The sequence below is a fragment of the Rhodobacteraceae bacterium LMO-JJ12 genome, assembly GCA_021555075.1.
In the GTDB taxonomy this organism is placed as follows: domain Bacteria; phylum Pseudomonadota; class Alphaproteobacteria; order Rhodobacterales; family Rhodobacteraceae; genus JAKGBX01.
Map to the genome: position 1 here is coordinate 477294 of JAKGBX010000002.1, position 223558 is coordinate 700851.

General features: G+C 59.7%; 224 protein-coding genes and 1 tRNA gene (1 of these 225 running past the window's edge). 125 read left to right on the forward strand and 100 right to left on the reverse strand.

Translation table 11 applies throughout. The annotated features are described in order from the left end of the window. The 5 genes from LZG00_14290 to kdsB form a co-directional block, all read right to left on the reverse strand. A protein-coding gene (locus LZG00_14290; protein ID MCF3595161.1) for a DUF2062 domain-containing protein crosses the window boundary here: on the reverse strand, window positions 1–283 show its start. The gene continues 383 nt to the left of window position 1, outside the view; the window shows 283 of its 666 coding nt (coding positions 1–283); it begins with the start codon at window positions 281–283; its stop codon lies off the left edge, out of view. A 49-nt stretch (window positions 284–332) separates the two neighbouring features. Then, on the reverse strand, window positions 333–2513 hold the full coding sequence (locus LZG00_14295) for a bifunctional (p)ppGpp synthetase/guanosine-3',5'-bis(diphosphate) 3'-pyrophosphohydrolase (protein ID MCF3595162.1): 2181 nt from the start codon (window positions 2511–2513) through the stop codon (window positions 333–335). A 31-nt stretch (window positions 2514–2544) separates the two neighbouring features. Further along, entirely contained in the window at window positions 2545–2898 is a 354-nt protein-coding gene (gene rpoZ / locus LZG00_14300; protein MCF3595163.1) for a DNA-directed RNA polymerase subunit omega, read from the reverse strand. A 141-nt stretch (window positions 2899–3039) separates the two neighbouring features. Beyond that, entirely contained in the window at window positions 3040–3666 is a 627-nt protein-coding gene (locus LZG00_14305; GenBank protein ID MCF3595164.1) for an HAD family hydrolase, read from the reverse strand. Then, window positions 3663–4427 (reverse strand): 3-deoxy-manno-octulosonate cytidylyltransferase, encoded by a 765-nt coding sequence (gene kdsB / locus LZG00_14310; GenBank protein ID MCF3595165.1) that lies wholly within the window; start codon window positions 4425–4427, stop codon window positions 3663–3665. The genes LZG00_14305 and kdsB overlap by 4 nt, the downstream gene beginning before the upstream one ends. Window positions 4428–4551: 124 nt before the next feature. Here kdsB and LZG00_14315 point away from each other — a divergent pair, with 124 nt between their 5' ends. Continuing rightward, window positions 4552–5889, forward strand: coding sequence for a hypothetical protein (locus LZG00_14315; protein MCF3595166.1), 1338 nt, complete (start codon window positions 4552–4554; stop codon window positions 5887–5889). Window positions 5890–5957: 68 nt separating this feature from the next. On the opposite strand, the gene folK is transcribed toward LZG00_14315, so the two are convergent. Then, entirely contained in the window at window positions 5958–6521 is a 564-nt protein-coding gene (gene folK, locus LZG00_14320) for a 2-amino-4-hydroxy-6-hydroxymethyldihydropteridine diphosphokinase (GenBank protein ID MCF3595167.1), read from the reverse strand. A gap of 139 nt (window positions 6522–6660) precedes the next feature. Here folK and LZG00_14325 point away from each other — a divergent pair, with 139 nt between their 5' ends. Beyond that, window positions 6661–7233: an NYN domain-containing protein gene (locus LZG00_14325; protein MCF3595168.1), complete on the forward strand. Its 573-nt coding sequence runs from the start codon at window positions 6661–6663 to the stop codon at window positions 7231–7233. 88 nt (window positions 7234–7321) lie between these two features. Here the strand turns inward: LZG00_14325 and LZG00_14330 are convergent, their stop codons facing one another. After that, a complete protein-coding gene (locus LZG00_14330; protein MCF3595169.1) occupies window positions 7322–7732 on the reverse strand; it encodes a hypothetical protein in 411 nt (136 codons plus the stop codon). Between the two features lie 111 nt (window positions 7733–7843). Here LZG00_14330 and LZG00_14335 point away from each other — a divergent pair, with 111 nt between their 5' ends. After that, window positions 7844–8443: a TetR/AcrR family transcriptional regulator gene (locus LZG00_14335; protein MCF3595170.1), complete on the forward strand. Its 600-nt coding sequence runs from the start codon at window positions 7844–7846 to the stop codon at window positions 8441–8443. 4 nt (window positions 8444–8447) lie between these two features. Here LZG00_14335 and LZG00_14340 read toward each other — a convergent pair whose 3' ends face one another. After that, a complete protein-coding gene (locus LZG00_14340) occupies window positions 8448–8924 on the reverse strand; it encodes a c-type cytochrome (protein MCF3595171.1) in 477 nt (158 codons plus the stop codon). Window positions 8925–9229: 305 nt separating this feature from the next. On the opposite strand from LZG00_14340, the gene ispH reads away from it, so the two are divergent. Genes ispH through LZG00_14370 form a run of 6 tightly spaced genes read left to right on the forward strand, consistent with a single transcriptional unit; the run spans window position 9230 to window position 13128 of the window. Continuing rightward, entirely contained in the window at window positions 9230–10180 is a 951-nt protein-coding gene (ispH, locus tag LZG00_14345) for a 4-hydroxy-3-methylbut-2-enyl diphosphate reductase (protein ID MCF3595172.1), read from the forward strand. After that, window positions 10177–10818 (forward strand): glutathione S-transferase family protein, encoded by a 642-nt coding sequence (locus tag LZG00_14350; GenBank protein ID MCF3595173.1) that lies wholly within the window; start codon window positions 10177–10179, stop codon window positions 10816–10818. The genes ispH and LZG00_14350 overlap by 4 nt, the downstream gene beginning before the upstream one ends. Before the next feature lie 37 nt (window positions 10819–10855). Then, window positions 10856–11467 (forward strand): LysE family translocator, encoded by a 612-nt coding sequence (locus LZG00_14355; protein MCF3595174.1) that lies wholly within the window; start codon window positions 10856–10858, stop codon window positions 11465–11467. Continuing rightward, window positions 11464–12054, forward strand: a complete 591-nt coding sequence (locus LZG00_14360; protein ID MCF3595175.1) for a class I SAM-dependent methyltransferase — start codon at window positions 11464–11466, stop codon at window positions 12052–12054. Before LZG00_14355 ends, LZG00_14360 begins: the two co-directional genes overlap by 4 nt. Further along, entirely contained in the window at window positions 12047–12556 is a 510-nt protein-coding gene (gene rnhA, locus LZG00_14365; protein ID MCF3595176.1) for a ribonuclease HI, read from the forward strand. Before LZG00_14360 ends, rnhA begins: the two co-directional genes overlap by 8 nt. Then, window positions 12505–13128, forward strand: a complete 624-nt coding sequence (locus LZG00_14370; protein ID MCF3595177.1) for a trimeric intracellular cation channel family protein — start codon at window positions 12505–12507, stop codon at window positions 13126–13128. Before rnhA ends, LZG00_14370 begins: the two co-directional genes overlap by 52 nt. Window positions 13129–13167: 39 nt before the next feature. Here LZG00_14370 and LZG00_14375 read toward each other — a convergent pair whose 3' ends face one another. The 6 genes from LZG00_14375 to def (LZG00_14400) form a co-directional block, all read right to left on the reverse strand. Next, window positions 13168–13401, reverse strand: a complete 234-nt coding sequence (locus LZG00_14375; protein MCF3595178.1) for a GlsB/YeaQ/YmgE family stress response membrane protein — start codon at window positions 13399–13401, stop codon at window positions 13168–13170. 124 nt (window positions 13402–13525) lie between these two features. After that, window positions 13526–13765, reverse strand: coding sequence for a hypothetical protein (locus LZG00_14380; GenBank protein ID MCF3595179.1), 240 nt, complete (start codon window positions 13763–13765; stop codon window positions 13526–13528). A gap of 10 nt (window positions 13766–13775) precedes the next feature. Next, on the reverse strand, window positions 13776–14684 hold the full coding sequence (gene fmt / locus LZG00_14385; GenBank protein MCF3595180.1) for a methionyl-tRNA formyltransferase: 909 nt from the start codon (window positions 14682–14684) through the stop codon (window positions 13776–13778). A 110-nt stretch (window positions 14685–14794) separates the two neighbouring features. Next, on the reverse strand, window positions 14795–15289 hold the full coding sequence (gene def / locus LZG00_14390) for a peptide deformylase (GenBank protein ID MCF3595181.1): 495 nt from the start codon (window positions 15287–15289) through the stop codon (window positions 14795–14797). Further along, window positions 15286–15792, reverse strand: coding sequence for a peptide deformylase (def, locus tag LZG00_14395; protein ID MCF3595182.1), 507 nt, complete (start codon window positions 15790–15792; stop codon window positions 15286–15288). The genes def (LZG00_14390) and def (LZG00_14395) overlap by 4 nt, the downstream gene beginning before the upstream one ends. A gap of 12 nt (window positions 15793–15804) precedes the next feature. Continuing rightward, window positions 15805–16323 (reverse strand): peptide deformylase, encoded by a 519-nt coding sequence (def, locus tag LZG00_14400; GenBank protein ID MCF3595183.1) that lies wholly within the window; start codon window positions 16321–16323, stop codon window positions 15805–15807. 263 nt (window positions 16324–16586) lie between these two features. Here def (LZG00_14400) and LZG00_14405 point away from each other — a divergent pair, with 263 nt between their 5' ends. Further along, complete coding sequence (locus tag LZG00_14405; GenBank protein MCF3595184.1) at window positions 16587–17756, forward strand: pyridoxal phosphate-dependent aminotransferase; 1170 nt, start codon at window positions 16587–16589, stop codon at window positions 17754–17756. Window positions 17757–17820: 64 nt separating this feature from the next. Here LZG00_14405 and LZG00_14410 read toward each other — a convergent pair whose 3' ends face one another. Then, entirely contained in the window at window positions 17821–18174 is a 354-nt protein-coding gene (locus LZG00_14410; protein MCF3595185.1) for a hypothetical protein, read from the reverse strand. 276 nt (window positions 18175–18450) lie between these two features. Between LZG00_14410 and LZG00_14415 the strand changes: the two genes are divergently transcribed. Further along, entirely contained in the window at window positions 18451–19437 is a 987-nt protein-coding gene (locus tag LZG00_14415) for a glutathione S-transferase family protein (GenBank protein MCF3595186.1), read from the forward strand. Here the strand turns inward: LZG00_14415 and LZG00_14420 are convergent. Further along, window positions 19434–19811, reverse strand: coding sequence for a response regulator (locus LZG00_14420; protein ID MCF3595187.1), 378 nt, complete (start codon window positions 19809–19811; stop codon window positions 19434–19436). The two genes, LZG00_14415 and LZG00_14420, sit on opposite strands and share 4 nt — an antisense overlap. Before the next feature lie 197 nt (window positions 19812–20008). Here LZG00_14420 and LZG00_14425 point away from each other — a divergent pair, with 197 nt between their 5' ends. The 3 genes from LZG00_14425 to LZG00_14435 all read left to right on the forward strand — a co-directional run bounded on the left by LZG00_14425 (window position 20009) and on the right by LZG00_14435 (window position 23071). Further along, window positions 20009–20950 (forward strand): pyridoxal phosphate-dependent class II aminotransferase, encoded by a 942-nt coding sequence (locus LZG00_14425; GenBank protein ID MCF3595188.1) that lies wholly within the window; start codon window positions 20009–20011, stop codon window positions 20948–20950. Further along, window positions 20947–21843, forward strand: coding sequence for an adenosylcobinamide-phosphate synthase CbiB (gene cbiB / locus LZG00_14430; protein MCF3595189.1), 897 nt, complete (start codon window positions 20947–20949; stop codon window positions 21841–21843). Before LZG00_14425 ends, cbiB begins: the two co-directional genes overlap by 4 nt. 61 nt (window positions 21844–21904) lie before the next feature. After that, window positions 21905–23071 (forward strand): lytic murein transglycosylase, encoded by a 1167-nt coding sequence (locus LZG00_14435; GenBank protein ID MCF3595190.1) that lies wholly within the window; start codon window positions 21905–21907, stop codon window positions 23069–23071. A gap of 76 nt (window positions 23072–23147) precedes the next feature. Here LZG00_14435 and LZG00_14440 read toward each other — a convergent pair whose 3' ends face one another. From LZG00_14440 to LZG00_14450, 3 genes are read right to left on the reverse strand one after another with little or no spacing between them, the layout of a single operon-like run. After that, entirely contained in the window at window positions 23148–24506 is a 1359-nt protein-coding gene (locus LZG00_14440; protein MCF3595191.1) for an aspartate aminotransferase family protein, read from the reverse strand. A 17-nt stretch (window positions 24507–24523) separates the two neighbouring features. Then, window positions 24524–25186, reverse strand: coding sequence for an HAD-IA family hydrolase (locus LZG00_14445; GenBank protein ID MCF3595192.1), 663 nt, complete (start codon window positions 25184–25186; stop codon window positions 24524–24526). After that, complete coding sequence (locus LZG00_14450) at window positions 25183–25962, reverse strand: IclR family transcriptional regulator (protein ID MCF3595193.1); 780 nt, start codon at window positions 25960–25962, stop codon at window positions 25183–25185. Before LZG00_14450 ends, LZG00_14445 begins: the two co-directional genes overlap by 4 nt. A gap of 167 nt (window positions 25963–26129) precedes the next feature. Between LZG00_14450 and LZG00_14455 the strand changes: the two genes are divergently transcribed. The 8 genes from LZG00_14455 (at window position 26130) to recO (ending at window position 35072) form a co-directional block, all read left to right on the forward strand. Beyond that, a complete protein-coding gene (locus tag LZG00_14455) occupies window positions 26130–27071 on the forward strand; it encodes a tripartite tricarboxylate transporter substrate binding protein (GenBank protein ID MCF3595194.1) in 942 nt (313 codons plus the stop codon). 75 nt (window positions 27072–27146) lie between these two features. After that, the gene (locus LZG00_14460; protein MCF3595195.1) at window positions 27147–27677 is read left to right on the forward strand and encodes a tripartite tricarboxylate transporter TctB family protein; all 531 of its coding nucleotides are present in this window, start codon (window positions 27147–27149) and stop codon (window positions 27675–27677) included. Window positions 27678–27684: 7 nt separating this feature from the next. Beyond that, window positions 27685–29172 (forward strand): tripartite tricarboxylate transporter permease, encoded by a 1488-nt coding sequence (locus LZG00_14465; GenBank protein MCF3595196.1) that lies wholly within the window; start codon window positions 27685–27687, stop codon window positions 29170–29172. Next, window positions 29169–30653: an aldehyde dehydrogenase gene (locus LZG00_14470; GenBank protein ID MCF3595197.1), complete on the forward strand. Its 1485-nt coding sequence runs from the start codon at window positions 29169–29171 to the stop codon at window positions 30651–30653. Before LZG00_14465 ends, LZG00_14470 begins: the two co-directional genes overlap by 4 nt. Window positions 30654–30776: 123 nt before the next feature. Beyond that, window positions 30777–32039: an aminotransferase class III-fold pyridoxal phosphate-dependent enzyme gene (locus tag LZG00_14475; protein ID MCF3595198.1), complete on the forward strand. Its 1263-nt coding sequence runs from the start codon at window positions 30777–30779 to the stop codon at window positions 32037–32039. Continuing rightward, window positions 32008–32988, forward strand: a complete 981-nt coding sequence (locus LZG00_14480; protein MCF3595199.1) for a phosphotransferase — start codon at window positions 32008–32010, stop codon at window positions 32986–32988. Before LZG00_14475 ends, LZG00_14480 begins: the two co-directional genes overlap by 32 nt. A 2-nt stretch (window positions 32989–32990) precedes the next feature. Further along, the gene (locus tag LZG00_14485; protein ID MCF3595200.1) at window positions 32991–34256 is read left to right on the forward strand and encodes a Tm-1-like ATP-binding domain-containing protein; all 1266 of its coding nucleotides are present in this window, start codon (window positions 32991–32993) and stop codon (window positions 34254–34256) included. An 87-nt stretch (window positions 34257–34343) separates the two neighbouring features. Continuing rightward, complete coding sequence (recO, locus tag LZG00_14490) at window positions 34344–35072, forward strand: DNA repair protein RecO (protein MCF3595201.1); 729 nt, start codon at window positions 34344–34346, stop codon at window positions 35070–35072. On the opposite strand, the gene LZG00_14495 is transcribed toward recO, so the two are convergent. Both LZG00_14495 and LZG00_14500 read right to left on the reverse strand, forming a co-directional pair. After that, window positions 35053–35451: an META domain-containing protein gene (locus tag LZG00_14495; protein ID MCF3595202.1), complete on the reverse strand. Its 399-nt coding sequence runs from the start codon at window positions 35449–35451 to the stop codon at window positions 35053–35055. The genes recO and LZG00_14495 overlap by 20 nt on opposite strands. Continuing rightward, entirely contained in the window at window positions 35448–35966 is a 519-nt protein-coding gene (locus LZG00_14500; GenBank protein MCF3595203.1) for a TetR/AcrR family transcriptional regulator, read from the reverse strand. The genes LZG00_14495 and LZG00_14500 overlap by 4 nt, the downstream gene beginning before the upstream one ends. A 122-nt stretch (window positions 35967–36088) precedes the next feature. Here LZG00_14500 and glpK point away from each other — a divergent pair, with 122 nt between their 5' ends. After that, entirely contained in the window at window positions 36089–37570 is a 1482-nt protein-coding gene (gene glpK, locus LZG00_14505; GenBank protein ID MCF3595204.1) for a glycerol kinase GlpK, read from the forward strand. A gap of 444 nt (window positions 37571–38014) precedes the next feature. Here glpK and LZG00_14510 read toward each other — a convergent pair whose 3' ends face one another. From LZG00_14510 to LZG00_14540, 7 genes are all read right to left on the reverse strand, one after another. Next, on the reverse strand, window positions 38015–38497 hold the full coding sequence (locus LZG00_14510; GenBank protein ID MCF3595205.1) for an RNA pyrophosphohydrolase: 483 nt from the start codon (window positions 38495–38497) through the stop codon (window positions 38015–38017). 19 nt (window positions 38498–38516) lie between these two features. Continuing rightward, a complete protein-coding gene (locus LZG00_14515; protein MCF3595206.1) occupies window positions 38517–39857 on the reverse strand; it encodes a S41 family peptidase in 1341 nt (446 codons plus the stop codon). Between the two features lie 3 nt (window positions 39858–39860). After that, window positions 39861–40997 carry a peptidoglycan DD-metalloendopeptidase family protein gene (locus LZG00_14520; protein ID MCF3595207.1) on the reverse strand — a complete coding sequence of 379 codons (1137 nt, stop codon included), beginning with the start codon at window positions 40995–40997 and terminating at the stop codon, window positions 39861–39863. Next, window positions 40994–42508: a 2,3-bisphosphoglycerate-independent phosphoglycerate mutase gene (gene gpmI / locus LZG00_14525; protein ID MCF3595208.1), complete on the reverse strand. Its 1515-nt coding sequence runs from the start codon at window positions 42506–42508 to the stop codon at window positions 40994–40996. The genes LZG00_14520 and gpmI overlap by 4 nt, the downstream gene beginning before the upstream one ends. Before the next feature lie 187 nt (window positions 42509–42695). After that, a complete protein-coding gene (rlmH, locus tag LZG00_14530; protein ID MCF3595209.1) occupies window positions 42696–43166 on the reverse strand; it encodes a 23S rRNA (pseudouridine(1915)-N(3))-methyltransferase RlmH in 471 nt (156 codons plus the stop codon). Beyond that, complete coding sequence (rsfS, locus tag LZG00_14535) at window positions 43167–43514, reverse strand: ribosome silencing factor (protein MCF3595210.1); 348 nt, start codon at window positions 43512–43514, stop codon at window positions 43167–43169. Window positions 43515–43909: 395 nt separating this feature from the next. Next, window positions 43910–45271 carry a mechanosensitive ion channel gene (locus LZG00_14540; protein MCF3595211.1) on the reverse strand — a complete coding sequence of 454 codons (1362 nt, stop codon included), beginning with the start codon at window positions 45269–45271 and terminating at the stop codon, window positions 43910–43912. 419 nt (window positions 45272–45690) lie between these two features. Here LZG00_14540 and leuC point away from each other — a divergent pair, with 419 nt between their 5' ends. The 5 genes from leuC (at window position 45691) to LZG00_14565 (ending at window position 50651) form a co-directional block, all read left to right on the forward strand. Next, on the forward strand, window positions 45691–47097 hold the full coding sequence (gene leuC / locus LZG00_14545; GenBank protein MCF3595212.1) for a 3-isopropylmalate dehydratase large subunit: 1407 nt from the start codon (window positions 45691–45693) through the stop codon (window positions 47095–47097). Window positions 47098–47171: 74 nt separating this feature from the next. Continuing rightward, entirely contained in the window at window positions 47172–47699 is a 528-nt protein-coding gene (locus tag LZG00_14550) for a DUF308 domain-containing protein (GenBank protein ID MCF3595213.1), read from the forward strand. 41 nt (window positions 47700–47740) lie between these two features. After that, window positions 47741–48346, forward strand: coding sequence for a 3-isopropylmalate dehydratase small subunit (leuD, locus tag LZG00_14555; GenBank protein MCF3595214.1), 606 nt, complete (start codon window positions 47741–47743; stop codon window positions 48344–48346). A 413-nt stretch (window positions 48347–48759) separates the two neighbouring features. After that, window positions 48760–49563 carry a hypothetical protein gene (locus LZG00_14560; protein ID MCF3595215.1) on the forward strand — a complete coding sequence of 268 codons (804 nt, stop codon included), beginning with the start codon at window positions 48760–48762 and terminating at the stop codon, window positions 49561–49563. After that, the gene (locus LZG00_14565; GenBank protein ID MCF3595216.1) at window positions 49560–50651 is read left to right on the forward strand and encodes an endonuclease/exonuclease/phosphatase family protein; all 1092 of its coding nucleotides are present in this window, start codon (window positions 49560–49562) and stop codon (window positions 50649–50651) included. Before LZG00_14560 ends, LZG00_14565 begins: the two co-directional genes overlap by 4 nt. Here the strand turns inward: LZG00_14565 and LZG00_14570 are convergent. Then, window positions 50586–51497: a sugar nucleotide-binding protein gene (locus LZG00_14570; GenBank protein MCF3595217.1), complete on the reverse strand. Its 912-nt coding sequence runs from the start codon at window positions 51495–51497 to the stop codon at window positions 50586–50588. The two genes, LZG00_14565 and LZG00_14570, sit on opposite strands and share 66 nt — an antisense overlap. A gap of 94 nt (window positions 51498–51591) precedes the next feature. On the opposite strand from LZG00_14570, the gene LZG00_14575 reads away from it, so the two are divergent. After that, on the forward strand, window positions 51592–52509 hold the full coding sequence (locus tag LZG00_14575; protein MCF3595218.1) for a LysR family transcriptional regulator: 918 nt from the start codon (window positions 51592–51594) through the stop codon (window positions 52507–52509). 90 nt (window positions 52510–52599) lie between these two features. Next, on the forward strand, window positions 52600–53706 hold the full coding sequence (gene leuB, locus LZG00_14580) for a 3-isopropylmalate dehydrogenase (protein MCF3595219.1): 1107 nt from the start codon (window positions 52600–52602) through the stop codon (window positions 53704–53706). 246 nt (window positions 53707–53952) lie between these two features. On the opposite strand, the gene LZG00_14585 is transcribed toward leuB, so the two are convergent. The 8 genes from LZG00_14585 to LZG00_14620 all read right to left on the reverse strand — a co-directional run bounded on the left by LZG00_14585 (window position 53953) and on the right by LZG00_14620 (window position 63848). Continuing rightward, entirely contained in the window at window positions 53953–54198 is a 246-nt protein-coding gene (locus LZG00_14585) for a MoaD/ThiS family protein (protein ID MCF3595220.1), read from the reverse strand. Window positions 54199–54200: 2 nt separating this feature from the next. Next, window positions 54201–56444 carry a xanthine dehydrogenase family protein molybdopterin-binding subunit gene (locus tag LZG00_14590; GenBank protein ID MCF3595221.1) on the reverse strand — a complete coding sequence of 748 codons (2244 nt, stop codon included), beginning with the start codon at window positions 56442–56444 and terminating at the stop codon, window positions 54201–54203. Next, window positions 56444–56923, reverse strand: coding sequence for a (2Fe-2S)-binding protein (locus LZG00_14595; protein ID MCF3595222.1), 480 nt, complete (start codon window positions 56921–56923; stop codon window positions 56444–56446). Before LZG00_14595 ends, LZG00_14590 begins: the two co-directional genes overlap by 1 nt. Continuing rightward, window positions 56923–57786: a xanthine dehydrogenase family protein subunit M gene (locus tag LZG00_14600; GenBank protein ID MCF3595223.1), complete on the reverse strand. Its 864-nt coding sequence runs from the start codon at window positions 57784–57786 to the stop codon at window positions 56923–56925. Before LZG00_14600 ends, LZG00_14595 begins: the two co-directional genes overlap by 1 nt. Window positions 57787–58072: 286 nt before the next feature. Next, the gene (locus LZG00_14605) at window positions 58073–59098 is read right to left on the reverse strand and encodes a hypothetical protein (GenBank protein MCF3595224.1); all 1026 of its coding nucleotides are present in this window, start codon (window positions 59096–59098) and stop codon (window positions 58073–58075) included. An 82-nt stretch (window positions 59099–59180) separates the two neighbouring features. After that, the gene (locus LZG00_14610; protein MCF3595225.1) at window positions 59181–59372 is read right to left on the reverse strand and encodes a DUF2892 domain-containing protein; all 192 of its coding nucleotides are present in this window, start codon (window positions 59370–59372) and stop codon (window positions 59181–59183) included. Window positions 59373–59725: 353 nt separating this feature from the next. Beyond that, window positions 59726–61459: a TIGR04141 family sporadically distributed protein gene (locus tag LZG00_14615; protein ID MCF3595226.1), complete on the reverse strand. Its 1734-nt coding sequence runs from the start codon at window positions 61457–61459 to the stop codon at window positions 59726–59728. A 757-nt stretch (window positions 61460–62216) separates the two neighbouring features. Beyond that, the gene (locus LZG00_14620) at window positions 62217–63848 is read right to left on the reverse strand and encodes an AMP-binding protein (GenBank protein ID MCF3595227.1); all 1632 of its coding nucleotides are present in this window, start codon (window positions 63846–63848) and stop codon (window positions 62217–62219) included. Window positions 63849–63954: 106 nt separating this feature from the next. Between LZG00_14620 and LZG00_14625 the strand changes: the two genes are divergently transcribed. The 3 genes from LZG00_14625 (at window position 63955) to LZG00_14635 (ending at window position 66526) form a co-directional block, all read left to right on the forward strand. Beyond that, on the forward strand, window positions 63955–64896 hold the full coding sequence (locus tag LZG00_14625; GenBank protein ID MCF3595228.1) for a DMT family transporter: 942 nt from the start codon (window positions 63955–63957) through the stop codon (window positions 64894–64896). 74 nt (window positions 64897–64970) lie between these two features. Next, complete coding sequence (locus LZG00_14630; GenBank protein ID MCF3595229.1) at window positions 64971–65621, forward strand: sulfotransferase family protein; 651 nt, start codon at window positions 64971–64973, stop codon at window positions 65619–65621. A gap of 233 nt (window positions 65622–65854) precedes the next feature. Beyond that, window positions 65855–66526, forward strand: coding sequence for a Hint domain-containing protein (locus LZG00_14635; protein MCF3595230.1), 672 nt, complete (start codon window positions 65855–65857; stop codon window positions 66524–66526). A 95-nt stretch (window positions 66527–66621) separates the two neighbouring features. On the opposite strand, the gene LZG00_14640 is transcribed toward LZG00_14635, so the two are convergent. The 9 genes from LZG00_14640 to LZG00_14680 form a co-directional block, all read right to left on the reverse strand. Next, window positions 66622–68823: a 3-hydroxyacyl-CoA dehydrogenase NAD-binding domain-containing protein gene (locus LZG00_14640; protein ID MCF3595231.1), complete on the reverse strand. Its 2202-nt coding sequence runs from the start codon at window positions 68821–68823 to the stop codon at window positions 66622–66624. A 24-nt stretch (window positions 68824–68847) separates the two neighbouring features. Then, a complete protein-coding gene (locus LZG00_14645) occupies window positions 68848–69309 on the reverse strand; it encodes a hypothetical protein (protein MCF3595232.1) in 462 nt (153 codons plus the stop codon). Window positions 69310–69312: 3 nt separating this feature from the next. After that, window positions 69313–70524, reverse strand: a complete 1212-nt coding sequence (locus LZG00_14650; protein MCF3595233.1) for an acetyl-CoA C-acetyltransferase — start codon at window positions 70522–70524, stop codon at window positions 69313–69315. 29 nt (window positions 70525–70553) lie between these two features. After that, entirely contained in the window at window positions 70554–71189 is a 636-nt protein-coding gene (locus LZG00_14655) for a glutathione binding-like protein (GenBank protein ID MCF3595234.1), read from the reverse strand. 298 nt (window positions 71190–71487) lie between these two features. Further along, window positions 71488–72624, reverse strand: a complete 1137-nt coding sequence (locus tag LZG00_14660) for an acyl-CoA dehydrogenase family protein (GenBank protein MCF3595235.1) — start codon at window positions 72622–72624, stop codon at window positions 71488–71490. 26 nt (window positions 72625–72650) lie between these two features. Next, complete coding sequence (locus LZG00_14665) at window positions 72651–72863, reverse strand: hypothetical protein (protein ID MCF3595236.1); 213 nt, start codon at window positions 72861–72863, stop codon at window positions 72651–72653. A gap of 54 nt (window positions 72864–72917) precedes the next feature. After that, window positions 72918–74693: an acyl-CoA dehydrogenase C-terminal domain-containing protein gene (locus LZG00_14670; GenBank protein MCF3595237.1), complete on the reverse strand. Its 1776-nt coding sequence runs from the start codon at window positions 74691–74693 to the stop codon at window positions 72918–72920. Between the two features lie 52 nt (window positions 74694–74745). Then, window positions 74746–75153 carry a MerR family DNA-binding transcriptional regulator gene (locus LZG00_14675; protein MCF3595238.1) on the reverse strand — a complete coding sequence of 136 codons (408 nt, stop codon included), beginning with the start codon at window positions 75151–75153 and terminating at the stop codon, window positions 74746–74748. 101 nt (window positions 75154–75254) lie between these two features. Further along, entirely contained in the window at window positions 75255–75683 is a 429-nt protein-coding gene (locus LZG00_14680; GenBank protein ID MCF3595239.1) for a MerR family transcriptional regulator, read from the reverse strand. A gap of 215 nt (window positions 75684–75898) precedes the next feature. Here LZG00_14680 and LZG00_14685 point away from each other — a divergent pair, with 215 nt between their 5' ends. The 4 genes from LZG00_14685 to LZG00_14700 all read left to right on the forward strand — a co-directional run bounded on the left by LZG00_14685 (window position 75899) and on the right by LZG00_14700 (window position 79497). Continuing rightward, window positions 75899–76321: a PaaI family thioesterase gene (locus LZG00_14685; protein MCF3595240.1), complete on the forward strand. Its 423-nt coding sequence runs from the start codon at window positions 75899–75901 to the stop codon at window positions 76319–76321. Further along, complete coding sequence (locus LZG00_14690; GenBank protein MCF3595241.1) at window positions 76321–76830, forward strand: PaaI family thioesterase; 510 nt, start codon at window positions 76321–76323, stop codon at window positions 76828–76830. Before LZG00_14685 ends, LZG00_14690 begins: the two co-directional genes overlap by 1 nt. Continuing rightward, complete coding sequence (locus LZG00_14695) at window positions 76823–78154, forward strand: MATE family efflux transporter (protein MCF3595242.1); 1332 nt, start codon at window positions 76823–76825, stop codon at window positions 78152–78154. Before LZG00_14690 ends, LZG00_14695 begins: the two co-directional genes overlap by 8 nt. 92 nt (window positions 78155–78246) lie before the next feature. Beyond that, window positions 78247–79497, forward strand: a complete 1251-nt coding sequence (locus LZG00_14700) for a lytic murein transglycosylase (protein MCF3595243.1) — start codon at window positions 78247–78249, stop codon at window positions 79495–79497. A 33-nt stretch (window positions 79498–79530) separates the two neighbouring features. Here LZG00_14700 and arsC read toward each other — a convergent pair whose 3' ends face one another. Genes arsC through LZG00_14715 form a run of 3 tightly spaced genes read right to left on the reverse strand, consistent with a single transcriptional unit; the run spans window position 79531 to window position 81265 of the window. Beyond that, on the reverse strand, window positions 79531–79875 hold the full coding sequence (gene arsC / locus LZG00_14705) for an arsenate reductase (glutaredoxin) (GenBank protein MCF3595244.1): 345 nt from the start codon (window positions 79873–79875) through the stop codon (window positions 79531–79533). Next, window positions 79872–80930, reverse strand: a complete 1059-nt coding sequence (locus tag LZG00_14710) for a quinone-dependent dihydroorotate dehydrogenase (GenBank protein MCF3595245.1) — start codon at window positions 80928–80930, stop codon at window positions 79872–79874. Before LZG00_14710 ends, arsC begins: the two co-directional genes overlap by 4 nt. Next, window positions 80927–81265, reverse strand: coding sequence for a DUF952 domain-containing protein (locus LZG00_14715; protein ID MCF3595246.1), 339 nt, complete (start codon window positions 81263–81265; stop codon window positions 80927–80929). Before LZG00_14715 ends, LZG00_14710 begins: the two co-directional genes overlap by 4 nt. A gap of 112 nt (window positions 81266–81377) precedes the next feature. On the opposite strand from LZG00_14715, the gene LZG00_14720 reads away from it, so the two are divergent. From LZG00_14720 to LZG00_14755, 8 genes are all read left to right on the forward strand, one after another. Continuing rightward, a complete protein-coding gene (locus tag LZG00_14720) occupies window positions 81378–82952 on the forward strand; it encodes a 5'-nucleotidase/apyrase family protein (protein MCF3595247.1) in 1575 nt (524 codons plus the stop codon). A gap of 517 nt (window positions 82953–83469) precedes the next feature. Beyond that, entirely contained in the window at window positions 83470–85008 is a 1539-nt protein-coding gene (locus LZG00_14725; GenBank protein ID MCF3595248.1) for a benzoate-CoA ligase family protein, read from the forward strand. After that, a complete protein-coding gene (locus tag LZG00_14730; GenBank protein ID MCF3595249.1) occupies window positions 85005–85838 on the forward strand; it encodes an alpha/beta hydrolase in 834 nt (277 codons plus the stop codon). Before LZG00_14725 ends, LZG00_14730 begins: the two co-directional genes overlap by 4 nt. Before the next feature lie 164 nt (window positions 85839–86002). Then, complete coding sequence (gene boxC, locus LZG00_14735) at window positions 86003–87664, forward strand: 2,3-epoxybenzoyl-CoA dihydrolase (protein MCF3595250.1); 1662 nt, start codon at window positions 86003–86005, stop codon at window positions 87662–87664. Window positions 87665–87686: 22 nt separating this feature from the next. Further along, window positions 87687–89138 (forward strand): benzoyl-CoA 2,3-epoxidase subunit BoxB, encoded by a 1452-nt coding sequence (gene boxB / locus LZG00_14740; GenBank protein ID MCF3595251.1) that lies wholly within the window; start codon window positions 87687–87689, stop codon window positions 89136–89138. A gap of 68 nt (window positions 89139–89206) precedes the next feature. Beyond that, entirely contained in the window at window positions 89207–89389 is a 183-nt protein-coding gene (locus LZG00_14745) for a hypothetical protein (GenBank protein MCF3595252.1), read from the forward strand. Continuing rightward, entirely contained in the window at window positions 89386–90573 is a 1188-nt protein-coding gene (gene boxA / locus LZG00_14750; protein MCF3595253.1) for a benzoyl-CoA 2,3-epoxidase subunit BoxA, read from the forward strand. The genes LZG00_14745 and boxA overlap by 4 nt, the downstream gene beginning before the upstream one ends. Before the next feature lie 94 nt (window positions 90574–90667). Then, window positions 90668–91591, forward strand: a complete 924-nt coding sequence (locus tag LZG00_14755; protein MCF3595254.1) for a helix-turn-helix transcriptional regulator — start codon at window positions 90668–90670, stop codon at window positions 91589–91591. 17 nt (window positions 91592–91608) lie between these two features. Here the strand turns inward: LZG00_14755 and LZG00_14760 are convergent, their stop codons facing one another. From LZG00_14760 to LZG00_14780, 5 genes are all read right to left on the reverse strand, one after another. Continuing rightward, window positions 91609–93030, reverse strand: coding sequence for an aspartate aminotransferase family protein (locus tag LZG00_14760; GenBank protein MCF3595255.1), 1422 nt, complete (start codon window positions 93028–93030; stop codon window positions 91609–91611). Next, a complete protein-coding gene (locus LZG00_14765) occupies window positions 93027–94178 on the reverse strand; it encodes a DUF819 family protein (GenBank protein ID MCF3595256.1) in 1152 nt (383 codons plus the stop codon). The genes LZG00_14760 and LZG00_14765 overlap by 4 nt, the downstream gene beginning before the upstream one ends. 136 nt (window positions 94179–94314) lie before the next feature. Continuing rightward, complete coding sequence (gene tdh / locus LZG00_14770) at window positions 94315–95352, reverse strand: L-threonine 3-dehydrogenase (GenBank protein ID MCF3595257.1); 1038 nt, start codon at window positions 95350–95352, stop codon at window positions 94315–94317. Beyond that, window positions 95349–96542: a glycine C-acetyltransferase gene (locus LZG00_14775; protein ID MCF3595258.1), complete on the reverse strand. Its 1194-nt coding sequence runs from the start codon at window positions 96540–96542 to the stop codon at window positions 95349–95351. Before LZG00_14775 ends, tdh begins: the two co-directional genes overlap by 4 nt. 83 nt (window positions 96543–96625) lie before the next feature. Beyond that, window positions 96626–97264, reverse strand: a complete 639-nt coding sequence (locus tag LZG00_14780) for a hypothetical protein (protein MCF3595259.1) — start codon at window positions 97262–97264, stop codon at window positions 96626–96628. 183 nt (window positions 97265–97447) lie between these two features. Between LZG00_14780 and map the strand changes: the two genes are divergently transcribed. After that, on the forward strand, window positions 97448–98236 hold the full coding sequence (gene map / locus LZG00_14785) for a type I methionyl aminopeptidase (protein ID MCF3595260.1): 789 nt from the start codon (window positions 97448–97450) through the stop codon (window positions 98234–98236). A 131-nt stretch (window positions 98237–98367) separates the two neighbouring features. Next, the gene (locus LZG00_14790; protein MCF3595261.1) at window positions 98368–99027 is read left to right on the forward strand and encodes a hypothetical protein; all 660 of its coding nucleotides are present in this window, start codon (window positions 98368–98370) and stop codon (window positions 99025–99027) included. Window positions 99028–99052: 25 nt separating this feature from the next. Here LZG00_14790 and rsmD read toward each other — a convergent pair whose 3' ends face one another. Next, window positions 99053–99619: a 16S rRNA (guanine(966)-N(2))-methyltransferase RsmD gene (rsmD, locus tag LZG00_14795; protein ID MCF3595262.1), complete on the reverse strand. Its 567-nt coding sequence runs from the start codon at window positions 99617–99619 to the stop codon at window positions 99053–99055. A 46-nt stretch (window positions 99620–99665) separates the two neighbouring features. After that, window positions 99666–100871 (reverse strand): FAD-dependent oxidoreductase, encoded by a 1206-nt coding sequence (locus LZG00_14800; GenBank protein MCF3595263.1) that lies wholly within the window; start codon window positions 100869–100871, stop codon window positions 99666–99668. An 80-nt stretch (window positions 100872–100951) separates the two neighbouring features. On the opposite strand from LZG00_14800, the gene LZG00_14805 reads away from it, so the two are divergent. Beyond that, window positions 100952–101440, forward strand: coding sequence for a peroxiredoxin (locus tag LZG00_14805; protein ID MCF3595264.1), 489 nt, complete (start codon window positions 100952–100954; stop codon window positions 101438–101440). 134 nt (window positions 101441–101574) lie between these two features. On the opposite strand, the gene LZG00_14810 is transcribed toward LZG00_14805, so the two are convergent. From LZG00_14810 to LZG00_14835, 6 genes are all read right to left on the reverse strand, one after another. Next, on the reverse strand, window positions 101575–101865 hold the full coding sequence (locus tag LZG00_14810) for a 4a-hydroxytetrahydrobiopterin dehydratase (protein ID MCF3595265.1): 291 nt from the start codon (window positions 101863–101865) through the stop codon (window positions 101575–101577). Further along, window positions 101862–103052: a GNAT family N-acetyltransferase gene (locus LZG00_14815; GenBank protein ID MCF3595266.1), complete on the reverse strand. Its 1191-nt coding sequence runs from the start codon at window positions 103050–103052 to the stop codon at window positions 101862–101864. Before LZG00_14815 ends, LZG00_14810 begins: the two co-directional genes overlap by 4 nt. A gap of 52 nt (window positions 103053–103104) precedes the next feature. Further along, entirely contained in the window at window positions 103105–103869 is a 765-nt protein-coding gene (locus tag LZG00_14820) for a phosphodiesterase (GenBank protein MCF3595267.1), read from the reverse strand. Window positions 103870–103877: 8 nt separating this feature from the next. Next, window positions 103878–104339, reverse strand: coding sequence for a RidA family protein (locus tag LZG00_14825; GenBank protein ID MCF3595268.1), 462 nt, complete (start codon window positions 104337–104339; stop codon window positions 103878–103880). Window positions 104340–104471: 132 nt separating this feature from the next. Beyond that, a complete protein-coding gene (locus LZG00_14830; protein MCF3595269.1) occupies window positions 104472–105782 on the reverse strand; it encodes an HlyD family type I secretion periplasmic adaptor subunit in 1311 nt (436 codons plus the stop codon). Beyond that, window positions 105782–107521, reverse strand: a complete 1740-nt coding sequence (locus LZG00_14835) for a type I secretion system permease/ATPase (protein ID MCF3595270.1) — start codon at window positions 107519–107521, stop codon at window positions 105782–105784. The genes LZG00_14830 and LZG00_14835 overlap by 1 nt, the downstream gene beginning before the upstream one ends. 334 nt (window positions 107522–107855) lie before the next feature. Here LZG00_14835 and LZG00_14840 point away from each other — a divergent pair, with 334 nt between their 5' ends. Beyond that, window positions 107856–108626 (forward strand): VacJ family lipoprotein, encoded by a 771-nt coding sequence (locus LZG00_14840; protein ID MCF3595271.1) that lies wholly within the window; start codon window positions 107856–107858, stop codon window positions 108624–108626. Next, window positions 108604–109221 (forward strand): ABC transporter substrate-binding protein, encoded by a 618-nt coding sequence (locus LZG00_14845; protein ID MCF3595272.1) that lies wholly within the window; start codon window positions 108604–108606, stop codon window positions 109219–109221. The genes LZG00_14840 and LZG00_14845 overlap by 23 nt, the downstream gene beginning before the upstream one ends. A 38-nt stretch (window positions 109222–109259) precedes the next feature. Here the strand turns inward: LZG00_14845 and LZG00_14850 are convergent, their stop codons facing one another. Then, window positions 109260–111428 carry a PBP1A family penicillin-binding protein gene (locus LZG00_14850; GenBank protein MCF3595273.1) on the reverse strand — a complete coding sequence of 723 codons (2169 nt, stop codon included), beginning with the start codon at window positions 111426–111428 and terminating at the stop codon, window positions 109260–109262. A gap of 258 nt (window positions 111429–111686) precedes the next feature. On the opposite strand from LZG00_14850, the gene LZG00_14855 reads away from it, so the two are divergent. From LZG00_14855 to LZG00_14880, 6 genes are all read left to right on the forward strand, one after another. Next, window positions 111687–112025, forward strand: a complete 339-nt coding sequence (locus LZG00_14855) for a P-II family nitrogen regulator (GenBank protein MCF3595274.1) — start codon at window positions 111687–111689, stop codon at window positions 112023–112025. Between the two features lie 22 nt (window positions 112026–112047). After that, on the forward strand, window positions 112048–113547 hold the full coding sequence (locus tag LZG00_14860; GenBank protein ID MCF3595275.1) for an ammonium transporter: 1500 nt from the start codon (window positions 112048–112050) through the stop codon (window positions 113545–113547). A gap of 141 nt (window positions 113548–113688) precedes the next feature. Continuing rightward, a complete protein-coding gene (mutL, locus tag LZG00_14865) occupies window positions 113689–115533 on the forward strand; it encodes a DNA mismatch repair endonuclease MutL (protein MCF3595276.1) in 1845 nt (614 codons plus the stop codon). Further along, entirely contained in the window at window positions 115530–116717 is a 1188-nt protein-coding gene (rmuC, locus tag LZG00_14870) for a DNA recombination protein RmuC (GenBank protein ID MCF3595277.1), read from the forward strand. The genes mutL and rmuC overlap by 4 nt, the downstream gene beginning before the upstream one ends. 178 nt (window positions 116718–116895) lie before the next feature. Then, on the forward strand, window positions 116896–117222 hold the full coding sequence (locus tag LZG00_14875; GenBank protein MCF3595278.1) for a DUF3775 domain-containing protein: 327 nt from the start codon (window positions 116896–116898) through the stop codon (window positions 117220–117222). A 363-nt stretch (window positions 117223–117585) separates the two neighbouring features. Further along, window positions 117586–117855 carry a hypothetical protein gene (locus LZG00_14880; protein MCF3595279.1) on the forward strand — a complete coding sequence of 90 codons (270 nt, stop codon included), beginning with the start codon at window positions 117586–117588 and terminating at the stop codon, window positions 117853–117855. A gap of 59 nt (window positions 117856–117914) precedes the next feature. Here the strand turns inward: LZG00_14880 and LZG00_14885 are convergent, their stop codons facing one another. From LZG00_14885 to LZG00_14900, 4 genes are read right to left on the reverse strand one after another with little or no spacing between them, the layout of a single operon-like run. After that, window positions 117915–119054 carry a saccharopine dehydrogenase NADP-binding domain-containing protein gene (locus tag LZG00_14885; protein MCF3595280.1) on the reverse strand — a complete coding sequence of 380 codons (1140 nt, stop codon included), beginning with the start codon at window positions 119052–119054 and terminating at the stop codon, window positions 117915–117917. After that, window positions 119051–120112, reverse strand: a complete 1062-nt coding sequence (locus LZG00_14890; GenBank protein ID MCF3595281.1) for a saccharopine dehydrogenase — start codon at window positions 120110–120112, stop codon at window positions 119051–119053. The genes LZG00_14885 and LZG00_14890 overlap by 4 nt, the downstream gene beginning before the upstream one ends. Next, a complete protein-coding gene (locus tag LZG00_14895) occupies window positions 120109–120735 on the reverse strand; it encodes a glutathione S-transferase family protein (protein MCF3595282.1) in 627 nt (208 codons plus the stop codon). The genes LZG00_14890 and LZG00_14895 overlap by 4 nt, the downstream gene beginning before the upstream one ends. 14 nt (window positions 120736–120749) lie before the next feature. Further along, window positions 120750–121409, reverse strand: coding sequence for a histidine phosphatase family protein (locus tag LZG00_14900; GenBank protein MCF3595283.1), 660 nt, complete (start codon window positions 121407–121409; stop codon window positions 120750–120752). A 188-nt stretch (window positions 121410–121597) separates the two neighbouring features. Between LZG00_14900 and fdhF the strand changes: the two genes are divergently transcribed. After that, entirely contained in the window at window positions 121598–124381 is a 2784-nt protein-coding gene (gene fdhF / locus LZG00_14905; protein ID MCF3595284.1) for a formate dehydrogenase subunit alpha, read from the forward strand. A gap of 123 nt (window positions 124382–124504) precedes the next feature. Next, the gene (locus LZG00_14910) at window positions 124505–125707 is read left to right on the forward strand and encodes a hydantoinase/carbamoylase family amidase (GenBank protein ID MCF3595285.1); all 1203 of its coding nucleotides are present in this window, start codon (window positions 124505–124507) and stop codon (window positions 125705–125707) included. A 167-nt stretch (window positions 125708–125874) separates the two neighbouring features. Here the strand turns inward: LZG00_14910 and LZG00_14915 are convergent, their stop codons facing one another. Both LZG00_14915 and LZG00_14920 read right to left on the reverse strand, forming a co-directional pair. After that, entirely contained in the window at window positions 125875–126579 is a 705-nt protein-coding gene (locus tag LZG00_14915; GenBank protein MCF3595286.1) for a response regulator transcription factor, read from the reverse strand. A 51-nt stretch (window positions 126580–126630) separates the two neighbouring features. Further along, complete coding sequence (locus tag LZG00_14920; GenBank protein MCF3595287.1) at window positions 126631–128562, reverse strand: PAS-domain containing protein; 1932 nt, start codon at window positions 128560–128562, stop codon at window positions 126631–126633. A 228-nt stretch (window positions 128563–128790) separates the two neighbouring features. On the opposite strand from LZG00_14920, the gene LZG00_14925 reads away from it, so the two are divergent. From LZG00_14925 to LZG00_14955, 7 genes are all read left to right on the forward strand, one after another. Continuing rightward, window positions 128791–130950 (forward strand): AMP-binding protein, encoded by a 2160-nt coding sequence (locus LZG00_14925; protein MCF3595288.1) that lies wholly within the window; start codon window positions 128791–128793, stop codon window positions 130948–130950. Next, window positions 130947–131768 carry an ABC transporter ATP-binding protein gene (locus LZG00_14930; GenBank protein ID MCF3595289.1) on the forward strand — a complete coding sequence of 274 codons (822 nt, stop codon included), beginning with the start codon at window positions 130947–130949 and terminating at the stop codon, window positions 131766–131768. Before LZG00_14925 ends, LZG00_14930 begins: the two co-directional genes overlap by 4 nt. 14 nt (window positions 131769–131782) lie before the next feature. After that, window positions 131783–132784, forward strand: coding sequence for a branched-chain amino acid ABC transporter permease (locus LZG00_14935; GenBank protein MCF3595290.1), 1002 nt, complete (start codon window positions 131783–131785; stop codon window positions 132782–132784). A gap of 5 nt (window positions 132785–132789) precedes the next feature. After that, window positions 132790–133047, forward strand: coding sequence for a hypothetical protein (locus LZG00_14940; GenBank protein MCF3595291.1), 258 nt, complete (start codon window positions 132790–132792; stop codon window positions 133045–133047). Continuing rightward, the gene (locus LZG00_14945) at window positions 133047–134174 is read left to right on the forward strand and encodes a branched-chain amino acid ABC transporter permease (protein ID MCF3595292.1); all 1128 of its coding nucleotides are present in this window, start codon (window positions 133047–133049) and stop codon (window positions 134172–134174) included. Before LZG00_14940 ends, LZG00_14945 begins: the two co-directional genes overlap by 1 nt. Before the next feature lie 74 nt (window positions 134175–134248). Next, window positions 134249–135532, forward strand: a complete 1284-nt coding sequence (locus LZG00_14950) for an ABC transporter substrate-binding protein (GenBank protein ID MCF3595293.1) — start codon at window positions 134249–134251, stop codon at window positions 135530–135532. Between the two features lie 84 nt (window positions 135533–135616). Further along, window positions 135617–136444, forward strand: a complete 828-nt coding sequence (locus tag LZG00_14955) for an ABC transporter ATP-binding protein (GenBank protein MCF3595294.1) — start codon at window positions 135617–135619, stop codon at window positions 136442–136444. Between the two features lie 65 nt (window positions 136445–136509). Here LZG00_14955 and LZG00_14960 read toward each other — a convergent pair whose 3' ends face one another. Further along, entirely contained in the window at window positions 136510–137397 is an 888-nt protein-coding gene (locus LZG00_14960; protein MCF3595295.1) for a hypothetical protein, read from the reverse strand. Window positions 137398–137437: 40 nt separating this feature from the next. Here LZG00_14960 and LZG00_14965 point away from each other — a divergent pair, with 40 nt between their 5' ends. Further along, window positions 137438–138610 carry an AMP-binding protein gene (locus LZG00_14965; GenBank protein ID MCF3595296.1) on the forward strand — a complete coding sequence of 391 codons (1173 nt, stop codon included), beginning with the start codon at window positions 137438–137440 and terminating at the stop codon, window positions 138608–138610. A gap of 181 nt (window positions 138611–138791) precedes the next feature. Here the strand turns inward: LZG00_14965 and ykgO are convergent, their stop codons facing one another. Together ykgO and LZG00_14975 are read right to left on the reverse strand one after the other, a co-directional pair. Next, complete coding sequence (ykgO, locus tag LZG00_14970) at window positions 138792–138917, reverse strand: type B 50S ribosomal protein L36 (GenBank protein MCF3595297.1); 126 nt, start codon at window positions 138915–138917, stop codon at window positions 138792–138794. An 82-nt stretch (window positions 138918–138999) separates the two neighbouring features. Beyond that, window positions 139000–139074 (reverse strand) — tRNA-Val (locus LZG00_14975). A gap of 165 nt (window positions 139075–139239) precedes the next feature. On the opposite strand from LZG00_14975, the gene LZG00_14980 reads away from it, so the two are divergent. Continuing rightward, window positions 139240–140103 (forward strand): N-formylglutamate amidohydrolase, encoded by an 864-nt coding sequence (locus tag LZG00_14980; GenBank protein ID MCF3595298.1) that lies wholly within the window; start codon window positions 139240–139242, stop codon window positions 140101–140103. A 378-nt stretch (window positions 140104–140481) separates the two neighbouring features. Here the strand turns inward: LZG00_14980 and LZG00_14985 are convergent, their stop codons facing one another. Next, on the reverse strand, window positions 140482–141738 hold the full coding sequence (locus LZG00_14985; protein ID MCF3595299.1) for a DNA polymerase IV: 1257 nt from the start codon (window positions 141736–141738) through the stop codon (window positions 140482–140484). A gap of 130 nt (window positions 141739–141868) precedes the next feature. Here LZG00_14985 and LZG00_14990 point away from each other — a divergent pair, with 130 nt between their 5' ends. The 5 genes from LZG00_14990 (at window position 141869) to LZG00_15010 (ending at window position 145227) form a co-directional block, all read left to right on the forward strand. Continuing rightward, window positions 141869–142765, forward strand: a complete 897-nt coding sequence (locus tag LZG00_14990) for an SPFH/Band 7/PHB domain protein (GenBank protein ID MCF3595300.1) — start codon at window positions 141869–141871, stop codon at window positions 142763–142765. Beyond that, window positions 142762–143049 carry a hypothetical protein gene (locus LZG00_14995; GenBank protein ID MCF3595301.1) on the forward strand — a complete coding sequence of 96 codons (288 nt, stop codon included), beginning with the start codon at window positions 142762–142764 and terminating at the stop codon, window positions 143047–143049. Before LZG00_14990 ends, LZG00_14995 begins: the two co-directional genes overlap by 4 nt. Before the next feature lie 159 nt (window positions 143050–143208). Further along, the gene (locus LZG00_15000) at window positions 143209–143775 is read left to right on the forward strand and encodes a carboxymuconolactone decarboxylase family protein (protein MCF3595302.1); all 567 of its coding nucleotides are present in this window, start codon (window positions 143209–143211) and stop codon (window positions 143773–143775) included. A 206-nt stretch (window positions 143776–143981) separates the two neighbouring features. Then, window positions 143982–144632 carry a DsbA family oxidoreductase gene (locus LZG00_15005; protein ID MCF3595303.1) on the forward strand — a complete coding sequence of 217 codons (651 nt, stop codon included), beginning with the start codon at window positions 143982–143984 and terminating at the stop codon, window positions 144630–144632. A gap of 1 nt (window position 144633) precedes the next feature. Beyond that, a complete protein-coding gene (locus LZG00_15010; GenBank protein ID MCF3595304.1) occupies window positions 144634–145227 on the forward strand; it encodes a TetR/AcrR family transcriptional regulator in 594 nt (197 codons plus the stop codon). Here LZG00_15010 and pyrF read toward each other — a convergent pair. From pyrF to LZG00_15025, 3 genes are all read right to left on the reverse strand, one after another. Continuing rightward, complete coding sequence (gene pyrF, locus LZG00_15015) at window positions 145224–145931, reverse strand: orotidine-5'-phosphate decarboxylase (GenBank protein MCF3595305.1); 708 nt, start codon at window positions 145929–145931, stop codon at window positions 145224–145226. The genes LZG00_15010 and pyrF overlap by 4 nt on opposite strands. Window positions 145932–146007: 76 nt before the next feature. Further along, a complete protein-coding gene (locus LZG00_15020) occupies window positions 146008–146475 on the reverse strand; it encodes a phosphatidylethanolamine N-methyltransferase family protein (protein ID MCF3595306.1) in 468 nt (155 codons plus the stop codon). 372 nt (window positions 146476–146847) lie between these two features. Continuing rightward, a complete protein-coding gene (locus LZG00_15025; protein ID MCF3595307.1) occupies window positions 146848–147114 on the reverse strand; it encodes a hypothetical protein in 267 nt (88 codons plus the stop codon). Window positions 147115–147345: 231 nt separating this feature from the next. On the opposite strand from LZG00_15025, the gene clpB reads away from it, so the two are divergent. Beyond that, on the forward strand, window positions 147346–149964 hold the full coding sequence (gene clpB, locus LZG00_15030) for an ATP-dependent chaperone ClpB (GenBank protein MCF3595308.1): 2619 nt from the start codon (window positions 147346–147348) through the stop codon (window positions 149962–149964). A gap of 158 nt (window positions 149965–150122) precedes the next feature. On the opposite strand, the gene LZG00_15035 is transcribed toward clpB, so the two are convergent. Further along, complete coding sequence (locus LZG00_15035) at window positions 150123–150563, reverse strand: DUF302 domain-containing protein (GenBank protein MCF3595309.1); 441 nt, start codon at window positions 150561–150563, stop codon at window positions 150123–150125. Window positions 150564–150798: 235 nt separating this feature from the next. Here LZG00_15035 and LZG00_15040 point away from each other — a divergent pair, with 235 nt between their 5' ends. Further along, window positions 150799–152298: an FMN-binding glutamate synthase family protein gene (locus tag LZG00_15040; GenBank protein MCF3595310.1), complete on the forward strand. Its 1500-nt coding sequence runs from the start codon at window positions 150799–150801 to the stop codon at window positions 152296–152298. A gap of 131 nt (window positions 152299–152429) precedes the next feature. Here LZG00_15040 and rimM read toward each other — a convergent pair whose 3' ends face one another. The 7 genes from rimM to LZG00_15075 all read right to left on the reverse strand — a co-directional run bounded on the left by rimM (window position 152430) and on the right by LZG00_15075 (window position 157251). Continuing rightward, window positions 152430–152933, reverse strand: a complete 504-nt coding sequence (rimM, locus tag LZG00_15045; protein ID MCF3595311.1) for a ribosome maturation factor RimM — start codon at window positions 152931–152933, stop codon at window positions 152430–152432. Between the two features lie 98 nt (window positions 152934–153031). Then, the gene (rpsP, locus tag LZG00_15050; GenBank protein ID MCF3595312.1) at window positions 153032–153421 is read right to left on the reverse strand and encodes a 30S ribosomal protein S16; all 390 of its coding nucleotides are present in this window, start codon (window positions 153419–153421) and stop codon (window positions 153032–153034) included. 60 nt (window positions 153422–153481) lie between these two features. Continuing rightward, complete coding sequence (locus LZG00_15055) at window positions 153482–153778, reverse strand: chorismate mutase (protein MCF3595313.1); 297 nt, start codon at window positions 153776–153778, stop codon at window positions 153482–153484. Continuing rightward, window positions 153771–154391, reverse strand: a complete 621-nt coding sequence (locus tag LZG00_15060) for a GNAT family N-acetyltransferase (protein ID MCF3595314.1) — start codon at window positions 154389–154391, stop codon at window positions 153771–153773. The genes LZG00_15055 and LZG00_15060 overlap by 8 nt, the downstream gene beginning before the upstream one ends. After that, window positions 154391–154939 carry a GNAT family N-acetyltransferase gene (locus tag LZG00_15065; protein ID MCF3595315.1) on the reverse strand — a complete coding sequence of 183 codons (549 nt, stop codon included), beginning with the start codon at window positions 154937–154939 and terminating at the stop codon, window positions 154391–154393. The genes LZG00_15060 and LZG00_15065 overlap by 1 nt, the downstream gene beginning before the upstream one ends. Before the next feature lie 87 nt (window positions 154940–155026). Then, entirely contained in the window at window positions 155027–156532 is a 1506-nt protein-coding gene (gene ffh, locus LZG00_15070) for a signal recognition particle protein (GenBank protein MCF3595316.1), read from the reverse strand. 239 nt (window positions 156533–156771) lie between these two features. Next, entirely contained in the window at window positions 156772–157251 is a 480-nt protein-coding gene (locus tag LZG00_15075; GenBank protein MCF3595317.1) for a hypothetical protein, read from the reverse strand. 123 nt (window positions 157252–157374) lie between these two features. Here LZG00_15075 and LZG00_15080 point away from each other — a divergent pair, with 123 nt between their 5' ends. Then, window positions 157375–158256: a LysR family transcriptional regulator gene (locus LZG00_15080; GenBank protein ID MCF3595318.1), complete on the forward strand. Its 882-nt coding sequence runs from the start codon at window positions 157375–157377 to the stop codon at window positions 158254–158256. Beyond that, window positions 158253–159179: a DMT family transporter gene (locus LZG00_15085; GenBank protein MCF3595319.1), complete on the forward strand. Its 927-nt coding sequence runs from the start codon at window positions 158253–158255 to the stop codon at window positions 159177–159179. Before LZG00_15080 ends, LZG00_15085 begins: the two co-directional genes overlap by 4 nt. Window positions 159180–159206: 27 nt before the next feature. Here the strand turns inward: LZG00_15085 and LZG00_15090 are convergent, their stop codons facing one another. Together LZG00_15090 and LZG00_15095 are read right to left on the reverse strand one after the other, a co-directional pair. Continuing rightward, entirely contained in the window at window positions 159207–160196 is a 990-nt protein-coding gene (locus LZG00_15090) for a glycosyltransferase family 61 protein (protein MCF3595320.1), read from the reverse strand. Then, window positions 160174–160530 (reverse strand): metalloregulator ArsR/SmtB family transcription factor, encoded by a 357-nt coding sequence (locus LZG00_15095; protein MCF3595321.1) that lies wholly within the window; start codon window positions 160528–160530, stop codon window positions 160174–160176. Before LZG00_15095 ends, LZG00_15090 begins: the two co-directional genes overlap by 23 nt. Before the next feature lie 229 nt (window positions 160531–160759). Between LZG00_15095 and LZG00_15100 the strand changes: the two genes are divergently transcribed. From LZG00_15100 to LZG00_15120, 5 genes are all read left to right on the forward strand, one after another. Then, a complete protein-coding gene (locus LZG00_15100) occupies window positions 160760–161110 on the forward strand; it encodes an AtpZ/AtpI family protein (GenBank protein ID MCF3595322.1) in 351 nt (116 codons plus the stop codon). Window positions 161111–161174: 64 nt separating this feature from the next. Continuing rightward, window positions 161175–161882: a F0F1 ATP synthase subunit A gene (locus tag LZG00_15105; GenBank protein MCF3595323.1), complete on the forward strand. Its 708-nt coding sequence runs from the start codon at window positions 161175–161177 to the stop codon at window positions 161880–161882. Window positions 161883–161984: 102 nt separating this feature from the next. Then, a complete protein-coding gene (locus LZG00_15110; protein MCF3595324.1) occupies window positions 161985–162221 on the forward strand; it encodes a F0F1 ATP synthase subunit C in 237 nt (78 codons plus the stop codon). 176 nt (window positions 162222–162397) lie between these two features. Beyond that, on the forward strand, window positions 162398–162880 hold the full coding sequence (locus LZG00_15115; GenBank protein ID MCF3595325.1) for a F0F1 ATP synthase subunit B': 483 nt from the start codon (window positions 162398–162400) through the stop codon (window positions 162878–162880). 5 nt (window positions 162881–162885) lie between these two features. Then, window positions 162886–163443 carry a F0F1 ATP synthase subunit B gene (locus LZG00_15120; GenBank protein MCF3595326.1) on the forward strand — a complete coding sequence of 186 codons (558 nt, stop codon included), beginning with the start codon at window positions 162886–162888 and terminating at the stop codon, window positions 163441–163443. Between the two features lie 132 nt (window positions 163444–163575). Here the strand turns inward: LZG00_15120 and LZG00_15125 are convergent, their stop codons facing one another. Next, complete coding sequence (locus tag LZG00_15125) at window positions 163576–164343, reverse strand: FCD domain-containing protein (protein ID MCF3595327.1); 768 nt, start codon at window positions 164341–164343, stop codon at window positions 163576–163578. Window positions 164344–164683: 340 nt separating this feature from the next. On the opposite strand from LZG00_15125, the gene xdhA reads away from it, so the two are divergent. The 5 genes from xdhA to ade are packed head-to-tail and all read left to right on the forward strand — an operon-like array spanning window position 164684 to window position 172248. Continuing rightward, entirely contained in the window at window positions 164684–166135 is a 1452-nt protein-coding gene (gene xdhA, locus LZG00_15130; protein MCF3595328.1) for a xanthine dehydrogenase small subunit, read from the forward strand. Further along, window positions 166132–168468 (forward strand): xanthine dehydrogenase molybdopterin binding subunit, encoded by a 2337-nt coding sequence (gene xdhB, locus LZG00_15135; GenBank protein MCF3595329.1) that lies wholly within the window; start codon window positions 166132–166134, stop codon window positions 168466–168468. Before xdhA ends, xdhB begins: the two co-directional genes overlap by 4 nt. Further along, window positions 168465–169283, forward strand: a complete 819-nt coding sequence (xdhC, locus tag LZG00_15140; protein MCF3595330.1) for a xanthine dehydrogenase accessory protein XdhC — start codon at window positions 168465–168467, stop codon at window positions 169281–169283. The genes xdhB and xdhC overlap by 4 nt, the downstream gene beginning before the upstream one ends. Next, window positions 169280–170557, forward strand: a complete 1278-nt coding sequence (gene guaD / locus LZG00_15145) for a guanine deaminase (GenBank protein MCF3595331.1) — start codon at window positions 169280–169282, stop codon at window positions 170555–170557. Before xdhC ends, guaD begins: the two co-directional genes overlap by 4 nt. Further along, complete coding sequence (gene ade / locus LZG00_15150; protein MCF3595332.1) at window positions 170554–172248, forward strand: adenine deaminase; 1695 nt, start codon at window positions 170554–170556, stop codon at window positions 172246–172248. Before guaD ends, ade begins: the two co-directional genes overlap by 4 nt. A 28-nt stretch (window positions 172249–172276) precedes the next feature. Here the strand turns inward: ade and LZG00_15155 are convergent, their stop codons facing one another. Next, window positions 172277–172978 carry an HAD family hydrolase gene (locus LZG00_15155; protein MCF3595333.1) on the reverse strand — a complete coding sequence of 234 codons (702 nt, stop codon included), beginning with the start codon at window positions 172976–172978 and terminating at the stop codon, window positions 172277–172279. Window positions 172979–173093: 115 nt separating this feature from the next. Here LZG00_15155 and clpS point away from each other — a divergent pair, with 115 nt between their 5' ends. From clpS to LZG00_15180, 5 genes are all read left to right on the forward strand, one after another. Next, window positions 173094–173417, forward strand: coding sequence for an ATP-dependent Clp protease adapter ClpS (clpS, locus tag LZG00_15160; protein MCF3595334.1), 324 nt, complete (start codon window positions 173094–173096; stop codon window positions 173415–173417). Window positions 173418–173439: 22 nt separating this feature from the next. Continuing rightward, entirely contained in the window at window positions 173440–174432 is a 993-nt protein-coding gene (locus tag LZG00_15165) for a class I SAM-dependent methyltransferase (protein ID MCF3595335.1), read from the forward strand. A 153-nt stretch (window positions 174433–174585) separates the two neighbouring features. After that, window positions 174586–175386 carry an SDR family oxidoreductase gene (locus LZG00_15170; protein MCF3595336.1) on the forward strand — a complete coding sequence of 267 codons (801 nt, stop codon included), beginning with the start codon at window positions 174586–174588 and terminating at the stop codon, window positions 175384–175386. 36 nt (window positions 175387–175422) lie between these two features. Next, window positions 175423–176316 (forward strand): oxygen-dependent coproporphyrinogen oxidase, encoded by an 894-nt coding sequence (hemF, locus tag LZG00_15175; protein MCF3595337.1) that lies wholly within the window; start codon window positions 175423–175425, stop codon window positions 176314–176316. Window positions 176317–176404: 88 nt separating this feature from the next. Continuing rightward, on the forward strand, window positions 176405–176635 hold the full coding sequence (locus LZG00_15180) for a hypothetical protein (GenBank protein MCF3595338.1): 231 nt from the start codon (window positions 176405–176407) through the stop codon (window positions 176633–176635). A gap of 158 nt (window positions 176636–176793) precedes the next feature. Here the strand turns inward: LZG00_15180 and LZG00_15185 are convergent, their stop codons facing one another. Then, the gene (locus LZG00_15185) at window positions 176794–177297 is read right to left on the reverse strand and encodes a hypothetical protein (GenBank protein MCF3595339.1); all 504 of its coding nucleotides are present in this window, start codon (window positions 177295–177297) and stop codon (window positions 176794–176796) included. 119 nt (window positions 177298–177416) lie between these two features. Between LZG00_15185 and LZG00_15190 the strand changes: the two genes are divergently transcribed. Together LZG00_15190 and LZG00_15195 are read left to right on the forward strand one after the other, a co-directional pair. Beyond that, a complete protein-coding gene (locus LZG00_15190) occupies window positions 177417–178355 on the forward strand; it encodes a LysR substrate-binding domain-containing protein (GenBank protein MCF3595340.1) in 939 nt (312 codons plus the stop codon). Window positions 178356–178664: 309 nt separating this feature from the next. Then, a complete protein-coding gene (locus tag LZG00_15195; GenBank protein ID MCF3595341.1) occupies window positions 178665–179708 on the forward strand; it encodes a cytochrome-c peroxidase in 1044 nt (347 codons plus the stop codon). Window positions 179709–179805: 97 nt separating this feature from the next. On the opposite strand, the gene hemE is transcribed toward LZG00_15195, so the two are convergent. Continuing rightward, a complete protein-coding gene (gene hemE, locus LZG00_15200; GenBank protein ID MCF3595342.1) occupies window positions 179806–180840 on the reverse strand; it encodes a uroporphyrinogen decarboxylase in 1035 nt (344 codons plus the stop codon). A gap of 254 nt (window positions 180841–181094) precedes the next feature. Here hemE and hemC point away from each other — a divergent pair, with 254 nt between their 5' ends. The 9 genes from hemC (at window position 181095) to LZG00_15245 (ending at window position 189164) form a co-directional block, all read left to right on the forward strand. After that, window positions 181095–182057 carry a hydroxymethylbilane synthase gene (hemC, locus tag LZG00_15205; GenBank protein ID MCF3595343.1) on the forward strand — a complete coding sequence of 321 codons (963 nt, stop codon included), beginning with the start codon at window positions 181095–181097 and terminating at the stop codon, window positions 182055–182057. A 96-nt stretch (window positions 182058–182153) separates the two neighbouring features. Next, complete coding sequence (locus tag LZG00_15210; GenBank protein ID MCF3595344.1) at window positions 182154–182660, forward strand: DUF1643 domain-containing protein; 507 nt, start codon at window positions 182154–182156, stop codon at window positions 182658–182660. A 2-nt stretch (window positions 182661–182662) separates the two neighbouring features. Next, entirely contained in the window at window positions 182663–182956 is a 294-nt protein-coding gene (locus LZG00_15215; GenBank protein ID MCF3595345.1) for a DUF5665 domain-containing protein, read from the forward strand. 170 nt (window positions 182957–183126) lie between these two features. Further along, on the forward strand, window positions 183127–184122 hold the full coding sequence (locus LZG00_15220; GenBank protein ID MCF3595346.1) for a calcium-binding protein: 996 nt from the start codon (window positions 183127–183129) through the stop codon (window positions 184120–184122). Window positions 184123–184272: 150 nt separating this feature from the next. Next, window positions 184273–184542: a 30S ribosomal protein S15 gene (gene rpsO / locus LZG00_15225; GenBank protein ID MCF3595347.1), complete on the forward strand. Its 270-nt coding sequence runs from the start codon at window positions 184273–184275 to the stop codon at window positions 184540–184542. A gap of 263 nt (window positions 184543–184805) precedes the next feature. Beyond that, window positions 184806–185327 carry a carbon monoxide dehydrogenase subunit G gene (locus LZG00_15230; protein ID MCF3595348.1) on the forward strand — a complete coding sequence of 174 codons (522 nt, stop codon included), beginning with the start codon at window positions 184806–184808 and terminating at the stop codon, window positions 185325–185327. Between the two features lie 47 nt (window positions 185328–185374). Next, complete coding sequence (locus tag LZG00_15235) at window positions 185375–185860, forward strand: (2Fe-2S)-binding protein (protein ID MCF3595349.1); 486 nt, start codon at window positions 185375–185377, stop codon at window positions 185858–185860. Between the two features lie 53 nt (window positions 185861–185913). Further along, a complete protein-coding gene (locus LZG00_15240; protein ID MCF3595350.1) occupies window positions 185914–188277 on the forward strand; it encodes a xanthine dehydrogenase family protein molybdopterin-binding subunit in 2364 nt (787 codons plus the stop codon). Window positions 188278–188384: 107 nt separating this feature from the next. Continuing rightward, the gene (locus tag LZG00_15245; protein MCF3595351.1) at window positions 188385–189164 is read left to right on the forward strand and encodes an FAD binding domain-containing protein; all 780 of its coding nucleotides are present in this window, start codon (window positions 188385–188387) and stop codon (window positions 189162–189164) included. Window positions 189165–189241: 77 nt separating this feature from the next. Here LZG00_15245 and LZG00_15250 read toward each other — a convergent pair whose 3' ends face one another. Both LZG00_15250 and LZG00_15255 read right to left on the reverse strand, forming a co-directional pair. Then, complete coding sequence (locus tag LZG00_15250) at window positions 189242–192472, reverse strand: efflux RND transporter permease subunit (protein ID MCF3595352.1); 3231 nt, start codon at window positions 192470–192472, stop codon at window positions 189242–189244. Then, the gene (locus LZG00_15255; GenBank protein ID MCF3595353.1) at window positions 192465–193478 is read right to left on the reverse strand and encodes an efflux RND transporter periplasmic adaptor subunit; all 1014 of its coding nucleotides are present in this window, start codon (window positions 193476–193478) and stop codon (window positions 192465–192467) included. Before LZG00_15255 ends, LZG00_15250 begins: the two co-directional genes overlap by 8 nt. 268 nt (window positions 193479–193746) lie before the next feature. Between LZG00_15255 and maiA the strand changes: the two genes are divergently transcribed. From maiA to LZG00_15285, 6 genes are all read left to right on the forward strand, one after another. Beyond that, complete coding sequence (gene maiA / locus LZG00_15260) at window positions 193747–194391, forward strand: maleylacetoacetate isomerase (GenBank protein MCF3595354.1); 645 nt, start codon at window positions 193747–193749, stop codon at window positions 194389–194391. Window positions 194392–194436: 45 nt separating this feature from the next. Continuing rightward, the gene (locus LZG00_15265; protein MCF3595355.1) at window positions 194437–195474 is read left to right on the forward strand and encodes a TRAP transporter substrate-binding protein; all 1038 of its coding nucleotides are present in this window, start codon (window positions 194437–194439) and stop codon (window positions 195472–195474) included. Between the two features lie 165 nt (window positions 195475–195639). Continuing rightward, window positions 195640–196209 carry a TRAP transporter small permease gene (locus tag LZG00_15270; GenBank protein MCF3595356.1) on the forward strand — a complete coding sequence of 190 codons (570 nt, stop codon included), beginning with the start codon at window positions 195640–195642 and terminating at the stop codon, window positions 196207–196209. After that, complete coding sequence (locus LZG00_15275) at window positions 196206–197528, forward strand: TRAP transporter large permease (GenBank protein MCF3595357.1); 1323 nt, start codon at window positions 196206–196208, stop codon at window positions 197526–197528. Before LZG00_15270 ends, LZG00_15275 begins: the two co-directional genes overlap by 4 nt. Window positions 197529–197674: 146 nt before the next feature. Beyond that, the gene (locus LZG00_15280) at window positions 197675–198652 is read left to right on the forward strand and encodes an SLAC1 anion channel family protein (GenBank protein MCF3595358.1); all 978 of its coding nucleotides are present in this window, start codon (window positions 197675–197677) and stop codon (window positions 198650–198652) included. A 122-nt stretch (window positions 198653–198774) separates the two neighbouring features. Next, window positions 198775–199953 (forward strand): amidohydrolase family protein, encoded by a 1179-nt coding sequence (locus LZG00_15285; protein ID MCF3595359.1) that lies wholly within the window; start codon window positions 198775–198777, stop codon window positions 199951–199953. A gap of 156 nt (window positions 199954–200109) precedes the next feature. Here LZG00_15285 and LZG00_15290 read toward each other — a convergent pair whose 3' ends face one another. Further along, window positions 200110–201426 (reverse strand): FAD-dependent oxidoreductase, encoded by a 1317-nt coding sequence (locus LZG00_15290; GenBank protein MCF3595360.1) that lies wholly within the window; start codon window positions 201424–201426, stop codon window positions 200110–200112. A 118-nt stretch (window positions 201427–201544) separates the two neighbouring features. Between LZG00_15290 and LZG00_15295 the strand changes: the two genes are divergently transcribed. After that, entirely contained in the window at window positions 201545–202081 is a 537-nt protein-coding gene (locus tag LZG00_15295; GenBank protein ID MCF3595361.1) for a DUF2478 domain-containing protein, read from the forward strand. A gap of 26 nt (window positions 202082–202107) precedes the next feature. Continuing rightward, window positions 202108–203262, forward strand: a complete 1155-nt coding sequence (gene argE / locus LZG00_15300) for an acetylornithine deacetylase (protein MCF3595362.1) — start codon at window positions 202108–202110, stop codon at window positions 203260–203262. Window positions 203263–203286: 24 nt separating this feature from the next. On the opposite strand, the gene LZG00_15305 is transcribed toward argE, so the two are convergent. Continuing rightward, on the reverse strand, window positions 203287–203547 hold the full coding sequence (locus LZG00_15305) for a hypothetical protein (protein MCF3595363.1): 261 nt from the start codon (window positions 203545–203547) through the stop codon (window positions 203287–203289). Then, window positions 203544–204290 carry a cobalamin biosynthesis protein CbiX gene (locus LZG00_15310; protein MCF3595364.1) on the reverse strand — a complete coding sequence of 249 codons (747 nt, stop codon included), beginning with the start codon at window positions 204288–204290 and terminating at the stop codon, window positions 203544–203546. Before LZG00_15310 ends, LZG00_15305 begins: the two co-directional genes overlap by 4 nt. Before the next feature lie 323 nt (window positions 204291–204613). On the opposite strand from LZG00_15310, the gene LZG00_15315 reads away from it, so the two are divergent. The 7 genes from LZG00_15315 to LZG00_15345 all read left to right on the forward strand — a co-directional run bounded on the left by LZG00_15315 (window position 204614) and on the right by LZG00_15345 (window position 211650). Further along, the gene (locus tag LZG00_15315) at window positions 204614–205807 is read left to right on the forward strand and encodes an NnrS family protein (protein ID MCF3595365.1); all 1194 of its coding nucleotides are present in this window, start codon (window positions 204614–204616) and stop codon (window positions 205805–205807) included. Between the two features lie 312 nt (window positions 205808–206119). Continuing rightward, window positions 206120–206572, forward strand: a complete 453-nt coding sequence (locus tag LZG00_15320; protein MCF3595366.1) for a cytochrome c — start codon at window positions 206120–206122, stop codon at window positions 206570–206572. A gap of 11 nt (window positions 206573–206583) precedes the next feature. Next, window positions 206584–207981, forward strand: coding sequence for a cbb3-type cytochrome c oxidase subunit I (locus LZG00_15325; GenBank protein MCF3595367.1), 1398 nt, complete (start codon window positions 206584–206586; stop codon window positions 207979–207981). A gap of 5 nt (window positions 207982–207986) precedes the next feature. Next, a complete protein-coding gene (locus tag LZG00_15330; protein MCF3595368.1) occupies window positions 207987–208796 on the forward strand; it encodes a CbbQ/NirQ/NorQ/GpvN family protein in 810 nt (269 codons plus the stop codon). 5 nt (window positions 208797–208801) lie between these two features. Continuing rightward, a complete protein-coding gene (locus LZG00_15335) occupies window positions 208802–210769 on the forward strand; it encodes a VWA domain-containing protein (protein MCF3595369.1) in 1968 nt (655 codons plus the stop codon). A 57-nt stretch (window positions 210770–210826) separates the two neighbouring features. After that, window positions 210827–211378, forward strand: a complete 552-nt coding sequence (locus LZG00_15340) for a cytochrome c oxidase subunit 3 (protein ID MCF3595370.1) — start codon at window positions 210827–210829, stop codon at window positions 211376–211378. Window positions 211379–211383: 5 nt separating this feature from the next. After that, complete coding sequence (locus tag LZG00_15345) at window positions 211384–211650, forward strand: cytochrome C oxidase subunit IV family protein (GenBank protein ID MCF3595371.1); 267 nt, start codon at window positions 211384–211386, stop codon at window positions 211648–211650. A gap of 36 nt (window positions 211651–211686) precedes the next feature. Here the strand turns inward: LZG00_15345 and LZG00_15350 are convergent, their stop codons facing one another. The 3 genes from LZG00_15350 to LZG00_15360 form a co-directional block, all read right to left on the reverse strand. Further along, window positions 211687–212391 carry a Crp/Fnr family transcriptional regulator gene (locus tag LZG00_15350; protein MCF3595372.1) on the reverse strand — a complete coding sequence of 235 codons (705 nt, stop codon included), beginning with the start codon at window positions 212389–212391 and terminating at the stop codon, window positions 211687–211689. 317 nt (window positions 212392–212708) lie between these two features. Continuing rightward, a complete protein-coding gene (locus LZG00_15355; GenBank protein MCF3595373.1) occupies window positions 212709–213377 on the reverse strand; it encodes a Crp/Fnr family transcriptional regulator in 669 nt (222 codons plus the stop codon). Window positions 213378–213727: 350 nt separating this feature from the next. After that, window positions 213728–214312: an XRE family transcriptional regulator gene (locus LZG00_15360; protein ID MCF3595374.1), complete on the reverse strand. Its 585-nt coding sequence runs from the start codon at window positions 214310–214312 to the stop codon at window positions 213728–213730. 122 nt (window positions 214313–214434) lie between these two features. On the opposite strand from LZG00_15360, the gene LZG00_15365 reads away from it, so the two are divergent. The 8 genes from LZG00_15365 to LZG00_15400 are packed head-to-tail and all read left to right on the forward strand — an operon-like array spanning window position 214435 to window position 222163. Further along, complete coding sequence (locus LZG00_15365; GenBank protein ID MCF3595375.1) at window positions 214435–215583, forward strand: FAD-binding oxidoreductase; 1149 nt, start codon at window positions 214435–214437, stop codon at window positions 215581–215583. Then, window positions 215580–216866: a TRAP transporter large permease gene (locus LZG00_15370; GenBank protein ID MCF3595376.1), complete on the forward strand. Its 1287-nt coding sequence runs from the start codon at window positions 215580–215582 to the stop codon at window positions 216864–216866. Before LZG00_15365 ends, LZG00_15370 begins: the two co-directional genes overlap by 4 nt. A 52-nt stretch (window positions 216867–216918) precedes the next feature. Next, entirely contained in the window at window positions 216919–217893 is a 975-nt protein-coding gene (locus tag LZG00_15375; GenBank protein MCF3595377.1) for a TRAP transporter substrate-binding protein, read from the forward strand. 4 nt (window positions 217894–217897) lie between these two features. After that, window positions 217898–218437 carry a TRAP transporter small permease subunit gene (locus tag LZG00_15380; GenBank protein MCF3595378.1) on the forward strand — a complete coding sequence of 180 codons (540 nt, stop codon included), beginning with the start codon at window positions 217898–217900 and terminating at the stop codon, window positions 218435–218437. A 9-nt stretch (window positions 218438–218446) separates the two neighbouring features. After that, window positions 218447–219898, forward strand: a complete 1452-nt coding sequence (locus LZG00_15385) for a M81 family metallopeptidase (protein ID MCF3595379.1) — start codon at window positions 218447–218449, stop codon at window positions 219896–219898. Further along, on the forward strand, window positions 219895–220746 hold the full coding sequence (locus LZG00_15390; GenBank protein MCF3595380.1) for an alpha/beta hydrolase: 852 nt from the start codon (window positions 219895–219897) through the stop codon (window positions 220744–220746). The genes LZG00_15385 and LZG00_15390 overlap by 4 nt, the downstream gene beginning before the upstream one ends. Next, a complete protein-coding gene (locus LZG00_15395) occupies window positions 220743–221720 on the forward strand; it encodes an ornithine cyclodeaminase family protein (GenBank protein ID MCF3595381.1) in 978 nt (325 codons plus the stop codon). Before LZG00_15390 ends, LZG00_15395 begins: the two co-directional genes overlap by 4 nt. A 53-nt stretch (window positions 221721–221773) precedes the next feature. Continuing rightward, the gene (locus LZG00_15400; GenBank protein MCF3595382.1) at window positions 221774–222163 is read left to right on the forward strand and encodes an ectoine synthase; all 390 of its coding nucleotides are present in this window, start codon (window positions 221774–221776) and stop codon (window positions 222161–222163) included. Between the two features lie 185 nt (window positions 222164–222348). Here LZG00_15400 and LZG00_15405 read toward each other — a convergent pair whose 3' ends face one another. Continuing rightward, complete coding sequence (locus LZG00_15405; protein MCF3595383.1) at window positions 222349–222729, reverse strand: GFA family protein; 381 nt, start codon at window positions 222727–222729, stop codon at window positions 222349–222351. Further along, window positions 222726–223466: a rhomboid family intramembrane serine protease gene (locus LZG00_15410; protein MCF3595384.1), complete on the reverse strand. Its 741-nt coding sequence runs from the start codon at window positions 223464–223466 to the stop codon at window positions 222726–222728. Before LZG00_15410 ends, LZG00_15405 begins: the two co-directional genes overlap by 4 nt. Window positions 223467–223558 lie beyond the last annotated feature (92 nt).

Here is a 223558-nt window from a genome sequence, read left to right on the forward strand (position 1 = left end):
ATGTCAACGGGTTGCCGAAGAAGGTGGCCAGAAGGGCGGCCAGAATATTGCCCTGCATGACGAAGGCAATGAGCGCGGCGACCAGGAAATGCAGGCCGTAAAAAGGTGTGAAAGTGGTGAAAACACCGGCCCAGATGCCGCGCGAAATCTTGTGAGGCGGATCAGGCAGACGGTGCAGGCGATGGCGAATATAGCGCGCGGCGCGCAGCCAACCACCGCGGGGATAGATGAACTCGCCCACGATTTTCCAGATCGGGCGTTTGTCGCGTCGTTTGAAGACCAATGGTCTCCCCCCAAGTCTTGTGTCTCGCCCGGAAAGGGCGACAATTGGTTCAGTTCGCCGTTTCGCCAGACGGTTGTTTCTCGCCCTGACTGCCGCCTGTGCCCCCTTGTAGTCCGGCGAGGGCGGGATCGCGATAGCGTTCGATCGCGGCAACATCACTTTCGGCTTCAAGCACCGAAGTGAGGCGATGCAAATGTTCGGCATCGCGCAGATCGACATCAGCGAGAAGCCTGAAGAAATCGGGTTTCCTGTCGAGGAACCGCAGGTCGGAGATATTGGCCTTTTGTTCGCCGATCAATGTGCAAATCCGCCCCAGAACGCCGGCATCGTTGCCGATGGTGAGATCGAGTGTCACGGAATAGATAGGCGGGTGCTTGCCCGGTTGCCAGTGCAGATCGAGCCAGCGCTCCGGTTGATCCTCAAAATTCATCAGGGTTGCACAATCAATGGCATGCACCACCACGCCACGGCCGCGATAGGTGATTCCGACGATGCGTTCGCCCGGCAGCGGCTGACAGCAGGGGGCGCGGTGCATTGACTGATCCGCAGCAAGGCCGATGACGGCGCGTTCGGAGCTGATCTCGGCGCCGTCATCGGTCGCGAGTTCGGGATAGAGCGCTTCGATCATCTTGCGTGATGTGAGTTCGGCACTACCCAAACGGGCCAGAAGCTCATTTCGCCCGGAAAGACGGAGCTTTTTGGCGGCGGTCACGAGCGCCTTGTCGGTAGCACGCTTGCCGACATGTTCAAACGCGGCGCGGGCCAGTTCGCGCCCGAGTTTGATGTAACGTTCGCGGTCAACCTCGCGCAGGGCGCGGCGAATCGCTGTCTTGGCCTTGCCGGTGGTGGCGATATCGAGCCATGTGGCCTGGGGCACCTGACCTTCGGCGGTGATGATTTCGATGGATTGGCCGTTCTTGATGCGGGTCCAGAGCGGCACGCGCATGTTGTCGATCTTGGCCCCAACACAGGCATCGCCGATGCGGGTGTGGATGGCATAGGCGAAGTCAATCGGGGTGGCACCGCGCGGCAGTTTGACCACCTCGCCCTTGGGGGTGAAGCAGAACACCTGGTCGGCATACATCTCAAGTTTGACCGCTTCGAGAAAATCCTCGTGATCGTCATCGTCCTGAAGCCGTTCGGTCAGGCCCGCGACCCATTTGGCGGGATCAACAGCAAACGGGTTTTCCGACGGCACGCCGTCGCGATAGGACCAATGCGCGGCCACGCCCGATTCGGCGACATCGTGCATTTGATGGGTGCGGATCTGAACCTCGACCCGGCGGCCATCGCGGCCCGAAACGGTGGTATGGATCGAACGGTAGCCGTTTGATTTTGGCTGGCTGATGTAATCTTTGAAGCGGCCCGGCACGGCGCGCCAGCGGCGGTGAATCACGCCGAGGATCGCATAGCAGCTTTCCTCGGTATCGGTGAGGATGCGGAAACCGTAGATGTCCGAGAGACGCGAGAAGGAAAGCTCTTTCTCCTGCATCTTGCGCCAGACCGAATAGGGCTTCTTCGCGCGCCCCAGTACCATGGCGTGGATATGGGCCTTTTTCAGCTCGGATTTCATATCGGAGGTGATGCGTTCGACAACGTCTCCGGTCTCGCGCTGAAGCGTGATGAAACGGCGCATGATCGAGGCGCGCGCTTCGGGGTTGAGGACGCGAAAGGCGAGATCTTCGAGTTCTTCGCGCATCCATTGCATACCCATGCGCCCGGCCAGCGGGGCATAGATATCCATGGTTTCACGCGCCTTTTGGACCTGCTTTTCGACACGCATGGCGCGGATCGTGCGCATGTTGTGCAACCGGTCAGCCAGTTTGACCAGGATCACCCGCATATCACGCGACATGGCGATGAAAAGCTTGCGGAAGTTTTCGGCCTGTTTGGTTTCGGTCGAAGAGAGCTGAAGATTGGTCAGCTTGGTGACGCCATCGACGAGATCGGCGATATTGCGGCCAAAGCGGGCTTCGACCTCGGGGTAGGAGGCGATGGTATCTTCGATCGTGTCGTGCAGCAGCGCGGTGATCAAGGTGGCATCATCGAGCCGCTGATCAGCGAGTATCATCGCCACTTCGACGGGATGGGAGAAATACGGCTCGCCCGAGTGGCGATATTGGCCGTCATGTGCGGCTTTGCCAAAAGCATAAGCCGCACGAATCAGGTCTTCGTTGGTTTTCGGATTATAAGCGCGGACCCGTGTGATCAGGTCTTCGACAGGGATCATCCACGTCGCACCTTCCAGTCCCGGATCAGGGTCAGCCCTGGCCCTGTGCTTCCATCAACGCGCGCAGGAGTTGTTCTTCGGAGACATCGTCTTCGTCGGGCTTGTCCTGTTCGGCACCCATAAGCAGGGCCATGGCGTCGTCTTCGGGCTCATCAACCTCGATCTGGGTCTGGTTGCTTTCGATCAGACGCTCGTGCAGGTCGGCGGCGGATTGGGTTTCTTCGGCGATTTCACGCAGGGCAACGACGGGATTCTTGTCGTTGTCGCGTTCCACGGTGATCGGCGCGCCGGCGGAAATTTCGCGCGCACGGTGGGCGGCGAGCATCACCAGATCGAATCGGTTTGGAACCTTGTCGACGCAATCTTCTACTGTCACGCGGGCCATCGGGCACTCCTGAAAGAAAAGCAAGAAGGCGCTTTTTAAGCCTGTTGGTCAGGAAAGACAAGGGCAGAATGGGGCCGGTGCGCGAGACAAAACGCGAAAAACCGGGCTGGGCGCGATTGTCGATGCGGCGGTGCGGCGCAATCAGCCGAGATAGGCCTTGATATCGGAGAGGCCGGAGACGCTTTTCACCGGGTTGAGCAGGTTCTTGGGCAGGCGATTGTCGCCGTGATTGTCAAACAAGATGAAGTCCATTCCGGCGTTGAGGGCGAATTGGAAATCGAAGATCGCGTCACCGACATAAAGCACCTGGGCCGGAGCGAGGTCAAAGGCTTCACACAACAGCCGACCCGCCATCGGATCAGGCTTGCCGCGTGAGAGATCATCACCGCAGACAAGCTTTTCGACCTCGAAGCCCATCTTTTCAAGGATCAATTCGGAGTTCTGGCGCGGTTTGGAGGTGATAATCGAAGTCCCCAGGCCCTGGGCGCTGCACCACTTCAGGATCTCGTCGGCACCATCGATCAGCGGGATCTGATCGTAAAGCCGCCGGGTGTTGGCGAAATAGATCTCGGTCAATTCGATCTCGAAGTTCGACAGGCCCAGCATGGCGAGGATTTTCGGGAAAGGCAGGCCGACATAGCGTCGATACTCGGCAAAGCCGCAGTTGATGCCCAACTCAGAGGTGGCGGCCTCCCACGCGACTTTCATCGTTGCGAAGGAATTGATCAGCGTGCCGTCGAGATCGAAGGAGACGTGACGAATGCTCATTTCAGCGCCTCCTTCTGGAGTTTATCGCGAAACAGCACATCGCGTTCCATCATCCGGCAGGCCAGTTCGTAATCTTCGGGTGTGTCGACCGAGAGCGAGGTGCCGTCTTGCAGGAAGGTGCCGATGGGTTCGCCCAACTCAACAAGGCGCATCAGCTCGATACGCTCCATCTCCTCAAGCGGGGTGGGCGCGTGGGCGGCGAATTTGCGCAAGGCGGGCAGGCGGAAACCGATGATCGAGAGGTGCTTTTTCAACGGCTGCGGGATCGCGCCGAAATGGCAGGGCACATCGGCGCGCGAGAAATAGAGCACCCGGTCTTCGTGCGACACCAGCTTGACCCGGTTGAGGTTGCCGCGCTCTTCCATGAATTGGTGCGGCACGACACAGCCATAGCCGCTGGCGCGGGTGAATTCGGCGACCTGTTCGATGTAGTCGGGTTTGACGAAGGGTTCGTCGCCCTGCACGTCAACAATCACGTCCGTATCCGACAGGCCCATGGTTTCGGCGGCTTCGGCAATGCGTTCGGTGCCGTTCTGGTGGCTGGCGCGGGTCATGCAGACCTCGATGCCGAATTTCTCGCACACCATCAGGATCTCGATTGAATCGGTGCAGACGGCGACGCGGGTGACGCCCTTGGCAAGCTGGCTTCGCTTGGCGACATGCACGATCATCGGCAGGCCGCAAATAGACTTTAGCGGCTTATTGGGCAGCCGTGAGCTTTCCAGCCGGGCGGGGATCAGGGCGATAACGTCTTGGGGCATGAATTGTTCGATCCTGAGTTTCGGGGGAGTTTCGGCGTTCTGACCGCGCGGCGCAACCGAGATTTCGTGAGGGTTGAAATGGAGGCGGAATTGGCACAGACAAGCGCGAGCATCGGGGGCGGATATGAGCGGAAAAACATCAGAGATCATCGCACGCCGCAAGGCGATGACGTTCAAAGAACGCGCCCTTCTGCGAGTCTATGGTGGGTTGATGCGGATCTTGCCCGAGGCCCTGATCAAGGCGTTGGTGCGCAAGCGCGCCAAGAGCCATCCGGGCGAGGAAAGCGCAGAACGTGCCGCCGAGCGGGTGGCGCGGGTATTGCCGAAGCGACCCGACGGCAAGCTGGTCTGGCTGCAATCCATCGGGCCGGGGGATTCAACCGCCAATCTGGTGCTGATGCAGGCGCTGCGCGAGGTTGAGCCGGGGCTGCATTTTTTGATCACCACGCGCACGGTGGACGCACAGGGAATTTTCAAACGAGAAGCCGAAAAGGACGATGTGACGTTGTTGCTGGCGCCGCATGATTTTCGCGGCGCGATGGTGCGGTTTCTCGACCATTGGCGCCCGGATGTGGCGGTGTTTTGCGAGAGCGATATCTGGCCCAACACGCTGAGCCTGTTGGCGGCGCGGGGTGTGCCCATGGCCTTGGTCAACGGACAGTTCAACGGGCGGTTGGGGCGGCTGATTGGCAAGATGCCGGGGTTGGGGCGCTGGATGATGGCGCATATTGATGTGCTGCACATTTTTTCCGAAGGCGGCGAAGAGGCGGCCAAGGATTGGGTGCGCGAGGATTGCGAGGTGATCTTTGCGCCGAATCTGAAGATGGATTCAGCCGAATTGGTGGTGAAAGAGGATGTGGTGGCGGCGCTACGCAATGTTTGGGGCGACAGCCCGATCTTCTTTGGCGCATCGGTGGATGAGGGCGAGATCGAGACGCTGCTTGGGGCGCATGAGATTGCGGCGAAGGACATTCCGGGGCTGAAGAGCATTCTTGCACCGCGCTGGAAAGAGCAGGGCGCGCCGATTCATGCGATTTGCGCGGCGCAGGGTGTGGATGCGGCGCGGCGGTCGGTTGATGAACTGCCGACGGCGGAACAGGCGGTGTTTGTCGCCGACAGCTATGGTGAGTTTGGCGCCTGGCTTGAGGTTTGTTTCGGTGTTTTCATGGGGCACACTCTGTTTGGCGGGGTTGGGCACAATCCCTATGAGCCGATCATCCATCGTCGCCAGATCGTGTCGGGGTCGATCCCGGCGTTTCTGGCGACGGATTATCAGTATCTCGCGGATATCGGGCTTTGCCGGGTGGCCGACACGCCCGAGGGGATTGCCGCCGAGATGGTGCGGCTCTGGCAAGAGGCGGAACGCGGCGAAGACCGGTTTGGCGGTTTCACGGCGGGACGCGGATTTAGTCGTGATATTGCGCGGCGGATTGTCACACTAAGCGGCGGATTGTCGCACTAAAATGAGGCGGCACTAGGCGGTCGTCGGGTAGCGCGATCTGATGCGGGCAACATCGCGCCTTGGATGGATCAGATCGGCGTTATGCCGACGAGCGCATCGGGCGGCAGGGCGGCCAACATTTCGCTCACGCTCTGATCCAGTATCGGGTGGCGCCAATCGGGCGCGATTTCAGCCAGAGGAACGAGAACAAAACCGCGATCCTGAAGTCGTGGGTGGGGCAGGATCAATTCATCAGGTGCAGCCTGTGATTGTAAATTTTCCGGCAGGTCGCGCCAATGACGCCAAGTCAACCTGTCAGGCAAAACAGCTGCTCCGAATGCCAGCATATCAAGGTCAATCGTGCGTGCCGCCCAGCGTGTCTTGCGGTGTCTTTCGAGGCTGGATTCAACCTCGTGCAGACGCTTGAGCAGGGTGTGCGGCGTGACGTTGCAGTCAAATGCCGCGGCGGCATTTATGTAGTCAGGCCCGGACCCTAGCGGGAATGCCGGGGTCTGGTAAAGGCGGCTGACTTTACGCAAGGACAAGCCATCACTTGCGTCCAGCTTTGCCAGCGCCGCGCGTAGCGTCGCGACGGGTGGGCCGGCGGGTGACGGCTGATTTGAGCCCAACGCAATGAGTGTGACTTGATCCAAGGTAAGCTTCGTCCTATCCTTTTCCCCACGTTGTATAGCCTTGAAATCCGTATTGAATAGCCATATTTCACGCTTTTATCCCCTGCCGCTCATTACACTCACGGAAAAACGGCCGGGCTATCTTTTGGAAGGACAATTGATGTTTTACAAGGACGAGCGGCTGGCGCTGTTCATCGATGGCTCGAATTTGTTTGCAGCAGCCAAAGCTCTTGGTTTTGATATCGACTACAAGTTGCTGCGCCATGAGTTCATGCGCCGGGGCAAGCTTTTGCGGGCGTTTTACTATACTGCGCTTCTGGAGCATGACGAGTATTCTCCGATCCGCCCACTGGTAGATTGGTTGCATTACAATGGGTTCTCGATGGTGACGAAGCCCGCCAAGGAATACACCGACAGCATGGGACGCCGGAAGGTGAAGGGCAATATGGACATCGAGCTGTGCGTCGATGCCATGGAGCTGGCGCCGCGGGTGGACCATATCGTGCTGTTTTCCGGCGACGGCGATTTCCGCCCGTTGGTGGAGAGCCTGCAACGTCAGGGTGTGCGCGTTTCGGTGGTTTCGACCATCCGCAGCCAGCCGCCGATGATTGCTGACGAGCTGCGCCGTCAGGCGGACAACTTCATCGAGCTTGATGAGTTGAAGGATGTTATCGGGCGCCCGCCGCGGGAACCGATGCCCGAGCGTTCGCCGGCGATGTCGGAAGAGGACTGATACGTTTCGCAGACTTGCGGGATGAAGAATTGAAAAAAGGCCGGGGCGCGGGGATGCGGTCCGGCCTTTTTTCGTTTTGGTGGCGATGTCAGGCGGCTTCAGGCTGCAAGTTGCGGCTGGCACTTTGACGGGTGAGCCAGAGACGCAGGCCAAGCGCGATCACCGCGACCCATGCGGCCACCACGGCGGGCCAGATCAGCGGGAACGCCGGATCAATCAGTTTGTGTGGCCCGAAAGAGACCAGTGACAGCAACAAGGCAAGGACGCTGAACGCGCGACCCGAGACGGTGTTTACCGTGCCGAGGATCATCGCCGCACCAGCCGCCGAGAGGGTCGTGCCGAGGAAGGGGGCCATGCCGAAAAGTGGAATGTGCGCGGGCGGGTGGGGTTGGACCCCGGCATAAAGTGCCGAGAGCATGACGCCATGCAAGACGATCAAACCGGTCAGCGCGGCGAGCGCGGGGCGGTCTGTCAGTTCGGTCTGGTTCGGGGTGGTCATGGGGCTTCTCCTGAGGCGTAATTTATGTTACGGATTGACTATGGCGTAATCAGGATTACGGATGCTGTCAAGGCTTGGATTGCAGATTCGACCAGGGGCAGGAGACGAGACATGCGAAACGACGCGCGGGAAAAACGGGCCGAAGAGATCGAGGCGGCGGCTTATGGCGTGCTGGAAGCCAAGGGTTTTGGCGGGCTTTCGATGTTGGCGGTGGCCAGGGCGGCCAAGGCCAGCAACGAGACGCTGTATCGATGGTATGGTGACAAGCAGGGGCTTTTTGCGGCGTTGATTGCACGCAATACCGATGTCGTACGCGCGGCGTTGGAAAGGGTCGGAGGGGGGGGCGATGCGATGGCGGACCTGTCCCGCGTGGGGCCGATTCTGCTCAGCATGTTGTTGGGACCGAGGGCGGTCGCGCTCAATCGGGCGGCGGCGGCGGATGGGTCGGGCGCGTTGGGTCGGGCGCTGGGCCGGGCAGGGCGGGATGTGGTCGGACCGTGGATTGCCGGTGTGATGGCGCGGGCGATCGAGGCCGGGCAGCTGGGCGGCGCAGAGCCGGGCGAGATGGCCGAAGTCTGGTTTGCGCTGTTGATTGGGGATGCGCAGATCAGGCGGGTCACTGGCGCGATGGGGATGCCGGGACCCGAGGAAATTGCCGCGCGGTCCGAGGCCGCGATGAGGCGATTGAGTCGGCTTTTCCCGGCGGGCTGACGGGCTATTGTTGGGCGGCGTTCATCTGGTTGTGGCGCGCGATGATCTGGGGCGGCCATGTCGACTTGATATAGGCCAGAATGGCGAGGATTTCGGCGTCGGAGAGACTATCGGCAAAGCCGTCCATGCGGGATTTGTAGTCGCCGCCGACAAGGGCAGAGGTGCCATGTTTGGTGATCGCAAAAAGCTGGGCATCCGGGTGATGCCAGGTGTGGCCCGAGGCGTCATGGGGTGGGGCAGGAAGGTAGCCGTCGGAATCGCGGTCGCGCCAGTTGGGCTCTCCCTGGAGATTGGCGCCGTGGCAGCTTGCACAATTGTCATCGTAGAGCGGTTTGCCAAGGGCGAGAACGGCGGGATCGTCATAGGGAAAGAGACCGTCGACGCGGGCAGAAGCGCCGGGTGAGAGCGACACCCAGCCGAGCCATGCAAGACCAAGAGTGGAGACGACGAGGGCGAGGGTGACAAGGGGTTTGAAGCGCATGGAACGGCCTTTGATGACGTGGATTCCAGCGCTTGTCGAAGGCTCCGGCGCGGGAAGGTCAAGTCAGGGTTTCGTGAGGGCGGTGGGTGGTGCGTGCAGCAAGGGTGCGCATGGCGCATGCGGGCGGCCTTGAGCGGGACCGGAACCGGTTGGGGAGGGTGCGGTAGTATCCCGGCAAGGGATGGGATGTGTGGCGAGTGAGGGAGCCTCCGGCGGGGATATTTGGAGCAAGATGAAGATGGAAGGGGGGCTGCTCTGGACGCGGGGCGGGATGTGTCTTAGCTGAGGGGGCAAGGAGAGACATCATGACCAAGCCACCGCTTACCCTTTTTCTTGCTGCACCGCGCGGGTTTTGCGCCGGGGTGGACCGGGCAATCAAGATTGTCGAGATGGCGATCGAGAAATGGGGGGCGCCGGTGTTTGTGCGCCATGAGATCGTACACAACAAGTATGTGGTGGATGATCTGAGGGCCAAGGGGGCGGTGTTTGTCGAGGAATTGAGCGATTGTCCGGATGATCGGCCGGTGATCTTTTCCGCGCATGGCGTGCCCAAAGCCGTACCAGCCGAGGCGGCACGCCGCGAGATGGTGTTTGTCGATGCGACCTGTCCGTTGGTGAGCAAGGTGCATATCGAAGCCGAACGCCATAGCGCCGAAGGCTTGCAGATCATCATGATCGGTCATGCCGGGCATCCCGAGACCATTGGCACGATGGGGCAATTGCCCGAGGGCGATGTCTTGCTGGTCGAAACGGTGGCGGATGTGGCGCAAGTTGTGGTGCGCGATCCGGCGCGGTTGGCCTTTGTGACGCAGACCACGTTGAGCGTGGATGATACGAGCGAAATCGTGGAGGCGTTGCAGGCGCGATTTGAGGGTATCCGCGGGCCGCATAAGGAAGACATTTGTTACGCGACGACCAACCGGCAGGAGGCGGTGAAGGCGATTGCCGCCCATGCGCAGGCGATATTGGTGGTGGGGGCGCCGAATTCGTCTAATTCACGGCGGCTGGTCGAGGTGGCGCGGCGGGCGGGCTGCACCTATTCGCAACTGGTGCAGCGGGCGGGCGAGATCGATTGGCGGGCCTTGGAAGGGGTGCGGTCGGTTGGGGTCAGCGCCGGGGCGTCGGCGCCGGAGTTGTTGGTGGATGAAGTGATCGAGGCGCTGAAAGAGCGTTTTGACGTGACCATCGAGGAAGTAGAGACCGCAAAGGAAGCGGTGGAGTTCAAGGTGCCGCGCGTGCTTCGGAAGGCGGAGTGAGCGCGGCTGCGCCGGTTCTGATCGGCTATTGCCACAGTGTCTATACACGGATGGTGCGGATTGCCTTGATCGAGAAGGGTGTTACGTGCGCCTATCGGGAGCATGATCCGTTTTCAGGTGAGGGGGCGCAGAACCCGCATCCCTTCGGACGGGTGCCGGTTTTGTTGCATGATGGCTTTACGCTTTGCGAAACGGCGGCGATCACCGGGTATGTGGATGAGGCGTTTGTCGGGCCGCCATTGATGCCAGCCGACCATCGGGGGCGCGCGCGTGTGCGCGAGGTGATCGGGATGGCGGATGCCTATGCCTATTGGCCGCTGGTGCGCCAAGTCCATTCGCACGGGGCGTTCGGGCCTGCGATGGGCGAGGTGTCGGACGAGAGCATTTTGCGCGAAGGGCTGGCGGCGGCGCCGGGTGTTTTGGCGGCGCTGGAGACGGTTGCGGCGGAGGGGTTGGTTTTGGCCGATGGCTTTGGTCGGGCCGACTGTCATCTAGCGGCGATGATCGGTGCGTTTGTTCAGGTGCCGGAGGCGGCAAGGATGCTGGGCGATTATCCGGCGCTGTCGGATTGGTGGGCGCGGGTGGCGCAGCGGGTATCGGTCAGGGCGAGTGAAACGCCCCTTCCAAGCAAGTCGTAGCGCCGGTAGTGTCGGCGGGCATCCGAGGAGAGTAGCCATGTCTATCCAGTTTCTGATCACCGCGATCGTGGTGGTCCTGGCGCCCGGCACCGGGGTGATTTACACGCTGGCTACCGGGGTTGGGCAGGGCAGACGGGCGGCTTTCTGGGCGGCAGTCGGCTGTACCTTCGGGATTGTGCCTGCGCTAGGCGCGGCGGTTTTGGGGGTGGCGGCGGTATTGCATGCTTCGGCGCTGTTGTTTCAGATCGTGAAATTCGCGGGTGTGGCGTATTTGCTTTGGCTGGCATGGCAGGCTCTGAAAGACGGCGGGGCGCTGGCGGTGCAATCAGAGTGCGCGGCGCAACCGGGATGGCGCGTGGCGTGGCGCGGGATGCTGATCAATGTTCTGAACCCGAAGCTGTCGATCTTTTTCCTCGCGCTGTTACCGCCGTTTTTGTCGGGCGATCCGGCATCGGTGACACGCGAGATGGTGTTGTTAGGGGGCGTCTTCATGGCGCTGACCTTTGTCGTGTTCGTCGGTTACGGGTTGTTTGCGGCCCAAGCGCGAAGCCTGATCTTGGGGAATGCACGGCTGATGCGCTGGATCAACCGCAGCTTTGCCGCGATCTTTGCCGCTTTGGCCGGTCGATTGGCACTGGAGCGCGTATGAGCCGGGATGCGACAATTGCCATTTATGATGCCAAAGCCGTGGAATATGCCGGGCTGACCGAGAGCCTTGGGGAATCGCGCCAGCTTGAGGCGTTTGGGGCGGCTTTGCCGGAGGGTGCGAAGGTGCTCGATCTGGGATGTGGGCCGGGGTTTTATGCCGGTTGGCTGGCGCGTCGTGGTTTTGACGTCGAAGCGCGTGACGGGTCGGGCGAAATGGTGGAACTGGCGCGGGCGCATGCGGGTGTGAGCGCGCGCCAAATGCTGTTCGAGGAATTGGACGATGCGGCGCTATTTGACGGTGTTTGGGCCAATTTCAGTCTCTTGCACCTGCCGAAGGCCGATTTCTCCGGTGTATTGCAGCGGATCCATCGGGCGGGAAAGCCGGGCATGGTGTTTCACATCGGCATGAAGCTGGGAACCGGCGAGGGGCCAGACGGGATCGGGCGGTTCTATGCCTATTACAGTGAGGACGAATTGGAGGCGCATTTGAAGGATGCAGGTTTTAACGTGACCGCACGCTGGCGTGGGCGGAGCAAGGGGCTTTCTGGTGAGATGGCCGAACATGTGATGATGCTCTGTCATGGCTGAGCTTTTTGCCTATACCGATGGGGCGTGCAGCGGCAATCCGGGGCCGGGAGGCTGGGGTGTGCTTATGCTTGCCAAGGAGGGTGAGAGGGTCGTCAAGGAGCGCACGCTCTGCGGCGGCGAGGCCGAGACGACCAACAACCGCATGGAGCTTTTGGCGGCGATCAATGCGCTGGAGGTTCTGGGGCGGGCGAGCAAGATCACGGTGATCACGGATTCGGCCTATGTGAAGAACGGGGTCACGGGGTGGATGTTTGGCTGGAAAAAGAACGGCTGGCGCACGGCGAGCAGGAAGCCGGTGAAGAATGTCGATCTGTGGCAGCGGCTGGACGAGGCGCAGGCGCGCCATGAGGTGCGTTGGGAATGGGTCAAGGGTCATGCAGGCCACCCTGAAAACGAGCGCGCCGATGAGTTGGCGCGCGAGGGGATGGCGCCGTTCAAGACGAGCGCGAAATGCGCGCGGTTGCTCTGCTTGATTACGCTGCCGTGCTGGTCTTTGCATTGACTGGCGCGTTGGTGGCGAGCCGGGCACAGCTTGATCTGATCGGGTTTGCTTTTATTGCCTGTCTCACGGCGGTGGGTGGCGGAACGGTGCGCGATGTGCTGCTGGATCGCCATCCGGTGTTCTGGATCGAAGAGCCGACTTATATCCTGATTGCGGTGCTGGCGGCGGTGGTGGTGTTCTTCACCGCGCATAGGGTGGAGAGCCGCTATCGCTGGCTGTTGTGGCTCGACAGTTTTGCGTTGGCTGTGGCCGTGTCGGCCGGGGTGGCTGCGGCCCTGGGAGTAGAGCAGTCGATGCCGGTGGTGGTGATGATGGGGATGGCAACGGGATGTCTGGGCGGATTGATGCGCGATGTGGTGGTGGGCGAGGTGCCGCTGATCCTGAAACAGGGCGAACTTTACGCCACGGCGGCATTCGCTGGGGCAAGCGCGGCAGTGATTGCGGTTGTGGCAGGGGCGGGCGTTGGCCCGGCGCTTGTGGTTTGTGGCGGGATGACCTGGGCGCTCAGGGCGGGATCGTTGGCGCTGGGCTGGCGGTTGCCGGTCTACAAGGGACGACCGCCCAAGGTCTGAGACAGGCAATGGGGGCGCGGATGTGTGTGGCGTGTGCCGCTACTTGACGTAGGTTTGCCAGAGCCAGATCAGCAGCAATGCGCCCAACACTGCCCCGACAAACCCGGCGGCCCAGCCCATGACCGCGAGCAGCGCGCGCAGCACCAACCCACCGATCAGCGCACCGCCGATGCCGATGGCGATCGTGGTGATGACGTTCGTATTCAAATTCATCATGCGTGTGGCGATGAATCCCGCCGCAGCACCGATGATGATAATCCAGACAACGATCATGAGAGACCTCGCTTTCAGCGTTTAAGGCGTGCGCGCATTTTGCAATGACCCAGAGTAACGAAAAACGCGTTTGAGCCAAAGGCGAAAGGCTGCTTTTTTCGTTGCAACTGAATGCGGGCGCGTTTCAGTGTTTGCGGTAGTGGGTGGGGACGATGATCAGCGCGCCGATAGAGGACGCAATGGCGTTGAGACCGGCGCTGGAAAAGCCAAAGCCAAACATCAGGCGCACGAAATAAAACAGGAAGGCGCCGCCGATGCAGATGATGATCGACTGGAGATAGCCATTGCGGGTGAAACCCGATTTCTCGGAGGCATAGCCGATGATTCCGGCAATGACGACGGTGCCCATGATGGTGGGAAACAAGGCGTTCTCCTCAGCTCAGTTGCGTGCCGCGTGGCAGGGATGTGCCGCGCAGGAACTCACCCGCATCCTGCGCCCGCCCGCCCGGTTTTTGCAAGCTGGTGATTTCAATGGCACCGGTGCCGCAGGCGATGGTGAGCGCGTCATCCAGCGCGATGCCGGGGGTGCCGGTGCCTTTTGTCAGGCGTGAGCCGAGCAATTTCAGGCGTGCGCCCTCGTGTTCGCACCATGCACCGGGGAAGGGCGAGAGGCCACGAATCTGGCGGTCGACCTCTTCCGCCGGACGGGTCCAATCGATGCGGGCTTCGGATTTGTCGATCTTGGCGGCGTAAGTGATGCCGTCTTCGGGCTGAGGCTGGGGCGTGAGAGTGTCGAGGTGCGCGAGGGCTTCGACGATCAGGGTGGCACCGAGGTCGGAGAGCCTGTCATGCAGTTGGGCCGTAGTTTCCTCGGGGCCGATGGGGGTGGAACGGTGCAGGAGCACGGCGCCAGTATCAAGCCCGGCGTCCATCTGCATGATGCAGATCCCGGTTTGTGGGTCGCCCGCCATGATTGCGCGGTGAATCGGGGCGGCGCCGCGCCAGCGCGGCAGAAGCGAGGCGTGGATGTTGAGGCAGCCATGGGTGGGCGCATCGAGGATTGCCTGGGGCAGGATCAGACCATAGGCGACGACCACGGCGATATCGGCGTTGAGTGCGGTGAAGGCGGCTTGTTCTTCGGGCGATTTGAGCGAAGCGGGGTGGCGGACCGGCAGGCCGAGTTCATTGGCGCGGGCGTGAACCGGGGTGGGTCGTTCTTTCTTTCCGCGTCCCGCAGGGCGGGGGGGCTGGCAATAGACGCAGGCGATGTCATGGCCCTCCGCCACCAATGCATTGAGCACGGGAACGGAGAATTCGGGGCTGCCCATGAAGATGAGGCGCATGTCTGCGGGCTCCTTGATTGGGGTTGTGAGGAGCGGGGGGCGAGCCCCCCGCACCCCCCGGGATATTTAAGGCAAGATGAAGGAGAAAGGGGCCGGGTTTGGCAAGGGGGTCATGTTGCTTTGCGGGCGCGTTTGAGCAGCATGTCGCGTTTCAGTTTCGTGAGGCGGTCGAAATACATCTTGCCATTGAGATGGTCGATCTGGTGCTGCACCGAGGTGGCCCAGAGGCCGACGAGTTCACGCTGTTTGATCTCGCCCTCTTCGTTGAGAAAGCGGACGGTGACGCCGCGCGGGCGTCTGAGGCGGGCCGAGACGCCGGGGAGGTTGGGGCTGGCTTCTTCATGTTCGCGAAAGATGCCGGAGGCGTCGATGATTTCGGGGTTGGCCATGCGAATGGTCTGGCCGCGCTCTTCAGAGGCATCAACCACGGCGAGGCGCAGCATCACGCCGATTTGCGGTGCGGCGAGGCCGACGCCGGGCATGGCCTCCATCGTGTCGATCATATCCTGCCAGATGGCGCGGATATCATCGATGATCGTCTCAACCGGGGTGGCGGGGGTGCGCAAGCGTTTGTCGGGCCAGGGCAGACAGGTTCTCGCGGTCATGCGGATGCCTTTAGGTAGGGTTGTTCGAGTTCGGCGCGCAGATCGGCGCTGATCCGGTCAAAATGAACCTGTCCGTTCAAATGATCGAATTCGTGCTGGATCACGCGGGCTTCGGCACCGTCAAAGTCACCCATGTGGATATCGCCGGTCTCATCTGTCCATTGCATTGTCACCGCCTTGTGGCGCTCGACCGGCACGATGACATCGGGGATGGAGAGGCACATTTCGTCCATCATCACCGGCACGCGTTCACGGGCCATCACGACCGGATCAATCATCACCAAGGGGGATTTTTCGCCTTCTTTCCAGGTGACATCCATCACAAAGAGCCGCTTCATCACGCCGACCTGAGGTGCGGCGAGACCACGGCCATTGGCGGCATACATCGTGGCGAACATATCGGCGATCAGCGGGCGCATATCGGCGTGGCCGACATGTTCGCAGGTTTGTGACAGGCGTGGATCGGGCCAGAGGAGGATTGGCAGGAGGGTGGGGGGTGTCATCGCGTGACCCCGTCAGGCCCGCAGCTTTTCGCGCTTTAGCTTGACCATCCTGCGGGTGATCATCTGACGCTTGATGCCGGAGAGGTAATCAATGAAGAGTTTGCCGTTGAGGTGGTCAATCTCGTGCTGCACACAGGTGGCCCAGAGGTCGGCGAAGTCCTCGGATTGTTCGTTACCGTCGCGGTCGATCCATTTGACCGAGACCTCGGCGGGGCGGGTCACGTCGCCGTATTGTTCGGGGATCGAGAGGCAGCCTTCCTCATATGTGCTGAGGGTGTCCGAACTGGCCGTAATTTCGGGGTTGAACATGATCAGCGGGCGGGGTGCCTCGCCTTCGGCCTTGACGCAATCGAGCACGATCAACCGTTGCAGCACGCCCACCTGGGGCGCGGCGAGGCCGATGCCGGGGGCGTCATACATCGTTTCCAGCATGTCGTCGGCCAGCGCGCGCAGATCGTCCGACAAGTCGGGCACCGGCGCGCAGAGCTTTTTCAGGCGTGGATCGGGGTGGATGATGATGTTTCGTTTCATGGGGCTGATTTAGGGGAAGTGATGGCGTTGCGCAACATGGCGGTGCGAATTGGGCGCGAGATAGGGACCGAAGAATTGGCATTGTGACATGGGGTTGCACGCGCCGCGCAAATCGCTAAAGCGTTTCTACCTGAACCTGAGACAGGATTAGGTGGGAACGCCGCGCAACAGAGCAATGGTGTGGGCGTTTCGAGACAAACTCGTGATAGAAGTTTATCTCGAAACGCTTTAGCTTCTGGCGCGATCAGCCAAGGAGAGCGCATATGAATTTCGATGAGATCATCGACCGCCACGGTACTCATTCCGCGAAATGGGACATGATGGAGGCGCTCTATGGCGTGCCAGCCAAAGATGGGATTGCCATGTGGGTGGCGGATATGGATTTTCGCCCGCCACAATGTGTTCAAAGCGCACTTGAGGATGTTCTGAAGCATGGGGTTTATGGCTATTACGGTGACGATTCCGGGTATCGGGCCGCGATCGGTTGGTGGATGAAGGCGCGCCATGGTTGGGACATTGAGGATGATTGGATTTTCACCACGCATGGGTTGGTCAATGGTACGGCGATGTGTGTCGATACCTGGACCGATCCGGGCGATGGTGTTGTGCTTTTCACGCCCGTTTATCATGCCTTTGCCAAGGTGATCAAAGCCAATGGGCGGCGGGTGGTTGAATGTCCGCTGGCCTTGCGGGATGGGCGCTATGAGATGGATTTCGACGCTTATGACGCGATCCTTGATGGCAGCGAAAAAATGGTGGTCTTGTGTAGTCCGCATAATCCGGGCGGGCGGGTCTGGAGCCGTGACGAGTTGGAGCAGGTGGCGGAATTTGCCCGGCGTCATGATCTGATTTTGGTGTCGGATGAGATTCACCATGATCTGGTTATGCCGGGGCAGCGCCATATTCCAATGGCGTTGATTGACGGCATCGAGGATCGGTTGGTGATAATGAGCGCCACCACCAAGACCTTTAACATCGCTGGCGGGCATGTTGGCAATGTGATCATTTCCGACCCTAAGCTGCGGGCGCAATTTGGCGCGCGGATGATGGCGTTGGGAATTTCGCCGAATTCCTTCGGGATTCACATGGCCGAGGCGGCCTATTCGCCCGAGGGGGCGGAATGGGTGGATGCTCTGGTTGAGTATATTGATGGCAACCGGAAGCTTTTTGAAGCTGCGATCAATGAGATACCGGGGCTTAGCGCAATGCCGCTGGAAGCGACCTATTTGGCTTGGGTGGATTTTTCAGGCACCGGGATGACGATGGAGGAGTATACTCGCCGGGTCGAAAAAGATGCGCGTATTGCGGTGAATTACGGGCCGACGTTTGGCGCGGGCGGAGAGAGTTGTTTGAGGTTTAATCTGGCGACACCGCGCAGCGTGGTGGAAGAAGCCATCAGCCGACTGCGTGATGCGTTTGCCGATTTGCAGTAGGGTGGGCGAATTTGGTCGCAAGATCGCGGTGTTTTGCGCGAACTTGCGACAGAAGGCGTGACGGTTATTGCTGGTGCGAGATCAGGGCGACCGGTGCGTTGTCTTCGCGGGCGAAATCGAGCGGTGCGGTTTCATGTGCCAGAGTGCTGCGCTTATATTCATAGCGCATCTCGCCTGCGTCTTCCTCGGACGCGATGACGAGGCATTGGGCGGCGTGGCGTGAGCCTTCGTAAAGATCGACCAGGCCGCGCATATGTGGCGCATCTTCGGCATCCAGCGCAAAGCCGTTGTCCCATACCCGCAGCACCGGATAGGCGGCCTCGCCGACATGGACCTTGAGGCGGGCTTTCTTTTTCGCCGCCAATTTGCGGGCCTGTGCGAGGCCTTCGCGCAATTCCTTGGTGAGAAAATCGGTCATTGGTTTGTTCCCCCGGTAACTTGTGAATAAGTTTGCCCGGAAAAGGTTAACGATCAAGTAAAGCTTTCATGACAGGTCCGGGTTTCTAGGGTTTGTAGTGTTTGTCTCGGCCAGCCCTAGATGTTGTCGCTGATGCTGGATGATGCCGGGCCACGCCTGTGGGGAGCAGAGAATCGCCTTTGGTGTGCGCAAATGCGCAGGGTTTGCGCGCCTGCCGGGGCTTGGGGGCGTCGCCTTAGTGCCTTAGGTAGGTGGGGCAAAGTCGGGAGACAGACCATGGGTCAGCTGGTGAATGGTGATTGGACAGACGAGTGGTATGATACCGCCAAGAGCGGTGGCGCATTCAAACGCTCGGTCGCGGAGTTTCGCAATTGGATCACGCCCAATGGTGCGCCGGGGCCGACCGGCGAGGACGGTTTTGAGGCCGAGAGCGGGCGCTATCATCTTTATGTCTCCTACGCCTGCCCGTGGGCGCATCGCACGTTGATTTTTCGCGCACTCAAGGGGCTGGAGGATCATATTGGTGTTTCAGTTGTGCATCCTGACATGTTGCAAGACGGTTGGAGCTTTTCGAGCGATTTTCCGGGGGCGACCGGAGATACGCTTTATGGTTTGCCATTTGCGCGTGACATCTACCTGAGGGCCGATCCGAAGGTTTCAGGGCGGGTGACGGTGCCGATCCTTTGGGACAAGACGCAAGAGACGATTGTGTCGAATGAAAGTTCGGAAATTATTCGGATGTTCAATTCTGCTTTTAACTCGATCACTGAGAATTACCTGGATTTCTGGCCTCAGGTGCTGCGTGGGGCGATCGAGCCTGTGAACAGGCGGATTTATGACACGTTGAACAACGGGGTCTATAAGTGCGGGTTTGCCACAACGCAGAGCGCTTATGACGCGGCGGTCGGGCCGTTGTTTGACACGCTTGATTGGCTTGAGGCGCGGCTAGGCAAGGGGCAGTTCGTGATGGGCGATTTGCTTACCGAGGTGGATTGGCGGCTGTTTACCACGCTGGTGCGGTTTGATGCGGTTTATCACGGGCATTTCAAATGTAACCGCCGCCGGATAACGGATTATCCGCATTTGTGGGATTATACCCGCGCGCTTTATCAGGTGCCGGGTGTGGCGGCGACCGTGCGGATGGATCACATCACGCGGCACTATCATTATAGCCACGATACCATCAATCCGCACCGGATTGTGCCAATCGGGCCGGATCTGGATTTTGAGGCGCCGCATGGGCGTGGCGAGATCAATCTCTAGAAGCGATCGGTGCGTGGCGTGGCCCCGTAATGCTGAACCATTGCCACGAGATCATCGGGTGGGGTGTCTGTCTGCATGAAGGCGCAGGCGTTGGCGCTGTGGCGAAAAATTGAGCCATCCGAGAAGAAGTTGGTGTTGGTGACGAAGATGACCTTGGCATCGGGTTGTCGGTAGTGGGCGAGATCGGCGATAGCCAGCGGGCTGCCTTCATCGAGCACCAGGTCGATCACAAGAATCGCGTATTGCTCAGTTTGAAGGAATGCTACGGCGTCTTCCTGACCCAGTGCATGGCTGGTCGCGATTCCCTGGCGCTCGAGATGTTGCTTCCAAAGTGTTCCCAGTTCGTGCGAGCTTTCAACGATCAGAGCTTTCATTGCTGCACCTGCTCCTTGACGGGTCTTTCCGAATATCCGGCTTTTTGGATTGATGCCGGAGTTTGAATTCCCTACGCCCCGAGTGTCGGGATTCGACAAACGACGACAAGTGATGATGTTAACAGAATTGGCTCGTATCGCAAACTTGGTGAGCCGGGCCGCCACGCTGGCGTAATGTGCATTGCAGGGGGCGCAGGATGGCCGAAACTGACATGACCGGTCGACGCGACCATGGCGGCGGGATCGATGCGGCGGTTGCACGCTGGGGCGGGACGCGCGCGGAGTGGATCGACCTGTCGACGGGGATAAACCCGGAAGCCTATCCGGTGGGCGAGATTTCCGATGCAGCATGGACCGCGCTGCCCGATCATGAAGCGATGGAGCGGCTGATTGCGGCGGCGCGGGTTTTCTGGAAGGTGCCGCAAGAGGTTGAGATCGTGGCTGCGCAGGGGGCAAGCGCGATCATCGCAGCGCTGCCAGGGCTGCGACCGGCGGGGCGGGTCGAAATCGCCGGGCCGACCTATAACGAACACGAAGCCGCGTTTCGCGCGGGCGGCTGGGAGATTGGAGCGGGCGGTGAAGCGAAGGTGATCGTGCACCCCAACAATCCCGATGGACGATGGTATGGGGCGGCGGATCTGAGCGCGCCATTTATGGTGGTCGACGAGAGTTTTGCCGATGTGGCGCCGGAGCGGTCCTTGGTCGGGACGGCGGGCGCGGGTGCTGTCATTCTGAAAAGTTTCGGCAAGTTCTGGGGGCTGGCGGGGCTTCGCCTTGGCTTTGCGATTGGAGCGCCACGCGATATCGCCGCTTTGCGCGCGCGTCTTGGGCCTTGGGCCGTGTCTGGCCCTGCGCTGGAAATCGGGGCGCGGGCGCTGGGGGATGTGACGTGGGCCGAGACGACGCGGGCACGGTTGGCAAAAGATGCGGCGCGTTTGGATCGGCTAATGTTGGCCCATGGTCGTTTGGTTGGGGGAACCAACCTGTTTCGGCTCTATGACGTGGGGGATGCGCAGGGGTTTCAGGCGCGTCTGGCCGAGGCGCATATCTGGAGCCGGGTGTTTCCGTATTCGACAAGCTGGGTGCGGTTGGGATTGCCGCCAGCGCGCGGCTGGGCAAGGTTGGAGGCGGCGTTGTGAGCTTGCTTTTGGGCATGTTCCTTGACGCGGTTTTTGGTGAACCGCGTGCGATCTGGAGCCGGGTGCCGCATCCGGCGGTGTTGATGGGGCGCGCCGTTGGGGCGTGTGATGCGCGGTTCAATAACGGTGAATCACGGCGCATGAAAGGCGTGTTGGTGATGGTTGCGCTGGTGGGTCTTGCCGCGGCTTTGGGCAGTATTCTAGAGGCCTTTGGGTGGTTGATCGAAGCGCTGGCGGTGGCCGTACTCTTGGCGCAGAAATCTCTGGTCGAGCATGTGCGCGCGGTGGCTGCGGGGCTGCGAATGTCGCTGCCTGAGGGGCGGCGCGCGGTGGCGCGGATCGTCGGGCGCGATGTCAAAGCGATGGATGAGGCGGCGGCGGCGCGCGCTGCAATCGAGAGCGCGGCGGAGAATTTCAGCGATGGTGTGGCGGCGCCGGTGTTTTGGTTTCTGGTTGGCGGTTTGCCGGGGCTGTTGGTCTACAAGATCACGAATACGGCCGACAGCATGATCGGCTATCGCACTGAACGACATGAAGAATTCGGTTGGGCGGCGGCGCGGTTGGATGATTTGCTGAATCTGATACCAGCGCGGTTGAGTGCGTTGATTTTTGCGGGCGTTACAGGGCAATGGCGGGCGTGGCGCGAGATTGTGGAAGATGCAAGCCTGCACCGCTCGCCCAACGCGGGATGGCCCGAGGCGGCGATGGCGCGGGGGCTTGGTGTGGCGCTCTCGGGGCCGCGCTCTTACGAGGGTGAGATGCAGGCGTTTGCATGGGTGAACCACGGCGGATTGCGTGCGGTGGGATCGAGGGAGATCGAGGCAGCTTGCGGCGTACTCTGGCGCGGCTGGGCGGTACTTGTGGCCTGTGCGCTTGTGGTATGGGTTTTCTGACTGGCGCGCGGGCGGGATGCTGTTAAATAATTCTCAAAGTTTTTGAACGAGAAGGTGATTGATGCGGATTTTTGGTTTTCTGGCAGCGCTGATTTTAAGCGCAGGGATGGGGCAGGCGCAATGCGGTGGCAGCTTTGCGATGTTTGTTGACGGGTTGAAGCGCGAGGCGGTGGCAAAGGGTCATGCGGCGGATAAAGTGGAAGCATTCTTTGCCGGTGTGAGACAGGACGGCAAGGTGTTGAAAGCGGACCGGGCGCAGGGCGTTTTTCAAATGGCATTTGCCGATTTTGCCCGACGGTTGATCAGCACGGGGCGGTTCAACAAGGGCCGCTCAATGGCGCAGAAATACGATAGCGTTTTTGATGAAATCGAGACGCGATATGGCGTGTCGCGGGGCGTCTTGCTGGCGTTTTGGGCGTTTGAAACGGATTACGGCGGGTATCAGGGCGATTTTAATACCCGCGATGCGCTGGTTACGTTGGCGCATGACTGTCGCCGACCAGAGTTGTTTCGCCCGCAGATATTCGCGGCGATTGAGTTGTTCGAGAAGGGCGATTTTTCGCCTTCGGGGACGACCGGGGCCTGGGCCGGAGAAATCGGCATGGTTCAGATGTTGCCGCGCGACATTCTTGAAAACGGGGTCGATGGCGATGGCGATGGGCATGTGCGGCTGAAGACTTCGGTGCCTGATGCGTTGATGTCGGGCGGCAAGATGTTGCAATCACTTGGCTGGCGCGCGGGTGAGCCATGGTTGCAGGAAGTGTCTGTGCCTGAGAGCCTCGATTGGTCGAAAACCGGGCTGGAGACGCAAATGGCGGCGTCGCAATGGGCCGCGTTGGGCGTAACGCCGCGCCATGGCACGCTGGTAGGGGATTTGTCAGCGTCGATTATCCTGCCGCAGGGGCGCAAGGGGCCGGCCTTTATCGCCTATCCGAATTTCCGGGTCTATTTTGAGTGGAATCAGAGTTTCACCTATGTCTTGACCGCCGCATATTTCGCCAATCGGCTTGAAGGCGCGCCAGTGTTTGACGCGGGAAAGCCGGATGCGGGGCTGTCCGGAGCGGAGATGAAACAGTTGCAGCAAAAGCTGGCGCAACGCGGCTATGACGTGGGCAAGATCGACGGGATTTTGGGCGCAGGGACAAGGGCGGCGGTGCGCGATGTGCAGCAGAAGCTGGGGTTGCCAGTGGATGCTTGGCCGACGGCGGAATTGTTGACGAAACTCTGAATCTGGCTGAATTTGTTCAAGTACAAAACGCTCCATTGGAGCGTTTTGTCATTTATTTTACATTGGTGTGGAAACTCTAGCCATCGACCGAGGCAAATCCGGCGTTGAGCGCCGAAAGAATTGTTTGCACATCTGCGGAGGTCAGCACCAACGGCGGTGACAGGATGATGTTGGGGCCGGAAACGCGAACCATGGCGCCGGAACGGTAGCATTCTTCCTGCACCTGATTGATGGTTTTCTTGTCGATGGCGGTTTTGGTGGCGCGGTCGGAAACCAGTTCCATCGCGCACATCAACCCGTGGCCGCCACGCACGTCGCCAATCAGATCGTATTTCGATTGCAGAGCGAGCATGCCTTCGTAGAGTTCTGCGCCGCGCGCTGCGGCATTTTTGGGAACATCGAGGCGGATGGTTTCCCCCAGACAGGCCAGCGCCGCCGCGGCTCCGACCGGATGGCCGGAATAGGTGTAGCCGTGGCCGATGGAAGCCTTACCGGTTTCATCTTTTTCGAACACCTCGACCACTTTATCGGCGAACATCACGGCGCCGAAGGGGAAATAGCCGTTGGTGATGGCTTTGGCGGTGCACATCATGTCGGGCTGCACACCCCAATGGCGTGAGCCGGTCCACGACCCGGTGCGGCCAAAGGCGGTGATTACCTCGTCAGCGATCAGAAGGATGCCGTGGCGCGAACAGATTTCGCGCACGCCGGGCATGAAAGAAGCGTGCGGCGGAATAACGCCGCCCGCGCCGAGGATCGGCTCCATGATGAAGGCCGCGATGGTGTCTGCGCTTTGGAAGGCGATCTCGTCTTCGAGGGCGGCGAGGCAGAGTTGGGCCAGCTTTTCCGGGTCGGTCTCATTAAACGGGTTGCGATATGTATAGGGCGCGGGGATATGGTGACATCCGGGTAGAAGTGGCTCGTAAGCGGTGCGGAAGTTGGCGTTGCCGTTGATTGAGGCACCGCCGAAATGGGTGCCGTGATAGCCCTTCTTGAGCGACAGGAATTTGGTGCGCGCCGCCTCGCCACGTAGTTTATGGTATTGGCGCGCAAGGCGCAGCGCGGTCTCGATACTGTCCGAACCACCGGAGGTGAAGAATGCACGCGTGAGACCGTCGGGAGCGAAGAAGCTGCGCAGTTCTTCGGCGAGTTCGATGACGCAATCATTGGTGGTGCCCCGGAAGGTCGAATAATAGGGCAGTTGGTCGAGCTGGGCGGAAATTGCGTCTTTGATGGGCTGGCACGAAAAGCCGAGATTGACGTTCCAGAGACCGCCGACGCCATCGACAACCGTATGGCCATCGACATCGGTGATTTTCACGCCCTCAGCGCCGGTCACAATGGTGGGCGGGTTGGCAAGGCTGTCGGCCGGGTGCGCCATAGGATGCCAGAAGGAGCGCGCGTTCTTTTCTTTGAGGAAATTACCGTCTTTCATGTGAGTTCTCCTTGGAATTAGTTGATGCCAAGCTGGCGCAGAGCCTGGGCATAGCTGTCGCCCGGATGGGCCACGTTGAAGTGAACGCAGGGCAGGCCAATGGCCTTGGCACCGGCGATGTTGCGGAGTTGATCGTCGACAAAGACGCAGGCCTCTGCGGGCAGGCCGAGTTGGTCGAGCGTGTCGGAATAGGCGCGCGGATCGGGTTTGAGGATGCCGGTGTGGGTGGCATCGACGATCACTTCAAAATCGGCGAGGAACGGCAGTTTTTCGCGAAAATCGGCGCCATAGAAGAGATCTAGTTCGTTCGAGAGGATGGCGAGACGGATGCCGTGGTCTTGGCAGGTGGCAATGGTTTCGCGAAATTCAGGGCGGATCACGGCGTCGGGGTCGGCACCACGGGCGGCGCGCACGAACTGGCTCATCTCGCTCCAGTGCTGGCCCAAGAGCGCTCCGACCTCGCGGGTGCGTTCAAGCCAGTAGGCGCGCTCTGATATCTGGTCGGCTTGCATCCGCTGCCAGAGCGTGTCGTTTTCGGGGTCGAACGGACCATGCCAATCGAGCGAACCGATGGGCAGGCCGAGGGCGCGTTCGGTGAGATCATGGGTTTCAAACAGCGTACGGCTGATCACGCCACCGAAATCGAGGATCAGAGCGCGGGATGGTGATTGGATGCTCATGTCGCGGCCTCGCGTGGGAAATCCGATGGGGGAAAGCCGCCCAGAAGGCGGGTGAGGCGCAGGGCATGATGGCGTAATTCACGCTGAATCAACGCCTTGTGGCCGGGTGTCATGCGGGCGGTGGGCGCGGCGACGGCGATGGCGCCGATGACCTGAGCGGCGGCGTCGAAAACCGGCATGCCATGGGAATGCACATCATCCTCGAAGCCGCCGATGCTTTGGGCCATGCCGCTATTGCGGATCGGGGTGAGGCTGGCGCGTAGCTTGTCGGTGTCGGTGACGGTATGGAGGGTGCGTTTTTCCAGCGGCGCAGAAAGTGCTGCATCGACGAAATCGGGCGAAGAATAGGCCAGGACGGCGAGACCGGAACTTGTGGCGTGCAACACGAGAACTTCGGCGTCTTCCATGGTGACACGGGTGCCGTGATGGGGCGAGTAGGAATAGGCGGTGGTTGTCAGTTGGCCGTTTTGCAGCAGCGAGAAATGGGCAGTTTCATGGGTGGCAGCGGAAAGATCGCAGAGTACCTGTTGCGCCAGATCGCGCAGCGGAACGGCTGCTTCGCGCAGGGCGGCGAGGCGCAGGAAAGCAGGGCCGAGACGATATTCGCGCGCTGTATCGGTCTGTTCGACGAATCCCTGGCTCTGTAGTTCGCTGAGGTGGCGATGCACCGTGGCCTTGTTCAACCCCGACAGGCGCGCCATCTCGCTTAGCCCGATGGTGCTGCGGGAGCGATTGAAAAAATCAAGCAATGACAAAGCTTTGGATACGGTTCCCATGGGGATGGCAGGGCCTTTCACAATATCGGGCGTAACCGCGTGCTGCGGCAATGTAACTTCACTTACTAAAATTCTTGACAGACTCGGAGCCGCTCTGTCAATCTGTTTTAGAACCGATGGTTTGAATAATGAACCGGCCACGAAAGGCCGTAGTCAGGGAGAACGACATGACAATGAAAAAGCTTCTGGGCGGGGCACTGACCCTTTCGATGGTGGCAATGGGGGGGGCGGCGCTGGCCGATTACCCGGAGAAGCCAGTGAATTTTATCGTGCCGTTCCCGCCGGGTGATCTGGAAGATGTGCTGACCCGGATGATCGCCGATGATTTCCAGAAGGAATATGGTGTGCCGGCGGCTGTGGTGAACAAGCCGGGCGGCGGCGGTGGGCCGTTCCCTGGGGCGATTGATGTCGCGACTGCGCCAGCAGATGGTTACACGATCGGGTCGTTCGTGGTTGACGTGCCGGTTGTCGGGCATCAGATCGGGATTGACGAGTTGACGCCAGAGAAATTTGAACCACTTGGTATCTTTCTGACCTACCCGTTCGTGATCGCCACGTCGGGCGATGCGCCCTATTCCAACATGGAAGAGCTGGCGGCTTATGCCAAGGAAAACGATGTGGCGCTGGGCCATTTCGGCGACCCGCTGAACCCGACGCAGGTGACCAAGGCGATGGCTGTGAACATGGGTTTTGAATGGGGCAGCGACGCGGCGTTTGATGCGCTGGATTGCAATACGCTGGCCAGTGGGGATGCGGATGTGATCAACACCACGCTGCAACTGATCCTGCCTTGTCTCGATCAGGTGAAAGTGCTGGTGGCGATCACGGATGAGCGCATTCCGCTGGTGCCGGATGCGCCCACGGCAGGCGAGGTTGATCCCACTTTGGATATCTCGCTGTGGAATGGTCTGTTTGTGACCAAGGATACGCCGCAGGACGCACGCGACAAGATCATCGCTGTGGCCGAGAAAACCATGATGAGCGAGCGCGCGCAGGCGTTTGCCAAGGAAACCGGCGCGCAGGTCTATTGGATGAACGCGCAGGATAGCGTTGCGCGGATCGCCAGGGATATCGAGACGGTTGCGCGTATCACAAGCTTGCTTGAATAATCGACGCAACATCGGGGCCGGGCAGGAGACCTGCCCGGTCTCTTTGCGTCTGGTCCCTTCAGGAGCCGTTCACAGATGAGTAGTGAAGACGAACGCAAGTTCAGAAGGCCGATCCGGGGGCAGCTTTTGTTTGCGCTGGTATTCCTTGCGGCGTCGCTTTTCCTGTTGAGCCAGTTGGGTGAAGAGACCAAATGGATCAAACGCACCAAGCTATTCGCCCAACCGAGATTTTGGCCGGCTGTGGCGGTGGGCGGGATGCTGCTGTTTTCGGCGTTGCATCTGTGGCGCTTGCCGCGCAAGTGGCTGGTTCTGACCGATTTCGTGGAGTGGAAAATCTGGTTCTTCGCCATCGAATGGGTCTTGTGGTTTCTTGTCTATGTCATGGTGGTGCCGATTGTCGGATATCTGCCGACAACTGTGGTGTTTGTTCTGCTCATGACGTGGCGGGTGGGGTATCGCGAGCGCAAGATGATGGTGATCTCGGTGGGCTTTGCCGTGGCGGTCGTGGTGTTGTTCAAGATGTTCTTGCAGGTGAAAATTCCCGGCGGCGCATTTTATGAATATTTGCCGGGCGCGTTGCGTTCTTTCTTTATCATGAATTTCTGAGGCGGGTATGGAGCTATTCTTTTCAGCCCTCGACATTCTGGCGCGCTGGGATGTGATTCTGGCGCTTCTGGTGGGGTCGCTCGGGGGTGTTCTGATCGGGGCGATTCCCGGGGTTGGTCCGGCTGTGGCCATCGCCATTCTGTTGCCTGCGACTTTTAGCATGGACCCGATTGTCGGGCTGACCGTGCTATTGGGAATCTATGGCAGCTCGATGTATGGCGGAGCGATTCCGGCGATCTTGATCAACACGCCGGGCACGGCGGTGAATGCGCTGACCACTTATGACGGATACCCGTTGACCCAGAAGGGCGAGGCGCGACGCGCGCTTTCGCTGGCCTATTCCGCGTCGTTCTTTGGCGGCGTCTTTTCGGTCGTCTGTCTGATCCTGCTGGCGCCGGTTCTGGCCAAGATAGCGCCGATGTTTGGCAGCCGGGAGATTTTCCTGGCGGCTCTGCTGGGGTTGATCATGGTAGTGATTGCACATCGCGGGCAGGCTTTGATTGCGGCTGCATTGGCGTGTTTCGGGATATTCCTGAACACGATTGGGTTGGAGCCGGTGAAATATTCCAAACGCTACACTTTTGATCAAAGCTGGCTGAGCAGTGGTGTGGATCTGATCGTGGTGGTTTTGGGGTTGTTTGCGATTTCGCAGGCAATTTTCCTACTTCAGGGCGAGGATGAGAAGGTTCGCCTGGCCAAGCTGAAGGGTGGGTTGTTTCAGGGCATGAAGGAGCTTAGCCGCCACCCGAGGGTGGCAGCCGTTTCGGCCTCGTTTGGGGTACTGATGGGGATGATCCCCGGCGTGGGCGAGTTTACGGCGCAATTTCTGAGCTATACCTATGCGCAGCGTACGTCGAAAAAGCCCGAGGAATTCGGCCATGGATCGCCCGAGGGGCTGATCGCGGCGGAGACATCGAATAACGCGGTGCCGGCGGCTGCGATGGTTCCGTTGCTGGCGTTGGGCATTCCGGGCGAGGCGCTGACGGCGATGATGCTAAGCGTGTTTTACGTGCATAACGTGGTGCCTGGGCCGCAGCTTTTCCAGAATGATATGCCGTTTGTCGTGGCGCTCTATCTGGCGCTATTGATGCTTAACCTGCTGGTTCTGGTGTTTTTGCTGTTTGCTTCGGGGCAGTTGATCAAGGTGGTGAAAATACCCAATCGGTTCTTGGGGGTGTGTATTTTGACGCTGAGTTTTGTTGGCGTCTATAGCTTGCGCAACTCGTTTACTGATTGCCTGATTGCCGCCTGTTTCGGGGTGTTTGGCTTTGTGCTCAAGCGGCTTGATCTGCCTGCGGTGCCGATTGTGCTGGGCATGGTTCTGGGCGGAATCATGGAGGTGAAACTTCGCGCAGGTATGGCACGGGTGAAGACACCGTTTGATTTCATTGATCGCCCGGTGGCGATGATCCTGTTCTTGATGATTATTGGCGTTTTGGCCCTGCACATCCGCTTTGTGCTGGGGGAGCGGCGCAAACGCAAGGAGACCAAATGACAAATCAAGTGAGCATTGACACGCTGCGAAATAGAGATGTTCCGGCTCAAAGATTATTGATCGACGGAGAGTGGCAGGCGGGGTCGGGAGAGTCGCTCGAAATTCGTTCGCCGATTGACGGGGGACGCCTGACGACGATCGAGCGGGCAACGCCGGAAGATGTGGCGCGTGCCACGGGTGCGGCGCGTCGGGCGTTTGATGATGGGCGTTGGTCGCGGATGGCCCCGGCTCAGCGCAAGAAGGTGATGCACAAGATTGCCGATATCATCGAGGAACGTGCGCTTGAGTTGACGGTGCTCGGGGTGCGCGACAATGGCACCGAGTTCAACATGGCACTGAAGGCCGAGGCGGGATCGGCGGCGGGGACGTTTCGCTATTACGCCGAGGCGCTAGACAAGATCTATGGCGAAGTGGCGCCGACGGCATCGGATGTTTTGGGGCTTGTACATCGGGGGCCTGTTGGGGTGGTCGGGGCGATTGTGCCGTGGAACTTCCCTTTGATGATCGGGTCATGGAAGCTAGCCCCGGCTCTGGCGGCGGGCAATTCGGTGGTGTTGAAACCGGCAGAGACGGCATCGCTCTCGCTGTTGAAGCTGGCGGAGTATTGCGCCGAGGCCGGGTTGCCTGATGGGGTTTTGAACGTGGTGACGGGGCAAGGCTCGGTCACGGGTGAGGCGTTGGCTTTGTCGATGGATGTGGGTGTGTTGGTTTTCACCGGGTCGGGCGGTGTTGGGCGGCGGTTGCTGGAATATTCGGCGCGCTCGAATTTGAAGCGGACCTATCTGGAGCTTGGGGGAAAGTCGCCCAACATCGTGTTTGCCGATGCGCCCGATCTGGAACATGCGGCGAAGGTGTCGGCGCATGGAATTTTCCGCAATTCGGGGCAGGTTTGTGTGGCCGGGTCGCGGTTATTGGTGGAGCGGTCGGTGCATGATGAGTTTGTTGAGGCTGTGGCGCGTCATGCAAAGGCGTTGAAAGTGGGTAATCCGCTGGATCTGAGCAATCAGGTGGGGGCGGTGAATTCTCTGGTGCAGTTGGAAGGCAACCTTGGGTTTGTTGAGGGCGCGACGGCTGAGGGGGCCGAGATTGCGCTGGGCGGTAGCCGTATTCTGGAGAGCACGGGCGGGTATTATATGGAGCCGACCGTATTGACCGGGGTGAAGCGAGAAGACCGAGTGTTTCAGCAGGAGGTGTTCGGGCCAGTTCTGGCAGTGACGGCGTTTGACAGTGAGGAGGAGGCGCTGAGCCTTGCCAATGCGACTGATTTCGGGTTGGCGGCGGGCGTGTGGACCGGGAATTTGAGCAGGGCGCACAAGATGGTTGCGGGCATACGCGCCGGGGTGGTGCATGTGAACACCTATGGCGGGGCCGATAATACGGTGCCTTTGGGCGGCGTGAAGCAATCGGGGAATGGCCATGACAAGTCGCTTCATGCGATGGAGAAATACATGGATTTGAAAACGGCTTGGATACAGTTGTGAGCGAGACAATCACATCTTCTGCCCGGCGGCACCGCCGGGCAGCGTCCGACCCGCCCCATGGGCGGGCGCTTCTCGCCCACCCCGGTTCGGGCGCTGCCCTTTTCACAGTGAGCGGAGACAGATATGAGCGAGACACTCCTTGAGCGCCGCGAGCGTCTACTTGGGCCGCGATTGACGACGTTTTATGACGAGCCTGTGCATCTGGTGCGGGGGTTGGGCACAAAACTCTGGGACGTGGACGGGCGCGAATACCTCGATTGCTATAATAACGTGCCGCATGTGGGGCATTGCCATCCGAAGGTGGTGGAGGCGATCTGTCGCCAAGCTGGAACGCTGAACACGCATACGCGGTATCTGCATGAGGGAATCGTGAATTATGCCGAGGCGTTGACCGCCACATTTGCTGATCCGCTGAATGCGATGATGTTTACCTGTACCGGCTCGGAAGCCAATGACATTGCGCTGCGCATGGCGCGGGCGGTGACGGGTAAACGCGGGGTGATTGCGACTGATCACACTTATCATGGCAACACGATGGCAGTGGCGCAGCTGAGTTGCACCAACCCGCCGCCGGATCGGTGGGATAGCGTGGAGTTTGTGCCGGCGCCGGACAGCTATCGCCCGATTTCGGGAGAGGAATGGGCGCAGGAGGTTGAGGCGGCGATTGAGCGGTTGAAGGCAAAGGGGTATGGCCTTTCGGCGCTGGTCCTTGACCCGTTTTTTGCCAATGAGGGGTTTCCCGATTTGGCCAAGGGTTGGGTGCGGCCTGCGATCGAGGCGGTGCGCCGCGCGGGAGGTGTGATCATCGCCGATGAAGTCCAGCCGGGATTTGGCCGGTTGGGCACGCATTTTTGGGGGCATGAGAAAGCCGGATTTCTGCCCGACATTGTGAGTCTGGGCAAGCCGATGGGCAACGGGCATCCTGTGGCGGGGGTGGTGACGAGCCGCGCCACGATGGCGGCGTTTCGCGAGACGTTTCGCTATTTCAACACCTTTGGAGGCAATCCGGTGAGCATGGCGGCGGCGCAAGCCGTTCTGGAGGTGATCCGCGAGGAAGGCTTGCAGGAGAATGCACGCGAGGTCGGGGACTATGCCCGCGAGGGGCTGCGTGAATTGGCGGGGCGGCATGAGGTGATCGGCGATGTGCGCGGGTCGGGGCTGTTTTTCGGGGCCGAGTTGGTGTTGGACCGGGAGAGCAAGACACCGGCGACTGACTATACCAAGCAGGTTGCCAATGCGCTGCGCGACAAGGGAGTCTTGATGAATTTTCTTGGGGTGCATTACAACGTGTTGAAAATACGCCCGCCGATGGTGTTTTCGCGCGGTGATGCCGACCGGATGCTAAGTGCTGTCGATGAGGCGCTGGGCGAGGTGCGGCTTGCTTGAGGCGGCAAGAGAAGCTGCCAGGTTTTGGGGGCTGGGGGACGCGCCGATAGAATTGGCGGCGCGGCGCGAAAATGTGGTGTTTCGGGTCGCGGCGCCGCGAGGCGATCTGGCGCTGAGGTTTCACCGGCTGGGATATCGTGACGAATTCCAGCTGACTTCGGAATTGCAATGGATGGCGGCGCTGGCCAATGGCGGATTGCGGGTGCCGGCGCCTGTCGCAGCCAGTTCGGGTGCGCTGATCCAGCGGCAGGGCGATTACATGGTTGATATGCTGGAGTGGTTGCCGGGGCGGCCATTGGGCAAGGCCGGAGAGATGCAGGGGATTGCCGACAGGGCGGAGTTTTGCCGGGGCTTGGGCGGTGTGATGGCAAAGCTGCACGGGATTTCGGATGAATGGCCGCGACCGATGGGGTTTGCGCGCCCTGCCTGGGACCGGGCGGGGCTTGTGGGTGAGAAGCCGCTCTGGGGGCGGTTCTGGGAGCATCCGGGGCTGACGGCTGAGGAACGTGCGCTGTTGCTTCTGGTGCGTAAGCGGGCAGATAGAGCGCTGGCCGAGATCGAGGCAAGTGCGGATTTCGGGCTGATCCATGCGGATTTGATAAGCGAGAACATCCTTTACGACGAAACACACCCGGAAGATCGGGTGGCGCTGATCGACTTTGATGACGGTGGTTTTGGGTTTCGCGATTTCGAGATGGCGACGTTTTTGCTGCGCTTTAGCGAGGCCGAGGATTACCCGGAACTGCGTGCGGCACTCTGCGAAGGCTATCGTGAGCGGCGCAGGGTCAGGCCGGAGCAGTTGGATCTGTTCATATTGCTGCGCGCGCTGACGTATCCGGGATGGATTATGGAGCGGCTGGGGGAGCCGGGGAGCGAGGAACGCTCGAAACGGGCGATTGCCACGGCACTTAGAGAGGCGCGCCGGTGGCTGGAGGGTACGGGAGGATGACGATGGCGGATGACAAGACGATCCTTGTGGTGGGGACGTATGACACCAAGGATGATGAGTTGGGCTATCTGGCCGAGCGTATTCGAGGGCAGGGCGGCAAGGTTTTGTCGATGGATGTGAGTGTGCTGGGCGATCCATCGAGACCGACGGATTATTCCAAGCATGAAGTGGCGCGAGAGGGGGGATCAAGTATCACCGCCGCCATCGAGACCGGCGATGAAAACCACGCGATGCAGATCATGGCGGCCGGGGCTTCGGGATTGGCTTTGCGGCTCTATCGGGCGGGCGAGATTGACGGGGTGATCGTTCTTGGCGGGTCGATGGGCACTGATTTGGCGCTGGATGTTTGTGCGGCGCTGCCGTTGGGGGTGCCAAAATACGTCGTCTCAACTGTGTCGTTTTCCGCGATGTTGCCACCCGAGCGGATGGCGCCGGATATTCAGATGATTCTCTGGGCCGGCGGGCTTTTTGGGCTGAATTCGGTCTGCAAGGCGTCACTCAGCCAGGCGGCGGGAGCGGTTCTGGGCGCGGCGCGGGCGGTGGAGAAACCGACGCGGGATCGCCCGTTGATCGGGATGACTTCGTTCGGCAAGACGGTGCTGCGCTATATGGTGACGCTGAAACCGGCGCTGGAAGAGCGCGGTTTCGAGGTGGCGGTGTTTCATGCCACGGGGATGGGTGGACGTGCCTTTGAGGGGTTGGCGGCAGAAGGGGCATTTGCGGCGGTGATGGATTTTGCGCCGCAGGAGGTTTCCAACCATCTCTTCGGCTCGGGAATTACGGCGGGGCCGGATCGGATGACCAATGCCGGGGCGCTGGCGATTCCGCAACTGGTGGCACCTGGGTGTTACGATCTAGTAGATTTTGTAGGCTGGCAAGCACCGCCCGAGCGCCTGAAAGACAGGCCGATCCACGCACATAACCGGCTTTTGACCTCGGCTATGCTGGATGCGGATGAGCGGCGCGAAGTCGCGCAGGCGATCTGTGACAAGCTGGGCAGGGCCAAAGGGCCGGTGGAGTTCTTGTTGCCGACGCGGGGCTGTAACGAGTGGGACCGCGCGGGTGGTGAACTGCATGACGCGGATGCGTTGGCGGTGTTTTGCGAAGAAATGCAAAGCGCCTGTCCAGAGAATGTGACCCTGAGCCGGTTGGATTGTCATATCAACGACCCGGAGTTCAGTGCCGCGGCCCTGGCCGTATTTGACCGCTGGATCGAAGACGGAGTGGTTTCGCCAGCAAGCGGAGAGTCCCGGCGCGGTACCATTTGACCCTGAGACGGGAATAAGTGGAAACGCGGCGCAAGACGGGATGAACTCGTGATTCAAATCTATCCCGAAACGCTTTAGGTTGAGCGTATGGAATGGCGGGATCAGGGCATACTTCTGGGGGTGACGCGGCATGGAGAAACCAGCGCCATCATCGACGTGTTTACCGAAAACCACGGACGCCACGCAGGTGTAGTGCGCGGCGGCACCAGCCGGAAAATCGCGCCGATCCTGCAGCCAGGTGCGCAGCTTGATGTGGTATGGCGGGCGCGGTTGGAGGATCATCTTGGCAGCTATCAAGTCGAGCCGATCCGATCGCGCGCGGCGGCGGCTATGGGATCGCGGCTGGCGCTGGCGGGGCTGAATGCGGTGAGCGGTGTTCTGAGTTTTTGTCTGCCCGAACGCGAAGGGCATGGCGGGCTTTACCGGCGCACTGAACAGCTGATGGATCTGTTGGGCGAGGATGCGCTCTGGCCGCTGGCGTATCTGCGATGGGAATTGGCGCTATTGGATGAGATGGGCTTTGGGCTGGATCTTACGCGCTGTGCGGCGACGGGTGCGCGCGAGGGGCTGCTTTATGTCTCGCCCAAGACCGGGCGGGCGGTGTCGGCGAAAGGTGCGGGAGATTGGGCCGACCGGCTGTTACCCTTGCCGCCCGTGATGTTGGGCGAGGGTGATGCGCCAGACAGTGAGATCGCACAAGGGTTTGAAACAACAGGATACTTTCTTCGTCACAAACTTGCACAGGAATTGGTGCACAAGCCGTTGCCGGAAGCACGCCAGCGGTTTGTTGATCAGTTCAATCGGGGGCTTGGATAAGGCGAAACACCAGGCTTTGATTAGAGCCATCCGTCAGGATCAGATGGTCGGAACCGGCTTCGGCGTGGGTCATGCTCTCAAGCAACTGTAAATAGGTGTGTTCGAGCGAAAGATCAGGGCAGGCGCGCCGGGTGGCGGCGATGCGCCCGGCCTTGAACCACGGGTAGTCGCCCCACATTGCACCGAAATAGCGATTGCAGGGCGCTTCCCCGGCCAGCTTGCCAGGTTCAGGGAACGTGAGCGTGACGCGCGCCGTGAAAGGCGTGTTATTCATCTCGATGAGCTGCCAGACATGGCCGGGAGCGTCAAACGGCGCGTGGTTGTCATGTGCGTGCAAGGGGGATGCAGCAAGCAAGCCGGCGAACAGAGCGCGTTTCATCGCAGCGCCAACACGAGATCGATCAAAGTGCTTAGCACAGCGTGATCCTTGGTCGGGTCATCCTCTGCCAGCGTGGCGAGACCGACCGCACAGGCATAGAGTCCGCGGGGGATTTCGGGGTTGGATATTCCGACATCTTGCAAAAGCGCAGCTGTGGCCGCGAGTCTGAGCTTGTCGATCTCGGAAAGTTCGGCGGCGGCGGCGGGATTGCTACGCGCCCAGGCCCGCATGGCGGCTTCTGCCTGTGCCGGGCTTCCGACCGCCTGCAAGCTCTCGGCAATAGGCGCATCGCTTTCCAGCACACCGACGAGCGTACTGGCGGCGCGGCGTTTCCATGTCTGGGCGAGATCTGAATGAAATTCGCCCAAATCTTTGAAATGCCAATAGAATGAACCCTTGGTCGCCCCCAGTTCCCGCGCCAGAGGTTCGGCTTTGAGCGCCAATGGACCATTCTTCTCGAGGGCGAGAATCCCGGCGTCTATCCAGCTTTCTGGGGAAAGGCGTGTGTTTTCCATCGCTCAACCATACGCTAACGTATTGCCCTTTGCAATCGCAGCATTTATTTCAATCCGGTCTTGCAACAAATGCGTGATGCGCGGATGATCTCGACGCTGTACAACCATTCAGGAGAGCCGTTTTGGGATATATCCTTGCCATCGACCAAGGCACCACATCGAGCCGCGCCATCCTGTTTGATGAGGACATGCATATCAAGTCGGTGGGGCAGGAGGAATTTCAGCAGCATTTTCCGCAGTCCGGTTGGGTAGAGCATGACCCGGAGGAATTGTGGCAAACCACTTTGCGATCCATAGAAAGTGCTGTGGCGCAGGCCGCGATAGAGGCGCGAGAAATCGCTGGCATCGGGATCACCAATCAGCGGGAGACCACGATTGTCTGGGACAGGATAACGGGGGCGCCGATTTACAATGCGATCGTCTGGCAGGATCGGCGCACCGCCGAGTATTGTCGGCGGTTGCGAGAGGCGGGGCACGAAGAGATGATCCGCGCCCGCACCGGTCTGCTGCTCGATCCGTATTTTTCGGGCACCAAGTTGGCGTGGATTCTCGACAATGTAGAGGGTGCGCGCGCCCGGGCCGAGGCGGGTGATCTGGCGTTTGGCACGGTTGACAGTTGGCTGATCTGGAGGCTGACCGAAGGGCGGGTGCACGCCACGGATGCGACCAATGCATCGCGAACGTTGCTTTACAATATTGTTGAAGGGACGTGGGACGGCGAACTCTGCGCGCTATTGGATGTGCCGATGGCGATGCTGCCAGAAGTGCGCGATTGCGCCGGAGACTTCGGAACAACAGAGGTTCTGGGCACGCCGTTGCCTATTCTTGGGGTGGCCGGGGATCAGCAGGCGGCAGCCATTGGACAGGCCTGTTTCCAGTCAGGAATGATGAAGTCGACCTATGGGACGGGGTGTTTTGCGTTGCTCAACACCGGAGGCGAATTGGTGATGTCGCAAAACCGATTGTTGAGCACTGTTGCTTATCAACTGGATGGCAAGGTGACTTATGCTCTGGAGGGGTCGATCTTTATCGCCGGAGCGGTTGTGCAATGGTTGCGCGACGGGCTGAAGATTGTTTCGGCTGCGACTGAAACGCAAACGTTGGCCGAGGCGGCGGATCCGCAGCAGGACGTGATATTGGTGCCGGCGTTTACCGGGCTTGGTGCGCCTTATTGGGATGCCGAGTGTCGCGGGGCGATGTTCGGGTTGACCCGGGCCACCGGGCCGGCCGAGATTGCGCGCGCGGCGTTGGAAAGCGTAGGGTTTCAGACCGCGGATCTGCATCGTGCGATGCTGGAAGACTGGCCCGGCGCGGGGAGCGGGACGGTTTTGCGAGTTGATGGTGGCATGGCGTCCAGCGACTGGACCATGCAGTTTCTGGCAGACATCCTGGGGGCGCCGGTGGATCGCCCGGTGATCACCGAAACCACGGCTCTGGGGGCGGCGTGGTTGGCGGGGATGAAGGCGGGGATCTACCCCGAACGCGCGGCCTTCGCCGATAGCTGGGCGCTGGAGCGGCGTTTCATGCCCCGACTGGAGGAGGATGCCCGCGCCAAGCGTCAAGCGCGTTGGCAAGATGCCGTGGCGCGGACACTGTCGCGTTAGGCACTAAAGGTCGTGTCAAAAAATCTGCGAATTAACCGCGCATTAAGGATAACGCACTAGGCTGTTTGTGTGGAGCAGGCTGAAAAGCCGATAACCGCCCATGGAAAAGACGCGTTGTGCGTGACCCTCGTAAGCATCAGCGAAAGGCTGACCGGCGGGGCCGCGACCGGCGTATGCCCGAAAGATGGGAAGACCCGGCAAGGGGATTTGCGCAGAAGCCGCGCGGATGCCAGAATGGCACGAAGCCCTTGCCGGGGCCGCTTGTCCGGTGTTTGTCGCTGTACGACAGTGCCGCTCCGGGCCGGGTGGGCGAGCGTTCAGAGCGCGGCCTTGCGCGTTTTCTCTTGATGGCCTGCCACGAACCTGGGTGCACATCCAGCGAGGCCCGCATGTTTTCTAGGTCGGCCGGTTACTTGCTCGAAATCAGCAGTTCGAAGAACAATCTTACAGCCGCTTGCCAAACTCCGCGAGCACCTTCTCATAAACACTGCGCTTGAAAGGCACGATGTTAGCGACCAGTTCATCAGGCGCGAGCCATTGCCAACTGGAGAATTCGGGGTGTTCTGTCGCGATGTTCACGTCAGTGTCAACGCCATGAAATCGCATGAGAAACCATTTCTGTTCCTGTCCGCGATAGCGGCCTTTCCAGATCTTTGGCACAAGATCAACGGGCAGGTCATAAGGTAGCCAGCCCTCGGTTTCAGCCTCGATCGTGACCAGGTTTGGTGCGACGCCGGTTTCCTCAAACAGCTCGCGCAGGGCGGCATCGCGCGGGGTTTCACCCTTGTCGATTCCGCCCTGAGGCATTTGCCAAGCCGCCTGATCGTTGTCGAGGCGCTGTCCGACAAAGACTTCGCCCCGCTGATTGGCCAGCATCACGCCGACATTCTGACGATAAGGTAGTTGGGCGATTTCCGTCGGTGTCATGCGTGTGCCAGTCCCGTGATCAGTCTTGCGGCCCGAGCGCGGAAAGTCCCTTGAGGATGTCGATGGCGTAGGCCAGCTGATAGTCGTCTTCACGCAGCTTGGCAGAGGCTTCTGCTTTGGCGCGGTCGGCTTCGATCTGTTTGATTTCGTCCTCGGTCAGGCTGTCATTGGACAGTGCGCCGCGCAGATCGGCTTCGGAGCGATTTCTGCGAATGGCACTTTTGGCTTCCTCCTCGGGTTCGGCGTCGACCTTGCGGGGCTGGGCTACAATGATGTCAGGCGAGATGCCCAGAGACTGGATAGAGCGCCCTGAAGGCGTGTAATAGCGCGCGGTGGTCAGGCGCATTGCGCCTTCGCCCCGCAGCGGCATTACCGTCTGGACCGAACCTTTGCCGAAGCTACGGGTGCCGATGACGATCGCGCGGCGATGATCCTGAAGCGCGCCCGCGACAATCTCGGACGCCGAGGCGGATCCGCCATTGATGAGTACCACCAAAGGTTTGGACTGTGCCAGATCACCGGGTTGGGCGTTGTAGCGATCACCATCCACCGGATTGCGCCCCCTTGTCGAGACGATCTCACCGGATTCAAGGAATGCGTCGGAGACCTTGATTGCCTGGGTCAGAAGCCCGCCGGGATTGTTGCGCAGATCAAGAATGAAGCCGTTGATATTGTCGATGCCGCCCGCTTCCTCGACCTGTTTGGCAAGGCCTTCGGCAAGGTTCGGGTATGTCTGATCGTTGAAGGTGGTGACCCTGAGAACCACCGATTTGCCTTCGGTTCGGGTGCGCACGGCGGTCAGCTTGATCGTGTCGCGGATAATCGAGATATCGAACGGCTCGTCGGTGCCTTCGCGCGCGATGGTGATCACGATTTCGGAACCGACCTGGCCACGCATCAATTCGACCGCTTCGTTGAGCGTTAGGCCAAGGACCGATTCGCCATCGACATGGGTGATGAAATCCCCGGCCTCGACCCCGGCCTGATCGGCAGGAGTGCCGTCGATCGGCGAGACGACTTTGACAAAGCCTTCTTCCTGCGTGACCTCGATGCCGAGCCCGCCGAATTCGCCGCGGGTCTGCACCCGCATGTCTTCGGCATCGTCCGGTGAGAGATAGGATGAATGCGGATCCAGTGACGTGAGCATGCCGTTGATCGCAGCTTCGATCAGGTCGGATTCGTCCACCTCCTCAACATATTGCGAGCGGATTCGTTCGAAAATGTCACCAAACAGATCAAGCTGTTGGTAGACATCCGTTGTCTTTGCCGATTCCTGGGCGAGCAGGGGAGCAGCCACTTGGGTCGTGACGATAACGCCACCCAGAATCCCGGCGCTCGCGGCCATGAGGAATTTCTTCATTGTCTATCCATCCTTCGCAATGCTGAACCAGGCAGAAGGGTCCACCGGAACATTGTCTTCTCTGAGTTCTACATAAAGCGTTTCCGTGCGGTCATTTCCAGCCCCTTCGCTGGTCTGGGTCAGAATCTCGCCGATTTTCGGGTCCGTGCCGCCCATCAGGCCGACGGGTGCGCCTGCGGGCAGAACCTGACCCGGCAACCCGTAAACCACATCGAGCCCGGCTAAAACGATCAATAGACCCGATTGCGGTTCAAGGATCATCACGTTTCCGTAGTCAAGCAGCGGGCCGCGATAGCGGACGGTGGCCGCCGCCGGGGTGGTGACAAGCGCACGAGGGCGGGTGGCGATGATGATACCGGGACGGGTGATTCCGGCAGCATCCGAGCCCATGAAACCGCGCAGCAGGCGACCCTGAACCGGCAGAGGAAGCTTGCCCTTGCGGTGTGAGATGTCAGGCAGGCTGCCGGTCGCTTCGTCCACTGCGATTTCCGAAAGTCCCGAGGCGAACCCTTCGAGCGTTTCGGTGGAGGCGATGAGGAGTGCTGTTCGCACCGGGTCTTCGGTAAAACGGCGGGGCAGATCGGTGCGATCGGCGACGGCCTGGGAAAGCTCTGTGCGCGCCTCCTGAAGACCTTGCAATCCTTCGCGCAGCGTTTCGGCTGCGTTGTCCTGCAAGCGGCGCAGCGTGGTGACTTCTTCGAGTTTGCCGCGCAGTTCGCTCACGCGGGTGTTCAGCGCAGGCGTGACATCGGCCAGGACCATGGCCGCGCGCGCAGTGCCCGTGGGGCCTTGAGGATGCAACAGAACCGTGGGCGCGCGGGTGTCGCCCATGGATTGCAGAACGCCAATGAGGCGCGAAATCTCGCCCTCGCGGGCGGTGAGTTCGCGGGTCAGGGTCTGTTCACGGATCGAGGCGTGGCGCAGGCCCTCGCGCATTGCCGCCAGCCCGTCTTCAAAGGCACGGATGGTTTCCGAGAGCGCCTTGACGCGGTCGCGCGCCGAGTCGGCCTCATCAAGTCTGATGGTTGCCTGGTTGAGCCGAGCAGCGGCGGCGCGGGCAGCCTCGGCCGGGTCAGGGGTCTGCGCCGAGGCCGCGCCGCCCGCAATCAGGGTGCAGAGGAGGGCGGCGCGCAGGCTCATATGATCAGGGTCTCGCCAGTCATTTCGGGTGGCTTGGGCAGGCCCATGAGATCGAGCAGCGTAGGCGCGAGATCGGACAGTCGCCCCGGTCTGAGTTTTGCGCCCTCGGGTCCACCAAACAAGGCAACCGGCACCGGGTTGATGGTGTGTGCAGTGTGCGGGCCGCCGGTCTCCGGATCGATCATGGTTTCGCAATTGCCGTGGTCGGCGGTGACGATCATCGCCCCCCCGGCCTTTTCCAGCGCCGCCATGACTTGACCCAGCCCGGCATCGACCGCTTCGCAGGCCTTGATTGCTGCTGCGATATTCCCGGTATGGCCGACCATGTCGGGGTTGGCATAATTGGTGATGATCAGGTCATAGCCTTCTTCGATGGCGCGCACGAAATTCTCGGTCACCTCGGCTGCGGACATCTCGGGCTGAAGATCATATGTGGCGACCTTTGGCGAGGGTGCCATGTAGCGGTCTTCGCCCAATTCAGGCGTTTCCTTGCCGCCGTTCAGGAAGAAGGTGACATGCGGGTATTTCTCGGTTTCTGCCAAACGGAACTGGCGCAGCCCCTGTTTGGCGACCCATTCGCCCAAAGTATTCACGATAGCAGTCGAGGGAAACATCGTGGTCATGTATTGATTGTGCCGGTCCGAGTATTCGACCATACCCATGAGCGCGCCGAACTTTGGCCGCTTGCCGGTTTCAAAAGCATCAAATTCGGGATCGCCAATGGCAGCGAGGATTTCGCGCGCGCGGTCGGCGCGAAAATTGAGGCACCAGAGACCGTCGCCGTCTTGCACTCCGGCATAGTCGCCAATCACGGTGGCGGCGATGAATTCATCGGTTTCGGAACGGTTGTAGGCGTTGGAAATCGCATGGTTTGCGGTGGCGGTTTTGTGCTGTCCTTTGGCGTTGACGATTGCATGGTAAGCTTCCGATACACGCTCCCATCGGTTGTCGCGGTCCATCGCGAAATAGCGCCCCGTCAGGGTGACGATATGGGCGGTATCCGGCAGTGCCTCTTCAAGTGTGGCGACATAGCCGAGCGCCGATTTCGGGGCGACATCGCGGCCATCAGTGATGGCATGAATGGCCACGGGGATACCTGCACGGGCGAGCACGCCGATCGAGGCGATCATATGCTCGAGCGAACCGTGCACGCCGCCATCCGAGACCAACCCCATCAGATGCGCAGTTCCGCCTGTCTGTTTCATGCGGGCGATAAACTGCGTCAATGCCGGGGTTTCAAAAAATGAACCGTCTTCAATGGCGAGATCAATCTGTCCGAGATCCATTGCAACCACCCGACCGGCGCCGATATTGGTGTGTCCGACCTCGGAATTGCCCATCTGGCCGGAAGGCAGGCCAACATCCGGGCCGTGGGTCACCAGAAAGTTGTGCGGGCACGTCGACATCAGGCGATCATAGGTTGGTGTCTTCGCCAATGCCGGGGCATTGGCTTCGCGTGCCTCGCGATGGCCCCAGCCATCGAGAATGCAAAGAACCACCGGTTTTGTCATAGGATTTGCCTGTTTTTCATTCTGAATTCGCGTTTAAGCCTTGTTGGCCCCCAGAGCAACCGGCGGAATAGGGCTGTTACCGTTTCATCTTGCCGAAAATATCCCGGGGGTTTGGGGGCAGCGCCCCCAACCTCTCCCCTCTACGTTGCCAGGCAACACCGCGCTCAATCCCCACAGCGCTATAGGCTCAGACGCGGTGATAGGGGCTGCCGGCAAGGATCGAGGCAGCACGATAGAGCTGTTCGGTCAGCATCACCCGGGCCAACATATGCGGCCAGACCATTTTGCCGAAACTCAGCCCAAGATCAGCACGGCTGCGAAAATCCGGGGCCAGACCATCGGCACCGCCGATCACAAACGCCAGGTCGCCACAGCCATCATCGCGCAGGCGGGCCAGTGTGGTGGCGAACTCGGGCGAACTCATCTTCGTGCCGCGTTCATCCAACACGAACAGCCGCGCAGCTTTCGGCAAAGACCGTTCGAGCAGGGCGGCTTCGGCCGCCATGCCACCACCCTTGCGATCCTCGACTTCGGTGAAGGTAAGCGGGCCAAGACCCAGTGCGCGCCCGGTGCGGTCAAACCGCGTCGTATAGTCGTCGATCAGGTCTTTCTCCGGCCCCTTGCGGAGCCGACCAACGGCGCAGATCGTAACCCGCATCTATATCGTGGCAGGGGTGTCGGCCGCAGTGGGCTGCCACATCTTTTCGAGTTGGTAGAACTCGCGCACTTCGGGGCGGAAGACGTGGACAATGATATCGCCCGTGTCAATCAACACCCAATCACCCGAAGCCTTGCCTTCGATCTTTGAAAACCGCCCGAGATCGGTTTTGAGCCGGTCAGCGAGCTTTTCGGCAATTGCTGTCACCTGCCGCGAGGAGCGCCCGCTGCACACGACCATGTAATCGCCGATAGAGGATTTGCCGCGCAGATCGATCTGAACGATATCCTCGGCCTTGTCGTTTGAGAGCGAATCAAGAATGTGATCAAGCAATTCTTCGCTTGTCACGTCGCCGGGAGCACCTGGAACGGAGCGCCCTTTGGGAGCGGCCGAAGCCGCATCAACATGCGTTGACAGGACAATGTCCTCCTTACATTACGCACCTGAAAAGCGCCCCGGTGCCGGACGTGTTTAAAACTTAGCACCGGATATGTGGATTCTCAATGACAGGATCAAGGCCTGTGAAATGCCGCCGTTTTTTGCCGTTGGGAGCCGGATCCGACAAGCGGAGGACGTAAATCTACAGGCTGGAACGTCGAATCCCAGGTTGGGTTGGGCAAGGGGGCGGCATGGAGCGTGCGTATTCGCCGCAGGCAACAGCGGCCTGTTATTGCAGATCAGAGCTTAAAGAACTTGGCGTCGGCCCCGGTCGTTGAAGCTAAATGGGGCTGGATCTCGCGGGTTTATGACTTCGGGGGCGGGTCGGCATCTTCGCCCAACAGGCGCACTTCGCGCTGCGGGAAGGGGATCGAAATGCCGTTCTCATGAAAGGCATCCCAGAGAGCCAGATAGACATTGCCCCGAATATTGGTGAGGCCCTGAGAAGGATCGCGAATCCAGAATCGCAGGACATAATCAACGGAACTGTCGCCAAATCCGATGATATGACAAACTGGCGGCTTGGATGTCAGCACGCGTGTCACGCCCTTGGCGGTTTCGATGGCCAGAGCGCGAACCTTGTGAGGGTCATCGCCGTAGGATGTGCCGAATTTGATATCGAGTCTGACAAAATCATTGGTATGAGACCAGTTCACCACCTGACCGGTGATCAGATCTTCGTTGGGGATCAGGTATTCCTTGCCGTCGCGCGTGACAACAGAGGTATAGCGCGCGCTGAGCGTGTCGATCCAGCCGAAGGTTTCACCTAGGCTGATCACGTCGCCCGGTTTGATTGACTTGTCGAGCAGGATGATCACGCCGGATACCAGATTCGACACCACTTTTTGCAAGCCAAAGCCAAGGCCGACACCAATGGCACCAGATAAAACCGCAAGCCCGGTGAGGTCGACGCCAATTGCCTTGAGCCCGATATAACCGGCGATGCCATAGAGGGCGACCTGAAGGAATTTTACTGCAAGCACCTGCATCGAGGGGCTGATGTCTTCGTTGCGTTTCAGACCTGCGGTAGTGGTGCGCGACACAAAGCGGGCGACGAAGAAGAGCACGCTGAGTGTGACCGCCGCCTGTATTAGCAGCCACAACGACAGGTGCAGATTGCCAAGGTCGATGGCGGCGCTGTCGAGCAGAGATCGGGCCTCGCTGGTCAGTCCGAGGATAACCAGCGTGGCCCATGTCCAACTGGCATAGCGCACCATTGTACGCAGGAAACCATTGGTAATCAGACGCGAAACCAACGCGATAAGCAGCCATGCCACGGCCAGCTTGGCAATTCCCCCCAGCAGGAACGTGCGCGAAGGCCAGGTGATTTCGCGCATGATCCACACTGTGGGCCAAAGCAGGCAAACGAAGAAGACCAGCCGCAATCGCTTTTCTAGCATCAGCATCAGGCGGAGTCGCCATTTGGGCCAGTTTTCGCGGGTGCGCAGCCATTCGCGAAAGCGCGGTGACAATAGGAGTGCAATACCCCAGGCCAGCAGGAAAATCGCGATAGCGATCCCCACCTGATAGGCGTTCCAGGGGCGCAGGAGACCTTTCAGGAATACCTGGGCCTGATCGGCCAGCGAATACGCGATTTCCTGCGCTTCCTGCGCCGAAGTCGTCGCTGGGGCGGCTGATTGGGGGGTCGCGGAGGTATGTTCTGTCATGAATGCGCCTGTGTTGAACACAGCGTGGCACGCGCGGGGTTGCGCGGGCAAGGGGCTTGGGCGGGGAAAACGCAGCGGGCGTTGTCACGAATGGGCTAGGAATGATGGGCTTTGTTGTCGGTTGCGCGGATTTGGGCCTGTGCGAACTGTGCGGGAGTGATGGTGCCGGGAAATGCGAGAAATGGCATGCGCACCCGCATTCCTCCGCACTGCGCCGCGAAACACCCGGCTTGTGAGAATCTGTGGCGTTGTGTAGGAGATGCGCCATGACACGGGTTTTCGATATGGATGACCGCGCGCGGTTGAAAGAACGCTTCCACAGCGAAGTGCGATCGGTTTTGGTACGCCCGTAAGCTTTGGCCTGCGCCAAACCCCGCCTGAATACCCACGACTTCACGAACATGAACGGGAGTGGACCAATGTCCCCCAAGACGATCTATGATAAAATCTGGGATGCTCATGTAGCCCATGAAGCCGAAGACGGCACCTGCTTGCTCTATATTGACCGACACCTCGTCCACGAGGTGACCAGCCCGCAAGCTTTTGAAGGACTGCGCATGACGGGTCGCACTGTGCGCGCGCCTGACAAGACTATTGCCGTGCCGGATCACAATGTGCCGACAACGCTGGATCGTGCCAATGCCGAAACGATGACCGAAGACAGCCGCATTCAGGTTGAAGCGCTGGACAAAAACGCCCGTGATTTCGGTATTCACTATTATCCGGTTAGCGACGTGCGCCAAGGGATCGTGCATATCGTTGGCCCTGAGCAGGGCTGGACGTTGCCCGGCATGACCGTGGTATGCGGTGACAGTCATACTGCGACGCATGGCGCATTTGGCGCGCTGGCGCATGGCATCGGCACGTCCGAGGTGGAGCATGTGCTTGCGACACAGACGCTGATCCAGAAGAAATCGAAGAACATGAAAGTCGAGATCACCGGCAAGTTGCGCCCCGGCGTTACGGCCAAGGATATCACCTTGGCGGTGATCGGTGTGACCGGCACGGCGGGCGGCACTGGCTATGTCATCGAATATTGCGGTGAAGCGATCCGCGATCTTTCGATGGAAGGCCGCATGACCGTCTGCAACATGGCGATTGAAGGCGGCGCACGCGCGGGCCTGATTGCGCCGGACGAGACAACTTATGAATATGTCAAAGGCCGCCCGCACGCCCCGAAGGGTGCGCAATGGGAGGCTGCGATGAACTGGTGGAAAACGCTTTATACCGATGACGACGCCGTTTTCGACAAGGTGATCACACTGAAGGGCGAAGATATCGAGCCGGTAGTGACATGGGGCACGTCGCCGGAAGATGTGCTGCCGATCACGGCCAATGTGCCCAGCCCGGAGGATTACGCGGGTGGCAAGGTTGAGGCCGTGAAGCGTGCGCTTGACTATATGGGGCTGACACCCGGTCAAAAGCTGACCGATATCGAGATCGATACGGTGTTCATCGGGTCCTGCACCAACGGGCGGATCGAAGATTTGCGCGCCGCTGCTGCCATTTTGAAAGGCAAGAAAATCAAACCGGGCATGCGGGCGATGATCGTGCCCGGTTCGGGGCTTGTGCGTGCGCAGGCCGAGGAAGAGGGGCTGGCCGAAATTTTCAAGGAAGCCGGTTTTGAATGGCGCCTTGCCGGGTGTTCGATGTGTCTGGCGATGAACCCAGATCAGTTGGCTGAAGGTGAACGCTGTGCGTCAACTTCGAACCGCAACTTTGAAGGGCGTCAGGGCTATAAGGGCCGCACCCATCTGGTGAGTCCCGCAATGGCGGCGGCGGCGGCGGTAACCGGGCATCTGACCGATGTGCGCGAGATGATGTAACTGGTTGCATATTGCTGTCTTCAGGCGCGAAAGCGCGGCGAGGCGGCAGACGTAGGCTAAAAAGGAGAAACACGATGAAGCCTTCTGCCATTCTGATTCTTGTAGGTGTGTTGCTGTTTATTGGCGGGGTCTTTGCCTTTGCCAATCCGTTGGCAGCGTCCATGGCTGTGACGACGCTCGTCGGGATCGCCTTTCTTCTTGGCGGTGTCTTGCAGGCTTGGGCGGCTTTTCAAAGCGATGCTGCGATGCTGCCCGGCGGGCGCATCTGGAACGGGCTTTGGGCCGTGATGGGAATCGTTGTCGGCGTCTGGCTTCTGGCCAACCCGCTGGAGGGCGTCGTTTCGCTGACGCTGCTTCTCGGCGTCGTGTTCCTGTTTACCGGGATCATGCGGATCATGTTGGGCTTTGGTATCGCACAGGCGCAGACAAAATGGCTGTTGATCCTGTCGGGAGTCGCCGGTGTGGTGATCGGCGTTCTGATCTTCGGCAACATCGCAGAGGCGGCCACGACGCTTCTGGGGCTTCTTTTGGGCATCGAATTGCTCTCGCAGGGTGTTGCGCTTCTTCTGCTTGGATTTTTGGGCCGCAAAAGCGGGCTTTGACATATACGCAGGGCCAGATCGCCCTGAACGGAGACTGAACTATGGACAAATTTGAAAAACTCTCGGGCATTGCGGCACCCATGCCGTTGGTGAATATCGACACCGATATGATCATCCCCAAGGTGTTCCTGAAAACGATCAAGCGCTCGGGGCTGGGTGTGAACCTGTTTGACGAGATGCGATATGATCGGCAAGGCAATGAGATCGCTGATTTCGTGTTGAACAAGCCAGCCTATCGCGAGGCGCAAATCCTGGTGGCCGGTGACAACTTCGGCTGTGGATCGTCGCGCGAACATGCGCCTTGGGCGCTGGCCGATTTTGGCATCAAGGCGGTGATTTCCACCTCTTTCGCAGACATTTTTTACAACAACTGTTTCCAGAACGGCATCCTGCCTATCGTCCTGCCGCAAGAGGCCGTGGATGTCTTGATGGCTGATGCGGAAAAGGGCGCCAATGCGCGGTTGGATGTGGATCTGGAAGCGCAGACCGTGACAAGCTCGGATGGCGAAGTATTCGCCTTCGAGGTGGATGCATTCAAGAAGCATTGCCTTCTCAAGGGGCTCGACGATATCGGGCTGACCATGGAGAAGACCGCGTCAATTGACACATTTGAGGCGCAAGCAGCGCAGACGCGTCCCTGGGTCTGAACCTGTTAAAGGCGAGAAAGCCAAGACCGCCCACATCCAGGGCGGTCTTTTTCTTTTGAGTGGAAAACCTCACCTGACGCTATTTCGCGTCACATCTCGCAACGTGTAGCGGGCTAACGCAGCACATCTACTACATCTTGTAGATGCTTGAGTTTGCGCCTTTTTTTTGCACCAAAAATGATGCAAACGCGCACCACTTCTTCCCTGAAACGGCCCAATAGCTGAAGTCTTGTTAACCGTGACTTGAGCCGGAAAACGAAAGAAGGCAAAAATTGGGCAAGAATGAGGCAAGCCGCGACACGTTGCGGCATCAAGTTGGAACAAAAGGTCGGCATCGTACCGGCTTTGGCCAGTTTGAAGGGAATGGTGCAGTGGTATCCCGACTGACAAGCGCTTTTGTGCGCGCAGCTCTGATGGCATTGCTTATTGCAGTGCCTTCTCTCATGCTGCCGGATGTCAGCTCGGACACGACGCAGATCGTGGTTCTGGTGGCGATCCTGGCCTTCCTGCTGACCTTGACCGAATACTTCAGCCAATACCCCTCTATCGTCGAATTCCGCTTTGCGCCGCCGTTCAACCGGCTGAGGTTTATTGCGCTTTTCGCAACGGTCTTAATGCTGTCGATGATCATGGCGGGCAAAACTGACCCAACCAATATGTCGACGCTAGTAACCAAGCTGGGCACGCTTTTGGGCACGGCCATTGATTTCCCCTATTCGCCAGTGCGTCTGGTGGTGTTGATGATGCCCGCCAATAGCCCGCCCGAGCTTTTGTCGTCGGTGCGAACGGCGGCTGGGATCGCTTACATGGTGTCGTTGGTGACACTGTTTGTCTTTGTAAGCATGGTGCGCCTGTTCGGCTGGCCAACCCGCAAGGGGGCTTTCAACGTCTGGATCAACCTGCCCTTATTTGACCCGACGGCGGGTGGTGATGTGTTGGCCCGGCTCAAACGCGATGCCGGTCTTAACATTGTATTAGGGATTTTGCTGCCATTCTTGATCCCGGCGGTTGTGAAGGCCGCGGCGGAACTGATTGATCCGATCTCGATGGACAATCCGCAGACACTGATTTGGACGATGAGCGCATGGGCCTTTTTGCCGGCAAGTATGATCATGAGAGGCATCGCGATGAGTCGCGTGGCCGATCTGATCGCGGAAAAGCGGCTGCGGACTTATGCAGAGGCGAAGGCCGACGGCGAGGAATTGCAAATCGTTTGATCTTGTTGGCGCTGCTTTGGGCGGCGTTGATACCTGGGCTTGCGCGGACCGAGACCCTGCGGATCGCGACTTTCAATACAGACCTTTCCCGCAAGGGGCCGGGGCTTTTGCTGCGGGATATCCTGAAGGGTGACGAACAGGCCGAAGCGGTTGCCGGGGTGATTGCCCAGGCCGCGCCCGATGTTCTGATTCTCAACGGCATCGACTACGACCATGAAGGGCTGACGCTTGCGGCGTTGATCGAGCGGATTGCATCGGGCGGGCACAAGATGTCGTATCGGTTTGCGGCACGGCCCAACAGCGGCTGGGCGACGGAACTCGATCTTGATGGCGACGGAAGGCGTGGTGACCCTGGTGATGCGCAGGGTTGGGGCCGTTTTGCAGGAGATGGCGGTATGGCGGTATTGTCGCGCTATCCTATCGGTGCGGTGCGCGATTTGAGCGGATTGATCTGGGCCGAACAGGACTGGGCCTTGTTGCCCATGCAAGACGGGACGGTCTTTCCGTCGCAGGCTGCTATAGAGATACAGCGCTTGTCATCGGTGGCGCATTGGGTGGTGCCTGTGGATGTGGCGGGGCGGGTGCTGACCCTGATGGCGTTTCACGCCACACCGCCGGTGTTTGACGGCCCCGAGGACCGTAACGGCAAGCGCAATCATGATGAGATCATGCTGTGGCGGCATTTGCTTGATGGCAGGCTGGGACCGGCGGGTGGGCCTGTCCCAGAAACTGCGTTTGCGGTCATCGGTGATGCCAATCTCGATCCGGTGGATGGCGAGGGGATCAAAGTGGCGATACGTGGATTGCTTGGCGATAAGCGGTTGCAGGATGTGCGCCCGGCCAGCGAGGGGGGCAGGGTGGCAGCGGATCCTGGCCACAACGGCGATGCGGCGTTGGATACCGTCGATTGGAAGGGCATCGAAGATGGTGGCGGGCCGGGCAATCTGCGGGTGGATTACGTGTTGCCTTCTGCCGATCTGGACGTGTTGGGCGCGGGCGTTGTCTGGCCCGCGCCCGGGCAGTCAGGCGCTGATCTGGTGCGCAAGGCCAGCCGGCATCGGCTTGTCTGGGTGGATGTCGGCTGGTAGCGCGGCAAGCATAACCTCGCGCATCGGGGTGGGCGCGAAATCGGGCAGAAGCGCGTTGAAGCGAGTGGGTGAGAGGGTATGCGGCGTGTTCCAGAGATAGCGCATCTCGACAAGTTCGCGGGCGAGTTCCCAGACCGGGGTCGTCAGTCGCAACGCCCACCATGGGAAACGTGACAGTGCCAGCGGGCGCATCAACTCGTGCTCGAGGGCGGTTTTTAATTCGTTGAATGTGAAGGCGTGACCGGGAAAGGGGATGTCTTCGAACTGCGAGAGTTGTTCGCGTTTCTCGGCCAACATTTGCAATGCGCGGGCCCAATCGGGCAAAAAGGCGTGGGACTGGATCGTATCGGGGTCGCCGGGCACCGTTATTTTGCCGGACTTGATCGATCGCAGCGCCAGGACGCTGAAGATATCACTGTTGTGTTCGGGGTCGATCCAATTGCCCGCGCGCAGAATGATGGTTTGCACGCCACTGTCGCGATAGGCCCGCTCCATATCGAGGCGGATTTTGCCTTTGCGGGAGCAGGGGCTGGGTGGCGTGGTTTCGGACCATTCGCCGCCCGTTGCGCCGAAATGATAAACATTGCCGGGAATGATCACGCTGGAACCGGAGGCTTTGGCGGCGGCAATCACCTGTTCAGTGATCGCGGGAATGATCTCGGACCAATTATGATAATTGGGTGGGTTGAGCCCGTTGACGATGATGTCGGCACCCATGGCAGCTTGGGTCATGTCGTCGGTCTTGCGGTCGTAGCGGCGGATGCTCCAACCGGTAGATTCGAGGGCACGGGCGGCATGTGTGCCGACCTTGCCTGATGCGCCGAGGATGAGAGCGGTTTTGGCCATGGGAGCCTCCTGTTGCTGAAATCTGCAATGAAAGTAGGGCGACCAAGAGGGAATAGGAATTGCCAAAAATTTGCTATCTGATATTCATAATTGAATGGATAAAGCGTTAGACAAACTCGACTGGGCGTTGATTCAGGCCTTTCTGGCGGTGGCGGAAGAGGGTTCGCTGAGCGCAGCAGCCCGCCGATTGGGAGCCAGCCAGCCGACATTAGGGCGCCAGATCAAGGCCGTTGAGGTTGAATTGGGGCTGGACCTGTTCCGGCGGCATCCGAAAGGGCTGGAGTTGAGTGAGGCAGGCGCGGCGCTGGTTGCTCCGGCGCGTGCGATGCGTGAGGCGATGCGTGAGATCGCACTTTTTGCGGCGGGGCAGGAGGCGGGATTGGCGGGTGCCGTGCGGATTACGGCGTCGGAAATGGTGTCGCACCACGTGTTGCCGCCGATCCTGGCCCGGATCAGACAAGAGACGCCGGACGTCGAAGTGGAATTGGCGCCAACTGATACCACGGAAAACCTGCTCTATCGTGAGGCCGATATCGCGGTGCGGATGTATCGGCCCGAGCAGTTGGATGTTGTGGCTCGGTATCTGGGAGAGATCGAATTGGGGATGTTTTCATCCAAGGCCTATCTGGCGCGTTGCGGAATCCCGAAAGGGCCAGAGGAAATGCAAGAGCATGATCTGGTGGGGTACGACCGTAGCGAACTAATCATTCGAGGGATGCGTGAGGCCGGGTTTGCGATCGGTCGGGAGGATTTCAAGACTCGATGCGACTGTCAGACCACCTATTGGGAATTGGTGCGAGCGGGATGTGGTATCGGGTTTGGCCAAGCAATGGTGGCACGGGCCGATCCGGACATGGTGGAGATCGATCTCGGGGTTCCGTTGCCGAGCCTGCCCGTCTGGCTGGCCGCGCATCAGGGATTGCGCCATACGCCGAGGGTGCGGCTGGTCTGGGGGATGCTTGTCGATGGGCTGAGTGAGGTTGTGAGTTTGAAAAAGGAGGTCTCGGGGTGACTGCGAACCATGGATGCACGTTGGTTTCTTGACGCTGCGACGCCAGAGGGGTAGGCGGAGAGCGACAGTTTTCAGGAAGGACCACACCCCATGAGCAACCCCTCGCTTCTCATCCTGCCCGGTGACGGGATCGGCCCCGAAGTCATGGTCGAAGTGCGCAAGATCATCGATTGGTACGGTGCCAAGCGCGACATGCCGTTTGACGTAAGCGAAGACCTCGTGGGTGGCTCGGCCTATGACAAGCATGGCGTGCCGCTGGCCGATGAAACAATGGCCAAGGCGCAAGAGGTGGACGCGGTATTGCTTGGCGCCGTGGGCGGGCCGAAATACGACAATCTTGATTTCAGCGTAAAGCCCGAGCGCGGGTTGCTCAGGCTACGCAAGGAGATGGACCTGTTTGCCAACCTGCGTCCCGCCCAGTGTTTCGACGCGCTGGCCGATTTTTCGTCGCTCAAGCACGATGTGATTGCCGGGCTCGACATCATGATTGTGCGCGAGCTGACTTCGGGCGTCTATTTCGGAGAACCGCGCGGGATTTTTGAGGAAGGCAACGAACGCGTAGGGATCAATACCCAGCGTTACACCGAGAGCGAGATCGACCGCGTGGCACGCTCGGCGTTTGAGCTGGCACGCAAGCGGGGTAACAAGGTCTGCTCGATGGAGAAGGCCAATGTGATGGAAAGCGGCATTCTGTGGCGTGAAGTCGTGCAGAAGGTGCATGATGAGGATTACCCGGATGTCGAGCTGAGCCACATGTATGCCGATGCGGGCGCGATGCAGTTGACCCGCGCGCCCAAGCAATTCGACGTGATCGTGACCGACAACCTTTTCGGCGATATCCTGAGCGACGTGGCGGCGATGCTGACCGGTTCGCTTGGGATGCTGCCCTCGGCTTCTCTCGGGGCGCCGATGGCGAATGGCCGGCCCAAGGCGCTTTACGAGCCGGTGCATGGCTCGGCGCCTGATATTGCCGGACAGGGCAAGGCCAATCCGATCGCCTGTATCCTGAGCTTTGCCATGGCGCTGCGCTATTCCTTCGATCAGGGGGCAGAGGCCGACCGACTTGAGAAAGCGGTTGAGGATGTTCTGGCCGATGGGTTGCGCACCGCCGATCTGTTGGGCGAAGAAGGCAAGACGCCGGTGTCGACTGCTGAAATGGGCGACGCAATTGTTGCCAAGCTTGAAGCGTCACTCTGAGGTAGTAGTGCTTTCAAGCCGGGGCGGCTGAGGTTGGAATCAGGCGCCTTATGTTTCGCGATACGCGGATTGTCAGAGGCAGGAGTGGGGGCCAGCCCCACTCCCCCGAGATATTTCAGGTCAGAGGAAGGCGTAAGGGCGCGTTAACGTGTTTCGGGTTTACACTGAAACATGTGGATCGAAAGGCGCGTTCGAGCGACACGCGAGAGACAGCGTATCTTAACTCCTTTTTTGACCTTTGACGCTCTAACCGCCGACGAGTCGGTTGAGCAGCACGACTTCGCTGTCGGGGCGGATCGGGGTGGCCCAGGTGTCATTGTAGATCTTGCCGTCGATTGAAACGGAAACCCCGCGCGCGAGCTGTGGTCGAAGCGCGGGGTATTTTTCTTCGAGTTGGGCGAGCAGTTCGCGCAGGTTTGTGGCGTCGACCTCGACCTCTGGAGTGCCATCAGCGAGTTCTGCCAGAGCACCCCAGAGACGAACCGCAACCATCCTTATTGCGCCTTCATTGCCGCCAGAACCTTGGGCGGGGACATCGGCAAGGAAGTGAGGCGGACCCCCGCGCCACGCGAGACCGAATTGGCGATAGCCGCCAACGGCGGCACGATCGAAGTTTCGCCAACGCCGCGCACGCCGTAGGGATGGCCGGGGTTGGGGATTTCGAGGATCACTGGTTCGATCATCGGCAGGTCGGAGGCGACGGGAATGCGATAGTCGAGGAAACCTGCGTTTTGCAGTCGGCCATCCTCGCCATAGATGTATTCCTCGTTCAGCGCCCAGCCGATGCCCTGAACGGCACCACCCTGGAATTGTCCTTCGACATAGGCAGGATGCACCGCCTTTCCTGCATCCTGAAATACGCTATAGCGCAAGACCTTGACCGCGCCGGTCTCCGGGTCGACCTCGGTATCGACCATATGGGTCGCGAAGCTGACCCCGGCACCTTCGGCCGTGACCTCGTGATGCCCGGCAATCGGTCCGCCTGTCTTGGAGGCGATGGCGGCGATTTCGGCCACGCTCATCGGCGGGAATTTACCGGCGTTTGGTCCGGCAGGTTGGGCTGCGCCATCGACCCATTCGACGGCATCGGGATCAATGCCCCAGTTCATTGCCGCGCGCTGTTTCATGATCTCGATGGCATGGCGTGCAGCCTTGATCGTGGCGAGGCCGACGGCGAAGGTGACGCGGGATCCGTCGGTCACGTCGTTCTGACCCAAGCTACCGGTATCGGCGATGATGGTGCGGACCTGTTCCAGCGGAATGCCCAATTCTTCGGCGGCCATCATCGACATTGATGCGCGCGAGCCGCCGATATCGGGATTACCTTCGGAGAGCGACACGGTGCCATCGGGGTTGATCATCAACGACACACAGGTATCGCCGCCGAAGTTGAACCAGAAGCCACAAGCCACGCCGCGTCCTTGATTGGGGCCAAGCGGTGCCGACCAGTGCGGGTGGTTTTGTGCTGCTTTCAATGTCGCTTCGAGCCCGATGGCCGGATAGGTGGGGCCATAGGCGGCGCGCGTGCCTTCGCGGGCGGCGTTTTTGAGGCGGGTCTCGATCGGGTCGAGATTGAGCTTCTGGCACAACTCGTCAACGACCGACTCGACGGCAAAGGCAGCCATCGGCGCACCGGGTGCGCGATAGGCGGCGGCCTTGGGTCGGTTGGTGACAACCTCCCAGCCCGAAGTACGAACATGTTCGAGATCATATGGTGCAAACCCGGTCATCGCCCCAAGCATGGCGTTCATGCCGAGAAATGCGCCGTTCTGGTAGCGATACTCGCCGGTAGCGGCGGTCATCTTGCCGTCTTTGGTCATGCCGATCTTGATGGTGATCGAGCTTGATGAAGTCGGACCGGAGGCGCGGAAGCATTCGTCGCGCGTCATCACCATTTTAACTGGGCGCCCCGCCTTGCGCGAGAGCGCCAGCGCGGTGGGTTCAAGGAATACGGTGGTCTTACCGCCAAAGCCACCGCCGATCTCCGAGGCTGTGACGCGCAGCTTGCCCGCTTCAATCCCGAGAATTGCGGCGCAGGTGTTGCGCACCATGTAGTGGCCCTGAGTGCAGACCCAGAGATCGCCTTGGCCATCGGCACCCATTGTGGCGAGGCACGCGTGTGGCTCGATATAGCCCTGGTGGGTGGCGGCGGTCTTGAAGATGCGCTCTATCACCAGATCAGCAGATTTAAAGCCGGTCTCAGGCTCACCATGGCCGTAAGCGGTGCGCGAGAGCACGTTTTCTGAATAGCCTTCGGGCACGTTTTCCTGCTGACGTCCTTTGTGCAAGACCGGCGCTCCGGGTTTCATCGCCTCGTCGACATCAATGACATGCGGCAGGACTTCGAAGTCGACTTGGATCGCATCGAGCGCGGCGCGTGCAATCGAACGAGACGTGGCGGCGACAGCAGCGATGGCATGACCATCGTAGAGCGCCTTTTCACCTGCCATGCAATTGTCGAGGATATCAGAAATTGATGGATCATCGGGCTGATGGGTGAAGTCGGCGCGGGTGACAACAGCTTTCACGCCCTTCATGACCTCGGCGGCCGAGGTGTCGATGTTTTTAATACGGGCGTGAGCATGAGGGCTGCGCAAGACTGCACCCCAGAGCATGCCTGGTACGGTCATGTCGGCGCCAAAACGGGCGCGCCCCGTGACTTTGTCAATGCCATCAGGACGCAGGGGGCGCGTGCCAACAACCTTGAACTCGCGGGTTTGGAATTCGTCTTTGGCCATCAGGCAGCCCCCCTCATGTCAGCGGCGGTGGCAAGCACCGCGCGGATGATCTTGTCATAACCGGTGCAGCGGCAGAGGTTGCCAGCCAGCCAGTAGCGCACTTCTTCCTCGGTCGGATTATTGTTCCGCTCAAGAAGGTTTTTGGCAGCTACGAGGATACCGGGTGTGCAGATGCCGCATTGCAGGGCGGCCATTTCGATGAATTTCTGTTGTAGAGGGTGCAGTTTGTCGCCGGTTGCCATGCCTTCGATCGTGCCGATCGTGCGACCTTCGGCCTCGGCGCCCAGCATCAGGCAAGAACAGACCAGGCGGCCATCTACAACCACGGAGCAGGCGCCACAATCGCCTGAGGCACAGCCTTCTTTCGAGCCTGTGAGATCGAGATCGTCGCGAAGCACGTCAAGCAGGGTGTCTTCGGCATTGCAGAGAAATTCAGTCTCGTCGCCGTTGATGGTGGTGGTAACGTGGATGCGGGACATCAGGCTTCTCCTTTGGCGCGGGACATGGCGATTTTGGTGGCGCGTTTGCCGAGAACGCCCGAAACGTCCTTGCGAAACTCAATCGTGCCGCGTTTGTCGTCGATCGGTGTGGCGGCGGCTGAGCAGGCAGCAGCGACCGCTTCCAGTGCAGTATCATCGCCCTTGGTACCAATCAGAGCTTTTGCGGCGGCGGGAACGAGCATGACCTTGGGGCCGACCGCACCGAGCGAGACGCGCGCGTCGGTGATGGTGCCGGTTTCATCGAATTGCACTATGACACCGCAGCCGACCACAGCAATGTCCATTTCGGTGCGCGGGATGAAGCGCAGATAGGCTGATCCAGAGCGTGGCGCCCGAGCGGGCAAGTGGACCGATGTGACCAGTTCGCCCGGTTGAAGCGAAGTCTTGCCAGGCCCTGTCGGGATATCTTCTACCGGCACGTCGCGGCTACCGCTTGGCCCCTGCACACGAACCACCGCCCGGGCAGCAACCATGGCCGGCACGCTATCGGCAGCGGGTCCGGCATTGCAGAGATTGCCGACAATCGTGGCGCGGCCCTGAACCTGGGTTGAACCGATCAGATCGGCGGCTTCGACAACACCCGGCCAGTCGCCCTTGAGCGCCTCATGTTCGTTCATTTCCGCGGAAGGTACCGCAGCGCCGATGCGCCAGCCGCCATTCTCTTCACGGGTGATTGTGGTCATTTCGTCGATGCGTTTCACGTCGATAATGGCGGATGGTGCGATCTGGCCCGCGCGCAAGCGGACCAAAAGATCGGTGCCACCGGCAAGCACCTTGGCCTCGGGATCGGCGACAAGAAGGGCGATGGCGTCCTCAACGCTCTTCGGTGTTTCGAATCTCATGATTTGGCCTCTCCGGCAGTGTGTCTAAATCGGAAGGGGCGAGCGGATAGATCGCGCCCGGCGCCAGAGAGAGTGCTGCGGATTCGGAGCGATGGCAACCCCTGGCTGGGTGTGTTTGTGCGTGCTGGTGTCAACGCACCAAGAGTTTGCAAACCTCCCGCCTCTTTCTTGGGTCAAGTATCTAAGTCCAAGTTTTGTGGAAAACGGAACATTCGCTTGCCTCGGCACTTTGGCATTGCCCAAACCAGAACGCGCCGAGACGCACAATTGTATCGGGGTATTCGTTTTAACCACCACAGATGTTTTGCAGTCGAAGCCAGTCTGCATCGGAGATCAGCGGGTCGGAGGTCTGTGCCGCGAATGGATCGGCTTCGATCAGTCCGATGGTGGATTCACCGGTGATATCGCGAGCATAGGCATAAGGCGCGGCCCTTACGGACCAAGCTTCGAACCCCGCCAGAAGCGTGGCATCTGTGAGCGTTTCGGGTGGTGTGGCCAAAAGGGTTTCGCTGTAGGATTTCAGCATCGCATCCGAAACGGCGCCAGTTGTCAGCAGGCGGATCGTGGCGATGGGGCCTGCTTCCTCAAGGAACTGGTGCAGTGGATCGTTCAACTCTGCACGCAGGTGTTCTGCGATAATGAAGCCGGCGGCGACGTCAGGTTCTTCAAAATCCTCGAACAAGGCACGGTTCAAAAGGATGATGCCACCCGGCAGATGTGCGGCCTGCTGGACGCCGCTGCGTAGGGCGATCAGGCGTGCTGGGCCGTTTGGGGACGGTAGCCGCGCCGATAGCCGGGCGAGCGCGGGAAGTGCTTCTTCTTCGTTACAGGGGCGACCGGCAACACGGCGAATCTGGTCCAGAAGGGCTGCGCCGAGCTCCTGACGCTTGACCTCGGGCACCACCGAAACCGTATGATCAAGCACCGCTCCGGGGAGCCAAAACAGGCCGAGTGCCACCACCGCGGTGACGCTCAAAGCCAATGAAACAAGGCGCAACCGGCCCGGATGGGGGCGGGAGCGTTCTACTGCTCCGAGCAGGGTTTCGATGGCCTTGATCATCTCGGCTTCCTCGGCCGGAAGCTCAAGAACTTCGCCGGGGTCGCCGTCGGGGTGATAGATCGCCGGGGTGTGGCCGTGATTCGCCCGCGCGATTGCCGGGATCGACCAATGCGCCAAGGCCTTGTCGTTGGGGTCGGAAATCGTCAGCGTCGCCTCGCCGATCGAGACGATGACTTCACGGCGCTGATGATGCGGCGATGCCCGCCAGAGGCCGCTTGCTTCCAGCCGGTCATATGCGTGGAGTGCTGTCATGTTCGGGCCTGCCCTGCCTCGTTTTCAGGCAAAGATAGCACGGGCAGGCCCAAACGGGCAACGCCGAGTTAACCGCTTGGAATCAGGCGGGTTTGAAGCCCAGTTTGCGCATGATCATGGCCGCCGGGCAAAGACCGGTGAAGGCGGATTGCAAGAGGTTTGCCCCGACGAACACGGTCAGCCAGACGAAGTGCGGCGAGACGGTGACGGTGAGCAGAACGGAGAGCAAAACCATGAAGCCAGCGAAGGCCATGACGGCTTGGGATACGGTCATTTTTACGAGTCCTTATGTTGAATTCGATACCGCGGGCCACCCGCGAATCCTTATTGATATTCAATATATGGAATATTGAATATGACTGCAAGAGCCGTGCTGTTACGAGGGGCCGGATTTCTGAAAGTCTAACGGAGCGTCCAGCAAGGTTAACGCCATGGGGAAGGCCGAATCAGGGGGGTGACTCCCGGCTGACATCCGTCTGACTCCCGGCTGCCGGGGGAAATGGGAGGGGTTAACGGGATTTTAGGTTAATGGGGGGTATGGTGGGGGTAGTTTCGGTCCGTTCCGGGCTTTCGCTGAAGGTCGCAGCACCGCGGTGCAGCTTCCTCTAACCACCTAGTGGAAGCGGCTCAGGCCGCTTTAGGTTTCTTGTTTTTCGAGTAGGCCACCTTCCTAACTGGGACAAAGCTAACGATGATATCTCGAAACTTGCAAACTCGGCGCATGTGATCATGCATGAGCATCATCTCGTATTTCGCGATGAGAGGGATTCCTTCTATGGTGGGAACCATTTCTTTCCAGTCATAGAGTAGCCAAAGACGCACGCGGTAATCATGACCATGAATGGCCTCAATTTCCTCTTTGATATGATCAAGATAGGTCTGTTTCTGCGCGCACGTCGACGCTTCGATGTGCCCCCTGATATCACCGAGAAAAACTTGGTCTTGTAGAAACGCGTCCCCGTAGAACTTAGCTTGCGAGAACAGGTAGTTCATGGACGAAGCATCCTTCAAGGGTTTGCAGTGGACAATATCCACGACACCGTCCTCGAACATTGCCAAGATATCGCAAAATTCTTTGTCTTTCCTTCCAGTGCCGATCTGGAGTTTCGCCCTGTCAAACTTCACCCAGAGGGGGTTTTCCTCGCAGGCCTTGTTGTTGAATATCTCTTCCTTGTTTTTCATGTCCTTATCGTCGTTTATTGGGATGTTCTTGCAGTTATCAGGGCAATCCTCGACCTTCACCTTGTTCTGCAAAAACTCGAGAATTGCGTTGTAGAAGTCGGCCTCAACACGCGCCCAATTGCCATCGACCAAGATAAAGCAAGCATCCCCGATCTTTGCCTCAAAAAGCAAGCAGTCATAAATGGACCACTTCCTGTAGGGTAAGACGCGGTCCTCTTCGAGTGAATAGGCGTAAATTACTTTGTTTTGAAGATACTTGGCGCTGAATTTGTCCATGTCCAAGTGATCATATAGCTGGGTAATATCGAGGTGAGAATACACCCGGTTTTCTTGCTTTTTCTTGTTTGAATAGGAAAAGCTATAGTCGTCGTCTGAGATGAATTCAGGGATACAGAGCTGAAGCTTGTCGAGTTGCTTGTTCCTAAGTGCATTTAACAATGCCGCGTCAAGCTGATCTGCTTCTTCTTCCGTAGCCGGACTGAAATTTCTATAATTTGGGAATTGTGACTTAAAATCTTCTTTTGAATAGGCCGCCAGAAATTCTTTACACTGGTCAATTAGCTTTTCCCAAGTCAGCTTGTCCTTGCCAAGAACTTTGATGGTCAGCCGATCTTTCCCTTGCAGCGTTATGAGGTTGTTGCCCTTCATGTGGGCGGAAATGTATTTCAGGTCCTCGGCTTCGCTCAGGCCGAAGACAAACGAATCAGAAGGCCTACTAACTTGCCGATCTATTTGTGTCGTAGTGATCGTGTTGCTCTGGCTTTTGGTCTGCCGGATTTCTTCGTTGCCGCACATGTTCATCGCCGTGCGAATTCCAAAATCGTTTTCCAGCCGTTTTTTGTCCAGTAAGCTGGCAGATGATCGTCCGAAGGCGGCTACGAGCAGGCGGTTATCTACCGCTACCATCAGAACGCCGTTGGGGTTTTTACTAACCGCGCTAAAAGAAAACTTGTCTTCGATTTGCGTGTTAACAAAATCTAGCCATTTCGGGTTCTTCTTGTAGCTAGTGGTCTCGAAATAAATAAACCGGCAGCTGGCATCTCCAACCTCAATTTCGAGTTGGGAGAACTTGTCACGCTTCTCCGGATTGGCCTCGGCATCCAGCACCGTGTCGAAGGTGCTTTCCGGCTTGGCTAGGAAAAAAGATACCTGTGATATTTCGTGATCTTTATCGTCCAAGTTGAACCTCTCTAAACTCCACGCTTCCAATTTGGATCACATTTTGTGCTCACTATATATATCAATAATTCGCCTTTTATGCTAGTTTTTTGAATTGCGCCTAACGTCGCGGATCTTAACCTTAGATTACATTTTCGATAAGAATGCAGCGAAGATCCACTTCCCGCCCGCCGTGTCAAAAAACCGTCAACTAACCCCAAGCTTCTGCAATCAACCTGAATCCCACTCCCCCGTGCGGAATCAAGGCCGCAGGCCGCCGCGCATCGCCGGGCCGTCCCCCGGCACGGCGATTTGGTGAGGCCTGCGCGGGCCTCCGAGGTTTGCGGACTTGGCGGGATAAACTGCCCTATTTAGAGGGAGGGTCGCCGCACCACGGCCCTGCGCTGCGCGGCTTGGGTGCGGTGTCATCCCCGGAAGCCTGCGCGGGCCGTCAGGGTTGGCGGATGTGGCGGGATAAACTGCCCCAGTTAGAGGGAGGGTCGCCGCACCACGGCCCTGCGCTGCGCGGCTTGGGTGCGGTGTCAGCCCCGGAGGCCCGCGCGGGCCTTCGAGGTTTGCGGATTTGGTGGGATAGGCTGCCCCATTTAGAGGGAGGATCGCCGCACCACGGCCCTGCGCTGCGCGGCTTGGGAGCGGTGTCAGCACCGGAGGCCTGCGCGGGCCATCCGGGGTTTGCGGGTTTGGTGGGATAGGCTGCCCCATTTAGAGGGAGGGTCGCCGCGCCACGGCCCTGCGCTGCGCGGCTTGGGGCTGTCGCTCAATCCTCCGTCGCGAGCTTTCTCAGTTCGAATTTCTGGATCTTGCCGGTCGAGGTTTTGGGGAGTTCGATGAAGCGCACCTCTTTGGGGGTTTTGAAGCCGGCAAGGCGCGCACGGGCGAAGCTGATGATCTCTTCGGGGGTGACTTCGACGTCGGCTTTCAGCTCAATAAAGGCGCAGGGCACTTCGCCCCATTTCTCATCGGGTTTGGCGACCACGGCGCAGAGCGAGACGGCGGGGTGTTTCATCAGCACGCCTTCGATTTCGACCGAGGAGACATTCTCGCCTCCCGAGATGATGATGTCTTTCGAGCGGTCGAGGATTTTCATGTAGGTGTCGGGGAATTGCGCGGCGAGGTCGCCGGTATGGAAATAGCCGCCTGCAAAGGCTTCGGCGGTGGCCTGGGGGTTCTTGAGGTAGCCTTTCATCACGCCATTGCCGCGAAACATGATCTCGCCCTGGGTTTTGCCATCCATCGGCACCTGGCGCATCGAAATCGGGTCGAGCACGGTGTTCTCTTCGATCATCGGCATCGAGACGCCGGTGCGGGCCTTGATCTCGTAGCGTTCCTCATCCGGGCGGTCGTTCCATTCGGGTTTCCACATGCATTCGGCGCCGGGGCCGTAGACTTCGGTGAGGCCGTAGACTTGCGTGACGTTGAAGCCCAGAGGTTCGATCGCGCGCAGGGTTGCGGCGGGGGGCGGGGCACCGGCGGTGAAGACTTCGACGGTGTGATCGAAGGGGCGGCGTTCGGTGTCGTGGGCGTTGACGATGGCGTTGAGAACGATGGGTGCGCCGCCGAAATGGGTGACGCCTTCGTCGGCGATGGCGTTGTAGATGTTGGCGGCGGTGATGTCGCGGCAACAGACCACGGTGCCGCCCAGAAGCGGCATCATCCAGGTGTGGCACCAGCCGTTGCAATGAAACAGCGGCACGATGGTGAGATAGACGGGGCGCAGGGTGAGTTGCCAGCTGACCACCTGACCGAAGGTGGAGAGCATGGCGCCGCGGTGATGATAGACGACGCCCTTGGGTTTGCCGGTAGTGCCGGAGGTGTAGTTGAGGGCGATGGATTCCCATTCGTCCTCGGGCATGATCCATTTGAAATCGGGATCGCCTTGGGCAAGCAGGTCTTCGTATTCGAGATGATCGCCGGTGGCGGGGAAGCCTGCGGACGGGTCGGCCACTTCGATGATTTGGGGGGCGGGGGTTTCGAGCGTGGCGATGGCTTCAAGCGTGACGGGCAGGAAGGCGGTATCGACCAGCACGACCTTGGCCTCGCCGTGACCAAGGATATAGCTGATCGTGCCGGGATCGAGGCGGGTGTTGATCGCGTTGAGGACGCCACCGCAGGCGGGCACGCCGAAATGGGCTTCGGCATGGGCGGGCAGGTTGGGGAGGACGGTGGCGACGACATCGCCGGGCTCAATGCCCAGACCGGCAAGGGCCGAGGCGAGGCGCGAAACACGGGCGTGATATTCGGCGTAGGTCTTGCGATGCTGGGTGCCATAGGCCACGGCAAGCTGATCACCAAAGAGGTGGCGCGCACGGTTCAGGTGGCTGAGCGGGGTCAGGGGCGCGTAGTTGGCAGCGGTTTTCTCAAGTCCGGTTTCGTCTTTCAGCCAGCCCATTTGCTGTCCTCCGTAAATTCATGCATGCAATATCGGTTCCAAGACAGAATATTGCGCGTTAAACGAATTGGAAAGAAGTCGAAAATCCCCAAAGGCCGCAGAAAAAATGCACCGACCCGCCACAACCCAGCCAATCGGGGCCGTGCTGTTTATCCTGACGGGGATGATGCTTATCGGGTTTGTCGATAACTTCATCGCGCCGCTGGCCGAACACATCGGGCTTTGGCAGTTCCTGTTCATGCGGATGATCCTGACCTTACCATTGCTGGCTGTGGCGTCCTGGATGGGGGCGGGTGCGTTGCGGGCGCGCAGTTGGGCGCGGGTGGTGCTGCGCAGTTTTCTGATTGCCGCCGCGATGGTGCTCTATTTCGGGGCCTTGGCCTTCATGAGCATGGGCGAGGCGCTGGCCGGGCTTTTTACCAGCCCGATTTTCATCCTGTTGATCTCGGTATTCTTCTTGCGGGTGCAGATCGGGGTTTGGCGCGTGTTGGCGGTGGCGATTGGGTTTGGTGGGGTGCTGTTCGTGCTGCAACCGGGGGGCGCGGATTTTTCGCTTATGATGCTCATGCCGGTGGCCGGGGGGTTGCTTTATGCCTTGGGCAATCTGGCGACGCGGTATCTTTGTGCAGAGGAAAGCACGCTGGTGATGCTGGCGGGGATATTTGTCTTGCAGGGGGTCATGGGTGCATTTGCGATGATCGGTTTGGCGTTGATTGGTGTCGAGGCGCCGGGTGGTGGTGAGGGGTTCTTGCTGCGCGGGTGGGCCTGGCCGCCGGACGGGGCGGTTTGGCCATACATGGCGTTGCAGGTGTTTGGCTCGCTCGCCGGGCTTTATTGCGTGATCCGGGCCTATCAATGGGGCGAGGCAAGCCATGTGTCGGTATTTGAATATTCGATCATGGTGTTTGGGCCGGGTTTTGCCTTTGTGCTGTTCGGCGCGACATTGAGTGGGCTGCAATTGGTCGGGGTGGCGATGATCATTGTGGCGGGTGCGATTATCGCGATGCGTTCAGCCAAGGACGCAGAGATAGAGAGTAAGGCGGTGTGATGCCCGCATTGGCGTGCCGGGTGTCTGTCGGAAGAGGTCTTTCGAAGGCGTTTGTAAGAGGGTAGCGTCCGAGCATGATCATCTCGCCCGGGCGCAATTATATCTTTGTGCATATTCCCAAGACCGGCGGCACCTCATTGGCGCTGGCGCTGGAGGGGCGTGCGATGAAGGATGACATCATGCTGGGGGATACGCCCAAGGCGCAGAAGCGCCGCCGACGGTTGAAGGATGTCAAAGCGCATGGGCGGCTTTGGAAGCATTCGACCTTGGGTGATATCGAGGGGCTTGTGAGCCGGGATCAGATCGGTGGCATGTTTGTTTTCACGCTGGTGCGCAACCCGTGGGACCGGATGGTGAGCTATTATCACTGGCTGCGCGAACAGAGCTTTGAGCATGACGCGGTGCGCAAGGCCAAGACGCTGGATTTCAGCGGCTTTGTAAATGATGCGGGGATCGGGCGAAGTTTTCAGGCCAATCCTTATTCTCAGTATGTGACGGATAGCGCGGGTGTGGCGCAGAAAGCGCTTTATATCCGGCTGGAGCATTTTGAAGAAGATTCAACGCCGCTCTGGGAGCATCTGGGGTTCCGGTTGGACATGCCGCGCGAGAATGTCTCGGGGCGGGCGCGCGATTATCGCACGTATTACTCGGAAAGTGATTCGGGCAGAGTTGCCTCAATTTGTGCTGAAGATATCGAAAAGTTTAATTATCGATTCAGTGATTAGACGAGATTGCCTGCTGGTTGGCGGGCAATCATGTCGGTTCCCCATTAATTGTTTCCAGTACGAGAACAGTGCCATTTTTTGGCCGCGTCTCGGCCCAAGGCCCGGCACGAGATGCACGGCAAATTAACATTAATGAAACGTGAAAAAGCCGCCTGCCAACGGCTGACGGGTAGAAACCTGGGGAGGTGAAGATGTTTGGATGGAATGGGACAAATCGCCAGAAGACCAGGCGGATGAGTGATGCAACCGGCACCTATGATGGCGGGAACACGGGTGTGATGACGGGAATTATCGTGGGCACCCGTGTTGCCACGTCGATGGGATGGCGCGATGTGGGCGCGATTCAGGAAGGCGACATGGTGTTGACCTTTGATGGCGGCCTGCAACCCGTGACCGGCGTTCGGCGCAGAGCGATGTGGAGTGGTGCAGGTGCCTGCCCGCCCGCGTTCTGGCCGCTGGTGATCCCGGCGGGGGCGTTGGAAAATGCCAAGGCGATGCGGCTTTTGCCGCGGCAGGGCGTCATGTTGGAAAGCGATGTGGCCGAGGAGGTTCTGGGCGATCCTTTTGCCTTGATCCCGGCCGCCGCGCTGGACGGCGTGAGCGGGATCGAGCGGGTGTTTCCCAACGATCCGGTGGATGTGATTGTGCTGTCGTTTGAGACCGATCAGGTGGTTTTTGCAGAGCAGGGGGCGCTGTTGTTCTGTCCAGCTGGAGGTGATCTGGTTCAGGCGGCTCTGAGTGCGCCGGAGAGGGCGGTGAACCAGTGCAGTTACGAGATGCTGCCTGCGACAAGTGCAGTGCATCTGGCCCGTGGTTTGGAAGCGCGGGGTGCGAGTGAAGGCTGTCTTGAGAGATTTCGGGCAGCGCTTTGTGGGTGCAGTTCTGAGGGTTGTGTCGCGGCTTGACCCCCACGGTCGTTTGCGACTGTCAGAACAAGGGAAGGGCGCGCCGGGAGGACGCGCCCTTTTCTGTTTTACCTGATGGTTGGGCCAAGCCCGGCTCAGGCGGCCTTGGCAGATTCGGGGCCAAAGCGGCCATAGAAGGTCTGGTTCTTCTCGGCCATTTCCTTGAGCAGCGCGGGCGGTGTGAAGCGCGGGCCGAACTTGGCGGCGAGTTGTTCACAGCGTTCCACGGCATAGGGCGCGCCGATGATGTCGAGCCAGGAGAACGGGCCACCCGATGAGGGCGCAAAGCCCCAGGCCAGCACGGCGCCGACATCGCCTTCGCGGATGTCTTCCAGCACGCCTTCTTCCAGAGCTTTGACGGCTTCGAGCACTTGCGCGAACATCAGACGGTCCTGCACTTCTTGCAGGTCGGGCTGTTCTTCGGCCAGCGGGTATTTGTCCTCGATGCCCTTCCAGTAGCCCAAACGTTTGCCGTTTTCGTCATAGTCGAAGTAACCGGCTTTTGATTTGCGGCCCAAGCGGCCCTGATCTTCGAGCCAGGTGATCAGGTTGTCGGCCTCGGAAGCGGGGTATTCGTTGCCCATGGCTTCTTTGGTGGCACGCATGATCTTGGTCGCCAGATCAATCGAGGTTTCATCGCCCAGCTGGACCGGCCCAACGGGGAAGCCGAGCTGTTTTGCAGCGTGGTCGATCAGCGGCATGGTCACGCCTTCGGTGATCATGCGGTTGGCCTCGTTTCCGTAAGGAATGATGCAGCGGTTGCAGTAGAAGAAGCGCGCATCATTGACCACGATCGGGGTCTTGCGGATCTGGCGGACATAATCGAGCGCCTTGGCGACGGCACGCGGGCCGGTCTCTTTGCCCTTGATGATCTCGACGAGGAACATCTTCTCGACCGGTGAGAAGAAGTGGATGCCGATGAATTGTTCGGGGCGTTTGGAGGCCTTGGCAAGTCCGGTGATCGGCAGGGTCGAGGTGTTGGAGGCGAAGATGCAATCCTCGGGGATCACAGCTTCGACCTTCTGGGTCATCTCGGCCTTGACCTTGGGGTCTTCGAACACGGCTTCGATGATCAGATCACAGCCGCTCAATTTGGAGAGATCGGCTGTGGCGGTGATCTGTGCCAGCAATGCCTCTTTCTTCTCTTCGGTGGCTTTGCCGCGCTTGATGCCCTTGTCCATGTAAGTGGCGGAATAGGATTTGCCGCGTTCGGCGGTTTCGTCGTCACGGTCGATCAGAACGACCTCCATTCCGGCCTGCGCGCTGACCAAAGCGATGCCCGCGCCCATCATGCCAGCACCGAGAACGCCGATCTTCTTGACCTTCTGGTCGGGGATGTCCTTGGGCCGAACGGCGCCTTTTTCCAGCGCTTCCTTGTTGACGAAGAGGGTGCGCATCATCGCCGAAGACGACGGGTTGAGCAGGATGTTGGTGAACCAGCGGGCTTCGATCCGCAGCGCGGTATCGAACGGCACCTGCGCACCTTCATAGACCGCCGACAACAGCGCTTTGGCTGCGGGGAAGGCGCCTTGGGTCTTGCCGTGCACCATCGCCGAAGCACCCACGAAGGTCATGAAGCCAGCAGGATGATAGGGCGTGCCGCCGGGCATTTTATAACCCTTGGCGTCCCATGGTTTGACCAGATCGGCGTCTTTGGCGTTGAGCACCCAGTCGCGGGCCGCCGCAACCGGATCGTCAGCCACTTCGTCAACCAGACCGGCCTTTTGCGCCTTTTCGGGCGAGACCATCTTGCCTTCCAGCAGGAAGGGCGATGCGCCCATCGCGCCAAGCTTGCGCACAAGACGCGTGGTGCCACCCGCGCCGGGGAAAATGCCGACCATGATTTCGGGCAGGCCGATTTTGGCCTTGGGGTTGTTGGCGACAAAGATGCGATGGGTGGCCAGCGGCAGTTCAAGACCGATGCCCGCCGCCGTACCGGGAAGGGCGGCCGCAATCGGTTTGCCACCTTTCTTGGTTTTGAAGTCCATGCCCGCGAGTTCGATCTTGCGCAACAGGCCATGCATCTGCATGACGCCATCGAACAGGCCCTTGGCGGGATCGTCGCCTGCGTTGGTCTTCATGTCGGCCAGCGCGTTGAGGTCCATGCCGCCGGCGAAATCCTTCTTGCCGGAGGTGATGACGATGCCTTTTACGGCGTCATCGGCAAGCGCGTCGTCGATACATTTGTCGAGTTCGAGAAGCGCGTCGGTGCGCATCACGTTCATGGTGGCGCCGGGCACGTCCCAAGTGATCGTGGCGATGCCTTCGGCATCCTTTTTCATGGTGAAATCAGTCATATTAGCCTCCGTTGGGCTTTGTTTTCATGTGTCAGTCGGGCTTGTGGGCAGGTCGAAATCGCCATCTGCGATTCCGCCTTTGCCCAAAGTCCAGTTGATATGTCCGAGCGAGCTCTGAATCCGGGCGAACCGGACCGCACCATCTTGATCGCGCCGCATCGTTATCACCGTGGTAAACGGGCGTACCACCCGCGTGCCGCCTGAAAGAACATGCATCCGACAGACGATGATCGTGCTGTTCGGGTCTGGATGTTCTTCATCAAGCACCTCGCGAAAGATGTCGGTGATCGAATGCAGTGCGACATGATCGCAATAGAGATCAAAATCCTGGCGCAGTTCTTCGACGGTTTCCAGACGATAGGGCGTACCACCGCGCGGTTCGAGCTCGACCGGCAGGGAAATGACCTGCTGATAAAGCTCGAAGTCGCGGGTGGTGAGCGCCTTTGTCAGGCGATCACCCAGATCGAGGAAAACCGCCGCATCCATTGATCAGACCCGTTCAAGAATAGTTGCGGCACCCATGCCGGAACCAATGCAGAGCGTTGCGAGGCCAAGCTCCTTGTCAGAGCGCTCAAGCTCATCGATCAGCGTGCCGAGGATCATCGCACCGGTGGCACCCAACGGATGACCCATGGCAATCGCGCCGCCGTTGACGTTCACCTTGTCATGATCGACGTTGAACGCCTGTTCAAACCGCATCACCACCGAGGCGAAGGCTTCGTTGACCTCAAAAAGGTCGATGTCGCCGATTTTCATGCCGCTGTCGCGCAGGATTTTTTCGGTCACGGGGACCGGACCGGTCAACATGATGGTCGGGTCGGTGCCGATCTTGGCAGTGGCGCGGATGCGTGCACGCGGCTTGAGGCCATATTGTTCGCCGAACGCCTTGTTGCCGATCAGAACCGCCGCAGCACCATCAACGATGCCCGACGAGTTGCCCGCATGGTGGATGTGATTGATACGCTCAAGTTCGGGGTATTTCAGCAGGGCAACATTGTCGAAACCCGGCATCATTTCACCGATTTGCTGAAACGCTGGTTTCAGGGCGCCAAGCGTCTGCATATCCGTGCTGGGGCGCATGTATTCGTCATGATCAAGGATCGACAGGCCGTTCACATCGTGCACTCCGACGATGGAGCGGGCAAAACGGTTGTCGTCCCACGCGGCCTTGGCGCGCTTTTGCGACTCGACAGCCATGGCGTCGGCCTCATCGCGCGAGAAGCCGAATTTGGTGGCGATGATGTCGGCGCCGATACCTTGTGGAACGAAGTATTGCTCAAATGCGATTTGAGGATCGACGGCAATGGCACCACCGTCGCTGCCCATGGGCACGCGGCTCATGCATTCTACGCCACCGGCGATATAGGCATTGCCCGCGCCGCCGCGCACCTGGTTGGCGGCGACGTTGACGGCTTCTAGCCCGGAAGCGCAGAAGCGGTTGATCGACAGGCCGGGGATCGACTCGTCAAGGTCCGAGGCGAGAACGGCGGTGCGCGCGAGGCATGCACCTTGTTCGCCGACCTGGGTGACATTGCCCCAGATCACGTCCTCAACGGCGTGACCTTCAAGATCGTTGCGCTCTTTCAAGGCGTTGAGCGCGACGGCGGAAAGCCGCGCGGCGGTCACTTCGTGCAGGCTGCCATCGGGGCGGCCCTTGCCGCGCGGGGTGCGCACGGAGTCATAGATATAGGCGTCGGTCATTTTGGTAGTCTCCTTGGTCTAGGTCCGGGTCAGGCGCGGTCTGCGGGGCTGCCGGGCATCAGGTCATAGGGGTGTTTCCATCCGGGGGTGTTTTCGATGTTCGAAAGCCACCGGTCGATATTGGGCCAATCCTTGCGCTCGAACCCAAAGGGTTCGGGGTAAAAGAGATAGCCGCAGCAGGAAAGATCGGCATTGGTCAGCCCGTCGCCGACGATCCAGTCGCGGCCCGCGAGATGGGCATCGAGCGTGGCATAGACGGGTTTGAGGCGGCCCTGCATGAACCCGATAACCTCCTGCGGGCGTTTGTCTTCGGGCAGGAAGTTCATCAGGAAGCGCAGCAGTCCGGCCTGCGAGCTGAGCTTGTGATTGTCCCACAGCACCCAGCGGAAGATTTCGTAATTCTCGTCGCGGTCCTTGCCGCCGAACTTGCCCGATTTCTCGGTCACATAGGCCTGGATCGCGCCGGATTGCGAGGTCTTGAAGTCGCCATCTTCGAGACAGGGCGCTTCGCCCATCTCGTTCTGGGCGCGAAATTCGGGGCTGCGCGTGGCGCCGGCGAAGAAATCGACAAAGACCGGCTCCCAGTCGAGGCCGCTGAGTTCGAGCGCGAGCGCGGCCTTGTAGGAATTGCCGGACTCGCCGAAGCAGTGAAGTTTGATGGTCATGCGCGTCTCCTTTTGACAAACGAAAGAGCGGGGGTTTTGCACCCCCGCACCCCCGCAGGATATTTGTAGCAAGATGAATTAGTGCGTCTTAACTCGGTTTTAACTTTGAAACGTTTTACTGGTATGTGCGTCACAGGCTGGGAAGCCGATGGGCGTGCAAGGTGAAGCCCCGCTTTTTGGCGCCGTGGCGCCTGAGGCAGCAAGGCGCAGAAAGCGGGGTGAGACCGTTGTTCATCTTGCCCTAAATATCCCCGCCGGAGGCTCCCTTTGATCACAAGGAGGACTGGCTTTACAAACATCACAGCGACCTCGATATCAGTTCTTTCATGATCTCGTTGGTGCCGCCATAGATGCGCTGCACCCTCGCGTCGGACCACATTTCTGCGACGGCGTATTCCTGCATGAAGCCATAGCCGCCATGTAACTGCACGCATTCGTCCAGCACTTCGCCTTGGGTGTCGGTGAGCCAGTATTTGGCCATGGCCGCCTTTTCGACGGTCAATTCGCCGCGCATGTGCTCAACGATGCATTCATCAAGGAAGGCGCGCCCGATGGTGAGTTTGGTTTTGCACTCGGCCAGTTTGAAGCGGGTGTTTTGGAACTGCATGATCGGGCCGCCGAAGGCTTCGCGGGTGTTGCAGTATTCGATCGTGCGCTCAAGTGCGCCCTGCATTGCGCCGACGGCGCCGCAGCCGATGATCAGGCGCTCTTGGGGCAATTGCTGCATCATCTGGTAAAATCCTCGGCCTTCTTCGAGGCCAAGAATGTTTTCGGGCGGGATTTCGACGTTATCGAAGAACAGTTCGGACGTGTCTGCGGCGTGCATGCCAATCTTGTCGAGGTTGCGCCCGCGAGTGAAGCCTTCGACCTTGTCGGCTTCGACAACGACGAGCGAGACACCTTTGGAGCCTGCGGTGGGATCGGTTTTGGCGGCGACGATGATCAGGTCGGCGTGCTGGCCGTTGGAGATGAATGTTTTCTGACCTGACAGGCGGTAGGAGTTGCCCTCTTTGATCGCCTTGGTCTTGATCGCCTGTACGTCCGAACCGGTGGAAGGTTCTGTCATCGCCAATGCGCCGACCATTTCGCCGCTGACCATCTTGGGCAGCCAGCGTAGTTTTTGCTCTTCGGTGCCATAGGCGAGGATGTAATGCGCGACGATGCCGGAATGGATCGGGTTGCCCCAGGAGGCGAGGTTGGCGCGGGGGTGTTCCATCATCACTACGGCTTCGTGGCCGAAATCGCCGCCGGGGCCGCCGTATTCTTCGGGGATGGAGGGGCAGAGCAGACCCAGCGCGCCAGCTTCGTTCCAGGCGGAGCGGTCCATCTGGCCTTGCTGGCGCCAGCGCTCAAAACGCGGTGCCCATTCATCGTTGATAAACTTCGCCGTCATGTCGGCGAGCATTTTGTGTTCTTCGGTCATCCAGGACGACATGTTGGATTCCCCCCCCTTCTTAGTAGTCAGCGTTTTCGAGCATCCAGTTCGGAATTGAAGAGCCTGAGCCGCGCGGTCAGATTCTCGTGGTTCATCACACTCTCAAAGTTCTCGAACAGGAAGCTCAGTGCTTCGCCTTCATCAAGCCCGGCCTCAGCTGCGAAGCGCTTGAGCCGCCTGTAGCCATCCTCTGTCATGGCGCAGGGGAAACGGCGGGTCAGACGGAAGCGTTTGGGCATGGGCCCCTCCGGTTTGAGCAAATGAAGGGTGGGCAAATAGCCCACCCTTGCGCATTAGAACTGGTCAGCGGCCAGCGACATCACCGGATCGGCGCCGGATTCGATCCGGGCGAGATGCATGGCGGTGGCCGGCAGGCGGCGTGCCATATAGTAGCGCCCGGTGGCGAGCTTTGTCTCGTAGAACGTCGGGTCCGAAGTGCCCGAGGCCAGCGCTTCGAGCGAGGCCTTGGCCATACGGCCCCACATCAGCCCCAGGCAGACATGGCCGAAGAGGTGCATGAAGTCGTTTGAGCCCGAGAGCGCGGCGTTGGGGTTTTTCATCCCTTGCTGCATAAAGAACATGCCCGCGGATTGAAGATGCTTGGAGGCAGTCTTGAGCGATTCAACGAACGGCTCCATGCCTTCGACATCCTTGTTCTCGGTGCAGAAATTCTTGACCATCTCAAAGAAGGCCATGACGTGTTTGCCGCCGTCCTGGGCCAGCTTGCGACCGACAAGATCGAGCGCCTGAACGCCGTTGGCACCTTCATAGATCATGGCGATGCGGGCATCGCGGGTGAACTGGCTCATGCCGTGTTCTTCGATATATCCGTGGCCGCCATAGACCTGTTGGGCCTGTACGGTCATGTCGTAGCCTTCGTCGGTCAGGAAGCCTTTGATGACGGGGGTGAGCAGCGAGATCAGGCCGTCGGCCTCCTTGTCGCCGGAGCGGTGGGCCTGATCAATCAGGTTGGCGCCCCAGAGGATGAAGGCGCGCGCACCCTCAACAAAGCTTTTCTGATCCATCAGCGAGCGGCGGATATCGGGATGAACGATCAGCGGATCGGCGGGGCCATCGGGGTTTTCAGCGCCCGTTACGGCACGCCCCTGAAGGCGGTCTTTGGCGTATTCAACGGCGTTCTGATAGGCGACTTCGGCCTGCGAAAGCCCCTGCATGCCAACGCCAATGCGGGCCTCGTTCATCATGGTGAACATGGCGCGCATGCCCTTGTTTTCTTCGCCCAGAAGATAACCGGTCGCTTCGTCATAGTTGAGCACGCAGGTCGAGTTGCCGTGGATGCCCATTTTCTTTTCGATATTGCCGACGCTGACGCCATTGCGTTGACCCATCGCGCCATCGTCGTCGACCAGGAATTTCGGCACGATGAAGAGCGACACGCCCTTGATGCCTTCGGGGCCGCCGGGGATTTTGGCTAGAACGAGGTGGACGATGTTCTCGGCCAGGTCGTGATCACCAGACGAGATGAAGATTTTCTGGCCGGAGATTTTGTAGCTGCCGTCGTCTTGCGGTTCGGCTTTGGAGCGCATCAGGCCGAGATCGGTGCCGCAATGCGGTTCGGTCAGGTTCATCGTGCCGGTCCATTCGCACGACACCATTTTGGGCAGCCATTTCTGTTTCTGTGCATCGGTGCCATGGGCCAGAATGGCCGCGGCGGCGCCGTGGGTGAGGCCCTGATACATGGTGAAGGCCTGATTTGCGGCCGAGAACATCTCGCCTACTGCGGTGCCCAAAACGTAGGGCATGTTCTGACCGCCAAATTCTTCGGGCATATCAAGCCCGGTCCAGCCACCCGCCTTGACTTGCTCAAAGGCGTCTTTGAAGCCGGTGGGCGTGTAGACCTTGCCATTCTCCAACCGGCAACCTTCGTGATCGCCGACCACGTTCAACGGGGCGATGACATCGGAGGTGAGTTTGCCCGCCTCTTCCAGAACGGCAGAGGTGAAATCGGGTTCAAGTTCGTCATAGCCGGGGATGTCGGATTTCGAAACTTTCAGAACATCATGCAGCACAAAAGCCAGGTCTTTGGTCGGAGCGGTATAAATGGGCATGGGAAGACTCTCTGTTGTGGTCTTTGAATCGGTGTTTTCGAAAGCGTCGGCTTTATTCAGCGGCGCTTTTTTCGGTGGTCATGGAGGCGAGAACCTTCTCGCCCCATGTCAGTTGCTCGCGCAGATCGGCGATGGCTTCGTTCAGCTCATCGCGTTGCGTTTCCATGTCGTTCAACCGCTCTCTGGCGATTTCGAAGGTGCGCACGAGTTGGGTCTGTTGTTGATCGCCGATATCGTAGAGTTCGAGCAACTGGCGGATCTCTTCGAGGGAGAAACCAAAACGCTTGCCGCGCAGGATCAGCTTGAGGCGGGCGCGGTCGCGTTTGGTGAACAGCCGTTTCTGGCCTTCGCGGATCGGAAAGAGCAGCTCTTTGGATTCATAAAAGCGCAGGGTGCGTGGCGTTACGTCGAACGCATCGCACATCTGGCGGATCGTCATTGTCTCGTCTGTATCAGGCATCAGGTTGCATCCGGTTTTTTCAATCGGTGATGCCCTGCAAATGGGGATGAAGCCGAGTCGATGCAAGGATAAGTTGACGTTGACGTAAGTCTAACGTCACGTCACTTCCAGCCATCCTCAAGCTTGGGGCGCCATTCATCGCCGATATCGCCACCGCTCTCTTCAAGCTCGATCAACTTGGCCGAGCGGTCGCGGGATTCTTCCAGTGTCTCGATGGCGTCCTGAAGTTCGGCGAGCTGGGTGCGCAGCACTTCAAGTTGGTTATTGGCGGATTTCACCCATGATTTGCGCGCGTGATATCCGTCTTTTTCATAGATCAGCAACCACTGGCGGATGCCTTCGAGCTGAAACCCCCATTTGCGGCCTCGCAGAATGAGAATCATACGCTCGATTTCGCGCGTGCCATAGAAGCGGGCACGTCCTTCACGCTCGGGCTGCAACAGCTCGATGTATTCGTAGTAGCGCAATGTACGGGGTGTGACGTCAAATCGTTCACACATTTCTTTGAAAGACAGGCGAATGTCAGCCATTAAATTCTCCCTTGCGCAAAGGGTAAATTGTCTGGAGCCTGAGGGCAACCGCATAGCCGCCTTCGGGGGGGCGAGATTTCTGCGGCGCAGTAACTGCGTTTCTGCACCAGCAACAAGGGGTGGGGCGAGGGCGATGGCGCAATATTTCGCGCCTTGCGGCAGGGGCGCATTACTGGTCAAACAAGACAGGAAGATCAAAAACCCCGAGGACAAGCATGTCGATAGACAAGACCAAGATTGCGAGCCAGTTCATCAAGGCGATTCCGCATTCCAGGGAATTGGGCATGGATCTGACCGAGATCGGCAATGGAATGTCCGTGATCATGATGCCCTATGATGAGCGTTTTGTGGGTGATCCGGAATCCGGCGTGATGCACGGCGGCGCGGTTTCGGCCTTGATGGATACCTGTTGCGGTGCGGCGGCGATGAGCCATCCGGAGTCGCCCAGTGGCACGGCGACGATAGATCTGCGTATCGATTACATGCGCCCCGCCACGCCGGGACAGGCCATTCGGGCACGCGCGGAGTGTTATCATATCACCCGCTCGGTCGCCTTTGTGCGCGCGGTGGCGACGGATGATGACGAAACACGCCCGGTGGCCACCGCCAGCGGCGCCTTTACGGTGGAGGGCAAGTGATGGCCCGCAAGCGTCCAGAATCGGTTCAGGTGATCAAGCAGCGGCGCGATGCGGCGCTGAGCGCGTTGGTGCATGGCGTTCCCTACATCAACTATCTCGGGATCGAGTTTGATCGGCGGGGGGATGAGTTGACCGCGATCATGCCGTTTGACGAGAAACTTATTGGCAATCCGCTCTTGCCGGCCATTCATGGCGGGGCGATTTCCGGCTTTTTGGAAGTAGCTGCCGTGATCGGCCTGAGCTGGTCCGTGATCTGGGATGAGATGGAGCATGGCGAACGCGATGCTGAAGAATTGCTGAAGGGTCATCTGCCGCGGTTGCCGAAAACGATTGATTTTACCGTCGACTATTTGCGCTCGGGTCTGCCGAGGGATGCTTATGCGCGGGCCAAGGTGAACCGGTCGGGGCGGCGCTATGCGTCGGTGCATGTCGAGGCATGGCAGGACAATCGCGACCGCGCTTTCGCGCAGGCCACCGGACATTTTCTGATGCCGCCGCGTGATGGCTGACGCAGCCTTGGACGCCAAGGCGATTACCCACAAACGGGTGCTCAAGATCGCCCTGCCGATCATGCTGGCCAATGTCTCTGTGCCGCTTCTCGGCGCTGTTGATACCGGTGTTGTCGGCCAGATGCCCGAAGCCGCGCCGATTGCGGCGGTGGGTGTCGGTGCAATCATCCTGTCTGCCATTTACTGGGTGTTCGGCTTTCTGCGGATGGGCACGACAGGGCTGACCAGCCAAGCGCTGGGCGCGGGGAACACGGCAGAGGTTGCCGCGCTTTTCACCCGATCGCTGATGATCGCGGTGGCGGGGGGTGTTGCGCTGATTGCGCTGCAATGGCCGATGATGGCGGGGGCGTTTCAGGTTGCACCGGTCAGCGCCGAAGTTGAGGGGTTGGCGCGCGATTACATGGTGATCCGCATTTGGTCGGCCCCGGCGGCGATTGCGATTTATGGCATTACCGGGTGGCTTATCGCGCAGGAACGCACGCGCGGCGTTTTGATGTTACAGCTTTGGATGAACGGGCTGAATGTCGGGCTTGATCTGTGGTTCGTGCTGGGGCTGGGCTGGGGCGTCGAGGGCGTGGCGATTGCCACGTTTCTGGCGGAATGGAGCGGGCTTATCATTGGGTTGTGGCTGTGCCGGGATGTTTTCCGTCTGCCCGACTGGCGCAATTGGGAGCGGGTGTTTGACGCGGTGCGGCTTAAACGCATGGCGGTGGTGAACACCGATATTTTGATCCGCTCGCTTTTGTTGCAGGCGATTTTCGTCTCATTCCTGCTTATGGGTGGACGGTTCGGCGATGTGACGCTGGCGGCCAATCAGGTGCTTTTGCAATTCCTGCATATCACTGGCTATGCGTTGGATGGGTTTGCCTTTGCCGCCGAGACGCTGGTGGGGCAGGCGTTTGGTGCGGGGGCGGTGGCCAAGATCAGGCGAGGGGCGGTTTTGACCAGCCTTTGGGGTGGGGTCATCGCGCTGAGCTTTGTCGTGGCGTTCTGGATCATGGGGCCATGGATCATTGATGTGATGTCAAAGGCACCCGAGGTGCGGGTAGAAGCGCGGATATATCTGCCATGGATGATTGCCGCACCGCCGATGATTCTGGCGCTTGTCATGTTTGATGGCATCTTCATTGGGGCCACGCGATCGGCTGATATGCGCAACATGATGTTTGTGGCAGCGGCGATCTATGCTTTGGCTGTGTGGCTTTTGATTGAGCCGTTGGGCAATCACGGGCTTTGGCTTAGCTTGCATATCTCGTTTTTGATGCGCGGGCTGACCTTGGGTGTGCGATATCCGGCGCTGGAACGTTCGGCGGGGCGTGCGTAGGGGGCTTTTTGCCGATGCGTGGCGAGATGTCTTGTCGCAGGTGCCGAGACACGCCACACTGACCCGCAAAACAGGCAAAAAAGGGCAGGGTTATGCAGGTAACACGACGGTGGGTTTTGATCACAGGGGCGGCAACGTTTCTGAGTGGGTGCATGAATGGTGGATTGCCGTCGGCGTCTGGGGGAGGTTCGACGCGGGTCGATCCGGCGCTGCTACCGCAGCCCAATGCGGGCTGGGACGCCTGGGTGGCGGCATTTCGCGGACGCGCAGGGGCGGCGGGGATTTCGGATGCCACGTTGAACCAGGCGTTTCGCGGGGCGGGGTATCTGCCCGGAGTGGTCGAGCGGGACCGCAAGCAGACAGAGTTTACCCGCAGTTTGCAGGATTATCTGGCCATCATGGCGTCGGATGAAAAGATCACGAACGGGCGAAGCAAGCTTAACACGCACCGCGCATTGCTGGGCGAAATCGAAGGGCGTTACGGCGTGCCTGCGAATGTGCTGACGGCGATTTGGGGGGTCGAGAGCCGATACGGCGCGGGGCGCGGTGATATCTCGGTGATCTCGGCCACCTCAACGCTGGCCTATGATGGGCGGCGTGGCGCGTTTTTCGAGAAGCAGTTGATTGCAGCGCTGAAGATCTTGCAGAACGGCGATGTGAGTGCGGCGAGATTGACCGGGAGTTGGGCCGGTGCGATGGGCCATACTCAGTTTATTCCCACGACCTATCAGGCCTATGCGGTGGATTTTCGCGGCGATGGGCGGCGTGATATCTGGTCGGATGACCCGACCGATGCGTTGGCTTCTGCCGGGGCTTACCTGAGCAAATCGGGCTGGCAGCGTGGGCAGAAATGGGGGCTGGAGGTTCGGCTTCCCAGCGGGTTCAACGCGGGGTTGGCAGGGCGCAATGTCAAGAAATCGGTTGGCGAGTGGGCCGCGTTGGGCGTGAAAGCGGCCAGCGGTGGAAGCCTGCCCAACCACGGGGCCGGTTCGATCCTGATTCCGATGGGGGCGAATGGTCCGGCGTTTTTAGTGTTTCGCAATTTCAGTGTGATCCTTCGGTATAATAACTCAGAAAGTTACGCGCTGGGCGTCGGGCATCTGTCGGATCGTATCGCAGGGGGTGGCGCGATCCGTAGCAGCTATCCGCCCGACAAATACGGTTTGCGAATTGCCGACCGCAAGCGGTTGCAGGCGCGATTGACGGCGGCGGGGTATGATGCCGGGACTGCCGATGGCGTGCTGGGCAAAAAGACCGAAGCGGCGATCCGCGCCTATCAGCAAGCCAAGGGGTTGGCGGTAACGGGTGAGCCTTCACAAGCACTTCTTGCCCACTTGGGGTAAGAGCGACGAGGCCGCTCGAATGCGTTTAGACGCTCAGAGGATGTCGAGGACGGCTTCTGGCGGGCGGCCAATTGCGGCTTTGCCATTCGCGAATACGATGGGGCGTTCGATCAGCTTTGGCACACGGGCCATTGCGGCAAAAAGTGCGTCATCCGGGCTTTCACGGGTCAGGCCTTCGGCTTTGAATTCGGCCTCGCCGGTGCGCATCATTTTGATTGCCGGGACATTGAGGGCGGCGGCGGCGGCGCGCAACTCGGCCTCGGAGGGGGCGTCGTCGAGATAGCGGCGCACCTGCGGCGTGTGGCCGTTTTCTTCCAAGAGCGCGAGGGTCTGACGCGATTTGGAGCAGCGCGGGTTGTGCCAGATTGTGAGGGTCACAGCCAATCCTTTCGTTTGGTGCCAACGGCCAAGGCGACATTGGCAAAACCGTCGCGTTCAAGCAAGGCGTCAAGGCCGCGCGCGATCTCGGCGGCCAGCGAGATGCCTTGATAGATCATCGCGGTGTAAAGCTGCACGGCGCAGGCCCCGGCGCAGATCTTGGCATAGGCGTCTTCGGCAGAGGATATGCCGCCGACGCCGACGAGCGGGATCTTGCCGTCGGTCAATGCGGAGAGCCGGGCCAGAACGCGGGTGGATTTCTCAAACAGGGGCGCGCCCGAGAGGCCGCCGGTCTGATCTCGGTGGGAGTTTTGCAACCCGTCGCGTGCAAGCGTGGTGTTGGTGGCGATGATCGCGTCGATGCCGGTGCTTTGGGCGACTTCGGCGATGTCTTCGATCTCGGTTTCGTTAAGGTCCGGTGCGATCTTGAGAAAGACGGGGATCGGGCGTTTGAGCCAGGTGCGGGTTTCGATCACCCCCGTGAGCAGTGAGCGCAGGGCAGCGGCACCTTGCAGGTCGCGCAGCTTTTCGGTGTTGGGCGAGGAGACGTTGACGGTGGCGAAGTCGATATGGGGGCCGCAATGGGCCAGCACGCGGCTGAAATCTTCTGCGCGGTCTGTGCTGTCCTTGTTGGCGCCGAGATTGAGGCCGAGGATCATGTCCCTGGGCCGGTTGGCGAGGCGGCGGGCGATGACTTCCATGCCGTCATTGTTGAAGCCGAAGCGGTTGATCGCGGCGCGATCTTCGGCCAGGCGAAAGAGTCGTGGGCGCGGGTTGCCGGGCTGGGCGCGTGGTGTGGCGGCACCGACTTCGACAAAGCCGAAGCCCGCGCGGGCCAGTTGTTTCAGCGCCGTGGCGTTCTTGTCGAACCCGGCGGCGAGGCCGACCGGATTGGGCAGCGACAGAGAGGCGAGGCTGGTTTGCAGACGCCCGGATGTCACGCGACCGGGCAGCGGCGTAAGGCCACTTCGCAGGGCGGCCAGCGCGATGGCATGGCCGCGTTCTGGGTCGATCCGGTGCAGGATGCCAAGGCCGAGGCGTTCAAGCGGGGTCATGCAATTTCATCCGGGAAAACATGCCCATTGGGGCCGAGCGGCAACGGGCGGGTCCAGAGCACATCGGTGAGGGTGAGCGCGCGATAGAGATGCGGGAAGAGCGCGCCGCCGCGCGAAGGTTCCCATTTCAGCGCCGCGCCGAGTGCGTCGGTGTCGAGGGCCGCGAGAATCAGGTTGTCTTCTTTGGCGAAGTGTTTTGCCGCGGTTTCACGGGCCTGCTGGGCGGTGGAAAAATGGATGTAGCCATCGGCGACATCGACAGGGGCGCCCGCGGTTTTACCTTGATCGGCCAGTTCCTGCCATTCGGGTGCGCGGAAAATCTTGTAAATCAGCATGGTGGCGTGATGCATCGGGTCTGGGCAATGGTCAAGCGGGTTTGACTTTGACTTAGAAGCGCTGACACGGCAGCATTCGATTGAAGTTATTTTAGAACAGGAGATTTGGACGATGATTGCACGGTTTCTAAGTGGGGCTGCGGCCTTGGCCATGAGCGCGGGTATGGCCGCGGCGGATTATTCGCTGACCATTCTGCACACCAATGATTTTCACGCACGTTTCGAGCCGGTCAGCAAATATGACAGCGGCTGCAGTTTTGAGGAGAACGCCGAGGGTAAGTGTTTTGGCGGCACGGCCCGATTGGTGACGGCAATTGAGGACGCGCGCAAGCGGACGAACAACGCGATTCTGGTGGATGGGGGCGATCAGTTTCAGGGCACGCTTTTTTACACCTATTACAAGGGCAAGGTTGCCGCCGAGATGATGAACAAGCTTGGCTATGACGCGATGACCGTGGGCAATCACGAGTTTGACGATGGCCCGGAGGTGTTGCGCGGGTTCATGGATGCGGTGGATTTTCCGGTGTTGATGTCGAATGCTGATCTTTCGGGCGAGGACATTCTCAAGGACAAATTGGCGAAATCGACGATTATCGAGCGCGGTGGTGAGAAGCTGGGCCTGATCGGGCTGACGCCGCAGGATACCGATGAATTGGCCAGTCCGGGGCCAAACATCATCTTCACCGATCCGGTCGGCGCGGTGCAGTCCGAGGTGGAGAAGCTGGAAGCGCAGGGGGTTAACAAGATCATCGTGTTGAGCCATTCGGGCTATGGCGTTGACCAAAGAGTGGCGGCCGGCACGACCGGGGTGGACGTGATCGTGGGCGGACATACCAACACGCTTTTGAGCAACGTGAACGAGCGGGCCGAGGGGCCTTATCCGACAATGGTAGGCTCAACCGCGATTGTGTCGGCCTATGCCTATGGCAAGTTTCTGGGTGAGTTGAATGTGACGTTCAACGATGCCGGTGAAATCATTGAGGCCAAGGGTGAGCCGGTTTCGATGGACGCGGCCGTGGCCGAGGATGCGCCGACGGTGGCGCGGATTGCTGAACTGGCCGCGCCGCTGGATGAGATCCGCCAGCGCGTGGTGGCCGAGACGCTGGAGGTGATCAATGGCGCGAGTGCCGACTGTAGGGCAGGGGAATGCACCATGGGAAATCTGGTGGCCGACGCGATGCTGGAGCGGGTGAAGGACCAGGGTGTCACGATCTCGATTGAGAACAGCGGTGGGCTGCGTGCCTCGATCGACGCGGGTGAGGTGACGATGGGCGAGGTTCTGACTGTGCTGCCGTTCCAGAACACGCTGTCGACGTTCCAGGCCAAGGGGTCGACCGTTTTGGCCGGGCTGGAAAACGGCTTTAGCCAGATCGAGGACGGCGCCGGGCGGTTCCCGCAGGTGGCCGGCATGAAGGTGGTTTATGACCCGAGCGCGGCATCGGGCAGTCGGGTCGTTTCGGTTGACGTGATGGAGGGCGAGACCTGGGTGCCGCTGGAGACCGACAAGGTTTATGGCGTGGTGACCAACAATTACATTCGCAATGGCGGCGACGGATACAAGGTGTTCGGCACCGAGGCGATCAATGCGTATGATTTCGGGCCGGATCTGGCCGATGTGGTGGCAGAGTATCTGGCCCAAAAGGGCGCGTATACGCCCTATGTGGACGGACGGATCGCGGCGAAATAGGGCGCAGGGCCCGTTGTTTGGAGAGGTAGGAGCGGGGGCCAGCCCCCGCACCCCCGGGATATTTCCGGCAAGATGAAGCAGGGGCGTGGGACGCGATATTTAGGGCGAAACGGTTGCCGGGGCGTTGGCGTTTTGCGAGGCGGCGTGAGGGTGGTGATGTCTAATCCCGGCGGATAGGTTTTTTGAATGGTTTGAGGAGCGCGGGATTTCTGTCTGGCGGGCGGCAGGGCGCTTGCGCGTGCAGGGCTCTGGCATGATCGGTAGAGCGGTGGGCAGGCAGAATCAGCCTGTGCCATTGTGACCTGTGAAGCCCAACCGGGCGTGGCGCGCGCGCATGGTCGTGCTGTTGTGGCGCGAGATATATGCAGAAAATTTCATGGTGGAGAGGTTTGAATTGAACGAAATCAGGAAAAATGCATTATAACGCACAAATGGCGATTCCCGTGTAGGGTTTGGAGTGATCCTCGGGCGGAGCCGAAGCGTCGGATTTGACGCGGCGTTCAGGGAGGAACGACCTATGCAAGTAAATGAGAATGCAGCCCTCTATTTCGTTGATCGGCATCTCGACGAGGGGCGCGCTGACAAGGTTGCATTTCGCGAGGCCGATGGAGAAAAGCGGGAATTGACCTATGGCCAGTTGGCCGAGGAAACTGCGCGTTTTGCCGGGGCGCTGGAGCGGCATGGGGTGCGGCGCGAAGAGCGGATCGCAATGATTGTGCGCGACCAGATCGAATTTCCGGTGGTGTTTTGGGGAGCCATCAAGGGGGGTGCTATTCCTGTGCCTCTCAATACTCTGCTGTCATCGTCGGTCTATGAGGCGATCCTGAACGATAGCCGGGCGACAATTCTGGTGGTCTCGGAGCAGCTTTGGGACGTGGTGAAGCCCGCGATTGATGGCAACCGCTTTTTGCGCTCAATTCTGGTGATTGGTGATGCACCTGTTGGCACCGAGAGCTACACCGAATTTGTCAAAGATGCGCCGTTGCACAAGGCGGCGGAGGCTTACAGTGATGAGTTGGCCTTCTGGCTTTATTCCTCGGGGTCGACCGGGACGCCCAAAGGCGTGCGCCATGTGCATGGATCTCTGAAAGCAACGTCGGACACGTTTGGTCAGCAGGTGTTGGGTTTGCGTGAGGATGATGTCGTGCATTCCGTTGCCAAGTTCTTTTTCGCATATGGTTTGGGCAATTCGCTAAGCTTTCCGATGGCGGTGGGGGCGACCACGGTGATCTATGGCGGGCGGCCAACGCCGGCCTCGGTGTTTGAGTTGATGGCGGCCGAGCGCCCAACAGTTTTCTGCGGGGTGCCGACGCTTTATGCTGCGTTGGTGGCCGAGCAGGAGAAGCGCGGCGGCATGCCAGAGCATGCGATCCGCATTTGCACGTCGGCGGGCGAGGCGTTGCCGCGCGATGTCGGGGAGCGTTGGAAGAAGCTTTGGGGTGCGGATATCGTCGACGGGGTTGGGTCGACCGAAATGCTGCATATTTTCCTCAGCAACCGCCCCGGCGATATTGTTTATGGCACGTCCGGTGTGGCGGTGCCGGGGTATGATGTGCGGCTGGTGGATGAGCATGACGAGGCTGTCGGGCAAGGCGAGGTAGGGGAGCTTTTGGTGCGCGGGCCGTCAAGCGCAGAAGGCTATTGGAACCGCCGCCACAAATCGCAAAGCACCTTTGAAGGCCATTGGACGCGTACTGGCGACAAATACGAATGCAACGCCGACGGGCGCTATGTTTATTGTGGGCGCACGGATGACATGTTCAAGGTTTCGGGCATCTGGGTTTCGCCGTTCGAGGTGGAACAGGCGCTGATTGAGTTTCCCGGTGTATTGGAGGCCGCAGTCGTTGCGCGTGATGACGAGAAGGGTCTGGCGAAACCGGCTGCCTATCTGGTGATGAAAGAGGGCGTTGAGGCGCCCGACATGGAGGCGGTGAAAAACTACGTCAAAGAGAAGATCGGGATGTGGAAATATCCGCGCTGGATCGAGGTTGTGGACGAGTTGCCCAAGACCGCGACAGGCAAGATCCAACGGTTCAAGTTGAGGGATGGGGCATGATTGACTGGGAAGCCGGGCATGGGTCTTTGAACGCCGGGGGCAAACGTCTGGAATGGGGCACATTCGGGCCTGCACCGGATGGCAAGCCGGTGATTGTCTTGTTGCACGAGGGGCTGGGGTGTCTGGCCTTGTGGCGCGATTTTCCGCAAAAATTGGTTGAGGCGACCGGGCTTTCGGTGTTTGCCTATTCGCGTGCGGGGTATGGTCAATCGGAGGCCAGCGATTTGCCGCTGCCGCTTGATTACATGACGTGCGAGGCGTTGGACGTTCTACCCGAAGTATTGGATGAAATGGGCGCGGATCAGTTTTTTCTGATGGGGCATTCTGACGGGGCGACGATTGCGGCAATCTATGCGGCACGTTTGCAGGATGTGCGGCTTTGCGGTGTGATCCTGATGGCGCCGCATTTCTTTGCCGAAGACATGGGGCTTGCCGAGATCGAACGCGCCAAGGTGGCCTATGAAACGACAGACCTGCGGGAGAAGATGGGCCGGTATCATGCCGATCCGGACGTGGCATTTTATGGCTGGAACGGTGCCTGGCTCGATCCCGGGTTTCGTGCATGGAATGTGGCGGATGTGATAGACTGCATCAACCGGGCGATTTTGGTGATTCAGGGGCGCGAGGACCAATATGGCACTCTGGCGCAGGTCGAAGAGATCACGCGCCGGTCGCAAAGAGCGGTCAGTGTCGCCATTCTGGAGGAGTGTCGCCACGCCCCGCATTTCGATCAGACCGAGCGGGTAATGGCGGAGGTAACGGCGTTTACGCGGGAATACACCAGAGGGCCGGGAGAGAGAATCGTCGATATCCCTGTATATGAATTATAATGCATAATTCCGTTGCTGGCCGTCCTGCCTGTCGGTAGTGCATTGAAAAATATAGAATAGATTTAGCATTATTGTTCCGAAGAGAATAGTTTACCTGTTAGCGAGTGTGAACTATAATGCAGATAACAGGAAAGATGAACGCGCAACATGGAGGGCATCTGGTCGTGACAAAGGTTATTGATTTTCAGACGGAACCATCGAAGTACCGCCACTGGAAAGTAACGTATGATGGAGAGGTTGCACGCCTGACCATGGATGTGGACGAAGATGGCGGGCTGTTTGACGGCTATCAGCTCAAGCTCAACTCCTATGATCTGGGTGTTGATATCGAGTTGAACGATATCGTTCAGCGGATGCGGTTTGAGCACCCGGAAGTGAAGGTTGTGGTGATGCAGTCGGGCAAGGATAAGGTGTTCTGTGCCGGGGCAAATATCCGCATGCTGGGTGGTGCGACGCATCATCACAAGGTCAATTTTTGCAAGTTCACCAATGAGACACGCAACACCTACGAGGCGGCCGAGGTCGACAGCGGGCAGAAATATATTGCCGCGATCAAGGGCTCGTGTGCGGGGGGCGGATATGAGCTTGCGTTGGCGTGTAATTACCTGATGCTGACCGATGACAGCACGTCTGCCGTTGCGCTTCCCGAAGTGCCGCTATTGGCGGTATTGCCGGGCACTGGCGGGCTTACCCGTGTGACCGACAAGCGCAAGGTGCGCCGGGACCGGGCGGATGTGTTCAGCGCCATGGAAGAAGGGGTGCGCGGCAAGCGGGCCAAGGATTGGCGTCTGGTGGATGAAGTCATCCCCAACTCGAAATTCGACGAAACCGTTGCCGAGCGGGCGCGTGAATTCGCCGCCGCTTCGACAAAACCTAGTGCCGAGAAGGGTATCGTCTTGGCGCCACTTCAGCGCGAGTTCTCTGATGATGGTTCGGTTCGCTATTCGCTGGTTGAAGTGACGGTGAACCGCGCGGCGCGCAGTGTGGAAATCATGCTTCACGGGCCAGAGGGCGATGCGCCGGGGTCTATGGAGGAGATGCTGGCGCAGGGCGATCAGGCATATTTGCTGCGGCTGGCGCGTGAGCTTGACGATGCGATCCTGCATTTGCGGATGAACGAGCCCGAGTTGGGTGTCATGACATTCCGCAGTCAGGGCGACGCGGAGGCGGTTCTGGCGCATGAGAAACTGCTGCTCGACAACAAGGATCACTGGTTGGCGGCTGAGGTTCTGGCGTTCTGGAAGCGGGTGTTGAAACGGGTTGATGTGACCTCGCGCAGTCTGGTGGCACTGGTCGAGCATGGTTCGTGCTTTGCCGGGGTTCTGGCCGAGCTGCTGTTTGCGGTGGACCGGTCCTATATGATGGAAGACGAGTTTGAGGGCGATAATCGCCCGGTTGCTGCCATCACTCTGTCGGCGGGCAATTTTGGGCAATATCCGATGGGCAATGACCTGAGCCGGTTGAATACTCGTTTTCTGGGCGAGCCGGAGTCGGTGGACGTGTTGGAAGGCAAGATCGGTGAAGCGATTGAAGCCGAAGAGGCCGACGAGTTGGGGATGGTGACTTATATCCTTGATGACATCGACTGGGAGGATGAGATTCGCATCTTCATGGAAGAGCGTGCGAGCTTTAGCCCTGATGCCTTGACCGGGATGGAGGCGAACCTGCGGTTCCCTGGCCCCGAGACCATGGAGACACGGATTTTCGGACGCCTTACGGCCTGGCAGAACTGGATTTTCCAACGGCCCAATGCGGTTGGTGCGGATGGCGCTTTGCAGCGCTATGGCACCGGCGTGAAGGGTGAATACGACATGAAGCGCGTTTGATGGCGCGAAGAGGAGAGAAGACATGCTTGATCTGATCAATGTGAGTTACGACACGCAAATCCCCAACAATGTGGGGCTGTCCTCGGACAAACGCGTGCTGAAGGCGCTGGAAAAATGGCACCCCGGTTATATCAACTGGTGGAGCGATCTTATCCCCGACAAATTTCAGCAATCGCTGGTCTATCTACGCACCGCTGTGAGCGTGGACCCCAAGGGTTGGGCCAAGTTCGACTATGTGAAGATGCCGGAATACCGTTGGGGTGTTCTTCTGGCACCGGAAGTTGAAGACCGCCGCATCCCTTGTGGTGAGCATGCGGGCGAACCTGCTTGGCAGGAAGTGCCGGGCGAATACCGCAATATGATGAAACGCCTGATCGTGATTCAGGGCGATACCGAGCCTGCATCGGTTGAGCAGCAACGTTCGCTCGCTCTGACCGCACCGTCGCTTTATGACATGCGCAACCTGTTTCAGGTGAACGTGGAAGAGGGGCGCCACCTTTGGGCGATGGTCTATCTGCTGCACAAGTATTTCGGCCGTGATGGGCGCGAAGAGGCGGATGATCTGCTGCGTCGTCAGTCGGGTTCGGAGGAAGCGCCGCGGATGCTCGGGGCGTTCAATGAAGAGACGCCGGATTGGCTGTCGTTCTTCATGTTCACCTACTTCACCGACCGCGATGGCAAGATGCAGCTTGAATCGCTGGCACAATCGGGGTTCGATCCGCTGAGCCGCACTTGCCGCTTCATGCTGACCGAAGAAGCGCACCATATGTTTGTGGGCGAAACCGGTGTGGGCCGCACGATCCAGCGCACCTGTGATGTGATGCGTGAAAATGGTATCGAAGACCCGTATGACGTGGAAAAAATCCGTTCGCTCGGTGTGATTGATCTGCCGCTTATCCAGAAGAAGTTGAACCTGCACTATACCCTGTCGCTCGATCTTTTTGGGCAGGAAGTGTCGACCAACGCGGCCAATGCGTTCAACGCGGGGATCAAGGGGCGCTATCAGGAAAACCGTCTGACCGACGATCACAAGCTGACCAATGATACTTACCGCGTGTGGGATATCGTGGATGGCAAGATCGTGCAGCATGATGTTCCCGCCCTTACCGCGATCAACATGCGTTTGCGTGATGATTATACCAAGGATGCCGCCGGTGGTGTGGGCCGTTGGAACAAAATCATCGAGAAGATGGGCATTCAGTTCGAGCTGAAGCTGCCGCATGAGGCCTTCCACCGCAAGATCGGTGTCTTTGCAGACAAGATGATTGACCCCGATGGGAAGTTCATCACCGGCGCGGAATTTGACAAGGGTATGGTCGAATGGTTGCCGACCCACGCCGATGGTGACTATATTCAGTCGCTGATGAAGCCGGTAAGCGAGCCGGGCAAATACGCCGGCTGGATCGCACCGCCGAAAGTGGGTATCGACAACAAGCCGGGTGATTTCGAATATGTGAAGCTTCACATGGCCTGATATGATCTGATCCGACCGGGGTGTCGTGATGCCCCGGTCGGGCACTACAAATCGAAGGGAGAAGCGTGATGGGCATCGACGTCGCCAGAAACCGAGGTGAAACCCGGCGCAGCAAGGCTTTGGCCGCGACTGTCGCCAATCTGGGCGTGCCGTGTTTGGGATGCACCGATTGCCGAGGTATTTGCACGGAGCTGCTCGAAGCCTTGGTTCTTCCCGATGTCATCTTGAACGACAGGCATGCGTGGCCATGAACAAACCGATCAAACAGCACCTGATCGACCCGGAAATTTGCATCCGTTGTTATACCTGCGAGATGACTTGCCCGATCAATGCGATCTCGCATGACGACAACAACGTGGTGATTGACGCCGAGATTTGTAATTACTGTATGGATTGCATTCCTGTTTGTCCGACGGGTTCGATTGATGAATGGCGCGTTGTGAATACACCCTATTCATTGGAAGAGCAGTTTGGTTGGGAGGAATTGCCCGCGCAGGAGGATCTGGGCGAGAGCGCAGATACGGGCATTGAGGCGATTGACGAAGCGATGGCCGCCCTTCTGGCCGAGGCGCATGAAGGGGCCGGCGGCAAGGCACATGCACCCGCAACTGCATCGAAACCGACGGTTAATCTTTATAATCTCGGCAAACCTGCCGTGGCGCGTGTGCAGGGCAGTTATCGGCTGACGGCCGAGGGGGCCGATAGCGATGTGCGCCATATCATCCTTGATTTTGGCGGCCAGCCGATGCCGGCGCTGGAGGGACAGTCCATTGGGATTATTCCGCCGGGGACAGATGAAAACGGCAAGCCGCATCTGCCGCGGCTCTATTCAGTTTCGAGCCCGCGTGATGGGGAACGCCCCGGATATAACAACCTGTCGCTGACCGTTAAGCGGGAAGAGGGTGGGGTTTGTTCGAATTATGTTTGTGATCTGAAGAAGGGCGATGAAGTTCGCGTAACCGGACCGTTCGGGGCAACATTCCTGATGCCGAATGATACGGACGCACGTATTTTGATGATCTGTACCGGCACGGGATCGGCACCGTTCAGGGCGTTTACCATGCATCGCACGCGCATGGCGGGGGCCACGGGTGGCGATATGGTGCTGTTCTTCGGGGCGCGCACGCCCGAGAGCCTGCCGTATTTTGGCCCGCTGGGCAAGGTGCCGGACAGTATCCTGAAAAAGCACATGGTCTTCAGTCGACTGCCGGATCAGCCCAAGGAATATGTGCAAGACCGCATGATGGTGGCCGAGGGCGATATTGCCGAGATGATCGCCGATCCGAAAACCCATATCTACATCTGCGGGCTGCGCGGCATGGAAGTGGGTGTTGATCAGGCATTTACCAACATTGCCGAGAGCGCAGGTATCTCATGGAGCGCCACCCGCGACGCGATGCGCAGCGACGGGCGCTATCATGTGGAAACCTATTGAGGGCCATCGCGCGATAGTGCAGATCCGCGAATTCGTTTGAATCAACGCCGAAATGAGGTAGCTTGTGCGATATAATACATAAGTAGCGCATGGCATGAGTGAGATTACGAATTTCAGGGGGAAGATCACCACCAGCGTCCCGGCGCAGGAGGCTGAGCGGGTTGTTGAAACCCTGCTGGCGCGTGTTGGGGAGCGGGTGCGCAAGGCGCGCGAAATGAAGGGCCTGCCGCGCCGGGTGATCGCGGAAACCTCGGGGGTTTCGATGCGGTATCTTGCGCAATTGGAAGCCGGAGAAGGCAATATCTCGATCGGTTTGCTGCAACGTGTGGCGACGGCGCTGGATACGCGTATCGAGTGGCTATTGGGGGAGGAAGACCCCTGGACCTCGGAAACGCTGCGCTTTGCAGAGCTTTATCGCGCCTCGACCTCGGAAACGAAGCAGCAGATACGTTCGGTGCTGACACCGGTGCCGCCGGAAAACCTGCGCGCCAGCCGGATCTGTCTTGTTGGGTTGCGCGGGGCGGGAAAATCGACGCTGGGGGCCATGGTGGGGCAGGACATGGGCCTGCCGTTTCTTGAGTTGAACAGCGAGATTGAAGACCATTCCGGCATGCCGGTCACGGAGTTGATGGCGCTCTATGGGCAGGAAGGGTATCGCACGCTTGAGGCGCGCGCGGTCGAGCGGATCATTGCAACGCATTCCAGCATAATATTGGCCGTTGCCGGAGGGATCGTGGCCGAGCCGACCACCTACAACACGGTGCGGCGCCATTTCCATACGATCTGGATCACAGCGAGTCCCGATGAGCATATGGCGCGGGTGCGTTCGCAAGGCGACATGCGCCCAATGGAAGGCAACCCGGAGGCGATGGAGCAATTGCGCGCGATCCTGAAAAGCCGGGAGAACCTCTATCGGCAGGCGCATGCCGCGCTGGACACCTCGGGCAAGGCGCTGCGCCAGTCGGCGGATGATCTGCTTGCCCTGATCAAGGAACGTGGGTTCATCCGCGGGTCATGAGCGGGCGGGTTTCGCGCTCACTTACGGTTTGAGCGCCAATTGACATAGCGCGACATAAGCCGTTCGGGCAGGGATGGTTTGCCCGGTGCCTTCATGTCGAGATTGCCGCCACCTGCACGATACATTTCGGCAAAAACGTCGAGCACCTTGTTCTTGACCATGCCGCGCATTGGCACATGCGCCATCATGCCATAGGTGGCAGCGCCGCCGGACTTGGCCAACTCGGGATGGGCGCGCACCGTTGCAACGGCTTCGGCCAGATCGGTGAGATATTGCGGCACGACATCGAGATGCTGGGCCGTTACCATTGCGTGGATGCCATCGGGGTTTTGCACGCGGTTCACGCTCCAGCCTTTTTTCTCAAGCTGATCGGCAACGGCAAACATGTTGACCGTGCGCGCGGAAGAGCCGAAGGCCAAAAGCGGGCCCTGGGGATTCCCAAGCAGGCGCAGGCCGTCAATTTCGCTGATGCCGGTCTTTAGCTGCTCGACGGCTTGGGTGGTGCGAGCGGCCAGGTCGCGGTAGCCATCAATGCCCATTTTCTGCAACACGGCCCAGGCGGCGGCGTAGGCGCCCCCCGGTCGGGTGCCCAGCAGGGCGGGGGACGCAAAGACACCGCCCGGCCAATCCTGATAGACGAACATCTGAAACTTCAGCAGGTCGAGGTTGCGGTAAAGGATCGTGGATGCGCCTTTGGCGGTGTAGCCATATTTGTGCAGGTCGGCCGATATCGAGGTGACGCCCGGCACGCGGAAGTCCCATTCGGGCAGTTCGGCGCCGTTCATCTCCATGAAAGGCAGGATGAAACCGCCGACGCAGGCGTCAACGTGAAGGGGGACGCCCTTGGCCTGTGCGATCTTGCCCATCTGGGCGATCGGGTCGATGGTGCCGTGCGGATATTCGGGGGCAGAGCCGAGGATCATCACCGTATTGCGGTTGATCATCCGGGCGAGCTTGGAAATGTCGGTGCTGAGGTCATCGTTCATCGGCAAGAGCCGCGCGGTCACGCCGAAATATTCCGCCGCCTTGAACCATGCGACATGCGCCGTAGTGGGCAGGATCATATTAGGGCGCTGCACACTGCGCTTCTTGCGCGCCATGTCGCGATAGGTTTTTACCGACATAAGGCAGCTTTCGGTGCCGCCCGCCGTAACCACGCCGCAGGTGTCAGCCCCGCCATGCAGAAGGCCGGCGACGATGGAAATGATCTCGGTTTCCATCTGCTTGAGGCTATGGAACGCAGCCGGGTTAAGCCCGTTGGCCGAAGAATATTGCCGATAGGCGGCGGCGGTGAAGTCATCATGCTCTTCGTCGAGGTGATAGACTAGACTCCAGAGGCGCCCGTCCTTGTAGTCGGGGTCTGTGCGCCCGAAATCCTTGAGGTCTTTCAGCACCTGTTCAGGCGCGCGGCCCTCTTCGGGCAAGCTTAGATGACTCATTGATTTCCTCCAGAGGCCAGAAGCAGCGCCACAGAGATACCGAGATAATTACCGATGGCAAACCCCAGAATTCCGGTGGTCATGCCAGACATGAGAATGCCGGGGTTGCGCAGGTTACGCGCCACCATCGGCACAAATGCCGGCGACAGAAGCGCTGCTACGGATGTGATCAGGAAGGTATCAACATCGACTTTGAACCATCGGCAAAGCAGCGCGTGCAGCAGCAGGCTGCCGAAGGTGGCCACAATCACGAAGATCAGGATCGTCGCATTCATTGTCGCCAGCGCGGCCAGGTCCAGCGAGGCCGCCACGCAGAACGAGAAGACATAGATCAAATACATGCCGAGCTTGGAGGCTGCAGGGTTTTGCTGAATCTTGGGAATGAACGACGCCAGCAAGCCAAAGCTGGTGAGCAGGACAATGACCACGATTTCGGGCGCGGCGAAGGGCAATCTTGGTGCCAGAAGAACCGCAGCGCCGACGCAGAGTCCGGCGGCCACCAGCGCAGCGAGGGTTCTGGGGAGCTCTGAAATATGTAGCAGTTCGCGGTAAGATTCCACTTGGTCGTAGGCGAGATTGTCGCCGTGGTAGGTTTGCGGGAAAGGCGCGAGAAAACGGTCGAAAATCCGACGCCCGACAGTCAGGACCAGCATCAGGTAAAGCGCGCCGACAAAGGTGTCGACGGTCGCAAACAGAAGATAACGCGCATCGGGAATGGCAAGCGCCAGCTTGATAGACCCAAGATTGGCGATGCCGCCGGTATACATGCCGATAGCCATGCCCGAGAGCTGTTCGGGGGCTTCTACGCCCTGCGCCGCGAAGCCGTAAAACAGCAGAGTCGCGATGAAAACCACGGCGGTGACGGCCAGACCCATGGACAACATGGCGCGTCCGGCCACGTGCCGCCATGCGCGGATATCGACGGAAAAGAGCAAAAGCGGAAGCGCCAACCCAAGGCTGGCTTCGGTAATGCTGGTTCTGATGGGGTCTGTTGAATCGGGGAGCAGGTCGGAAATGCCCAAAATCAGGCCAGCAACATAGCAAAGCACGATTGGCCCAAGCATCCGGGCCGCTGACAGATGGCGAACGCCAAGCAGCAAGACAGCCGGTGCGCAAAGAAACAGGAGTATGGCGAAGGTCTGTATCATGATGGTCCCATGGCCTGTTCGGTGTCAGAGATGTTGAGCCAAAGAGCGGCCTGAGCCAAAAGAGCGCCTAGCCTTTCTGGTCGGTTGGAGTATGCGGGGGAATTGGCGAGTTGCAAGCATGCGGTTTTGACGGTCGTTAGCTCCAATCAAGCACAACCTTGCCGCTTTGGCCCGAAAGCATCGCCTTGAAGCCTTCTGCATAGTCGTCGGCGGGAAAACGGTGGGTGATGACGCCGCGCACATTGAGGCCGTTTTCCAGCATGGCGAGCATCTTGTACCAGGTCTCAAAAATCTCGCGGCCATAGACGCCCTTGAGGGTGATTGCTTTGAATACGAATGTCGACCAGTCGACCGGGGATTTACCGGGCGGGATGCCGAGAAGAGCAATACGCCCCCCCATCACCATGTTGTCGACCATCTGATCGAGCGCGGCCTGATTGCCGGACATTTCCAGCCCGACATCGAAGCCTTCCTTCATTCTGAGCGCGCCTTCGACATCGCGCAAGTCTTGCAAGGCAACATTTACAGGAACGACATCGGCCACCGAGGCCGCCAGATCGAGGCGGGCCTGGTTCACATCGGTGATCACCACATGACGCGCGCCAACGTGGCGCGCCACACAGGCGGCCATGATACCGATCGGGCCAGCGCCGGTGATGAGAACATCCTCGCCCACGAGATCGAAGCTGAGTGCGGTATGGACCGCGTTGCCTAGCGGGTCGAGGATAGCGCCGATTTCGTCGTCTACTGCATCGGGTAGCGGCACAACATTAAAGGCTGGGAGTTTGAGATATTGGGCAAACGCGCCTTGTTCATTCACGCCGATACCACGAGTTTGTGGGTCGAGGTGGAATTTTCCGGCGCGCGACTGGCGTGAGGTTTTGCCGATCAGATGGCCCTCGCCTGAGCAGCGCTGGCCAAGCTCCAGACCTTCGACGTCGCGGCCCAACTCGACAATCTCGCCGGCGAATTCATGGCCAGTGACCAGCGGCGTAGGAACGGTGCGTGCGGCCCAGTCATCCCAGTTCCAGATATGCACATCGGTGCCGCAGATGCCGGTCTTGTGGATCTTGATCAGCACGTCGTCGGGGCCGATTTCGGGGACTGGCACGCGGGTCAGAACGAGGCCGGTGCCGGGGGCCTCTTTTTGCAGGGCCTTCATTTCATTGCTCATGACAAAACTCCGGTGACGCGGCCCGCCTGCGCGAAGGCATCAAGCGCGGTGTCAAGGTCGGCGCGGGTGAGGGCGGCGTTCATCTGGGTGCGGATGCGGGCGGTGCCTTTGGGAACCACAGGAAAGAAAAACCCGGCGACATAGACGCCGAGTTCACCCAAACGCGCGGCCATGTCTTGTGACAGACGGGCATCACCGATCATCACGGGAATGATCGGGTGTTCGCCGGGAAGCAGGTTGAAGCCGCGCTCGCTCAGCCCTGCGCGCCAATAGGCGGCGTTTTCGAAAAGCTGGCGGCGCAGATCGTCGCCCTGTTCGACCAGATCAAGCGCGGCAATGCCAGCGGCGCAGATCATTGGTGGAAGGGCATTGGAGAAGAGGTAGGGGCGGGCGCGCTGACGCAAGAGGTCGATGACCGGTTGCGGCCCGGCGATGAACCCGCCGAGAGCGCCGCCGAGGGCTTTTCCGAGCGTGCCGGTGATGATGTCGATCTTGTCGGCGACGGCGAAATGGTGGCCGGTGCCTTGGCCCTTGGGGCCCATGAAGCCGGTGGCGTGGCAGTCATCGACCATGACGAGCGCATCGTATTTTTCGGCCAGGGCGGTGATTTCGGGCAGGGGGGCAAGCGTGCCGTCCATCGAGAACACGCCATCGGTGGCGATCATGATGTGGCGCGCGCCGCCGGTGCGGGCTTCTTTGAGCTGGGTTTCCAGATCGCTCATGTCGCCATTGGCATAGCGAAAGCGGCGTGCCTTGCTGAGACGTACGCCATCGATAATCGAGGCGTGGTTAAGTGCATCCGAGATGATCGCATCTTCGGGGCCGAGCAATGGTTCGAACAGCCCGCCATTGGCATCGAAACAGGCGGCGAAAAGGATCGCGTCGTCTTTTTCAAGGAAGGCGGCGAGGCGGGTTTCCAGCGCGCGGTGCAGATCGTGGGTGCCGCAAATGAAGCGCACTGAGGCCATGCCAAAGCCATCAGCATCAAGCGCCTGTTTCGCCGCCGTGATCAGGGCGGGATTGTCGGCAAGGCCGAGATAGTTGTTGGCGCAGAGGTTGAGCATGTCGCGCCCGGCCACGTCGATATGAGCGCCCTGGGGCGAGGTGAGGGCGCGTTCAACCTTCATCAGGCCGTCGGCCTCGATCTGACCGAGGGTGTCGCGAATATGGGTCAGGAAATCGGGGGACATGGGGGCGGCTCCTTGGTCTGCTATCGGGGGATCGGCGTAAGGATAGCAGAGGTTTGAATGGGTGTATGTGGCGCGCGGTGGGCCTATTGGGGGGCCGTGATCGTTATGGCGGGATCGTAGGTAAAGGAGGTCACGTAGGTGTCTTTTCCTGGTTCGGGCAGCCAGGAGGAGAACAGCCCGGTCTGTTCCAGACGCATTACCTGCATCGTGTCAGGCGCGATATAGACGGTATCAGTGGAGCCAAAGAAGGCGTTGTTCATGTCGGGGTTTGGATCGGTCTTGGTGCTGTAGCGGTAGGAGAGCCATTGAGTGCCCTCGAAATTGACGATGCCGGGGCAGGCGGTATTGGTAAGGTTCGCGGCCTGCTGGGCCTGCATTGCGCGGTGCCAAGGTTCGCGGTTTTTGGGCATGTTGTTTTGCGACGGTGTCCAAGGGCCGTCGGGGGAGGGGCCGGTCCAGGTGTCGTCGTCTATCGCCAGCGTCATGTCGCCGCCTTTGATGCCGGAAATGGTGCGCAGCGGGGTTTGCACGATTGACGCGAAAGTGTGTGTCGGGGTGTCGGAGGCGTCGAATACCTGTTTTTCGTGGCGATGGGACGGTCGCTGATAGGGATCGAGCGGCCCACCGTCGAACAATGCGGCGATTTCATCGCGGCAGGCATCGGCGTTGGATTGGGCGGGAATGGCAAGGCATAGGGCGAAAGCAACGATCAAGATGCGCATGGATCTGCTCCTGATAAGGAAATGGATCTGTGAAATGAGCCTAAGGGTGGGCGCGGGCGCGGGGCAAGGGCGGATCGTGATCTGCAACATCTGGCCCTCCGCTTGGAACTGGCCTAAACAGGGGCCATGATATTAAATTTCGGCAAGAAAGCAGGGCCTGTGAACGAGACGCATAGGGGGCGCATGACGCGCGAAGGTATCCGCATCCACGAGGCTGCGGATTTTGCAGGGATGCACAAGGCGGGCGCATTGGCGGCGCGCATTCTGGACGAGATTGCAGAGCATGTTTTTGTCGGTCAGACCACCGGTGAGATTGACCGGATCATTGAGCAAAAGGTCAATGACGCGGGCGCGAAATCGGCCACGATTGGATATAAAGGGTATAAGCACGCCAGCTGTATCAGCGTGAACCATGTGGTGTGCCATGGTATTCCGGGTGACAAGAAGCTGAAGGATGGTGACATCCTGAACATCGACGTGACCGTGATCGTTGATGGGTGGTTTGGTGATACCAGCCGGATGTATGTGGCAGGGAAGTTGTCTCGCAAGGCAGAGAGGCTGATTGAAGTGACGCATGATGCCTTGTTCAAGGGGATCGAGGCGGTAAAGCCGGGAAATACCTTTGGCGATATAGGTTTTGCGATCCAGAGTTTTGTAGAAGGCCACCGGATGAGTGTGGTGCGTGATTTCTGCGGGCATGGATTGGGGCGGGTGTTTCATGCGCCGCCCAATGTGCTGCATTACGGGCGCGCGCAGAGTGGCTCTGTATTGGAAGAGGGTATGTTTTTCACCATTGAGCCGATGGTCAATTTGGGCCGCCCGGAAACCAAGGTTCTGGGCGATGACTGGACCGCTGTGACCCGTGACAAGACTCTGAGTGCGCAGTTTGAGCACTCGATTGGTGTGACGGCAGATGGGTTTGAAATTTTCACCCTGTCACCGGCGGGCAAGTTCCACCCGACCTGGGGATGATACGACAATGAGCGGGCCTTTTGCGTAACACTATCGAGATCGGCACTGCGACGGCATTTCGCGAGAACCGGTGAAGCAGGTTTTCGCGAAATGTTTGAATGGGAAACTGGCGCTTGTTGAGGGGGGCCGATTTGAGTTTTCTTTCGGTCACGACGGTTCCCAAACTCTGGTGGAGTTCGCCACGGGCGTTCACGATGAAGCCGCCATTGGCGTCGCTTGCGTTTCTCATTCTGGGGTTGGTGATGTTTGGTCTGGGAGAGGCCATGTTGGTCACGGCCAGCGTCGGGGTGAGTCCCTGGACCGTGTTTGCGCAAGGCGTGACCAATATCACGGGGTGGAGCCTTGGATTCGCAACTTTTGTCATCAGCGTATCTGTGCTGTTGCTGTGGATACCCCTTAGACAGTCACCGGGTATGGGCACGATCCTCAATGCGGTCGTTGTTGCGTTGGTGTTGGAATATGTGCTGCCCTTCATGCCGACGTTTGAGAGCTATGGTGTGAATGCGCTGTTGGCTCTGCTTGGCGTGTTCGTGACCGGCTTTGGCGGGGCGATATATCTGGTTGCGAACCTCGGGCCGGGACCGAGAGATGGTCTTATGACAGGGCTTCAGGCCGTCACGCATCAACCTATCGCGCTTGTGCGGATGTTTCTTGAACTGAGCGTGGTTGCAATCGGTTGGGCGCTGGGTGGAACGCTTGGCCTCGGCACGGTTCTCTTTGCTTTGGGGATCGGGCCCGCCGTGGCGATCGGGATGCAAATTCTGCAATTGCGAAGCTCTGCGCGTTGCTGACCGTGTGGTTTGCGGCGCCTTTGCGTTAGCCTGCGTTGGCGCGCAATAGCGAAATACTGGTGTCGCCGTAACGGCGCGTGTCGAGCGGCGTGATACCGTCAGGGGGGATGATGGCGGCGCTTTCCTCCCAGACGATCAGAGCGCCCGGCGCGATCCAATCGCCAGCGAGCGCGGCAGATAGTGCGGATTCGCCCAGACCCTTAGCGTAGGGCGGATCGAGGAAGATCAGATCATAGGGGGCCGATGGGCAGGGCGCGAGTTTGCGTGCGTCGCGTTTGATCAGAGCGGTTTGCGCCCCGGCGCGGCAAATTTCGATGTTCTGGCGGATCAGGGTGGTGGCTTTGCGCCCGTCGTCGACAAAGGTAACGTGCGAGGCACCGCGCGACAAAGCTTCGAGCCCGAGCGCGCCGGTGCCAGCAAAAAGATCGAGCACGCGCGCGTCTGTTATGGGATCACCAAAGCGCCCGCCCATGAGCACGTTGAAGAGGCTTTCGCGCACCCGGTCGGTGGTGGGTCTGAGATGTGCACCGGAGTCGCCCTTGCCCACCGAAGCCAGAGCGCGACCGCGAAAGTCGCCGCCGATTATACGCATGGCGGGCATATGGCGTGTGCGATCACGCGCGCTGAGTTTGTGTTCTTCATAGCAGTGATTTCAGGTCGGTTGCGGGATCGGCGACGGCGGCGGGATCGGGGGTTTTGCCCGCCTCGATAAGGCGTTTGCCGATCATGTAGGCGCGCGCGTCGTTCATGGCGTCTACCGCCAGAAGTGTATCACCTGCGTAATACCAGAAGGACGTGCTGCTCGGTTTGTCACCGGGGCGGGTGATGACGTGGGTGTAGCCCGCGTTGAGTCCCGCAATCTGTAGTTTCACGTCGTATTGATCCGACCAAAACCACGGTTTTGCGATATAATCCTTGCCCGTCCCGAGCATGTTTTCGGCAACGCATTCGGCCTGATCAATGGCATTGGGAACGCTTTCGAGCCGGATGCGCGCGCCGCGATAGGGGAAAGAGGCGCAATCGCCTGCGGCCCAAATATGGGGATCGGAGGTGCGCCCCTGAGCGTCGGTTTTGATGCCATTGTCGAGGGTGAGCCCGGCGGCTTCGGCCAGCCCGGTTTCGGGCATGATACCGACGCCGACGATGGCGAAATCCACGTCAAGCGTGGTGCCATCGGACAGGCGCGCACCGGTGACACGGGTGTCGCCGATGAGCCGGTCAAGGCCGATGCCTTCGAGGATGTTAACGCCGTGAGATGTGTGCAGCGCACGGAAATAATCAGAGGTTTCCGGGGCGGCGACCCTTTGCAGGATGCGATCGGCCATCTCAACCAGCGTGACTTTCAGCCCCTTTTTGGCAGCCACGGCGGCGGCTTCGAGGCCGATATAGCCGCCACCGACGATCAGCACATGTGCGCCATCGGCAAATTTCGGTGCCATCGCATCGACATCGTTGAGCGTGCGCACGGTGAAAACACCGTCAAGCGCGCCGCCGATTGCGGCTGGCAGGCGGCGAGGGGTGGAACCAGTGGTGAGCGCGAGCATGTCATAAGACATCGTTTCGCTCTCGATGGTGAGCGTCTGCGCAGCGCAATTGATGGCGTCAACTTGGGTGGACAGGCGCAGGGTGATATCAGACTCGGCATAAAAGCTTTCGGGGCGCAGATAGAGCCGTTCGAGTGCCATATCGCCCAGAAGGTAGGCTTTGGACAGGGGTGGGCGTTGATAGGGCGGCGATGGTTCGGAGCCGATCAGGGTGATTTGCCCATCAAAGCCGAGATTGCGCAGTTTTGCACTGAGCGATGCGCCTGCCTGGCCTGCTCCTATTACGACGATGTGAGCCATGATCTCTCTTTCGCATTGCCTCTGCGCCGCGAACCTATAACCTTGGTGCGATAAAGCGCAACGCGGATAGGAGAATTGACATGGCGATTTCAATTGGAGACCGGCTGCCGGAGGGGACTCTGTTCAAGATGGGCGACAAGGGGCCTGAGGCGGTGGAAGTCGGGGCGTTGACCAAAGGGCGCAAGGTTGTGCTGTTTGGTCTGCCGGCGGCGTTTTCGGGGACGTGCACCAGTGCGCACTTGCCGAGTTTCATGCGCACCCGTGAGGCGTTTGGCGATAAGGGCGTGGATGATGTGGTCTGTGTGTCGGTGAATGACGCGTTTACCATGGGCGCCTGGGACAAACAGATGGGCGCGACGGACTCAGGGATTGCGATGTTGGGCGATGCGTCGGGCGCGTTCACCAAGGCGATGGGCATGGATTTTGATCTGGCGGCTGCCGGGCTTTTCGGGCGCTCAAAACGATATGCGATGTATGTTGAGGATGGGGTTGTGCGCCAGCTTAATGTTGAGGAGCAGGCCGGGGTCTGTGAATTGAGCGCAGGCGAGACGCTTTTGGATCAACTCTGAAAAACTTGGCAATCTGAGCGCGTTGCCGTGGTTTGGCGTTCGCCGAGATGCCAGAAAATGAGTATTTTAAGAAAGATAAAAGGGGCGGTGTCGCATGTCTGCGACGTCGCCCCTTTCCGTTTCGGGGGGCCGGTTCAAAGGCTGTCGAGTTTGCGGGCGAGTTTGGCGTCGAGCGCGCTGAGGCCGTCGGCGTCATGGGTGGTGAGCGTCACTTCGATCCGGTTGTAGACATTGCGCCATTCCGGGTGGTGATTCCATTTCTCGGCCCAGATCGCGGCGCGGGTCATCCAGCCGAACGCTTCGGTGAAATCGTCGAATGTGAAGGTCTTGACCAGCGCATCGCGGCCTTTGGCCATTTCCCAACCGGTTTGAAACAACGGCGGAAGCAGGCTTTCGCGGGCGGTATCGGATAAAAGTTCGTTCAATCGTGATCCTCCTCAGGAGTCTTGCGGAAGGGGCCGTAGGCGGTGAGCACCTCGATTTCTTCCGCAACGGCGTCGCGCTCTGCCTCAAGATAGTGCGAAACTGCCCCGGCGAAACCCGGATCTGCGATCCAGTGCAGCGCGTGGCAGGTTGTGGGCAGATATCCGCGCGCCAGTTTGTGTTCGCCCTGTGCCCCGGCTTCGACACGTGAGAGGCCATGGGTAATGGCGAAGTCGATGGCCTGATAATAGCACAGTTCGAAATGCAGGCAGGGGTGATGCTCGGTGCAGCCCCAGTAGCGGCCATAAAGCGTATCGCGGCCAATGAAATTGAGCGCGCCGGCGACGAAGGCGCCATCGCGTTCAGCAAGAACCATCAGGATGTCATCGCGCAGGGTTTCGTGGGCAATATCGAAAAACGCGCGCGTGAGATAGGGCGTGCCCCATTTGCGGCTGCCGGTGTCTTGATAAAAGCGCCAGAAGGCGTCCCAATGTTCGGGCTTGATGGCATTTCCGGTAAGGGAGACGATTTGGCCACCGAAATCTTGGGCCTGGGCGCGTTCGCGGCGGATGTTCTTGCGTTTGCGCGAGGAAAGGGAAGCAAGGAAGCCCTCGAAATCGGGATAAGCGGCGTTTTCCCAGTGAAATTGTTGAGTGGTGCGGTGCAGCAGGCCCATTTCCAGGCCTGCCTGTGCCTCTTCCTCGGTGCAGAAGGTGATGTGGAGCGAGCTGATCTCATTGTTGGCGGCGATTTCGACCGCGCCTTGGATCAGGGCAGACCGCCCGGTAGTCTCAAACCCCGGTTTAACCAATAGGCGGCGTCCGGTGGCAGGGGTGAAGGGCACGGCGATCTGGAATTTGGGGTAGTATTGCCCACCCGCGCGCTCGAAGGCATGCGCCCAGTTGTGGTCGAAGATGTATTCGCCCTGGCTGTGGGATTTGGCATAGAGCGGGGCGCAGGCGATGATCTCGGTCCCGAGATGGGCGGTAAGATAGCGCGGCTGCCAGCCGGTGCCGGGGCCGACCGAGCCGCTCTGTTCGAGTGCGGCCAGAAAGCGATAGGTGGTAAAAGGATCGGCAGGGGCGCCGCCCGCTGTAGTCTCGGGGCAGGCGCAGGCATCCCAATCGGCGCGCCCGATGTCGGAAATCGACGCGTGCAGTTGGATTTCTATGGGAGTTTCACCGTCCATTGGTGGAATATCGGGGTTGGGTTGCGTGGGGGCAAGGCCGTTGAGAACATTCTTACAATGCTGCGAGGTAGGCCTCAAAGGTGATGTTGTCGACGACCTTGCGCGCCTCGGCCTCGATTTCGGCTGATGTCACGGTCCAGCAAAGGATAGGGGCGCCGACAGTGCGCAGTTCCGAGAGCCGGGGATTGTGCAGGTCGATGACGTTATGGGAGACGAAGCTGGCGCCGACCGATTCGTAATCGGGGATTGTGCGCAGATGATCGCAGGTAGCCGGGGGCAGAAGCGGCCAGTCGAGCGGGTTGTAGGCACAGGTGACGAGCCCGCGGGCAACACCCGGCAGAAGCCGTTCGAATGCTGCGACTGCGTGCGGATTGAATGACATCACCGCCACCGGTCCGCGATAGGATTTCAGAGCTTCGGCGGTGGCGTATTCCAGCGGGCCGACATTGGGGCCCATGGCGCCATCCTGATCCTTGATTTCGATGAGCAAGGGAGTTGCGCCATCGACCAGCGCGAGCATCTCTTGCAGGGTGGGCACGGTTTCACCATCGCCCCCGAGGAGGGGGATCTGGGCCAGTGCGGCGGTGGTGTGTTGACGGATCGGGCCACGTTCGGACGTGAGGCGGGCGAGATCGTAGTCGTGAAACACCATCGCCTGACCATCGAGCGAGAGCTGAACGTCGAATTCGATACCATAGCCCGCCGCAATGGCGGCGCGAAATGCGGCGCGCGAGTTTTCAGGACGGCCCGCCGAAACGTCATGCAAGGCCCGATGGGCAAGAGGGCGGGTCAGAAAAGCGGGATCGAGCGCGGGCATGGGGCGGTCTACCGGATCTGAAAGATGGCTTCGATTTCGACGGCGACACCGAGCGGAAGCGCGCCTGCCGAAACCGCCGAGCGAGAATGACGACCGGCGTCACCCAGCGCTTCAACCAGGAAATCGGAGCAACCGTTGATGACCTTGGGCTGTTCGGTGAAATCAGGCGTCGAATTGACGAAACCGGTGAGTTTGACCACACGCACCAAGCGGTCGATATCGCCGCCGCAGGCCGCCTTGAGTTGGGCCAGAAGGCCAATGGCGCAGGTCTTTGCCGCTGCGGCGCCGGCTGCCGTATCAAGATCGGCGCCGACCTTGCCGGTGATCAGCGCGCCATCCTGCATGGATATCTGGCCCGAGACGAAAACCAGATCGCCAACCTGAACGAAGGGGACGTAATTGGCCGCCGGGGCGGGGGCGTCGGGAAGGGTGACGCCAAGTTCGGCAAGGCGGGTTTCGATCTTTGACATGGGAGGCTCCTTGGGCAGGGTTCGAATCGCACAGACGCTAATGCCTTTTGCATCAAATCTGTGCCTGAGATCTAGTGCAAGACGCTTTGGGATATAGGGGCGGCGCCGGCGAGTGATGCGGCGTTCAAGCCGTCAGCTTTCGCGGAAGGCTTTGGAGAAATAGCTGGTGAGTGGGCGTAGAAGATAGGCCAGCGGTGTGCGGTCATCTGTGCGAATAAAGCTGTCGACGGGCATACCGGGGAGCAAGACCGCCCCTTCGGGCAAGCGATCAGTCTGGCCTTCATCGAGAACGATCTCGGCGCGATAGAAGGTGGCGCCGGTGACCTTATCGGAAAACGCATCGGCGGACACCTTGGTGACACGGCCAAAAACGTCGGGCGAATTGCGTTGATCGAACGCCGGGAAACGCAAGGTGACCTCCTGACCGACATAGACCATGTCGATATGGATCGGGTCGACCTGAGCGGCGATGACGAGCGGGCGATCCTGCGGCACAAGAAACAGGAGCGGCTGGGCCGGGCTTATCACTGAGCGGCGGGCAAATACTGCGAGATCATAGACGATGCCAGAGACTGGCGCGGTAATATCGAGGCGGTTGAGCCGTTCATCGAGTGCGCGACGCTCTTCCATCAAGGCAAGCTCGCGCTGACGCAGGTCGCGCAACTGGGTAATCGCCTCTTCGCGACGGTGCGTGGTGAGTTTGAGAATTTCGATTTCGATTTCGGTGATGCGGGTATTGGTTTGCGCCTTGCGCGCAATCAATTCGCCAACCGAGCCGGCCAGCCGGGCTTGCTCGCGCTGAAGCGCCAAGACGCGAGAGGCCTGCGCCAGCCCCTTGTCGAGCAGTGCCTGTTGCGAGGCGAGTTCCTCGGCGATGAGGTTGCGCTGAATTTCCATCGCCGCCGCCTGGGCGTCGATGCCTTCGATCTGGTTGTTGAGCTGTTCGCGCTGCCGCGAGAGCTGTTCTGTTTCGCGGCTGATGGTTTCGTCGCGGGCGCGCAAGAGGTTGGTCTGGCCTTCCATGAGTTCGCGCACATCGGGATCGGTGGCCGCCCGTGTGTGAAGCTCCTCGGGAAATTTGATCTCGCTGGTTCCGTCGCGTTCGGCGATCAGTCGCCCCTGCCGGGCCATCAGCTCAAAAAGTTCGCTTTCGAGAATAGCCTTCTTTGATTGCCATTCAACCGGATCGAGCTTGATCAGCACTTGTTCGGCGGTGACGGCATCGCCCTCTTGCACCAGGATGTCGGCCACAACGCCGCCATAGGGGTGCTGCACGACCTGGCGGTTTTGAGCGACTTCGATGCGGCCAGAGGCGACGATGGCGCCTGCGATCTTGGTCAGGGTCGCCCATGAGCCGAAACCACCAACGAGAATGGCGACGCCGAGAAAACCGACGAACAGAGGTATGCGGGCGCTCCAACTGGGGTTTTGGGGGGCAGTCATCAGCGAATTCCAGCCGGTTTGCTGGCAGATTGGATCGTAGCGGCGTTCTTGACCCTTTCGCGCAGGACTTCGTCACGCGGACCAAAAGCGGTGCGCACACCGCCTTCCAGCATCAAAAGCATCTCGCATTCCTGAATTGCGGCGGGGCGGTGGGCCATGATGATGACAGATCCTCCAGAGGCTTTCATCGACCGGATGGCAGCGTTGAGCGCCTCGGAGCCGGAATTGTCGAGGTTGGAATTGGGTTCGTCCAGCACCAGAATTACCGGATCGCCATACATCGCACGCGCCAGGCCGACGCGTTGAATCTGCCCGCCAGAGAGTTGCCCGCCCGCGACCGATATCGGCGTGTCGTATCCTTGTGGCAAGGTTACGATCAGGTCATGGGCATCGGCCTTCTTGGCGGCCTCGACCACCTTGGCGTCGTCAAGCTGGGGCGAGAGTCTGGCGATGTTTTCTGCGATCGTTCCGTCAAACAGCTGCACCCGCTGGGGCAGATAGCCGATATAGGTGCCAAGCACCGTGGGATCATATTGATCGAGCGTTGCACCATCCAGCCGGACATGGCCGCCCGCTGGTCGCCAGACACCTGTAAGAGCGTGCGCCAGTGTTGATTTTCCGGCACCAGAGGGGCCGATCACGCCCAACGCCTTGCCCGGTTCCAGCCGGAAACTCAGCATCCGCAGGCTGGCCGTTGACTGACCCGGTGGCACCATTGTGAGCTGTTGCACGTCGAGTAGGGCGCGGGGTCTCGGCAGGGCGGTGCGTGGCGCGGCGGGGGGCACTTCGGTGAGCAGACGGGCCAGACCGGACCAGCCACGCTGTGCGCGTTCGACCATTGGCCATTGGCCGATGGCCATGTCGATCGGAGCGAGGGCGCGGCCCAGTAGGATCGAGCCGGCAATCATCGCACCTGGGGTCAATTCACCTTGAAGCACCAGATAGGCGCCAACACCCAGCATTGCCGATTGCAGGAAAAGTCGGAGTGCCTTGGACATCGAGGTGAAGGAGCCGCGAAGATCCGCGGCTTGAATGCTGGATCCAAGCGCGGAGGTGCGGCCTTTCTGCCAGCGCTGGAATGCGGCGTCGCGCATGCCCAGAGACATGACCAGTTCGGCCTCTTCGCGCAGATGCGACGCCATGCGATCAGACCCGGTAGAGGCCATTCCGGCACGCTCCAAGGGGGTGCGTGATACCGATTGGTTGATCAGCGCCACAATGATCAGGAGCGCCCCGCCACCAAGGGCGAGATAGCCGAGCCAGGGGTGGAAAATGAAAATGGCGAAGATGAAAGCCGGGGTCCAGGGAATGTCGGTCAGGGCCAGAAGAACGGGCGATGACATCAGGCGCTGTACCGATTCGAGATCGGCGAGATTTCCGGCGGTTTCCTGTGAGCCGCGAACGGCGGATTTGCGCAGCACAGCATCAAACACGCGACCATCAAGGCGGGCCTGAAAGCGGGCGCCGGCCCGCGCCATCACCCGGCTGCGGGCGAATTCGAGAACGCCATACATGGCAAACAGGAAGGCCGCGATGCCCGACAGTGCAATCAGCGTTGCCACCGAGCGCGAGCCAAGCACGCGGTCATAGACCTGTAGCATGTAGAGCGGCCCGGTGAGCATGAGCAGGTTGACGAACACGCCAAAGAGACCAACGGACCAGAACAGGCCACGGCTTTCCCGGCGCGCAGAGCGAAGCTCGGCCAGGCCAGCGTCGACAGGAGGCGATTTTCTGCTCATGAATCCCATATTGCCTTGTGGCGAAAAATTAAAACCTATCGTGTCAATTTCCTACGATAAGCGGAAACCTGCAAGGGATTGTTTTCAATCCGCTTGATCCAACGCCGAGACCCGACCAGCGCCTCACGAAGTTTCTCTTATGTGTCAAACCGGGTTGCACCCAGCTTTGTGCAGTGATCTGATGCAACAGCGCCGAAACAATGCAGGCGGCGTGCCATTTTTGTTTCAAGACTGATGCGATAAGGTTTAGAGAACATCGGCACGGATTGAAACGCAAACACGAATTGAGACGGAATTGAATTTGTCTGATTGCTGCCCTTCTCGCCAAGGACATATGCGCAAGCGGTGTGGTGTGGCCTTGGGTCTTGCCGTTTCGCTATTGCTTTCGGCGTGCAGTGTTCCCGGCCCGGGCGGCGCGCCTGATGGCATTCACGACCCTTATGAAGAGACCAACCGGCGCAACCATGAAATCAACCGCGCGATTGATCGCAGCCTTCTGCGCCCTGCGGGCAAGGGGTATACCACCGTGGTGCCCGTTCCGGTGGCCGACACGGTTTCGAATTTTGCCGACAACCTGAGCCTGCCGGGCATGGTGGTCAACAATGTGTTGCAGGGTGATTTTGGCGGAGCGGTTCACAACAGTTTCCGCTTTTTCGTCAACACGGTTTTTGGCATCGGTGGTCTGGGCGATCCGGCCAGCGAAGTGGGCATTGACGCAGTGGAAACCGATTTCGGAGAGACGCTGCATGTCTGGGGGGTGCCGGAAGGTGCCTATGTCGAATTGCCTCTGTTTGGTCCGTCGACGGAGCGCGCCGCAGTCGGCAAAGCGGTGGATTTCGTTATCGACCCGCTCGGTTTTGTTCTGCCCAAGCCGGAGAAATATTACGGCACGGGTGTGAAGGTGCTGTCGAAGGTGGGCAGTCGCGGCCGCTATTCCGACACGATCGATTCGATTCTCTACGAAAGTGCGGACAGTTATGCCCAATCAAGGATAATATACCTGCAGAATCGCCGGTTCGAGCTTGGATCGGATGGTGATAGTTCTTATGTCGATCCCTACGATGACCCATATGGTGACCCTTATGCCGATCCTTACGCAGAATAGACCTTCACGCCGCAGCGCCCTTCTGGGAATGCTTTCGGGCATCGCGATGACGGCTGTGGCCGGACCTGCCATGGCGCTGAGCGCGGATGGCGCCAAGCAATTGGTCGATGCGATTGTCGCCGATATCAACAAGGTGATCGGTGCGTCGAGTTCTGAAGCACAGAAGATTTCGCAGTTTGAGCAGATTTTTGTGCGCTATTCCGACGTGCCGACCATCGCGCGCTATGCGTTGGGAGCGGATGCGCGGCGGGCTTCGTCGGCGCAGATCAATGCCTTCACAAAGGCGTTTCAGGTTTATGTCAGCCGCAAATACGGCAAGCGGTTCCGCGAATTCATCGGCGGCAAGATTGAAGTGCAAAAGGCCAAGAAGGTGAAATCCTTCTTTGAGGTCAAGACAATCGCCCATCTGCGCGGTGAATCGCCCTTTGAGGTCACATTCCTGATTTCCGACCGGTCGGGGAGAAGCAAGTTCTTCAACATTTTCATCGAAGGTGTGAACATGCTGTTGACCGAGCGGACCGAAATCGGAGCGATGCTTGACAAGCGGCGCGGCGATATCGACGCGTTGATCCGCGATCTGAAAAGCATGAACTGAGGCGGAAGCCCGCCTCGACCTGGCCCGCTGTCGGCAAATCAGCGGTTTTCGTAGCCCAGAACTTCATCAAGAGCACGTTCAATCCCGGTGCTGGTGCGCTGGCCTTGGTCTTGTTGGGTTTGTTCGGGAACAGGTAGTGTTGGCGCGATCGGTTCGCGCATGGGCAGGGGACGGACCGGCAGGTCGGCATGCACCCGAACCATTGTTTCGTGCCAGATCTCGGCGGGCAGTCCTGAGCCTGTGACGCCGGAGAGCGGTGTATTGTCGTCATAACCCATCCAAACACCGGTAACGTAGTCGGCGGAGAAACCCAGGAACCATGCGTCGCGCGCCGATTGGGAGGTGCCCGTCTTGCCCGCTACGGGGCGGTCAGGCAGGCTGGCGCGTTTGCCGGTGCCTTCGGACACGACCTTGCGCATCATCCAGATAAGTTGGGCGGCGGATTCCTCGCGGATTACGCGCTCGCCGATGCCGGAGGTGGCAGAAAAGATCGGTTCGGCGCTGCCCAGAAGTTTCAGTTCGGTCATGCCATAGGGCGTAACCGAACTGCCGCCGTTCAGAATGCCGGCATAGGCGCCGGTCATCTCTAACAACGACGCTTCGGACGCGCCAAGCGCCAGCGCCGGGCCTTGGGCCAGATCGGAGACTATGCCGAATTGTTCGGCCACGGTGCGCACGATATCGAGGCCGACTTCCTGCGCCAGTTTTACTGCCGGGATGTTGAGCGAGTATTTCAAGGCGTCGGTCAGCGTCACCATTCCGCGATAGTTTCGCGAATAGTTTTTGGGACACCATTGGCCAGATCCGGGGACGTTGACGCAATAGGGTGCATCTTCGATCATGTCGAGCGGAGAGCGGCCAAGATCGAGCGCGGCGGCATAGACGAAAGGTTTGAAGGCCGAGCCGGTTTGCCGTTTGGCCATCGTGGCGCGGTTGAATTCGCCCGTGACGCGGGTTTTGCGCCCGCCGACAACGGCGCGAACGGCACCATCGGAGGACATCACGACAATGGCGGCCTGAGCCTCGGAACCATCCTTGACCTTGGCTTCGAAGATGGTGCGCATCGCCTCTTCTGCGGCGTTTTGAATGCGCTGATCAAGGGTGGTGCGGATGATCACGTCTTCGGTGGTGTCGCGGGTGAAGAATTCTGGTCCGGTCTGCATCACCCAGTCGGCGAAATAGCCGCCGGCCTTGCGCTGGGCGGCTTCGGAGAGTTGTGCCGGATTGGCCACCGCTTTTGCGTGCTCGGCGTCGGACAGATAGCCTTGCTCGTGCATCAGCTTGAGCACAGTTTCAGCGCGGTCCTGGGAGCGTTTGAGGTTGTTGGTCGGGGCGTAGCGGGTCGGCGCGACCAGTAGGCCGGCGATCATCGCGGCCTCGGAGGCCGAGACCTGTGCGGCGGATTTTCCGAAATAGCGCTGTGAGGCGGCTTCGACGCCACGCGCGCCCGCCCCCAGAAAGGCACGGTTGAAGTAGATGGTGAGGATTTCGTCCTTGGTGTATTTAACCTCCATCGCCATCGAATAGATCGCTTCCTTGATCTTGCGCGCGAGTGATCCCCGACGACAATCGGCCTCGTAAGCGGCCTCGTTTTTCCATTTGCTGGAATCGTAAGGCACGCCAAGGCACAGGAGTTTTGCCGTCTGTTGGGTCAAGGTCGAGCCACCATGGCCCGAAAGTGGGCCGCGTCCCTCGCTGAGGTTGATGCGCACGGCGCTTGCGATGCCACGTGGCGACAGGCCGAAATGCGAATAGAAACGTCTGTCTTCGGTCGCGATGATAGCATTTTTCAAATAGGGGGAAGCAGATCCGGCGGTAACGACACCGCCGAATTGGTCGCCGCGCCAGGCGAAGACATCGCCCTTGGCATCCAGAAGCGTGACCGACCCGCGCGAGCGGCCATCAAAGAGCTGGTCGACGGGGGGTAAGCTATAGGCGACGTAGCCCACGGCGAGGCCGATGATGGCAGCGGTGATCAGCCCGATGCGCCAGCCAAATCCCCAAACCACCCGAAAGATCAGGCCGAACACGCCGAGCACAAAGGCGACGAGGAAGTTGCGTTTGCGCGCGGGCTTGCGACCGGCGGTTTTAGCCCTGGGCTTTGCCTTGGATTTGGCAGCCGAGGGCTTCGCCTTGGGTTTGGCGCCCGATTTTGGATACCGTCGGTCCGCCACGAGGGGCGGTTTCTTGCGACCTGAATTGCTCATTTATTGCCCTGCTCGGCGCTTGTTGTTGTGCACACAATAGACGCCTGAATTTGAAAAGTTGAGAGCTTCCTTGCGTTGCCCGGCTATTTGATCTGCCTAAAACGCAGGCATTTCAGAGATAGCGCATAATATTTCATCGTTTCCCGGGGAAATTTCGCTCAAAAGGCCCCGCGTTGCTTCCGGCGCGGGCGTGAGCTGGGTTTTGCTGCACGTGCAAAATTAGGCCGGGTTGACCGGCGCAACGAAAGGGAACCTGAGGTGAAACTCATCATAGCGACAATCAAGCCTTTCAAGCTTGAAGAAGTCCGCGAGGCGCTGACCGGGATCGGCGTGCGTGGAATGATGGTTGCGGAAATCAAGGGGTTTGGCGCGCAGTCTGGCCATACCGAGATTTATCGCGGCGCGGAATATGCGGTGAATTATGTGCCCAAGATCAGGCTGGAAATCGCCGTCTCGACGTCGATGGCGGAGCAGGTGATCGAAACCATCGCGACGACAGCGCGCACCGGCAAGATCGGGGACGGCAAGATTTTTGTGCTCGACATTGCGCAGGCGATGCGCGTGCGCACGGGCGAAATCAATGATGACGCGCTTTGATTGCGCTCGGAAGGGAAGACCAATGAAACGGATAACAACATTTCTGATGGCATGGGTGTTTGCCATTATAACCGCGTTTGGCGTGCTTTCGCCGGCCATGGCGCAGGATGAAGGCCCATCAGCCGAGGCTTTGGCAGCGGCCGAAGCGGCCTATATGACGCCAGATCAGATGATCAAGCAAAAGGCGCTTGATGCGGCATCCGCTGCGGCGCAAGAGGCGCTGGATGGGGGCGAAGATGCGGCGGCTGCAGCGGCTGACGCGATTGCGGCGACATATGCGCCGATGATCAATGGCGACTTCATCTATACATCGCTCCTGTTCCTGATCGGTGGCTTTCTGGTGTTCTGGATGGCGGCCGGGTTTTCGATGCTGGAAGCCGGGCTGGTGCGTTCAAAGAACGTGACCACGCAGTTGACCAAGAACATCACGCTGTTTTCACTGGCGGCGATCTTTTACTACCTGATTGGCTACAACCTGATGTACCCGCTGGGTACTTGGATGGTCGACGGCGTTCTGTCGGGTGTTTGGGGGCCGGGTGTGCTTGAAGCGACCGGAATTACGGCTGCTGGTGCCGATGATATCGGTTATGCCTCGACCGGGTCGGATTTCTTCTTTCAGTTGATGTTCTGTGCGACGACGGCGTCGATCGTTTCGGGCACTTTGGCTGAGCGGATCAAGCTGTGGCCGTTCCTGATCTTTGTGATCGTTCTGACGTCGGTTATCTATCCGCTGCAAGCCAGCTGGAAATGGGGCGGTGGCTTCCTTGATGCGGCTAACTTCCAGGATTTCGCCGGTTCGACTGTTGTTCACTCGGTCGGTGGCTGGGCGGCTCTGATGGGTGCGCTGTTGCTTGGACCGCGGATCGGCAAATACAAGGATGGCAAAACCATTCCGATGCCGGGTTCGAACCTTGCCTTGGCAACGCTTGGCACGTTCATTCTGTGGCTCGGTTGGTTTGGCTTTAACGGCGCTTCGCAGCTGGCCATGGGCACCGTGGGCGATGTGGCTGATATCAGCCGTATCTTCTCGAATACCAATGCGGCTGCTGCCGGTGGTGCGATTGCCGCTCTGGTTCTGACGCAGATCCTCTACAAGAAGCCTGACCTGACCATGATCCTCAACGGTGCACTTGCCGGTCTGGTCTCGATTACGGCTGAACCGCTGACACCGTCTTTGGGTGCGGCAACTCTGATCGGTATGATCGGTGGCGTGATCGTGGTCTTTGCGGTTCCGTTCCTTGACAAGCTGAAGATCGACGATGTGGTTGGTGCCATTCCGGTTCACCTTTTGGCCGGTATCTGGGGCACGCTCGCCGTGCCGCTGACCAATGGCGATGCCGGGTTCGGTGCGCAAATCTATGGGATTGTCGTAGTGGGTGCCTTCACCGTGATCACATCGTTGGTGGTGTGGATGATCATCAAGGTGACTATGGGCATTCGGGTCGATGAAGAGACCGAGATCAACGGGCTCGACATGGGCGAAATGGGCATGGAAGCCTATCCGGAATTCACCAACGGCTAAGCCGTGGTGAGAGGGACGTGAAGCAAACCCGGGCGCCGCGTGCGCCCGGGTTTTTTTTGTGCCATCAAGAGGCAGGCAAAACGAGTGGGTCTTGCAATGTCGGGTGGTCGAATCGCGCCGTGACGTGCTAAATATTGCGGTATGTCAGAGCCACACCCCCAAATAAGCGAAAAACGCCCGCAAATCCGTCAGTTGGACGATGCGGCGATCAATCGGATTGCGGCGGGTGAGGTGTTGGAGCGCCCCGCGAGCGCGGTGAAAGAGTTGGTCGAGAACGCCATTGATGCGGGTGCGCGCCGTATTGAGGTATCTTATGGCGATGGCGGCAAGACGCTGATCCGGGTGCAGGATGATGGTTGTGGCATGACGCCAGACGATCTTCCGCTGGCGTTGTCGCGTCATGCAACGTCGAAGATCGACGGATCAGATTTGCTCGATATTCACACGTTCGGGTTTCGTGGCGAGGCGCTGCCCAGTCTTGGGGCGGTTGGGCGGTTGAGTGTGACCACGCGGGCCAAGGGATTTGACGGGGCCGAGGTGAGTGTTTCGGGGAGCGTGGTTGGCGCGGTGAAGCCTGCGGCGCTTTCGGGCGGAACAATTGTCGAGCTGCGCGATATTTTTCATGCGACACCCGCACGGTTGAAATTCATGCGCACCGACCGGGCAGAGGCGCAGGCGATTGGCGATGTGGTCAAACGGCTGGCGATGGCCGAGCCCTATGTCGGTTTTACCCTGCGCGATGTGTCGGGCGGGGGTGAAGGGCGGGTGACGTTTCGCGCTGATGCCGAGCAAGGCGAGTTGTTTGACGCGTTGCATGGGCGGTTGGCGCAGGTGCTGGGGCGCGATTTTGCAGAGAATGCTCTCAGGATCGAGGCGGAGCGCGAGGGGCTGCATCTGACCGGCTATGCCGCGCTGCCGACTTATTCGCGCGGGTCGGCTGTGGCGCAGTATCTTTTTGTTAATGGCCGACCGGTGAAGGATCGGATGCTCTATGGCGCATTGCGGGCGGCCTATTTCGATTTTTTGAGCCGGGACCGGCATCCGGCGGCGGCGTTGTTCATCAATTGCGATCCGCATTTGGTGGATGTGAACGTGCACCCCGCGAAATCCGAAGTGCGGTTTCGTGAGCCGGGATTGGCGCGCGGGTTGTTGGTGAGTGCGCTGCGTCATGCATTGGCCGATGCGGGGCATCGTGCCTCAACCACCGTGGCGGGGGCAACTTTGGGCGCGATGCGACCCGAGCCGATGGGGCCGGGGCGGGTTTATCAAATGGATCGCGCGTCAAAACCGGCGCTGAGCATGGCGTATCAGATGCAGGCGCCGCAGATGGATGCGCCGGGGTTTGCCGAGGCGATGAGTGCGCGGATTGAACCTTTGGTTGAGGACGAAGCACCCCAGGCCGAGGCGCTGCCGCTGGGCGCGGCGCGCGCGCAGGTGCATGAGAATTACATCATTGCCCAGACTGAGAGCGGGATTGTGATTGTCGATCAGCATGCGGCGCATGAGCGGCTGGTTTATGAAAAGCTGAAGCGTCAGATGGCGGAGAATGGCGTGGCGGCGCAGGCTCTGCTGATCCCCGAGATCGTCGAGTTGAGCGAGGGGGATTGCGCGCGGCTGATGGAGCTGGGCGATGAGTTGGCGCGGCTGGGGTTGGTGATCGAACCGTTTGGCGGCGGAGCCTTGGCAGTGCGCGAAACCCCGGCGATTTTGGGCGAGGTGAACGCGGATGCGATGCTGCGTGATATTCTTGATGAGTTGGACGATCTGGGTGAAAGCCTGAGCGTGCAGGCACGGATTGAGGCGATTTTGAGCCGGGTGGCGTGTCATGGGTCGATCCGGTCGGGGCGGCGGATGAGGGGCGAGGAAATGAACGCGTTGTTGCGCGAAATGGAAGCAACGCCGCATTCGGGGCAATGCAACCACGGGCGACCGACCTATGTGGAGCTGAAGCTGAGCGATATCGAGAGGCTGTTCGGGCGGACATGATCGAGATCGGCGGGCGGGTTTTGAGCGAAGTGGAAATGGCCGCAATTGCGGGCGGTGCGCTCTTGCTGTTGATATTGATCATGTTGATCGTCGCAGTAAGGGCGGTGGGGCGCAGCGCACGGGCAACCGAACCGCTGGTGTATCAGATCAGTTCATTGGCTGCGCGCGTGCAGGGGTTGAGCGATGGGCAGCAGCAGCTTGCGGGCGGGCTTACCCATGTGAGCGAGGCGCAGGCAGCATCGCAAGGTGCAATGCTGCAGTTGATGGAAAAGCGTCTGGCCGATGTCAGCGGAAAGATGCAGGAGAACCTGCATGGCAGCGCGCAACGCACGGCGAAATCGTTGGGTGAATTGCAACAAAGGTTGCAAACCATCGACAAGGCGCAGGAGAATATCACCAAGCTTAGTGGCGATGTTCTTAGCCTTCAGGATATTTTGAGCAATAAGCAGACGCGGGGCGCGTTTGGGGAAATCCAGCTCAAGGATATTGTCTCCAAGGCGCTGCCATCGGATGCCTATGCTTGGCAAGCGACGCTATCGAATGGCAGGCGGGCGGATTGTCTGATCCATTTGCCCAACCCGCCGGGGCCGATCGTGATCGACGCGAAATTTCCGCTGGAGGCCTATGAGGCGCTGCGCAATGCCGAAACGCCGGAACAATTGAACCGGGCAAAACAGGCGATGCGGATCTCGGTGAAGACCCATATCAAGGCGATTTCGGACAAATACATTCTTGATGGCGAGACCGCCGACGGCGCGTTGATGTTTCTGCCGTCAGAGGCGGTCTATGCCGAGTTGCACGCCAATTTCCCTGAACTGGTGCGTGAGGGGTTTGCGGCAAGGGTCTGGATTGTGTCGCCGACCACTTGCATGGCGACGTTGAACACGATGCGGGCGATCCTGAAGGATGCGCGGATGCGCGAACAGGCGGGCGCTATCCGTACCATGTTGCGGCATTTGCACCGGGATGTGGAATTGGTAGTCGAACGGGTGCAAAAGCTGGACACGCATTTCAACCAGGCGCGCAAGGATCTCGAAGGGATCGGCACGGCGGCGGAGCGGGCGGGTAAACGGGCTGCCAAACTCGACAATTTCGATTTTGAAGAGATTGCGCCGGAAGGGGAGCCGGGGGTGCTGCCGCTAAGCCGGTCAGTCAGCAAGCCAACCGGTATCGGCGACTCTTAAGGCGCGGCCCAAATCATGGCCGTGGGGTGCGGCTGAGGGGTTTGGAAGTCTCCGGCAAGAGTATTTCAGGAAAGATGAAAGCGGGCGCGTTCCAGATTGCGCCAGATCAAGGACTAGGGATTGCATGACGTAGTTCTTTGGACAACAATAAACGGAACGCCGACAGGAGGATTGACCCATGCTGGATATCTCGGTTCACAAAATTGCACAGGTGATCCTGATGGCGCGCGAGCTTCGCCGGGCCGAGGGCGAGTTGCGCGGATTTATCGAACGACTGACCGAAGAGGAACAGGCAAGCCTTGTTGCGGTCATGTGGATCGGGCGCGAAAGCTTTTCTGCGGACGAGTTGGAAGAAGCCAAGCGCACAGCGATGAACGAGGCGACAACCCCCACCGTAGACTATCTTCTTGGCACGCCGCATTTGTCGGATCACCTTGAAAACGGGCTTGATGAGCTTGGTCTTTCGGCGGTGGATGATGAGGATGACCTTGTTCGCGGGGGGTAAATCCGGAAACATTTCTCACGAAATCTGAAAGAGAACCTCGAGGGGTGGATCTACAGGTGCGTGCATGTAGCGTGTAGGATCACAAAATGCGTAACGCGGCGCGCACGGCAGCGTTATGCGTGTGCAATATTTCAGACTTCATCGGTTTGCTTGCCGACGCAACGCATTGAAAGTAAATATAAAATTCAACGTTTTGAAGAAGCGCAAAAAGTTTCAGAAACGTGGGCATTGTTTGCGCACGAGTCGGTGAGCGCGTGTGTTTTGCAAGGTGGGCGGGGAAGGCGCATGTTGGTTGCAGATCGAAAGACACGATCCCAACGACCAACGCCGAACAGGTTTCGGAGCAACACAAAGGATTTTGATATGAAACTCGCAATTGCAGCATTCTCGACCGCCCTCGTTCTTGCCACCAGCGCATCGGCCATGATCGGCCCCTATGAACGTGCAGTGATCGACCCGACCGTTGAAAATGGTCTCTTCACACGCGGCGAACAGAAGACCGTCGAGACCAAAGAAGTGGCAAGCCCGGCCTATAGCTGGAATGCTGGGCAACCGCAGGAAGTGACCGTGTTTTCGACCAGTTCTCCCGACAATCAGGGGAATGACGGTTTCTATAATCTGGAAGGTCGCTGAGTTTTAAACCACAGCTTGACGTATGCGCCCGGGTTTTAAACCCCGGGCGCATATGCTTTTCAGACTGTGCTTACGATTTGCATATGCTGAGCCAGCGTGTCGATTTCGCCAAGCCAACGGTCAACCAGCTTTGGATCGGAGGGTGCGGCGGAGACGCCAGCGGGGATTTCCCGGTTGAGAACCGCCTCGACAGAGAGGGCAACCGGCACTGAGACCAGCCGAGCCATGGCAGAGCTGCGCTCGTCACCCCAGGCATCCATCACATAGGTCTTGTGCCAGACCGGGGCGCCGTCTTTTTCGGCTTTCAGGCTGACGCAGAGCACGACGCGATCGGGCTCGCCGGTCTCATAGGCGTTTTCGGCCCAGAATTGATCGGACATTTCCTTGAGGCGGGCTTCACCAGCGCTGCCTTGCAGGGTTTCGATTTCTTCAAATACAGGTTTCCAGGCGTCAGCCCAACCGTTGAGCCGCAATGTGCCGCGCACGAATTCGCGCACTGGCCATTCGGGGGCGAAATTATAGTCGGCCATGAAGGGTATGGAATCACGATTCGGGTAGACTTCGAAGCTCTCAGGGGTGGGCAACGGCGCGTCATAGCGGCTGATTGCGTCCCAGGGGCGGGCGACATTCAATTCGGTGAAATTGCGGATTGAACGCGACGGAGAGCGCAGGGCCTTGAGCACACCCAGAGGCGACCAGCTGAACTTGTAGCGAAAGGCGTTGGAGATTTTCGGCACACCACCGCAATAGGAAAGGAAGCTGATTTCATTGTCGGACGCGTAGGCGCGTGATGCGCGATAATCAGCCACCAGCTTGTGCGCCATCAGGTGGTCGATGCCGGGATCGAGGCCGACTTCGTTGACAAAGGCGAGCCCGGCAGCGCGGGCCTTGTCATCAAGCGCACGCATTTCGGGAGAGATGTAAGAGGAGGAGACGAAATGCGCCCCCTTGGCGAGACAGATTTCGGCCAGCGGGACATGCCAATCACCGGGCAGCATCGAGACGACAATATCGCCTTTCTCAACCGCTGCGCTAAGGGCATCCGGATCGAAGGTGCGGATCTCGTTGGTGATGTCGCCGACAGCGTCTTGCGCTTTGCTAGCAGTCCGGTTCCAGACGGTTACTGAATGGCCTGCTTTGATCAGGCGACGCAGGCCGGGGATGGCGGAGAGGCCGGTGCCGCACCAATGGATTGTCATGAGGAAACCTCGCTGAGATGTTTTTTGAATTCTGCCTCGGCACGCGCCCAGACGCCGGAGGCGAGATTGGAGAGGCTGAGCAGTGAAGGCAAGAGCTGGGCGGCATAATCCTGTGAGCTTTCGACGGGCAGCATTGAGGGCAGGTTGTCAATCGCCATCACGTCGAGCGGCGGCGAAACGTGTGCGCGAAACGCCGGGGCTTGCCAGGTTGTGGCCTTGGAATAGATCGGCACTGGGTTGTAATCGCTGTCGGGATCGCAGGCGATATCTCCGACGGCGGTGAGCCTGCGCGTGGCCGTGAGCGCCGATTTGGGGACGAAGACCGGCGTGCCGGGGCGCGCGAAGATGCTGTTGAGGAAGATGTCATGCTCGAGGATTTCGGGGAAGGGGCCGCCTGAAGAGGTCTCGGCCATGTCCCATTTGGTGACGCTGACGTCCATCGTTTCGCAGAGATCCGCAGCACCGGTGCCGACGCGACCCAGAGCGCCAATGACGATGGCGCGAGGGCGGGGCGCACCTGTGTCGTCGAGCCGCGCGGCGAGATCCGACAGCAGCGCGTCCTTGTCGGGATAGGCGCCGACGGGGCCGCAGATTCCGCCCTGTTGCTGGGCGGCCCAGGCCATGAGGGTCACGGCGGCGCCGGCAAAACCGGCCCAATACCCGAAGGCAGCGACGCGGCGCCCCTGTTCATCGACGAGGTATTCCAGGTCATAAAGCGTGCCGCCGCCCGCCTTGAACCGGCGCAGCAATTCCTTGCCGGAATGCTGGCCTTTGAAGGCGTGGCCGAACATGATGTGGCGGTGCGGCAGCGGTGTGCCGTCGTCGGGCAGTTCCTTGAGGCCGAAGATGATGGCATCGGCGGGTGCGTCGGGCCAGGAGTTTTCGGGCGCGACTTCGACTCCGGCGTCGAGATAGCCCTGCATCGGGATGGCGCGGACCGAGCTTTCCTCGACCGTTACGCGGATGCCTGCGTCAAGCAGCGCCTTGGCGCCTTCGGGTGTGAGGCCGGTGCGTTCTTCATTTTCGCGCTGTTCGGCGCGTAGCCAGAGATGGATCATGTGGCGAATTCCGTAACAATTTCAAGATTATGGACTGATCTTACCGAAGCGCGTTTGCGCATTGCGCGATGATGTGCAGTCAATTTGGGATAGGCAGTGATATCGACGCCATCACCGGGCAGCCAGGTGCAAATGGTGAAGAGCCAGGGATCGGCGAGGCTGAACTTGTCGCCCAGAACGTAGGGGCCGATGAGATGGCTTTCGACATAGGCGCAGGAGGCGGCCATGTTTTCGGTGACCTTGGCGGTCATCGACGCGTGGGCGGCAGGATCATCGGACCAGCGGCTGCCGCGCATGCGGTGGGCATGATTCACATGCATGGTCGAGGCGAGATAACACATCATCTCGCGCATTTTTGCGGCCTGAAACGGATCGGCGGGCACCAGCGCCTTGTCGGGCGCCTGCGCCGCCGCCCATTCCAAGAGCGCGCCGGTTTCGGTGAGAATGCCCTGCGGGGTTTCAAGTGTCGGCACGCGGCCTTTGGGATTGAGTTTGTGATAGGCGGGCTTGGTCTGTTCGGCGCTGGCGAAATCAACGCGCACCGGCTCGAAAGCCAGGTCGGCTTCGATCAGCGTTATGGCGGTGGCGACCGAGATGGTGTTCGGGGCGTAATGCAGTTTCAGCATGAGTGGCGGCCTTACAAATGGGTCTGGGCGAATTGACGATCGCGGGTTTCGAGATGCGGGATGGAATTGAAATGCGCCAGTGACGGGCGGCCCTGGATCACGTGCAGGCGGTGAACCGAGCTGTTCATGATGGTGAGCGCGATATGGCTCCATGCCATGACATCCAGGTTCAGGATACGGCGCAGGATGGTGGCGATCACGCCGCCGGAGGTAACCAGCATGGCGCGCCCGGGGCTGCTGGCGATTTCGTCGATCAGCGCGTCGAGACGAGTGGAGAAATCGGCGTAGGATTCGGGGGCATCGGCAATCTCATCACGCTCCCAGGCCGCGAACACGCGCGGCAGATGGTCGATATAGCCTTCGCGGGTGTCGGGCAATGCGAGGCCGTGTTGCGCAGCCATCAGCTGTGACATGGTGAAATAGGGCAGCTCGTTGAGCCTTGCATCGGTAGACAGCGGCGCGTGGCGTTCGACGCCCATGCTTTGGGCGGTTTCCACCTGACGGCGGAGCGTGCCAGAGATGATCTGCGAGAACTGCTCGCCAGTGGTTTCGAAATGATCGCCGAGCCAGCGCGATTGCTGATGGCCAAGATCCGACAGCTTGTCGTAGCCGGTTTCGTCGCGGGCGTGGGAATTGGCTTGACCGTGGCGGATGAGGGTGATGTGGGGCATGGTATGTGTCTCCGTTGGCGTCTTGGTAGGGGAGCGCCGGGCGGGCGACAAGGGCAGGAGCCTTCGGCGAGGATATTTTTGGCAAGATGAAGCGGGAAGGGACGCGAATCGAGGGCGAGCGGTCGGGATTGGGGGATGCGCAGGGCTGGCGGCGTGGTTTATGATTGAGGCAAACAGGAGGGCGCGCGATGAGTGAGACGATCCGATTCACGCTGGATGGTGAGGTGGTCGAGGCCAAGAAGGGGCTGACCATCTGGGAGGTGGCAAACGGTCGCGGGCTGGTGATTCCGCATCTGTGCCACAAACCGGCAAAGGGTTATCGCCCTGATGGCAACTGTCGCGCCTGCATGGTGGAGATTGAGGGCGAGCGGGTACTTGCGGCGTCGTGCATTCGCGAGCCGCAGGACGGTATGGTTGTGACCACCGCGTCTCCACGCGCCAAGACGGCGCGCCGGATGGTTGTGGAAATGCTGTTGGCTGATCAGCCGGAGCGCGACGAAGCGCATGACCGCAGCGCGCACTTCTGGGATATGGCGGAGATGAACGGTGTTTCACAGAGCCGGTTTCCAAAGTTGGAGCAGGAGCGCGTGCCGCTGTTGGATGCGAGTCATGTGGCGATGCGGGTCAACCTGGATGCCTGCATTTCCTGCGGATTGTGCGTGCGGGCGTGCCGCGAGGTGCAGGTGAATGATGTCATCGGGATGGCCGGGCGCGGGCATGATGCGTTTCCGGTGTTTGATCAGGATGATGCGATGGGGGCGAGCACGTGCGTCGCTTGCGGCGAATGTGTGCAGGCCTGCCCCACCGGTGCCTTGATGCCCGCCTCTCTGGTGGACGCGGATGAGCGCGGCGATGGTGCGGCGTTTGATCGTGAGATCGAGAGCGTTTGCCCGTTCTGCGGCGTAGGCTGTCAGGTGTCGCTCAAGGTCAGAAACGACAAGGTGGTATATGTCGAAGGCATTAACGGGCCGGCCAATGAGGGGCGTTTGTGTGTAAAGGGACGCTTTGGTTTTGACTATATTCACCACCCGCATCGGCTGACCAAACCCTTGATCCGGCGCGAGGATGCGCCTGCGAAGGGGTTGAATGTGGATCCCGGAAACTGGGGCGAAATGTTTCGCGAGGCCAGCTGGGAAGAGGCGATGGAGGTCGCCGCAGGGGGGCTGGCAAAGCTGCGCGACGGCGCCGGGGGGCGATCGGTGGCCGGATTTGGCAGCGCCAAATGCACCAATGAGGAAGCCTACCTGTTCCAGAAGCTGATCCGGCAGGGTTTTGGCCATAACAATGTCGATCACTGCACGCGCCTGTGCCATGCGTCGTCGGTTGCCGCGCTGATAGAGAATGTCGGTAGCGGCGCCGTGACGGCCACGTTTAACGAGATTGAAAATGCGGATGTGGCAATCGTGATCGGGGCCAACCCGGTGGAGAACCATCCGGTTGCCGCGACCTTTTTCAAGCAGTTCACCAAGCGTGGCGGCAAGCTGATCGTGATGGACCCGCGCGGTGTGGGGCTGCGCCGTTTTGCCAGCCACATGCTGCAATTCAGGCCCGGTGGGGATGTCAGCATGCTGAACGCGATCATGAACGTGATCGTCGAGGAAGAGCTTTACGACAGCCAGTATGTGCATCGTTTCACCGAGAATTGGGAAGCAGAGAAAGCGCATCTGAAGGATTTCACGCCCGAGGCTATGAGCCCGATTTGCGGCATCGAACCGGAGGTTCTGCGCGATGTGGCGCGTACCTTTGCCGGGGCCAGGGCCGGGATGATCTTCTGGGGGATGGGGGTGAGCCAGCATATCCACGGCACCGATAATTCGCGCTGCTTGATCAGCCTTGCTCTGATGACGGGGAATGTGGGCAAGCCGGGGGCCGGGCTGCATCCGCTGCGCGGGCAGAACAATGTGCAGGGCGCCAGCGATGCCGGGTTGGTGCCGATGTTCCTGCCTGATTACCAGAGTGTGACCGATGACGGAGTGCGCAGCGCGTTCAACGAGATCTGGGGGGCGGGCGGCTATGATGATGGCGAAAAGGGTCTTACCGTGACCGAGATCATGGATGCGGTGCATGACGGCCAGATCCGGGGCATGTATATTCTCGGCGAGAACCCGGCGATGTCTGACCCGGATGTGGAACATGCCCGCCATGCGTTGGCCAAGCTGGAACATCTGGTGGTGCAGGACATTTTCCTGACCGAAACGGCGAACTATGCCGATGTGATCCTGCCAGCAAGCGCGTTTTACGAGAAATCCGGCACAGTGACCAATACCAACCGTCAGGTGCAGATGGGCCGCCCGGCCGTGCCACCGCCGGGCGAGGCGCGCGCGGATTGGGCGATCACGGTCGAGCTGGCGCAGCGGTTGGGGCTCGATTGGGTTTATGAAAGCCCGGCAGATGTGTTTGCCGAGATGAAGCGCGGCATGGGATCGCTCGACAACATCACCTGGGAGCGGTTGATGGACGAGAACGCGGTGACCTATCCCTCACTCAGCCCCGAGGATTCGGGCCAGGCGATTGTCTTTGCCGACGGGTTTCCGCGTGCGGACGGGCGGGCGAAGTTCACCCCGGCGTCGGTGATTGCGCCCGATGAGGCACCGGATGCGGATTATCCGATGATCCTGACCACGGGTCGTCAGTTGGAACACTGGCACACCGGAAGCATGACGCGGCGCTCGAAGGTGCTGGATGCGGTGGAGCCGGAGGCCAATTGCTCGCTGCATCCCAAGACATTGCAGCGCCTTGGGGTGGAGCCGGGCGGAATGGTCAAGCTGAGCACGCGGCGCGGGTCTGTCAACGTGATGGCACGGGCCGATCGGGCGGTCGCGGAGGACATGGTGTTCTTGCCGTTTGCCTATGTCGAGGCGGCGGCCAATATTCTGACCAACCCGGCGCTCGACCCTTATGGCAAGATCCCCGAATTCAAATTCGCGGCTGTGAAAGTGGAAAAGGCGAGCGGGGCCGTGGCGGCTGAGTAGGATCGTAGGCGAAACCCGACGCGGGAAAATGGGTTCTAGTGGGACGGTTATGCATCGACCAGAAACCGCGTCGGATCTTTTTGAATGTTCATTACGCCAGAAAGCGAAAGGATGCCAAAAACAATGCAGGTCAATTCGCAGCGTTTCCTTTCTGACCTCCACACCCTGCGCGGGTTTGGCGCCAGCGGGATTGGCAAGGGGGTCGTGCGCCCGGCCTATTCCAAGGCCGACATTGCGGCGCGGGAGTGGCTGCGTGGGCGGATGGAGGAGGCCGGGCTGAGCCCTCATTACGATCCGATGGGGAACCTCTTTGGGCTGGCCGAGGGCAAATCGCTGTTGCTGGGGTCGCATACCGACAGCCAGCCTGAGGGCGGATGGTTGGATGGGGCGCTGGGGGTGATCGCGGCGCTGGAAGTGGCAAGAGCTTCGAAGGAGGCGGGCGGGCCGCCGGTCTCGGTGGTTTCGTTTCAGGATGAAGAAGGCCGTTTTGGCGTGACCACGGGCAGCACTGTTTGGTCAGGCGGGCTACGGCTGGAGTCGGCGGACGAGTTGACCGACCGGGAGGGTGTCACGCTGGCAGAGGCGCGCGGCGAGATGGCGCATCTGATCCATGATTGGGTCGATCCGAAGCGTTTCACCGGCTTCATCGAGATGCATATTGAACAGGGGCCGTGGCTGGATCAGGCCAAAGAAGCGGCGGGCGTGGTGAGCGATATCGTCGGCATTCGCGACATGCGGATTACATTCGAAGGCCAGCAAAACCATGCCGGCACTACGCCGATGCATCTGCGCCGCGATGCGTTTCAGGGGCTGGCCGAGTTCAACGCCCGGATAAACGACGCATTTCGTAACGTGGTGACACCGCAGACGGTCTGGACCATAGGTCATGTCAGCTTGCATCCCGATGCGCATTCGATCGTGCCGGGGCGGGTAGTTTTCTCGATGCAATGGCGCGATGGCGATGAAGAGCGGCTGAACCGAATGGAGGGGATCATCCGCGAGGCGGCCAAGGCGGTCGCGCAAAGCCGTGATCTGGGGCTGGAGTTCGGGCCGATGCTGGGGCTGGAGCCGGTGGTGATGGATGCGCGTCTGCGTGGCGCGCTGGAAGCCAGTGCCGAGAACGAAGCGCCGGGCAAATGGCGGCTGATGCCGTCGGGCGCGTTGCACGATGCGACCAACGTGGCGGCGATGATGCCAGTGGCGATGCTGTTCGTGCCGTCGATCAACGGGATCAGCCATGCGTTTGAGGAAGACACCGACGAGCGCGATCTGGTTTGCGGTCTTAAGATTCTCGCCGGAGCGATTTCGCGGCTGGGCAATGAATAGCCAGCTTATCCAAGATAATTGACCGGGACTGGGTATTGACGTGCATCGGCGTAGGTCTTGCCGCTTCGAACTAGAGAGATTTCGCTCTGACTATTGCCCGTCGGCCTGCATTCTTTGGCTTCGGGTTGCCAAGCATATCCCAGATGCTGGGGGCTTTCGCGGTCGGCTTACCCCCAGGTGACATCGCCGAGAAATATGTAGCCTGCCCCGTAAATCGTTTTGATGAGGCGGGGGTTTTTGGGATCTTCGTGCAACTTGGTGCGCAGCCTTGAGATGCGCACATCCATGGCGCGGTCAAAGCTTTCACCGGCGCCGCCGCCCAGACTCTCTTGCATGTTGGCGCGCGAAATGAGCCGTTTCGGGCGCTCAAGAAAAAGCCGCAGCACCTCGCCCTCGGCGTGGGAGAATGGTGTCTCGCAACCATTTTCGTCAATCAGGATATAGCGCTCAAAATGTGCGGTCCATCCATTGAAGCGTGCGGTTTCGCTTGATTGCTGGGCGGGTGTGGGTTTGCGCAGGCGGGCACGAATGCGTGCGACCACCTCGGCGGGATCGAATGGTTTGATGATGTAGTCATCGGCGCCGAGTTCGAGCCCGGTTACACGGTCTTGCACCTGCGCGCGGCCCGATATGATGATGACCGTCGCACCCTGCTCCAACGCCAGAAGATGCACCAGACTGAGCCCGTCGCGGTCAGGTAGCGACAGGTCCACCAGGCAAACGTCGGGTGTAGTGGTTTTCAGCGCGGCTTCGAACTCGGTGGCGCGGGAAAAGCTCATGGTTCGGAACCCCGCTTCTTCCAAGGCTTGGGTCAATATCTCGCGGATTGCGGGTTCGTCGTCGAGGATAGTGACGAGCGGGGCGGTCGACATGGGCGTGTCCTTGATCGGGTCGGATGCTGGTGGCACGGACAGGTGAGGTAGTCAGACTTCTGCGTCCGGGTGCGGAACGTCTGGTGGCGCTGTGAGGAAAGTGGCGAGTGCCTGGGCAGTGAAGGGCTTGGCAAGGACGGGCGCGCGCGCAGTGCCTGCACGATGCAGCGGATGCGTTGCGGGCAGCGATGTCATAAGAAAACAAGGTGGATGCGGATCGGGCAGGCGGTCGATCAAATCGACACCCGAGGCCTCACCTTGGAGCGAGATGTCGGAGAGTATCAGCGAAATGCCGGGAATCTGTTCGGTGAGGGCGAGGGCCTCATCGACCGACTCTGCCTCGATTACAGTATGGCCTATGCCGGTCAACATATCGCGCACAGTGGCGCGCAGTTCAGGGCTGTCTTCGACCAACAGTACTAGGCCGGGGGCCACGGGAAGGCCCGCCGGGCGCAGCGGCAGGCGGATCGTGACCTGGCCACCGGAGTCGTAATTGCCCAAGCTGGCCCGGCCCCCGGCCAGTTTGGTCATGTCATAGACCATGGCAAGGCCAAGCCCCGAGCCTTCGCCACCTTTGGTGGTGAAAAAGGGTTCAAAGGCATGGTTGAGTGCGCCATCGGAAAAGCCCGGCCCGGTGTCGCGGACGCGGAATTCAACCCAGGTGGATTGGATCGTGCGGGCGGTAAGCGTGATTTGACCGGCACCGTTGCAAGCATCGCGCGCGTTCAGCACCAGATTGAGCAGACTGTCTTGAAGAAGTCCGGCATCCAGCATCAACGTGTCGGCTGCGATCAGATTGTTGACGGTCAATTTCACCTGTTGCGGCAGGGCCGAACTGGCCAGGGTTGCGAAATCCCGCAGAAATGCCTGCATGTCGGTCGGTGCGGATGTGACTTCACGAGTGCCGGTCATGTCGGCAATCCTGTTCAAGAGCGTGCCGCCACGTCGCGCCGCCGAAAGCGTGGCTGTGATCAACTCATCAGCACCACCGGGCAAGGCCGCCAATCGTTGCAGACGCGATTGCATGCCGAGGATGATGGTCAGCAGGTTTGAGAAATCGTGGGCCAGTCCGGAAATCATCTGGGCCGCCATTTCACGGCGCCGGTTTTGTTGCAATGCGGCGCGGGTTTGAGTTTCTTCGGTGATGTCCATCGACAAGATATAGACCCCGCCGGTGGTCTGATCCGGCGTTAGGGCGACGCGGATGCGGTGCGAAGACGGCTCATGATTGAATTCGAACACCGAAGGCTCGCCAGCATAGGCCCGGTTGAGATAGGGGGCAATCAGCGCGAAGGTCGCCGTGCCGTGAACATCGGCCGCGTGCAGCCCTACCGGGTCGGCCCGCGAGCCGGGCATCACCAGACTGAGGCGGTGGTTGGAGTAGGTGTAATGATTATCGCGATTGATATGGGCGATATGGGCGGGCATCATTTCCGCAGTCAGCCGAGTGCGCGCTTCGGCCGCTGTCAGCTGACGTTTGGCTTCTTCCAGAGCGGTGACGGTGGCGGCAAGCTGACGGTTGGTGGCGGAAAGCTCCTCGGCGTGAGAAAGCAGCTTCTCCGAAAGCTCCTCGGAGCGGGCGCGCAGGAGTTGTTCGGCGCGTTTGGTGGCAGTAATATCGGTATAAACGGCAACCCACCCCCCCTCGGGAAGGGGTGAACCTTCGACGGAGATCCAGCGGCCATTGGCCATTTCGCGTTCGATATAGTGCGGCTCGAAGGCACGCGCGAGATCGACTCGGTCTCGCACGGCTGCTTCAATATCATCGACAGGTCCATATTCACCCCGCGTTGTAAGATAGCGGATGGTCTCTTCAAAGGAGGCGCCGGGGGTGACGAGCGTTTGCGGCAAATCGAACATATCCTCAAAACGTTGGTTTGAGGTGACGAGCCGCAGATCGCTGTCATAGATCGAGATTGCCTGCTGAATGAGGTTCAGCCCGGCCGTTGTCATGGTGTTGGTTTCGGCACGTGTGGTTGGCATCGGATCTCCTTGCGGGGGAGGTAGCATCTCGCGGGGCATCGGGGGAAGAGGGGGCAGGATATTGCGCGAGATTTCTATCGGCGCGTCACTTGTTACAATTCGTTAGATTCCCGCAAACTTGAGGCAAAAGTTGACGGTCAGCTTGAAATCCGCACGCTGTACCGTGGGAGAATCATCCGCGGCGTGTGGGTTTGACCTGTGGTGGAGCAGGCAAAGGGAGGACTGGATTTGATAGAACCGTCTCAGGCGACCGGTGGGCTTGCGTCCATTCCGGCGCTTTTGCAGCGCAACGCGAAGGAATTCGGCTCAAAAGCCGCCTATCGCGAGAAGGAATTCGGTATTTGGCAAAGCTGGACTTGGGCCGAAACCGAGAAGGAAATTGAAGCCCTTGCGCTCGGTCTGATCAATCTCGGTGTAAATGAGGGCGATTTCATTGCCATCATCGGTCGCAATCGCCCGCATTTCTATTGGTCGATGGTTGCGGCGCAGAGCGTGGGTGCGGTTCCCGTGCCGCTCTATAATGATAGTGCCGCTGACGAAATGTCCTATGTGTTGGAGCATTGCGGCGCGCGTTATGCCATCGTGGAAGACCAGGAGCAGGTCGACAAGATCATCGAAATTCAGGATCAGCTGCACCAATTCGAGCATATGATCTATATCGATCCGCGCGGCTTGCGGAAATACGACCATCGCGCATTGCATCGGTTCACCGACATCCAGGATCAGGGCCGCGCGGCCTATTATGAATTGATCGAGGAACTGAAGGAACGGCGCGAAAAGCTGACCTATGACCACCAATGTGTGATGCTTTATACAAGCGGCACGACGGGTAAGCCCAAGGGCGTGGTTCTGTCGAACCGCAACATCATCCAGAGCGCCAAGAACGCCAGCGAGTTCGACAATCTGGGGCCGGGTGAGGAAATTCTTGCTTATCTGCCGATGGCTTGGGTCGGCGATTTCATCTTTTCGGTGGGACAGGCCTATTGGACCGGCTTCTGTACGAATTGCCCCGAATCCGCCGATACGATGATGACCGATTTGCGCGAGATCGGGCCAACCTATTATTTTGCCCCGCCGCGGTTTTTTGAAACCCAGTTGACCAACGTGATGATCCGTATGGAAGATAGCGGCGTTCTGAAATACGCGCTGTTCCATCATTTCATGGAATTCGCCAAGGGCACGGGCGAAAAATACGGGATGCCCAAGCGGCGCCTGCAAAAGCCTGACCTTAAACGCCGGATCAAGACGGCGTGGAAGTTCATGATGGGTGTCGGTTTCGCCGCCGAGACGATCGTGGAAAACATGATCCGGCTGTTCTTTGCCCGAATGCGCCATGGTGCGAATGTGCGTGACCATTTCAAGGCCAGTGATCCTCTGGGTCTCAAGCTCTATCCCGAGCCGCTGCGCAGCTATTTCAAATATCGCACCGGCGATGTATTGATCTATGGCCCGTTGAAAAACACGCTGGGTCTTAGCCGCGTGCGCGTGGGTTATACGGCGGGCGAGGCGATCGGGCCGGAGATTTTTGAGTTCTACCGCTCGCTCGGGATCAACCTGAAACAGCTTTATGGGCAAACAGAAGCGACGGTGTTCATCACCGTGCAGCCCGATGGTGAGGTCCGGGCCGATACTGTTGGTGTTCCGGCACCCGAGGTCGAAATCAAAATCGAGGAGAACGGCGAGATTTTCTATCGTTCGCCGGGCACTTTCGTGGAGTATTACAAGAACCCGGAAAGCACCGCGTCGACCAAGGATGCCGAGGGTTGGGTCGCCACCGGTGACGCGGGATATTTCGAGCCCGAGTCAGGTCATCTGCGGATTATCGACCGGGCCAAGGATGTGGGCCAGATGGCCGATGGCACCCTGTTTGCGCCGAAATATGTCGAGAACAAGCTGAAATTCTATCCCGATATCCTTGAGGCGGTTCTGTTTGGTAATGGCAGGGACCGCTGCGTGGCGTTCATCAACATCGACCTCAGTGCCGTGGGCAACTGGGCCGAGCGTAATAATATCGGCTATGCGTCGTATCAGGAGCTGGCCGGCCATCCGAAGGTAATGGACACCATTCAGGCACATGTCGAGGCGGTGAACACATCTATCGCCGACGACCCGATGTTGTCGGGCTGTCAGATCCACCGTTTCCTGATCCTGCACAAGGAGTTGGATGCCGATGACGGCGAGATGACCCGCACCCGCAAGGTGCGTCGGGCCATCGTGGCGGACAAATTCAAGGACCTGGTCGATGCGCTTTACGACGGGTCAGAGCGGATATCGACAACGACCGAAGTGACCTATGAAGACGGGCGCAAGGGATCGATCAGCGCGACGCTGGAAATCCGCGACGCCAAGGTTCAGCCCGTGACACCGCAGAAAGTGGCAGCAGAATGAACGATACGAGCAGCGACGGATACATCACCGCGGACGGTCGCCAGATCGGTGGCGTGTTGATGGAGATGAAGAACATCACTCTGCGCTTTGGCGGGGTAAAGGCGATCACCGATATCAGCTTTGATATCCGCGAAGGCGAGATCAGGGCGATCATCGGGCCGAACGGCGCCGGTAAATCCTCGATGCTGAACGTGATCTCGGGCTTTTATGTACCGCAGGAGGGCGAGGTTTTCTACAAGGGCGTAAAGCGACCGCCGATGCGGCCTTATGAGGTGGCGCAGCTGGGAATTGCCCGCACGTTCCAGAACATCGCGCTGTTTGAGGGCATGACGGTTCTCGACAACGTGATGACCGGGCGGCTTAACCATATGAAGACTGGGCTGCTGGCGCAGGCGATCTGGAAGGGCAAGGCCGAGGCCGAAGAAGTGGCCAACCGCGAAGTGGCGGAAAAGGTTATCGACTTTCTCGAAATTCAGCATATCCGCAAAACGCCGGTTTCGCGGCTGCCTTATGGCTTGAAGAAACGGGTCGAGTTGGCGCGTGCGTTGGCGGTGCAACCCAGCCTGTTGCTGTTGGATGAGCCGATGGCGGGCATGAACGTGGAAGAAAAAGAGGACATGAGCCGCTTTATCCTCGACGTGAATGACGAATTTGGCACGACCATCGCGCTGATTGAGCACGACATGGGCGTGGTGATGGACCTCTCCGACCGGGTGGTCGTGATGGATTATGGCAAGAAGATCGGGGACGGCACGCCCGACGAAGTGCGCAACAATCAAGATGTGATCGACGCCTATCTCGGCGTGGCGCACGATTAAGGGGAATACGCGAGATGTCAGCAGCTTTTCTGAATGCGCTTGAAGTGATGACCAACGGCCTCATGGCCGGGGTTCTCTATGCGCTGGTCGCCCTTGGTTTCGTGCTTATCTACAAGGCGTCGGGCATTTTCAACTATGCCCAAGGGGTCATGGCGCTGTTCGCGGCGCTCACTCTGGTCGGAATCATGGAAGGACAGGTGCCTTTCAGTCACCTGATCAATGCGATTTTCGGCACGGATATTCACCATTTCGGCTGGCATCTGCCGGCTTTGGTGGCGATCATTCTGACAATTGGTGTCATGGTGGTTTTTGCCTGGTTCGTGCAGCGATTTATCTTTCGTCACCTCGTCGGGCAGGAGCCCATCATCCTGTTCATGGCAACCATCGGGCTTGCCTATTTCATGGAAGGTTTCGGCGATCTCATGTGGGGGTCGGACATCAAGAAGCTGGATGTCGGATTGCCGCAGGGCGGGTCGTTCTTTGTTGAAGACCTGACCATTGGGTGGGCCGCAGAGGGCGAACGCTTTTTCGGGATGTATATCGACAATCTTGATATGTTTGCGACAGTGATTGCTGTGCTGCTGGTTATCGCGCTCGTTCTTTTCTCGCAATATACCAAGCAGGGGCGCGCCATGCGGGCTGTGGCCGATGACCATCAGGCGGCGTTGTCTGTGGGTATTAACCTCAACTTCATCTGGATTTTGGTCTGGTCGCTTGCCGGGTTTGTTGCGCTGGTTGCGGGCATCATGTGGGGCACCAAATCGGGTGTTCAATTCTCGCTGTCGCTGATCGCATTGAAGGCGTTGCCGGTGCTGATGCTGGGCGGGTTCACTTCGATCCCCGGCGCGATCGTGGGTGGGCTGATCATCGGTGTTGGCGAAAAGTTGTTCGAGTTCTGGATCGGCCCATTGGTGGGCGGTGCGACTGAAAACTGGTTTGCCTATGTGCTGGCGCTTCTCTTCCTCGTCTTCCGGCCACAGGGGCTGTTTGGCGAAAAGATCATCGAGAGGGTGTAGCAAGGATGCCGAAACTGATTGCTATACTGAACGTGGTTGCGTGGGGTGGTTTCTGGGCCTTTGGGTATCTCGCATTGACGACGGATGCGCACCAGCCCGGTCAGATGGTCACCGCAGCGATCCTTGCCGCGTTGGGCGGTGCACTGGGTATGTGGGCCTATTTCCGGCTGGTGCGCTACACGGAAAACACAGGGTATGCGAAACCGGCCAGACGGGCTGACAAATCGCATCTGGAATTGAATGAGAATGGGGAGCGGGCCTGATGTTTTATCGTGAAGCGGGCGACTACAAAACGACTTATGTCGACGACAACCAGACCTTCCCGATCAAGTTCGACAGGTATCGTTATTACCTGGTTTTGCTGCTGGGGTTTGCGATCATTCCCTTCGTGATCAATGACTATTGGGTCAACGCGATCTTCCTGCCCTTCCTGATCTATGCCATTGCGGCGATCGGGTTGAATATCCTTACCGGGTATTGCGGGCAGGTGAGCCTTGGAACCGGCGGTTTCATGGCGGTGGGGGCCTATTCCTGCTACAAGTTCATGACCGGGCTCGACATCTGGTTGCCCACCGGCGCTGAGGGCGAGATGGTGCAATATGCGTTGCCGCCGATCAACATTTTCTTCTCGGTGCTGCTGGCCGGGTTCGTGACGGCGCTTGTCGGGGTTCTGTTCGGCCTGCCCTCGTTGAGGATCAAAGGGTTCTATCTGGCTGTGGCGACGTTGGCGGCGCAGTTCTTCCTTGTCTGGCTCTTAAACAAGTGGGAATGGGCCTATAATTATTCCGCATCCGGCCAGATCAACGCACCCGAACGCAGTGTTTTCGGTTTGCTGGTGACCGGACCATCAACCAAAGCCTGGGTGGCCTATCTGTTCTGCCTGGTGTTTTTGACTTTGGTTGCTCTGATCGCACGCAACCTGACACGCGGAAGCGTGGGGCGGAAATGGATGGCGATCCGTGATATGGATATCGCTGCCGAAATCATCGGAGTCGACCCGCTCAAAGCCAAGCTGAGCGCTTTTGCAGTGTCGTCGTTCTTTATCGGCATTTCGGGCGCGCTGTTCTTCAGCGTCTATCTGGGGGCTGTGGAAGTTGGCGAGGCCTTTGGTATCAACAAGTCTTTCCTGGTCCTCTTTATGGTGATCATCGGCGGGCTTGGGTCGATCTTTGGATCGTTCGCTGGCGCAGCCTTCCTTGTGTTGCTGCCCGTTCTTTTGAAAAACACATTGGTTGGTGGGCTGGGTTGGCCCACTGATATTGCGGCGCATCTGGAATTCCTGATCGTTGGCGCGCTGATCATCATATTCCTGGTCGCCGAGCCGCATGGGCTTGCACAACTCTGGCGCGTGGCGAAGGAAAAACTGAGATTATGGCCATTCCCGCACTAGGGCGCGGGCATGATCGTTTTGAAATTCGGGGATAACCCGGACCACATCGGAAAAACCATGGGAGGAAAAACCCGATGAAGATGAAACTAGCAACTCTGGCACTGAGCGCCGTAATGGCGGCAGGCCCGGCATTGGCGGATCTTGTAATTCCGTCGCTGAGCTATCGCACCGGACCTTACGCCGCTGGCGGTGTTCCGTTTGCGGATGGTTATGCTGACTATTTCACGCTGCTGAACGAACGTGACGGCGGCATCGGCGGCGTTCCGGTCAAAATGATCGAATGCGAAACCGGCTATAACACCGAAAAAGGTGTGGAATGCTATGAGGCGACCAAAGGTGAGGGCGCGCTGATCTATCAACCGCTGTCGACTGGGATTACCTATCAGCTGATCCCCAAAACCACCGCCGATGACATCCCGATGCACACCATGGGCTATGGCCGTACATCGGCCGCAAACGGCGATGTATTCAGCCACACTTTCAACTATCCGGCCAACTATTGGGATGGTGCTTCGGGTGCGGTCAACTACCTGCTGGAAACCAACGGTGGGGATCTCAAGGGTAAGAAGCTTGCACTGGTGTATCACAACTCTGCGTTCGGCAAAGAGCCGATCCGGACGTTGGAAGAACTGTCCAAGAAGCATGGTTACGAGCTGACCTTGCTGCCGGTGGATCACCCCGGTCAGGAACAGAAATCGCAGTGGCTTCAAATCCGCCGCGAACGTCCTGATTTCGTGATCATGTACGGCTGGGGCGTGATGAACCAAGTTGCCATTCAGGAAGCCGCCAATATCCGCTTTCCGATGGAAAACTTCATCGGCATCTGGTGGTCAGGTGGTGAACATGACGTTCTGCCCGCCGGTGATGGTGCCAATGGATACAAAGCCCTCACGTTCCACGCTGTTGGTGACGACTTCCCGGTTTTCGACGACATCAAGACGTATGTTTCCGACAAGGGCAAAGCGGCTGGCAACGGTGATCAGATCGGTAGCGTGATCTATAACCGCGGTTTTTATGCAGCAATGCTTGCAGCCGAAGCGATCAAGGATGCGCAGGCGGCGACCGGTAATGCCGATGTGACGCCGGGCGATGTGCGTGATGCAATGGAGAGCCTGAACATCACCGAAGAACGTATGGCTGGTCTTGGCATGCCAAATTTCGGTCCGAGCTTCCAAGTCTCGTGCGAAAACCACGGCGGTTCTGGCCTCGTGGGCGTGGCACAGTGGGATGCGACAAACAAGAAATGGTCGATGGTTTCGGACTTTAAACCGACAGATCGTGACGTGATCAATGCGTTGGTGAAGGAAGATTCAGAAGCCTTTGCCAAGGAAAACAACATCGAGTCGCAGTGTAAGTAATCTGCAACGAACTGTTCCGGCCGCTTGGAGACGAGTGGCCGGGACACCCCAACGAAATTTTGCTCAGACAAGTGGATCGAACCCATGCTGGACGCCGGTGAAACCGCTCAGGAGACCTTGCTAGAGGTCAACAATATCGAGGTGATCTACAATCACGTCATCCTTGTGTTGAAGGGCGTTAGTCTGAAAGTACCCAAGGGCGGGATTACCGCGCTTCTGGGTGGGAATGGTGCTGGTAAGACGACCACCCTGAAAGCCATTTCGAACCTGCTGCATTCAGAACGTGGCGAAGTGACCAAGGGTCAGATCAGCTATCGTGGTGAACGGGTGCAGGATCTTGACCCGGCCGAATTGGTGAAACGCGGCGTTATCCAGGTGATGGAAGGCCGTCACTGTTTTGAGCACCTGACCGTCGAAGAAAACCTGTTGACGGGTGCCTATACGCGCTCGGACGGCAGCGGTGCTGTCGCCGCCGATCTTGAGAAAGTTTACGCATATTTTCCGCGCCTCAAGGAGCGTCGAAAGAGCCAGGCGGGCTATACCTCGGGGGGCGAGCAGCAGATGGTGGCGATCGGGCGTGCCTTGATGAGCCAGCCTGAGACAATCCTGCTTGATGAGCCATCGATGGGCTTGGCGCCGCAGTTGGTGGAAGAAATTTTCGGAATCGTGAAAGACCTGAACGAAAAGGAAGGCAACACCTTCCTGCTGGCGGAACAGAACACCAACGTAGCCCTGCGCTTTGCTCACTATGGCTATATCCTAGAGAATGGCCGTGTGGTGATGGATGGCCCAGCGAAGGAACTGCGCGAAAACCCGGATGTTAAGGAATTCTACCTTGGAATGGCCGATGAGGGCCGCAAGAGCTTTCGCGACGTGCGCTCCTATCGCCGCAGGAAACGCTGGCTCAGCTAATGTCACGCACTGCCGTATCCCCACAGACCGAGCCGTTTTTCGCCGTCGGAATGTTGAAGGCTGGCTTATGCCAATTTGGCGATCAGCTCTGCTTTCAACTCGGCAATGCGTTCGAGGGCCTCGTTGCGAGAATTGCGCAGGTTAGGGCGAAACCCCTGGCTTTCGGCGCGCATACGGATGTCTTCTTCGGTTTCGGAATTCGGGGCGAAACGCACCGAACCGAGCGAAGCCGCGATGTTGAGCCGCTTGCCGCGATAAGCATAGCGCACCCAGGCGGCGGGAAAGATCTGGCAGCCTTCCATGTTGACGAGGAAGAACCACTTACGATCGCTGGCTTTGATGCGCTCTTCGATATGATCGTAGAAATCATCGACGTCGCGGGCGTGATGGAAGGCGAAATGCGAGAAATCGACCTCCATAGTCGGTCCCTCGGGATCAAAGCTGATCCGGCGGACGAAATCGGCTTCAACGTAGGTTGGATCGTGCTCGATGCGGGTGCGACGGGTCGAGGTCAGCTCAGATATACGGCTGATGGCGCTGTCGCGGTCAACGAAAAGGTTGGGGTCGAAGCGCTCGGTTTCGGCGTCGCGCTCGATCTGGGCGCGGGTGATGTCAGAGGCGTCAAAGCGAACAGACCCCATCGAATGCGCTTGGTTGAGCGCTTTGCCCCGGCGCGAAAACGCCACCCAGGCCGAGCTGTCGATGTGGCAGTTGGAATAATTGACCAAAAAGAACCACTGGCTTTCGCCGGTCTTGGTGATGCGTTCTTCGAGCAGGTCATAGCACGCGTTGACCCTGACCGAGTCGAGGAACGCCAAACCCGAGAAGTCGACCTCCATGATTTGGAGGTCATCGTGAAAGGTGATCCGGCTATCGAACTCAGAGGGCATGGCAACGTCCTTGGGCGAGGGGCGGTTCATGCTCTGATAGAAGATGACGTAGCGGTAGAACATACTGCATACTGTCGCATGCAATGAAGGGAAGGTCCGTCTGATGAGCCAGTATTTCGATGAACTGGAGACCCGTACCGCAGATGCGCGGGCCGCCGACCAGCTATCGTTGCTGAACGTGCAGCTGAAAAAAAACGGGTTCGGCCCGGTAAGTGATCTTGCTGAGCTTTCTAAACTGCCAGTATTGCGCAAGGCTGAACTGAGCGCGCGGCAGAAAGCCGAATCGCCTTTTGGCGGTCTTCCGGTGAGCAATGTGACGCATTATTTCCAGAGCCCGGGCCCGATTTATGAGCCGGGCGGGACCGGCCGTGATTGGTGGCGCATGGGGCGGGCGATGTATGCGGCGGGCATCCGTCAGGATGATATCGTTCAGAATTGCTTCTCTTACCATCTCACGCCTGCGGGCATGATGTTTGAAGCCGGAGCAAGGGCGATTGGCTGTGCCGTACTGCCTGCGGGAACCGGGCAGACCGAACTGCAGGCACAAGCCGCGCATGACGTCGGTGTAACCGCTTACGCGGGCACGCCGGATTACCTCAAGATCATTCTCGACAAGGCAGACGAGATGGGCTTGGCGTTGAAAATCTCAAAGGCGGTTGTGGGTGGAGGCGCGCTGTTCCCGTCGCTTCGCCAGGAATACGCTGAGCGCGGTATCCCTTGCTTGCAGGGTTATGGCACCGCCGATCTGGGGTCGATTGCCTATGAAACCGAGGCGATGGAGGGGATGATCGTAGATGAGGGTGTGATCGTTGAAATCGTGACCCCCGGCACCGGTGACCCTGTCAAAACCGGCGATGTGGGCGAGGTGGTTGTGACCTCGCTCAACCCCGATTACCCGCTGGTCCGTTTTGCCACCGGTGATCTGAGCGCCATGATGGTGGGGGAAAGCCCTTGTGGGCGCAGCAACATTCGGATCAAGGGTTGGATGGGCCGGGCCGATCAGACCACCAAAATCAAGGGTATGTTTGTGCGCCCTGAGCAAGTGGCAACACTTGTCGCCCGGCATGACGAGATTGCAAAAGCCCGGGTCATTGCCGGGCGAGATGGTGAAGTAGACACCATGACCGTGCAAATCGAAGCTGATGGCGGTGATAGTGCAGTCTATGCCAAGACGGTCGCCGAAGTACTCAAGCTCAAGGCCAAGATCGAAGTCGTGGCAAAGGGAGCCTTGCCCAACGATGGTAAAGTGATCGAAGACACCCGCAGCTATGATTGAGCCGGGGGTGTTGTCTGCCCCTTGAGGGGGGGAAGAATACGCCTTTCAAAGCTGTTGCAAGGGAGCGATCGTGCCTGGATCGCTCTCAGCCTATTACTAGCTGAACCTCATCGCGAAATAGAAAAAGCCGCCCGAAAAAGGGGCGGCTTTTCAATAACCTGGCGCATATGCGCCGCGCGTTTCAGCCTTGGCGGGCTTTGAAACGAGGCTGGGTCTTGTTGATGACGTAGACGCGGCCTTTGCGGCGCACGATACGGCAATCGCGGTGCCGGTTCTTGAGCGAACGAAGCGAATTCTTGACCTTCATCGGTCTCTCCTCATTTTCGCGGCGCGGGCCTGCGCCTATGGTTTCGCGGGTGCCCCACACGACGTGTGGAACGGTGAATTCATGGTGGGCGATACTGGGATCGAACCAGTGACCCCTTCGATGTCAACGAAGTGCTCTACCGCTGAGCTAATCACCCATGTTTGTCCGGTCTGGCATCTTTGCCCGAATTTCGGTTTCCCAAAAAATCCGGGCGCGGGATAGTCCGCGCCGGTCTTTGGGGTCTATAAAAGGAGTCGGGGAAAGGATCAAGGGCTTTTGGCAGCGCAAAAAATCGGGTTAGACTATGTGTCAAGGAGATGCCATGCCCAAGGTCGCCTATGATCTGATTCACCCCGAAACGCGGAGCACATCCGTGGTGTTCGCCTCGCCGCATTCGGGGGACGATTATCCGTGGTCATTCCTGCGCCGGACCGAACTTGACAAGCTGTCCATCCGCAGTTCGGAGGATGCGTTTGTCAATCGGCTGTTTGACTGCGCGCCGCAATTTGGTGCTCCGTTTTTGCGCGCGGGGGCGCCGCGGGCATTTGTCGATCTCAACCGCAGCGCCGAAGAGTTGGACCCCGCACTTATCGAAGGGGCCAGTCGGCAAGGGCACAATCCGCGCATCGCATCGGGTCTTGGTGTGATCCCGCGGGTGGTGGCGGGGGGGCGGGCGATCTATCGTGGCAAGTTGCCGATGGCAGAGGCGAAACGGCGCATCGATCTCTACTGGAGACCATATCACGAGATGCTGGGGCGACAGCTTAACGAGGCGCGCGCCCTTTTTGGCGAGGCGATTCTGGTGGATTGTCATTCGATGCCGCACGAGGCGATGGACGCGATCGCGCGCGGTGTGGTCAAACGGCCCGAGATTGTCATCGGCGACCGGTTTGGCGCCAGCGCGGATAGTGAAATCGTCGAGCGGATCGAGTCGGCATTTGCTTCGGCGGGGTTGACCGTGGTGCGAAATGCACCCTTTGCCGGAGCCTATATCGTGCAGCATTATGGCCGCCCCGCGCGCCGTCAACATGCGGTTCAGATCGAGATTGATCGCGCGCTCTATATGAACGAGGCCCTGGTGAAGCCAAACGAAAACTTCAATGAGTTCAGAACATTGATGCGGCGCGTTGTGGCCGAGATTGCCAGCATCGGGGCTGCGCACCAAGAGAAGCTGGCCGCGGAATAGGGCGTATGCCCCCGGCCGGTCTGGTGGGCTTTGCTGCGCGAGAAACGCGCGGTTCGGGGGCCCGCCCGCCCAACCCCGTCTGGCGCGGGTGAAAGGATCACCCTGCCAGACCCCCGCTCACCGCGCGTTGGGGCTATTGTCTGCACTGTCGTGGCGGGTGATTGGCGGCGGGATGGGGGCATTTCTTCGAGGAAAAGGGTCGTAAAGCGGCTGTCCGGGTTAAGCGGCGGTGATACCTGCGGCCCGCCTGGTTAACCGAGCCGCCAGAGAGGCGAATCGGGGGGGTGACTTGCGGCTGCCGGATGGCTGTTTTGTGTGCACCGGGGGGACGGGGCAGATCTTAGGGGAAAATTAGCTAATTGAGCGTACTCTCGGGCCTCAGCGGCGCAGCGAGCGGCCCTTGACGATCGCATCGGCGCCGAAACGGGCGCGGATTGCGTCGGTGGCGCGTTCCGCTTCGGAACGTTTGGTGGCCTGCGGGTCGAGCAGATCGCCGGAACGGTCGGCCTGGTCCTCGGGGATCAGATCGGAGATGCCGACACCGATCAAACGGTAGGGGCCTTGGTTTTCGGCGGCGTCGAGCAGCGCGCGGGCGGAGCGGTAGATCGTGTCGGCCAGTTGGGTGGCGTCACGCAGGGAGATACGACGTGTGAGGATTGCATGATTGGCACGTTTGAGTTTGAGCGTAACGACACGCCCCGCGAGGCCGCGTGCCTTGGCCCGGTCGGATACTTTTTCGCCCAGCCGCCAGATATGGCCGTCGAGCAGGTCGATATCAGAGGTGTCCTCATAAAAGGTCGTCTCGTTGGAAATGGATTTGATCGGCGTATGAGAGGAGACGCGGCGCGCATCCTGACCGCGCGCGAGGTGCCAGAGCCGGTCGCCCATGGCGCCAAAACGGGCGTGCAGATCTGTTTTGTCCCAGCGCAACAGATCGCAGAACCGGTGAATACCGGCGGCGTCAAGCTGAGCCTGCATCGCGGCGCCAACGCCCCAGATCAAACGGACCGGTTTATCATGCAGGAAGTCAGCGGTTTCAGCACGCCCGATGACCGAAAAGCCGCGCGGCTTGTCGAGATCGGACGCGATCTTGGCGAGGAACTTGTTGTGGCTGAGACCGATGGACCCGGTGAGGCCGAGTTCGTCCTTCATCCGTTTGATCAGGCGGGCAAGCATGACGGCGGGCGGGTGCCCATGCAGGCGCCGGGTGCCCGACAGGTCCATGAAGGCTTCGTCAAGCGAGAGCGGTTCGATATCGGGGGTCAGTTCGTCCATCATGGCGCGGATCGCCTTGGAGGCTTCGACATAGGCGGCCAGGCGTGGGCGAATCACCACCGCGTCGGGGCAGAGTTTGAGCGCCTGAAACATCGGCATCGCAGAGCGCACACCGCGAATGCGCGCGATGTAACAGGCGGTCGAGACCACGCCGCGATGGCCACCGCCGATGATGACGGGTTTGGCGGCAAGTTCGGGATTGTCGCGCTTTTCGACCGAGGCATAGAAGGCGTCGCAATCCATATGGGCAATCGAAAGGTCGAACAGTTCGGGATGCGCCACCACGCGCGGACCGGCACAGACCGGGCAGCGGGTGCCGGACTCAAATTCGTGCAGACAGGAGCGGCAAAGGGCGGGCATGGCGCCACGATACGCCCGATGCCGCGCGCGAGCAATCGGCGCCGAAGGGCAAACGCGGGCGCGTTTGCGCTTTCCTTTTCGAGCGGGAGCCTCAATATACCGGGCGTATGTTGGAAGCGAGGTTCTTTCTATGACTCCTGAAGAGATTATCAACGAAGTGGCGAACGGGAACGTCGTTCTGCTGCTTCTGGCGGTATTTATAATTGTTTGCATTTTTCTTGGTGTGCGGATCGTGCCGCAATCGGAAAAACATGTGGTTGAGCGGTTTGGCCGGTTGCGCGCGGTTCTGGGGCCAGGGATCAACTTTATCGTGCCATTTCTCGACAAGGTGCGGCACAAGATTTCCATTCTGGAGCGTCAGCTGCCATCGGCAAATCAAGACGCGATCACCAAGGACAACGTTCTGGTGCAAGTGGAAACCAGCGTGTTTTACCGCATTCTGGAGCCGGAAAAGACGGTTTACCGGATCCGTGATGTGGATGCGGCGATTGCGACGACCGTGGCCGGGATTGTGCGGGCCGGGATCGGTGAGATGGAATTGGACGAGGTGCAAAGTAACCGCCAGCAATTGATCAGCCAGATCAAGCAGCAGGTGGCGGATGCGGTGGATAACTGGGGCATTGAAGTCACCCGCGCCGAGATTCTGGATGTGAACCTTGATACGCAGACGCGCGATGCGATGTTGCAGCAGTTGAACGCCGAGCGCGAGCGCCGTGCCGCGGTGACGCGGGCCGAGGGTGCGAAGCGGGCCATCGAGTTGAATGCCGATGCCGAGCTCTATGCAGCAGAGCAGAAGGCCAAGGCGCGCCGGATTTCGGCGGACGCCGAGGCCTATGCCACCGGGGTTGTGGCCGAGGCGATTGCTGCGAACGGGCTTGAAGCGGCGCAGTATCAGGTGGCGCTGAAGCAGGTGGAGGCGCTGGTCAAGGTGGGTGAAGGCGCGGGCAAGCAGACCGTGTTGTTGCCGACCAATGTGCTCGATGCGTTTGGCGATGCGTTCAATATGCTGAAGGGATCGCGCGGATGACTTGGGACGTGTGGTGGGTCTGGGTCGCGGGCGGTATCGTTCTGGGCATTCTGGAAGTGTTTGCCCCCGGCTTCATCTTTCTGGGGTTCGCCGTGGGTGCCGTCGTGGTGGGGGTGCTGCTGGCGTTGGGCGGCTCTGTCGCGGCGACGCTGACCACATCGGTGTCGATGACGCTGTTGATCTTCGCGGTTGCCTCGCTGATTGCGTGGCTGGTGCTGCGCAGGATGGAGGGCGTTCGCAAGGGGCAGAAGAAGCTCTGGGACAAGGATATCAACGAGGAATGACAGGCAGGGGCAGGTGAGCCGGATCATGGGCGGCGGGATCATGGGCGGCGAAACTCACGTTTGAGTGATTGCTCAAATCAAGCATTGAGTGATCGCTCAAATAAGCCTAGGCAGGTGGCAGGGCAGATAGGCCCACCCCACAACGCTTAGGAAATCATCATGGCTACTTTTCCCATTCACACTATTGAAACTGCTCCCGAGGCCGGCAAACCGCTGCTTGAGACATCGCTGAAAAACAACGGTCGCATTCCGGGGTTGCATGGCACGATGGCCGATGCGCCCGAATTGTTGGCGGCCTATAGCTTTGCCCACCAGCAGTTCATGGCAACCAGCCTGACTGACGAAGAAAAAACCGTGGTCTGGCAGGCGGTAAACGTTGAGCAAGACTGTCATTATTGTGTGCCCGCGCATACCGGTATCGCCAAAATGATGAAGGTGGATGACGCCATCACCGAGGCGCTGCGCAACGAGACACCTTTGCCCACGGCCAAGCTGGAAGCGCTGCGCGATTTCACCCTTCAGGTCGTGCGCAACCGTGGTTTCGTGAGCGATGAGGACACGCAGGCATTTCTGGATGCCGGGTTTGATACCCGCAACATTCTCGAGGTCATATTGGGCGTGTCGCAGAAGGTGATGTCGAATTACACCAACCACTTCGCGCAGACACCTGTCGATACGGTGTTCCAGAAGTTTGCCTGGGAGCGGAGCGCAGTTGCGGCCGAGTGAGACCTTTTCGGCACTGGGATTTTGATATTCTGGCGTTGCCGCCCTGCGGGGCGGCATCGGGCTAGGGAGGGTGATTGGCCGGTTTCGGGCGCGATTTGGGCGCGACCGGTGGCGGGCGGCGCCTGTAACACTTATCTTTGGGTATTGTTGGCCGCGTGGCGGTCGCAACATCCACAACAACGCACGGCATGACAGGAGCGCGTGATATGACGAATACTTCCCCCCTGAGGATCGACATCGTGTCTGACGTGATGTGTCCATGGTGCATCATTGGATACCGCCAGTTGGCGCAGGCGTTGGAGGCGACGGGCACACCGCACGAGATCCACTGGCACCCATTTGAGCTGAACCCGGAAATGCCAGCCGAAGGGCAGAACATGCGCGAGCATATCGTCGAAAAATATGGCTCGACGCCCGAGCAATCCGAGCAAAGCCGCGCACAGATGACGGCGCTGGGTGACACGCTGGGGTTTGATTTTCAGTTCAGTGCGGACATGCGCATGCACAACACGTTCAACGCCCATCAATTGCTGCATTGGGCCGATACGCAGGGGCGCAAGCATGACCTGAAAATGGCCCTGTTTTCCGCCCATTTCACGGATCGGCGCGATCTGTCTGACATTGCGGTTCTGGCCGACGTGGCTTCGGAAATCGGTCTGAACCGGAACGAGGCTCTGGCGGTGCTTGAGGATCAACGGTTTGCAGGTGACGTTCGCCAAACCGAGAATTTCTGGATACAGCAGGGCATTCGCGGCGTTCCGGCGGTGGTCTTTGAGCGTCAGCATCTTGTCACCGGGGCGCAGGGCGTGGAAAATTATAGCCAGATCCTGACCCAGTTGGCGAAGGAGGCCGTCTGATATGGCGCGCGCCGCGCCTTATGACCGCGATACGGCTCTGGATGCTGCGCTTACGCTGTTTTGGGAGAAGGGCTTTCATGCAACTTCGCTCAAGGATCTTGAGGCGGCGCTGGCGATGAAGCCGGGCAGTATCTATGCGGCGTTCAACAACAAGGAGTCGCTCTATCTGCTTGCGCTGGAACGGTATTTTGAGCGGTCGCGACAAGGGTTTCGCGATCAGGTGGCGCAGGCGGACTCGGCTTTGGGCGCGTTGGCCGATCACTTTCGCGCCTATGCGCGGATGGGCCCCGAAGATGCGAACCGCAGGGCCTGTATGTTGACGAAAACCTTAGTGGACACGCAATCCACCGAACCCGCAATTGCCGAGGTGACCCGCGTCTATCTTGCGGCGATGCAGGCAGAGTTTGCGGAGGCATTTCGCAAGGCCCGCGCGAGCGGAGAATTGCCCGATACCGCCGACCCCGAGCGGCTGGCGCGGCGGTTTCAGACGAATGTCGCGGCGCTGCGACTTGCCGTGCATCAGGGCATGGATGGCAGCGACTTTGCCGAGCTGGCCGAGGATATGGCACGCGAGGTAGAGCGGCTGCGCCTTTAGACCCGGCCCATTTCGGCCAGCACCGCCTGAGCGGCGGCGCGCGGGTCGGGGGCCTGCCAGATGGGGCGACCGATGACGATGTGATTGGCGCCATCGGCAAGGGCCTTTGCCGGGGTGGCGATGCGTTTTTGATCGCCGCTGTCGGCGCCGGTGGGGCGCACGCCGGGGGTGACGATCAGGCGGCCCGCCGCATTGGGCAGGGCGCGGATCACGGCGGCCTCATGCGGGCTGGCGATGACCCCGTCGGCTCCGGCCTCGAAGGCGCGTTCGGCGCGTTCGGTCACGATCTCGGTGATGTCGCCGGGCCGGATCATGCCAGCGTCGAGATCGGCGCGGTCAAGCGAGGTGAGAATGGTGACGGCGAGGATCTTGAGATCCTTGCCAGAGGCGCCTTCCTTGGCGGCGCGCACCACTTGCGGATCGCCGTGCACGGTGAGGAAGTCGAGATCGAACTGGGCCAGTCCGCGCACTGCCGCTTCGACCGTTGCGCCGATATCAAACAACTTCATATCGAGGAAGATGCGCTTGGCGTGTTCCTCCTTAAGCTCATTGGCGAGGGCCAATCCGCCGCCGGTGAGCATGCCAAGGCCGATCTTGTAAAAGGATACCGCGTCGCCGAGGCTTTCGGCCAGCGCGAGACCTTCAAGGGCGTTGGGGACATCGAGGGCGACGATCAGGCGGTCATCGGCGGGGGCGAGGGACATCGGCGGACTCCTTGGATTTGGCCGCTTTTGGCAGGGGGATATCGCGAAGGCAAGGGCGATGCGCCGGGCGCGCAGCTTATGGGGCGGGATCGGCTTCGCGCAGGGGAGTTAGGTGACCCCTTGTGCCATAGATCCATTCCATGTCGGGTTTCTCGGTGCAATACATGTGGACCCAGACATAGGCGTGTTGGAACAGCGCGACGATAAGCGCATTCCACGACCCGAAGAAAAACGCGATGCCCCAGAGGCTGAGGAAGGCAACGCCATACATGCCGTTTCGGGTGAATTCGAAGATACCTTTGGTCACGAGCGGCATCTCGGCATAGTGATCGCGAAAATGATCGCCACCGAGGGCGCGCGGGATTGTGAAATAGACCAGCGTGGAATGCAGCGCCCAGGCCGCAAGGGCGAGGAGGGCAAGGGCAATCACGACTTCGATGGTTTCAATGCCGGTGATCAGCGCCGTATCGGCCCAGCCGGTGGCGATGACCAGGAGCGGGCGGGCCACAAGAAGCGGCAGGAAGATCATTGCCCAGACGGTCATGTCGCGTTCGCCAAAACGCTCGGTCAGCCAGTTTCGGTGAAGTTGAAGTTCGGTGAAGTTGAAGGCGAAAGACGATGGCGACGATGATCTGGTGGATCACGGCGAGGATGATGGCGGTCTTGGCCCATGTCACGGCGGTGATGCCAAAGAGGCTTGCGCCGGGAGTATCGCGCAGGAGTGAGAAAGCGCCGAGGGTCATCAGGAAGGCGATGCCAAGATGCTGTAGCTGTCCCTCGAAAAGGTCGGGCAGGCGGGAACGGGCGCGGATATCGGCGAGCTTTGACATGACGCGAGTATGGGGCGGCGGCGCGCGCTGGTCCAGTCGCTTGCGTGTAGGGTGGGTTCAGTCCCCACCCTACAGATACGGGGTTGTCAGGCGGCCATGGGGTAGGGCGCTTCTGACTGGGGCACCAGAGGGCGCAGTTGCATGCGCATGCCGGGGCGGCGGGAGCGATGTGCAGCCAGAGCCTTGTTGGTGAGGCCGCGCGAGATCATATCGAAATCGGCCTGTAGGGGCGCAGAGAGATAGGCCGGGTAGTGTGTGGCATAGCCATTCTCGTGCACCGTTACCAAGGCTTCGAAACCGGCGCGCTCGGGGTTGTAACGGATATCGGCAATCTGAAGCTTTTCCGTCTGCATGGGTCTTCTCCATCTGCTCGAAGGCATGTTCGCCTTCCTGTGGATAACTTGGGGTGCAGGCCCATTGTTCCAAAGGGATGTCACAAAAATGTGTAAACACGTGCGAAAATTCGCACATGTCATCTTGAAGGCAGTGAATTTGCCTCCCATCTAGATTTCAGAGGTTCCCGACCGACGTATGCCTTTGAGAAGGGTGCGCCACACGGGAGAGCTTGTAATAGGAGAGAGCACATGAACTTGGAGAAGTTCACCGAGCGGTCGCGCGGTTTTATTCAGGCGGCACAAACGATTGCGATGCGCGAAGACCATCAGCGTCTGTTGCCTGAACATCTGTTGAAAGCATTGATGGACGACGATCAGGGGCTGGCGAGCAATCTGATCAAGGCGTCGGGCGGCGCGCCAGAACGCGTGGCCGAGGCCGTGGATCTGGCGATTGGCAAGATCCCCAAGGTGAGCGGCGATGCCGGGCAGGTCTATATGGACAACGCCTTTGTGAAGGTGGTGGACGAGGCCGAGAAGATCGCCAAGAAGGCCGGGGATTCATTCGTGCCGGTCGAACGCCTGTTGATGGCGCTTTGCATGGTGAAATCCAGGGCCAAGGACGCCTTGGAAGCCGGGGCGGTAAACGCGCAGGCGCTGAATTCGGCGGTCAATGATGTGCGCAAGGGGCGCACGGCCGACACAGCGAGCGCCGAGGAAGGCTATGACGCGTTGAAGAAATACGCCCGCGATCTGACTGAAGCGGCGCGTGAGGGCAAGATTGACCCCATTATCGGGCGTGACGAGGAAATTCGTCGTTCGATGCAGGTTCTGTCGCGCCGGACCAAGAACAACCCGGTGCTGATCGGGGAACCGGGCGTGGGTAAAACCGCGATTGCCGAGGGCATGGCGCTGCGCATCGTCAACGGCGACGTGCCGGAATCCTTGCGCAACAAGACGCTGATGGCGCTGGATATGGGCGCTTTGATCGCAGGCGCGAAGTATCGCGGTGAGTTCGAGGAGCGGCTTAAGGCAGTTCTCAACGAGGTCACGGATGCGGCCGGGGAAATCATTCTTTTCATCGACGAGATGCACACGCTGGTGGGCGCGGGCAAGTCGGATGGTGCGATGGACGCTGCCAACCTGATCAAGCCGGCGCTGGCGCGTGGGGAATTGCATTGTATCGGTGCCACCACGCTGGATGAATACCGCAAGTATGTCGAGAAAGACGCGGCATTGGCGCGGCGCTTCCAGCCGGTGATTATCGAGGAGCCGACGGAGGAAGATACCATTTCGATCCTGCGCGGCATCAAGGAAAAGTATGAGCTGCACCATGGTGTGCGGATCTCGGATGCTGCCCTTGTGGCGGCGGCGACGCTGTCGCATCGCTATATCACCGACCGGTTCTTGCCGGACAAGGCGATTGACCTGATGGACGAGGCGGCGAGCCGTCTGCGCATGGAAGTGGACAGCAAACCCGAAGAACTGGACCAGCTTGACCGTAATATCCTGCAAATGCAGATCGAGGTCGAGGCGCTGAAACTTGAAGACGATCAGGCCAGCAAGGATCGGCTTGAGACGTTGGAAAAGGAACTGGCCGATCTTCAGGACAAATCCGCCGAGATGACCGCGAAATGGCAGGGTGAGCGCGACAAGCTGGGCCTTGCACGTGATCTCAAGGAGCAGTTGGACCGGGCACGCGCCGAGTTGGACATCGCCAAGCGCGAGGGCAATCTGGCGAAGGCGGGTGAGCTTTCCTATGGCGTTATTCCGCAGCTTGAAAAGCAGCTTGGCGAGGCCGAAAGTGTCGGCGCCGATGGCGTGATGGTGGAAGAGGCCGTGCGCCCCGAACAGATCGCACAGGTCGTCGAACGCTGGACCGGTATACCGGCCGGCAAGATGCTGGAAGGTGAACGCGACAAGCTGTTGGGCATGGAAGCCAATCTGCACAAGCGCGTGATTGGTCAGAACGCCGCCGTGAAGGCGGTAGCCAATGCGGTGCGCCGGGCGCGTGCGGGTCTCAACGACGAAAACCGCCCGCTGGGCTCGTTCCTGTTCCTCGGGCCGACAGGTGTGGGGAAAACCGAGCTGACCAAGGCGGTGGCCGAGTTCCTGTTTGATGACGACAATGCGATGGTTCGCATCGACATGTCCGAATTCATGGAAAAACATTCGGTTGCCCGTCTGATCGGCGCCCCTCCGGGCTATGTCGGTTATGACGAGGGGGGTGTGCTGACCGAAGCGGTGCGGCGTCGGCCTTATCAGGTCGTGCTGTTCGACGAGGTTGAAAAGGCGCATCCGGACGTGTTCAACGTGCTGTTGCAGGTTCTGGACGACGGCGTGCTGACCGATGGCCATGGCCGCACGGTTGACTTCAAGCAGACGCTGATCATCCTGACCAGCAACCTCGGGGCGCAGGCGCTGAGCCAATTGCCCGAGACAGCCGATGCCAGCGATGCCAAGCGTGATGTGATGGACGCGGTGCGGGCACATTTCCGCCCCGAGTTTCTCAACCGGCTGGACGAAACCATCATTTTCGACCGGCTGAGCCGGGGCGATATGGACGGGATTGTCGATATCCAGCTGGCGCGGCTTGCCAAGCGGCTGGCAGCGCGCAAGATCGGGATCGAGCTTGATGAGTCGGCCAAGAAATGGCTGGCTGATGAGGGCTATGATCCGGTATTCGGTGCGCGGCCGCTGAAGCGGGTGATCCAGCGGGCGTTGCAGGATCCGTTGGCCGAAGCGCTTCTGGCGGGCGACATTTTGGATGGGTCAACCATCGAGGTGAGCGCCGGGCCCGAAGGGCTCATCATCGGGGATCGCGTGGGCAGTTCAAACCGCACGCCGCCCGAGGATGCCGTCGTGCATTAAGCCTTCCAACAGGTCAAAGAAATAATACCCGCCGATTTCAAATCGGCGGGTATTTTCTTTATCCACTCACCAGGATTGTGAAAATGAAATCGGCGCCCGCGCCGATAGAAAATGTGGTCAAATCCTGAAAATTATGCAGAGATCGGAGCGGCAGAAGTTCAGTTTTCGCCAATTGCGCTTTGAGCGATTCCGTCAAGCAGGGCTTCGACTTCCTTCATCGGTCCTTCGGGGAATTTGCGAAAGCCAATAGTCACCTTGGCATCGTCCGGCATCTGGATGACGAAGATATTGTAGGGGCAAAAGACCACGTTCATCGGGTCGGCTTCCATCACCCGGCGCGAGACGGCGGCGGAGCAGAAGGAATAGATGTCGGCGTTTTCGAAGATTTTCACCTCAGAGCCGAGATCGGCGCGTGTGCGTTCCAGCATGGCGCCGGTGTGCGACACCGAATCCACCACCAGCCCGGCATCGACGATGGCATTTTCAAGCCCGAAGACGACATCTTCAAAGCTTTCATCGGTGGTATAGGAAATCATCTCATCCGCCATTGCGGCAGCTGCGAAGAACATGGCGAAAACGGCCAGGGCCAGATGTCTCATATCGGTTCCCCCCTTCAGGTGTGACTGGCGGCTTGCCCCGCCGGAGCATCCGCCGCAGAGTGACCCCGCGGTGACCCCGCGCGGGCGGATGACCCAATGATAAAGCGTTTCGAGATAAACTTGAAACCCGAGTTTTTCTCGAGGTGCCCACACATGTATCTGTTGCGCGGCGTTTCCACTTATCCCTGTCTCGGGTTAAGAGGAAATGCTTGGGATATCAAAAGAGGACTATACCATGGGTTTCACGGCGCTGGCTTTCAATGTGCTGGTAATGCTCTTTGTGATGGTGATTGGGCTGGTTGCGCTCACGGTGGTGGTGCTTTTCGCGATCGACCGCTCGCAGCGCGAGGATGCGATCCGGCGCAACTATCCTGTGATCGGGCGGTTTCGTCACTTGTTCACCGATCTGGGCGAGTTTTTCCGCCAGTATTTCTTTGCCATGGACCGCGAGGAAATGCCATTCAACCGGGCCCAACGCGATTGGGTGGAGCGTGCCTCGGAAGGCGAGAGCAACACTGTCGCTTTCGGCTCGACCCGCAACCTCGGCCTGCCGGGCACACCGATTTTCATGAACGCAGCCTTTCCGCCCCTGGCCGAGCAATATGCCGAGACGAAACCCATGATGATCGGGCCGCATGCGGCGCTGCCCTATATGGCCAAGTCGATCTTCAACATATCAGGCATGAGCTATGGCGCGCTTAGCCGTCCGGCGGTGCGCGCGCTCAGTCGGGGCGCGGCGCGTGCGGGCATCTGGATGAACACCGGAGAAGGCGGCCTAAGCCCGTTCCACCTCGAAGGGGGCTGTGATGTGGTGTTCCAGATCGGCACGGCGAAATACGGCGTGCGTGACGCCAACGGCGCGCTGGATGACGACAAGCTGCGCCAGATCGCGGAAAACCCGCATGTGAAGATGTTCGAGTTGAAGCTGGCGCAGGGGGCCAAGCCTGGCAAAGGCGGCATTCTGCCCGCCGAGAAGGTCAGCTCCGAGATCGCAGAAATCCGCGGGATCGAAGCGGGTAAGGCGTCGATTTCGCCCAACCGCCACGGCGAGATCGACGATTGGGGCGATCTTCTCGATATGATCGCCCATATTCGCGAGATCACGGGCCGGCCGGTGGGGTTCAAGACGGTGCTGGGATCACGCGACCCCTGGCTGGGCTTCTTTCAGGAGATCAATGCGCGCGGCCCTGAAAGCGCGCCGGATTTCATCACCATTGACGGCGGCGAGGGCGGCACCGGTGCTTCCCCGATGACGCTTATGGATCTGGTGGGCATGCCGATCCGTGATGCGCTGCCGCGGATCGTCGATCTGCGCGACCGGCACGGGCTTCAGGATCGTATCCGGATCATCGCATCGGCCAAGCTGATCAACCCCGGTGACGTGGCCTGGGCAATCTGTGCGGGCGCCGATTTCGTGACGTCGGCGCGCGGCTTCATGTTTTCGCTTGGCTGTATCCAGGCGTTGAAATGCAATCGCAACACCTGCCCGACGGGCATCACCACGCATGACCCGAGGTTGCAGCGCGGCCTTGTGGTGGAAGAGAAGGATGAACGCGTCGCACGCTATGCCAGGTCGATCATCACCGAGGTTGAAACCATCGCCCATTCCGTTGGGGTGACCGAGCCGAGAGAGATGCGCCGCCGACATGTACGGATCGTGCAGAGCGACGGAAGTTCAGTGCCGATGAACCGGCTGTTTCCAAGCCAGGACGGCAAGGCAGGCGTGAGCATCTGACAGCGGCGTGCTTGCCTGAGACAGCCGGACCGCGCCTGTCATTCATCTTGCCGGAAATATCCCGGGGCTTGGGGCAGAGCCCCAATCAATCAAAACCTGTGCGCCGCAAGGCGCTCAACTGAATTGCCGTCTCAGAAAATGCCATCCGGGGGATCCGCGATGATCCGGCCCGCAGCGAGATCGACCGTAGGCACCGCCGCGCGGGTGAAGGGCAAGAGAGCGGTGTCCTGTTGTCCCGGGCTCTGGACTTCCAGAAGGTCACCGGCACCGTGATTGAGCACGGATTTGACCTTGCCCAGATCTTTGCCGCCGGTGTCAAGAACGCTCAGACCGATCAGATCGGCATGGTAGAATTCGTCATCGGGCAGAGAAGGCAGCAATTCGCGCCGTGCAAAGAGCCGTGTGCCTTTCAGCGCATCGGCCTGCTCTTTGGTGGAAATGCCGTCTATCCGCGCGGCAAAACCGCCCTTGACCGGGCGGTCAAGGATGATTGCAAAGCTGCGCGCGCCCGCTTCGTCTGACAGCGGGCTGTATTGGGCAATATCTGAGGGGGTCACGGTAAAGCTTTTGAGACGTATCTCGCCTTTAACTCCGAATGCGCCTGCGATGGCGCCGACGCAAATGCGATCTTCCATGTCAGAAGCTCCGGTTGCATGGGGATGATCCGGGCGAAATCGTGCCGCCCGGACCAGAGTTTTGCGCACCCCGCGCAAACGCGGGGAGAACGCGACGATTACTCGGCGCTTGCTTCGGCTTCGGGCTCTTCAGCCGGAGCTTCGGAGGCAGCGGCGGCCTTGGCGGCTTTCTCTTCCACGCGGGCCACGGCTTTGCTGCCGGGCTTACCTTTTTTCAGGTTGGCGCGCTCTTTCTTCTCGATCACGCCGGCGGCTTCAAGGAAGCGGCTGACGCGGTCTGTGACCTGGGCGCCTTCGCCGAGCCAGTATTTCACGCGGTCGATATCCATTTTCACGCGCTCTTCGCTGTCTTTGGGCAGCAGCGGGTTGTAGGTGCCCAGTTTTTCGATGAAGCGGCCATCGCGGGGCATGCGGCTGTCGGCCGCAACGATGCGATAGAAGGGACGTTTCTTGGAACCGCCGCGGGCGAGCCGGATTTTCATAGCCATTGTGTAATTCTCCTGTTCATGGGTCTGTAAGGTGCGCAGGATGTGCACCCTGCATTTGGGTTAAGATTGGTGTTGCTGGTGGTGCTGAATGACTTCAGCGATGATGAAGTTGAGGAACTTGCGGGCAAATTCCGGGTCGAGATCGGCGTCAACCGCCAGTTGCTCCAGCCGCGCGATCTGATCCGCTTCGCGGGCCGGATCGGAGGGGGGAAGATCATGTTCGGCCTTGAGCTTGCCCACGGCCTGGGTGTGTTTGAACCGCTCGCCCAGAGTATAGACGAGAATCGCGTCAAGGCGGTCAATCGAGGCGCGGTGTTCCTTCAGCAGGTTGGCGGCTCTTGTCACGGGATCAGTCAATCGCCCATCCTTTCGGTTTGAACAGCGGGTCGATGTAATTGGCGATTTCCATCTCGATGCCATGGGCGATCTGGCTGTTGCTGAGTACCGCCGGGGATGGGTGGCGATAGACCGCGTCCGAGCCGTCGATGGTGGGCGCGTCCGCGTCCTTGACCGCGCCCAGCCGTTCGGCGAGACGGATGCTGTCGAGATTCTTGGGGTCGATATAGCTGACGGCGCCATCCCATCCGAGCTTGCTATAGAGATAGTTGCGCGCGGCGTGGGTGGCTTCGAGCGCGTAGCCATGGCCGGCTTTGTCGGGCCAGATGATCCAGGCGATTTCGCGTTCGGGCCATTTCGCCGGCATCCAGCCGCCAGCCATGCCGAGGGTATCGCCGGTCGCCTTTTCGTGAATCATCCACATGCCATAGCCGCGAATATGCCAATGGCCGATTTCGGCGGCGTAGAGCATCCAGGTTTCGTAGCTGTTCAGCGGTCCGCCCATGAAGCGCGAACGATAGGAGGAAAACGTCGCCTTGAAATCGGGGTAATCCTCGGATTCCGGCGCGCTGAGGATCAGGCGCTGGGTTTCCAGCACAGGAATATCTGCGGTATGAGAGATGGCGACATTCATCAGGCATAGGCCTCCATGCCGCCGTTTTCGAGATCTGCGGGCGCGAGGTGGCGCCAGATCTCGATCAGCCCGTAAGCAGGGTCTTCATAGGTGGTTTCAAAGCTGGCACCGAGGCGGCGAGCAACGGATTTGGACGGCTCATTGGCCGGGTCGATCTGGGAAATCGCCGTGTCCCAGCCCAGAATGTCATAGGCATGCGCGCGCGCGGCCAGCGCCGCTTCTGTGGCATAGCCCTTGCCGGTGGCGTGGGGCATCAGGGTCCAGCCGATTTCGCGTTCATACCAGCCATGGGGAAACCACAGGCCGACGCGGCCCTGGTAGGTGCCGCTTGACTTGTCCTCGAGCGCCCAGAAGCCATAGCCGCGCAGCATCCAGTGGCCCGCCAGCATCGCAAGGCTGCGCCAGGCTTCATGTGGCTGTTTCGGTCCGCCAACGAAATGCGAAGCCTCGGAGGCGTAAAAATCGCGTTCGGCTTCAAAGTCGCTCTCACGCGGGGCGCGCAAGAACAGGCGCTCGGTCTCTAACGTGGGGATTGTGAAGCTGGTCATGCGCGCGCGCTTTCCCTGCCCGCGATGTGCGGGGGGAGAGGCAGGGAGCCTCCGGCGGGGATATTTTTGGCAAGATGAAGCATCAGCCTATTTCTTTTTGCCGAGACCGGAAAGACCGGGGGGCAGGGGCAGGCCACCGCCGCCGCCGAGACCGGGCATGCCGCCACCTTTGCCCATTGCGCGGGCGGCCTGTTCGAGTGCTTTGGGGTCCATGCCGGCGGCCATATCGGCGGGATTGCCACCTTTGCCGAACATGCCTTTCATGGCTTGTTTGAGCATGCCGCCTTTGCCCATCTTGCCCATTTTCTTCATCATGTCGCCCATCTGGCGCTGCATTTTGAGAAGCTTGTTGAGATCGGAGACATCGAGTCCGGCACCTTTGGCGATGCGTTTCTTGCGCGAGGCCTGAAGGATCTGGGGGTTGGCGCGCTCGATCTTGGTCATTGACTGGATCAGGGCGATTTGCTGTTTGAGGATCTTGTCGTCAAACCCGGCCTGTTCGACCTGTTTGGCCATTTTGTTCATGCCGGGCATCATGCCCATGATGCCTTCCATGCCGCCCATCTTGAGCATCTGTTCGAGCTGCATCTTGAGATCGTTCATGTTGAAGCGGCCCTTCTGGAACCGTTTCATCATTTTCTCGGCCTGTTCGGCCTCGATGGTTTGTTGAGCCTTTTCAACCAGCGAAACGATATCGCCCATGCCCAAGATTCGGCCTGCGATGCGTTCAGGTTCAAACGTCTCAAGCGCGTCCATCTTTTCGCCCAGGCCGACGAAGCGGATGGGTTTGCCGGTCACGGCACGCATGGAAAGGGCGGCACCGCCGCGACCGTCGCCGTCCATCCGGGTGAGGACCACGCCGGTGATGCCGATCTTGGCGTCGAATTCTTCGGCCACTTCGACGGCGACCTGACCAGTGAGACCATCGACCACCAGAAGGGTTTCACGCGGATTGATGGCGGCCGAGACTTCTTCGACCTCTCTCATCAGAACTTCGTCGATTTGCAGCCGCCCGGCGGTGTCGAGCATGTAGACGTCATAGCCGCCCATTGCCGCCTGTTGCTTGGCGCGTTTGGCGATGTCGAGCGGCTTTTGCCCCTTGACGATAGGAAGGGTGTCGACACCGATCTGGGTGCCGAGAATGGCGAGCTGGTCCATTGCGGCGGGGCGATAGATGTCGAGCGAGGCCATCAGAACCTTCTTGCCGTCACGCTCTTTCAGGCGTTTGGCGAGTTTACCGGTGGTGGTGGTTTTACCGCCACCTTGCAGGCCGACCATGAGGATCGGGGCGGGCGGGTTGTCGATCTTGAGCGTGCCGGGGTCTTCGTCGCCGGTGAGCACATCAATGAGGGCATCGTGCACGATCTTGACGACCTGCTGGCCCGGTGTGACCGATTTGGTGACGGCTTGGCCGGTGGCTTTTTCCTGAACCTTTTTGACAAAGTCGCGCGCGACAGGAAGCGAAACGTCGGCTTCGAGCAGGGCGACGCGAACCTCGCGCAGGGCGGTTTTCACATCGTCTTCGGAGAGCGCGCCCTGTTTGGTCAGGCGGTCGAAGACGCCGGAGAGGCGCTCTGACAGGTTTTCAAACATCGCGGTCTCCTTCGACCTTAGTTACCTCTTTGCCCTGCCCATGTGGGGACGGGGCGGCGAATGCGCAAACTCCCAAACGTGAATTGCCCCCGTGGGCGCAACGCGCTGACGAGGGGCGATCCCGGGACAATGCCCATGGGACCGGAAGCCTGAGAACCTCCGGAATGCCGGGAGGCTTTAGGCCGCAGACGGCGCAGAGTCAAGCCTTGCGGGGCGACGCGCCGCGAACTGCGGGGCGTTCAGCCGGTTAGCGGCCGTTCGAGCCAGGTGTTGATCGTTGCGGCGACTCCTTTGGGGTCGCCGATATTGCTGTAGGCCATGGTCAGGGGTTTGCTGCCGCTCACGCCGCCGGATTCGATGATGAGCGCGACGCGGAAGAGTGTGCCTTTGTCGCTGTGCGTGGTCTCGACCTGGGCGCTCTGCACGCCTGCGAGATCATAGCGTGATTTGAGCTTGCTAAAGATGTTGGCACGGCGGATCTCGATCCAGCCGCCGGGGCGGTGAAACACCACCTGCACACGGCGCACGAAGGCCCAGAACGCAACAAGGCCTATTCCGCCGCCGAAAAAGAAGAAGAGGAGGCCCATCCATTCACCGGAAAACATCAGGCCCAAGCCGATGCCGCAGAACACCAGGATGAAACCCGTGATCATCAGGCCGAAGAGCCAGGGGGTGTCTTCGACGATCAACAGGTCGGGGGTGTTGCGGCGAACTTTCATGAGTCCACTGTAATGTCAGCAAAAGGCAATGTCAGCAAAAGGCAGCGCAGAGCGAATTTCGTCTTTGCATTTTTCAACAGATGACCAAGGATGGGGTGAAACTGTGAGATGGTACGCGAAGCTTTGGACAATTGGGACGAGATCAGAACAGCCTATCAGGTGGCGCGGGCCGGAACGGTCAGCGGCGCTGCCAGTGTGCTGGGGGTGCATCATGCCACGGTGATCCGCCATATAGATGCGCTTGAAGGGCGTTTGGGCGTGAAGCTGTTTCAGCGCCACGCGCGCGGCTATACCCCGACCGAGGCCGGGCTTGATCTGATGCAGGTGGCGCGCGCGACCGACGATCAGTTTTCCCAGCTTGCCGGACGGTTGCGGGGGAGGGGCGAGGAAGTTTCGGGCGAATTGGTGGTGACGGCGCTGGCCGAGGTGACGGTGCTTCTGGCGCCGCTTCTGGCCGAGTTTCAGCAGGCCTATCCCGGCCTTGTGGTAAGGCTTTTGGCAAGCGACCGGGTGTTCCGGCTGGAATATGGCGAAGCGCATGTGGCGCTGCGGGCCAGCATGAAGGCACCGGAAGAACCCGATAACGTGGTGCAACCGCTGATGCGGTTGGTGATGGGGATGTTTGCCAGCCGCGATTATCTGGAGCGCAATGGCATGCCAGAAGGGATCGAGGGGTTGGCCGGGCATCACTTCGTTGGCTCCGACAACCTGGATTCACGCGCGCCCTATATGGCATGGCTGCGACAGGCGGTGCCGGATGCGAATATCGCCTTTCGTGCCGAGGATGTGCGCGCACAGCAGCAGGCGGTGCGCGCCGGTGCGGGAATCGGATTCATGCTGCGCGAGCAGGGCTTGGCGCTTGAGGATCTGCAAGAGGTCATGGCACCGCTGCCTGACTGGGAAACGGCGCTTTGGCTGGTGACCCATATGGACCTGCATCGCACGGCCAAGGTGCAGGCGCTGGTTGGCTTTCTCAAGGCGCGGCTAAAGCAGGGCGGGGCATGAGCGAAGTCACGGCGAGAGAAAGAGAAACAGGGCGACCCCTGAGCGGTCATCTTGGTGGGCATCTGGCGATGCTGGTATTTTCTGCGCTGGTGGCGGGGTCGTTTTCGCTGGGTGCCATGGCGGCGCCTCATATTGCGCCTGCCGCACTGACCGCGCCGCGCTTTTTGCTGGCGGCGGTGTTGGTGGGGGTGGCCGCGATGGCCACAACCGGGCTGCCGCGTCAATCATGGCGCGCGCCTTGGCGCTATGTCGTTCTGGGCGGCGTTTTCGCCGCTTACTTCGTGTTGATGTTCGAGGGTTTGAAAACCGCTGCGCCGGTTTCCGCAGCGGCGGTCTTTACGCTCACACCTCTGATATCGGCCCTGATTGGCTATGTGATATTGCGACAGGTGACGACGCCGCGCATGGCGCTGGCGCTGAGCCTTGGGGCGATGGGGGCACTTTGGGTGATTTTTCGCGCCGATTGGGCATCGTTATGGGCGTTTGAAGTTGGCCGGGGCGAATGGATCTATTTCTGGGGCTGCGTGTGCCATGCGGCCTATACGCCGATGGTGCGGCTGCTCAACCGGGGCGAACCGCCTGTGGTGTTCACCTTTGGCATGCTGGTGGCGGGCTGTGTCGTGGTGACGGCCTATGGCTGGAACGAAATTTGGGCGACAGACTGGGCGGCTCTGCCGGGGATCGTGTGGATCACTCTGATCTATGTGTCGGTGTTTGCCAGCGCCGTCACCTTCGTTCTTGTCCAGTTTGCCACCATGCGCCTGCCCTCGGCCAAGGTGATGGCCTATACCTATCTTACGCCCTCCTGGGTGATCGTGTGGGAGATCGCGCTGGGCCATGATGTGCCGCCGCTGTTGGTGCTGGGCGGGGTGGTGATTACGGTGGTGGCGCTGCTTATTCTGCTCAAGGATGAGGGGCACTGAGGCGCGCGGGGGGATTGCCGGGGTGGATCACAGGAACCCTTTGGAGCGCAGGGCGCGCTCCAGCCGATGCAGGTTGATCGGCGGTTTCTCGGCATCTTCGGCGGCGGGCAGCAGCGGGTGCAGCGTGCTGAGTTCGACATCGCCGAACGCCTTGATCTGTTCCGCGATGGCGGCAAAGACCTCGGTATAGTGACGCCGCTTGATCAGGCCGACCTTGGTGCCGGGTTGCAACAGATGAGCCGCGAAATGAAAGGCCGAACCATCGCCGCCGACAATCACACGCGCGGCGAGGTAATGCGCGGCCTGTTCGTGGATCGAAAAGCGTTCGGGATGAAAGGCGGTGTAGCCCGCGGCGATCATCATCTCCTCAATCTGATCCTCCTGATCGAGGTGGCGGTCGCCGTTTTTCAGGCGGGCGCGCGAGATATAAAGCTTTTCGGGGCCGTTGGCGCTGAACGCGGCCTCGAACCGGCTTCGCACGAAATGACGGAACTCGGGCGTGCCGGTGCTCCAGCCGAAATGGCCGACGCCTTGGCTGGGCACCACCAGTTCCTCGGCGCGCACCGGGCCGTTGAAGGCCTGGAGCGGTATGCCATCGCTCAGAACCTCGACAATCTGGCGCAGCGGGGTGCTGAGCATGGTCTTGGCCGTGCGGTGATAGATCGGCTGAAAGATGATGCTGTCGACCGGTCGCTCCAGTTGGTCGAGCGCCCAGAGCCGTGAAATCGTCTCGGTCAGGAAGTGGCCGAAATGCACCCGCGCCACGCCGGCATAGAGATGACGCCCCGCCAGTTCGGTGATCTCGTCAGGGTCGGGCGCGGCTGGCGGCGCGGTGAGCCGAGGGCGGATCAACATGGTGCGGGCGTTCTGGCAAACCGTGCCATCGGCGCGCAGCACACCGCAAGGCAGGTCCTTTTCATCGCGCACCGGCACGATCGTGGCATTTTGAAGCGTGTCGATATCGGGCGCGGGGATCTGGGAGAAATCGGCAAAATTACGAGGTTTCGGCATTTTCATCCTGTACTTCCTGCGTGCCGAGTTCGGCAGCGAGGAACCTCTCGAACGCGTCGAGGTTAACCGGCTCGAACTGTCCGAAACCCTGCATCCAGACCGAGGCCGCGCGCAGCGCGTCGGGTTCGAGCTTGCACCACTTCACCCGCCCGCGCCGTTCCTGGCTGATCAGCCCGGCACGGCTCAGGACGGCGAGATGCTTGGAGATCGCGGCGAGGCTCATTTCGAAGGGCTCGGCGACATCCGTTACCGCCATGTCATCCTCAAGAAGCATGGTCAGGATCGCCCGGCGGGTCGGATCGGCAAGGGCGGCGAAACTGGCATCAAGCGTGTCACTCATGCGCCCATTTGCTAGGAACGGGCGAAATCGTCAACCATTTGGTTGAATATGCTCTTGTGCCAGAGTCAGCGCTAACGGCGCTTGTGTCGGTCGCGCCGCTTCGCTTTATCTTTCTAAAAATACTCATAAAACCAATGTCTTACGACAAGAATGCGGGCCAAGTCAGCGCGCTTGACTCTATTCGGCCACCAACATAGCAAAGGCGCAATCGTCAGGTGGGGGAATGCCCGTGTCCGAACCCGATCCCGAAGAGCGACTGAAGCAGCTCGAAGCGCGGATCGCGGCGGCCAGAAAGGCCGAAGAAGCGGCCCGCCACCAGGATGAGCATTATTCCAAGGCCCAGCAGGGGTGGCGGATGGTGATAGAGATGGTTGCCGGTGTTTTGATCGGCTTTGGCATCGGATATGGGCTTGATAGCCTGTTCGGGACAATCCCGATCTTTCTGGTGCTGTTTACAATGCTGGGGTTTGTGGCCGGTGTTCGCGTGATGATGCGCACGGCCCAGGAATTTCAGGCAGAACAGATGGGCCAGAGCCCGCAGGATGTGGGCGAAAGCCCCGACGACAACGAGAGGACTTGAGGACGTGGCCACCGAGACCAATACCGCAGACGCCGCAGAAGGTTCGAGCCTGGTTTTTCACCCGATGGACCAGTTCATGGTCAAGCCGCTGTTTGGCGACGGACCGGTGGGCATTTTCACGATCACCAATGTGACGTTGTGGATGGCGCTGACGGTTGTCGGGATCGTTCTTTTGCTGGTTGTGGGCACGTCGCGCCGCGCTGTTGTTCCGAACCGGACGCAGTCAATTGCCGAGCTGGCGTATGGCTTTATCTACAAGATGGTCGAAGATGTTACGGGCAAGGATGGCGTGCGCTATTTTCCCTACATCATGACGCTGTTCCTCTTCATCGTCTTTTCCAACTTCCTCGGCCTGCTTCCCGGCGCGTTCACCACGACAAGCCACATCGCCGTAACGGCCGTGATGGCGATGGCGGTGTTCCTGTCAGTCACGATCATCGGTTTCTGGAAGCACGGTTTGGGTTTCCTGAGCGTTTTCTGGATCTCGAGCGCGCCGCTGGTGCTGCGCCCGGTTCTGGCGCTGATCGAAGTGATCTCATACTTTGTGCGCCCGGTCAGCCACTCGATCCGGCTTGCCGGTAACATGATGGCCGGACACGCGGTGATCAAGGTTTTCGCGGCCTTCGCGGCGCTGCTGGCGATCTCGCCCTTTGCGATCATTGCGATCTCGGCGATTTATGCTCTCGAAGTGCTGGTGGCGTTCATCCAGGCCTATGTGTTTGCGATCCTGACTTGTGTTTACCTGAAGGACGCGCTGCATCCGCACCACTGATTATAGGGGCGGGCTGGTTGCCCGCTCTACGACACGACGGCGGGTTCTCCCGTCACATGAAACTCTGAATTCTAGCTAATTCCAACGTAAGGAGAAGACACTATGGAAGGCGATATCGTACAAATGGGCGCATACATTGGCGCGGGTCTCGCATGCACAGGCATGGGTGGCGCGGCTGTTGGTGTGGGCCACGTGGTTGGTAACTTCCTGTCGGGCGCTCTGCGCAACCCGTCGGCAGCTGGTGGTCAAACCGCAACGATGTTCATCGGTATTGCGTTCTCGGAAGCGCTGGGGATCTTCTCGTTCCTCGTCGCACTTCTGCTGATGTTCGCCGTTTAAACCTTACGGACCATCCTTACGCTCGGGTGGGTCGCCAATGCGCGGTCCACCCGTTGTAATCCCGGTTCGAGGAGAACGTCGACATGGCAACCGAAACCGCAACAGCCGACCACGTCAGCCCGCTTGCACTTGAAGAAGCGGGAAAATGCGTAGACTCGCATGGTGGTGCCATCGGCATGCCGCAGCTTTGTGGCGAGTGGATGGGCAACCAGATTTTCTGGCTGGTCGTCACTCTGGTGGTGATCTTCTTTATTCTGTCGCGCGTTGCGCTACCGCGGATCGCAGCGGTGCTGGCCGAGCGTCAGGGCACGATCACCAATGACATCGCGGCCGCCGAAGAGCTGAAACAAAAAGCCGTCGAGGCCGAAGAAGCTTATAACAAGGCACTGGCTGATGCCCGCGCTGAAGCCAACCGGATCGTTGGTGAAGCCAAGGCGGACATGCAGGCCGCGCTGGACGTCGAGATCGCCAAGGCGGATGCCGAGATCGCGGCGAAGGCCGCCGAAGGTGCGAAGGTGATCGAAGAAATCCGCGCTGGTGCGCTGGCGGCTGTCAAGGACGTCGCCAAGGATACCACCAAGGAGATCGTAGCAGCGATGGGCGGCAAAGCCGACGCCAAAGCTGTCACCGCAGCGATCAACGCTCGGATGAAAGGGTGAAGAAAATGCGCAGTATTGCAACATTGATAGCCCTTTTCGCCGCCAGCCCTGCGCTGGCTGCGAGCGGGCCGTTCTTTTCGCTGTCCAACACGAACTTCGTGGTGCTGATCTCGTTTTTTCTGTTCATCGGCGTTCTGATCTATCTCAAGGTGCCCGGCCTTTTGGGCGGCATGTTGGACAAACGCGCTGATGGCATTCGCGATGAGCTTAACGAAGCCCGCAAGCTGCGTGAGGAGGCCCAGAGCGTTCTGGCGTCCTATGAGCGCAAGCAAAAGGAAGTGGCCGAGCAGGCCGAGCGGATCGTTGAGCACGCCAAGGAAGAAGCGCGGCTGGCATCAGAGCAAGCCAAGGAAGATCTGAAAATCTCGATCGCGCGCCGCTTGGCCGCGGCGAAGGATCAGATCGCTTCGGCAGAGTCTTCGGCCGTCAAGGAAGTGCGCGATCAGGCGATTGCAATTTCGGTGGCCGCCGCAAAAGACGTGATCGCCAAACAGATGACTGCCGCAGATGGTAACAAGCTGATCGACGACGCGATTTCCGAGGTTCAGGTTAAGCTGCACTAAGCCGCTGGCGAATGGTTGGGCGGATTGCCCAGCCCAGAAAATTGCAGAACCCGGGCCGTATGTGTCCGGGTTTTTCTTGTTTATGGTGATTGCTATTGGTTGAGAGCGCGGCCCGTATCGCCCAAGGTGCGCTTACCGTGCGTTTTCATGCTCGAGACGCTGGCGCGCGATGGTATCGGTATGGGCGGTCCGGCGCTGGGCTTTCAGAGCGGCCTCAACGCGGTCCATATGCCGTTCCATCGCGGCCCGTGCGCCGATACAATCGCGGCGCTGAAGTGAGTCATTGATCGCGCGATGCTGTTCCAGGAGATCATCGTGCGCGTTGGGTTGAAGATACATCTGCGCGCGATTGTAAAACACACCGCCGCGTAAGAGATCATAGATTGAGCGCATCATGTGCAGCATCACCACGTTGTGCGATGCTTCGATGATGGCCAGGTGAAAGGCGGTGTCGCATTCGGCCTCCAGTTCGATATCGCCTGCGGCGTGAGCGCTTTGCATCCGTTTGAAGGCATCGTCGATCACTTTTAAATCGAGATCGGAGCCACAGCGCGCAGCACGTTCCGCCGCCACGCCTTCCATGTCCCGGCGGAAGGATACATAGTCGACCACCGCCTCGTCATGGGCGGCAAACAGGCGAACCAACGCAGGCGAGAAGGCCGAGCCCAACACGTCGGCGACATAGATTCCCGATCCGGCACGCGAACAGAGAAGGCCGTGATGCTTTAGTTCGGAGATGGCTTCGCGCAGCGAGGGGCGTGACACACCCAGTTGCTCGCTCAACTCGCGTTCGGGGGGCAGACGCTCGCCGTCACGCAGTATGCCGCGCAGAATCAGAAGCTCGATCTGGCGTACAACGGCGGAAGACAGCTTCTCGGGGTGGATTGGTCGGAAGGGCATTCACGGGCCTTTGATTGAATCGGTCAGATAATATGACCGCCGATTGCAAGTCACAAGGGACGGAATGATGAAGGAATGATCAGGCTGGAAACCCTTTGAGGTTTGGCAAGGGTGGCTGGGCCTGATGCGTGGACACGCGGGGAGGTTGTGGTATTCTGTTGGAATGGTTTTTGGCAAGAGCTGCGACTTTCAAGAATTCGCGGAAGGTGTTGATAGGTTTTCAGTGGTTCATGGGCGTGGCGCGCAGCCTTAGCATTTTTCATGGCTCGTCTTGCCGATTTTCGTATTGGGCGCGGTTATGCGTCAGGCAGAAGCCAGTTTGGTGATGGGAAACTGAAACATGAAAACACGATCTGAAATCCAGTTTCTGCTGAATGGCAAAGAGATGCGCCTTGGGAGCGTGAAGGCGCATGACACGCTGCTGGACTTCCTGCGGCTGGACCAGCGGCTGACCGGGACCAAGGAGGGCTGTGCCGAGGGCGATTGCGGCGCTTGCACCGTGTTGGTGGGGCGGCTTGTTGGCGGAGCGCTACGTTATGAACCGGTGAACGCCTGTATTCGCTTTCTGGCAACGGTGGATGGCTGTCATGTGGTGACCATCGAACATATGCGCGGGGCGGATGGCGAATTGCATCCGGTGCAGCAGGCGATGGTCGAACATCATGGCAGCCAATGTGGGTTTTGCACGCCCGGCATCGTGATGGCGCTTTATGCGCTGTGGATGGTGAACCCGACGCCGAGTGACGTGCAGGTAGAAGAGGCGCTTCAGGGTAATCTCTGTCGCTGCACAGGTTATGAGCCGATTATTCGCGCCGCGATGCGCGCGGGCGAGCATGGCGTGCCTTCGGGCGACGCGCTTGTGGCCGAGCGTGCCGAGGTGGCGGCGCGGCTGGAAGGGTTGCGCGACGGGGCGCGAGTAGAGCTTGCAGATGGATATCTGCCGGGCGATGTGGATGATTTTGCGGCGCTCTATGCCGAGCATCCGGAAGCGACCATTGTAGCCGGGGCAACGGATGTGGGGCTTTGGGTGACGAAATTCCTGCGCGAAATTTCCCCGGCGATCTTCATCGGGCATCTTGAGGAATTGCGCGGGATCGAGGCGTCGCAGAGCGAGATACGGATTGGCGCCGGGGCAAGTTATAGCGATGCGGCACCGGTGCTGCTTGAAGCTTATCCACATCTGGCAGCTTATTGGAGCCGGATTGCGGGATGGCAGGTGCGCAATGCCGGAACCATCGGCGGAAACATCGCCAACGGCTCACCTATTGGTGACACACCGCCGGTTCTGATCGCGCTGGGCGCGCGGCTGGTCTTGCGCCGGGGTGCGGCGCGGCGGGAATTGCCGTTGGAGGCGTTTTTCCTCGAATATGGCAAGCAGGACCGGGCCAAGGGCGAGTTGGTCGAGGCTGTGATCGTGCCAGGGACGGCGGCGGGGCAGCACCTGGCGGCATACAAGATTTCCAAGCGGCGCGATGAGGATATTTCGTCGGTAGCGGCGGGGTTTTCGGTGACGGTCGAGGATGGGACGATCACCGCGGCGCGGCTGGCCTTTGGCGGCATGGCGGGGGTGCCAAAGCGGGCGGCCAAGGCCGAGGCAGCGCTGGTCGGGGCGCGCTTTGAAGCGGCGAGTTTCGAGGCGGCAGCAAAGGCGCTGGCAAATGATTTCGAACCACTGAGCGATTGGCGCGCCTCGGCCGACTATCGCAGGCTGGCGGCGCAAAACCTCATCCGCCGGTTCTGGGCCGAGAAGGGTGCCGGAGACGTAGCACAATTGCAGAGGATCGGGGCATGAATGACGCATCAAAAGTAGCCGCAGGCCGGGCGCGCATTGAGGGCGGGGCCACAACATCGGTGATTCATGACAGTGCGATCAAGCATGTCACCGGACGGGCCAGATATTGCGACGATATTCCCGAGCCGGAAGGCACGCTGCACGCCTATCTCGGGGTGTCTGACGTGGCTTGTGGGCGGATTGTGTCGATGGATCTGAGCGCGGTGGAGGCAGCGCCAGGGGTGATTGGCGTGCTGACCGCCAAGGACGTTCCGGGCGAGAACCAGATCAGCCCGGTGGGCGCGGGAGATGAGCCTCTCTTCCCAGAGGAACGGGTGGAATTCCATGGTCAGCCGCTGTTTGCCGTGGTGGCGACCAGCCGAGACGCGGCGCGCCGTGCGGCGACTTTGGCCAAGGTTGTGATCGAGGCCGAGGCACCGGTGATTTCGGTGGGCGATGCGTTAGAGCGTAGCATGCCGCATGTGACCGCACCTTTGGTGTTGCAGCGTGGCGATGTGGGCGAAGGAATGAAGACCGCGCACCGTCGCCTGAAAGGGCAGATCGAAGTCGGCGGGCAAGAGCATCTCTATCTTGAAGGTCATATCGCCTTTGCCTTGCCCGGCGAGGATGACGATGTGGTGGTGCATTGTTCGACCCAGCACCCGAGCGAGGCGCAGCATATGGTGGCGCATGTGCTGGGCGTGCCGTCGCATAGCGTGGTGGTGAATGTGCGGCGGATGGGCGGCGGGTTTGGCGGCAAGGAAAGCCAGATGAACCCGTTTGCCTGTATCGCGGCGATTGCGGCAAAGCGGTTTGACCGACCTGTGAAGATCCGTCCCGACCGGGATCAGGATATGAGCGCCAGCGGGAAAAGGCATGATTTTTTATGTAGTTACGAGGTCGGCTATGATGAGAATGGCAGGATCGAAGCGGTTGACGCCGAACTGGCTGCGCGTTGTGGGTTTTCCGCCGATCTCTCGGGGCCGGTGACGGATCGGGCGCTGTTTCATGCCGACAATGCCTATTTCTACCCGCATGTGCGGCTGAGATCGCGGCCGATGAAGACGCATACGGTTTCCAACACCGCGTTTCGCGGTTTTGGCGGGCCGCAGGGCGTGGTGATGGGCGAGCGCATCATCGAGGAAATCGCCTATGCGCTGGGCCGCGATCCGCTGGAGATTCGGCGCGCGAATTTCTATGGGCCGGGGCGCGACGTGACGCCCTATCACCAGACCGTCGAAGACAACATATTGGAGCGTATTGTTTCCGAGCTTGAGGCCGATAGTGACTATCAGGCGCGGCGCGAGGCGGTGATCGCGCACAATGCCAAAGGCGGGATCATCCGCAAGGGCATTGCGCTGACTCCGGTGAAGTTCGGGATTTCGTTTACCGCGACTTGGTATAATCAGGCCGGGGCGCTGGTGCATGTTTATAGTGATGGCTCGATCATGCTGAACCATGGCGGCACAGAGATGGGCCAGGGGCTGAATGTGAAGGTGGCGCAGGTGGTGGCGGATGCCTTGCAGGTCGATCTTGGGGCGGTGAAAATCACCCGCACCACGACTGAAAAGGTGCCCAACACCTCGGCGACGGCGGCCTCTTCGGGGTCGGATTTGAATGCCATGGCGGCGCTGGATGCCTGTGAACAGATCAAGGCGCGGCTGGTGGCGTTTGCCGTTGAGAGCACGGGAATCACGGCCGAGGAGGTGGAATTCCTGCCCGGGCGGGTGCGGCTGGGACGCGAGGAAGTTGATTGGGCCGCGTTCATCAAATCGGCCTATATGGCGCGGGTGCAGTTGTCGGCGGCGGGCTTCTATAAGACGCCGAAAATCCATTGGGATCGCGACACCGGAAAGGGCCGCCCGTTCTATTATTTCGCCTATGGCGCATCGTGTTCCGAGGTGTCGGTGGACACGCTGACGGGGGAATACCAGGTCGAGCGGGTGGACATCCTGCATGATGTCGGGCGCTCGCTTAACCCGGCGATCGACAAGGGGCAGGTGGAAGGCGGCTTTGTGCAGGGCATGGGCTGGCTCACCACCGAAGAGCTGTGGTGGGATGGCGAGGGGCGGCTGCGCACCCATGCGCCCTCGACCTACAAGATCCCGCTGGCCTCGGACCGGCCGCGCGAATTCAACGTGAGGCTGGCGGAATGGTCGGTGAACCCGGAGCGCACGATCAAACGTTCGAAAGCAGTCGGTGAGCCGCCGCTGATGCTGGCGGTGTCGGTGTTGGAGGCGCTTTCCATGGCGGTGGCAAGTGTGGCGGACTATCGTGAATGCCCACGGCTCGATACGCCGGCGACGCCCGAACGTGTGTTGATGGCGGTGGAGCGGATGCGGGGAATGGCATGACGCTGGAGCAGTTTTTCGAACGGTTCGAGCAGGTTGTGCAGGTGCGGATTGAACAAGTTCAGGGCTCTTCGCCGCGCGAAACAGGGGCCGACATGTTTATTTCGCCAGTGTCGTGCCATGGCACCATAGGCGGCGGGCAATTGGAATACATGGCGCTGGATCGCGCGCGCCAGATGCTGATGGCTGGGCAAGACCATACGGTGATGAACATCCCGCTTGGGCCAGAGATCGGACAATGCTGCGGCGGGCGGGTCGAGCTGGTGCTGGAGCGGATGAATGCGGGCGCGCGAGCCGAGGCTTTGAGCGTTGAGGCGGCGGCGCGCGCAAAGCGGCCCGAGGTTCTGATTTTCGGGGCCGGGCATGTCGGGCGCGCGTTGGTGCGCGCACTTGCGCTTTTGCCGGTGCGCACGCGGCTTATCGACAGCCGGGAGGCCGAGCTTGCGCTGGTGTCATGTGAGAATAAGCGTTTGACGCCGCTGCCGGAAAGCGAAGTGCATGATGCCGGAGCGGGGGCGGCCTTTGTGATCGCGACGCACGACCATGCGCTTGATTTCCTGCTTGCGGCAGAGGCGTTGGCGCGCGGTGATGCCGCTTATGTCGGGATGATCGGGTCTGACACCAAGCGCGCGCGCTTTCTGTCATGGGCGCGGGAACATGCCGAGGAGTGTGATCCCGATCGGCTGATCTGTCCGATGGGCGCTGTGGGGCTGGGCGACAAGCGGCCCGAGGTTATCGCCGCGCATGTCGCATCGGAGGTGCTGATCGCCGTTAGTGCACATCAAAACATACGAAGCCGTATGGAGGCAGGGGCATGAGTGCGAAACTGCTGCGCGGGCGGGTGTTGAGCTTTCACGCCGAACCGCAGGGCGCTGACGAGTCGGCCTTCACCTATATCGAGGATGGCGCGCTGCTTATCCGCGATGGGATAATCGAAAAGCGCGGCGAATACGCCACCCTGAAGGGGCAGGCGCCCGAGATCGATCATCGCCCACATCTTCTTATGGCCGGGTTCATTGACGCACATATCCATTTCCCGCAGGTGCAGGTGATTGCATCATGGGGCGCGCAACTACTTGATTGGCTTGAGAATTATACCTTTCCGGCCGAGACGCGTTATGTCGATCCGGCGCATGCGACGCGCATGGCGCGGGCCTATTTCGACGTGCTGACGGCGCATGGCACGACGACGGCTGCATCCTATTGTTCGGTGCATTCCGCCTCGGTCGAGGCGTATTTTTCAGAGGCCGCGCGGCGCAATATGTGCATGATCGGTGGCAAGGTGATGATGGATCGAGGCGCGCCCGATGGACTGCGTGATACGGCGCAATCGGGTTATGACGAGAGCCTGGCCTTGATCGAGAAATGGCACGGTCAGGGCCGCGCGCATTACGCGATCACACCACGATTTGCGATCACTTCGACACCGGAGCAACTGGCCACTGCCGGGGCGCTGGCGGGCGAGCATCCGGGCTGTTTTGTGCAGACCCATGTTGATGAAAACCCCAATGAAATAAGCCTTGTGGCCGAGCTTTACCCGGACGCGCCGGACTATATGGGAGTGTATGAGGCACATGGATTGCTGGGGCCGAAAACCCTTCTGGGCCATTGCATTCATATGACAGACAGGGAAATCGGAGTGGTCGCCGAGACCGGGGCGAAACCGGTATTTTGCCCTACCTCAAACCTGTTTCTCGGCAGCGGACTATATGATGACGGTGGCCTTCGCAGACGCGGCATCAAGGGCGCGATTGCCACCGATGTGGGGGGCGGCACCAGCTACTCCATGCTGCAAACCATGAACGAGGGCTACAAGGTGTTGCAACTTCAGCGCCAGCAGAAGCACCCCTTCGAGGCGTTTCACTGGATCACGCGGGGCAACGCCGTGGTGTTGGGGCTGGAAGATCGGATCGGGACGCTGGACGAAGGTTCGGAGGCTGATATCGTGGTGCTTAATGCGCGTGCGACGGCGGAAATGCGGCTGCGCGCCGAGACGGTCGAAAGCCTGGCAGAGGAGCTTTTCCTGCTGATGATTCTGGGTGATGATCGGGCAGTGGCGCAAACATATGTGGCCGGAGAGGCGATGAAATGAACGATCTGGAACGCCGAATTGCGGTGGCGCGGGGCGATCAGCCCGCCGACACCGTGCTACGCGGTGGCCAGGTGTTCTGCGTCGTCACGGGCGATTTGATTGCTGGCGATGTGGCGGTGTGCGACGGCATGATCGCCGGTTTGGGCGCCACGTATGAGGGTGCGGAAGTCATTGATGTTTCAGAGCTAATATTGGTGCCCGGGTTCATTGATACGCATCTGCACATCGAAAGTTCGCTGGTGACGCCATATGAATTTGACCGTTGTGTCGGCCCTCTTGGCGTGACGACAGCCATCTGTGATCCGCATGAGATTGCCAATGTCGTGGGGGTTCCTGGAATCGAGTATTTCCTCGAAGCGTCGGCGCACACGCTGATGGATATCCGGGTGCAATTGTCGAGCTGTGTGCCGTCAACCGAGATGGAAACGTCGGGCGCGCGGATCGGGGCCGACGCGCTTGCGGCGCTAAAGGATCATCCCAGGGTGATCGGTTTGGCGGAGTTCATGAATTATCCCGGCGTGATCCATCGCGACCCGGAAGCAATGGCCAAGATTGGCGCTTTCGAAGGACGCCATATAGACGGTCATGCGCCGCTTTTGACGGGCAAGGACCTCAATGCCTACGTGGCCGCCGGTATCCGCACGGAACATGAAGCCACCAGCGCCAAAGAAGCCCGAGAGAAGCTTCAACGCGGCATGCGGGTCTTGATCCGCGAAGGCTCGGTCTCCAAGGATCTGCATGCACTGGCGTCGATCCTTGATGACTATACGGCAGCGTATTGTTGTCTCTGCACCGATGATCGCAACCCGCTCGATATCGGCGAGCATGGCCACCTTGATTATATGATCCGCACGCTGATCGCGCTTGGGGTTTCTCCCCGGGCGGTCTATCGCACAGCAAGCCTGTCGGCGGCCGAGGCGTTCGGGCTGAAGGATCGCGGACAGATTGCGCCCGGGAAGCGTGCCGATATCGTTGCGGTGAGAAGCCTCGAAGCCTGCGATGCACAGATGGTAATGGTTGGCGGTGTGGTGCTGTCTGACGACGCCTTCGCGCAGCGTGAGATCGTGGCGCCGGTCGGGCGCGGATCGGTCAGGGCGCGCAAGGTTGGGCCCGACGATTTCCGCACCGGCGGCAATCGCGAAGATACCGATGTGATCGGTATCATCGAGGGCAAGATCATCACCGACCACCTGCACGAGACCATTGTGATCGCCGATGGCGACAAGCGCCCGGATCTGGAGCGCGACCTGATCAAGATCGCGGTGCTTGAGCGCCACGGCAAGAACGGCAACATGGCGACCGGCTTTGTGAAAGGCTTCGGGTTGAAGGCGGGTGCCATCGGTTCGACCGTTTGTCACGACCACCATAATATCGCTGTGGTGGGAGCGGATTATGACGACATGGCCTTGGCCGCGAACAGGCTGCAAGCGCTGGAAGGCGGCTTCGTGGTGGTGCGAGATGGCAAGGTTTTGGCCGAACTGGCCCTTCCGGTCGCCGGGTTGATGAGCCTGGAACCCTACGAAAGCGTCAGAGCCTCGCTCACCGATTTGCGCGATGCGGCGAAAGGCCTCGGCGTGGTGCTGGAAGAGCCCTTCCTGCAACTGGCCTTTCTCGCGCTCCCGGTGATCCCGGCACTAAAGATCACCGACCGGGGCCTCGTCGATGTCACCCGGTTCGAAATTATTGCCTGAAGGTTAACCGCAGCGCAAACCATGCGGCTCACCCGATCGCTTCGATCAATCTGAGAAGTTCGCCCAGATCGACCAATTCGGCGAAGCGGGCCGAGTTTATCGGCGCCGGGGCCTTCTCCAGCTCCCATTCCAGCCCGTGTGGCACATAGACTCCCCAGCCCCCGGCCTCGATTGCGGGTACCACATCCGAGCGCATTGAATTGCCCACCATCATTGCCTGACGCGGTCCCTTGCCGTGGCGGGTAAACGCCGCGCGATAGGTTTCGGTGGATTTTTCCGATACAATCTCAACCGCGTCGAATAGATCGCCCAGCCCGGATTGGGCCAGTTTGCGCTCCTGATCGAGCAGGTCGCCCTTGGTGATCAGCACCAGCGTGTAGTCCGCTGCCAGCGTCTCTATTGCTTCGCGGGCGTGGGGCAGAAGCTCAATCGGATGGCGCAGCATGTCCTGACCGGCCGCGATGATCTCGTGAATGACAGAGCCGGACACACGATCCGAGGTGACTTCGAGGGCGGTTTCAATCATGGACAGCATGAAACCTTTGATCCCGAAGCCATAATGGCCGAGATTGCGCCGTTCTGCCTCCAAAAGTCGGGCGGAAAGAAGGTCGGTATCGACGTAATCCTTCAAAAGCCCGGCGAATCGCTCCTGGGTGATCTGAAAGAAACGCTCGTTGTGCCAGAGCGTATCGTCGGCATCAAAGCCGATCGTGGTCAGATTTTGCCCCATTGCGGCCTCCTGCGCATCAACGCCCCCTTTTCTGGGATGGCTCAGAGGTTATATAGATCGCTCGAAGGTGCCAAACCGAATTGAACAGGACAGAATGAAAACGCTGGAGCATATCATGGTCGGTGACGCGGATAACGAAAACGGGGGCGATACCTCGATCGTTGTCGAGACGCGCCCCAAGACCAAGCGCCCGCCGCTCTACAAGGTCTTGTTGCTGAACGATGATTACACCCCGATGGAGTTCGTGGTGCATGTGCTGGAACGATTCTTTGGGATGAACCACGCACAGGCATTCGAGATCATGCTGACGGTGCACAAGAAAGGCGTTGCTGTTGTTGGCGTGTTCAGCCATGAGATCGCCGAGACAAAGGTGGCGCAGGTAATGGATGCCGCCCGCCGTCATCAGCATCCGCTGCAATGCACCATGGAAAGAGAATGAGGCGCGGCGCGCCCGGATACACATGAGCAATTCCCGACTGGCCTTATTCCTCGAAAGCGGTGCATACGAGCTGCCCGATGCTGGCGATATCGCCGTTTTCGGTGCGACCGCAGAGCATGATCTGAGCGCGTTGCCACAGGACCGTTTGCAACTGGTGGCACGGATGAAGCCGGATGTGGATGCGCTTCACTCCGCCGGGTTCGACGTGTCCGTCACACCGCCCGAAGACGCGGCGCTGGCCGTGGTGTTTGTTCCCCGGGCCAAGGGCGAGGCGCGCGCCTTGGTGGCGCGGGCTGTCGATCTGGCGGGCCAGGTGATCGTGGACGGCCAGAAAACCGAAGGCATCGACAGCCTGTATCGCGAGATGCGCCAGCGGGCAGAGTGTTCGCCGGCTTATTCCAAAGGGCATGGCAAGACGTTCGTTGTGCGGGCCGCGAAGAGCAGCTTTGAGGATTGGGCGCAATCGGGCGCGCGCACACAAAACAAGGATGGTTTTCTAACCGTGCCGGGGGTGTTTTCCGCAGATGCGATTGATCCCGGATCGGCGCTTCTGGTGCAGGCCCTGCCACACAAGCTGGGCCGCAGGCTGGCGGATTTTGGGGCTGGTTGGGGTTATGTGGCGTCGGAACTTCTCAAGCGTGATGGAATTGAAACGATTGATCTGGTCGAGGCTGATCACGCAGCTCTGGAATGTGCCAAGGTCAATGTGAGCGATCCGCGGGCGCGGTTTCACTGGGCTGATGCGACCCGTTGGAAGCCCGAGGCGGCGTTGGATGTCATTGTCATGAACCCGCCCTTTCATGAGGGGCGCAAGGGCGCGCCTGAGCTGGGCCAGTTGTTTATCCGCAACGCTGCGGCTTGTCTTGTGCCCGCTGGGCGGCTGCTTATGGTGGCCAATCGACATCTGCCCTATGAGCAGACCTTAGCGGCCAGTTTTCGTGAAGTCAGTGAAATTGGTGGCGATGGCCGGTTCAAGATTTTTGCTGCTTCACGCCCGGTTCGCAAGCGGCGCTGAGGCCTGTCGGATCGTTTCAATAACGTGTTGATGAACGATAACATGATGCATCACCCGTAGCGAACGAGCGCTGCGTGCGTATCGAGTTCAAGTTGTATTTCAAACCAAACCCGAACGCTTTAACCTCACAACAGAATCAAACAGGGGCTGCCAATGTCGCTTTCGATTGCCGGAAAAACCGCCATTGTTACCGGGGCGGCCAATGGGGTGGGTTTGGCGATTGCCCGGCATTTTGCCGACAAGGGCGCCAACGTGATGTTTGCGGACATGGACGAAGAAGGGTTGCAGCGCGAAGTCGGCGCGGTGGCAGATGATGGCCATGTGCGGTGGTTTGCCGGTGATTTGCGCGAGAAACTATCCGTAACCAACCTGTTGTCGGCGACGATCGACGCGTTCGAGCGTGTCGATATTCTGGTCAACGCTTCGCGCCAAGTGGTGCGTTCGGACCCGCTCAACCCCGATGATGATGCCGTGGATGCGATGCTTCAGCAGAACCTGATAACGGCGCTGCGGCTTAGCCAGGTGGTGGCCAAGCGGATGATCAAGCAGGGTGAAGATCAGAAAGAAGGTGGTGTTGGCTCGATCATCAACCTCAGCTCGATTCTGTCGCGCCGGGCGCATCCAGAGTTGATGGCGTTGTCGATTTCAAACGCTGCATTGGAACAGATGACGCGTTCGCTGGCTGTGGCGCTGGCTGACAAGCGTATTCGGGTAAACGCGATCTCTATGGGATCGGTGATGAGTGCGTCGATGCAGGAGCGGCTGAAGGCGCATCCCGATTTTCGCGCCGTGATCGAAGCAGGCACGCCATTGCGCCGGATTGCCAGCGCAAGTGAGTTGGGCGAGACGGCGCAGTTCCTGGCCTCGGAAGGGTCGGGTTTCATGACCGGGCAGGTTCTGACGGTGGATGGCGGGCGCACGTTGCTTGATCCGGTGACGGCCCCGGCGCATTGACTGGCACATTGATTGGCGCTCTGAAAGGGTTTCCAGATGACAGATGAGATGCAGGACGAGAAAGCCCGCGCAAGCGCGTGGTTTCGCAGCTTGCGAGACGAGATCGTGGCGGCGTTCGAGGGGATCGAGGACAAGCTGTCTGATGGTCCGGTGGCGGGTATGGCGCCGGGGCGCTTTGAGGTGAGCGAGACCCGCCGCGCCAGCGAGGACGGGTCGGACGCGGGCGGCGGGTTGATGAGCGTGATGCGGGGGGGGCGTGTTTTTGAGAAGATCGGTGTGAATGTTTCCACCGTTTATGGCCGATTGGGCGCGCGGGCGCAGGCGGCGATGGCGGCACGTAAGGGCTTGCCAGGCATGCAAAAAGACCCGCGCTTCTGGGCCAGCGGTATCAGCCTTGTGGCGCATATGCAGAACCCGCACAGCCCGGCGGTGCATATGAATACGCGGATGTTCTGGACACCGCATGGGTGGTGGTTTGGCGGGGGATCTGACCTCAATCCCTGCATCGAGTATGATGAGGATACAGCGCATTTTCATGCCGTTCAGAAGGCCCATTGTGACCGGCATGATGAAAGCCTTTATCCACGTCTCAGGGATTGGGCGGATGAATATTTCTACATCCCCCACCGCGGGCGGGCGCGCGGCGTTGGCGGCATATTTCTGGATGATCACAATACCGGGGATTGGGAGGCGGATTTTGCTTTTATCCAGGATGTCGGCCGGGCGTTCTTGCCGGCGTTCTTGCCGCTGACCGAGCGGCGGATGGGGATGGATTGGGATGAGAGCGACAAGGAAAAACAGCTGATTCATCGCGGGCTCTATGCCGAGTATAACCTGGTTTATGATCGGGGAACCAAGTTTGGTCTGGAGACCGGGCATGACGCCAATGCAGTGTTGATGAGTCTGCCGCCGTTGGCGAAATGGGTTTAAATTTCAAAGCATTGTAAAGGCTTGCAGGGCGGGGCGAGGGGCCAGCCCCTCGCGCTCCCCGGGATATTTTGGGCAAGATGAAGCAGGGGTGAAGCAAGTAGACGGCGATCGTGACGGGGGCGGCGCGGGGGTTGGGCTGGCGACGGTTGATCGTGAAGGGCCGGAACTGGAGAAAGCAGCGGGTGAGCTTGAGAGTGTCTTGCCGGTGTTTTGTGATATCAGCGCGCCCAAAGAAGTGGACGCGATGGTGGCGCGGGTGCGGGCGGCAGATGGTGGCTTTGAGAGCCCCGGGCTGGGCCTGTCGGCGTTGAGGGGTTAGCGGCACCGTGCGGTGGGCTTTACCGGGGGTGATCTGCGGCTGTCGCCCGGCTGTAAAGCGTATGACATCGATTTCCTGAATATATTAACGCGCGTTAAGGTTAATGCAGCGTCCGGTGGAGCATGGCAGGCTGGCGCATTGGGGGCAGGGGCGACGGTTTAATCGGGGTGGATGTCACGCGGGTGACAGGAGGACGCCAGAATGATGGCGACCCAGTTCACATCGAGTGTCAATTTCTGCTCGGCCAACCACTTTTCCTGCAACTTGTAGGCCGCCAGTTCTTGTGCGGCGGGACAGTAATAGTGAGCCGTTGATTGCCAGTGGTGGACCAATTCGTGCAACAGGATGGATTGATCGACGGGGCGAGAAATCTGCCATGGCCTCGCCAGTAATATTGTCGCGGGTTCCGGCTCGTAAACACCTCTTGTTCGGTTTCCGATTTTCATGGAGCTGTCCGTTTCATCATGAAGCTGCGCCGCATCGACCATGCGGATTTCGGGCCGCTTATTGGGACGCACGAATTGCGTGTTGGCACCAATCCATTGCTCCAGATCCTCAACGAGATCATCTATCGGCGCTGCGTTTGCTGGCGCGCAGAGCGCTATAATGATAAAGTATAGACATGTGACCGCCCCGAGAGCCGTGCGTGCGAAGGTTGGCATTGCGTTCCCTCCTGTCCAAGTGTCCGTGATGAACCAAGGCTAGCTGGAGGGGGGCGGCGGAGACAAAAGGGCGTTTTTCATTGAAGGTTGAAAATAATTCATCGCCGCGAAGACGGCATTTGCCCCCCTTCTCGGCAATACGCGCATTTGAGGCCGCGGCGCGTCATCTCAGCTTTAAATCCGCCGCTGATGAGTTATGCCTTTCGCCCTCGGCTGTATCGCATCAGATCCGCGCCTTGGAAGACTATCTTGCAACTTCGCTTTTTCATCGGGATGGCAATCGGGTCGCGCTGTCGAAAACCGGGATGGCCTATGCCGGTAAGCTTACGGATTTGCTCGACAACCTTTCGACCAGCACGGAGCAGGCCAGCGCCGGACGCCAGGATCGGCTTCGGGTGCTCGCCACGCCGGGATTTGCCGCACGCTGGCTTATCCCGCGGCTTTCGCGTTTTGCTTTTGCGCAGGCGGTTCGCCTTCGCATAGCCGAGCGCGCGCCTTCGATTGATTTCACGGCGAACGACGCTGATGTGGTGATTCAATGGCGGACGGCTCCGGCATCCGGGATTGACGTTGTTCCATTCCTCAAATCGTCGCGAAGCCCGGTTGCCGCGCCGGAGTTTGTCAAACGCGAAAGCATTGCGCATCCCAGCGATCTGTTGCGTGTACCGCTTTTCAAGGACGAAACAGACGATATGTGGCAAGCGTGGTTTCTGTCGGCGGGTATCGCCGATCCAAGCGAAACAGATGGGCCGACCTATCCCAATTGTGAATACGCCACCACTGCGGCAGAAGCCGGATTGGGGGTTGCGCTGGCGTATGATGCCATCGTGCATGACACGGTTGCCGATGGGCGGTTGGTCATGCCCTTTGAGACTAGCATAGCGTCTTTCACCATCTATTCCGCCGCCTGCAGTGCCAAGCGGCAGGAGGAACCGCTTATCAAGGCGTTTCGCGATTGGCTGGTGCAAGAAGCGATGGACGTCGGGTGTTGCCCGAATGGCCAGCCAGAAGAAAACCAGAATCTACGGCCTGCTAAATTCAAGGCGGTCAAATTTTAGGCGTTTCGAGAAAAATCTGACACATGAGTTTGTCCTGAAACGCCCATATCATTGATGTGTTGCGCTGCGGTTCAACTTAATCCGGTCTCAGGTTTAGGTCGAACCGCTTTGGTCGGTTGATCGCCTCATACATGAGCGAAGACTCAGAGCGGGCATAACGCGGCGTAAATTTCTGAAAACATTCAATAAAACGCACATTAAAACTGATCTAAATCAGGGCTGACGGCAGCTGATTTTGCTAGGAATGAGGCCGCACAGTAGATGTGTCAAACGAAGATGATTGTGAAGACTGAAAGGAGCCATAAGATCATGGCCAAGTTTCGATTGTTAACCACCACTGCCGTGACCCTTGCACTTGTCGGTGCTGCCAGCGCGAACGAGCTGCGTGATGAGGCCAAGGATATATTTGCGGCTCTGCCCTCGACCATTCCGGCGTTGAAGGACAACCCGATCACCCCGGCCAAGATCGATCTGGGCAAGGCTCTGTTCTTTGATCCGCGGATGAGTGCGTCTGGCGTGTTCTCGTGCAACTCGTGCCACAACCTTGCCACTGGTGGCGATGACAACATGCCGACCTCGATCGGCCATGGCTGGCAGAAGGGGCCGCGGAATTCGCCCACGGTTCTGAACTCGGTCTTCAACGAGGCGCAGTTCTGGGACGGGCGGGCCGCCGACCTTGCGGAGCAGGCCAAGGGGCCGGTGCAGGCCGGGGTCGAAATGGCCAATACGCCGGAAAATGTGGTGGCGACGCTGAACTCGATGCCGGACTATGTGACCTGGTTCAAGGAGTCCTTCCCCGAGGAGGAAGATCCGGTGAGCTTTGACAATTTCGCCAAGGCGATTGAGGCCTATGAGGCGACGCTGATCACACCCGCGCCGTTTGATACGTGGTTGAACGGCGATGACAATGCCATGAATGCGGATCAGTTGGCCGGATTGCAGCTGTTCATGGATAAGGGCTGTTCGTCGTGCCACAACGGCGTGAATTTTGGCGGTAACGGGTATTATCCGTTTGGGCTGATCGAAAAGCCGGGGGCGGATATTCTGCCTGTGGGTGACAAGGGGCGTTATGCCGTGACCGAAACGGCGGATGATGAGTATGTCTTCCGGGCGTCGCCGCTGCGCAACATTGATCAGACCGCGCCCTATTTCCATTCGGGTCTGGTGTGGGATCTGAAAACTGCCGTGCAGATCATGGGTGAGAGCCAGTTGGGCGAAGACCTGAGCGATGCAGAAGCGGATCAATTGGTGGCGTTTCTGGGGAGTCTGACCGGGGCGGTGCCAGAGGTGGTCTATCCGATCCTGCCCGCCGAGACGGCCAGCACGCCGCGTCCGACCGGTGAAGTGAAGTAAGCCTTCGGACCTCTCGAACCTTCGGGTAAAAAGACAGGCGCGTCGCGGATTGCGGCGCGCCTTTTAGGTTGTGGCGGTGGAAGAAGGCTGGGCGCGTTCAGGCAGAGCGCACCGTGTCGATCATCAGTTGCACGTTCTCGGGGTCGGCGTCGGGCGTGATGCCGTGGCCAAGGTTGAAGATATGCGGGCCGTTCTTGAAGACCTCGACGATGTGGCGGGTCTCATCAATCAGGGCCTGGCCACCGGTGACCATATGCGTCGGGGCAAGGTTGCCTTGGACGCAGCCGTCTTTCTGGATGTTGGCCGCCGCCCATTCGGGTGAGATGGAATTGTCGAGCGCGACGCAATCGGCACCCGTGGCATGGGCGAAACCGATGTAGCCGTCCTTGGCTTCGCGCGGGAAGGCGATGACGGGGATGCCGGGGTGGCGGGCTTTGAGGGCTGAGATGATCTCGCGGGCCGGTTCGAGGGCGTATTTGGTGAAGTCGTCGCCGCTGAGCGAGCCTGCCCAACTGTCAAACAGCTTGACGCATTCGGCGCCGGCGTCGATCTGGCACGAGAGGTAGTCGATGGTGGCTTCGGTGATGCGGGCGAGGAGGGCTTCAAAGAGCGCTCGGTTTTCCGCCTTGAGAGCGTGGGCGGGTCCTTGGTCGGGGGTGCCGCGCCCGGCGATCATATAGGTCGCCACAGTCCAAGGCGCGCCTGCAAAGCCGATGAAGGCGGTTTCGGAGGGCAGTTCGCGGGCGAGGATCTTCACCGTTTCGTAAATCGGGGCGAGGGTGTCGTGGATGTCAGAGGCGGGTTTCAACGCGTCGAAGTCGGATTGCGTCGTGATGGTGGAGAGGCGTGGGCCTTCGCCGGTGACGAACCACAGATCGGCGCCGAGCGCCTGTGGGATCAGCAGGATGTCGGCAAAGAGGATTGCCGCGTCAAAACCAAAGCGGCGGATCGGTTGTAGCGTCACCTCGGCGGCGAGATCGGGATTGTAGCAGAGCGACAGGAAATCGCCGGCCTGGGCGCGGGTGGCGCGGTATTCGGGCAGATAGCGCCCGGCCTGGCGCATCATCCAGATTGGCGGGGTGGGCAGGGTTTCGCCTGCCAGTGCGCGGAGGAGTTTTTTCTGCTCGGCCATATCGTGCATCCTTTATTTGCCCGGTGCCGTGGTCTCTTTCCGGGGGCGGGATGTCAAGGGCTGGATGTGGCGCTGGACCGCTCTGGCGGGGGCTTGGTGTGCAGAGCGCAGTGTTGTGGAGCGTGGCGGGCGGGCATTCGAGTATTTCTGGAAAGATGAAAGCGGAGCGTGGTGGCGCAGCGGATGCAGGCGCGGCGCGGGAGGGGCCGTGCAACTGTCTTGAAACCCGTGCGGCGGGGCACTAAAGCGGGGATATGACATATGAATTGCCCACGCCCGCTTCGCCCCTGAAAATCGGCACCAGAGGATCGCCTCTGGCGCTTGCTCAGGCACATGAGACGCGCAGGCGGCTGGGGGTGGCGTTTGAGCTGCCGCCCGAGGCGTTCGAGATCGTGGTGATCAAGACCAGCGGCGACGATGCCGCGTTGATTGCCAAGGATAAGCCCTTGAAGGAGATTGGCGGCAAGGGGCTGTTTACCAAGGAGATCGAGGAGCAGCTTTTGTCGGGTGGCATTGATATCGCGGTGCATTCCATGAAGGATATGCCGGTGGATCAGCCCGAGGGGTTGCTCCTGGATTGCTATCTGCCGCGTGAAGATGTGCGCGATGCGTTCATTTCACCGAAATACGGCGCAATTGCCGATTTGCCGGAAGGCGCGGTTGTCGGCACTTCGAGCCTGCGCCGACGTGCGCAGTTGAAGGTGGTGCGGCCCGACCTCACGCTGGTGGAATTTCGCGGCAATGTGCAGACCCGTCTGCGCAAGCTGAATGAAGGTGTGGCAAGCGGCACGTTTCTGGCGATGGCCGGGTTGAAGCGGTTGGGGCGCGAGGATGTGCCCGCGACGCCGATCGAGACCGAGGATATGCTGCCTGCCGTGGCGCAGGGCGCGATCGGGATCGAGCGGCGGGGCAGTGATTCGCGTATTGCGGCGCTGTTGGAGGCAATCCATGACCGTCAGACCGGCGAGAGGCTGGCGGCGGAACGGGCATTTCTGGCGGCGTTGGATGGCTCGTGCGAGACGCCGATTGCCGGGCTGGCCGAGCTGGAAGGCGGGAGCCTGCGGCTGCGCGGCGAGATCCTGCGGCCCGATGGCAGTGAGCGGCTAAGCGATGAAACCACGGGTGCCATTGCGGATGGGGCCGAGATGGGTCGTGAGATGGCCGAGCGGTTGCTGAAACAGGGCGGGCCGGGGTTTTTCGACTGGCGGACGGGGTGATCTGGCGCGCCTTGGCGGGATGAAGGCCGGTCCTTGGCCGCTGGCGCGGTGACTTGGCGGGTTGCGCCTTGTGCGGTGGCGGGGCAAAACCAAGGCATGATTACCCGCACCCATACCAAGGGCGATGCGCCCTCGACCGCCGTCTATTCTGCTTGCGAGGCATATCGCTATTCACTGACCCGGATTTGGGACGCGGGCGGGCGAAAGGCGTTGTTCATCATGCTGAACCCGTCGACCGCGACGGAGGTGCAGAACGATCCGACGGTGGAGCGTTGCGAACGGCGCGCGCGGGCGCTGGGCTTTGGGGCCTTCCGGGTGACCAATATCTTTGCCTGGCGCGATACTGACCCGAGAAAGATGCGCGCCGCCGCCGATCCGGTGGGACCGGGCAATGATGCGGCGATTATTGAGAGCTGTCCCTGGGCGGATCAGATTATCGCCGGATGGGGCACTCATGGCGCGCATCGGGAGCGGGGGGCAGACGTGGAACGGCTGTTGCGCGAGACCGGGCGAGAGGTGTTTCATCTGGGGCTGACCAAGGCTGGCCACCCCAAACACCCGCTATATATTGCCTATAGCCAACAGCCGGAGCGATGGTTTTGAGCGTGGATGAAACGGACGACAAGGGAAGCGAGATTGCGGCCCAGACTGAGGCGATCAACCGGTTGGCGCGCGAGGTTGAGCGGCTGAACGGGCATCGGTTCATGAAGCTGCACGGGTCGCGTTGGCGGATGATGATGTTTTCGCTGTCGCGAGGGCTGGCCTTTGGGTTGGGTTCGGTTCTGGGGGGCGGGATATTGGTTTCGCTGCTTGGCTGGTGGTTGTCGCAGTTCGAATTCCTGCCCTATATCGGGGAATGGGCGGCGCAGTTGGTCAAGGAAATCCAGGGCGCCGAATAGCGCGGAATGCGGTTTTGATGGCGCAGAGTTTCGCTATGGCGCTGCAAAATCCGGCGCAGGGTGCAGAGCGATCCGGGGCTGTCCCAGTGTTAACCATCCTACCACATTGGATTTGACCGACCCGGAGGTCGGGGACAGAATGACTCGGGCGTTTCGTCGGAGTTGTAACGATGCTGTTTCTTGCGGGTTTGATGGGTATGGCTCTGGTTGGGGCCACTGTTTTTGTAGGCATGGATGGTGGTGTCGATGGGGCGCCCGAGGATGAGTCGCAGGGCGATTCCGGCAACGGCAGCGGCAGCGGCGATGGCCCGGATGGTGAGTTGATCGATCTTGGCAAGATGATCGAAAGCGATGCGCAGGATGGCGGCCAAGATGAGACGCCGGACGGCGCGCAGGGCGGAGGTGAAGGCGCTGATCTGATCACTGGAGGTGCGGGCGACGATACGGTCGACGGCGGCGGTGGTGACGATCATCTGCGCGGCGCGTTCGGCGATGATTTTCTGCGCGGTGAGGAAGGTGATGACACGCTGCACGGCGAGTTGGGCGATGACACGCTGGACGGGGATGATGGTGCGGACCATCTGTTCGGGCATATCGGTGACGACCTTCTGCGCGGCGGTGCGGGTGATGATACGCTGGAAGCGGGGGATGGCGACGATGTGTTGATCGGCGAGGCCGGTAATGATGCGCTGCACGGCTATCTGGGGGATGATACGCTGAGTGGTGGTGAGGGGCGCGATACGCTTTTTGGCGGTTGGGGCAACGATGTGGTGATCGGCACGGGGGATGGCGACGGCGAAGACGCGCAGGATTTTCTCAACGGTGGCGGCGGCGATGATGCGATCTTCGCGGGAGCCGGTGATATCGTGAATGGGGGCGGCGGCGCGGATTCGATCTTTGTCAGCGAATGGGCGCCGGACTTTGTCGCGCAAATGTCCGATTTTGACATCGAAGAAGACACACTGGTGGTGCTTTATGACGATTCAGTGCCAGATGCCGAATACGAGTTGAGCATCGCGATGGATGCTCTGGACGATGAGTTGACCCATGTGTTGTTGAATGGTGAAATTGTTCTGTCGGTGATGGATGGCGGGGCGTTGGCGCTGAGCGATATTCAATTGGTGGCGCAATCGGCGGCAGGCGCGCTTCTGGGCAATGCGGCCTAGCAGGCCAGGGTTGGCGATTTCGCTTTTCTTTCACGGGGATTTCTTCTATACGCGCGCATCTTCCGGGGTTTCCTGGAAGTTCTCCCACAGGACCCTGCTGGACGACATCCCGGCTTGCGCCCTTAACCCTTTGATCTGAAGGAGACCCCGATGTCGATTACTGCTGAAGAAAAAGCCAGAATCATGAAGGAATTCGCAACCAAGGAAGGCGACACCGGTTCGCCCGAAGTGCAGGTTGCGATTCTGAGCTCGCGTATTGCCACGCTGACCGAGCATTTCAAGATCCACAAGAAAGACAACCACGGTCGTCGTGGTCTTCTGGTGATGGTTGCCACGCGTCGTAAGCTGCTGGATTACCTGAAAGCCAAGGAAGAGGCCCGTTATACGGACCTGATCAAACGTCTGGGTCTGCGCCGCTAAGGCCGCACTCGCAGAATTCGATCCGCAGGGATCCGCGAACGCCCGCTCGTAAAGAGCGGGCGTTTTGCGTTTTAGGGCCGGACGTCTTGTTTTGCGAGGGATTGAGCGGGGTCGCGCGCGGAAGGGTGATGCGTTCGTGAAGAAACTCGGGATAACCGCATAGACCGAAACGATTTCATCGACTAGCATTTGAGTCGCGGTCAAGTTGCACCGTGGCCCCGGGGAGGGGCGGACGACAGAAATAGATCGGTTCGGGAGGACCCATGAAGCTTGAAGCAACGCGACAGATTGCTGCGGATCGTGCCACCGTCTGGGCGGCGCTGCTTTCACCAGAGGTTCTGAAGGAATGTGTGCCGGGGTGCCAGGAGCTGTCCGGCAGCGCCGACGAGGGATTCGAGGCGGTGGTGGTGCAAAAGGTTGGCCCGGTAAAGGCCACGTTCAAGGGCGTCGTTACCTTGTCGGATCGGATCGAGGGCGAGAGCCTGACGCTGAGTGGTGAGGGCAAGGGCGGTGCCGCGGGCTTTGCCAAGGGCAGCGCGGATGTGCGGCTGGAAGATGGCGAGGATGGCGGCACGGCGTTGATTTATGACGTTGATGCCAAGGTGGGCGGCAAGCTTGCCCAGCTGGGAAGTCGCATCATCGACAGTTTTGCGCGCAAGATGGCGGACCAGTTTTTCGACCGCTTTCAGGAAGCCGTGGAAGGGCCGGGCGAAGAGCCTGAGGTCGCAGACGAGGCCGAGGCCGAAAAGCCAAAGGGCTGGTTCAAAAAGGTATTCAAGGGCTGAGGTGAAATTGCCCAGTCCCAACAGATTGACGTTCAAGGGAGGAGCGCATGACCAAACTATCAATGACGGTGAATGGCAGGCAAGTATCGGGAGAGGCCGAGGGGCGCACGCTGCTTGTCAGTTTCCTGCGTGAGGAGCTGGGCCTTACCGGCACGCATGTGGGCTGTGACACCGGGCAATGCGGCGCTTGCGTCGTGCATGTCAACGGCGAGGCGGTGAAAAGCTGCAACATGCTGGCGATGGAGGCCGAGGGCGCCGAGGTGGCCACGATTGAGGGGCAGGCGGAAGAGGATGGCACGCTCAACACCATTCAAGCGGCGTTTCGCGAGCATCACGGGCTGCAATGCGGTTTCTGCACGCCGGGCATGGTGATGTCGACGGCAGCTCTGCTCAAGGAGAACCCCAAGCCGAGCGAGGCGGAGGTGCGCAACTATCTGAGCGGCAATATCTGCCGCTGCACCGGTTATCACAACATCGTCAAGGCGATCATGGCGGCGTCCGGGCAGGATGTGAGCGCTATCGCGGCTGAGTAAGAACAATATACCGTAGGTGCGTGATTTCACGCACTACTAAGGGAGGAATTTACATGCCCAAAGATCATGGCATTGGCGCCAGCCCGAAGCGGCGCGAGGACAACCGGTTTCTGACCGGCTCTGGCAATTATACAGACGATATCAATATTCACGGACAGGCCTATGTGCATTTCCTGCGCTCGGATGTGGCGCATGGTTTGCTCAAGTCCGTTGATACCAGCGCGGCAGAAGGCATGCCGGGGGTCGTGAAGGTCTTTACCGGCAAGGACTTTGAAGGGGTCGGCGGTATCCCTTGTGGCTGGCAGGTGACAGACCGCAACGGCGAAGTGATGCAGGAGCCGCCGCATCCGATTCTGGCGCAGGGCAAGGTGCGCCATGTGGGCGATCCGATTGCCGCCGTGGTGGCCGATACCCTTGAGCAGGCGCGTGATGCCGCCGAGGCGATCGAGCTTGATATCGAAGAATTGCCGGCGGTGGTCGATATGGGCCGCGCTTTGGGTGATGGCAGCCCCAAGGTGCATGACGATCTCACGTCGAACCTTTGTTATGACTGGGTGTTGGGCGAGACCGACGACGGCGCGGTGGACAAGGCGTTTGCCGATGCGGCGCATGTGACCACGCTGGAATTGCGCAACAATCGGCTGGTGGCGAACCCGATGGAGCCGCGCGTGGCGGCGGCGGAATATAGCCGCGGCACGGGCGATTACACGCTTTATACCACCTCGCAGAACCCGCATGTGATCCGGTTGTTGATGTGTGCCTTTGTGCTGGGTCTGCCCGAGCATAAGGTGCGTGTTGTGGCGCCGGATGTCGGCGGCGGTTTTGGCACCAAGATTTTCCATTACGCGGAAGAGGCGTTTTGCACCTTTGCCGCCAAGGCCTGCAACCGGCCGGTGAAATGGACCGCGAGCCGCTCGGAGGCGTTCATGTCGGACGCGCATGGGCGCGACCATGTGACCAAGATCGAATTGGCGCTGGACAAGGACAACAACTTTACCGCGCTGCGCACCAATACGATGGCGAATATGGGGGCCTATCTGAGCACCTTTGCATCTTCGGTGCCGACATGGCTGCACGGCACCTTGATGGCCGGCAACTACAAGACGCCAGTTATTCAGGTGAATGTGAAGGCGGTGTTTACCAATACCGTGCCGGTGGATGCCTATCGTGGGGCCGGACGGCCCGAAGCGACGTTCCAGTTGGAGCGGGTGATCGACATGGCAGCGCGAGAGCTTGGTGTTGATCCGATCAAGCTCAGGCGGCAGAATTTCATCACCGAGTTCCCCTATGACACGCCTGTGGCGCTGACCTATGATACCGGGGATTACAACGGGACGATGGATGTTCTGGAAAAGGCTGCCGATCTGGCCGGGTTTGCCGCAAGGCGCGCCGAGAGTGAGAAGAAGGGCAAGCTGCGCGGGCTTGGTGTGAACTGCTATATCGAGGCCTGTGGCATTGCGCCGTCAAATATCGTTGGCATGCTGGGCGCGCGCGCCGGGCTTTATGATGCGGCGACGGTGCGGGTGAATGCCACCGGGTCGATTTCCGTGATGGTCGGGGCGCATAGCCACGGGCAGGGGCATGAGACCGCCTTTCCCCAAGTGGTGGCCGACATGATCGGGATTGATGAAAGCCAGGTCGAAATCGTGCATGGCGATACATCCAAGATTCCGTTTGGCATGGGCACTTATGGGTCGCGGTCATTGGCGGTTTGTGGTTCGGCGATGGTGAAGGCAACCGAGAAGGTGATCAACAAGGCCAAGAAGATCGCGGCCCACCTGATGGAGGCCAGTGAAGCCGATATCGAGTTGAAGGACGGACAGTTCACCGTGGCGGGCACCGATAAGTCAGTGGCGTGGGGCGATGTGACCCTGACCGCCTATGTGCCGCACAACTATCCGTTGGAGGATATCGAACCGGGGTTGGAAGAGACCGCGTTTTACGACCCGGCCAACTTTACCTATCCGGCGGGCGCCTATGCCTGTGAGGTCGAAGTGGACCCGGAGACCGGCAAGGTGACCATCGAGCGGTTCAGCGCGGCGGATGATTTCGGCAATATCGTCAACCCGATGATTGTCGACGGCCAGGTGCATGGCGGAATTGGTCAGGGGATCGGGCAGGCGTTGCTTGAAAACTGTGTCTATGACGACGAGGGCCAGCTCTTGAGCGCATCCTATATGGATTATGCCATGCCGCGGGCCGATGACGTGCCGTTCTATACGGTGGATCATTCGAGCCAGACGCCTTGCACGCACAACCCATTGGGCGTGAAGGGCTGTGGCGAGGCGGGGGCGATTGCCTCGCCGCCATCGGTGGTCAATGCGGTGATTGATGCGCTGCAATCGGGTGGTCACAAGGTCGACCATGTGGATATGCCGGTGTCGCCGTCGCGGGTCTGGGCGGCGATGCAGGGATGAGATGAGAGGGCGGGTGCGAGGGGCCAGCCCCTCGCGCTCCCCGGGATATTTCTGGCAAGATGAAGGGGCGGGCGTTTTAGGCGGATCGCTTCGGGAGGAAAGAAAAAATGTATGCATTTGGTTTTGAGCGCCCTGGCAGTGTTTCGGATGCGGTGGCGGCGCTGAAAGACGAGGACGCGGTGGCGCTGGGCGGGGGGCAGACCCTTATCCCGACGTTGAAGCAGCGATTGGCGAGCCCGTCGAAGATTGTTTCGCTTGGTGCGATTGACGCGCTGAAGGGGATTTCGCAGGAGGGGGACACCTTGGTGATCGGGGGCGCAACGTGCCACGCGGATGTGGCGCGCGATGGCAGTATTGCGGCACTGTCGGCGCTGGCGGGCAATATTGGTGATCCGGCGGTGCGCAATCGCGGCACGATTGGCGGGTCACTGGCCAATAATGATCCGGCGGCCTGTTATCCGGCGGCGGCCTTGGCGATGGGGGCCGTGATTGTCACCGACAAGCGCGAGATCGCGGCGGATGATTATTTCATCGGCATGTTCGAGACCGCGCTGGACGAAGGCGAGATCATAACGGCGGTGAAATTTCCCAAGCCCGCGGCGGCGAGTTATCAGAAGTTCGAGCAACCTGCGTCGCGCTTTGCTCTGGTTGGGGTTTGTGTGGCCAAAACCGCGAGTGGCGTGTGTGTTGCGGTGACCGGGGCCGGGAATGATGGCGTGTTTCGCTGGGGCGAAGCCGAGGCGGCTTTGAACGGCGATTTCTCGGCTGGGGCGCTGGACGGGATGGCGCCGGGTGCGGATGGCATGATGTCTGACCTGCATGGCAGCGCGGAATACCGCGCGCATCTGGTCGGGGTGATGACACGGCGGGCGGTGGCTGCCTGTTGAGGGATCGTTTTGCTTTGAAATGAAAAAGGCCCCCCGGATATGACACCGGGGGGCCTTTTGATTAGCCGGGCGCGTGATCAGGTTTTGAACACGCGGTAGATTGCGGGGATCACCAGCACCGTCAGCAGGGTAGAGCTGAGCAGGCCGAACAAGAGCGAGATCGCGAGGCCCTGGAAGATCGGGTCGGCCAGGATGACCACCGCGCCGATCATGGCGGCGATGGCGGTGAGCAGGATCGGCTTGAAGCGGATCGAGCCGGCGGCAATGAGGGTTTCGATCAGCGGTGTGTCGGGGCTACCCTCATGGCGGATGAAATCGACCAGCAGGATCGAGTTGCGCACGATGATGCCCGCAAGCGCGATGAAGCCGATCATCGAGGTGGCCGAGAAGGGCGCGCCGAGCCACCAATGCCCGGCCATGATGCCGAGGAAGGTGAGCGGGATCGGGGTGAGGATCACCAGCGGTAGGCGGAAGCTGCCGAATTGCGCCACGACGAGGATGTAGATGCCCAGAAGGGCCACTGCAAAGGCCGCGCCCATGTCGCGGAAGGTGATCCATGTGACCTCCCATTCGCCATCCCAAAGCAGGGTGATGGCGGTGTCATCTTCGGGCTGGCCATTGAGGCGGATGGTGGGTTTGGTGTCGTTCGGCCAATCCATCTTGTCGATCTCATCGGCGACGGCGAGCATGCCGTAGAGCGGCGCTTCGAATTCGCCTGCAAGTTCGGCCATGACCATTTCGGTGTAGCGGCCATTGTGGCGATAGATCGGGAAAGAGGCGCGTTCTTCGGCAAACTCGATCACGTCGCCAAGTTCGACCACGCCGCGCGCGCCGGGCAGGACGTTGGCGGGAATGGGCGTGGAGAGGAAGCGTTCATCGACCACACGATCGGATTTGTCGCGCGCGACCTCGATCGGGATCGGGCGGCGGCCGTTCTCGCGATGTGAATAGCCCACTGTTGCGCCACCATTGAGGATGGCAAGCGTGTCGAACACGTCCGTCTCCTGCACTGAATGGAATTCGAGCTGATCCGTTGAGATAGTGGCGCGCAGGCGGCGTGGCTGAATACCGAAGCTGTCATCGGTATCGACGATATAGGGCACGGCATTGAACGCGGCGCGCACCTTGGTTGCGACGGCGCGACGGGTGTCGGCATCGGGGCCGTAGATTTCGGCCAGTAGGGTTGCCATGACCGGCGGGCCGGGAGGCGGCTCGACCGTTTTCAATGTGGTGCCGGGGGGCACATCGAGCGCGAGGATGCGTTCGCGGATATCAAGCGCGATATCATGGGAAGTACGCTCGCGGTGGTGTTTGGCGGCGAGGTTGATTTGCACGTCGCCCTGGTGCGGCTGGCTGCGCTGATAATAGTGGCGCACGAGACCGTTGAAGTTGAACGGCGCGGCGGAGGCCGCGTGCGTCTGGGTCGAGATGACCTCGGGGAGGTCCAGCACGGCGACGGCGACGGCCTGGGCCACGGTGTCGGTATCTTCGACGGAGGCACCTTCGGGCAGGTCGATAACCACCGAGAGCTCGGATTTGTTATCGAACGGCAAGAGTTTGACCGTCACGTCCTTGGTATAGAGCAGGCCGAGCGAGCCGAAGGAGGCGACGACGGTGAGCAAAAGGAAGGTGAGCGCGCCGGTTTTGGTTTTGAGGATCGGGCGGGCGACGGCGGCATAGACGCGCCCCAGAACGCCGCCGTGATGGCCGCCTTCGCCTTCGGCATGAGCGGACATATCGGCGGAGCCGGAGAATTTCAGCATCAGCCAAGGCGTGATCATCACCGCGACGAAGAATGAGAAAATCATTGCCGCCGAGGCGTTGGCCGGGATCGGCGACATGTAGGGGCCCATCAGGCCCGACACGAAGAGCATCGGCAGAAGGGCGGCGACCACGGTGAGGGTGGCGACGATGGTAGGATTGCCGACTTCGGCGACGGCGCGGACGGCTTTGGTGACGCGGTCGGCCTTGTCGGGCATGGCCCAGTGGCGGGCGATGTTTTCGATTACCACGATGGCGTCATCGACCAGGATGCCGATGGAGAAGATCAGCGCGAAGAGCGAGACGCGGTTGAGGGTGTAGCCCATGATCCACGCGGAAAACAGCGTGAGCAGGATGGTGACGGGGATGACCACGGCCACCACGAGGGATTCGCGCCAGCCGATGGCGATCATCACCAAAGCGACAATCGAGACGGTGGCGAGGCCGAGGTGAAACAGCAGTTCGTTGGCTTTTTCATCTGCGGTTTCGCCATAGTTGCGGGTGATTTCCAAAGCCATCGTATCGGGGATGAATTTGGGCGAGAGGGCCTCGATCCGGGTGAGGATCTGTTCGGAGACGACGACGGCGTTGGCGCCGGCGCGTTTGGCGATGGCGAGCGTCACGGCGGGGGTGCGATGGATGTTGCCGTCGCCATCGCGGATTACGTTGGCGACCATCTTGTCGGAGGTGTCGGGCACGTAGGAGACATCGGCGACGTCGCGCACATAGACCGGGCGGTTGTCACGCGAGGTGAGCAGCAGGTTGCCGATCTGGGCCGGGGCCTGAAGGGTTTCGCCCGCGACCAGCGCGATTTGTTCGCCGCCATCACGGATAAAGCCGGTGGAGAACGCCTTGTTCGCCATCTGAACCTTGCCTGCCAACTGTTGAAGCGTGATGCCATAAAGCGCGAGGCGTTCAGGGTCGGGGGCGATGCGGATCGCTTCGGGGCTGTCGCCTACCAGATAGGTGAGGCCGACATCGTCGATCTTGGCCACTTCGACCTGCAATTCACGCATGATGCGGGTGATGTCATTGGCGGTGACGGCGGTTTCGCCGGGTTTGCCCGAGAGGGTGAGCGCGACGATGGCCACGTCATCAATGCCGCGCCCGACGATCAGGGGTTCGGCGATGCCGACCGGGATGCGATCCATATTGGCGCGCACCTTGTCGTGCACGCGCAGGATGGCGGTATCGGAGGGCGTGCCGACGAGAAAACGGGCGGTGACCATGGCGTAATCGTCCATGGTGTTGGAATAGATGTGTTCCACCGCGTTGATGCCCTGCACGATGGTTTCCATCGGTTCAGTCACCAGTTTGACGGCGTCTTCGGCGCGCAGGCCGGGGGCCTGAATGTGGACGTCGACCATCGGCACGGAAATTTGCGGCTCTTCCTCGCGCGGGAGCGCCCCAAGTGCGACAAGACCCACCGCGAGCGCGGCGAGAATCATCAGCGGCGTGAGTGGTGAGCGGATGAAACTGCGGGTGAGCGCGCCTGCGATGCCGAGCTTGGGTGCCGAGGGTGCAGGCGTCTTGGAGGTGTCAGTCATGGCCTGCGTCCTTGGTGGGGGTGTAGGCGGGTTCGGACGGGGGCAGCAGCACTTCGCCCTCGCGCAGGCCGGAAAGCACCTCGACCATGGGGCGGCCTTCGATAACGTGCCGTTCGCCGGGGACGATGGCGCGCAGCACAGATGAGTTGCCCTGTTTCACGCTGACGAAATCGAGGCCCATGCGGGTGGCCACCAGATTGGCGGGGATAAGGAGGGCGCTTGTCTGACCGACCGGCAAGCGCACCAGCACGCGGGCATCGACGAAGCCGGCGGCGAGGTCGCCGACGTCGACATCGGCGATGACGCGGCCGTTTTCGATTAGCGGATAGACCTTGGCGAGTTTGCCGGTCAGATTTTTACCGTCTTCGCCGATCTGGATTTCATCGCCCTCGCGCAGGAAGGCGGCATGGCGTTCAGGCACGGCGAGGCGCAAGAAGAAGCCGCCGCCGCCGATCATTGCCACCACTTCGCCCGGCATGACGACCGAACCGGGTGTGACCGGGACCGAAAGAACGCGGCCCGAAATCGGCGCCAGAACGGCACCTTCGGCGGCGCGTTGTTCGATCACCTGTTTCTCGGCACCTGTCGCGACGATCTGATTTTTCAGAACGTCGACTTGTGTGCGCAGAGCGTCGAGGCGCTGTTTGGTGGTGACGCCGCGCTCAAGCAGGTCTTCGCCGCGGGTCAGTTCGGTTTGGGCATTGTCGAGTTGGGATTGCAGCGCGCCGATCTGGGCCTCGACCGCGCCGAGTTCAAGCGCGAGTTTGGCATCGTAAATCGTGGCGATCTGTTGGCCCTCGGACACGTCAGAGCCTTCCGACACATCGATTTTGGTAAGTGTACCACCGAGTCGCGCACGGGCCGGGACGGTATTTCGAGCTTCGATTTTACCGAACACCGCCTTCCATTGTGTGATTGTGGCCGTTGTGGCGACGTCTTGGGCGTTGGCGGCGCCGGTGAGCGGCAACATGAGGCCGATCAGGGCGGAAATGAGCACGATACGCATGGTGGATTCCCCGGGATTCTCTGGTTCTTAGGTTACATATGCAATTATTGCGATGTGATCAAGGCCTGCTTTCAGTCGGCGACCGTCCGGTCGGTTTATATTTACCGTCGGGAGTCGATTTTTGTAGAAATAAATATCCTTATCGTGTTAATGATTTGACGGTTGCAAATGTATCTATATGTATGAGCCGAAATCCACACCGCTGTCGGGAGCGAGTTTGACAGAAGCGTGGAGCGGTGAAACGGGGAAACTTGGGAGGCGATACCGGATGCGGTTTTACGGCTATTTTCGAAGCTCATCGGCGTATCGCTGTCGGATTGCGTTCAATCTCAAGCAATTGGATTATGACTTTGAGCCGGTGCACCTCAAGTCTGGGGAGCAGCAGGGCGAGGCGTATAGCGCACTTAATCCGCAAATGTTGGTTCCAACGTTGGAAACCGACACCGGGGCGCGGCTGATCCAATCGCTGGCGATTATCGAATGGCTGGATGAGACCTATCCGGCGGTGCCGCTTTTGTCGCGTGATCCGCTGACGCGGGCGCGGGAACGTGCGTTTGCCCAGGTAATCGCGTGCGAGATCCATCCGCTGCAAAACCTGCGGGTATTGAAGTATCTGGCCGCCGAGATGGGAGTGGGTCAGGAGGGGACAAGCGCGTGGCTTAACCGGTGGTTGGGCGATGGGCTTGAGGCCTGTGAGAAGCTGTTGGCCGAGCGTGAGGACCAAACACCGTTTTGTTACGGGGAGCAGCCGGGGTTGGCGGATATCTGTTTGATACCACAGGTTTTTTCGGCAGAGCGCTTTAATGTGGATATCAGCCATCTGCCGTTGGTGAGTGAGATTTATGCCCGTGCGGGGTCTTTGCCCGCGTTTGAGCGGGCGCATCCGGCACAGCAGCCGGATTTCGAGACCTGAGGCATAGTGCCAAAGGGTCATATTGTAAAAATGGGAGGAACTGACATGACGATTACGAGAAACTTTCTGCGCGGCGCTGCCGCTGTGGCGATTGTAGCGGCCAGCGGCATGGCCGCGATGGCGCAGGAGGTGACATTGAAGATGCACCAATTCCTGCCGCCGCAGGCAAACGTGCCCAAGCTGGTTCTGGATGTGTGGGCCGACAAGGTCGAGAAAGACAGCGAAGGCCGCATCAAGATCGACCGTTTTGGCGCGATGGCGCTGGGGGGCAAGCCGCCCGAGCTGATTGACCAGGCGATTGATGGCGCGGTTGATATCGTGTGGTCGGTGAACGGGTTCACGCCGGGCCGCTTCCCCCGCACCGAAGTTTTTGAACTGCCCTTCATGGTCAGCGATGCGCGCGCCGCGTCTTCGGCCTATTGGCAGATGTTCGAAGAGCATATGAAAGACACAGACTTCAAAGATCTGAAGATTTTGGGGGCCTGGGTGCATGGCCCCGGTATGCTGCACACCAAAGAGCCGGTGGCAAAGCCGTCTGACCTGAATGGTATGAAGATTCGCGGCGGGTCGCGGTTGGTGAACCAGCTTCTGGAAACTCTGGGGGCGACACCGATCGGCATGCCGGTCACGGCGGTTCCCGAAGGGCTGTCCAAAGGTGTGCTGGATGGCACGACGATTCCGTGGGAAGTTACGGCGGCTCTGAAAGTGTCGGAACTGGTCGGCAACCACACGGAATTTGATGGCGCGGCGATCTATGACATGACCTTTGTCATGGCGATGAACAAAGCGAAATATGAGAGCCTGCCTGATGATCTGAAAAAGGTGATCGACGACAACTCGGGCCTCGAATTCTCGATCTTTGCGGGTGGTGTAATGCAGGACATGGATGCACCGGCGCGCAAAATCGCTGTGGACCGGGGCAACAATATCGTTACCGTTACAGCCGAAGACGCGAAAGAATGGGACGCAATTGCCAAGCCGATTTATGATCAGTGGATCGCGGATGTGGCGGACAAGGGCATCGACGGTCAGGCAATGATCGACGAGGCGCGTGCGCTGATGCAAGCTTATGAGGCCAAGTGAGCCTAGCCGTCAGGAAAAACGGCTTCTGAGGCGTCAGGGCGTTTTGGGCTGATGATAGAACGGGCCGCAAGGCATTTACCTTGCGGCCCGTGCAATTGACAAGCGATGCATCCGCTGGGTCGGGGGCAAAATAAGGGGAGGAAGAACGTGCAGCTACATCGAACGATGCTGTTTCTGGCGCGATTCATGGCAATCTTGGGCGGAATAGTTCTGTCGTTTCTGGTGATCCTGACATGCGTGTCGGTGCTGGGCCGAGGGATCAATACGTTTTTGCATTCCGATATGATGCAGGGATCGATGCAAGGTCTGGCCGAGACGCTTCTGGCCACGGGGATTGGCCCGGTTCAGGGGGACTATGAACTGGTCGAGGCGGGTATTGCTTTCGCCATTTTTGCCTTCCTGCCGCTGTGTCAGATCACTGCCGGGCATGCCTCGGTCGATATTTTCACCTCTCGATTTCCCAAACGGGCGAACCGGCTCATTCAGATGGTTGTCGAGTTCATTTTCGCGGCTGTTCTGGTTCTGATCGCTTGGCGGCTCTATGAGGGCATGATGTCGAAGATGAGTTATAACGAGACGACCTTCCTGTTGCAGTTTCCGATCTGGTGGGCCTATGCGGTCAGCCTTGTTGCCGCTGTTCTGGCGGCAATTGTCGGGGTCTATATGGCTGTTGTGCGGATCATCGAATTTTTCACCATGCGCACAATCGTGTCGGCGGCGGAGGTAGACCATTGACCAATTTTGAGATCGGGTTGACTTCGTTCCCTGTGCTTTTGATGCTGATTTTTCTACGCGTGCCGATTGGGCTTGCGATGTTTTTGGTGGGGCTGTTCGGGCTTTATCTGGTGACGGGTGGGTGGAACATGGCGCTGTCGCGTCTGAAGTCCGAAACCTATACGACGTTTTCGTCTTATTCGCTGTCGATTGTGCCGATGTTTCTTTTGATGGGGCATTTTGCAACGCTGGGCGGTATGAGTACCGCGCTGTTCAAGGCGGCCGAGAGTTGGCTGGGGCATCGGCGCGGCGGGGTTGCCATGGCAGCGGTTGGCGCTTGTGCGGGCTTTGGCTCGATCTGCGGATCGTCGCTGGCGACGGCGGCCACGATGAGTCAGGTCGCTCTTCCTGAGCTGCGCCGCTATGGCTATTCCGGGGGCTTTTCGACCGCGACCTTGGCGGCGGGCGGCACGCTGGGGATTTTGATTCCGCCGAGTGTGATTTTGGTGATCTATGCCATTCTGACCGAGCAGAACATCGCCAAGCTGTTTCTGGCGGCGTTCATTCCCGGCCTTCTGGCGGCAATCGGGTATATCATCACGATTTCGATCTATGTGCGGATCCATCCCGATGCGGCGGGTACGCGCGAACCGATACCTTATTCCGAACGGTTTCGAGCGCTGGTTGATGTTTGGCCTGTTCTGCTGGTGTTCTTTCTGGTGGTCGGGGGGATTTACCTTGGCTGGTTCACACCGACGGAAGGTGCGGCGGTGGGCGCGTTTGGTACCGGGCTGATTGCCTTCCTCAACGGTGGGTTGCGCCGCGTGACGATCATCGAGAGTTTTCTCGCAACTGGTCGCTCAACCGCGATGATCTTTTTCATCGTGTTGGGCGCGGCGTTTTACAATGGCTTTCTGGCGCTCACCCAGGTGCCGCAGGAATTAGCCGAATTCGTTAGCGCGCTGGGCTATTCGCCTTGGGTGATTTTGGCGATTATCCTGTCGCTTTATCTTGTGTTTGGGTGTGTCATGGACAGCTTGAGCATGATCCTGCTGACCATTCCGATCTTCTTTCCGATCATCAGCCAGCTTGATTTCGGGATGACGCTGGAAGAGACCGCGATCTGGTTCGGGATCATTGTTCTGATCGTTGTCGAGGTCGGGCTGATCACGCCGCCGGTGGGGATGAACCTGTTTGTCATCAACTCGATGGATCGCACCACGCCGATGGTCGAGACCTATCGTGCGGTGATGTATTTCGTCGCCTCGGATATCGTGCGCGTGATCATCCTGATCGCGTTCCCGTCGATCACCCTGTTCTTGTTGCGCATATTGCATTGACGACAGACGGGTGTGGGGGCAGACTCGCTCCCTGCGTAGACTGAAAAGCTTACAAGGGGGCCGCTTCATCGCGGCCCCTTGCTTATATATTCCGAAAATGAGATATAACTTGCGAATCGAATGACTGGTAGTCGAAAGGGCGCGCCATGAGTGATGCAGCGGTTATAATGCCTGAGCGTGGATTGAAGCATTACCCCGTGCCGCTTTTCGGCATGGTGATGGGGTTGGCGGGGTTGGCGCTGGCCATGCATGCGGCTGAAAGCGCCTTTGGCTGGGGCGGGCAGATGTCGAACCTGTTTTATTGCTTCACCTGCGCCGTCTTTGTGCTGATCTCTGCCGGATACCTTGCCAAGATGGTGATCTATCCCGGCGCGGTGGTAGCGGAATGGCGTCATCCCGTACGGTTGAGCTTCTTCCCGGCGATAGCGATTTCGCTGTTGTTGTTGGCCACGGCGACGCTGGAGCGCAATATCGCTCTGGCCGGGGGGCTGTGGATGGCGGGTGCGGCGCTGCAATTCGTGCTGACGATTGCGGTGGTCAGTAACTGGATCGGCACGCGTAGCTTTCAGCATGGCATGCTCAACCCGGCCTGGTTCATTCCGGCGGTGGGCAATGTGATCGTGCCGATTGCGGGCGTGCCGTTGGGATTTGTCGAACTGAGTTGGTATTTCATGTCCGTTGGGCTGATCTTCTGGATCGTGCTGTTGACGCTGGTGATCAACCGGTTGGTGTTTCACGATCCGATGCCGTCGCGGTTGCAGCCGTCGCTGGTTATCCTGATCGCGCCGCCTGCGGTCGCATTCGTGGCGTGGCTGCGGCTCAATGGTGGAGAGATCGACCCGTTTGCGCAGATCCTGATCAACGGGTCGTATTTCTTTACGGCGCTTGTTTTGGTGCAATTGCCGCGCATCCTCAAGCTTGAGTTCGCAATCAGCTTCTGGGCGCTGAGCTTTCCGTTCGCTGCAGTGACGATCGCAAGTTTCCGTTTTGCGGCGCTGAGCGGGTCAGATATCCATCGGCTGATGGGTGGGGGGCTGTTGGCGGTGCTATGCCTGATCATCGTGGGGCTTCTGGTGCGCACCACCAAGGCGGCTATTGATGGCAAGATCTGCATTTCCGAATAATGCCGTAAGCGCGCGCGACGCGGGGTCTGTAAGTCGATTTGATGTGAATTTCGCCAGCGAAGGCTTGACGCGGGTGCCTCTCCGTTTGCACACTAACGAATAACGCAAAGGAGGATTTGCAGATGGCAAAACTGGTGATCCGCAATATCGGGATGATTCTGTCGGGGAAGATGGAAGCGCCGATTCTCGATGGTGATTGTGTGGTGGCCGTGGATGGCAAAATTACCGCCATCGGCTATGAGAAAGACATTGATTGCGAAGGCGCCGACACCGAGGTTGATGCCCATGGCGTGACCATTGCACCGGGGCTGATCGACAGTCATGTGCATCCGGTGGTGGGGGATTACACGCCGCGCCAGCAACAGGTTAACTGGATCGATTCGACGCTGCATGGCGGTGTCACCACGCTGATCTCGGCCGGCGAGGTGCATATGCCGGGGCGCCCCAAGGATATCGTGGGCCTCAAGGCGATGGCGATCGCGGCGCAGCGCTGGTACGAGAATTTCCGCCCCTCGGGTATGAAGGTGATGGCCGGTGCGCCCGTGCTTGAAGAAGGCATGGTCGAGGATGATTTCAAAGACATGGCCGCCGCAGGCGTGACGCTTCTGGGCGAGGTCGGACTTGGCACGGTCAAGGATGGCAAGACCGCGAAACAGATGGTTGATTGGGCGCGCAAATACGGCATTCAGAGCACGATTCACACGGGTGGGCCGAGCATACCCGGCTCGGGGCTGATTGATGCGGATATGGTGCTGGAAACCGGCACGGATGTGATCGGCCATATCAATGGCGGGCATTCGGCGCTGCCTGACGATCAGATCATGTGCCTGTGCGAAAGCTGCACCGCGGGTCTTGAGATCGTGCATAACGGCAACGAACGCGCTGCCTTGCTGACGCTGAACACAGCGCGCGAGCTGAAACAGATGGATCGGATTATCCTGGGCACCGATGGCCCGGCGGGCTCTGGTGTGCAACCCTTGGGGATCTTGCGGATGGTGGCCATGCTCTCATCGCTGGGTGACGTTCCGGCCGAGGTGGCGTTCTGCTTTGCCAATGGCAACACGGCGCGCCAGCGCGAACTCGATCAGGGGTTGATGGAAGTGGGGCGCGCCGCCGATTTTGTGCTGATGGACCAGGCCCAGCATGCGCCGGGCAAGAATATGCTCGAATCGGTGCAACTGGGTAATCTGCCGGGCGTGGGGATGACCGTGATTGATGGTGCGGTGCGAAGCTTGCGCAGTCGTAACACCCCGCCCGCCACGCGCCTGCCGGAGATCACCAAAGGGCGTCTGACTGCCTGACGATGCGCTTCATCTTGCCCAAAATATCCACCGCGCAACGCTGCCACAGGTGCGCGGCTTGCAATTTGGGCAGACCAGTGGACTTTGACTGGGGCCGAGCGGAGCGAGGCCCCCCGCGACGCCGTTAGGCGGCGCAACCCCTCGGGTGCGCCCGTTTTAGCGAATGTACCGCGCCGGGGAATAGGGCGTCATGTCGAGATTGGGGCGGTGCCCCGAAATCATCTGCGCAAGCATCCGACCGGTTTTGGGACCGCCGGTCAAACCAACATGATGATGTCCGAAACCGACCCAGGCGCCCTTGAGTCCTGGCACTTCGCCGATGGCGGGGATCGAATCGGCGGGGGCGGGTCGGTGACCCATCCATTCGGTTTCTTGTGCCCAGCTCAGATTGGGTAACACCCGCGCGAGATGGCGGCGCAACATCGCCGTGGGCGCTTTGGAGGCAGGGGCGTCAAGACCGCCAAGCTCGACCACGCCGGCAAGGCGCAGGCGGCCTTCCATCGGGGTCATCACGAATTTACCCGCCGCCACCATGACCGGAGAGCGCGGCATCGCCGAGGGCTGCCAAAGCTCGACATGATAGCCCCGCTCGGTTTCCAGCGGCACATTGAGGCCAAGCTTGGCGCCGAGTGCCTTTGACCACGCGCCGGTGGCCAGCACGACACCGTCGCAGGGGATCGTCTCGCCACCTCCGCGCACGCCGGTGATGCGTCCGTTGGCTTGGGCGAAATCGGTGACGGTGGCCTTGATCATCTTTGCGCCATTGGCCAGCGCATGCGCGGCGAGGGCTTTGACATAGGCGCCCGGGTCGCTGATCCGCCCGTGATCGCCGAGACGCGCGGCAAAGCCGACCTTGTCAGAGAAAATCGGATCGTAGCGTGCTAGCGCGTCGCGCTCTAACTCGTCCCATTCAAAGCCGAGTTCGCGACGGACCTGCCAGCTAAAGGCGTCATGGGCGAAATCGGCGCGGTCGCGGTAGAGGAAGAGGTAATCCGAAGGCACGATCCAGCGCTCGGCGCCAGTGCTTTCGGCCAAAGCCAGATGATCGTTGAGGCTGTCACCGATCACGCCTTTGAGCGCCGCAGCGATACGGCGGGCCTCGGCGGCGGTGGCATGGGAGAGGAATTTGGCGAGCCAGGGCATGAGCCGGGGCAGGTAGCCCCATTTCATGAACAACGGCTGATCGCGCCCAAGCAGCATGCCGGGGGCTTTCAGCATCAGACCCGGTTCTGTCACCGGCACCACGGCGCAGGAGGCCAGAAGCCCAGCATTGCCATAGCTTGCGGCCTCGCCCGCCTGCGTCTCGCGTTCGATCAGCAAGACCTTGTGACCGGCGCGTTGCAGCCAGATCGCGGTTGAAACTCCGACGATACCGGCCCCGATGATGGCAATGGTTTTTGGCTGATCCTGCAAGACGCGCGCTCCCTTGGTGGCGTGTTCAACGTGACGCGGGTAGCGCGGTTTTTCAAACATGATCTGGGCCGGTGCGCAATTTTGCAGGGTCGCCGTGACCGGCGCGGCCCTTGGAATCGGTGCGTACTGGTAGTATCGAGTTTGAGAGATGCGGCGAACAGATGGACGGAGGTGGCACATGAATATTGCCTATTGCATGGCCAACCGGCGTGGTGGCACTGATCTCTTGTTGCAGGAGGTGGCCGGGTTTGCCCGTGCGCGGGGGGTGAAGACCTGTGGTCTTGTGCAGATCAACACTGAATGTCAGCCGGACGGCCCTTGCGACATGGACGTGCAGATTCTTCCAGATGGGCCGGTGATCCGAATTTCGCAGTCTCTGGGACGCGGATCGCGCGGGTGTCGGCTGGACAGTCCGGCGCTGGAAGATGCGGCGGGGCAGGTGGCAGCGGCGCTTGAGAAGGGCGCGGATCTTATGATCATCAACAAGTTCGGCAAGAGCGAGGCAGAGGGCAATGGGCTGCGCGCGGTGATCGCCGAGGCGATTGCGCGGGACGTGCCGGTTCTTGTAGGGCTGAACGTCGCCAATGAAGCCGCGTTTGAGGCATTTTCGGGCGGCTTGGCGCATAAGTTGACGCCCGAGATCAAATCGGTTTGCGAATGGGTTCTGGCCGTGACCGGGCGCGGGTCGGCGGATGTAATTGAAGCGGCTGAGTAGGCGGTTTGGAGAGGTATCAAATGGATATGTTGGAGAGCACCTGCGCGCATCTGGAGCGGTTGATCGCCTTTCCGACGATCTCCGCAGACAGCAATCTTGAGATGATGGTCTACCTGGCCGACCTTCTGGGTGATCTGGGCGCGCGGGTGGATTTGCAGCATGACGAGAGTGGCACCAAGGCCAATCTGATCGCCACGATCGGGCCGGACGTTGAGGGCGGTTTGATGCTGTCGGGGCATAGTGACGTGGTGCCTGTGGCCGGGCAGGCCTGGACCAGTGACCCGTTTGAGATGATCGAGCGTGACGGCAAACTTTTTGGGCGCGGCACCTGCGACATGAAGGGGTTTATTGCCGCCTGCATTGCTATGGCACCGCGATTTGCCGAGCGGGTGGGCGCGCGGCCTATCCATTTCGCGTTTACCCATGACGAGGAGGTGGGTTGTCTCGGGGCGCGCCATCTGGTCGAGATGATGCGCGAGCGCGGGTTGCGACCGGGTATGGCGATCATTGGCGAGCCGACCGAGATGCGCATCATCGAGGGGCATAAGGGCTGCTTTGAATACACCACGCATTTTCACGGGCTAGCCGGGCATGGATCGGACCCGGATGCGGGGGTGAATGCGGTGGAATACGCGGTGCGCTATGTTTCGCGGCTTTTGCAATTGAAAGATCAGTTGCGCGATAGGGTGCCCGAGGACAGCCGGTTTGAGCCGCCCTGGACCACGGTGAACGTGGGTGGCCTGCATGGCGGGGTAGCGCATAACGTGATCGTCGAGACGGCGGCGGTGGAATGGGAGATGCGGCCCGTGCAGAAGGCGGACGCAGATTTCGTCAAGTCGGACCTTTTGGCCTATTGCGAGGAGGATCTGCTTCCAGCGATGCGCGCGGTTTGTCCTGAGGCAAGGATTGAAACGCAAGTGATTGGCGAGGTCGAGGGGTTGATACCGGCAGACGAGAACGAGGCGCGCCAGATTGTTGCCGAGTTGACCGGAGCTAATGGTGCTGGGCTGGTACCGTTTGGCACGGAGGCCGGGATTTTCCAGAGCTTTGGCATGGATGTGGTGGTTTGCGGGCCCGGTTCAATCGAGCAGGCGCATAAGGCGGATGAATTTGTTTCCCGCGATGAATTGGGAAAATGTCTGAGTATGTTGGAGAAGCTGTCACTTCGCATGGCCGGATAGGCGACCCCGGCGTCGCAACAGAAGTCAGGATTCGCCGGGGGTCTTTTCTGCCTCGGCAATCAGTGAGGCAATCCAGCGGGCGCCAAGCCATGTTGCCGGGATCGAGAGCGGCAGGGTGATCAGAGCGGCCATATGGGGCGAGATTGCAGCGAACCCGAGCGGCTGTAACAGCAGGAAAACGAAGAAGACGTTGACCCCTACGCCGCCGTAGGCGAAGGGGAAGATGACCGCGCAGAGCTTCAGGCTTGGCTTGGGGCTTGGCTTGGATTTGGACGGGGTGCTCATGCGGCGTGTCTTTCTGTGGCGTGGCGTCTGAGGCTGTTTGCGATCAGGGCGGGCAGGCCGCTGGCTTGGGCCAGGACGGGCAGAACGGGGCCGTCGAATTTTGCCTCGGCCAAGGCTTGGGGCAGATCGGTGAGCACATGGCCGGCCTTCATGGCAAAGAACGGAAGGCAGATCGCCTGACCCAGATCGCGGGCGGTTTCGCCAAGATAGGGGGGCTGTTCGATAAAGCCTGTAACGGTGCGGCGAAAACCCAGGACATGACCGAGCAGCTTTGCCGTGACGAGCGCGCTTTCGGAGCTGGCAGGGCGAAGGGATTTGCTGCCGTGGGCGGCGAGCAGGAGGGTTGTATCGCCTGCATCCCAGTCACGCTGTGCAAGTACAGCGCGCAGTATGTCAGCGAAAAGGTCGGGCAGGGCAGGATCAACGCCAGTGGGTGGCAAGACATGGGCCGGGTGATCGCCAATCCGTTTGATCAGGTGGGTTTCGGTGAACCAGCCACGGGCCATGAAGAACGGGTAGATCAACGGGTTTTCGACCCGGCCGAGGGCGGCCTCGAAAGCTCCCGGGTTGGCCAGCGTCGTGCCTTCGATGCGCCAACCGGGCAGGTGATGCGCCACTTTGGTGGCCAGTCCCTGCATGACGCGTTCGTGTGGGGCAGGGTCAGAGGGGCTGCCATGGGCCACGATGATTGCGACCGGCGCGGCGTCGGAGGTGTTTGGAAAGCTCTGAGGTGATTGGGGCATTCTCGGTTTCCAGACTTGATACGTTTCGCCGGGTTTGATCGTGTATGTCTTTGGTCATGTTTGCCTGAAACATGCCTGTTTTTCCATAGTATACGGCATCAAAGGTGCGTGGGGGAGTTTGCGTCAGAAAGGCAATTGTCCCGCCCTTGGTGAGGCTTGGGGCAGTTTCACGCTTTGAACGCTTGCTCTCCTTGACTTTCGTTAAGGTGGTTTTTGCATGGGTTCATCACAGTGGAGTTTACAACTTTGGTCAGGCATTGTGCCGCACGACGCTCATCATGAGCGCGTGCAGCCAGGGCCTTTAGCGGAAAAGCAGGCTCAAGATGAACATGATCATGCGGGTTTTTTCAGCGGGCTACCGGATATTTTTTCTGCTGGCGGGGCTGTTTGCGGTGTTCGCCATGTTGGTCTGGGAAGGGTATCTGGGCATTCATGCGGCCGGTGGTCTGGTAAGTGACCTGCCGTTTGCGATGGCACCGCACTATTGGCACGCACATGAGATGATCTTTGGTTATGGCGCCGCCGTGATTGCCGGATTTTTGATGACCGCCGCGCCCAATTGGGTTGGGGGCAAGGGGGCGGGTCATGGCTTCTTCCTGCTGGCTGCAGGTGTCTGGGTTCTGGGACGAATCGCGGTCTGGTCTTCGGGGATGTTGCCGCCGATGGTTGTTGCGGTGGTCGATCTTGCCTTTGTGTTGGTGCTTTGGGTGAGAGTTCTGATGCTTCTGATGCAAAACCCCAAACCGCAACAGATGATCTTTCTGGTGGTTCTGGCGTTCTTCTGGGGGGCGAATCTGCGCGTGCATCTGGAATGGATGGATTTGACCGGCGATGGCGCGGCCGAGGGGCTGCGGGCCGGGTTGCTGACAATTTCGGCGCTGATCATGGTGTTGGGCGGGCGGGTTACACCAGCCTTTACGCGCAATGCGATGATGAAAGCGGGAGCTGAATTCAAAGACCTGCCGAGTGATTTGAAACCGGCAATGATTGTGGCGATTGCCTGTGCGTTGGGCCTGCCATTGCTGGCGCTTGTTGATCTGGGCGGGCCGGTTTTTGGCGCCGTGGCGATTGCCGCAGGTCTGGCGGCGCTGGTGCGGTTGAGCCGTTGGCAGAGTTTATGGACAGTTCGACAACCGATTCTGTGGTCGCTGCATTTGGGATACGCCATGAACGCAGCCGGGCTGATCGTGCTTGGGCTTGCGGCGCTTGATATCGGCTCGGAGGTGGCGGCGTTGCACGTTTTGGGAATCGGTGCGGTCGGAGGCATGACTGTGGCTGTTATGTCGCGGGCGGCACTGGGTCATTCGGGACGCGCGCTTGTGGCGCCTTGGTCGGTGGCAATGGCTTATGTGCTGATTCCACTGGCTGCGATCGCGAGATTTGTGGCCTCGGGCTGGCCGGATTATTACTATCTCGGCGTTCTGTTTGCGGGGGCTTTATGGATCGCCGCTTTCGCTCTTTTTGTCATCGAACTCTGGCCGGTTTTCACCGGCGAGAGGAAGGGCGCTGTGGTCTAGAAGGCCCATGTAAGACAGGGGTCTGAGGGGCCTCGTGCTGCGGGTGAATTGCTGCGGCGCGTCGTTTCGCTTGGCAAAGCGGCAAATACGTAATGCTTTGACGAATCGCACAAAAAATAGTCACATTAACATGGAAACTAAGTCGCTCGGTACGCGCGGCGCCGCCAATTATTCAAATCTTGCCCTTGGAGACGGGAAGAGATGTTGAGCCTTTTTGTAATATTCTTGCCGAGTTGACTTTAGTTAAGGAACGTCGCGGTTCATCTGGCGCAATACAGCTTAGTCACACATGCAACGGGAAGGATGAACGCTATGCGTGAAGTCATGACCAAGAGCATGGCCCGCAATATTTTTTATGGCGGATCATTGTTCTTTATTATCGTATTTTTGGGCCTCTCGGCCCATTCCCACAGATATATTCTCAACACTTCGACCAACACCGAGACGTTGACCGAGAGTGTCGCCGCAGGCAAACACCTGTGGGAGAAACATAACTGTGTTAACTGTCACACGATCCTGGGCGAGGGTGCCTATTTTGCCCCCGAACTGGCCAACGTGATGACGCGCTGGGGAGTTGATGGCGAGCCAGAAGAGGCGTTTGACGCGCTGAAAGGCTGGATGGACGCGATGCCGACAGGCGTCGAGGGTCGGCGCCAGATGCCGCAGTTCAACTTGACGGACGAAGAATACCGCGAACTCGCGGACTTCCTGCTTTGGGTCAACACGATCAAAGCGCAGGATTGGCCACCGAATGATGCGGGCTGAGGAGATACGCCATGAAATATAAGACACAGAAAATCGCCCTGGCCTATTTCGTCACTGCAATGGCTCTATTTGCGGTGCAGGTGAGCATGGGTCTGATCATGGGTTGGATTTATGTCGATGGGAACTTCCTGACAGAAATCCTGCCCTTCAACATCGCAAGAATTCTGCATACGAACTCTCTGATTGTCTGGCTGTTGCTGGGCTTCTTCGGGGCCGCTTACTACTTGATCCCGGAGGAATCCGAGCGTGAGATTCATTCGACCAAGCTGGCCTATCTCCAGCTAGGTATCCTGATCCTCGGCACGGCAGGGGTCGTTCTGACCTATTTCTTCAACCTCTTTGAAGGAAACTTCCTGCTTGGCAAAGAGGGGCGCGAGTTCCTTGAGCAGCCAAAATGGGTCAAGGCGGGCATCGTCGTGGCCGCTCTGATCTTCCTCTACAACATCTCGATGACAGTGTTGCAGGGTAAGAAAACCGCGATTGCCAACATCCTGTTGCTGGGTCTCTGGGCCATTGCATTGCTGTTCCTCTTCGCCTTCTACAACCCTGCCAACCTGGCGTTGGACAAGATGTATTGGTGGTATGTGGTTCACCTCTGGGTGGAAGCCACTTGGGAACTTGTCATGGCCTCTATCCTGGCTTTCTTGATGCTCAAGTTGACCGGGGTTGACCGCGAGATCGTTGAAAAGTGGCTCTATGTTATCATTGCCACGGCTCTGTTCTCGGGAATCCTGGGCACGGGTCACCACTATTACTGGATCGGCATGCCCGGTTACTGGCAGTGGATCGGCTCGATCTTCTCGGCACTTGAGGTGATTCCTTTCTTCGGGATGATGGCCTTTACCTTTGTGATGGTCTGGAAGGGGCGTCGCGATCACCCGAACAAGGCAGCTCTCCTCTGGGCGCTGGGCTGTTCAACGCTGGCCTTTTTTGGTGCCGGTGTATGGGGCTTCCTGCACACGCTGCACGGTGTGAACTATTACACCCACGGCACGCAGATCACGGCGGCGCACGGTCACCTGGCCTTCTATGGTGCCTATGTCTGTATCAACCTGGCGATTATCACTTATGCGATGCCGATCCTTCGCGGACGTGACCCCTATAACCAAGTGCTCAACATGGCTGCCTTCTGGCTGATGTCGGGCGGGATGCTGTTCATGACCTTCACGCTGACCTTTGCTGGCACGGTGCAAACCCACCTGCAGCGCGTCAACGGCGAGTATTTCATGGACGTGCAGGATCAAATCTGGATCTTCTACGCCATGCGCTTTGGTTCTGGTGTTGCGGTTGTTTTGGGTGCGCTCTTGTTCATCTATGCGGTGCTTGTGCCCCGCAAAGAGTTGGTTCGCCCCGGCAAGCTGGAACGTGAGCGTCTTGAAAAAGACCCTGATCACGTGGCAGCGGAATGACCGGCATGAACGCCACATATGACAAGAAGGAGGGGGCGGCTGACGCCCCCTTCTATCTGCCACAGGGTGATGAATGCGAAATCTTCGCAGCCGCCCATGAAAACAATCTGCCGGTCCTTCTCAAGGGACCGACGGGATGCGGCAAGACCCGCTTTGTGGCCCATATGGCCGCGAGATTGGGACGCCCGCTCTATACCGTGGCATGCCACGATGATCTTTCCGCCGCCGACCTGATCGGGCGCTACCTGTTGAAGGGGGGCGAGACGATTTGGGTGGATGGCCCGCTAACCCGCGCAGTGCGCGAGGGTGCGATTTGCTATCTCGATGAGGTGGTCGAGGCACGCAAGGACGTAACGGTTGTGCTTCACCCGCTGACTGATGATCGGCGAATCCTACCAATTGATCGGACCGGTGAAGAACTGGAAGCGGCGCCTGGCTTTATGTTGGTGGCGTCATATAACCCCGGCTATCAGAATATCCTCAAGACGCTCAAACCCTCGACACGGCAACGTTTTCTATCGGTTGAATTTGACTTCCCGGCACCCGATTTTGAAATCGACGTTGTTGCGCGCGAAAGCGGATTGTCAGAGGATCAGGTGAAACCGCTGGTTCGGCTGGCGGGCAAGCTGCGCGATCTCAAAGGGCAGGATCTGGAGGAAGGGGTATCGACCCGTCTGGTGATCTATGCCGCGACATTGGTGGCGCAGGGCATGCCGATGGAGCGTGCCATTCTGGCCGCGATGATCGAGCCGCTGACCGATGACGCAGATGTCAAACGTGGGCTGCTCGACCTTGTGACCGCCGTGATCGGGTGACATCTGTGGCAGACGAGCTTGAAATCGAACCATGGGAACCTGAGGAAACCGTCGGGAAGCTGTGGCATCGGTTTGCCAGCCGCCTTGAGCTGCCGGAAATACATGAGGACGCTCGCGTTTCGCTGAGTGAAGTGGGCGGGCGGCTGGCGGTTCTTTTTCGCGGTCTTGGCGGTGATCCGGCTGTTGAGATCAAGCCGGTTGCCGATGAGAGAAGCGATCACCGGCTGTCGCTGACGCGGTGGCTGGGCAATGAGGCCGAAACCGTTGCGCGCGCCAGTTTTGACGGTGCGGCCCTTCGGCTGCCCGAAAATCTGGCGGTGTTTCCCGCGAGAGAGGCGAATGCGGCGCTCTATCTCTGGCTGGCGGTGGCGGCGGCGTCGGCTGTGGCACCTGAAGATATGCCGGATGATCTTTTGCAGGCCGATGTGATGGCGCTCAACGCGGTGCGTGCAACGATTGAAGCGGCGTTGGAAAACGCGCCGGGGTTTGTTGGGCTCTACGGTGATCTCTGTGGCGCGGCCCTGAGCCAACGCAACCGCCCGGCCTTGCCCAGTGCCGAGCGCGATATCGAACATGTGATCCGTCATATGTTGGGCGATCCTGCGCCTCTGCGCCCCAGTGCGGAGCGGCTTTGGGAGGCAATGTGCAATGCAGACCCGTCCGGGCTTGAAGCGCCGCGAAAATACCGACCATTTCTGCCGGTGGTGCTTTGGCCTGATCTGCGCGCGCTGCATCGCTCGGAGGCGCATGTAGGCGACGCCGAGCAATCCGAAGGGGCAGGCGGCGGCGAGCAGGAGCAGGGTGAGAACAGCCGTCGCGCGCGGCGGCGCAAGTCCGAACAGGCGGATCGAAATGACAGTTTTATCCTGCACAAGTTTGAGGCGATCCTAAGCTGGGCCGAGTTTATCAACCTCAACCGGCGGGTTGATGAAGACGACGAAGACGATGCCAAGAAGGCGGCCGACGATCAGGATGAAATTGGTCTGGGGCAAACTTCAAAGGCACCCGCGACGCGGCTTAAGTTGCACCTTGATCTCGCACCTGAAGATGCCGACCGCGAGGCGCTTGCAAGCAAGCATACTTATCCCGAATGGGACGCGCGCTCGGCAAGCTATTTGCCAGCCCATGCGCGGGTTTTGGCAACACGGCTGGAGGCGGGTAACGAAATCCCCTCGTTTCGCGAAGATCCGAAGGCGGCGGCGCGAATCCGGGCCGTTAAGCGACAGTTTGAGGCGCTGCGTCCAGGGCGGGTTTTGACCACCGGACATCTGGACGGTGATGATCTTGATATGGAGCGCGCGGTGCGTTCGCAGGTCGAGTTTCTGGCGACCGGGGAAAGCAACGAGCGGGTGTGGATGCAAAACCGCACCGAAAAGCGCGATCTGGCGGTGTCGATTCTTTTGGATGTGTCGCGCTCAACCGAAGCGGCGGTGCCGGGGCATGGCCATGACGGGCGCGCGGTGATTGATATTGAACGCGAAGCGTTGGCGGCGCTCTCTTGGGGGCTGGATGCCTGTGGCGACGATTTTGCGATTCATGCCTTCTCGTCACTCAAGCGGGATCGGGTCTATGTGCAGGAGGCCAAGGGTTTTAACGAGCCGATGAGCGCAATGATCGAGTCGCGGATTGCGTCGCTCAGACCGGGGTTTTACACGCGGCTTGGCGCGGCGGTACGCCATGTTTCACAGGATTTGTCCAAGCAGGCCCGCAAACGGCGGCTTTTGCTGGTGATTACGGACGGCAAGCCCAACGATCTGGACCACTATGAGGGCCGTCACGGCATTGAAGATAGCCGTATGGCGGTTCTGGAAGCGCGGCGGGCTGGGCATGCTGTGTTCGGAATTACTGTGGATCGGCATGGTAAATCCTGGTTTTCGCGGATATTCGGGCAGGGTGGCTATGCTCTGATTTCTGACCCTGAGAAGTTAACCCATGCGTTGCCACGAATCTATCGCGAGCTGGTTGGGGCGTGATAGAGAGCTGGGCGCGGCGAACATTTGACGACGCAGGAAGGCGCGGCAATGTCTGATATGTCTGACGAGAGCACACCGTTCGATGATCTGCCCGGAGATCTGATGATGTGGGTTCTGATCATTTCCGAACTGCTGGTCTTTGGGGCAGGTCTCTTGGCGTTTCTTGCGGTGCGGATCACTGATCCGGCGGGGTTTGCAGAGGCGCAATCGCATCTGCACCGCACAGCAGCCGGGATCAATACCGTGGTCTTGGTCACGTCGGGTTGGATGGCCGCGCTGGCGGTGCATGCGGCAGAGATCGGCCAAAGGGCGCGGGTGCGGCTTTTGCTGGCCGGGGCGGCGGCGTTGGGGGTGGTTTTTCTGGTACTCAAGGGCATTGAGTATGCCGACAAGGCGGCCGCGGGGATCACCTTTGAAACCCATCCGTTCTTCTTGTTTTACTATATGCTCACCGGGTTTCACGCCGCGCATGTGGTGGCGGGAATCGTCATCTTGGGGCTGGTGGCATGGCGCGCGCAGCCGCGCACGGTCGAGGTCGGCGCGCAGTTTTGGCATATGGTCGATCTGGTCTGGGTGATCCTGTTTCCCATCATCTATTTGCTGGGATGAGCGTGATGAATGAAAAAACCCAGTTCAAGCCGACACGCGCCTGGATTGTACTGATCGCCTTGTCGATGGGCAGCACGTTGATTGCACTCAGCGGTCAGAGCGGGTTGGTGCCAGCGCTGGCAATTCTTGTGCTGGCCTGGGGCAAGGCACGGGTGATCCTGCGGCAATACCTGGGACTGGCGCAGGCACCGGGTTGGAGCCGAGGATTTTCGCTGGTTTTGGCGATCTATATGATCGTCGCGATGGGTTTGACGGCTGCGGCTGGGGGCTAGGGGCGGGTCCGAGAATCAGGAAGGTCGGTTGTTCCTTCAGGGCCGTGTCCAGGCGACGGCGGGATCTTCTTCGGCATAGGCGCGCAGCCCGGCCATGTCCTTGATATTGGCCCTGTTCTGTTTGATCTGCACGCCGATCGGTTTGAGCTTGGCGAAAGCGCGGCTCAGGCTTTCGGGTTTCATCCCGAGACGGCCAGCAATCAAAACTTTGTCGTAAGGCAGTCTGACCTCGCAATAGCCTTCGTCGCAGGGTGCTGCCAATTCGCAGAGAAATTCGGCCACGCGCTGGGCGCCGGTGCGCGCTTTGAGTGCTTCGAGCTGTTCAACGAGGCTGTGCAGGTGGTGAAAAGTTGCCGACAAGACCGCGACGGCAACATCAGGCGAGTTGCGGATGCCGCGCAGGAAGATGTCGGCGTCGATCCTGATCAGGCGGCACTTGGTCACCGATTCGGCCGAGACCGGGTAGACATCCTTGCGAAAGGCCACTGCCTCGCCAAAGCTGCGCCCGCGGGTGAACACCCCGACGACGGCCTCGGCGCCGCTGGGTGCGACGCGGTAGAGTTTTACCCAACCGTCGGCGACGATGTAGATTGCGCGGGCGCGTTCGCCCTGAATAAAGATCGTTTGACCCCGATCAAAATTCACCAGATGCGATTCACGCAGAATACTGTCGGCTTCGGCTTCTGGCACTGCGGAGAGCAACAGCGACTGTCGGGCGAGGGTTTCCAGCTCGGGCGTCATGCTAAGAGGCTCCTTTAACACGGATGTGTTTTGAGATGAGAGGTCAGACGGGGAGTTGAACAGTTGTGCGGCGGCAGGTGGTTACGCGGATCGAAGGCCGATAAACCCCATTCGCGCCAAAAGCGCAACTGCTGAGCATGGTCTGATCGGGTTTGCAGCATCACTTTGGCGGTGGTCTTGAAGCGGGGAAGAATGGCCAATTGCCTGCGAAATGGCGGTTGTTTGCAGCAGGCCGTCAGCTGAGCGATGGCTTTGCGCTCGCCATGGTGCCGTTGGGTTGACCAAGCCAATCAAAGTTCGAGGCGCGTATTCGAAGTTCAGGCTCTTACCTCTCTGATCGGGGTTTTGTGGGGGTGGCCCCCTGTATTGAGAGCGATGCCGCCAGGATCAACCAGCACCGGTAGACGATGTTTGATGGCCTCCATGTCGGGCACCAGGTATTCGGTAGGCGACAGGAATTTGATCAGCCCGGTCTTTTTTACCCGGCTGAAAATGCGGCTGACCGTTTCGGGGTTAAGTCCGAGATAATCGGCGATATCTTCGCGTGTCATCTTGAGGCGTACGGGCGCGTCGTTGTGTTGGGTTCGGCGCTTGCGCAACGCCATCTGGGCGAGAAACAGCAAGACCCGTTCGGTCGAATCAAGGCGCCCAAGCGTTGAGAGATGCCGCATCGCGGTTTCGAGTCGATTGTGGGTAAGTTTGAACATTTCGGTCAAGAAATCGGGGTTCTGGCGCAGCGCCATGGCGTCGGCCGAGAAATCGAGAACACAGATCCGGGATTCCTCAAGCGCTTCAAGCCAGCAGGCTTCCTCATCGGTGTCGATCAGGCCGCAAATGATGTCGCCGGGCATTTCGATTCCGGTAATCTGGCGGCGGCCATCGGCAAAGGATGTGCAGATGGCTGCTGAGCCGCTGACAATAATCCAGAAGACGAAACAATTGCGGCCGCGGACTTCAAGCTTTTGGCCGCGTCTCAATTTGACCACGTCATGCCGCCGGGGGGACCCTATTGGACGAAAGTCACAGATCCGACGGCGGCAAGCGATGCAAGTTGCAGTGTCGATGGTAGCCTCCAGACAATACACTTTCTGTGACGCAAGAGGCGTCACTGCAATGTTGCGACGCCAACATGGCGCGCCGCAGGGGTTCTTTCTTAGAATCGTTTTATGCGCTCGATATTGCGCCCGCGCTGATCTGAATCAAAAGCCGCAGTATAGGTAGGGCGGCTTTCTGACATATACGTTCAGTGTTCACTGCTTTTTTTCAGGCCTGTAGGGCTGAAATGTAGATTCTTTGCCTGTAAGAGATTCCGAGGCGGGTGGGCGGTGTGTGGGGTTCAGCCCGGCACGCAAACCACCAGGATGCGCGCGTCTTGATCGCCGTCGGAGGCATAGAGATGGCCCACTGCGCTGTCGAAATAGAGGCTGTCGCCTTCGTGTAGGTGCACGGGTTCGCGGCCTTCGACAAAGACGCTGACCTGACCTTTCATCACCACGAGAAACTCCTGCCCGGGGTGGCGCACGAATTCTTCGAAGTCGACCAGTTGGCGCGCCTTGAGTGAGCCCATCATGGGGGTCATCGCCTTGTTCCAGAGATCGGGAAACAGCATGTCATAGACGTAATTGACAGTTTCCTGACGTTCGAATTCGCCCTTGCGGGCGACGGCGAAACTGCCCGGGGTGAAGCTTTGGCCGCTTTCATCGAAGAGCGCGGCAAGATCGACCTCGAGCCCACGTGCCAGAAGCATCAGCCGGTCATAGGTGAGAGAAATGATGCCACGTTCGGCCTTGGAGAGCGTGGAGATCGCAAGGCCTGAGCGCTCTGAGAGCGCGGCGAGCGTCCAGCCTTTGTCACGCCGTAGTTGGCGCAGGCGGCGGCCAAATTCCAGCCGGGAGGTGTCGTCGACTTCTGGCTCTGTCATGCTGTCAGACTAAGCGCAAAGCCTTCGAGTGCCAACAATTTTTCCAATCGGAAAAATTCTTCTTTCCAATTGGAAAATTGCTGCTACGCTTTTGCAACTTGTTGAATACCGGGGAGTGGGACGTGAGCCAGATCGAGACAGCTGATGTGATCGTTATCGGCGCGGGAATCGCCGGCGCCTCGGTGGCGGCCGAGTTGGCGCAGGCACAGGCACCGGGCGCGGAGCGTGTCATTCTTTTGGAGCGCGAGAGCCAGCCGGGCTATCATACCACCGGACGGTCGGCGGCTCTCTATACGACCGCCTATGGGCCGCGTTTGATCCGGGCGCTGACAAGGGCTTCGTATCGCTTTTACAGCGGCACGGGGCCGGGAGAGCCGCCGCAGGAATTGATAAAACCGCGCGGTTCATTGTTCGTGGCGCGCGACGATCAGGCCGAAACGCTGGCAGAATTACAAGAAGAGCTTGGGGCGGCTGTTGTGCCGATGAATGCCGCGCAACTGCGTGAGAAGGCACCGCTCTTGCGCGAGGGCTATGCCAGTGCAGGGGCTTACGAGGCGCTGGCTGCGGATATTGATGTGGCCGCGTTGCATCAACATTATCTGCGCCGCTTCAAGGCACGCGGCGGCGAGACGATCGCCCGGGCTGAAGTGGTCGCGATTGCACGCGATGGCGTCGATTGGGAAGTCGAGACACCGCAGGGAAGGATGCGCGCGCCGATTGTTGTCAACGCAGGCGGGGCTTGGGCGGATGAGTTGGGCGAGATGGCCGGGCTTGCGCCCTTGGGGTTGCGCCCGCTCAGGCGTACCGCGCTGATTGTCTCGCCGCCCCTTGGGGTTAAACCCGATGCCTGGCCGATGACAATTGATGTGGACGAGCAGTTTTATATCAAGCCGGATGCGGGTCGGCTTTTGATTTCGCCCGCCGATGCGACCCATTCGCCGCCCTGTGATGCGCAGCCCGATGAAATGGATGTCGCGATTTGTGTTGATCGGATTGAGACGGCGTTTGATCTGCAAATCCGACGGATAGAAAACAAATGGGCCGGGCTGCGCAGTTTCTTGCCCGATGGCAATCCGGTGGCGGGATATGACAGTGCCGGGGAAGGATTCTTCTGGCTGGCGGGGCAGGGCGGTTATGGCATTCAGTCGGCCCCGGCGATGGCGCGCGCTGCGGCGGCGCTGATCTTGGGGCGTGATCTGCCCGAAGATATCGCGGCAGAAGGTGTGCGTGCCGGGGCGTTGTCGCCCTTGCGGTTGGGTGCGACGGCATGATGCTGCTTGTCGCTCTTGCCGCTGCTGTCTTTCTGTTTTCCGGGCTGGCGATTGCCTATGTAATTGGCGGCGCGGCGGTTCTGGCGTTTCTGGCGACGGACAATGCGCGTTATCTGGCGATCCTGCCGCAGCAGATTTTCTCGAAGATTGATGTCTTCGCCCTGATGGCGATGCCGCTTTTCATTCTCGCGGGCGAGTTGATGAACCGGGGCGGGATCACCACCGCTCTGATCAACCTGTCGATGGCTTTGGTGGGGCGGGTGCGCGGCGGGTTGGGGCATGTGAATATCCTGACGTCGGTGTTTTTTGCCGGGATCAGCGGCTCGGCTGTGGCGGATGCGGCGGCGCTGTCGAACACGCTGGTGCCCGAGATGACGCGGCGGGGGTATTCGCTGAATTATGCCAGCGCGGTGACGGCGGCGTCGTCGATCATTGGGCCGATCGTGCCGCCATCGATCATTCTGATCTTTTACGGCGCTTTGATGGGGACATCTGTGACGGCTCTGTTTCTGGCCGGGATCATTCCGGGGCTGTTGCTGGCGGGGGCCTTGTTGTTGGTAAATGCGGGATTTGCGATGACGCAGGACCACCCGCGGGTCGAAAAAGAGGACATGCCGCCGTTTCTGCCAACCTTAGTGCATTCACTTCCCGCGATGAGCCTGCCGATCATTATTCTGGGCGGTATCGTTCTGGGCTGGATGACGCCGACCGAGGCCGCTGCGGTGGCTGTTTTCGCCGCTTTGCTGGCGGGTTGGTTTTACCGGGCGCTGACCGTTGAAGGGGTGATCGAAGGGTTGAAGCGCACGGCGATCTTGTCGGGGTCGATCTTTATCATCATCTGTGCCGTTTCCGCGCTGGGCCATCTTGGCGCGCTGGAGCGCTTGCCCGAGGCGATTTCAGACGCGGTGACGCGTTGGGGGTTGGGCCCGGTGGAATATATGCTGGCGTTGAACCTGATCTTTCTGTTGGCGGGGATGGTTCTGGATATTCCCGTGGCGCTGGCGCTCTTGGTGCCGCTCTTGGCGCCGGTGGCCATCGCGCAGGGGGCTGACCCTGTGCATCTTGGAATCGTGATATGCTTTAACCTCTGCATTGGCTTGGTCTCGCCGCCGCTGGGAGGGTGCCTTCTGGTGGTTTCGACAGTCACGGGGGTGAAGTATTGGGCGCTGGCGCGCACGGTCATTCCTTTTGTGCTGGTTCAGATCCTGGTGCTGGGGGTGCTGATCAAGTTTCCGATACTCAGTCTGGCGTTGCCGCGGGCCTTTGGGCTGGCCGGGGGATAGGCGCCAAGATGAAGAACAAACTAAACCAAAATACTAACATGGAGGAAGTGATATGAAGATTTCTCGTATTCTGGGGGGCGCTCTGAGCGTTGCCGTAATGACGTTGGCTGGTGCGGCCACCGCGCAGGTCAAAATCGCGCTCGACAGCCCGCCGAGCATGGAAGCCGGCAGCTATGTCTGGTCGCATACATTTAGCACCTATCTCAACGAACATGGCATGGAAGCCGAAGAATTCCAGCGCGGCGCGCTGGGTGGGGATGACGAGTTGTTCGATCAGGTCAGCCAGGGCTTGTTGGAAGTATCGATGTCGCCGCTGAATATTGTGGGGTCTCTCGACAAGCTGGTTTATGGTCTGCGCCTGCCCTATTTCTTCGCTGATATGGAGGAGGTGGACCGCGCGCTTTACGAAGGCGGTATGCTGGAAAAGATCAACGCAGCGACAACCAAGGAAGGTGTGCGGGTTCTGGCGGTGAATACCGTCGGGCAGGCCACAGGCATTTTCAATACCAAGCGGCCGGTGAATTCGGTAGCGGATATGGCTGGCTTGCGCATGCGCGCGCTGGATGAAAGCCAGATCGAGCTTTACAAGGCTTGGGGCGCTGCGGGCACGATTGTGAGCTGGGCTGAGGTGCCGAATGCGCTGCAAACCGGGGTGGCGGATGGCTATCTCAACCCGTCGTTTGTGCCGCTGTTGTTCGGGCATACCGATTTCTTGAAGTATTTCACCGATGCGCGGATCTCGCCTTCGCTGCGCAGCACGATTGTGTCTGAGGATTGGTATCAGGGCTTGAGCGATGAAGACCGTGCCATTGTGGATGCTGCTGCGGCGGCGGCAAATGCGGCCAACCGTGAATGGCTGAAATCTCAGGATGAAGTTTTCGGGAAGCTGGAAGCGGCAGGCGTTGAGATCGTCAAGCTGAGTGAAGAAGTGCGCGCCGAGTTTCGCGCAGCCTCGGGTCCGGCCTATGAAAGCGGGCTTTTGACACCTGAGCAGATTGCGGAATGGGAAGCCGCCAAGGGCAACTGAGCAGATGCGTGCTCTGGCCAGAACGCTCGACCGCTTCTCAGCCGGTCTCAACAGTATCGCCCTTTTGGGGGCGGTGCTGGCGGTGTTGGTGATGGTGTTTGCGGCGAGTTGGCAGGTGGTAGCGCGTTATGCTTTGGACGCGCCGCCGGTCTGGACCGAAGAACTGGCCCGGCGCGCGATGGTTTGGGCCGGGATGCTGGGCGCGTCCTGTGCGTTTCGTGCGCGGAAGGATCCGACGTTGTTTCCGGCAATGCATGATTGGCGGGGCGGGCCGGGCATGGTGCTGGCATTGATCCGGGCGATTGGTGTGCTGTGCTTTGCGGTCCCGGTGATTTGGTATTCGCTGGTTAATGGGCGGATGGACATGGCGCGGGGATTTCTGGGGCGCTCTCTTGGGCGGTCGGCAGAAATGCTGGACGTGTCGATGATCTGGTTCACTGCTGCGGTGCCTTTGGCCTTTGTTTTGATCCTCGTTCACTTGCTGGCGGGTCTGATGATCCGCGCCACCGGGCAATCGCTTGAACCTGCCACTCCTGATCTCTGAAAGGAAAACATGCGTATTTTCATTGCCGGTTTGACGACCGAAACCAACAGTTTTTCGCCGATGCCAACCGGGCGTGCCAGTTTTGAGGAAGGCGGAATTTTCCACGGTGATGCCACCAGGCATAAGGTGGAATATTGGACTGCGCCCCTGCATATCTGGCGCGAGATGGCCGAAGCGCAGGGTTGGGAAGTGGTCGAATCCCTGTGTGCGGCGGCGCAGCCTTCGGGGCCGACAGTGAAGGCGGTTTTTGAGGAGTTTCGCGACGAAATCCTGGGGGATTTGCGCGCGGCAGGGCCGGTCGATGTGGTGCTGTTCAGCCTGCACGGCGCGATGATTGCTGATGGATATGATGATTGTGAAGGCGAGCTTATCGCAGGGGCGCGTAAAATCCTGCCCGAGGCGGTGATCGGCGGCTTGCTTGATCCGCATTGTCAGTTGACGGATGTGATGATGCGGGAGGCAACCTTGCTGGTGGCTTATAAGGAATATCCGCATGTTGATGTGCCGGAGCGTGCGAAAGATCTGTTTCGGCTGGCTGTGAGCGCAGCGCAGGGTGAGACCCGGCCAGTGATGCGCGATTGGGATTGCCGGATGATCCTTGGGATGGCGACGCCGCAACAGCCGATGCGCGGGTTTGTCGATGCGATGAGTGCGCGCGAAGTACAGGACGGTGTGCTTTCGCTCTCCATTGCACATAGCTTTCCCTGGGGTGATCACCCGCGGGTGGGCGCGCGGGCGCTGGCAATTTGCGATGGCGATGCGGCATTGGCCGAGGCGGAGGCCGAACGGTTGGGGCGCGCGCTCTATGATTTGCGCCATGAGTTGCACCGCGAAGTTGCCAATATCCAAACCGCGCTGGATCGGGCCGAGGCGGCGACAAAATGGCCGGTGGTTCTGGCTGATATGTCGGACAACGCGGGGGGCGGCGCGCCGAGTGATGCGACGTTTCTCTTGCGTGCCATTCTGGAGCGGGGGATGCGCGATGTTGCGACCGGGATTTTCTGGGATCCGATTGCTCTGCGCATTTGCAAAGAGGCGGGCGAGGGCGCGACGCTTGATTTGCGACTGGGTGGCAAATGCGGGCCGATGTCGGGTGATCCGCTGGATCTGCGGGTCACCGTGCGCAAGATCGCCGACGGGCTGACGCAGCGGTTTGGCGAGCTTCCGGCCCCTCTGGGCGAAATGGTTTGGGTGACCTGCGAGGGGGTCGATATCGTGATCAACGATAAGCGCAGCCAGACGTTTCATCCCGAAGCGTTTGAGAAGTTGGGTATCGAGTTGGCCAAACGCCGCACTGTTTGCGTCAAGTCCTCGAACCATTATCAGGCCGGGTTTACCCCGATTGCGGCTGAAGTGATCCCGGTTGCGACACCCGGCGCTATCACGCCCGATTGGGCCAATATTCCCTACAAGAACAGGGCCCGCACCTATTGGCCCGCCGTGGAGGATCCTTTCAAATGACCAACCAATTGATTGCAGCGCGCGATTCATTTGCAGCCGAATACCCCGAGGTTCGCACCAATCTCAATGGCCGAGACTGGGGCGTTGTGGATGTTGGCGACGGACCCGTTCTGCTGCTCATGCCCGGCACGCTGGGGCGGGGCGATATCTTTTGGCAACAGATGTTGGCGTTGAAAGACCGTCTCAGGATCATTGCTGTGACCTATCCCGAGAGCGGCGGGATTGCCGAATGGGGCAGCGATTTGTTGGCGCTGATGGATCGGCTTGGCGTAACCCGCGCGACGGTTCTCGGCTCGTCGTTGGGCGGGTATCTGGCGCAGTATCTGGCGGAGACGGCGCCGGATCGTGTGGAGCGGCTCGTCGGGGCGAACACACTTTGCGCGGTGCAGGGGATTGACCAGAGGATGCCCTATGCGCTCGACCTCGACAATGTGCCGGTGGAGGAGTTGCGCGCCGGGTTTGCCGGGGGTCTGGGACAATGGGCCAAGGCACATCCTGAGCAGGGCGAGGTGGTGGAATTGTTGATGGGTGAGGTCAATGGCCGTATCCCGGAGGCGGAACTGCGCGCCCGGTTGAAGGCGACGAAATTCGCCCCCGACCTGCCGCCCGTGACATTGCCAGCGGAAAGGACCATCACAATCGAGGCCGATGATGATCCGCTTATCCCGCCAGAGATGCGCGCCATGGTGCGGGCGCGGCTGAAACCCGGTGTTGCCTATCGCTTTCTTGCGGGGGGGCATTTTCCCTATGTGGCGCGGCCTGCGGAGTATTCAGCGCTGCTTGAACAGGTGATGGGGCTTGTTGTGAGCGGGCCGGATTGGGGCCAAGAGAAGGAGCGCAGCCTGTGATCGTCTTAACACATGAGGATGTGGCGGATTTGTTGCCGATGACGCAGGCCATTGAAGTGGTCGATGCGGTGATGCGGGATGTCTCAAAAGGCACGGCGGCGTTGCCCTTACGCTCGGCCGTGCCGGTGGGGGGCGGCAACATGATGGGCGTGATGCCCGGCGCAATCGGCGATCCGGCCTGTTTCGGGGTCAAGATGGTGAGCCTTTTCCCCGACAATCCGGTGCAGGGCCTGTCATCGCATCGTGGAGCGATGGTATTGTTTGAGGCCGAAACCGGCGGCGCGATTGCGATGATGGATGCCAGCCTTCTGACCGCGATCCGCACGGCGGCGGCGAGCGGCGTGGCGACGCGCGCGCTGGCGCGCGAGGACGCGGCGAACCTGGCGATTATCGGTTATGGTGAACAGGCGGAGCATCATCTTGATGCGATGATGGCGGTGCGTTCGATCAAACGGCTGTTCGTGGCGGGGCGGGGCGCAGGCAAGGCCGAAACTTTTGCGGCGCGTGCGGCGGCACTTTACCCGCAGCTTGACGTGCGCCACGGCGTGGATCTCCGTGAGGCGGTAAGCGACGCGGATATCATTTGCACCGTTACGTCGGCATCTGCCCCTATCGTAATGGGGGATTGGGTCAAGCCGGGCGCGCACGTGAATGTGGTGGGATCGTCGATTGCGACAAAGCGCGAGGTGGACGACCGGATGGTGGAACGCGCTGCGATCTGGGTCGATTATCTGCCATCGGCGTTGGCGCAGGCGGGTGAAATCGTTGATATGATCGCTGCCGGGACGCTGCGCGAGAGTGATCTGCGCGGCGAGGTTGGCGCGTTGCTTTTGAGCGAGATTGGCGGGCGTGAGAGCGCCGAGCAGATTACCGTCTACCGCTCGCTTGGGGTGGCCGCGCAGGATCTGGCGGCTGCGCATCACGTGCTGAGTCGGGCGCGGGACGAGGGGCGCGGCCAATATGTGGAGTTTTGATCGCTCGGGCCAGCCGGGGCGTGGCAGAAACAAGTCAGGAGAGGGCGCGGGCAATGATTGTCAAACATCTGAGTGATATCGAGGATACCGAGGCGCATGTGCGCGGCGCAGGGTTTGAGAGCCGCCGGTTGCTGTTGGCCGGGGATGGGTTGGGCTATTCGCTGCATGACACCGTGGTGGAAGAGAATACCGAGCAGCGGCTGCATTACAAGAACCATATCGAGACCAATTATTGCATTGCCGGTGAGGGCGAAGTGGAGAATCTGGAAACCGGAGAGGTTTTCAGTCTCAAAGCCGGTTCGCTCTACACGCTGGATCGCAACGAGGCGCATGTCATTCGTGCGGGCAAGGGGGGCTTGCGGTTCGTCTGTATTTTCACGCCGGCCCTGACCGGGCGGGAGTTGCATGATGCCGATGGCAGCTATGGCTTGCCGCAAGGGTGATCGGGTCGGCAGGGAACGATCGTTTGTGGCTGTGAGGCGAAGGGCGCGCAGGCGCAAAGGACGGAAGCCTCCGGCGGGGATATTTTTGGCAAGATGAAGCCCGGGCGGGGTGGCTGGGCTGAATACGGCGGAAGACTTGCGTCGGTGTTTCGCAAGACTTGGGCAGGCGCGAAGTTATGCCGTGATCAATTGCGGTCTGACGGGTGATTGACACCGTCGTGCCAGGCGAGTGGTTCGTATTCGGCCGGGTTTACGCCGTCGAGTGCGCCGATATTGACGCCGTATTCATTGGGATTCGAGCGGCGGCGGTGATGGGTGTAGATGCCGCAGGTCTTGCAGAAATGGTGCCGTGCGGTGCCGGTGCCCCATTGATAGAGGGTGAGGTTGTCTTCACCTTTGATGATCTTGAGAGCATCAAGCGGCACGGTGAGCGTAGCGGCGGCGCGGCGACGGCAGAAGGAGCAGTCGCAGTGGCGCGCTTGCGTTAGAGGCACCGAGGGGGTGACGCGGAGTTCGACCTTGCCGCAGTGGCAGGTGAGGCGCAGGGGATGGTTTGGCAGGGTCATCGACGGCGTCCGATCCGGGGGACGCGCGACGGGTCGTAATGGGCCTCGGGGTGGGGTGGCTGACCTTCGTTACGCTCCCAGAAGCGTTTTCCACCGCGGCGCAGAAAAACCGGCAGGGTCGCCAGAAGACCGATTGCGAAGCCGCCCGCGTGAGCCCAATAGGCGACGCCGCCGACATTGGCGTTTGCAGTCATTGCGCCGGAGAATTGCAGGAGGAACCAGACAACAAGCACGATCCAGGCCGGGATCGTAAAGATGCGAAAGAAGATGACGATGATGAGCAGAATGTCGATCTTGGCCTTGGGGAAGAGCAGGAGATAGCCCCCCATCACTCCGGCAATCGCGCCCGAGGCACCGACGGTCGGCACCATCGAATTGGGGCCGGATAACACATGGACATAGCCCGCCCCGAGCCCGCAAATGAGATAGAAGACAAGAAAGCCGATATGGCCCATTTCATCTTCGAGGTTGTCGCCGAAAATCCACAGGAAAAGCATGTTGCCCGCGAGGTGCATGAAGCCGCCATGCAGGAACATTGAAGTAAGCAGGGTGGTGTAGCCATCACCTTGGGCTATTCGGGCGGGCAGGATGGCCCAGTCATAAAACAGCAGGTTGAGCGCGCGCGGGTCGCCAAACAGGCTGACATAGCTGAGAAAGACCACCGTGTTGAGCGCAATAAGCGCGTAGGTGACATAGGGCGTGCAGCCGGAAGGATTGTGATCGCGGATTGGAAACATGGGCGTCACGCTAGCTGGTTTCAGGAGGGGTGGGAAGCGGGAATGGGACGCCAGAGCCATGTCAAATGCGTTGGGCTTGGTCCGGCTCCATC

Excerpts from the sequence above, each read along its gene's own strand:
- rlmH (MCF3595209.1), bottom strand. The coding sequence starts at position 43,166 with ATGCGGGTTACGATCTGCGCCGTTGGTCGGCTCCGCAAGGGGCCGGAG.
- LZG00_14340 (MCF3595171.1), bottom strand. The coding sequence starts at position 8,924 with ATGCGCTTCAAACCCCTTGTCACCCTCGCCCTCGTCGTCTCCACTCTT.
- fdhF (MCF3595284.1), top strand. The coding sequence starts at position 121,598 with ATGAGTGAGACGATCCGATTCACGCTGGATGGTGAGGTGGTCGAGGCC.
- ffh (MCF3595316.1), bottom strand. The coding sequence starts at position 156,532 with ATGTTTGAAAACCTGTCAGAGCGCCTCTCCGGCGTCTTCGACCGCCTG.
- LZG00_14450 (MCF3595193.1), bottom strand. The coding sequence starts at position 25,962 with ATGGGAACCGTATCCAAAGCTTTGTCATTGCTTGATTTTTTCAATCGC.
- tdh (MCF3595257.1), bottom strand. The coding sequence starts at position 95,352 with ATGAGCAATGAAATGAAGGCCCTGCAAAAAGAGGCCCCCGGCACCGGC.
- LZG00_15005 (MCF3595303.1), top strand. The coding sequence starts at position 143,982 with ATGACGAATACTTCCCCCCTGAGGATCGACATCGTGTCTGACGTGATG.
- LZG00_15350 (MCF3595372.1), bottom strand. The coding sequence starts at position 212,391 with ATGACGCCCGAGCTGGAAACCCTCGCCCGACAGTCGCTGTTGCTCTCC.
- LZG00_15255 (MCF3595353.1), bottom strand. The coding sequence starts at position 193,478 with ATGCGTATCGTGCTCATTTCCGCCCTGATCGGCCTCATGTTGCCGCTC.
- rimM (MCF3595311.1), bottom strand. The coding sequence starts at position 152,933 with ATGGAAGATCGCATTTGCGTCGGCGCCATCGCAGGCGCATTCGGAGTT.
- LZG00_14465 (MCF3595196.1), top strand. The coding sequence starts at position 27,685 with ATGGAGCTATTCTTTTCAGCCCTCGACATTCTGGCGCGCTGGGATGTG.
- LZG00_14460 (MCF3595195.1), top strand. The coding sequence starts at position 27,147 with ATGAGTAGTGAAGACGAACGCAAGTTCAGAAGGCCGATCCGGGGGCAG.
- LZG00_14780 (MCF3595259.1), bottom strand. The coding sequence starts at position 97,264 with ATGCGCATCTTGATCGTTGCTTTCGCCCTATGCCTTGCCATTCCCGCC.
- rnhA (MCF3595176.1), top strand. The coding sequence starts at position 12,047 with ATGGCTGAGCTTTTTGCCTATACCGATGGGGCGTGCAGCGGCAATCCG.
- LZG00_14560 (MCF3595215.1), top strand. The coding sequence starts at position 48,760 with ATGGCATTGCTTATTGCAGTGCCTTCTCTCATGCTGCCGGATGTCAGC.
- ade (MCF3595332.1), top strand. The coding sequence starts at position 170,554 with ATGAACGATCTGGAACGCCGAATTGCGGTGGCGCGGGGCGATCAGCCC.
- LZG00_14470 (MCF3595197.1), top strand. The coding sequence starts at position 29,169 with ATGACAAATCAAGTGAGCATTGACACGCTGCGAAATAGAGATGTTCCG.
- LZG00_14935 (MCF3595290.1), top strand. The coding sequence starts at position 131,783 with ATGTCAGCAGCTTTTCTGAATGCGCTTGAAGTGATGACCAACGGCCTC.
- LZG00_14765 (MCF3595256.1), bottom strand. The coding sequence starts at position 94,178 with ATGATACAGACCTTCGCCATACTCCTGTTTCTTTGCGCACCGGCTGTC.
- LZG00_14670 (MCF3595237.1), bottom strand. The coding sequence starts at position 74,693 with ATGCCCATTTATACCGCTCCGACCAAAGACCTGGCTTTTGTGCTGCAT.
- LZG00_14425 (MCF3595188.1), top strand. The coding sequence starts at position 20,009 with ATGGCCGAAACTGACATGACCGGTCGACGCGACCATGGCGGCGGGATC.
- LZG00_14315 (MCF3595166.1), top strand. The coding sequence starts at position 4,552 with ATGAGCGGAAAAACATCAGAGATCATCGCACGCCGCAAGGCGATGACG.
- LZG00_14730 (MCF3595249.1), top strand. The coding sequence starts at position 85,005 with ATGATTGACTGGGAAGCCGGGCATGGGTCTTTGAACGCCGGGGGCAAA.
- LZG00_14930 (MCF3595289.1), top strand. The coding sequence starts at position 130,947 with ATGAACGATACGAGCAGCGACGGATACATCACCGCGGACGGTCGCCAG.
- LZG00_14940 (MCF3595291.1), top strand. The coding sequence starts at position 132,790 with ATGCCGAAACTGATTGCTATACTGAACGTGGTTGCGTGGGGTGGTTTC.
- LZG00_14325 (MCF3595168.1), top strand. The coding sequence starts at position 6,661 with ATGTTTTACAAGGACGAGCGGCTGGCGCTGTTCATCGATGGCTCGAAT.
- LZG00_14835 (MCF3595270.1), bottom strand. The coding sequence starts at position 107,521 with ATGAGCAGAAAATCGCCTCCTGTCGACGCTGGCCTGGCCGAGCTTCGC.
- LZG00_14475 (MCF3595198.1), top strand. The coding sequence starts at position 30,777 with ATGAGCGAGACACTCCTTGAGCGCCGCGAGCGTCTACTTGGGCCGCGA.
- LZG00_15085 (MCF3595319.1), top strand. The coding sequence starts at position 158,253 with ATGAGCGAAGTCACGGCGAGAGAAAGAGAAACAGGGCGACCCCTGAGC.
- LZG00_14695 (MCF3595242.1), top strand. The coding sequence starts at position 76,823 with ATGGCTGACGCAGCCTTGGACGCCAAGGCGATTACCCACAAACGGGTG.
- LZG00_14495 (MCF3595202.1), bottom strand. The coding sequence starts at position 35,451 with ATGAAACGCGCTCTGTTCGCCGGCTTGCTTGCTGCATCCCCCTTGCAC.
- LZG00_15110 (MCF3595324.1), top strand. The coding sequence starts at position 161,985 with ATGGAAGGCGATATCGTACAAATGGGCGCATACATTGGCGCGGGTCTC.
- LZG00_15245 (MCF3595351.1), top strand. The coding sequence starts at position 188,385 with ATGTATGCATTTGGTTTTGAGCGCCCTGGCAGTGTTTCGGATGCGGTG.
- LZG00_14920 (MCF3595287.1), bottom strand. The coding sequence starts at position 128,562 with ATGCCAACCACACGTGCCGAAACCAACACCATGACAACGGCCGGGCTG.
- LZG00_14610 (MCF3595225.1), bottom strand. The coding sequence starts at position 59,372 with ATGACCGTATCCCAAGCCGTCATGGCCTTCGCTGGCTTCATGGTTTTG.
- LZG00_14355 (MCF3595174.1), top strand. The coding sequence starts at position 10,856 with ATGTCTATCCAGTTTCTGATCACCGCGATCGTGGTGGTCCTGGCGCCC.
- LZG00_14710 (MCF3595245.1), bottom strand. The coding sequence starts at position 80,930 with ATGACCCCGCTTGAACGCCTCGGCCTTGGCATCCTGCACCGGATCGAC.
- LZG00_15090 (MCF3595320.1), bottom strand. The coding sequence starts at position 160,196 with ATGAAAATGCCGAAACCTCGTAATTTTGCCGATTTCTCCCAGATCCCC.
- pyrF (MCF3595305.1), bottom strand. The coding sequence starts at position 145,931 with ATGTCCCTCGCCCCCGCCGATGACCGCCTGATCGTCGCCCTCGATGTC.
- LZG00_14800 (MCF3595263.1), bottom strand. The coding sequence starts at position 100,871 with ATGGCTCACATCGTCGTAATAGGAGCAGGCCAGGCAGGCGCATCGCTC.
- LZG00_14875 (MCF3595278.1), top strand. The coding sequence starts at position 116,896 with ATGCTGGATATCTCGGTTCACAAAATTGCACAGGTGATCCTGATGGCG.
- LZG00_14480 (MCF3595199.1), top strand. The coding sequence starts at position 32,008 with ATGAGGCGCTGGGCGAGGTGCGGCTTGCTTGAGGCGGCAAGAGAAGCT.
- LZG00_15105 (MCF3595323.1), top strand. The coding sequence starts at position 161,175 with ATGGACCAGTTCATGGTCAAGCCGCTGTTTGGCGACGGACCGGTGGGC.
- map (MCF3595260.1), top strand. The coding sequence starts at position 97,448 with ATGACGCGCGAAGGTATCCGCATCCACGAGGCTGCGGATTTTGCAGGG.
- rpsO (MCF3595347.1), top strand. The coding sequence starts at position 184,273 with ATGTCGATTACTGCTGAAGAAAAAGCCAGAATCATGAAGGAATTCGCA.
- LZG00_15410 (MCF3595384.1), bottom strand. The coding sequence starts at position 223,466 with ATGTTTCCAATCCGCGATCACAATCCTTCCGGCTGCACGCCCTATGTC.
- LZG00_14980 (MCF3595298.1), top strand. The coding sequence starts at position 139,240 with ATGCCCAAGGTCGCCTATGATCTGATTCACCCCGAAACGCGGAGCACA.
- LZG00_14410 (MCF3595185.1), bottom strand. The coding sequence starts at position 18,174 with ATGACCGATTTTCTCACCAAGGAATTGCGCGAAGGCCTCGCACAGGCC.
- rsmD (MCF3595262.1), bottom strand. The coding sequence starts at position 99,619 with ATGCGTATAATCGGCGGCGACTTTCGCGGTCGCGCTCTGGCTTCGGTG.
- LZG00_14570 (MCF3595217.1), bottom strand. The coding sequence starts at position 51,497 with ATGGCCAAAACCGCTCTCATCCTCGGCGCATCAGGCAAGGTCGGCACA.
- LZG00_14335 (MCF3595170.1), top strand. The coding sequence starts at position 7,844 with ATGCGAAACGACGCGCGGGAAAAACGGGCCGAAGAGATCGAGGCGGCG.
- LZG00_15285 (MCF3595359.1), top strand. The coding sequence starts at position 198,775 with ATGGCAAAACTGGTGATCCGCAATATCGGGATGATTCTGTCGGGGAAG.
- LZG00_15165 (MCF3595335.1), top strand. The coding sequence starts at position 173,440 with ATGAGCAATTCCCGACTGGCCTTATTCCTCGAAAGCGGTGCATACGAG.
- LZG00_15325 (MCF3595367.1), top strand. The coding sequence starts at position 206,584 with ATGAAATATAAGACACAGAAAATCGCCCTGGCCTATTTCGTCACTGCA.
- LZG00_14725 (MCF3595248.1), top strand. The coding sequence starts at position 83,470 with ATGCAAGTAAATGAGAATGCAGCCCTCTATTTCGTTGATCGGCATCTC.
- LZG00_14655 (MCF3595234.1), bottom strand. The coding sequence starts at position 71,189 with ATGACCATCAAACTTCACTGCTTCGGCGAGTCCGGCAATTCCTACAAG.
- LZG00_15385 (MCF3595379.1), top strand. The coding sequence starts at position 218,447 with ATGCGTATTTTCATTGCCGGTTTGACGACCGAAACCAACAGTTTTTCG.
- xdhC (MCF3595330.1), top strand. The coding sequence starts at position 168,465 with ATGACGCTGGAGCAGTTTTTCGAACGGTTCGAGCAGGTTGTGCAGGTG.
- LZG00_14595 (MCF3595222.1), bottom strand. The coding sequence starts at position 56,923 with ATGTCCCGCATCCACGTTACCACCACCATCAACGGCGACGAGACTGAA.
- argE (MCF3595362.1), top strand. The coding sequence starts at position 202,108 with ATGTTGGAGAGCACCTGCGCGCATCTGGAGCGGTTGATCGCCTTTCCG.
- LZG00_14665 (MCF3595236.1), bottom strand. The coding sequence starts at position 72,863 with ATGCCCAAACGCTTCCGTCTGACCCGCCGTTTCCCCTGCGCCATGACA.
- rmuC (MCF3595277.1), top strand. The coding sequence starts at position 115,530 with ATGATCGAGATCGGCGGGCGGGTTTTGAGCGAAGTGGAAATGGCCGCA.
- LZG00_15220 (MCF3595346.1), top strand. The coding sequence starts at position 183,127 with ATGCTGTTTCTTGCGGGTTTGATGGGTATGGCTCTGGTTGGGGCCACT.
- clpB (MCF3595308.1), top strand. The coding sequence starts at position 147,346 with ATGAACTTGGAGAAGTTCACCGAGCGGTCGCGCGGTTTTATTCAGGCG.
- LZG00_14885 (MCF3595280.1), bottom strand. The coding sequence starts at position 119,054 with ATGACAATCCATTGGTGCGGCACCGGCCTCTCCGCCATCCCCGGCCTG.
- LZG00_14420 (MCF3595187.1), bottom strand. The coding sequence starts at position 19,811 with ATGAAAGCTCTGATCGTTGAAAGCTCGCACGAACTGGGAACACTTTGG.
- LZG00_14600 (MCF3595223.1), bottom strand. The coding sequence starts at position 57,786 with ATGAGATTCGAAACACCGAAGAGCGTTGAGGACGCCATCGCCCTTCTT.
- LZG00_14540 (MCF3595211.1), bottom strand. The coding sequence starts at position 45,271 with ATGACAGAACATACCTCCGCGACCCCCCAATCAGCCGCCCCAGCGACG.
- clpS (MCF3595334.1), top strand. The coding sequence starts at position 173,094 with ATGGTCGGTGACGCGGATAACGAAAACGGGGGCGATACCTCGATCGTT.
- rpoZ (MCF3595163.1), bottom strand. The coding sequence starts at position 2,898 with ATGGCCCGCGTGACAGTAGAAGATTGCGTCGACAAGGTTCCAAACCGA.
- LZG00_14515 (MCF3595206.1), bottom strand. The coding sequence starts at position 39,857 with ATGAAGAAATTCCTCATGGCCGCGAGCGCCGGGATTCTGGGTGGCGTT.
- LZG00_14890 (MCF3595281.1), bottom strand. The coding sequence starts at position 120,112 with ATGATCCATCTCTGGCTACGCGCCGAACAGCGCGAAAATGAAGAACGC.
- LZG00_14915 (MCF3595286.1), bottom strand. The coding sequence starts at position 126,579 with ATGTCGACCGCCCCGCTCGTCACTATCCTCGACGACGAACCCGCAATC.
- LZG00_14360 (MCF3595175.1), top strand. The coding sequence starts at position 11,464 with ATGAGCCGGGATGCGACAATTGCCATTTATGATGCCAAAGCCGTGGAA.
- fmt (MCF3595180.1), bottom strand. The coding sequence starts at position 14,684 with ATGCGCCTCATCTTCATGGGCAGCCCCGAATTCTCCGTTCCCGTGCTC.
- LZG00_15270 (MCF3595356.1), top strand. The coding sequence starts at position 195,640 with ATGCTGTTTCTGGCGCGATTCATGGCAATCTTGGGCGGAATAGTTCTG.
- hemF (MCF3595337.1), top strand. The coding sequence starts at position 175,423 with ATGACAGATGAGATGCAGGACGAGAAAGCCCGCGCAAGCGCGTGGTTT.
- LZG00_14620 (MCF3595227.1), bottom strand. The coding sequence starts at position 63,848 with ATGGGCTGGCTGAAAGACGAAACCGGACTTGAGAAAACCGCTGCCAAC.
- LZG00_14650 (MCF3595233.1), bottom strand. The coding sequence starts at position 70,524 with ATGACCGACGCCTATATCTATGACTCCGTGCGCACCCCGCGCGGCAAG.
- LZG00_15185 (MCF3595339.1), bottom strand. The coding sequence starts at position 177,297 with ATGCCAACCTTCGCACGCACGGCTCTCGGGGCGGTCACATGTCTATAC.
- LZG00_15370 (MCF3595376.1), top strand. The coding sequence starts at position 215,580 with ATGATGCTGCTTGTCGCTCTTGCCGCTGCTGTCTTTCTGTTTTCCGGG.
- LZG00_14690 (MCF3595241.1), top strand. The coding sequence starts at position 76,321 with ATGGCCCGCAAGCGTCCAGAATCGGTTCAGGTGATCAAGCAGCGGCGC.
- LZG00_15375 (MCF3595377.1), top strand. The coding sequence starts at position 216,919 with ATGAAGATTTCTCGTATTCTGGGGGGCGCTCTGAGCGTTGCCGTAATG.
- LZG00_14680 (MCF3595239.1), bottom strand. The coding sequence starts at position 75,683 with ATGGCTGACATTCGCCTGTCTTTCAAAGAAATGTGTGAACGATTTGAC.
- boxB (MCF3595251.1), top strand. The coding sequence starts at position 87,687 with ATGCTTGATCTGATCAATGTGAGTTACGACACGCAAATCCCCAACAAT.
- LZG00_15065 (MCF3595315.1), bottom strand. The coding sequence starts at position 154,939 with ATGACCAGCTTCACAATCCCCACGTTAGAGACCGAGCGCCTGTTCTTG.
- LZG00_14605 (MCF3595224.1), bottom strand. The coding sequence starts at position 59,098 with ATGACAGCACTCCACGCATATGACCGGCTGGAAGCAAGCGGCCTCTGG.
- LZG00_15360 (MCF3595374.1), bottom strand. The coding sequence starts at position 214,312 with ATGACAGAGCCAGAAGTCGACGACACCTCCCGGCTGGAATTTGGCCGC.
- LZG00_15290 (MCF3595360.1), bottom strand. The coding sequence starts at position 201,426 with ATGTTTGAAAAACCGCGCTACCCGCGTCACGTTGAACACGCCACCAAG.
- LZG00_15250 (MCF3595352.1), bottom strand. The coding sequence starts at position 192,472 with ATGACTGACACCTCCAAGACGCCTGCACCCTCGGCACCCAAGCTCGGC.
- def (MCF3595182.1), bottom strand. The coding sequence starts at position 15,792 with ATGACACCCCCCACCCTCCTGCCAATCCTCCTCTGGCCCGATCCACGC.
- LZG00_14295 (MCF3595162.1), bottom strand. The coding sequence starts at position 2,513 with ATGATCCCTGTCGAAGACCTGATCACACGGGTCCGCGCTTATAATCCG.
- LZG00_15235 (MCF3595349.1), top strand. The coding sequence starts at position 185,375 with ATGACCAAACTATCAATGACGGTGAATGGCAGGCAAGTATCGGGAGAG.
- LZG00_15380 (MCF3595378.1), top strand. The coding sequence starts at position 217,898 with ATGCGTGCTCTGGCCAGAACGCTCGACCGCTTCTCAGCCGGTCTCAAC.
- LZG00_14485 (MCF3595200.1), top strand. The coding sequence starts at position 32,991 with ATGGCGGATGACAAGACGATCCTTGTGGTGGGGACGTATGACACCAAG.
- LZG00_14825 (MCF3595268.1), bottom strand. The coding sequence starts at position 104,339 with ATGTCAAAGATCGAAACCCGCCTTGCCGAACTTGGCGTCACCCTTCCC.
- LZG00_14630 (MCF3595229.1), top strand. The coding sequence starts at position 64,971 with ATGATCATCTCGCCCGGGCGCAATTATATCTTTGTGCATATTCCCAAG.
- LZG00_14660 (MCF3595235.1), bottom strand. The coding sequence starts at position 72,624 with ATGTCGTCCTGGATGACCGAAGAACACAAAATGCTCGCCGACATGACG.
- LZG00_14965 (MCF3595296.1), top strand. The coding sequence starts at position 137,438 with ATGAGCCAGTATTTCGATGAACTGGAGACCCGTACCGCAGATGCGCGG.
- LZG00_14675 (MCF3595238.1), bottom strand. The coding sequence starts at position 75,153 with ATGCCTGATACAGACGAGACAATGACGATCCGCCAGATGTGCGATGCG.
- LZG00_15305 (MCF3595363.1), bottom strand. The coding sequence starts at position 203,547 with ATGAGCACCCCGTCCAAATCCAAGCCAAGCCCCAAGCCAAGCCTGAAG.
- LZG00_15315 (MCF3595365.1), top strand. The coding sequence starts at position 204,614 with ATGAACATGATCATGCGGGTTTTTTCAGCGGGCTACCGGATATTTTTT.
- ykgO (MCF3595297.1), bottom strand. The coding sequence starts at position 138,917 with ATGAAGGTCAAGAATTCGCTTCGTTCGCTCAAGAACCGGCACCGCGAT.
- recO (MCF3595201.1), top strand. The coding sequence starts at position 34,344 with ATGGAATGGCGGGATCAGGGCATACTTCTGGGGGTGACGCGGCATGGA.
- LZG00_15265 (MCF3595355.1), top strand. The coding sequence starts at position 194,437 with ATGACGATTACGAGAAACTTTCTGCGCGGCGCTGCCGCTGTGGCGATT.
- LZG00_14445 (MCF3595192.1), bottom strand. The coding sequence starts at position 25,186 with ATGAGCATCCAATCACCATCCCGCGCTCTGATCCTCGATTTCGGTGGC.
- hemE (MCF3595342.1), bottom strand. The coding sequence starts at position 180,840 with ATGGCCGAGCAGAAAAAACTCCTCCGCGCACTGGCAGGCGAAACCCTG.
- LZG00_14720 (MCF3595247.1), top strand. The coding sequence starts at position 81,378 with ATGATTGCACGGTTTCTAAGTGGGGCTGCGGCCTTGGCCATGAGCGCG.
- LZG00_14840 (MCF3595271.1), top strand. The coding sequence starts at position 107,856 with ATGCGCAAGCGGTGTGGTGTGGCCTTGGGTCTTGCCGTTTCGCTATTG.
- LZG00_14755 (MCF3595254.1), top strand. The coding sequence starts at position 90,668 with ATGAGTGAGATTACGAATTTCAGGGGGAAGATCACCACCAGCGTCCCG.
- def (MCF3595183.1), bottom strand. The coding sequence starts at position 16,323 with ATGAAACGAAACATCATCATCCACCCCGATCCACGCCTGAAAAAGCTC.
- leuB (MCF3595219.1), top strand. The coding sequence starts at position 52,600 with ATGAGCAACCCCTCGCTTCTCATCCTGCCCGGTGACGGGATCGGCCCC.
- LZG00_14830 (MCF3595269.1), bottom strand. The coding sequence starts at position 105,782 with ATGACTGCCCCCCAAAACCCCAGTTGGAGCGCCCGCATACCTCTGTTC.
- LZG00_15095 (MCF3595321.1), bottom strand. The coding sequence starts at position 160,530 with ATGAGTGACACGCTTGATGCCAGTTTCGCCGCCCTTGCCGATCCGACC.
- LZG00_14850 (MCF3595273.1), bottom strand. The coding sequence starts at position 111,428 with ATGAGCAATTCAGGTCGCAAGAAACCGCCCCTCGTGGCGGACCGACGG.
- LZG00_15040 (MCF3595310.1), top strand. The coding sequence starts at position 150,799 with ATGGGTTTCACGGCGCTGGCTTTCAATGTGCTGGTAATGCTCTTTGTG.
- LZG00_14510 (MCF3595205.1), bottom strand. The coding sequence starts at position 38,497 with ATGACACCGACGGAAATCGCCCAACTACCTTATCGTCAGAATGTCGGC.
- LZG00_14575 (MCF3595218.1), top strand. The coding sequence starts at position 51,592 with ATGGATAAAGCGTTAGACAAACTCGACTGGGCGTTGATTCAGGCCTTT.
- LZG00_15125 (MCF3595327.1), bottom strand. The coding sequence starts at position 164,343 with ATGCCCTTCCGACCAATCCACCCCGAGAAGCTGTCTTCCGCCGTTGTA.
- LZG00_14995 (MCF3595301.1), top strand. The coding sequence starts at position 142,762 with ATGACTTGGGACGTGTGGTGGGTCTGGGTCGCGGGCGGTATCGTTCTG.
- kdsB (MCF3595165.1), bottom strand. The coding sequence starts at position 4,427 with ATGCCCCAAGACGTTATCGCCCTGATCCCCGCCCGGCTGGAAAGCTCA.
- LZG00_14405 (MCF3595184.1), top strand. The coding sequence starts at position 16,587 with ATGAATTTCGATGAGATCATCGACCGCCACGGTACTCATTCCGCGAAA.
- LZG00_14960 (MCF3595295.1), bottom strand. The coding sequence starts at position 137,397 with ATGTTCTACCGCTACGTCATCTTCTATCAGAGCATGAACCGCCCCTCG.
- leuC (MCF3595212.1), top strand. The coding sequence starts at position 45,691 with ATGTCCCCCAAGACGATCTATGATAAAATCTGGGATGCTCATGTAGCC.
- LZG00_15320 (MCF3595366.1), top strand. The coding sequence starts at position 206,120 with ATGCGTGAAGTCATGACCAAGAGCATGGCCCGCAATATTTTTTATGGC.
- LZG00_14590 (MCF3595221.1), bottom strand. The coding sequence starts at position 56,444 with ATGGCCAAAGACGAATTCCAAACCCGCGAGTTCAAGGTTGTTGGCACG.
- hemC (MCF3595343.1), top strand. The coding sequence starts at position 181,095 with ATGACATATGAATTGCCCACGCCCGCTTCGCCCCTGAAAATCGGCACC.
- LZG00_15120 (MCF3595326.1), top strand. The coding sequence starts at position 162,886 with ATGCGCAGTATTGCAACATTGATAGCCCTTTTCGCCGCCAGCCCTGCG.
- LZG00_15310 (MCF3595364.1), bottom strand. The coding sequence starts at position 204,290 with ATGCCCCAATCACCTCAGAGCTTTCCAAACACCTCCGACGCCGCGCCG.
- boxA (MCF3595253.1), top strand. The coding sequence starts at position 89,386 with ATGAACAAACCGATCAAACAGCACCTGATCGACCCGGAAATTTGCATC.
- LZG00_14760 (MCF3595255.1), bottom strand. The coding sequence starts at position 93,030 with ATGAGTCATCTAAGCTTGCCCGAAGAGGGCCGCGCGCCTGAACAGGTG.
- LZG00_14815 (MCF3595266.1), bottom strand. The coding sequence starts at position 103,052 with ATGGACGGTGAAACTCCCATAGAAATCCAACTGCACGCGTCGATTTCC.
- ispH (MCF3595172.1), top strand. The coding sequence starts at position 9,230 with ATGACCAAGCCACCGCTTACCCTTTTTCTTGCTGCACCGCGCGGGTTT.
- LZG00_14950 (MCF3595293.1), top strand. The coding sequence starts at position 134,249 with ATGAAGATGAAACTAGCAACTCTGGCACTGAGCGCCGTAATGGCGGCA.
- LZG00_15240 (MCF3595350.1), top strand. The coding sequence starts at position 185,914 with ATGCCCAAAGATCATGGCATTGGCGCCAGCCCGAAGCGGCGCGAGGAC.
- LZG00_15280 (MCF3595358.1), top strand. The coding sequence starts at position 197,675 with ATGAGTGATGCAGCGGTTATAATGCCTGAGCGTGGATTGAAGCATTAC.
- LZG00_15210 (MCF3595344.1), top strand. The coding sequence starts at position 182,154 with ATGATTACCCGCACCCATACCAAGGGCGATGCGCCCTCGACCGCCGTC.
- LZG00_14330 (MCF3595169.1), bottom strand. The coding sequence starts at position 7,732 with ATGACCACCCCGAACCAGACCGAACTGACAGACCGCCCCGCGCTCGCC.
- LZG00_14860 (MCF3595275.1), top strand. The coding sequence starts at position 112,048 with ATGAAACGGATAACAACATTTCTGATGGCATGGGTGTTTGCCATTATA.
- def (MCF3595181.1), bottom strand. The coding sequence starts at position 15,289 with ATGACCGCGAGAACCTGTCTGCCCTGGCCCGACAAACGCTTGCGCACC.
- LZG00_15115 (MCF3595325.1), top strand. The coding sequence starts at position 162,398 with ATGCCGCAGCTTTGTGGCGAGTGGATGGGCAACCAGATTTTCTGGCTG.
- LZG00_14435 (MCF3595190.1), top strand. The coding sequence starts at position 21,905 with ATGCGGATTTTTGGTTTTCTGGCAGCGCTGATTTTAAGCGCAGGGATG.
- LZG00_15010 (MCF3595304.1), top strand. The coding sequence starts at position 144,634 with ATGGCGCGCGCCGCGCCTTATGACCGCGATACGGCTCTGGATGCTGCG.
- LZG00_15000 (MCF3595302.1), top strand. The coding sequence starts at position 143,209 with ATGGCTACTTTTCCCATTCACACTATTGAAACTGCTCCCGAGGCCGGC.
- LZG00_15170 (MCF3595336.1), top strand. The coding sequence starts at position 174,586 with ATGTCGCTTTCGATTGCCGGAAAAACCGCCATTGTTACCGGGGCGGCC.
- LZG00_15035 (MCF3595309.1), bottom strand. The coding sequence starts at position 150,563 with ATGAGACATCTGGCCCTGGCCGTTTTCGCCATGTTCTTCGCAGCTGCC.
- LZG00_15155 (MCF3595333.1), bottom strand. The coding sequence starts at position 172,978 with ATGGGGCAAAATCTGACCACGATCGGCTTTGATGCCGACGATACGCTC.
- LZG00_14685 (MCF3595240.1), top strand. The coding sequence starts at position 75,899 with ATGTCGATAGACAAGACCAAGATTGCGAGCCAGTTCATCAAGGCGATT.
- LZG00_15330 (MCF3595368.1), top strand. The coding sequence starts at position 207,987 with ATGAACGCCACATATGACAAGAAGGAGGGGGCGGCTGACGCCCCCTTC.
- LZG00_15025 (MCF3595307.1), bottom strand. The coding sequence starts at position 147,114 with ATGCAGACGGAAAAGCTTCAGATTGCCGATATCCGTTACAACCCCGAG.
- maiA (MCF3595354.1), top strand. The coding sequence starts at position 193,747 with ATGCGGTTTTACGGCTATTTTCGAAGCTCATCGGCGTATCGCTGTCGG.
- LZG00_14880 (MCF3595279.1), top strand. The coding sequence starts at position 117,586 with ATGAAACTCGCAATTGCAGCATTCTCGACCGCCCTCGTTCTTGCCACC.
- LZG00_15020 (MCF3595306.1), bottom strand. The coding sequence starts at position 146,475 with ATGACCGTCTGGGCAATGATCTTCCTGCCGCTTCTTGTGGCCCGCCCG.
- LZG00_14845 (MCF3595272.1), top strand. The coding sequence starts at position 108,604 with ATGCCGATCCTTACGCAGAATAGACCTTCACGCCGCAGCGCCCTTCTG.
- LZG00_14775 (MCF3595258.1), bottom strand. The coding sequence starts at position 96,542 with ATGTCCCCCGATTTCCTGACCCATATTCGCGACACCCTCGGTCAGATC.
- LZG00_14805 (MCF3595264.1), top strand. The coding sequence starts at position 100,952 with ATGGCGATTTCAATTGGAGACCGGCTGCCGGAGGGGACTCTGTTCAAG.
- LZG00_14520 (MCF3595207.1), bottom strand. The coding sequence starts at position 40,997 with ATGAGCCTGCGCGCCGCCCTCCTCTGCACCCTGATTGCGGGCGGCGCG.
- LZG00_15400 (MCF3595382.1), top strand. The coding sequence starts at position 221,774 with ATGATTGTCAAACATCTGAGTGATATCGAGGATACCGAGGCGCATGTG.
- LZG00_14700 (MCF3595243.1), top strand. The coding sequence starts at position 78,247 with ATGCAGGTAACACGACGGTGGGTTTTGATCACAGGGGCGGCAACGTTT.
- LZG00_15295 (MCF3595361.1), top strand. The coding sequence starts at position 201,545 with ATGAATATTGCCTATTGCATGGCCAACCGGCGTGGTGGCACTGATCTC.
- LZG00_14900 (MCF3595283.1), bottom strand. The coding sequence starts at position 121,409 with ATGCCCCACATCACCCTCATCCGCCACGGTCAAGCCAATTCCCACGCC.
- leuD (MCF3595214.1), top strand. The coding sequence starts at position 47,741 with ATGGACAAATTTGAAAAACTCTCGGGCATTGCGGCACCCATGCCGTTG.
- LZG00_14440 (MCF3595191.1), bottom strand. The coding sequence starts at position 24,506 with ATGAAAGACGGTAATTTCCTCAAAGAAAAGAACGCGCGCTCCTTCTGG.
- LZG00_14625 (MCF3595228.1), top strand. The coding sequence starts at position 63,955 with ATGCACCGACCCGCCACAACCCAGCCAATCGGGGCCGTGCTGTTTATC.
- LZG00_14645 (MCF3595232.1), bottom strand. The coding sequence starts at position 69,309 with ATGGATGCGGCGGTTTTCCTCGATCTGGGTGATCGCCTGACAAAGGCG.
- LZG00_14305 (MCF3595164.1), bottom strand. The coding sequence starts at position 3,666 with ATGAGCATTCGTCACGTCTCCTTCGATCTCGACGGCACGCTGATCAAT.
- xdhB (MCF3595329.1), top strand. The coding sequence starts at position 166,132 with ATGAATGACGCATCAAAAGTAGCCGCAGGCCGGGCGCGCATTGAGGGC.
- rpsP (MCF3595312.1), bottom strand. The coding sequence starts at position 153,421 with ATGGCTATGAAAATCCGGCTCGCCCGCGGCGGTTCCAAGAAACGTCCC.
- LZG00_14455 (MCF3595194.1), top strand. The coding sequence starts at position 26,130 with ATGACAATGAAAAAGCTTCTGGGCGGGGCACTGACCCTTTCGATGGTG.
- LZG00_14500 (MCF3595203.1), bottom strand. The coding sequence starts at position 35,966 with ATGGAAAACACACGCCTTTCCCCAGAAAGCTGGATAGACGCCGGGATT.
- LZG00_14945 (MCF3595292.1), top strand. The coding sequence starts at position 133,047 with ATGTTTTATCGTGAAGCGGGCGACTACAAAACGACTTATGTCGACGAC.
- LZG00_14955 (MCF3595294.1), top strand. The coding sequence starts at position 135,617 with ATGCTGGACGCCGGTGAAACCGCTCAGGAGACCTTGCTAGAGGTCAAC.
- LZG00_14550 (MCF3595213.1), top strand. The coding sequence starts at position 47,172 with ATGAAGCCTTCTGCCATTCTGATTCTTGTAGGTGTGTTGCTGTTTATT.
- LZG00_14820 (MCF3595267.1), bottom strand. The coding sequence starts at position 103,869 with ATGCCCGCGCTCGATCCCGCTTTTCTGACCCGCCCTCTTGCCCATCGG.
- LZG00_15060 (MCF3595314.1), bottom strand. The coding sequence starts at position 154,391 with ATGAATGTCGCCATCTCTCATACCGCAGATATTCCTGTGCTGGAAACC.
- LZG00_14990 (MCF3595300.1), top strand. The coding sequence starts at position 141,869 with ATGACTCCTGAAGAGATTATCAACGAAGTGGCGAACGGGAACGTCGTT.
- LZG00_14640 (MCF3595231.1), bottom strand. The coding sequence starts at position 68,823 with ATGACTGATTTCACCATGAAAAAGGATGCCGAAGGCATCGCCACGATC.
- LZG00_14370 (MCF3595177.1), top strand. The coding sequence starts at position 12,505 with ATGCGCGCGGTTGCTCTGCTTGATTACGCTGCCGTGCTGGTCTTTGCA.
- LZG00_14910 (MCF3595285.1), top strand. The coding sequence starts at position 124,505 with ATGCAGGTCAATTCGCAGCGTTTCCTTTCTGACCTCCACACCCTGCGC.
- LZG00_15340 (MCF3595370.1), top strand. The coding sequence starts at position 210,827 with ATGTCTGACGAGAGCACACCGTTCGATGATCTGCCCGGAGATCTGATG.
- LZG00_14375 (MCF3595178.1), bottom strand. The coding sequence starts at position 13,401 with ATGATCGTTGTCTGGATTATCATCATCGGTGCTGCGGCGGGATTCATC.
- LZG00_15075 (MCF3595317.1), bottom strand. The coding sequence starts at position 157,251 with ATGAAAGTTCGCCGCAACACCCCCGACCTGTTGATCGTCGAAGACACC.
- mutL (MCF3595276.1), top strand. The coding sequence starts at position 113,689 with ATGTCAGAGCCACACCCCCAAATAAGCGAAAAACGCCCGCAAATCCGT.
- LZG00_15405 (MCF3595383.1), bottom strand. The coding sequence starts at position 222,729 with ATGACCCTGCCAAACCATCCCCTGCGCCTCACCTGCCACTGCGGCAAG.
- LZG00_15345 (MCF3595371.1), top strand. The coding sequence starts at position 211,384 with ATGAATGAAAAAACCCAGTTCAAGCCGACACGCGCCTGGATTGTACTG.
- LZG00_14585 (MCF3595220.1), bottom strand. The coding sequence starts at position 54,198 with ATGGTTGCGGTTCGTCTCTGGGGTGCTCTGGCAGAACTCGCTGATGGC.
- LZG00_15195 (MCF3595341.1), top strand. The coding sequence starts at position 178,665 with ATGGCCAAGTTTCGATTGTTAACCACCACTGCCGTGACCCTTGCACTT.
- LZG00_14635 (MCF3595230.1), top strand. The coding sequence starts at position 65,855 with ATGAGTGATGCAACCGGCACCTATGATGGCGGGAACACGGGTGTGATG.
- LZG00_15230 (MCF3595348.1), top strand. The coding sequence starts at position 184,806 with ATGAAGCTTGAAGCAACGCGACAGATTGCTGCGGATCGTGCCACCGTC.
- LZG00_14985 (MCF3595299.1), bottom strand. The coding sequence starts at position 141,738 with ATGCCCGCCCTTTGCCGCTCCTGTCTGCACGAATTTGAGTCCGGCACC.
- LZG00_14715 (MCF3595246.1), bottom strand. The coding sequence starts at position 81,265 with ATGCTGATTTACAAGATTTTCCGCGCACCCGAATGGCAGGAACTGGCC.
- gpmI (MCF3595208.1), bottom strand. The coding sequence starts at position 42,508 with ATGACAAAACCGGTGGTTCTTTGCATTCTCGATGGCTGGGGCCATCGC.
- LZG00_14745 (MCF3595252.1), top strand. The coding sequence starts at position 89,207 with ATGGGCATCGACGTCGCCAGAAACCGAGGTGAAACCCGGCGCAGCAAG.
- LZG00_14415 (MCF3595186.1), top strand. The coding sequence starts at position 18,451 with ATGGGTCAGCTGGTGAATGGTGATTGGACAGACGAGTGGTATGATACC.
- xdhA (MCF3595328.1), top strand. The coding sequence starts at position 164,684 with ATGAAAACACGATCTGAAATCCAGTTTCTGCTGAATGGCAAAGAGATG.
- guaD (MCF3595331.1), top strand. The coding sequence starts at position 169,280 with ATGAGTGCGAAACTGCTGCGCGGGCGGGTGTTGAGCTTTCACGCCGAA.
- LZG00_15390 (MCF3595380.1), top strand. The coding sequence starts at position 219,895 with ATGACCAACCAATTGATTGCAGCGCGCGATTCATTTGCAGCCGAATAC.